The 226,419-nt window shown below is 62.6% G+C and carries 205 protein-coding genes, 1 tRNA gene and 2 pseudogenes (2 of these 208 only partly in view); 109 read left to right on the forward strand and 99 right to left on the reverse strand.

The window, feature by feature from the left end:
- The 8 genes from ftsW to lpxC all read left to right on the forward strand — a co-directional run.
- On the forward strand, positions 1–1,018 hold the 3' portion of the coding sequence (gene ftsW / locus C4Q27_RS16700) for a putative lipid II flippase FtsW (protein ID WP_020190051.1). Its footprint begins 197 nt before the window's first position; the window shows 1,018 of its 1,215 coding nt (coding positions 198–1,215); its start codon lies off the left edge, out of view; it ends in the stop codon at positions 1,016–1,018.
- Positions 1,008–2,087 carry an undecaprenyldiphospho-muramoylpentapeptide beta-N-acetylglucosaminyltransferase gene (murG, locus tag C4Q27_RS16705; protein WP_010952454.1) on the forward strand — a complete coding sequence of 360 codons (1,080 nt, stop codon included), beginning with the start codon at positions 1,008–1,010 and terminating at the stop codon, positions 2,085–2,087. The genes ftsW and murG overlap by 11 nt, the downstream gene beginning before the upstream one ends.
- Positions 2,080–3,528 carry a UDP-N-acetylmuramate--L-alanine ligase gene (murC, locus tag C4Q27_RS16710; RefSeq protein ID WP_010952455.1) on the forward strand — a complete coding sequence of 483 codons (1,449 nt, stop codon included), beginning with the start codon at positions 2,080–2,082 and terminating at the stop codon, positions 3,526–3,528. The genes murG and murC overlap by 8 nt, the downstream gene beginning before the upstream one ends.
- Positions 3,525–4,481 (forward strand): D-alanine--D-alanine ligase, encoded by a 957-nt coding sequence (locus tag C4Q27_RS16715; protein ID WP_020192745.1) that lies wholly within the window; start codon positions 3,525–3,527, stop codon positions 4,479–4,481. Before murC ends, C4Q27_RS16715 begins: the two co-directional genes overlap by 4 nt.
- 5 nt (positions 4,482–4,486) lie before the next feature.
- Entirely contained in the window at positions 4,487–5,356 is an 870-nt protein-coding gene (locus tag C4Q27_RS16720) for a cell division protein FtsQ/DivIB (RefSeq protein ID WP_003251865.1), read from the forward strand.
- A gap of 14 nt (positions 5,357–5,370) precedes the next feature.
- On the forward strand, positions 5,371–6,633 hold the full coding sequence (gene ftsA, locus C4Q27_RS16725; protein ID WP_104887087.1) for a cell division protein FtsA: 1,263 nt from the start codon (positions 5,371–5,373) through the stop codon (positions 6,631–6,633).
- A gap of 55 nt (positions 6,634–6,688) precedes the next feature.
- On the forward strand, positions 6,689–7,885 hold the full coding sequence (gene ftsZ, locus C4Q27_RS16730) for a cell division protein FtsZ (RefSeq protein ID WP_003251871.1): 1,197 nt from the start codon (positions 6,689–6,691) through the stop codon (positions 7,883–7,885).
- A 112-nt stretch (positions 7,886–7,997) separates the two neighbouring features.
- The gene (gene lpxC, locus C4Q27_RS16735) at positions 7,998–8,909 is read left to right on the forward strand and encodes a UDP-3-O-acyl-N-acetylglucosamine deacetylase (protein ID WP_003251873.1); all 912 of its coding nucleotides are present in this window, start codon (positions 7,998–8,000) and stop codon (positions 8,907–8,909) included.
- Positions 8,910–8,956: 47 nt separating this feature from the next.
- On the opposite strand, the gene C4Q27_RS16740 is transcribed toward lpxC, so the two are convergent.
- A complete protein-coding gene (locus tag C4Q27_RS16740; protein WP_003251875.1) occupies positions 8,957–9,412 on the reverse strand; it encodes a DUF721 domain-containing protein in 456 nt (151 codons plus the stop codon).
- A 372-nt stretch (positions 9,413–9,784) separates the two neighbouring features.
- Between C4Q27_RS16740 and secA the strand changes: the two genes are divergently transcribed.
- The 4 genes from secA (at position 9,785) to C4Q27_RS16770 (ending at position 15,649) form a co-directional block, all read left to right on the forward strand.
- Entirely contained in the window at positions 9,785–12,520 is a 2,736-nt protein-coding gene (secA, locus tag C4Q27_RS16750; RefSeq protein ID WP_104887088.1) for a preprotein translocase subunit SecA, read from the forward strand.
- Positions 12,521–12,702: 182 nt separating this feature from the next.
- Positions 12,703–13,920, forward strand: a complete 1,218-nt coding sequence (gene argJ / locus C4Q27_RS16755; protein WP_010952461.1) for a bifunctional glutamate N-acetyltransferase/amino-acid acetyltransferase ArgJ — start codon at positions 12,703–12,705, stop codon at positions 13,918–13,920.
- A gap of 155 nt (positions 13,921–14,075) precedes the next feature.
- Positions 14,076–14,708, forward strand: a complete 633-nt coding sequence (locus C4Q27_RS16765; RefSeq protein ID WP_010952462.1) for a glutathione S-transferase family protein — start codon at positions 14,076–14,078, stop codon at positions 14,706–14,708.
- Positions 14,705–15,649: a Nudix family hydrolase gene (locus C4Q27_RS16770; protein WP_104887089.1), complete on the forward strand. Its 945-nt coding sequence runs from the start codon at positions 14,705–14,707 to the stop codon at positions 15,647–15,649. The genes C4Q27_RS16765 and C4Q27_RS16770 overlap by 4 nt, the downstream gene beginning before the upstream one ends.
- 114 nt (positions 15,650–15,763) lie before the next feature.
- Here the strand turns inward: C4Q27_RS16770 and C4Q27_RS16775 are convergent.
- From C4Q27_RS16775 to C4Q27_RS16790, 4 genes are all read right to left on the reverse strand, one after another.
- Positions 15,764–17,118 (reverse strand): IS3 family transposase gene (locus C4Q27_RS16775; protein WP_098089532.1). Its coding sequence is split into 2 segments (ribosomal slippage): positions 15,764–16,642 and positions 16,645–17,118, totalling 1,353 coding nucleotides; the frame shifts between segments, so codons are not numbered across the junction.
- Positions 17,119–17,220: 102 nt separating this feature from the next.
- Positions 17,221–17,787: a cob(I)yrinic acid a,c-diamide adenosyltransferase gene (locus tag C4Q27_RS16780; RefSeq protein WP_020193628.1), complete on the reverse strand. Its 567-nt coding sequence runs from the start codon at positions 17,785–17,787 to the stop codon at positions 17,221–17,223.
- Position 17,788: 1 nt separating this feature from the next.
- The gene (locus tag C4Q27_RS16785) at positions 17,789–19,819 is read right to left on the reverse strand and encodes an ATP-binding protein (RefSeq protein ID WP_020193627.1); all 2,031 of its coding nucleotides are present in this window, start codon (positions 19,817–19,819) and stop codon (positions 17,789–17,791) included.
- Between the two features lie 37 nt (positions 19,820–19,856).
- Positions 19,857–20,774, reverse strand: coding sequence for a putative 2-dehydropantoate 2-reductase (locus tag C4Q27_RS16790; RefSeq protein ID WP_064491373.1), 918 nt, complete (start codon positions 20,772–20,774; stop codon positions 19,857–19,859).
- A gap of 100 nt (positions 20,775–20,874) precedes the next feature.
- Here C4Q27_RS16790 and C4Q27_RS16795 point away from each other — a divergent pair, with 100 nt between their 5' ends.
- The 3 genes from C4Q27_RS16795 to C4Q27_RS16805 all read left to right on the forward strand — a co-directional run bounded on the left by C4Q27_RS16795 (position 20,875) and on the right by C4Q27_RS16805 (position 23,774).
- Positions 20,875–21,360: a YajQ family cyclic di-GMP-binding protein gene (locus tag C4Q27_RS16795; protein ID WP_003251890.1), complete on the forward strand. Its 486-nt coding sequence runs from the start codon at positions 20,875–20,877 to the stop codon at positions 21,358–21,360.
- A gap of 116 nt (positions 21,361–21,476) precedes the next feature.
- On the forward strand, positions 21,477–22,319 hold the full coding sequence (locus C4Q27_RS16800; protein WP_003251892.1) for a mechanosensitive ion channel family protein: 843 nt from the start codon (positions 21,477–21,479) through the stop codon (positions 22,317–22,319).
- A 210-nt stretch (positions 22,320–22,529) separates the two neighbouring features.
- Complete coding sequence (locus C4Q27_RS16805; RefSeq protein ID WP_020193624.1) at positions 22,530–23,774, forward strand: MFS transporter; 1,245 nt, start codon at positions 22,530–22,532, stop codon at positions 23,772–23,774.
- A gap of 289 nt (positions 23,775–24,063) precedes the next feature.
- Here the strand turns inward: C4Q27_RS16805 and C4Q27_RS16815 are convergent, their stop codons facing one another.
- Together C4Q27_RS16815 and C4Q27_RS16820 are read right to left on the reverse strand one after the other, a co-directional pair.
- Complete coding sequence (locus tag C4Q27_RS16815) at positions 24,064–25,611, reverse strand: AmpG family muropeptide MFS transporter (RefSeq protein ID WP_014592267.1); 1,548 nt, start codon at positions 25,609–25,611, stop codon at positions 24,064–24,066.
- A 43-nt stretch (positions 25,612–25,654) separates the two neighbouring features.
- Positions 25,655–26,008: an MGMT family protein gene (locus C4Q27_RS16820; protein WP_020191618.1), complete on the reverse strand. Its 354-nt coding sequence runs from the start codon at positions 26,006–26,008 to the stop codon at positions 25,655–25,657.
- 164 nt (positions 26,009–26,172) lie between these two features.
- Between C4Q27_RS16820 and C4Q27_RS16825 the strand changes: the two genes are divergently transcribed.
- The 5 genes from C4Q27_RS16825 (at position 26,173) to groL (ending at position 30,751) form a co-directional block, all read left to right on the forward strand.
- Positions 26,173–27,183, forward strand: a complete 1,011-nt coding sequence (locus C4Q27_RS16825; protein ID WP_064491143.1) for a DUF481 domain-containing protein — start codon at positions 26,173–26,175, stop codon at positions 27,181–27,183.
- 82 nt (positions 27,184–27,265) lie between these two features.
- On the forward strand, positions 27,266–27,997 hold the full coding sequence (locus tag C4Q27_RS16830; protein ID WP_064491142.1) for a HugZ family protein: 732 nt from the start codon (positions 27,266–27,268) through the stop codon (positions 27,995–27,997).
- Positions 27,998–28,062: 65 nt separating this feature from the next.
- Complete coding sequence (locus C4Q27_RS16835; RefSeq protein WP_003251903.1) at positions 28,063–28,524, forward strand: FxsA family protein; 462 nt, start codon at positions 28,063–28,065, stop codon at positions 28,522–28,524.
- A 243-nt stretch (positions 28,525–28,767) separates the two neighbouring features.
- Positions 28,768–29,061 carry a co-chaperone GroES gene (locus C4Q27_RS16840; RefSeq protein WP_003251905.1) on the forward strand — a complete coding sequence of 98 codons (294 nt, stop codon included), beginning with the start codon at positions 28,768–28,770 and terminating at the stop codon, positions 29,059–29,061.
- Between the two features lie 49 nt (positions 29,062–29,110).
- A complete protein-coding gene (gene groL / locus C4Q27_RS16845) occupies positions 29,111–30,751 on the forward strand; it encodes a chaperonin GroEL (protein ID WP_010952474.1) in 1,641 nt (546 codons plus the stop codon).
- A gap of 124 nt (positions 30,752–30,875) precedes the next feature.
- On the opposite strand, the gene pyk is transcribed toward groL, so the two are convergent.
- A complete protein-coding gene (gene pyk / locus C4Q27_RS16850; protein ID WP_003251912.1) occupies positions 30,876–32,330 on the reverse strand; it encodes a pyruvate kinase in 1,455 nt (484 codons plus the stop codon).
- Between the two features lie 180 nt (positions 32,331–32,510).
- On the opposite strand from pyk, the gene C4Q27_RS16855 reads away from it, so the two are divergent.
- The 3 genes from C4Q27_RS16855 (at position 32,511) to sbcB (ending at position 34,871) form a co-directional block, all read left to right on the forward strand.
- Positions 32,511–32,897, forward strand: coding sequence for a hypothetical protein (locus C4Q27_RS16855; RefSeq protein ID WP_003251914.1), 387 nt, complete (start codon positions 32,511–32,513; stop codon positions 32,895–32,897).
- A gap of 123 nt (positions 32,898–33,020) precedes the next feature.
- Complete coding sequence (locus tag C4Q27_RS16860) at positions 33,021–33,380, forward strand: PilZ domain-containing protein (RefSeq protein ID WP_012053641.1); 360 nt, start codon at positions 33,021–33,023, stop codon at positions 33,378–33,380.
- A 57-nt stretch (positions 33,381–33,437) separates the two neighbouring features.
- A complete protein-coding gene (gene sbcB, locus C4Q27_RS16865; RefSeq protein ID WP_064491140.1) occupies positions 33,438–34,871 on the forward strand; it encodes an exodeoxyribonuclease I in 1,434 nt (477 codons plus the stop codon).
- A gap of 73 nt (positions 34,872–34,944) precedes the next feature.
- Here sbcB and mvaT read toward each other — a convergent pair whose 3' ends face one another.
- Positions 34,945–35,322, reverse strand: coding sequence for a histone-like nucleoid-structuring protein MvaT (gene mvaT / locus C4Q27_RS16870; protein ID WP_003251920.1), 378 nt, complete (start codon positions 35,320–35,322; stop codon positions 34,945–34,947).
- A 284-nt stretch (positions 35,323–35,606) separates the two neighbouring features.
- Between mvaT and purU the strand changes: the two genes are divergently transcribed.
- The gene (gene purU, locus C4Q27_RS16875; RefSeq protein WP_003251921.1) at positions 35,607–36,458 is read left to right on the forward strand and encodes a formyltetrahydrofolate deformylase; all 852 of its coding nucleotides are present in this window, start codon (positions 35,607–35,609) and stop codon (positions 36,456–36,458) included.
- 231 nt (positions 36,459–36,689) lie between these two features.
- Here the strand turns inward: purU and C4Q27_RS16885 are convergent, their stop codons facing one another.
- From C4Q27_RS16885 to C4Q27_RS30045, 5 genes and pseudogenes are all read right to left on the reverse strand, one after another.
- Positions 36,690–37,682 carry a lysylphosphatidylglycerol synthase transmembrane domain-containing protein gene (locus C4Q27_RS16885; protein WP_104887091.1) on the reverse strand — a complete coding sequence of 331 codons (993 nt, stop codon included), beginning with the start codon at positions 37,680–37,682 and terminating at the stop codon, positions 36,690–36,692.
- Complete coding sequence (locus C4Q27_RS16890) at positions 37,679–38,443, reverse strand: DUF2334 domain-containing protein (RefSeq protein WP_049587348.1); 765 nt, start codon at positions 38,441–38,443, stop codon at positions 37,679–37,681. The genes C4Q27_RS16885 and C4Q27_RS16890 overlap by 4 nt, the downstream gene beginning before the upstream one ends.
- Positions 38,436–39,557: a glycosyltransferase family 1 protein gene (locus tag C4Q27_RS16895; protein ID WP_020193164.1), complete on the reverse strand. Its 1,122-nt coding sequence runs from the start codon at positions 39,555–39,557 to the stop codon at positions 38,436–38,438. The genes C4Q27_RS16890 and C4Q27_RS16895 overlap by 8 nt, the downstream gene beginning before the upstream one ends.
- Positions 39,558–39,725: 168 nt before the next feature.
- Positions 39,726–40,490 carry a methyl-accepting chemotaxis protein gene (locus C4Q27_RS30040; RefSeq protein WP_370688736.1) on the reverse strand — a complete coding sequence of 255 codons (765 nt, stop codon included), beginning with the start codon at positions 40,488–40,490 and terminating at the stop codon, positions 39,726–39,728.
- Positions 40,491–40,631: 141 nt separating this feature from the next.
- Positions 40,632–41,600 (reverse strand): annotated as a pseudogene (locus C4Q27_RS30045) (cache domain-containing protein); the annotation flags it as partial.
- A gap of 168 nt (positions 41,601–41,768) precedes the next feature.
- Between C4Q27_RS30045 and C4Q27_RS16905 the strand changes: the two are divergent.
- Positions 41,769–43,244, forward strand: a complete 1,476-nt coding sequence (locus C4Q27_RS16905) for a helicase HerA-like domain-containing protein (protein WP_104887093.1) — start codon at positions 41,769–41,771, stop codon at positions 43,242–43,244.
- A 105-nt stretch (positions 43,245–43,349) separates the two neighbouring features.
- Here the strand turns inward: C4Q27_RS16905 and C4Q27_RS16910 are convergent, their stop codons facing one another.
- Positions 43,350–44,822: an inorganic phosphate transporter gene (locus tag C4Q27_RS16910; protein WP_014592256.1), complete on the reverse strand. Its 1,473-nt coding sequence runs from the start codon at positions 44,820–44,822 to the stop codon at positions 43,350–43,352.
- Between the two features lie 312 nt (positions 44,823–45,134).
- Complete coding sequence (locus C4Q27_RS16915) at positions 45,135–45,335, reverse strand: hypothetical protein (protein ID WP_003251937.1); 201 nt, start codon at positions 45,333–45,335, stop codon at positions 45,135–45,137.
- A 479-nt stretch (positions 45,336–45,814) separates the two neighbouring features.
- On the opposite strand from C4Q27_RS16915, the gene pcaR reads away from it, so the two are divergent.
- From pcaR to pcaC, 8 genes and pseudogenes are all read left to right on the forward strand, one after another.
- On the forward strand, positions 45,815–46,690 hold the full coding sequence (gene pcaR, locus C4Q27_RS16925; RefSeq protein ID WP_003251938.1) for a pca regulon transcriptional regulator PcaR: 876 nt from the start codon (positions 45,815–45,817) through the stop codon (positions 46,688–46,690).
- A gap of 320 nt (positions 46,691–47,010) precedes the next feature.
- Positions 47,011–48,357, forward strand: a complete 1,347-nt coding sequence (locus C4Q27_RS16930) for an MFS transporter (RefSeq protein ID WP_020192010.1) — start codon at positions 47,011–47,013, stop codon at positions 48,355–48,357.
- 231 nt (positions 48,358–48,588) lie between these two features.
- Positions 48,589–48,684, forward strand: a pseudogene (locus tag C4Q27_RS16935) (CoA-transferase subunit beta); the annotation flags it as partial.
- Entirely contained in the window at positions 48,681–49,886 is a 1,206-nt protein-coding gene (pcaF, locus tag C4Q27_RS16940) for a 3-oxoadipyl-CoA thiolase (RefSeq protein WP_172835047.1), read from the forward strand. The pseudogene C4Q27_RS16935 and the gene pcaF, both read left to right, overlap by 4 nt.
- Positions 49,887–50,073: 187 nt before the next feature.
- On the forward strand, positions 50,074–51,360 hold the full coding sequence (locus C4Q27_RS16945) for an MFS family transporter (RefSeq protein WP_104887094.1): 1,287 nt from the start codon (positions 50,074–50,076) through the stop codon (positions 51,358–51,360).
- Positions 51,361–51,369: 9 nt separating this feature from the next.
- A complete protein-coding gene (locus C4Q27_RS16950; protein ID WP_104887095.1) occupies positions 51,370–52,722 on the forward strand; it encodes a 3-carboxy-cis,cis-muconate cycloisomerase in 1,353 nt (450 codons plus the stop codon).
- Positions 52,723–52,733: 11 nt separating this feature from the next.
- Entirely contained in the window at positions 52,734–53,525 is a 792-nt protein-coding gene (gene pcaD / locus C4Q27_RS16955; protein ID WP_014754363.1) for a 3-oxoadipate enol-lactonase, read from the forward strand.
- Between the two features lie 10 nt (positions 53,526–53,535).
- Positions 53,536–53,928, forward strand: coding sequence for a 4-carboxymuconolactone decarboxylase (gene pcaC, locus C4Q27_RS16960; RefSeq protein WP_010952489.1), 393 nt, complete (start codon positions 53,536–53,538; stop codon positions 53,926–53,928).
- 52 nt (positions 53,929–53,980) lie between these two features.
- Here pcaC and C4Q27_RS16965 read toward each other — a convergent pair whose 3' ends face one another.
- The 5 genes from C4Q27_RS16965 to ttgA form a co-directional block, all read right to left on the reverse strand.
- Positions 53,981–54,505: a DUF962 domain-containing protein gene (locus C4Q27_RS16965; RefSeq protein WP_064491137.1), complete on the reverse strand. Its 525-nt coding sequence runs from the start codon at positions 54,503–54,505 to the stop codon at positions 53,981–53,983.
- Between the two features lie 209 nt (positions 54,506–54,714).
- Entirely contained in the window at positions 54,715–55,971 is a 1,257-nt protein-coding gene (locus C4Q27_RS16970; protein WP_064491136.1) for an OprD family porin, read from the reverse strand.
- A 404-nt stretch (positions 55,972–56,375) separates the two neighbouring features.
- Positions 56,376–57,830 carry an AdeC/AdeK/OprM family multidrug efflux complex outer membrane factor gene (locus C4Q27_RS16975; RefSeq protein WP_010952492.1) on the reverse strand — a complete coding sequence of 485 codons (1,455 nt, stop codon included), beginning with the start codon at positions 57,828–57,830 and terminating at the stop codon, positions 56,376–56,378.
- On the reverse strand, positions 57,827–60,979 hold the full coding sequence (gene ttgB / locus C4Q27_RS16980) for a multidrug efflux RND transporter permease subunit TtgB (protein WP_014754360.1): 3,153 nt from the start codon (positions 60,977–60,979) through the stop codon (positions 57,827–57,829). The genes C4Q27_RS16975 and ttgB overlap by 4 nt, the downstream gene beginning before the upstream one ends.
- Positions 60,980–60,982: 3 nt before the next feature.
- Entirely contained in the window at positions 60,983–62,137 is a 1,155-nt protein-coding gene (gene ttgA, locus C4Q27_RS16985; protein WP_064491135.1) for a toluene efflux RND transporter periplasmic adaptor subunit TtgA, read from the reverse strand.
- Between the two features lie 256 nt (positions 62,138–62,393).
- On the opposite strand from ttgA, the gene ttgR reads away from it, so the two are divergent.
- Complete coding sequence (gene ttgR / locus C4Q27_RS16990) at positions 62,394–63,026, forward strand: efflux transport transcriptional regulator TtgR (protein ID WP_012053630.1); 633 nt, start codon at positions 62,394–62,396, stop codon at positions 63,024–63,026.
- Positions 63,027–63,143: 117 nt separating this feature from the next.
- Here ttgR and C4Q27_RS16995 read toward each other — a convergent pair whose 3' ends face one another.
- A complete protein-coding gene (locus C4Q27_RS16995) occupies positions 63,144–64,595 on the reverse strand; it encodes an MDR family MFS transporter (protein WP_104887096.1) in 1,452 nt (483 codons plus the stop codon).
- Positions 64,596–64,977: 382 nt separating this feature from the next.
- Here C4Q27_RS16995 and C4Q27_RS17000 point away from each other — a divergent pair, with 382 nt between their 5' ends.
- Positions 64,978–65,847 carry an oxaloacetate decarboxylase gene (locus C4Q27_RS17000; RefSeq protein WP_020190257.1) on the forward strand — a complete coding sequence of 290 codons (870 nt, stop codon included), beginning with the start codon at positions 64,978–64,980 and terminating at the stop codon, positions 65,845–65,847.
- A gap of 19 nt (positions 65,848–65,866) precedes the next feature.
- Here the strand turns inward: C4Q27_RS17000 and C4Q27_RS29440 are convergent, their stop codons facing one another.
- Both C4Q27_RS29440 and C4Q27_RS17005 read right to left on the reverse strand, forming a co-directional pair.
- A complete protein-coding gene (locus C4Q27_RS29440; protein WP_177410008.1) occupies positions 65,867–66,040 on the reverse strand; it encodes a hypothetical protein in 174 nt (57 codons plus the stop codon).
- A 39-nt stretch (positions 66,041–66,079) separates the two neighbouring features.
- Positions 66,080–66,994 carry a LysR family transcriptional regulator gene (locus tag C4Q27_RS17005; protein WP_104887097.1) on the reverse strand — a complete coding sequence of 305 codons (915 nt, stop codon included), beginning with the start codon at positions 66,992–66,994 and terminating at the stop codon, positions 66,080–66,082.
- A gap of 183 nt (positions 66,995–67,177) precedes the next feature.
- Between C4Q27_RS17005 and C4Q27_RS17010 the strand changes: the two genes are divergently transcribed.
- On the forward strand, positions 67,178–67,792 hold the full coding sequence (locus C4Q27_RS17010) for an NAD(P)-dependent oxidoreductase (protein ID WP_064491132.1): 615 nt from the start codon (positions 67,178–67,180) through the stop codon (positions 67,790–67,792).
- 19 nt (positions 67,793–67,811) lie between these two features.
- On the opposite strand, the gene C4Q27_RS17015 is transcribed toward C4Q27_RS17010, so the two are convergent.
- Entirely contained in the window at positions 67,812–68,687 is an 876-nt protein-coding gene (locus C4Q27_RS17015; protein ID WP_014592244.1) for a LysR substrate-binding domain-containing protein, read from the reverse strand.
- A gap of 114 nt (positions 68,688–68,801) precedes the next feature.
- Here C4Q27_RS17015 and C4Q27_RS17020 point away from each other — a divergent pair, with 114 nt between their 5' ends.
- On the forward strand, positions 68,802–70,439 hold the full coding sequence (locus C4Q27_RS17020) for a 5-guanidino-2-oxopentanoate decarboxylase (RefSeq protein WP_104887098.1): 1,638 nt from the start codon (positions 68,802–68,804) through the stop codon (positions 70,437–70,439).
- 123 nt (positions 70,440–70,562) lie between these two features.
- Here the strand turns inward: C4Q27_RS17020 and C4Q27_RS17025 are convergent, their stop codons facing one another.
- Positions 70,563–71,483 (reverse strand): AraC family transcriptional regulator, encoded by a 921-nt coding sequence (locus C4Q27_RS17025; RefSeq protein WP_003251974.1) that lies wholly within the window; start codon positions 71,481–71,483, stop codon positions 70,563–70,565.
- A gap of 202 nt (positions 71,484–71,685) precedes the next feature.
- Here C4Q27_RS17025 and C4Q27_RS17030 point away from each other — a divergent pair, with 202 nt between their 5' ends.
- Positions 71,686–71,979: a putative quinol monooxygenase gene (locus C4Q27_RS17030; protein ID WP_010952504.1), complete on the forward strand. Its 294-nt coding sequence runs from the start codon at positions 71,686–71,688 to the stop codon at positions 71,977–71,979.
- 16 nt (positions 71,980–71,995) lie between these two features.
- On the forward strand, positions 71,996–72,262 hold the full coding sequence (locus C4Q27_RS17035; protein ID WP_014859143.1) for a hypothetical protein: 267 nt from the start codon (positions 71,996–71,998) through the stop codon (positions 72,260–72,262).
- On the opposite strand, the gene C4Q27_RS17040 is transcribed toward C4Q27_RS17035, so the two are convergent.
- The 6 genes from C4Q27_RS17040 to bglX all read right to left on the reverse strand — a co-directional run bounded on the left by C4Q27_RS17040 (position 72,263) and on the right by bglX (position 80,812).
- The gene (locus C4Q27_RS17040; RefSeq protein ID WP_010952506.1) at positions 72,263–72,868 is read right to left on the reverse strand and encodes a flavin reductase family protein; all 606 of its coding nucleotides are present in this window, start codon (positions 72,866–72,868) and stop codon (positions 72,263–72,265) included.
- A gap of 119 nt (positions 72,869–72,987) precedes the next feature.
- Complete coding sequence (locus C4Q27_RS17045; protein ID WP_104887099.1) at positions 72,988–73,431, reverse strand: heme utilization protein; 444 nt, start codon at positions 73,429–73,431, stop codon at positions 72,988–72,990.
- 300 nt (positions 73,432–73,731) lie between these two features.
- Positions 73,732–75,051, reverse strand: a complete 1,320-nt coding sequence (locus C4Q27_RS17050) for an MFS transporter (RefSeq protein ID WP_003251986.1) — start codon at positions 75,049–75,051, stop codon at positions 73,732–73,734.
- 253 nt (positions 75,052–75,304) lie between these two features.
- On the reverse strand, positions 75,305–76,639 hold the full coding sequence (locus tag C4Q27_RS17055) for a sigma-54 dependent transcriptional regulator (RefSeq protein WP_104887100.1): 1,335 nt from the start codon (positions 76,637–76,639) through the stop codon (positions 75,305–75,307).
- Positions 76,633–78,390, reverse strand: a complete 1,758-nt coding sequence (locus C4Q27_RS17060; protein WP_070096161.1) for an ATP-binding protein — start codon at positions 78,388–78,390, stop codon at positions 76,633–76,635. Before C4Q27_RS17060 ends, C4Q27_RS17055 begins: the two co-directional genes overlap by 7 nt.
- 130 nt (positions 78,391–78,520) lie before the next feature.
- Positions 78,521–80,812 (reverse strand): beta-glucosidase BglX, encoded by a 2,292-nt coding sequence (bglX, locus tag C4Q27_RS17065; RefSeq protein WP_064491127.1) that lies wholly within the window; start codon positions 80,810–80,812, stop codon positions 78,521–78,523.
- A gap of 186 nt (positions 80,813–80,998) precedes the next feature.
- Here bglX and C4Q27_RS17070 point away from each other — a divergent pair, with 186 nt between their 5' ends.
- Together C4Q27_RS17070 and C4Q27_RS17080 are read left to right on the forward strand one after the other, a co-directional pair.
- The gene (locus tag C4Q27_RS17070) at positions 80,999–81,616 is read left to right on the forward strand and encodes a TPM domain-containing protein (RefSeq protein ID WP_104887101.1); all 618 of its coding nucleotides are present in this window, start codon (positions 80,999–81,001) and stop codon (positions 81,614–81,616) included.
- 166 nt (positions 81,617–81,782) lie between these two features.
- The gene (locus C4Q27_RS17080) at positions 81,783–82,997 is read left to right on the forward strand and encodes an SAM-dependent methyltransferase (protein ID WP_104887102.1); all 1,215 of its coding nucleotides are present in this window, start codon (positions 81,783–81,785) and stop codon (positions 82,995–82,997) included.
- A 32-nt stretch (positions 82,998–83,029) separates the two neighbouring features.
- On the opposite strand, the gene C4Q27_RS17085 is transcribed toward C4Q27_RS17080, so the two are convergent.
- The 7 genes from C4Q27_RS17085 to C4Q27_RS17115 form a co-directional block, all read right to left on the reverse strand.
- Positions 83,030–84,040, reverse strand: coding sequence for a DUF4917 family protein (locus C4Q27_RS17085; protein WP_104887103.1), 1,011 nt, complete (start codon positions 84,038–84,040; stop codon positions 83,030–83,032).
- 204 nt (positions 84,041–84,244) lie between these two features.
- A complete protein-coding gene (locus C4Q27_RS17090; protein ID WP_064491124.1) occupies positions 84,245–85,951 on the reverse strand; it encodes a SulP family inorganic anion transporter in 1,707 nt (568 codons plus the stop codon).
- A gap of 210 nt (positions 85,952–86,161) precedes the next feature.
- A tRNA-Gly gene (locus tag C4Q27_RS17095) sits at positions 86,162–86,235 on the reverse strand.
- Positions 86,236–86,346: 111 nt separating this feature from the next.
- Positions 86,347–87,234 carry a (R)-3-hydroxydecanoyl-ACP:CoA transacylase gene (phaG, locus tag C4Q27_RS17100; RefSeq protein WP_064491123.1) on the reverse strand — a complete coding sequence of 296 codons (888 nt, stop codon included), beginning with the start codon at positions 87,232–87,234 and terminating at the stop codon, positions 86,347–86,349.
- 343 nt (positions 87,235–87,577) lie between these two features.
- Positions 87,578–88,270, reverse strand: a complete 693-nt coding sequence (locus C4Q27_RS17105) for a pseudouridine synthase (RefSeq protein ID WP_104887104.1) — start codon at positions 88,268–88,270, stop codon at positions 87,578–87,580.
- An 8-nt stretch (positions 88,271–88,278) separates the two neighbouring features.
- Positions 88,279–88,491, reverse strand: a complete 213-nt coding sequence (locus C4Q27_RS17110; protein ID WP_003252007.1) for a cysteine-rich CWC family protein — start codon at positions 88,489–88,491, stop codon at positions 88,279–88,281.
- Positions 88,484–89,965, reverse strand: a complete 1,482-nt coding sequence (locus C4Q27_RS17115) for a diguanylate cyclase (protein ID WP_104887105.1) — start codon at positions 89,963–89,965, stop codon at positions 88,484–88,486. Before C4Q27_RS17115 ends, C4Q27_RS17110 begins: the two co-directional genes overlap by 8 nt.
- Before the next feature lie 212 nt (positions 89,966–90,177).
- Here C4Q27_RS17115 and C4Q27_RS17120 point away from each other — a divergent pair, with 212 nt between their 5' ends.
- The gene (locus tag C4Q27_RS17120; RefSeq protein WP_014859154.1) at positions 90,178–90,627 is read left to right on the forward strand and encodes a hypothetical protein; all 450 of its coding nucleotides are present in this window, start codon (positions 90,178–90,180) and stop codon (positions 90,625–90,627) included.
- Between the two features lie 44 nt (positions 90,628–90,671).
- Here the strand turns inward: C4Q27_RS17120 and C4Q27_RS17125 are convergent, their stop codons facing one another.
- On the reverse strand, positions 90,672–91,778 hold the full coding sequence (locus C4Q27_RS17125; RefSeq protein ID WP_104887106.1) for an enoyl-CoA hydratase/isomerase family protein: 1,107 nt from the start codon (positions 91,776–91,778) through the stop codon (positions 90,672–90,674).
- A gap of 126 nt (positions 91,779–91,904) precedes the next feature.
- Here C4Q27_RS17125 and ung point away from each other — a divergent pair, with 126 nt between their 5' ends.
- Positions 91,905–92,597: a uracil-DNA glycosylase gene (gene ung, locus C4Q27_RS17130; protein WP_104887107.1), complete on the forward strand. Its 693-nt coding sequence runs from the start codon at positions 91,905–91,907 to the stop codon at positions 92,595–92,597.
- Positions 92,598–92,623: 26 nt separating this feature from the next.
- On the opposite strand, the gene C4Q27_RS17135 is transcribed toward ung, so the two are convergent.
- The 6 genes from C4Q27_RS17135 to C4Q27_RS17160 form a co-directional block, all read right to left on the reverse strand.
- Entirely contained in the window at positions 92,624–94,306 is a 1,683-nt protein-coding gene (locus C4Q27_RS17135) for a bifunctional metallophosphatase/5'-nucleotidase (RefSeq protein WP_104887108.1), read from the reverse strand.
- Between the two features lie 90 nt (positions 94,307–94,396).
- Positions 94,397–95,452, reverse strand: a complete 1,056-nt coding sequence (locus C4Q27_RS17140; protein ID WP_104887109.1) for an AbrB family transcriptional regulator — start codon at positions 95,450–95,452, stop codon at positions 94,397–94,399.
- Entirely contained in the window at positions 95,445–96,959 is a 1,515-nt protein-coding gene (locus tag C4Q27_RS17145) for a tripartite tricarboxylate transporter permease (RefSeq protein WP_012053611.1), read from the reverse strand. Before C4Q27_RS17145 ends, C4Q27_RS17140 begins: the two co-directional genes overlap by 8 nt.
- Before the next feature lies 1 nt (position 96,960).
- Positions 96,961–97,419: a tripartite tricarboxylate transporter TctB family protein gene (locus tag C4Q27_RS17150; protein WP_017147937.1), complete on the reverse strand. Its 459-nt coding sequence runs from the start codon at positions 97,417–97,419 to the stop codon at positions 96,961–96,963.
- A 199-nt stretch (positions 97,420–97,618) separates the two neighbouring features.
- Positions 97,619–98,599: a tripartite tricarboxylate transporter substrate binding protein gene (locus tag C4Q27_RS17155; RefSeq protein WP_003252023.1), complete on the reverse strand. Its 981-nt coding sequence runs from the start codon at positions 98,597–98,599 to the stop codon at positions 97,619–97,621.
- 46 nt (positions 98,600–98,645) lie between these two features.
- Positions 98,646–99,935 carry an OprD family porin gene (locus C4Q27_RS17160; RefSeq protein ID WP_104887110.1) on the reverse strand — a complete coding sequence of 430 codons (1,290 nt, stop codon included), beginning with the start codon at positions 99,933–99,935 and terminating at the stop codon, positions 98,646–98,648.
- A 200-nt stretch (positions 99,936–100,135) separates the two neighbouring features.
- Between C4Q27_RS17160 and C4Q27_RS17165 the strand changes: the two genes are divergently transcribed.
- Both C4Q27_RS17165 and C4Q27_RS17170 read left to right on the forward strand, forming a co-directional pair.
- Entirely contained in the window at positions 100,136–100,807 is a 672-nt protein-coding gene (locus C4Q27_RS17165) for a response regulator (RefSeq protein WP_010952527.1), read from the forward strand.
- Positions 100,800–102,179 (forward strand): sensor histidine kinase, encoded by a 1,380-nt coding sequence (locus C4Q27_RS17170; protein WP_064491110.1) that lies wholly within the window; start codon positions 100,800–100,802, stop codon positions 102,177–102,179. The genes C4Q27_RS17165 and C4Q27_RS17170 overlap by 8 nt, the downstream gene beginning before the upstream one ends.
- Positions 102,180–102,245: 66 nt before the next feature.
- On the opposite strand, the gene C4Q27_RS17175 is transcribed toward C4Q27_RS17170, so the two are convergent.
- Both C4Q27_RS17175 and C4Q27_RS17180 read right to left on the reverse strand, forming a co-directional pair.
- Positions 102,246–103,052, reverse strand: a complete 807-nt coding sequence (locus tag C4Q27_RS17175) for an HDOD domain-containing protein (protein WP_028698136.1) — start codon at positions 103,050–103,052, stop codon at positions 102,246–102,248.
- 55 nt (positions 103,053–103,107) lie between these two features.
- Positions 103,108–104,049, reverse strand: a complete 942-nt coding sequence (locus C4Q27_RS17180) for a folate-binding protein YgfZ (protein WP_064491111.1) — start codon at positions 104,047–104,049, stop codon at positions 103,108–103,110.
- 133 nt (positions 104,050–104,182) lie between these two features.
- Between C4Q27_RS17180 and C4Q27_RS17185 the strand changes: the two genes are divergently transcribed.
- Both C4Q27_RS17185 and C4Q27_RS17190 read left to right on the forward strand, forming a co-directional pair.
- Positions 104,183–104,437 carry a succinate dehydrogenase assembly factor 2 gene (locus C4Q27_RS17185; RefSeq protein WP_003252043.1) on the forward strand — a complete coding sequence of 85 codons (255 nt, stop codon included), beginning with the start codon at positions 104,183–104,185 and terminating at the stop codon, positions 104,435–104,437.
- The gene (locus C4Q27_RS17190) at positions 104,421–104,879 is read left to right on the forward strand and encodes a protein YgfX (RefSeq protein ID WP_064491112.1); all 459 of its coding nucleotides are present in this window, start codon (positions 104,421–104,423) and stop codon (positions 104,877–104,879) included. Before C4Q27_RS17185 ends, C4Q27_RS17190 begins: the two co-directional genes overlap by 17 nt.
- A gap of 121 nt (positions 104,880–105,000) precedes the next feature.
- Here the strand turns inward: C4Q27_RS17190 and nadB are convergent, their stop codons facing one another.
- A complete protein-coding gene (gene nadB / locus C4Q27_RS17195; protein WP_064491113.1) occupies positions 105,001–106,605 on the reverse strand; it encodes an L-aspartate oxidase in 1,605 nt (534 codons plus the stop codon).
- 434 nt (positions 106,606–107,039) lie between these two features.
- Here nadB and rpoE point away from each other — a divergent pair, with 434 nt between their 5' ends.
- From rpoE to pdxJ, 11 genes are all read left to right on the forward strand, one after another.
- The gene (gene rpoE, locus C4Q27_RS17200; protein ID WP_003252049.1) at positions 107,040–107,621 is read left to right on the forward strand and encodes an RNA polymerase sigma factor RpoE; all 582 of its coding nucleotides are present in this window, start codon (positions 107,040–107,042) and stop codon (positions 107,619–107,621) included.
- Between the two features lie 33 nt (positions 107,622–107,654).
- Positions 107,655–108,245 (forward strand): sigma-E factor negative regulatory protein, encoded by a 591-nt coding sequence (locus C4Q27_RS17205; protein WP_003252050.1) that lies wholly within the window; start codon positions 107,655–107,657, stop codon positions 108,243–108,245.
- Positions 108,246–108,257: 12 nt separating this feature from the next.
- On the forward strand, positions 108,258–109,223 hold the full coding sequence (locus C4Q27_RS17210) for a MucB/RseB C-terminal domain-containing protein (protein WP_064491114.1): 966 nt from the start codon (positions 108,258–108,260) through the stop codon (positions 109,221–109,223).
- A gap of 206 nt (positions 109,224–109,429) precedes the next feature.
- Positions 109,430–110,833 (forward strand): DegQ family serine endoprotease, encoded by a 1,404-nt coding sequence (locus tag C4Q27_RS17215; RefSeq protein WP_371919373.1) that lies wholly within the window; start codon positions 109,430–109,432, stop codon positions 110,831–110,833.
- Between the two features lie 180 nt (positions 110,834–111,013).
- The gene (gene lepA, locus C4Q27_RS17220) at positions 111,014–112,813 is read left to right on the forward strand and encodes a translation elongation factor 4 (protein WP_064491116.1); all 1,800 of its coding nucleotides are present in this window, start codon (positions 111,014–111,016) and stop codon (positions 112,811–112,813) included.
- 5 nt (positions 112,814–112,818) lie between these two features.
- Positions 112,819–113,673, forward strand: a complete 855-nt coding sequence (lepB, locus tag C4Q27_RS17225) for a signal peptidase I (protein ID WP_003252057.1) — start codon at positions 112,819–112,821, stop codon at positions 113,671–113,673.
- 163 nt (positions 113,674–113,836) lie between these two features.
- Entirely contained in the window at positions 113,837–114,526 is a 690-nt protein-coding gene (rnc, locus tag C4Q27_RS17230; protein ID WP_003252059.1) for a ribonuclease III, read from the forward strand.
- The gene (gene era, locus C4Q27_RS17235; RefSeq protein ID WP_003252061.1) at positions 114,519–115,421 is read left to right on the forward strand and encodes a GTPase Era; all 903 of its coding nucleotides are present in this window, start codon (positions 114,519–114,521) and stop codon (positions 115,419–115,421) included. Before rnc ends, era begins: the two co-directional genes overlap by 8 nt.
- A 103-nt stretch (positions 115,422–115,524) precedes the next feature.
- Positions 115,525–116,879 (forward strand): IS3 family transposase gene (locus tag C4Q27_RS17240; RefSeq protein ID WP_098089532.1). Its coding sequence is split into 2 segments (ribosomal slippage): positions 115,525–115,998 and positions 116,001–116,879, totalling 1,353 coding nucleotides; the frame shifts between segments, so codons are not numbered across the junction.
- A 97-nt stretch (positions 116,880–116,976) separates the two neighbouring features.
- Complete coding sequence (gene recO / locus C4Q27_RS17245) at positions 116,977–117,660, forward strand: DNA repair protein RecO (protein ID WP_064491117.1); 684 nt, start codon at positions 116,977–116,979, stop codon at positions 117,658–117,660.
- A 61-nt stretch (positions 117,661–117,721) separates the two neighbouring features.
- Entirely contained in the window at positions 117,722–118,444 is a 723-nt protein-coding gene (gene pdxJ, locus C4Q27_RS17250) for a pyridoxine 5'-phosphate synthase (protein ID WP_371919374.1), read from the forward strand.
- Between the two features lie 52 nt (positions 118,445–118,496).
- Here pdxJ and cmoB read toward each other — a convergent pair whose 3' ends face one another.
- The 7 genes from cmoB to C4Q27_RS17290 form a co-directional block, all read right to left on the reverse strand.
- Positions 118,497–119,453, reverse strand: coding sequence for a tRNA 5-methoxyuridine(34)/uridine 5-oxyacetic acid(34) synthase CmoB (cmoB, locus tag C4Q27_RS17255; RefSeq protein WP_064491118.1), 957 nt, complete (start codon positions 119,451–119,453; stop codon positions 118,497–118,499).
- The gene (gene cmoA / locus C4Q27_RS17260) at positions 119,450–120,193 is read right to left on the reverse strand and encodes a carboxy-S-adenosyl-L-methionine synthase CmoA (protein ID WP_010952541.1); all 744 of its coding nucleotides are present in this window, start codon (positions 120,191–120,193) and stop codon (positions 119,450–119,452) included. The genes cmoB and cmoA overlap by 4 nt, the downstream gene beginning before the upstream one ends.
- 89 nt (positions 120,194–120,282) lie before the next feature.
- Positions 120,283–120,675, reverse strand: a complete 393-nt coding sequence (locus C4Q27_RS17265) for a protease inhibitor I42 family protein (protein ID WP_049587373.1) — start codon at positions 120,673–120,675, stop codon at positions 120,283–120,285.
- Positions 120,676–120,826: 151 nt separating this feature from the next.
- Positions 120,827–123,244, reverse strand: a complete 2,418-nt coding sequence (lon, locus tag C4Q27_RS17270; RefSeq protein WP_064491120.1) for an endopeptidase La — start codon at positions 123,242–123,244, stop codon at positions 120,827–120,829.
- Positions 123,245–123,447: 203 nt separating this feature from the next.
- Positions 123,448–125,859 (reverse strand): glucose/quinate/shikimate family membrane-bound PQQ-dependent dehydrogenase, encoded by a 2,412-nt coding sequence (locus C4Q27_RS17280; RefSeq protein WP_104887113.1) that lies wholly within the window; start codon positions 125,857–125,859, stop codon positions 123,448–123,450.
- Positions 125,860–125,889: 30 nt separating this feature from the next.
- Positions 125,890–127,224: a carbohydrate porin gene (locus C4Q27_RS17285; protein ID WP_104887114.1), complete on the reverse strand. Its 1,335-nt coding sequence runs from the start codon at positions 127,222–127,224 to the stop codon at positions 125,890–125,892.
- 296 nt (positions 127,225–127,520) lie between these two features.
- Complete coding sequence (locus tag C4Q27_RS17290) at positions 127,521–129,557, reverse strand: TonB-dependent receptor (RefSeq protein ID WP_104887115.1); 2,037 nt, start codon at positions 129,555–129,557, stop codon at positions 127,521–127,523.
- 163 nt (positions 129,558–129,720) lie between these two features.
- On the opposite strand from C4Q27_RS17290, the gene C4Q27_RS17295 reads away from it, so the two are divergent.
- Together C4Q27_RS17295 and C4Q27_RS17300 are read left to right on the forward strand one after the other, a co-directional pair.
- Complete coding sequence (locus C4Q27_RS17295; RefSeq protein ID WP_012053596.1) at positions 129,721–129,942, forward strand: VF530 family DNA-binding protein; 222 nt, start codon at positions 129,721–129,723, stop codon at positions 129,940–129,942.
- Between the two features lies 1 nt (position 129,943).
- On the forward strand, positions 129,944–130,579 hold the full coding sequence (locus C4Q27_RS17300; RefSeq protein ID WP_064490975.1) for a Pr6Pr family membrane protein: 636 nt from the start codon (positions 129,944–129,946) through the stop codon (positions 130,577–130,579).
- A gap of 160 nt (positions 130,580–130,739) precedes the next feature.
- Here C4Q27_RS17300 and C4Q27_RS17305 read toward each other — a convergent pair whose 3' ends face one another.
- The 4 genes from C4Q27_RS17305 to C4Q27_RS17320 all read right to left on the reverse strand — a co-directional run bounded on the left by C4Q27_RS17305 (position 130,740) and on the right by C4Q27_RS17320 (position 138,265).
- Entirely contained in the window at positions 130,740–135,266 is a 4,527-nt protein-coding gene (locus tag C4Q27_RS17305) for a hemagglutinin repeat-containing protein (RefSeq protein ID WP_104887116.1), read from the reverse strand.
- Positions 135,267–135,293: 27 nt separating this feature from the next.
- A complete protein-coding gene (locus C4Q27_RS17310) occupies positions 135,294–136,976 on the reverse strand; it encodes a ShlB/FhaC/HecB family hemolysin secretion/activation protein (RefSeq protein ID WP_064490973.1) in 1,683 nt (560 codons plus the stop codon).
- 160 nt (positions 136,977–137,136) lie between these two features.
- A complete protein-coding gene (locus C4Q27_RS17315; RefSeq protein ID WP_010952551.1) occupies positions 137,137–137,691 on the reverse strand; it encodes a murein L,D-transpeptidase family protein in 555 nt (184 codons plus the stop codon).
- A gap of 22 nt (positions 137,692–137,713) precedes the next feature.
- Entirely contained in the window at positions 137,714–138,265 is a 552-nt protein-coding gene (locus C4Q27_RS17320; protein WP_020191181.1) for an NUDIX hydrolase, read from the reverse strand.
- A gap of 123 nt (positions 138,266–138,388) precedes the next feature.
- Here C4Q27_RS17320 and C4Q27_RS17325 point away from each other — a divergent pair, with 123 nt between their 5' ends.
- From C4Q27_RS17325 to purT, 5 genes are all read left to right on the forward strand, one after another.
- Positions 138,389–138,988: a CoA pyrophosphatase gene (locus tag C4Q27_RS17325; RefSeq protein ID WP_020191180.1), complete on the forward strand. Its 600-nt coding sequence runs from the start codon at positions 138,389–138,391 to the stop codon at positions 138,986–138,988.
- Between the two features lie 43 nt (positions 138,989–139,031).
- Entirely contained in the window at positions 139,032–139,556 is a 525-nt protein-coding gene (locus C4Q27_RS17330) for a gamma carbonic anhydrase family protein (protein ID WP_020191179.1), read from the forward strand.
- 1 nt (position 139,557) lies between these two features.
- On the forward strand, positions 139,558–139,749 hold the full coding sequence (locus tag C4Q27_RS17335) for a DUF1289 domain-containing protein (protein ID WP_162497239.1): 192 nt from the start codon (positions 139,558–139,560) through the stop codon (positions 139,747–139,749).
- 196 nt (positions 139,750–139,945) lie between these two features.
- Positions 139,946–140,413 carry a VUT family protein gene (locus C4Q27_RS17340; RefSeq protein ID WP_104887117.1) on the forward strand — a complete coding sequence of 156 codons (468 nt, stop codon included), beginning with the start codon at positions 139,946–139,948 and terminating at the stop codon, positions 140,411–140,413.
- A 76-nt stretch (positions 140,414–140,489) separates the two neighbouring features.
- A complete protein-coding gene (purT, locus tag C4Q27_RS17345) occupies positions 140,490–141,671 on the forward strand; it encodes a formate-dependent phosphoribosylglycinamide formyltransferase (protein ID WP_012053590.1) in 1,182 nt (393 codons plus the stop codon).
- Positions 141,672–141,804: 133 nt separating this feature from the next.
- Here purT and C4Q27_RS17350 read toward each other — a convergent pair whose 3' ends face one another.
- From C4Q27_RS17350 to C4Q27_RS17360, 3 genes are all read right to left on the reverse strand, one after another.
- Positions 141,805–143,103, reverse strand: coding sequence for an MFS transporter (locus C4Q27_RS17350; RefSeq protein WP_010952558.1), 1,299 nt, complete (start codon positions 143,101–143,103; stop codon positions 141,805–141,807).
- 272 nt (positions 143,104–143,375) lie between these two features.
- Positions 143,376–144,581 (reverse strand): transporter associated domain-containing protein, encoded by a 1,206-nt coding sequence (locus tag C4Q27_RS17355; protein WP_010952559.1) that lies wholly within the window; start codon positions 144,579–144,581, stop codon positions 143,376–143,378.
- Between the two features lie 9 nt (positions 144,582–144,590).
- The gene (locus tag C4Q27_RS17360; protein WP_064490840.1) at positions 144,591–145,400 is read right to left on the reverse strand and encodes an inner membrane protein YpjD; all 810 of its coding nucleotides are present in this window, start codon (positions 145,398–145,400) and stop codon (positions 144,591–144,593) included.
- Positions 145,401–145,712: 312 nt separating this feature from the next.
- On the opposite strand from C4Q27_RS17360, the gene ffh reads away from it, so the two are divergent.
- The 6 genes from ffh to C4Q27_RS17390 all read left to right on the forward strand — a co-directional run bounded on the left by ffh (position 145,713) and on the right by C4Q27_RS17390 (position 149,793).
- The gene (gene ffh, locus C4Q27_RS17365; RefSeq protein ID WP_003252139.1) at positions 145,713–147,089 is read left to right on the forward strand and encodes a signal recognition particle protein; all 1,377 of its coding nucleotides are present in this window, start codon (positions 145,713–145,715) and stop codon (positions 147,087–147,089) included.
- Positions 147,090–147,348: 259 nt separating this feature from the next.
- Entirely contained in the window at positions 147,349–147,600 is a 252-nt protein-coding gene (gene rpsP, locus C4Q27_RS17370; RefSeq protein ID WP_003252142.1) for a 30S ribosomal protein S16, read from the forward strand.
- A 5-nt stretch (positions 147,601–147,605) separates the two neighbouring features.
- The gene (gene rimM / locus C4Q27_RS17375) at positions 147,606–148,142 is read left to right on the forward strand and encodes a ribosome maturation factor RimM (RefSeq protein WP_003252144.1); all 537 of its coding nucleotides are present in this window, start codon (positions 147,606–147,608) and stop codon (positions 148,140–148,142) included.
- A 3-nt stretch (positions 148,143–148,145) separates the two neighbouring features.
- On the forward strand, positions 148,146–148,898 hold the full coding sequence (trmD, locus tag C4Q27_RS17380) for a tRNA (guanosine(37)-N1)-methyltransferase TrmD (protein WP_003252146.1): 753 nt from the start codon (positions 148,146–148,148) through the stop codon (positions 148,896–148,898).
- A 42-nt stretch (positions 148,899–148,940) separates the two neighbouring features.
- The gene (rplS, locus tag C4Q27_RS17385) at positions 148,941–149,291 is read left to right on the forward strand and encodes a 50S ribosomal protein L19 (protein ID WP_003252148.1); all 351 of its coding nucleotides are present in this window, start codon (positions 148,941–148,943) and stop codon (positions 149,289–149,291) included.
- Positions 149,292–149,385: 94 nt separating this feature from the next.
- Positions 149,386–149,793: an acyl-CoA thioesterase gene (locus tag C4Q27_RS17390; RefSeq protein WP_014592194.1), complete on the forward strand. Its 408-nt coding sequence runs from the start codon at positions 149,386–149,388 to the stop codon at positions 149,791–149,793.
- 3 nt (positions 149,794–149,796) lie between these two features.
- Here the strand turns inward: C4Q27_RS17390 and C4Q27_RS17395 are convergent, their stop codons facing one another.
- Positions 149,797–151,602 (reverse strand): sodium:proton antiporter, encoded by a 1,806-nt coding sequence (locus C4Q27_RS17395; protein WP_020191174.1) that lies wholly within the window; start codon positions 151,600–151,602, stop codon positions 149,797–149,799.
- 68 nt (positions 151,603–151,670) lie between these two features.
- On the opposite strand from C4Q27_RS17395, the gene xerD reads away from it, so the two are divergent.
- From xerD to C4Q27_RS17425, 6 genes are all read left to right on the forward strand, one after another.
- Positions 151,671–152,567, forward strand: coding sequence for a site-specific tyrosine recombinase XerD (gene xerD / locus C4Q27_RS17400; protein WP_003252154.1), 897 nt, complete (start codon positions 151,671–151,673; stop codon positions 152,565–152,567).
- Positions 152,568–152,720: 153 nt separating this feature from the next.
- Positions 152,721–153,464, forward strand: coding sequence for a thioredoxin fold domain-containing protein (locus C4Q27_RS17405; protein ID WP_049587384.1), 744 nt, complete (start codon positions 152,721–152,723; stop codon positions 153,462–153,464).
- Positions 153,465–153,547: 83 nt separating this feature from the next.
- Positions 153,548–154,852, forward strand: coding sequence for a homoserine dehydrogenase (locus tag C4Q27_RS17410; RefSeq protein WP_003252157.1), 1,305 nt, complete (start codon positions 153,548–153,550; stop codon positions 154,850–154,852).
- Between the two features lie 59 nt (positions 154,853–154,911).
- The gene (gene thrC / locus C4Q27_RS17415) at positions 154,912–156,321 is read left to right on the forward strand and encodes a threonine synthase (RefSeq protein ID WP_010952565.1); all 1,410 of its coding nucleotides are present in this window, start codon (positions 154,912–154,914) and stop codon (positions 156,319–156,321) included.
- 130 nt (positions 156,322–156,451) lie between these two features.
- Complete coding sequence (locus C4Q27_RS17420) at positions 156,452–156,871, forward strand: response regulator (RefSeq protein ID WP_104887118.1); 420 nt, start codon at positions 156,452–156,454, stop codon at positions 156,869–156,871.
- A 79-nt stretch (positions 156,872–156,950) separates the two neighbouring features.
- Positions 156,951–157,232 carry a DUF3509 domain-containing protein gene (locus C4Q27_RS17425; protein ID WP_003252163.1) on the forward strand — a complete coding sequence of 94 codons (282 nt, stop codon included), beginning with the start codon at positions 156,951–156,953 and terminating at the stop codon, positions 157,230–157,232.
- 187 nt (positions 157,233–157,419) lie between these two features.
- On the opposite strand, the gene C4Q27_RS17430 is transcribed toward C4Q27_RS17425, so the two are convergent.
- Complete coding sequence (locus C4Q27_RS17430) at positions 157,420–158,295, reverse strand: TIGR02285 family protein (RefSeq protein WP_012053583.1); 876 nt, start codon at positions 158,293–158,295, stop codon at positions 157,420–157,422.
- Between the two features lie 20 nt (positions 158,296–158,315).
- Positions 158,316–159,515 (reverse strand): CaiB/BaiF CoA-transferase family protein, encoded by a 1,200-nt coding sequence (locus C4Q27_RS17435; RefSeq protein ID WP_010952569.1) that lies wholly within the window; start codon positions 159,513–159,515, stop codon positions 158,316–158,318.
- Between the two features lie 130 nt (positions 159,516–159,645).
- On the opposite strand from C4Q27_RS17435, the gene C4Q27_RS17440 reads away from it, so the two are divergent.
- On the forward strand, positions 159,646–160,188 hold the full coding sequence (locus tag C4Q27_RS17440) for a YaeQ family protein (protein ID WP_003252169.1): 543 nt from the start codon (positions 159,646–159,648) through the stop codon (positions 160,186–160,188).
- An 8-nt stretch (positions 160,189–160,196) separates the two neighbouring features.
- A complete protein-coding gene (gene recJ, locus C4Q27_RS17445) occupies positions 160,197–161,906 on the forward strand; it encodes a single-stranded-DNA-specific exonuclease RecJ (RefSeq protein WP_104887119.1) in 1,710 nt (569 codons plus the stop codon).
- Between the two features lie 92 nt (positions 161,907–161,998).
- Here the strand turns inward: recJ and C4Q27_RS17450 are convergent, their stop codons facing one another.
- The 5 genes from C4Q27_RS17450 to C4Q27_RS17470 form a co-directional block, all read right to left on the reverse strand.
- The gene (locus C4Q27_RS17450) at positions 161,999–162,541 is read right to left on the reverse strand and encodes a hypothetical protein (RefSeq protein WP_104887120.1); all 543 of its coding nucleotides are present in this window, start codon (positions 162,539–162,541) and stop codon (positions 161,999–162,001) included.
- Between the two features lie 622 nt (positions 162,542–163,163).
- Positions 163,164–163,502, reverse strand: coding sequence for a hypothetical protein (locus tag C4Q27_RS29830; RefSeq protein ID WP_256599626.1), 339 nt, complete (start codon positions 163,500–163,502; stop codon positions 163,164–163,166).
- A complete protein-coding gene (locus C4Q27_RS29445) occupies positions 163,499–164,092 on the reverse strand; it encodes a 2OG-Fe(II) oxygenase (RefSeq protein ID WP_177410009.1) in 594 nt (197 codons plus the stop codon). Before C4Q27_RS29445 ends, C4Q27_RS29830 begins: the two co-directional genes overlap by 4 nt.
- Positions 164,093–164,388: 296 nt before the next feature.
- Entirely contained in the window at positions 164,389–164,667 is a 279-nt protein-coding gene (locus C4Q27_RS17465; protein WP_047604476.1) for a DUF3077 domain-containing protein, read from the reverse strand.
- 158 nt (positions 164,668–164,825) lie between these two features.
- Positions 164,826–165,020, reverse strand: coding sequence for a hypothetical protein (locus C4Q27_RS17470; protein WP_256599628.1), 195 nt, complete (start codon positions 165,018–165,020; stop codon positions 164,826–164,828).
- Positions 165,021–165,890: 870 nt separating this feature from the next.
- Here C4Q27_RS17470 and C4Q27_RS17480 point away from each other — a divergent pair.
- On the forward strand, positions 165,891–166,997 hold the full coding sequence (locus tag C4Q27_RS17480) for an NADH:flavin oxidoreductase/NADH oxidase (protein ID WP_104887121.1): 1,107 nt from the start codon (positions 165,891–165,893) through the stop codon (positions 166,995–166,997).
- A gap of 62 nt (positions 166,998–167,059) precedes the next feature.
- On the opposite strand, the gene C4Q27_RS17485 is transcribed toward C4Q27_RS17480, so the two are convergent.
- The 7 genes from C4Q27_RS17485 to ydcS form a co-directional block, all read right to left on the reverse strand.
- Positions 167,060–167,392 carry a type II toxin-antitoxin system HicB family antitoxin gene (locus C4Q27_RS17485; protein ID WP_003252175.1) on the reverse strand — a complete coding sequence of 111 codons (333 nt, stop codon included), beginning with the start codon at positions 167,390–167,392 and terminating at the stop codon, positions 167,060–167,062.
- On the reverse strand, positions 167,389–167,643 hold the full coding sequence (locus C4Q27_RS17490) for a type II toxin-antitoxin system HicA family toxin (protein WP_104887122.1): 255 nt from the start codon (positions 167,641–167,643) through the stop codon (positions 167,389–167,391). Before C4Q27_RS17490 ends, C4Q27_RS17485 begins: the two co-directional genes overlap by 4 nt.
- Positions 167,644–167,771: 128 nt before the next feature.
- Positions 167,772–169,196, reverse strand: coding sequence for a gamma-aminobutyraldehyde dehydrogenase (locus C4Q27_RS17495; RefSeq protein WP_064490847.1), 1,425 nt, complete (start codon positions 169,194–169,196; stop codon positions 167,772–167,774).
- Positions 169,197–169,213: 17 nt separating this feature from the next.
- Positions 169,214–170,020, reverse strand: coding sequence for an ABC transporter permease (locus C4Q27_RS17500; RefSeq protein ID WP_003252179.1), 807 nt, complete (start codon positions 170,018–170,020; stop codon positions 169,214–169,216).
- Complete coding sequence (locus tag C4Q27_RS17505) at positions 170,010–170,921, reverse strand: ABC transporter permease (RefSeq protein WP_003252181.1); 912 nt, start codon at positions 170,919–170,921, stop codon at positions 170,010–170,012. Before C4Q27_RS17505 ends, C4Q27_RS17500 begins: the two co-directional genes overlap by 11 nt.
- 1 nt (position 170,922) lies before the next feature.
- Positions 170,923–171,954 carry an ABC transporter ATP-binding protein gene (locus C4Q27_RS17510; protein WP_064490848.1) on the reverse strand — a complete coding sequence of 344 codons (1,032 nt, stop codon included), beginning with the start codon at positions 171,952–171,954 and terminating at the stop codon, positions 170,923–170,925.
- A gap of 148 nt (positions 171,955–172,102) precedes the next feature.
- Positions 172,103–173,254 (reverse strand): putative ABC transporter substrate-binding protein YdcS, encoded by a 1,152-nt coding sequence (ydcS, locus tag C4Q27_RS17515; protein WP_064490849.1) that lies wholly within the window; start codon positions 173,252–173,254, stop codon positions 172,103–172,105.
- A 216-nt stretch (positions 173,255–173,470) separates the two neighbouring features.
- Here ydcS and C4Q27_RS17520 point away from each other — a divergent pair, with 216 nt between their 5' ends.
- The 15 genes from C4Q27_RS17520 to C4Q27_RS17595 all read left to right on the forward strand — a co-directional run bounded on the left by C4Q27_RS17520 (position 173,471) and on the right by C4Q27_RS17595 (position 189,662).
- Complete coding sequence (locus C4Q27_RS17520; protein ID WP_104887123.1) at positions 173,471–174,151, forward strand: tellurite resistance TerB family protein; 681 nt, start codon at positions 173,471–173,473, stop codon at positions 174,149–174,151.
- 170 nt (positions 174,152–174,321) lie between these two features.
- The gene (locus tag C4Q27_RS17525; RefSeq protein WP_064491444.1) at positions 174,322–175,944 is read left to right on the forward strand and encodes a methyl-accepting chemotaxis protein; all 1,623 of its coding nucleotides are present in this window, start codon (positions 174,322–174,324) and stop codon (positions 175,942–175,944) included.
- A 5-nt stretch (positions 175,945–175,949) separates the two neighbouring features.
- Positions 175,950–176,456: a chemotaxis protein CheW gene (locus C4Q27_RS17530; protein ID WP_010952582.1), complete on the forward strand. Its 507-nt coding sequence runs from the start codon at positions 175,950–175,952 to the stop codon at positions 176,454–176,456.
- Positions 176,453–177,727 carry a protein-glutamate O-methyltransferase CheR gene (locus tag C4Q27_RS17535; RefSeq protein ID WP_104887124.1) on the forward strand — a complete coding sequence of 425 codons (1,275 nt, stop codon included), beginning with the start codon at positions 176,453–176,455 and terminating at the stop codon, positions 177,725–177,727. Before C4Q27_RS17530 ends, C4Q27_RS17535 begins: the two co-directional genes overlap by 4 nt.
- Entirely contained in the window at positions 177,724–178,389 is a 666-nt protein-coding gene (locus tag C4Q27_RS17540; RefSeq protein ID WP_064491443.1) for a chemotaxis protein CheW, read from the forward strand. The genes C4Q27_RS17535 and C4Q27_RS17540 overlap by 4 nt, the downstream gene beginning before the upstream one ends.
- Complete coding sequence (locus tag C4Q27_RS17545) at positions 178,386–180,674, forward strand: hybrid sensor histidine kinase/response regulator (protein ID WP_104887125.1); 2,289 nt, start codon at positions 178,386–178,388, stop codon at positions 180,672–180,674. The genes C4Q27_RS17540 and C4Q27_RS17545 overlap by 4 nt, the downstream gene beginning before the upstream one ends.
- The gene (gene wspF / locus C4Q27_RS17550; protein ID WP_010952586.1) at positions 180,671–181,684 is read left to right on the forward strand and encodes a Wsp signal transduction system protein-glutamate methylesterase WspF; all 1,014 of its coding nucleotides are present in this window, start codon (positions 180,671–180,673) and stop codon (positions 181,682–181,684) included. Before C4Q27_RS17545 ends, wspF begins: the two co-directional genes overlap by 4 nt.
- 51 nt (positions 181,685–181,735) lie before the next feature.
- A complete protein-coding gene (wspR, locus tag C4Q27_RS17555; protein ID WP_029615556.1) occupies positions 181,736–182,740 on the forward strand; it encodes a Wsp signal transduction system regulator diguanylate cyclase WspR in 1,005 nt (334 codons plus the stop codon).
- Between the two features lie 136 nt (positions 182,741–182,876).
- Positions 182,877–183,972, forward strand: a protein-coding gene (gene prfB / locus C4Q27_RS17560) for a peptide chain release factor 2 (RefSeq protein WP_061405587.1) whose coding sequence is annotated in 2 segments (ribosomal slippage) — positions 182,877–182,948 and positions 182,950–183,972 — 1,095 coding nt in all. Because the reading frame shifts where the segments join, the coding sequence is not laid out codon by codon here.
- A gap of 93 nt (positions 183,973–184,065) precedes the next feature.
- Positions 184,066–185,568: a lysine--tRNA ligase gene (lysS, locus tag C4Q27_RS17565; protein WP_010952588.1), complete on the forward strand. Its 1,503-nt coding sequence runs from the start codon at positions 184,066–184,068 to the stop codon at positions 185,566–185,568.
- Between the two features lie 179 nt (positions 185,569–185,747).
- A complete protein-coding gene (locus C4Q27_RS17570; RefSeq protein WP_019437363.1) occupies positions 185,748–186,452 on the forward strand; it encodes a TetR/AcrR family transcriptional regulator in 705 nt (234 codons plus the stop codon).
- Positions 186,453–186,482: 30 nt separating this feature from the next.
- On the forward strand, positions 186,483–187,031 hold the full coding sequence (locus C4Q27_RS17575; protein WP_064491441.1) for a hypothetical protein: 549 nt from the start codon (positions 186,483–186,485) through the stop codon (positions 187,029–187,031).
- A gap of 135 nt (positions 187,032–187,166) precedes the next feature.
- Entirely contained in the window at positions 187,167–188,444 is a 1,278-nt protein-coding gene (locus C4Q27_RS17585; protein ID WP_003252215.1) for a flavohemoglobin expression-modulating QEGLA motif protein, read from the forward strand.
- Positions 188,416–189,339: an alpha/beta hydrolase gene (locus C4Q27_RS17590; RefSeq protein WP_020190166.1), complete on the forward strand. Its 924-nt coding sequence runs from the start codon at positions 188,416–188,418 to the stop codon at positions 189,337–189,339. The genes C4Q27_RS17585 and C4Q27_RS17590 overlap by 29 nt, the downstream gene beginning before the upstream one ends.
- Complete coding sequence (locus C4Q27_RS17595; protein WP_003252219.1) at positions 189,336–189,662, forward strand: hypothetical protein; 327 nt, start codon at positions 189,336–189,338, stop codon at positions 189,660–189,662. The genes C4Q27_RS17590 and C4Q27_RS17595 overlap by 4 nt, the downstream gene beginning before the upstream one ends.
- A 177-nt stretch (positions 189,663–189,839) precedes the next feature.
- On the opposite strand, the gene C4Q27_RS17600 is transcribed toward C4Q27_RS17595, so the two are convergent.
- From C4Q27_RS17600 to C4Q27_RS17610, 3 genes are all read right to left on the reverse strand, one after another.
- Entirely contained in the window at positions 189,840–190,631 is a 792-nt protein-coding gene (locus tag C4Q27_RS17600) for an OmpA family protein (protein ID WP_020190165.1), read from the reverse strand.
- Between the two features lie 50 nt (positions 190,632–190,681).
- Entirely contained in the window at positions 190,682–191,095 is a 414-nt protein-coding gene (locus C4Q27_RS17605) for a DUF4398 domain-containing protein (protein ID WP_020190164.1), read from the reverse strand.
- A gap of 276 nt (positions 191,096–191,371) precedes the next feature.
- Entirely contained in the window at positions 191,372–191,716 is a 345-nt protein-coding gene (locus C4Q27_RS17610; protein ID WP_104887126.1) for a pilin assembly protein, read from the reverse strand.
- Between the two features lie 181 nt (positions 191,717–191,897).
- On the opposite strand from C4Q27_RS17610, the gene ppc reads away from it, so the two are divergent.
- The 8 genes from ppc to C4Q27_RS17650 all read left to right on the forward strand — a co-directional run bounded on the left by ppc (position 191,898) and on the right by C4Q27_RS17650 (position 199,090).
- The gene (gene ppc / locus C4Q27_RS17615) at positions 191,898–194,525 is read left to right on the forward strand and encodes a phosphoenolpyruvate carboxylase (RefSeq protein ID WP_104887127.1); all 2,628 of its coding nucleotides are present in this window, start codon (positions 191,898–191,900) and stop codon (positions 194,523–194,525) included.
- Between the two features lie 31 nt (positions 194,526–194,556).
- The gene (locus C4Q27_RS17620) at positions 194,557–194,772 is read left to right on the forward strand and encodes a hypothetical protein (RefSeq protein WP_104887128.1); all 216 of its coding nucleotides are present in this window, start codon (positions 194,557–194,559) and stop codon (positions 194,770–194,772) included.
- Between the two features lie 10 nt (positions 194,773–194,782).
- On the forward strand, positions 194,783–195,433 hold the full coding sequence (gene adk, locus C4Q27_RS17625; RefSeq protein ID WP_004575467.1) for an adenylate kinase: 651 nt from the start codon (positions 194,783–194,785) through the stop codon (positions 195,431–195,433).
- A 139-nt stretch (positions 195,434–195,572) separates the two neighbouring features.
- Complete coding sequence (gene tsaB, locus C4Q27_RS17630) at positions 195,573–196,247, forward strand: tRNA (adenosine(37)-N6)-threonylcarbamoyltransferase complex dimerization subunit type 1 TsaB (protein ID WP_014592162.1); 675 nt, start codon at positions 195,573–195,575, stop codon at positions 196,245–196,247.
- 131 nt (positions 196,248–196,378) lie between these two features.
- Entirely contained in the window at positions 196,379–196,669 is a 291-nt protein-coding gene (locus C4Q27_RS17635) for a hypothetical protein (RefSeq protein WP_014592161.1), read from the forward strand.
- A 3-nt stretch (positions 196,670–196,672) separates the two neighbouring features.
- A complete protein-coding gene (locus C4Q27_RS17640; RefSeq protein ID WP_064491438.1) occupies positions 196,673–197,542 on the forward strand; it encodes a DUF72 domain-containing protein in 870 nt (289 codons plus the stop codon).
- 28 nt (positions 197,543–197,570) lie between these two features.
- On the forward strand, positions 197,571–198,401 hold the full coding sequence (locus C4Q27_RS17645) for an oxaloacetate decarboxylase (protein ID WP_014592159.1): 831 nt from the start codon (positions 197,571–197,573) through the stop codon (positions 198,399–198,401).
- Positions 198,401–199,090: an extensin family protein gene (locus tag C4Q27_RS17650; protein WP_064491437.1), complete on the forward strand. Its 690-nt coding sequence runs from the start codon at positions 198,401–198,403 to the stop codon at positions 199,088–199,090. The genes C4Q27_RS17645 and C4Q27_RS17650 overlap by 1 nt, the downstream gene beginning before the upstream one ends.
- Positions 199,091–199,092: 2 nt before the next feature.
- Here C4Q27_RS17650 and C4Q27_RS17655 read toward each other — a convergent pair whose 3' ends face one another.
- The gene (locus C4Q27_RS17655) at positions 199,093–199,713 is read right to left on the reverse strand and encodes a hypothetical protein (RefSeq protein ID WP_064491436.1); all 621 of its coding nucleotides are present in this window, start codon (positions 199,711–199,713) and stop codon (positions 199,093–199,095) included.
- Between the two features lie 104 nt (positions 199,714–199,817).
- On the opposite strand from C4Q27_RS17655, the gene C4Q27_RS17660 reads away from it, so the two are divergent.
- Positions 199,818–200,594 carry a class I SAM-dependent methyltransferase gene (locus C4Q27_RS17660; protein ID WP_064491435.1) on the forward strand — a complete coding sequence of 259 codons (777 nt, stop codon included), beginning with the start codon at positions 199,818–199,820 and terminating at the stop codon, positions 200,592–200,594.
- A gap of 69 nt (positions 200,595–200,663) precedes the next feature.
- Here C4Q27_RS17660 and C4Q27_RS17665 read toward each other — a convergent pair whose 3' ends face one another.
- Positions 200,664–201,305 carry a TetR/AcrR family transcriptional regulator gene (locus tag C4Q27_RS17665; RefSeq protein WP_064491434.1) on the reverse strand — a complete coding sequence of 214 codons (642 nt, stop codon included), beginning with the start codon at positions 201,303–201,305 and terminating at the stop codon, positions 200,664–200,666.
- Positions 201,306–201,555: 250 nt separating this feature from the next.
- On the opposite strand from C4Q27_RS17665, the gene C4Q27_RS17670 reads away from it, so the two are divergent.
- A complete protein-coding gene (locus tag C4Q27_RS17670; RefSeq protein WP_010952607.1) occupies positions 201,556–202,656 on the forward strand; it encodes an efflux RND transporter periplasmic adaptor subunit in 1,101 nt (366 codons plus the stop codon).
- 6 nt (positions 202,657–202,662) lie between these two features.
- A complete protein-coding gene (locus C4Q27_RS17675) occupies positions 202,663–205,728 on the forward strand; it encodes an efflux RND transporter permease subunit (RefSeq protein ID WP_064491433.1) in 3,066 nt (1,021 codons plus the stop codon).
- A 180-nt stretch (positions 205,729–205,908) separates the two neighbouring features.
- Here C4Q27_RS17675 and C4Q27_RS17680 read toward each other — a convergent pair whose 3' ends face one another.
- From C4Q27_RS17680 to plsB, 3 genes are all read right to left on the reverse strand, one after another.
- Positions 205,909–206,595, reverse strand: a complete 687-nt coding sequence (locus tag C4Q27_RS17680) for a DUF4197 domain-containing protein (protein ID WP_003252248.1) — start codon at positions 206,593–206,595, stop codon at positions 205,909–205,911.
- A 33-nt stretch (positions 206,596–206,628) separates the two neighbouring features.
- Entirely contained in the window at positions 206,629–207,027 is a 399-nt protein-coding gene (locus tag C4Q27_RS17685; protein WP_003252249.1) for a YbaY family lipoprotein, read from the reverse strand.
- Between the two features lie 76 nt (positions 207,028–207,103).
- Positions 207,104–209,590 carry a glycerol-3-phosphate 1-O-acyltransferase PlsB gene (gene plsB, locus C4Q27_RS17690; RefSeq protein WP_064491432.1) on the reverse strand — a complete coding sequence of 829 codons (2,487 nt, stop codon included), beginning with the start codon at positions 209,588–209,590 and terminating at the stop codon, positions 207,104–207,106.
- A gap of 233 nt (positions 209,591–209,823) precedes the next feature.
- Between plsB and C4Q27_RS17695 the strand changes: the two genes are divergently transcribed.
- Entirely contained in the window at positions 209,824–210,033 is a 210-nt protein-coding gene (locus tag C4Q27_RS17695) for a cold-shock protein (protein ID WP_003252255.1), read from the forward strand.
- Between the two features lie 122 nt (positions 210,034–210,155).
- Here C4Q27_RS17695 and C4Q27_RS17700 read toward each other — a convergent pair whose 3' ends face one another.
- The 4 genes from C4Q27_RS17700 to C4Q27_RS17715 form a co-directional block, all read right to left on the reverse strand.
- Entirely contained in the window at positions 210,156–210,533 is a 378-nt protein-coding gene (locus C4Q27_RS17700) for a hypothetical protein (RefSeq protein WP_010952612.1), read from the reverse strand.
- Positions 210,534–210,550: 17 nt separating this feature from the next.
- The gene (locus C4Q27_RS17705; protein ID WP_003252259.1) at positions 210,551–211,363 is read right to left on the reverse strand and encodes a putative RNA methyltransferase; all 813 of its coding nucleotides are present in this window, start codon (positions 211,361–211,363) and stop codon (positions 210,551–210,553) included.
- Positions 211,363–212,514: a succinyl-diaminopimelate desuccinylase gene (gene dapE / locus C4Q27_RS17710; RefSeq protein WP_004574734.1), complete on the reverse strand. Its 1,152-nt coding sequence runs from the start codon at positions 212,512–212,514 to the stop codon at positions 211,363–211,365. Before dapE ends, C4Q27_RS17705 begins: the two co-directional genes overlap by 1 nt.
- Before the next feature lie 190 nt (positions 212,515–212,704).
- A complete protein-coding gene (locus tag C4Q27_RS17715) occupies positions 212,705–215,296 on the reverse strand; it encodes a glycosyltransferase (RefSeq protein ID WP_104887129.1) in 2,592 nt (863 codons plus the stop codon).
- A gap of 119 nt (positions 215,297–215,415) precedes the next feature.
- Between C4Q27_RS17715 and tcdA the strand changes: the two genes are divergently transcribed.
- Entirely contained in the window at positions 215,416–216,225 is an 810-nt protein-coding gene (tcdA, locus tag C4Q27_RS17720) for a tRNA cyclic N6-threonylcarbamoyladenosine(37) synthase TcdA (RefSeq protein ID WP_162490563.1), read from the forward strand.
- A gap of 112 nt (positions 216,226–216,337) precedes the next feature.
- Here tcdA and C4Q27_RS17730 read toward each other — a convergent pair whose 3' ends face one another.
- From C4Q27_RS17730 to graT, 6 genes are all read right to left on the reverse strand, one after another.
- On the reverse strand, positions 216,338–216,748 hold the full coding sequence (locus C4Q27_RS17730; protein WP_104887130.1) for a SufE family protein: 411 nt from the start codon (positions 216,746–216,748) through the stop codon (positions 216,338–216,340).
- Complete coding sequence (locus C4Q27_RS17735) at positions 216,745–217,950, reverse strand: cysteine desulfurase (protein ID WP_104887131.1); 1,206 nt, start codon at positions 217,948–217,950, stop codon at positions 216,745–216,747. The genes C4Q27_RS17730 and C4Q27_RS17735 overlap by 4 nt, the downstream gene beginning before the upstream one ends.
- Positions 217,951–218,031: 81 nt before the next feature.
- Positions 218,032–219,066 (reverse strand): 2,3,4,5-tetrahydropyridine-2,6-dicarboxylate N-succinyltransferase, encoded by a 1,035-nt coding sequence (dapD, locus tag C4Q27_RS17740; RefSeq protein ID WP_019437665.1) that lies wholly within the window; start codon positions 219,064–219,066, stop codon positions 218,032–218,034.
- Between the two features lie 31 nt (positions 219,067–219,097).
- Complete coding sequence (locus tag C4Q27_RS17745; protein ID WP_003252272.1) at positions 219,098–219,445, reverse strand: ArsC family reductase; 348 nt, start codon at positions 219,443–219,445, stop codon at positions 219,098–219,100.
- Positions 219,446–219,569: 124 nt separating this feature from the next.
- Entirely contained in the window at positions 219,570–219,869 is a 300-nt protein-coding gene (graA, locus tag C4Q27_RS17750) for a type II toxin-antitoxin system antitoxin GraA (RefSeq protein WP_010952669.1), read from the reverse strand.
- 8 nt (positions 219,870–219,877) lie between these two features.
- Positions 219,878–220,156: a type II toxin-antitoxin system toxin GraT gene (graT, locus tag C4Q27_RS17755; protein ID WP_080574895.1), complete on the reverse strand. Its 279-nt coding sequence runs from the start codon at positions 220,154–220,156 to the stop codon at positions 219,878–219,880.
- A 252-nt stretch (positions 220,157–220,408) separates the two neighbouring features.
- On the opposite strand from graT, the gene C4Q27_RS17760 reads away from it, so the two are divergent.
- Complete coding sequence (locus C4Q27_RS17760; protein WP_064493150.1) at positions 220,409–222,055, forward strand: Na+/H+ antiporter; 1,647 nt, start codon at positions 220,409–220,411, stop codon at positions 222,053–222,055.
- Positions 222,056–222,160: 105 nt separating this feature from the next.
- Here the strand turns inward: C4Q27_RS17760 and dapC are convergent, their stop codons facing one another.
- The 3 genes in view from dapC to map are tightly spaced (at most 41 nt apart) and all read right to left on the reverse strand, a layout consistent with a single transcriptional unit that may run on beyond the window.
- A complete protein-coding gene (gene dapC / locus C4Q27_RS17770) occupies positions 222,161–223,357 on the reverse strand; it encodes a succinyldiaminopimelate transaminase (RefSeq protein WP_104887133.1) in 1,197 nt (398 codons plus the stop codon).
- Positions 223,358–223,387: 30 nt separating this feature from the next.
- Positions 223,388–226,090 carry a [protein-PII] uridylyltransferase gene (locus C4Q27_RS17775; RefSeq protein ID WP_010952673.1) on the reverse strand — a complete coding sequence of 901 codons (2,703 nt, stop codon included), beginning with the start codon at positions 226,088–226,090 and terminating at the stop codon, positions 223,388–223,390.
- Between the two features lie 41 nt (positions 226,091–226,131).
- Positions 226,132–226,419, reverse strand: the 3' portion of a protein-coding gene (map, locus tag C4Q27_RS17780) for a type I methionyl aminopeptidase (protein WP_003252286.1). 495 nt of this gene lie beyond the right edge of the window; only the last 288 of its 783 coding nucleotides appear in the window; the start codon falls outside the window, past its right edge; it ends in the stop codon at positions 226,132–226,134.

A 226,419-nucleotide genomic window follows, 5' to 3' on the forward strand; every position in this document is an offset into this window, starting at 1 on the left:
GTTCCTTGGCCTGGTGGCCTGTGGTGCAACCATCCTGGTGCCGATCGCCACTTGGCAGCGCATGGGCTTCATGATGCTGCTTGGCGCCTTCGGCTTGCTGGTACTGGTGCTGGTGCCGGGTATCGGCCGTGAGGTCAACGGCTCCATGCGCTGGATCGGTTTCAGCTTCTTCAACGTGCAGCCTTCGGAAATCGCCAAGGTGTTCGTGGTCATCTACCTGGCCGGCTACCTGGTACGCCGACAGACCGAGGTGCGCGAAACCTGGATGGGCTTCTTCAAGCCGTTCATCGTGCTGCTGCCCATGGCCGCCTTGCTGCTGATGGAGCCGGACTTCGGTGCCACGGTGGTGATGATGGGCGCGGCGGCGGCCATGTTGTTTTTGGGAGGGGTGGGGCTGTTCCGCTTCAGCCTGATGGTGGTGCTGGCGGTGCTGGCGGTATTTGTCCTGGTGCAGGCGCAGCCCTACCGGATGGCGCGCCTTATTACCTTCACCGACCCCTGGGCCGATCAGTTCGGCTCGGGCTACCAGCTGACCCAGGCACTGATCGCCTTCGGCCGTGGCGAGTGGCTGGGTGTTGGCCTGGGCAACAGCGTGCAGAAGCAGTTCTACCTGCCTGAAGCGCACACCGACTTCGTGTTCTCGGTCCTGGCGGAAGAACTGGGGGTGGTCGGCTCGCTGCTGACCGTCGCGCTGTTCGTGTTTGTCACCGTGCGCGCCCTTTACATCGGCCTGTGGGCCGAAAAAGCCAAACAGTTCTTTGCCGCCTACATGGCGTTCGGTCTGGCTTTCCTGTGGATTGGCCAGTTCCTGATCAATATCGGTGTGAATGTCGGCCTGCTGCCGACCAAGGGCCTGACCCTGCCGTTTCTCAGTTACGGGGGGAGCTCGCTGGTGATCTGCTGCGCCTGCGTGGGCCTGTTGCTGCGCATCGAGTGGGAGAGCCGCACGCATCTGGGCAGTGAGGAGCACGAATTCAGCGAAAGCGATTTTGCCGAGGAGACCAGTCATGGCCGCTGAAGGCAAAAATGTGTTGATCATGGCCGGCGGCACCGGGGGGCACGTGTTCCCGGCGCTGGCCTGCGCCCGTGAGTTCCAGGCGCGCGGTTACAGCGTGCACTGGCTGGGCACCCCGCGTGGCATCGAGAACGAGCTGGTGCCGCAGGCGGGTTTGCCATTGCATCTGATTCAGGTCAGCGGCTTGCGCGGCAAGGGCAAGCTGTCGTTGCTCAAGGCGCCTTTCACCCTGGTCAAGGCAGTGCTGCAGGCACGGCGCATCATTCGCCAGCTCAAGCCCGTATGTGTCCTGGGCTTTGGCGGCTATGTGACCGGCCCCGGCGGCGTGGCCGCGCGGCTGTGCGGCGTGCCACTGGTGATCCATGAGCAGAACGCCAGGGCCGGTACCGCCAATCGGTTGCTGGTGCCACTCTCGGCGCGGGTCTGCGAAGCTTTCCCGAACACCTTCGAGGCCAGCGACAAACGTCGCACCACCGGCAACCCGGTGCGTCCGGAGCTCTTCATGGACGCGCAACGCACGCCTTTGGGCGAGCGCCGCGCACGCCTGTTGGTGCTGGGGGGCAGCCTGGGTGCGGAACCATTGAACAAATTGTTGCCTAAGGCCCTGTCCGAGGTGCCCGCGGCGCTGCGGCCAGAGGTGTTCCACCAGGCCGGCAAGCAGCACGCACCGATCACCGCCGAGCGTTATCACGAGGCGGGCGTCGCGGCTCAGGTAGAGCCTTTCATCAAAGACATGGCCCAGGCTTATGGCTGGGCCGACCTGGTGGTGTGCCGGGCCGGTGCCTTGACTGTCAGCGAACTGGCAGCAGCAGGCCTGCCTTCGATGCTGGTGCCTTTGCCCCACGCGATCGACGATCACCAGACCCACAACGCCCAATATCTGGCCCGCGAAGGCGCTGCCTTCCTGATGCCACAAGCGACAACTGGCGCAGCGCAACTCGCTGAACGCCTGAACGAGGTGCTGATGCAACCCGAGAAACTCAACGTCATGGCTGGCACCGCACGGCGCCTGGCCAAACCTGCTGCAACCAGCACCGTGGTCGATATCTGCCTGGAGGTGGCCCATGGTTGAGAGCCAGAAAGCCATGCCCCAGCCGAAGATGGGCCGTATTCGCCGCATTCACTTCGTCGGCATCGGCGGCGTGGGCATGTGCGGTATTGCCGAAGTGTTGCTGAACCTGGGTTATGAAGTGTCCGGTTCGGACCTTAAAGCCTCGCCGGTCACCGAACGCCTGGAGTCCTTCGGCGCTGAGATCTTCGTCGGCCACCGCGCCGAGAACGCTGCCACCGCCGATGTGCTGGTGGTGTCCAGCGCCATCAACCCGGCCAACCCGGAAGTTGCCACCGCCCTCGAGCGGCGCATTCCGGTGGTGCCGCGTGCCGAGATGCTCGCCGAACTGATGCGTTACCGCCATGGCGTGGCCGTTGCCGGTACTCACGGCAAGACCACCACGACCAGCCTGCTGGCTTCAGTGTTCGCCGCCGGTGGCCTGGACCCGACCTTCGTCATCGGTGGCCGCCTTACCGCTGCCGGCACCAATGCGCAGCTGGGCACCAGCCGCTACCTGATCGCTGAAGCAGACGAAAGCGATGCCAGCTTCCTGCACCTGCAGCCGATGGTGGCGGTTGTCACCAACATCGATGCCGACCACATGGCGACCTACGAAGGTGACTTCAACAAGCTGAAGAAAACCTTTGTCGAGTTCCTGCACAACCTGCCGTTCTATGGGCTGGCGGTGATGTGCCTGGACGACCCGGTGGTTCGCGAGATCCTGCCGCAGGTGAAGCGCCCGACCGTGACCTACGGCTTCAGCGAAGAGGCCGACATCCGCGCCATCAATGTGCGTCAGCAGGGCATGCAGACCCACTTCACCGTGCTGCGCCGTGATCGCGAGCCGTTGGAGGTTTCGGTGAACATGCCCGGCAACCACAACGTGCTCAACGCCCTGGCGACCATCGCCATCGCCACTGACGAAGGCATTACTGACGAGGCCATCGTCCAGGGCCTGTCCGGCTTCCAGGGTGTCGGTCGTCGCTTCCAGGTATACGGCGAGCTGCCGGTCGAAGGCGGCAGTGTGATGCTGGTCGACGACTACGGTCATCACCCGACCGAAGTGGCGGCGGTGATCAAGGCTGTGCGCGGTGGCTGGCCAAGCCGCCGCCTGGTGATCGTCTACCAGCCGCACCGCTACAGCCGCACCCGCGACCTGTATGACGATTTCGTCCAGGTACTGGGCGATGCCAACGTGCTGCTGCTGATGGAGGTCTACCCGGCCGGCGAAGAGCCGATCCCCGGTGCCGACAGCCGTCAGCTGTGCCACAGCATCCGCCAGCGCGGCAAGCTGGACCCGATCTACATCGAGCGCGGCGCCGAACTGGCACCGCTGGTCAAGCCACTGCTGCGCGCTGGCGACATCCTGCTCTGCCAGGGTGCCGGTGATGTCGGTGGCCTGGCCCCCCAGTTGATGAAAAGCCCGCTGTTCGCAGGCGCCAAGCAGGAGAAGTCGAAATGACCAGCGCCTACGACAAGCTGCACTCGACCCTGGACGTCAAGGCGTTCGGCCGCGTCGCCGTGCTGTACGGTGGCAAGAGCGCCGAGCGTGAGGTGTCGCTGAAATCCGGCGCCGCAGTGATCGATGCGCTGAGCACTGCCGGCGTCGACGTGGTTGCCATCGACGTCGGTGACGACCTGCTCGCACGCCTGCAGAGCGAGAAGATTGACCGCGCCTTCATCATCCTCCACGGCCGTGGCGGTGAAGACGGGAGCATGCAAGGTTTGCTGGAGTGCCTGGGCATCCCCTACACCGGCAGCGGCATCCTCGCTTCGGCGCTGGCGATGGACAAGCTGCGCACCAAGCAGGTGTGGCAGAGCCTGGGCATTCCCACGCCACGCCACGCGGTGCTGGCGAGCGAAAGCGATTGTTTGCAGGCCAGTACGGAACTGGGCTTCCCGCTTATCGTCAAACCCGCCCATGAAGGCTCTAGCATCGGCATGGCCAAGGTGAACAGCACCCAGGAACTGGTCGCCGCCTGGCAGGACGCCGCCAAATACGATTCCCAGGTACTGGTGGAGCAGTGGATCCACGGCCCGGAGTTCACCATCGCGGTACTGCGCGGCCAGGTGCTGCCGCCGATCGCCCTGGGTACGCCGCACGTGTTCTACGACTACGACGCCAAGTACATCGCCAACGATACCCAGTACCGCATCCCGTGCGGGCTGGATAGCGTCAAGGAACAGGAACTGATCGACCTGACCGCGCGCGCCTGCGATGCCATTGGCATCGAAGGCTGGGGGCGGCTGGACGTGATGCAGGACGAGCAGGGCCGGTTCTGGCTGCTCGAAGTCAACACAGCACCAGGCATGACAGATCATAGCCTGGTGCCCATGGCGGCCCGCGCGGCTGGCCTGGACTTCCAGCAACTGGTGCTGGCAATCCTGGCCGAAAGCGTGGCGACGCGAGGTTAATAACCATGCAAGGCGCGATGATACGTCAGCAGCAACCCGTTACCGGCCGTAGCAAGCCGGTGCCGCGTGGTGCCAGCCGGCTGGTGGCCGACGAGCCCGTATCGGCGCGCCTGCCCCGGCCAAGCCTGGGCGGCCTGAAGCGCTTGCTGTGGCCGGTGTTGCTGGTGGCGGCCGGCTTTGGTGCCTACGAGGGCGCCATTCGCCTGATGCCGTACGCCGACCGCCCGATCACCAAGATCGATGTGCAGGGCGACCTCAGCTACATCAGTCAGCAATCGGTGCAGCAGCGTATCGCGCCCTACGTGGCGGCGAGCTTCTTCAGCGTCGACCTGCCGGCGATGCGCGCCGAGCTCGAGCAGATGCCGTGGATCGCCCACGCCGAAGTGCGCCGGGTGTGGCCCGACGAGGTGGTGATCCGCCTTGAAGAGCAGCTGCCGGTGGCACGCTGGGGGGACGCAGCCCTGCTCAACAACCAGGGTCAGGCTTTCACCCCGCGCGAGCTGGCCAACTATGAGCACCTGCCGCAGCTGGCCGGGCCGCAGCGTGCTCAGCAACAAGTCATGCAGCAGTATCAGGTATTGAGCCAGATGCTGCGCCCCTTGGGCTTTTCCATCGCTCGCCTGGAGCTGCGCGAGCGAGGCAGCTGGTTCCTGACCACCGGTGCGAGTAGTGCCGGGCCAGGCATCGAGTTGCTGCTGGGGCGCGATCATCTGGTGGAGAAGATGCGCCGTTTCATTGCCATTTACGACAAGACACTCAAAGACCAGATCACCACTATCGCCCGCATTGATCTGCGTTATTCCAACGGACTTGCCGTTGGTTGGCGGGAACCGATTGCACCGACGACGGCCCAACCCGCCGTTGCGAAGAATTAGAGAGAGGCAGGACCATGGCAAACGCGCATAGCGGCAAAATGATCGTCGGGCTGGACATTGGCACCTCCAAGGTGGTGGCGCTGGTGGGCGAAGTGGGCGAAGACGGCTCCCTGGAAATCGTCGGGATCGGCACCCATCCGTCCCGTGGCCTGAAAAAAGGCGTGGTGGTGAACATCGAGTCCACCGTGCAGTCGATCCAGCGCGCCGTGGAAGAGGCGCAGCTGATGGCCGGCTGCCGTATCCACTCGGCGTTCGTCGGTGTGGCCGGTAACCACATCCGCAGCCTGAACTCCCACGGCATCGTCGCCATCCGTGACCGCGAAGTCAGCCTGGCCGACCTGGAGCGCGTACTCGACGCTGCCCAGGCCGTGGCGATTCCGGCCGACCAGCGCGTGCTGCACACCTTGCCGCAGGACTACGTGATCGACAACCAGGAAGGCGTGCGCGAGCCGCTGGGCATGTCTGGCGTGCGCCTGGAAGCCAAGGTTCACGTGGTCACTTGCGCAGTCAACGCCGCCCAGAACATCGAGAAGTGTGTGCGCCGCTGCGGCCTGGAAATCGACGACATCATCCTCGAGCAGCTGGCTTCGGCCTACTCGGTGCTGACCGATGATGAAAAAGAGCTGGGCGTGTGCCTGGTGGACATCGGTGGCGGCACCACCGACATCGCCATCTTCACCGAGGGTGCCATCCGCCACACGGCGGTCATCCCGATTGCTGGCGACCAGGTGACCAACGACATCGCCATGGCCCTGCGTACCCCGACCCAGTACGCCGAAGAAATCAAGATCCGCTACGCCTGTGCCTTGGCCAAACTGGCTGGCGCTGGCGAGACCATCAAGGTGCCAAGCGTGGGCGATCGCCCACCGCGCGAGCTGTCGCGCCAGGCCCTGGCCGAGGTGGTGGAGCCACGTTACGACGAGCTCTTCACCCTGATCCAGGCCGAACTGCGCCGCAGCGGCTACGAAGACCTGGTGCCCGCCGGCATCGTCCTCACTGGCGGCACCGCGAAGATGGAAGGCGCCGTCGAACTGGCCGAGGAAATTTTCCACATGCCGGTACGCCTGGGCGTGCCGCACAGCGTTCGGGGGCTGAGCGACGTGGTGCGCAACCCGATCTATTCCACTGGTGTGGGCTTGCTCACCTACGGCCTGCTGAAGCAGTCCGAGGACTTGGCCCTGACCGGTAACAGCAACAGCAGCAGCAACAGCTATGGCGATGAACCGAAGGCCCCAGTGCTTGAACGCTTCAAGAAGTGGGTCCAGGGCAACTTCTAAGTTTCAAAGCAGTAGTGGTAGGCGCAACAACTAGAGAACTGTAAGGAGAGGGAAAATGTTCGAGCTCGTAGACAACGTCCCGCAAAGTCCGGTCATTAAAGTGATCGGCGTTGGTGGTGGTGGCGGCAACGCCGTCAATCACATGGTCAAGAGCAGCATCGAAGGCGTGGAATTCATCTGCGCCAACACCGATGCCCAGGCGCTGAAAAACATTGGCGCGCGCACCATCCTGCAATTGGGCACGGGTGTGACCAAGGGCCTGGGTGCCGGTGCCAATCCGGAAGTCGGCCGTCAGGCCGCGCTGGAAGACCGTGAGCGCATCGCCGAAGTGCTGCAGGGCACCAACATGGTGTTCATCACCACCGGCATGGGTGGCGGTACCGGTACCGGTGCAGCGCCAATCATTGCCGAAGTGGCCAAGGAAATGGGTATCCTCACCGTAGCAGTGGTGACCCGTCCATTCCCGTTCGAAGGCCGCAAGCGCATGCAGATCGCCGATGAAGGCATTCGCATGCTGGCTGAAAGCGTCGACTCGTTGATCACCATCCCCAACGAGAAGCTGCTGACCATCCTGGGCAAGGATGCCAGCCTGCTGTCCGCTTTCGCCAAGGCTGACGATGTCCTGGCCGGTGCCGTACGCGGTATCTCCGACATCATCAAGCGCCCCGGCATGATCAACGTCGACTTCGCCGACGTGCGCACCGTGATGGGTGAAATGGGCATGGCCATGATGGGTACTGGTTGCGCCAGCGGCCCGAACCGTGCGCGTGAAGCCACCGAGGCAGCTATCCGTAACCCGCTGCTGGAAGACGTCAACCTGCAGGGCGCCCGCGGTATCCTGGTGAACATCACCGCAGGCCCGGACCTGTCGCTGGGTGAGTACTCCGACGTGGGTAGCATCATCGAAGCCTTCGCCTCCGACCACGCGATGGTCAAGGTCGGCACCGTGATCGACCCGGACATGCGCGACGAACTGCACGTGACCGTGGTGGCCACTGGTCTGGGCGCACGCATCGAGAAGCCTGTGAAGGTGGTCGACAATACCCTGCAGACTGCCCAGCAGGCGTACGAAGCGTCCAATCCTGCGCCGGTGCGCCAGGAGCAGCCAGCGGTCAACTACCGTGACCTGGAGCGCCCGACCGTCATGCGCAACCAGGCGCATGCAGGTGCTGCCGCAGCCGCTAAACTGAACCCTCAGGATGACCTGGACTACCTCGATATCCCGGCATTCCTGCGTCGTCAGGCTGATTAATGGAATTTATCAGGGGTATAAAGGTGATTGGTATTCATCAAAGGTTGGGTCTGTTATCATCCCCAGCCTTTGTTGATACCTGTTCGCAATTTGCGCTGAAGCGGCCAATGCCATGATTAAACAACGCACCCTGAAGAATACCATCCGTGCCACAGGTGTCGGTCTGCACTCCGGGGAGAAGGTCTACCTGACCCTCAAGCCTGCACCTGTTGACACCGGCATCGTCTTCCGCCGCGCCGACCTCGACCCTGTGGTCGAGATTCCTGCGCGTGCGGCCAACGTCGGCGAGACAACCATGTCGACGACGCTGGTCAACGGTGACGTCAAGGTCGATACGGTCGAGCACCTGCTCTCCGCCATGGCGGGTCTGGGCATCGATAACGCCTACGTCGAGCTCTCCGCCTCGGAAGTGCCGATCATGGATGGCAGCGCCGGTCCTTTTGTATTCCTGATTCAGTCTGCCGGCCTGGAAGAACAGGACGCAGCCAAGAAGTTCATCCGCATCCTGCGTGAGGTAACCGTGGAAGAGGGCGACAAGCGCGCCACGTTCCTGCCTTTCGAAGGTTTCAAGGTGAGCTTCGAGATCGATTTCGATCACCCGGTGCTTCGCAACCGGACCCAGAGCGCCAGCGTCGACTTTTCCAGCACGTCGTTCGTGAAGGAAGTCAGCCGCGCGCGTACTTTTGGTTTCATGCGTGACATCGAGTACCTGCGCAAGCACAACCTTGCGTTGGGTGGCAGTGTCGAGAACGCCATCGTGGTCGATGAGGACGGCGTGCTCAACGAAGACGGCCTTCGTTACGAAGACGAATTCGTCAAGCACAAGATCCTCGACGCCATCGGCGATCTGTACCTGCTGGGCAACAGCCTGATCGGCGAGTTCAAGGGCTTCAAGTCCGGCCACGCGCTGAACAACCAGCTGTTGCGCAAGCTGATTGCTGAAACCGATGCCTGGGAAGTGGTCACTTTCGAAGATGCCAGTACGGCACCGATCTCGTACATGCGCCCTGTTGCGGCCGTGTAAGTTCGAACACTCTCTAGTTCATTAAGGCCACCTTCGGGTGGCCTTTTTTATGGCTTGCCCTGGGCGTGGGCGGCCAACCGTTCCAGTGCTGCGCGCAGTTTGGGGTCGGTAATGCCTTCGGCGGTGTCGCGCAGGCTCTCGGCCGCACTGTTCGAAAGCTCGGCAGCATGCCCGCCACGCTTGGCCGGCACCAGCGGCGGCTGCACCTTGTACAGGATGCGCCTGAGGTTGCCGAATGCTTCCATGGCCTGCAGTGCCGCCAACAAGCGCTTCTGCTGGTAGCGCAGGCGGGTTGCCCAATGGCCGTCGGTAACCACCAGCAACAAAGTACCATCGCGCCAGGACGCCACATGGCAGTGCTCGCGGGCAGCCGGTTGCAACTGGCTTTCCAGCAGGCGCTGCAAGTGTTCCAGGCGCTCGGCCTGGTTAAGCAGCAGGCGCAGCGGGCGCACCTGGCGCAGCAGGGCGGAGGGCGGCTGGGCGGGGGAGGGTTTGTAGGCCATGGGGGTACGCGTGAGGTGACGTGGGCACAGTCTAACATCTCCGTTGCCTGTACCGGCCTCTTCGCGGGTGAACCCGCTCCTACCAGGGCTATCGATACCTCGTAGGAGCGGGTTCACCCGCGAAGGGGCCGGCACAGGCAGCCAAAGACAAGACTGGTTCTCGATAGCTTTCATGTTGCCAAGCCTTGAACTCAGTGAAAATGCCCCTATCTAAAACAGGCCCCCGCCAAAACGCTGTATCAGCATCGTGGAAATCCACCACTTTCCTCACCATCGTTTCCGGGTAGAATGCTCGTTCGCATGCGGCCTATGGGCTGCACGGGCGACTCATGGGGCCGCCCTCCATCCCTACGTGTGGAAGATCCTGCCGATATGTTTGCGCCTTTGTTAAAAAAACTTTTTGGAAGCAAGAACGAGCGTGAAGTCAAACGCATGCTCAAGACGGTGAGTATCGTCAATGCCTTCGAAGAGAAGATGGTGGCCCTCTCCGACGAGCAACTGCGGGGCAAGACTGCAGAGTTCAAGGAACGCCTGGCCAAAGGCGAGACACTGGACCAGTTGCTGCCCGAAGCCTTCGCCGTGGCCCGCGAGGCCGGCAAGCGCGTAATGGGCATGCGCCATTTCGATGTGCAGTTGATCGGCGGCATGACCCTGCACGAGGGTATGATCGCAGAAATGCGCACCGGTGAAGGCAAGACCTTGGTCGGTACCTTGGCCGTCTACCTCAACGCATTGTCCGGCAAGGGCGTGCATGTGGTCACCGTCAACGACTACCTGGCGCGCCGTGACGCCAACTGGATGCGCCCGCTGTACGAATTCCTCGGTCTGTCGGTCGGTATCGTCTCGGCCTTCCAGCCGCCGGAAGAAAAGCGCGCCGCCTATGCAGCCGACATCACCTACGGCACCAACAACGAATTCGGGTTCGACTACCTGCGCGACAACATGGCGTTCAGCCAGGACGAGAAGTTCCAGCGTGAACTTAACTTCGCCGTGATCGACGAAGTCGACTCCATCCTCATCGACGAAGCGCGTACCCCGCTGATCATTTCCGGTCAGGCCGAGGACAGCTCCAAGCTGTACATCGAGATCAACCGCCTGATCCCGCGCCTCACCCAGCACATCGAAGAGGTCGAAGGCCAGGTCACCCAGGAAGGCCACTTCACCATCGACGAGAAGAGTCGCCAGGTGGAGCTGAACGAAGCCGGTCACCAGTTCATCGAAGAGATGCTGGCCCAGGCGGGCCTGCTGGCTGAAGGCGAGAGCCTGTACTCCGCGCACAACCTGGGCTTGCTGACACACGTCTACGCCGGTCTTCGTGCACACAAGCTGTTCCACCGCAACGTCGAGTACATCGTCCAGGACGGCCAGGTTCTGCTGATCGACGAACACACCGGCCGTACCATGCCGGGTCGTCGCCTGTCCGAGGGCCTGCACCAGGCCATCGAGGCAAAAGAGAACCTGAACATCCAGGCCGAGAGCCAGACCCTGGCTTCGACCACGTTCCAGAACTACTTCCGCCTGTACACCAAGCTGTCCGGCATGACCGGTACCGCCGACACCGAAGCGTTCGAGTTCCAGTCGATCTATGGCCTGAACGTGATGGTCATTCCGCCGAACAAGCCACTGGCGCGTAAGGACTACAACGACCTGGTGTACCTGACCGCTGACGAGAAATACGCCGCGATCATCGCCGACATCAAGGAAAGCATGAAGCTGGGCCGACCGGTGTTGGTGGGTACTGCGACCATTGAAACTTCCGAGCACATGTCCAACCTCCTGAAAAAGGAAGGGATCGACCACAAGGTGCTCAACGCCAAGTATCACGAGAAGGAAGCCGAGATCATCGCGCAAGCTGGCGCGCCAGGTGCCCTGACCATCGCCACCAACATGGCTGGCCGTGGTACCGACATCCTGCTGGGCGGTAACTGGGAAGCCGAAGTGGCTGCCCTGGAAAACCCGACAGCCGAGCAGATCGCCCAGATCAAGGCCGACTGGCAGAAGCGTCACCAGCAAGTGATCGAGACGGGTGGCCTGCATGTAATCGCTTCCGAGCGCCACGAATCGCGCCGTATCGACAACCAGCTGCGCGGCCGCTCCGGTCGTCAGGGCGACCCGGGGTCCAGCCGCTTCTACCTGTCGCTGGAAGACAGCCTGATGCGCATCTTCGCCTCTGACCGGGTGAAGAACTTCATGAAGGCACTGGGCATGCAGTCGGGCGAGGCCATCGAGCACCGCATGGTCACCAACGCTATCGAGAAAGCCCAGCGCAAGGTCGAAGGCCGCAACTTCGACATTCGTAAGCAATTGCTCGAATATGACGACGTCGCCAACGAGCAGCGCAAGGTGATCTACCACATGCGCAACAGCCTGCTGGCCGCCGACAACATTGGCGACACCATCGTCGAATTCCGCAAGGAAGTCCTGGACGCTACCATCAGCCAGCACATTCCGCCGCAGTCGCTGCCAGAGCAGTGGGACGTAGCCGGCCTGGAGGCTTCGCTGGCCAGCGATTTCGCCATCAAGTTGCCAATCCAGCAATGGCTCGACGAGGACGATCACCTCTACGAAGAGACCCTGCGCGAGAAGCTGCTGAGCGAGATCACCACGGCCTACACCGAGAAGGAAGACCAGGCCGGTCTCGAGGCCCTGCGAACCTTCGAGAAGCAGATTCTGCTGCGCGTACTGGACGACCTGTGGAAAGACCACCTGTCGACCATGGACCACCTGCGTCACGGTATTCACCTGCGTGGTTATGCGCAGAAGAACCCGAAGCAGGAGTACAAGCGCGAGTCGTTCAGCCTGTTCCAGGAGCTGTTGGAGTCGATCAAGCGCGACACCATCCGCGTGCTGTCGCACGTACAGGTTCGCCGCGAAGACCCGGCCGAAGAGGAAGCCCGCCTGCGCCGCGAGGCCGAAGAGCTGGCGAGTCGCATGCAGTTCCAGCACGCCGCTGCACCGGGCCTGGAAAGTGAGCAACTGAGCGAGGAGGGTGCTGAAGTAGCGGTAGCCTCGGCGCCAGTACGCAATGACCAGAAGCTGGGCCGCAACGAGCCGTGCTGGTGTGGTTCGGGCAAGAAGTTCAAGCATTGCCATGGTCAGATCGAGTGATCTGAACCTTACGTTGTACAAGCCTGGGGCCGCTTTGCGGCCCTTTCGCGACACAAGGCCGCTCCCACAGGTACCGCGCTCGTCAATGAACGGGCGCGATCCTTGTGGGGGCGGCCTTGTGTCGCGATGGGGCGCGAAGCGGCCCCTTTTTCGACATCATCGTTTTTTCTAGGAGCGCTCTAATGGCTGTTGGTCTTGGTCCTTTGCCCACCCTGCACCCGGTTCCGGGTTTTGAACTCGGTATCGCTTCTGCCGGTATCAAGCGCCCGGGGCGCAAGGATGTGGTGGTCATGCGCTGTGCCGAAGGCTCCAGCGTGGCGGGCGTGTTCACCCTCAACGCCTTCTGCGCCGCGCCGGTGATCCTGTCCAAGCAGCGTGTACAGGGCACCGTGCGCTACCTGCTGACCAACACGGGTAACGCCAACGCCGGCACCGGCGCGCCAGGTCTGGCCGCCGCCGAGCGCACCTGCGCCAAGCTGGCCGAACTGGCTGGCGTACCGGCCGAGTCGGTACTGCCGTTCTCCACCGGCGTGATTGGCGAGCCGCTGCCGGTCGAAAAGATCGAAGGCGCGCTGCAGGCCGCCCTCGACAACCTGTCGGAAAACAACTGGGCTGAGGCCGCTACCGGCATCATGACCACCGACACCCTGCCCAAGGGGGCCAGCCGCCAGTTCCAGCACGATGGCGTGACCGTCACCGTTACCGGAATCAGCAAGGGTGCAGGCATGATCCGCCCGAACATGGCGACCATGCTGGGCTACATCGCCACCGACGCCAAGGTGGCGCCAAAGGTACTCAAGGACCTGATGCTGGACGGCGCCAACAAGTCGTTCAACCGCATCACGATCGATGGTGACACTTCGACCAACGATTGCTGCATGCTGATCGCTACCGGCAAGGCCGACCTGCCGGAAGTGACCGAAGCCAGCGGCGCGCTTTTCGAAGCGCTGAAAAAGGCCGTGTTCGAAGTGTGCATGGAAGTGGCCCAGGCCATTGTCCGTGACGGCGAAGGCGCGACCAAGTTCGTGACCGTGCAGGTCAACGGCGGTGGCAACCACCAGGAGTGCCTGGACGTTGGCTACGCCGTGGCCCACTCGCCGTTGATCAAGACCGCGCTGTTCGCTTCCGACCCGAACTGGGGCCGCATCCTCGCCGCCGTAGGCCGTGCCGGTGTACCGGAGCTGGATGTGAGCCTGATCGATGTCTACCTGGACAGCGTTTGCATCGCGAGCAAAGGCGGCCGCAGCCCGAGCTATACCGAAGCGCAGGGTTCGGCAGTGATGGCCCAGGAAGAGATCACCATCCGAATCGAACTGGGCCGTGGCCAGTGCAGCGAAACCATCTGGACGACTGACCTGTCCCACGAGTACGTGAAGATCAACGCCGAGTACCGTACCTGATCTACTGATCCGAAGGCCTCTTCGCGGGCACGCCCGCTCCCACAGGTGTTGCAATGCCTGCAGGAGCGGTGCGGTCCCTGCAGGAGCGGGCTTGCCCGCGAAAGGCCGCGTAGCGGCCTGCGGGTTTTGCAATACAAACCTGATGGAGCCGAACCATGAGCTATCACCTGATCATCGGCGACAAGCTGTACTCCTCCTGGTCGCTGCGTGGCGCCCTGGCGCTCGAGCTGGCTGGCGTGCCCTACGAAGAAACCCTGATCAAGCTGAACCAGCCTGATACCCGCCAGCGCATCCTCGCTTTCTCCTCCACCGGCAAGGTGCCGCTGCTCAAGACCGAGCACGGTGTGATCGCCGATTCCCTGGCCATTGCCGAATACCTCAACGAACAGCACCCCGACGCCCAGCTGTGGCCTGCCGATGCAGCCGCCCGCGCCCAGGCCCGTTCGGCTTGCGCGCAGATGCACAGCGGTTTCTTCGCCCTGCGCGGTGCCATGCCGTTCGACCTGTCGCGTGACCAGGCGCTGGACACTGTGCCGCTGGACGTGCAGGTCGATATCGACCGTATCGTCGCGCTGTGGTCCGAATGCCGCGTGGTGGCCAAGGACAGCGGCCCGTTCCTGTTCGGCAAGCCAAGCCTGGCCGATGCCTTCTTTGCCCCGGTGGCCGTGCGCCTGCGCACCTACCGCGTAGAAGTCCCCGCCGAGGCGGCAGCCTACATCGAGACCATTTATCAGTGGCCAGCCTTCCAGGCATGGCAACAGGCAGGCCTGGAGGAGCGTAAAGCGTGAAACGGATTCATGTAGTAGCTGCCGTCATTCGCGGTGCTGATGGCCGTATTCTGATCGCACGCCGTGCCGATACTCAGCACCAGGGCGGCTTGTGGGAGTTCCCCGGTGGCAAGGTGGAAGAAGGCGAAAGCGTCGAAGCGGCGCTTGCCCGCGAGCTGCGCGAGGAGCTGGGCATCGAGGTAAGTCGGTCGCGTGCGCTGATCAAGGTCAGCCATGACTACCCGGACAAGCAGGTGCTGCTGGACGTGCGCGAGGTCGAAGCGTTCACTGGCGAACCCCATGGTGCCGAAGGCCAGCCGCTGGAATGGGTTGCCCCGCGCGATTTGCCGCAGTACGAATTCCCCGAGGCCAACAAGCCGATCGTCGCCGCTGCGCGCCTGCCGGACCAGTACCTGATCACCCCGGATGGCTTGGAGGTGCCGCAGCTGCTCAAGGGCATCCAGAAGGCCGTGGCCAATGGCATCCGTCTGATCCAGTTGCGTGCCCCGGACATGTACGACCCCAAGTACCGCGACGTGGCGGTGGATGCGGTCGGGCTGTGTGCGGGCAAGGCGCAGCTGATGCTGAAAGGGCCACTGGAATGGCTGGGTGATTTCCCGGCGGCCGGTTGGCACCTGACGGCCGCGCAGCTGCGCAAGTACGCCGCCAGGGGCCGGCCGTTCCCCAAGGAGCGCTGGTTGGCGGCATCCTGCCACAGTGCCGAAGAGCTGGCGCTGGCTGAGCAGATGGGCGTGGACTTTGTCACCTTGTCGCCAGTGCAGGCGACCCTGACGCATCCGGATGCGGTGCCGCTGGGCTGGGATGAGGCGCAGCGCGTGATTGCCGGGTTCAACAAGCCGGTTTATCTACTGGGTGGGATAGGGCCGAGTGAGCGCCAGCAGGCCTGGGAGGCGGGTGCACAGGGTGTGGCCGGGATCCGGGCGTTCTGGCCCGAGGCCTGAGTCCCCTGTAACTGAGGCTGCTGCGGGGCCCATTCGCGGGGCCCGCTCCCACAGGAAACTCACAAGCTTCAAGCCTGCTCGAAACCTGGACTGCCCCCCAAAAGTTGGACAGTTTTAAGCTGCAGCCTGAGCCCTGTACTCCACAGGGCTCAGGCCATTGAGCCTCAGCTTGATGCGATCATGGTTGTAGTAGTGAATGTACTCATCCAGACCCGCTCTCAGCTCATCAATGCTCTCGAAACGCTTCAGGTAGAAAAACTCAGATTTCAGCGTGCCGAAGAAGCTTTCCATGGCCGCGTTGTCCAGGCAATTGCCTTTTCGGGACATGCTCTGCTTTACCCCGCATTCGCTTAGCTTACGGCGGTATTGCGCCTGCTGGTAATGCCATCCCTGATCCGAATGCAGCACGAGCTTCGGTTTCTCTCCCAGGCAATCGAGCGCTTTGCCAAGCATGTTCCCAACCAGGCTATAGCACGGGCGGCTGGCCATTTCGTAGGCCACGATTTCGCCGTTGTACAAATCCATCACGGGCGACAGATAGAGCTTCTGTTGAGCTACTTTGAACTCGGTTACGTCAGTCACCCACTTCTGGTTTGGGCGTTGAGCGACAAAATTTCGCTCCAGTACATTCGCTGCCACTTTGCCGACGGTACCTCGATAGGAGCGATATTTCTTGGGGCGCACTACTGATTTCAATCCCTGCTCAGCCATCAGCCGTTCAATGACCTTCTTGTTCACCCGCTTTTCCTTCCTGATTACGAGTGCGATACGGCGATAACCATAAAGCCGTTTCTGCTCGTGATAGACGCGATGCACCAATGCCTTGAGCTCAGCATGCCGGTCTGGCTTCTGCTGAGCTTTGAGCTGGTAGTAGAAGGTGCTGCGCGCCAGCTCGACCAACTGAAGGAGGTCAGGCAAAGGAAACCTGCGCTTGAGTTTGGAAACGATCAGGACTTTTTCCCGCGTGTTCGTTCCTTTTCCTCGCGCAGAGCCTTGAGCTCCTTTAGGACAGCATTCTCCATGCGCAGGTACTCAAGTTCAGCCATCAGCTGATCTCGAGACTTCTGATCATCATTGGTATCGGTGGGTTTGGCAGGCTTGATCTTCTTCGACACGTCGATTGGCTTTCTTGGCTTGATGGCAGTAGAGGGTGCAGGACTGCCACTGTAGTACTGCCGCTGCCAAATGCCTATCTGAGAGGACTGCCCAAGACCAAAGTGGGCAGCGGTCTGGCGCAGCGAAAGCCGATGCTCGTGCATATAGCTAAGCACCTGCTGTTTGAAATCACTGGTATAGCGCCGCCCATGCGAGCCTGGACCAATGCCATTATTGGCCTGATAACTGGCCACCCAGCGTCGAAGCAGGCTGAAATCGATACCTAAGTGTTGAGCCACCTTTCGGAAACCGTTGCTGCCATCCAGGTAGGCTGTGATCGCTGTGAGCTTGAATTGCTCGGTGTACTTACCCATAGATCCCCCAAGGGTTGGATTGGTGTCCAACTTCTTGGGGGCAGTCCAAACCTGTGGGAGCGGGCAAGCCCGCGAATGGGCTGCAAAGCAGCCCCAGAAGTATCAGCCTTTCGGTTTCTCGGCGGGCTGCCACAAAACCTCAGCCACCCCCTGCCGCCGCCCGATGATCCGCGCCGCCACGAACAATAGATCGGAAAGCCGGTTGATATACGCCAAACCAACGCCTTCCAGCGGCTCCACGGCATTCAACTGCTGGCACCGGCGCTCTGCACTGCGCGCCAGACTGCGGCACACATGCGCCTGCGCCACCAGCGCCGAACCACTGGGCAGAATGAAGTTCTTCAGCGGCCCCAGCTCTTCGTTCCACACATCGATGGCCGCCTCCAGGCGTTCCACTTCTGCCAGGTTCAACGCCTGGTAACTGGGCATCGCCAGCTCGCCACCCAGGTCGAACAAGCGGTGCTGACACGGCGCCAGCACTGTGGTCACTTCATTCAGCCCATGCTCGGCGAGCCCCGCCAGCAGCAACCCCAACTGGCTGTTCAGGCTGTCCACCTCGCCAATCGCTTCGATCCGCGGGTGGTCCTTGGGCACCCGACGGCCGTCGCCCAGGCCGGTTTCGCCTTTGTCGCCGGTGCGGGTATAGATCTTCGAAAGGCGGTAGCCCATGTCATTGCTCCGTTCTGGCCGGCACCGCCGCTGCCGGCTGGGTGAGGGGCAGGCGTAGGGTAAAGCAGGTGCCTTGGCCTGGCGTGGATTGCACTTCCATCTGCCCCTTGTGGTTGTTGGTGATGATGAAGTAGGAGACCGACAGGCCCAGCCCGGTACCCTGGCCGATTTCCTTGGTGGTGAAGAACGGCTCGAAGGTGCGCTTGCGCACCGCCTCGGGCATGCCGACGCCGTTGTCTTCGACCTGGATTTCCGCCCATGGCGGGTTTAGCCGGGTGCGCAGTGTGATGCGTCCGGGCTCGCTGGGTTGCGGGCGTTGGTGGATGGCCTGGGCTGCGTTCTTCAGCAAGTTGAGCAGTACTTGTTCCAGCTCGTTGGCGGTACATGGCACCGGCCCCAGGTCGGGGTCGAACTGGCGCACGATGGCTTGCCCCTTGAAGTCGAAGCCGATGGCCAGATCGAAGTCATTGCCGGCAATTTCAAGCGCCTGATCGATCAGCGCCGGCAGCTCGCATGGCACCAGCTGGCGGTTGCTGCGGCGGCTGAAGCTGAGCATGTGGGTGACGATCTTCGCCGCCCGGGCGCCGGCCTGCTGAATGCCGTCGAGCAGCTGCGGCACCTCGCGGCTGTCCAGGTAGCGGTTGATCGTGGCCAGGTCGATGCCCAGCTCTTCGGCCTGTTCCTGGTTGCGCGGCAGGTCGGACGACAGGCGTCGGCGAATGTTCTGCACGTTGTGCAGGATAGCGCCCAGCGGGTTGTTGATTTCGTGCGCCATGCCGGCAGCCAGACCACCGACCGAGAGCATTTTTTCCGATTGCACCATCATTTCTTCCAATGACAGGCGCTGGGTGATGTCGTCGATACGAATGACCACGCCGCGCCCGCCGCCGCCGGTCAGTGGGTAGAAGGTCAGGGCGTAGTGGCGCAGGTCGTCGCCCTTGGGCCAGGTTACCCGCTCGATCTTCGCCACTCGATGTTTTTCCACGGTTTCCTTCAGTTGCGGGAGGAACGGCTTCAACGGCTCGAACGCAATGAACACCGGCTGGTTAAGTGCCTCGTCCAGTGGCGTGCCGGAAAGCACCGTGGCTTCGTGGTTCCATTGGGTCACGTAGAGCTGTTCGTCGAGGGCAATCAGTGCCGAGGGCATCGAGTCGATGATGCTGTTGAGGTAGTTCTGGAAACCGGTGAGCTTTTTCTCGATCTTGCTGCGTACCTGTACTTCCAGTTCCAGCTTGCGGTTGGTGTGGCGGGTTTCTTCGGCAAGGCCCTGAGCCTGGTCGTAGGCACTCTGGAACTCGTCGCGGGCGCTCTTGAGCTGCTGCTCGCGGGCCTCGATGCGCGACAGCATGGTGTTGAAGGCCTCGGCCAGGCTGCCGATTTCATCGTCGTTGCCGCGCTGGGCGCGCAAGGCGTAGCTCTCTTCGCGGGTAACCTGGCGGCTGAGTTCCTCAAGCTGGTTGATCGGTTGGGTGATCAGGCGTTTGATCTGCCGTGCGATGACGATCCATAGCAGGACACTGAACACCAGGATGCCCAGGCTGGCGCTGAGTGTGCCGGTGTAGAACGCCGTGGGCAGTTCGCTGCTGGCTACCAGCAGCAAGTGTGCCGGTGGGTTGGCATCGCGGGGGATGCGGATCAACTGAGTGCTGCGAAACTCCATCAGGCGCCAGCCGTCGATGTTGCGAAAACGTTTGGGCAGGGCCAGCGGCTCGCCATGCTGCAACTGCGCCAGCATTCGGCCATCGCCACCGTAGACCGCGGCGGCGCGCAGCGGTGTGTAACTTTCCAGTTCCTTGAGCAGGGCACGGGCGGTTTCCGGGGTGTCGCCGGCGCGGGCTGCAAGCTGAGGATTGGCCACCAGCCGGCCGATGGTCTGCATGGCCTGGGGCGCCATGCTTTCCTGGGTGATCCAGTAGGCGGCGCTGATGAAGGTGAGGTTGGCCATCAGCAAGATGGTCACCAGCAATACCAGCAGGGCCGCCAGCAGCTTCTGCCCGACCGGGAGGTTTTCCAGGCGTTGGCGCAAGGTCATGGGCAAGGCAATGTCCGTATCCGGTTGAAGGGCCGCGTCAGTCGCAGGGCAAACCACGCGCGCGCAGGTTTTCGACCAAGCGCTGCAGCAGGTGTTCCAGCTGCGGCAAGTGCAGGCCATGACGGCCCGCAGCGCGGCAAGCATGGCCGAGCAGGTAGTGCAACTCGGTGCGCCGTCCTGCATGCACGTCCTGGTACATGGAAGAGTAGTTGGCTGCGGTGGCGAGGATTACCCGCTGCACTTCTTCGTCCAGCCCCTCGGCTGCTTGCGGCTGGCCGCAACGGCGCAGCAGTCGGGCCAGCTCGACGCACAGGGCCTGCACTTCACCCAGGTGCCCCAGCAGCCCGCCATTCTGGCAATCATGAAGGACGGTCAGCGGGTTGATGGCGCAATTGAGCGCCAGCTTGCGCCACAGGCGGGTCAGTATGTCTACTGTCCATTGCGCGGGGATACCGGCCTCGTGCAGGTCATCGAACCAGGCGGGGATCATGGGGTTACGTGGGTCGCCCAGCCAGTTGAAGCCATGGCCGGCAAAACGCACCTGCCAGTCCCCCTCGCGGAAGGCGCCTTCGGTGCTGGAGGCGAAGATGCAGCGAGCGTGCGGCACCAGGTCGGCGACTTCATCCTGGCTGCCAAGGCCATTCTGCAACAGCAGCACTTCGGCGCTCTCGGCCAGCCGTGGCGCTACACCGGCAATCGCCGGGGCAGCGTCATAGGCCTTGCAGGCCACCAGCAGCCGGTGGATCGGGCCTTGCGCCTGCGCCGTTTCGGCAGGTATGGCGTAGTGCCGGGTGTGCTCCTGTTCGACCAGGGTCAGGCCACCGGCCTGCTGATAGGCCTGTAGCCGTTGCCCGTCACGCAGGATCAGGCGCACGGCCTTGCCTGCGCGTGCCAGGCGGCAGGCCCACAGACTGCCAAGGCTACCGGCGCCGAGAATATGCCAGGTGCTGCTCATATGCGTTTCGCAACCCGTTATAATGAGCCCGCATTTTAACCTTCAAACCCAGCGCGCTCCATCTTCAGCCTGAGCGCGCTTTTATTTTGGGAGAACAACCATGCCTTCGTTCGACGTGGTATCGGAACTGGACAAGCACGAAGTGCAGAACGCGGTCGACAACGCCATCAAGGAACTGGACCGCCGCTACGACCTCAAGGGCAAAGGCACCTTCGAGTTCAAGGACAAAGAGCAGACCGTGATGCTCACCGCTGAGGAAGAGTTCCAGCTCGAGGCGATGCTGGAGATCCTGCGCCTGGCACTGGTCAAGCGCAAGATCGACGTGAAGTGCCTGGAAACCAAGGACCCCTACGCCTCCGGCAAGGAAAAGAAACAGGAAGCCAAGTTCCGCGAAGGTATCGACAAGGACCTGGCAAAAAAGATCGTTGCCACCATCAAGGATGGCAAGCTGAAAGTACAGGCCGCCATTCAGGGTGAGCAGGTACGGGTAACCGGCAAGAAACGTGACGATCTGCAGGAAGCCATTGCCCTGCTGCGCACCAAGGAATTCGACATGCCGCTGCAGTTCAACAACTTCCGCGACTGATGCGGGGGTGGCCCGGAACCCCGATGGCCAAATGATGTCCATGGGGGCCGGGGTTGCGTAATAACACGCGCGGCCTGTTCTACCGTGTACTTGCCGCTCGGCATCAGGAGATGAATATGGATTTGAACGCTGAAGTCGATCAGCTCGTCCGCCAATCCCAGACGTGGATTCCCTTGATCATGGAATACGGCAGCCGTGTGCTGCTGGCACTGCTGACCCTGGCGGTCGGCTGGTGGATCATCAACAAGGTCAGCGCCCGCCTCGGCAAGCTGGTGGGGCTGCGCAACGCCGACCTGGCGCTGCAGGGCTTCATCAGCACCCTGGCGAACATCGTGCTGAAGGTGCTGCTGTTGGTCAGCGTGGCCTCGATGATCGGCATCGAGACCACCTCGTTCGTCGCCGCCATCGGTGCCGCAGGCCTGGCCATCGGCCTTGCCTTGCAGGGCAGCCTGGCGAACTTCGCCGGTGGTGTGCTGATTCTGATGTTCCGCCCGTTCCGTATCGGTGACTGGATCGAGGCGCAGGGCGTTGCCGGCACCGTCGACAGTATCCAGATCTTCCACACCGTGCTGCGCACCGGTGACAACAAGACGGTCATCATGCCCAATGGCAGCCTGTCCAACGGCATCATTACCAACACCAACCGCCAGCCGACGCGCAAGGTGGTGTTCGATGTGGGCGTTGACTACGAGGCCGACCTGCAGAAGGCCCGCAATGTGTTGCTGGAACTGGCAAAGGACCCGCGTGTTCTGCAAGACCCGGCACCGCAGGCGGTCGTGTCGACGCTGGGCGACAGCTCGATCACCGTATCGCTGCGGTTGTGGACCAAGACCTCCGATTACTGGGACGTGATGTTCATGCTCAACGAGTATGCGCGTGACCGGTTGAAGGCCGAAGGGATCGACATTCCGTTCCCGCAGCGGGTTATTCGCGTGGTGCAGGAGACTGCAACGCAGTAATGCCGCGTTCAAGCCGGGGCCGCTTTGCGCCCCTTCGCGGGCAAGCCCGCCCCTACGAGGACATGCGTGTTCTGTGTAGGAGCGGGCTTGCCCGCGAAGGGGCGCAAAGCGGCCCCAGCTTTTTCCGACCCTGATTACACTTGCTCACAGCAATTTCCAGCCATTTCTGGCATATAGCGTGACCCCGCCCGCCACACCCGATACGCCATCATGAAACCACTGCTGTATATCACCCCTCTGCGTGCCTTGCTGTTCGGCCTGACCCTGGCCCTGTTCGAACTGCTGACCTACCTGGCCAGCGACGCGGTCATGCCGGCCATGCCGGTCGTGGTCAGCGACCTCGACGCCAGCCCCGAATACATACCCCATGCCCTCAACCTGTACCTGCTGGGGGGCGTGGTACTGCAATGGCTGATCGGCCCGTTGGCCGACCGTTATGGACGGCGCCCGCTGCTGCTGGTCGGCTGCGCATTCTTTGGCCTGGCCTGCCTGGCTACCTTCTGGGTCCAGGACATCGGCCTGTTCAACCTGTTGCGCCTGTTGCAGGGCATTGGCCTGGGCTTTGTGGTCACCGTCAGCTACCCAGCCCTGAACGAGGCTTTCAGCGAGGCTGATGCCGTACGCATGATGGCCCTGCTGGCCAACATCGCCTTGCTGTCGCCCCTGCTCGGGCCGCTGGTGGGCACCTTGCTGCTGCAATGGCTGGACTGGCGCTGGCTGTTCGTGGCATTCGCCATCGGCGCGGTGCTGGCCTGGCTGCTGCTGTACCGCCTGATGCCGGAAACCCTGGGCGTGGAGCGCCGTGACGGCTCGCGGCTGGCGTTCACGCCGATTCACCTGCTGCCGCTGTTGGCGGGCTATGGTCAGTTGCTGGGCAACCGCCGCTTCGTTGCAGGCAGCGCCGCCCTTGGGTTGGTCGGCTTGCCGCTGATTGGCTGGATTGGCCTGTCGCCGGTGCTGCTGATTCACGATGAGGGGTTGAGTACCCTGGAGTATGCCTTGTGGCAGTTGCCGGTATTTGGCGGGCTGATCCTCGGTAACCTGATCATCAATCGTATTGCCGATCGCTACCCACTGCCAGCCCTGGTGCGTGGCGCGCTCTGGCCATACCTGGCTGGCCTGTGCCTGATGGTGCTGGCGACCTGGTACTGGCCGAGCGTGACCAGTGTGGTGGCCGGCATGTCGTTGTATGCGCTGGGGTTGGGCGTGGCCAATGCGGTGCTGTACCGCATGACGCTGTTCTCCAGTGAGCAGAGCAAGGGGCTGGTTTCGGCCATGCTGGGGATGATCACCATTGCCTTGCTGGGGCTCGGCGGTGCGCTGCTGGCGATGATTGGCGCCGGTGCCAGCTTGCTGCATTTTGCCCTGGCGGCGGGGGTGGCGGGGGCGTTGGCGCTGTGGCCGCTGTGGTTTGTGGTGGGTGGGCGGCCTGGGGAAGGGGCTGTAGCTCGATAATCGGTATTGCCGGGGCCGGCCTCTTCGCGGGTAAACCCGCTCCTACGAGGCAACGCGTGCTGGCCTCTTCGCGGGTAAACCCGCTCCTACGAGGCAACGCGTGCTGGCCTCTTCGCGGGTAAACCCGCTCCTACGAGGCAACGCGTGCTGGCCTCTTCGCGGGTAAACCCGCTCCTACGAGGCAGCGCGTGCCGGCCTCTTCGCGGGTAAACCCGCTCCTACACAGGGCCGCGCCGCCTTGTAGGAGCGGGTTTACCCGCGAAGAGGCCAGCACAGGCAATACAAAACTTCAGGGCCGCTCAGCCACCGAGTGGTCGTCCGCCACTGGCGTTCCCCGCCCGGCTTCCTGATGCCACTGCAGGGCAATCAGGATCAGCGTAGGCACCCCCAGCAGCGCCGTGATCAGGAAGAAGTCGTGGTAGCCGAACTTCTCCACAATAACGCCCGAATACCCGCCAATCAGCCGCGGCAACAGCAGCATGATCGAACTGAGCAGCGCGTACTGGGTCGCCGAGAACTTCAGGTTGGTCAGGCTTGACAGGTAGGCGACAAAGGCCGAGGTAGCCATGCCGGAGCTGAAGTTGTCCAGTGAGATGGTCACCACCAGCATTTCCAGGTTCGGCCCCATGTCAGCCAGCATCAGGAACAGGATGTTGGTGCCGGCAGAGGCTACGCCGCCGATGAACAGGATGGGCATGATGCCGAAGCGTACGATCAGCAGGCCGCCAACCCCGGCGCCGACCAGGGTCATGATCAGGCCGAAGATCTTGCTGACGCTGGCAATCTGGTCCTTGGTGAAGCCCATGTCGATATAGAACACGTTGGCCATCACCCCCATCACCGTGTCCGACATGCGATAGGTGGCGATCAGGCCTAGCAGCAGCAGAGCCTGCCAGCGGTAGCGGGTGATGAAGTCGTTGATCGGGGTCAGCACGGGGGCCAGGCCGCGACGGCCGAGGCTCGACAGGCAGGCCCAGGACAGCAGCACGTAGAGGATCAGGCGCAGGAAGGCGCGGTCTTCCAGCAGCAGGTCGAGCGGCGTGGCATCACCGGAGATCACGCTGGACCAGCCGGTATTGAACATCTGGGTGAAGCTGGCCGGTACCGAGACCAGCAGGATGATCAGCACGAACACCGAGGCCATCTGGTGCACCAGCCCGTAGCGCGCTGCCGATAGCTGGGTGCGCATGGGCACTGGTGGTTCGCGCATGACCAACGTGGTGAACAGGGCGGGCAGCATCATCACCCCGAACATCACGTACGTGCCGGCCCAGGCCTTGTGCAGGTAGCTGAAGCCGGTAGAGCCGAACCACTCGGCGAAGAACAGGGCACCGGCCGTGGCGAGCAAGGCAGCCACCCGGTAGCCGGCCATGTAGCTGGCTGCGAGCGCGGCCTGGCGCTGGTCGTCAGCGATTTCCAGGCGGTAGGCGTCGACAGCGATGTCCTGGGTAGCCGAGGCGAAGGCCACCAGTACGGCCATGGCGATCAGCCAGGAGAGGTGTTGTTGCGGGTCGCACAGGCTCATGCCGACCAGCCCGATCACCACCAGCGCTTGCGACAACAGCAGCCACGAACGCCGGCGCCCGAGGCCGCCAAGCAGCGGCAAGCGCCATTGGTCGAGCAGCGGTGACCAGACCCACTTGAAGGCGTAGGCCAAGCCAATCAGGCTGGCATAACCGATGGTTTCACGGGCAACGCCGGCTTCGCGCAACCATACCGACAGGGTCGAGAACACCAGCATGTAGGGCAGGCCGGCGGCGAAACCGAGTAGCAAAAGTACCAATGTTGACGGGCTGGCATAGGCAGCAAGCGCAGCGCGCCAGGTTTTACGGGGCATGGGCCAACATCTGCCTCAAGTTTTCGAAAACAAAGCGCGCACTCTAACCGCTGTGCTCCATTGGGCGCCAGCCATGGCGCGTCATATCCACACGATTGTTGCTTACATTCACACCTTCCCCGCGTAACCGCGCCCGTTGTTCATCGCCCGACGGGGTGCCCAGCGGCAGGCTCAACCGGCCACCTGCACCGAGCACCCGGTGCCAAGGCAGGCGTGTGTCTGCAGGCAACTGCCCCAGGGTACGCCCCACCCAGCGCGCCGCACGGCCAAGCCCGGCCAGTTCGGCCAGTTGGCCATAGCTCACGACCTTACCGGGTGGCACTTGGCCCAGTACTGAATACAGCGCCGTTCGTCGGCCCTCGGCCGAATCGAGGGCGTGCTCATATCCATCAGACATCTCGCCCGCCTTGGGCTGCAGATGAAACCGGACCGGTGGTCTGGTAAATGAGAGTTGAACTCAACGGCATACTCCCGGTCTGTCCTTGCTCTGGTCGTGGGTATCTGGATAATGCCCGGCTTTTTCGTCAAATCGAACCCATAGTCCGCAAACAAAGCCCGTTTATGAATTCTAGATCCTTGTTGTGCCTTCTTGCTGTTTCCCTGTGTGCCTCTCCAGTGTGGGCCGACACTGTGTGGATGAAGAACGGTGACCGGCTAAGTGGCAAGATCAAGGTATTCGACGGCGGCAAGCTGCTGCTGGAAACCCCTTATGGCGGGTCCATCGCCCTGGACTGGAAACAGGTCCAGACGCTGGAAAGCGACCAGGAGATGCTGGTCAAGCAGGACGCCTACAGCGGAGAGAAAGCCAAGTCGCTCAAGGCGGCAGAGCCAGGCAAGGTGACCTTGGCCAATGGCGATTCACCGAAGACGGTGGAGCTGGCCAGCATCGAGCAGATCATGAAGCCCAAGCCGCTGGTCGAGGATTTCGTGTGGAAAGGTAATGTCGACGTGGCGCTGGACTACAAGCGCGCAGAGAACGACACCGACGATTACGACGTGGGCTTCAAGACCACTGCCCGCCATGGCCGCTGGCGGCACAACGCCGAGGGTGAGTACAACCGCGAGACCAAGGACGACGTCACCACCACCAACAACTGGAGCGCCGAGTACGCGCTGGACCGCTTCATTACCGATAAGTGGTTCTGGCAGGGGCGTGCGGAATACAAGCGCGATCACATCGAAGACCTGGCCCGCCAGCGCACCGTGGGTACCGGCCCGGGTTACCAGTTCTGGGACGATGAGCTGGGTGCGTTCTCGCTGGGCTCACTGATCAACCGCACTGATTTCGAGTACCGGGACGGCGGCAAGGATAATTTCTATTCTGCGGCCGTGAAGTGGGATTACACCCGCTACCTGATCGGCAAGAACGTGCAGCTGTTCACCAACGGCGAGTTCGCCAAGCCGCTGGGTGGCGTGGCCGACTACTCGCTGGATGCCGAGGTTGGCCTGCGCTACAAGGTCACCGAGTGGGCCTCGCTGAACCTCAAGGCGGAGAAGGATATCATCACCGGCACGCGTGAGAGTGACCTGGACAAGACACGCTATACCGCGGGCTTCGGCGTTACCTGGTAAGGCGTCTGGATGCAGGTCAGTGGCACAGGCAGCTGATAATGCTTATCTTGTCCCCAACCCGTCCGCCAGGAGCCGCCCTCAAGTGAGTACCAACGCCATTCGCCCCGCCCGGGAACTGCTGCTCAAGGAATACCGCGGCGTGCTTTCGACACATTCCAGGTCGATGCCTGGCTACCCCTTCGGTTCGGTCGTGCCGTACTGCCTGGACGCCCAGGGCAACCCGCTGATCCTGATCAGCCGCATTGCCCAGCACACCCACAACCTGCAGAAGGACCCCAAGTGTTCGCTGCTGGTGGGTGAGCGCGAGGCCGAGGATGTGCAGGCGGTAGGGCGCCTGACGGTGATGGCCGAAGCGCACAAGCTGGTCGACGAGGCCGTCATCGAGGCCGCCGCCGAACGCTATTACCGCTATTTCCCGGACGCGGCCGACTACCACAAGGCCCACGATTTCGATTTCTGGGTGCTGCAACCGGTGCGCCACCGCTACATCGGCGGCTTCGGTGCGATCCACTGGCTTGACCATGTGACCTTGGCCAACCCGTTCGCGGGCAAGGCCGAGGGGAGCATGATCGAACACATGAACAGCGATCACGCCAGTGCCATTGCCCACTACGTCGAATTGACCGGGTTGCCACAGCACGTACCGGCGCAGATGGTTGGGGTAGACAGCGAAGGCATGCACCTGCGCATCGGCCAGGCAGTGCACTGGTTGCCTTTCCCCACTACTTGCAACACGCCGACGCAAGTCCGCGAGGCCTTGGTTTTGCTGGCTCGCGCCGACCATTGGCCGCTTGTGATGCAAGCCGAGGGTTGAAATCCGGAGCGCAGGCATCCATTTGAGGTCTTATTGGAAGGTTATCTTCCGTCGAGGAACCCTTGATGCGTGCTTTTCTACTGCTGTTTCTGATTTTTCCTGTGCTGGAGCTGTTCGTCTTCGTGAAGGTCAGCGCGGCTATCGGTTTCTTCCCGGCGTTGCTGCTGATCATCGCCGGCTCCGCCCTGGGCGTACTGGTCATGCGGGTGGCCGGCCTGGCGACTGCATTGCGCGCCCGTGAAAGCCTGCAGCGCGGTGAATTGCCCGCCGAGGACATGTTCCAGGGCATGATGCTGGCCGTGGGCGGTGGCCTGTTGTTGCTGCCCGGCTTCATCAGCGACGTGCTGGGTGTGCTGTGCCTGCTGCCATTCACCCGCCGCCTGGCGGCGCGCAAGATGCGCGAGCGTGCCGAGGCCCAGGCCATGCGCCAGCGTGCATTCCAGGATGACCCCTTCCAGGCGCAGCCGCGTGATGGCGGCCACCGCCCGAACGTGATCGAAGGCGAGTACGAGCGCCGCGACAAGTAACAAGGACCGGGGCCGCGCAAGCGGCCCCGGTTTTTTTGGGCCTGATGAAAAATTTTCTATCTCGAGCCTTGTAATTGGATGTGGCGGCCTCATGTATGTGGTCACCGCAAGGTTTCTGGTGGCAACACCAGACATTACACAGGTGGTTCGCTCACAGCGGGCCACCCCCGGCAACGCCGGACAGCATCAAAACCGCCGGTGTCGAACCGGCCGATGAAAACCACAATTTGGGAGAGATCGACAATGAAACTTCGTCCTCTGCATGACCGCGTAGTCATCCGTCGCAGCGAAGAAGAATCGAAAACCGCTGGCGGTATCGTCCTGCCGGGTTCGGCCGCTGAAAAACCAAACCGCGGCGAAGTTGTAGCCGTCGGCACCGGTCGCGTTCTGGACAACGGCGAAGTTCGCGCGCTGGCCGTGAAAGTGGGTGACAAAGTGGTTTTCGGCCCGTACTCGGGCAGCAACACCGTGAAAGTCGATGGCGAAGACCTGCTGGTCATGGCCGAGAACGAAATCCTCGCCGTTGTCGAAGGCTGATTTCCCCCGACTTCCCGTTACTCCAAAGTTTTTCAAGGATTAAACGATCATGGCTGCTAAAGACGTAAAATTTGGTGATTCCGCTCGTAAGAAAATGCTGGTTGGTGTCAACGTTCTGGCTGACGCGGTAAAAGCGACCCTGGGCCCGAAAGGCCGTAACGTGGTACTGGCCAAGAGCTTCGGCGCGCCGACCATCACCAAGGACGGCGTTTCCGTCGCCAAAGAAATCGAGCTGAAAGACGCTTTCGAAAACATGGGCGCCCAGCTGGTCAAGGAAGTTGCTTCCAAGGCCAACGACGCTGCCGGTGACGGCACCACCACCGCTACCGTTCTGGCTCAGGCCATCGTCAACGAAGGCCTGAAAGCCGTCGCTGCCGGCATGAACCCGATGGACCTGAAGCGCGGTATCGACAAGGCCACTGCTGCCGTTGTTGCCGAGCTGAAGAACCTGTCCAAGCCATGCGCCGACTCCAAGGCCATCGCCCAGGTAGGTACCATCTCTGCCAACTCCGACAACTCCATCGGTGAAATCATCGCCGAAGCCATGGAAAAAGTCGGTAAAGAAGGCGTGATCACCGTTGAAGAAGGCTCGGGCCTGGAAAACGAACTGTCCGTCGTAGAAGGCATGCAGTTCGACCGCGGCTACCTGTCGCCGTACTTCGTCAACAAGCCGGACACCATGGTTGCCGAGCTGGAAGGCCCGCTGCTGCTGCTGGTCGACAAGAAAATCTCCAACATCCGTGAGCTGCTGCCAGTTCTGGAAGCCGTTGCCAAGGCCGGCCGCCCACTGCTGATCGTTGCCGAAGACGTTGAAGGTGAAGCGCTGGCTACCCTGGTAGTCAACAACATGCGCGGCATCGTCAAGGTTGCTGCAGTCAAGGCTCCGGGCTTCGGCGATCGCCGCAAGGCCATGCTGCAGGACATCGCTGTCCTGACTGGCGGCCAGGTCATCTCCGAAGAAATCGGCCTGTCCCTGGAAACCGCTACCCTGGAGCACCTGGGTAACGCCAAGCGCGTCATCCTGTCCAAGGAAAACACCACCATCATCGACGGTGCTGGCGCTGACACCGAGATCGAAGCACGCGTCAAGCAGATCCGTGCCCAGATCGAAGAAACTTCCTCGGACTACGACCGTGAGAAGCTGCAAGAGCGTCTGGCCAAGCTGGCTGGCGGTGTTGCCGTGATCAAGGTCGGTGCCGGCACCGAAGTTGAAATGAAAGAGAAGAAAGCCCGCGTTGAAGACGCCCTGCACGCTACCCGTGCAGCCGTTGAAGAAGGCGTGGTGCCTGGCGGTGGTGTTGCCCTGGTTCGCGCCCTGGCAGCCATCATCGACCTGAAAGGCGACAACGAAGACCAGAACGTCGGTATCGCGCTGCTGCGTCGCGCTGTTGAATCCCCGCTGCGCCAGATCACTGCCAACGCCGGTGATGAGCCAAGCGTGGTTGCTGACAAGGTCAAGCAAGGTTCGGGCAACTTCGGCTACAACGCCGCTACCGGTGAATACGGCGACATGATCGAGATGGGTATCCTGGACCCAGCCAAGGTCACTCGCTCGGCGCTGCAAGCTGCTGCTTCGATCGGTGGTCTGATGATCACCACCGAAGCCATGGTTGCCGACCTGCCGGAAGACAAGCCAGCTGCTGGCATGCCTGATATGGGCGGCATGGGTGGCATGGGCGGCATGATGTAAGCCAGCCTTACCCCTGCACCATCAAAAAGCCCCGGTTCGCGAGAACCGGGGCTTTTTTTATTGCTGTCGGGGCCTCTTCGCAGCACAAGGCTGCACTTGAGCCTTGTGCTGTGAAACGAGTGGATCAACCGACCAGCGGATCACCGACGTGCAGGATTTTCATGCCGTTGGTGCCACCGATGGTGTGGTAGCTGTCACCCTTGGTCAGGATCACCCAGTCACCTTGCTCCACCAGGCCACGTTTGAGCAGCTCGTCGACCGCCGCCTGGCTCACCTTGTCGGCCGGCAGCGCGGCCGGGTCGAAGGCAATCGGGTACACGCCACGGAACATCGAGGCGCGCGCCTGGGTGGCGCGGTGCGGCGACAGGGCGAAGATCGGTACATGCGAACGCAGGCGCGACATGATCAGCGGGGTGTAGCCGCTTTCGGTCAGGGCGATGATCGCCTTTACGCCCGGGAAGTGGTTGGCAGTGTACATGGCCGCCAAGGCGATGCTTTCGTCGCAGCGCTGGAAGGTGGTGTGCAGGCGATGGCTGGACTTCTGGCTGGTCGGGTGCTTTTCGGCACCCAGGCAGATGCGTGCCATGGCCTGGACAGCTTCGATCGGGTAGGAACCGGCGGCGCTTTCGGCCGACAGCATCACCGCATCGGTGTTGTCCAGCACGGCGTTGGCCACATCGGACACTTCCGCGCGGGTCGGCATCGGGTTCTGGATCATCGACTCCATCATCTGGGTCGCCACGATCACGGCCTTGTTGTTGCGGCGGGCGTGCTGGATGATCTTCTTCTGGATAGCGATCAGCTCGGCGTCGCCGATTTCCACGCCCAGGTCACCACGGGCAACCATCACCGCGTCGGAGGCGGCGATCAGCTTGTCGAGGGTCTCGTCATCGGCCACCGCTTCGGCGCGTTCGATCTTGGCCACCAGCCAGGCGCTGCCGCCGGCTTCATCACGCAGCTTGCGCGCGTATTCCATATCGCTGGCGTCACGCGGGAAGGATACGGCCAGGTAGTCCAGGTCCATTTCCGCAGCCAGTTTGATGTCGGCCTTGTCTTTTTCGGTCAGGGCCGGTGCGGTCAGGCCGCCACCTTTACGGTTGATGCCTTTGTGGTCCGACAGTGGGCCACCGATGATCACCACGCAGTGCAGGGCATCTGCAGTGGCGGTTTCGACGCGCATGACCACGCGGCCATCGTCGAGCAGCAGTTCGTCACCAACGCCGCAGTCCTTGACCAGGTCGGGGTAGTCGATACCGACGATGTCCTGGTTGCCTTCGGTCAGCGGGTGGGCGGTGGAGAAGGTGAACTTGTCACCGATCTTCAGTTCGATGCGCTTGTTGGCGAACTTGGCGATGCGGATCTTCGGACCCTGCAGGTCGCCCAGCAGTGCAACATGGCGGCCGTTCTTGGCGGCGATGTCACGGATCAGGCGCGCGCGGGCCTTGTGCTCGTCCGGTGTGCCGTGGGAGAAGTTCAGACGTGCCACGTCCAGGCCGGCGAGGATCAGTTGTTCGATCACTTCCGGCGAGTTGCTGGCGGGGCCAAGGGTGGCGACGATTTTGGTGCGGCGGATGCTCATGCACAGACTCCTATAGTGAAGCGCAGCGAAAGGCTACTCCTGAATCTCGCTGTAGTCATTGTTCCGTTGCACTACCTGCAACCAAGGCAGGGTGGCATTTGAACGGGGCAGGGTATCCTTGCAAAAGGGTGTGAAGATTTGCAGGCAAACGCCGATACACTGGCATCAAAGGAGATCCCCATGCGAGCCCTGATCGTTTTAGCCTTGGCCGCCAGCGCCGTCGGCTGTACCCGCTGGTCCATGGACCACCACCTGAACAATGCCTACCGCGCCTACGACCGCGGCGATTGCGCACGGGTCATGCTCGAACTGTCGCAGGTTGATCGCACCAGCCGTGCCCGGCCGTTCATCCACCCCGAAGTGTCACTGCTGCGCGGCCAGTGCCTGGAGCGCCAGGCGTTGTACGTGGACGCGGCGCAGACCTATCAGTACCTGATCCAGCAGTACCCGGGCAACGAATATGCCTATCGCGCCCGGGCGCGCCTGCAGACCTTGGAAAAACTCGGCCATTTGCGCGGTGCAGAAACGGCCGTGGCCAACCCGGTGACGACCGTACCTTGGCGCTAACACAAAGGTGTGGTTTATTTCACGGGATTTGCTGCGCTTGCTGCGCTAATCTGTAACTCAGCTGTTACAACAACCGCCAGTACCTAGTATTCCTGGCATCAGGTACGGAATACACTCGCGATCATGTTCAACAAGCGCCACATAGAACGTCATCAGCTACCTTGTGTCCTCAAGGTGTTCAACCGCTTTACCGGTCAGGAGATCGGTCAGCTAGGCAATGCCTCTGAAAATGGGTTGATGGTCATCAGCCAGCTGCCCGTGTTGGTCGGGCCCGATTACGAGCTGCAACTGCGTATGCCCCTGCCTGGCGGCGGGCACCAGTTCGTCAACCTCACTGCCAGTTGCCTGTGGTGCCGCGAGGACCAGACGCCTGGGCACTACGATTCGGGCTTCATGCTGCTGCAGTCTCCGCGCGAGTACGATGATTTCGTACGTTCGTTGCGCGACTATTTCAGTTTCCGCCCCGCCAACGCTCCCGTCTGAACGTTCATTTTTCAGAATCGCGCTAGAATCGGGTCGACCTTGATACAGGACGACCCCGTGACCTCCAGCATTTTCTGGCACGACTATGAAACCACCGGCATCAACCCGCGCTGCGATCGGCCGCTGCAGGTGGCCGGCCTGCGCACTGACTTCGACCTTAACGAAATCGACGAGCCAATCAGCCTTTATTGCCGACCGTCGGACGACATCCTGCCGCACCCGGCGGCCTGCCTGGTGACAGGCATTACGCCGCAACTGCTGGCGGAGCAGGGCCTGTGCGAAGCCGAGTTCATGACTCGCGTGCATGCCCAGCTGGCGCAACCGGGCACCTGTGGTGCCGGCTACAACACCCTGCGCTTCGACGATGAAGTGACCCGCTACAGCCTTTACCGCAACTTTTTCGACCCCTATGCCCGTGAATGGCAGGGAGGCAATAGCCGCTGGGACCTGATCGACATTGTGCGTACCGCCTATGCCTTGCGCCCGGAAGGCATTGAATGGCCGCAACAGGACGGGCGCACCAGCCTGCGTCTGGAACTGCTGAGCAAGGCCAATGGCATTGACCACGGTCATGCCCACGAAGCGCTTTCCGACGTGCGGGCAACCATTGCCTTGGCTCGCCTGATTCGGCAGAAACAACCCAAGTTGTATGACTGGCTGTTTCAGCTGCGCAGCAAGCATAAAGTGATGGAGCAGGTCCGTCTGTTGCAGCCACTGGTGCATATATCCGGGCGTTTTTCGGCGGCGCGCAATTACCTGGGGGTCGTATTGCCACTGGCCTGGCACCCGCGTAATCGCAATGCACTGATTGTCTGCGACCTGCATCAGGAAACCCTACCGTTACTGCGGGAAAGTGCTGAAGTTTTACGTCAGCGCTTGTACACCCGGCATGATGAATTGGCCGAAGGTGAATTACCGGTACCGCTCAAATTGGTGCAGATCAATCGCTGCCCGGTAGTGGCGCCGCTGTCGGTATTACGCCCGGTCGATCAGCAACGATTGGGCCTGGACTTGACGTTGTTACAATCGCGCGGTGAACAACTGGCCAATCAACAGGCGCAATGGCAAGAAAAGCTGGAGCACATCTATGGCAAGGACGAGTTTGCCCCGAGTGAGGACCCGGAACAGCAGTTGTATGATGGTTTTATAGGTGACCGCGACCGGCGCTTATGCGAGCAAGTTCGTGCGCTGGAACCGGCGCAGTTGAGCCATGGCCAATGGATGTTCGATGATCCGCGTTTGCCGGAGCTGTTGTTCCGCTACCGGGCACGTAACTTCCCTGAAACCTTGACCGGCGAAGAGCGGCAACGTTGGTATGGCTTCTGCCAACAGCGCCTGAGCGACCCGCAGTGGGGGGCGCCGAATACCTTGGGCGACTTCGAAAAGGCGCGCCAGCAAGCCTGGGAGGGGGCCGACGAGGCAGGCAGGCGCGTGTTGGAGGCCTGGCAACTGCATGCTCGACAATTGCAGGAACGCTATTCAATCGGCTGATGGCAGATAAACAAAAACGCCGGCAATGTGCCGGCGTTTTTGTTGTGCGAAGCAAGAGGGCGTATGCGGATAATCAGTCCAGCAGGGTTGCCCAGCTTTCAACCACGTCGCCGCCCCAAGTGGCTTTCCACTCTTTCAGGGTCTTGTGGTTGCCGCCTTTGGTTTCGATCACTTCACCGTTGTGCGGGTTCTTGTATTGCTTGACCTTGCGTGCGCGCTTGGTGGCGGTAGTCTTGACCGAACCACGAGGTGCCTTGCTCAGTTTCGACTCTGGATCGAGCAGGGCAATCACGTCGCGCAGCGACTTGGAGTACTCGCCCATCAGTGTGCGCAGTTTGCCTTCGAACTCCAGTTCTTTCTTCAGCTTGTCATCCTGCGACAGATTGGCCAGGCGGGCCTGAAGTTCCTTGATGGCTTCTTCGGTGGCGCGGTACTCGTTGATCAGGGACATGGAGTGTTCCTTAATGCGTGTTCAGAAATGTGTGGGGCAATAATAGACAGCCCATACTCGCAAGTAAACATAAGATTGGGCAATTAACTGTTAATTAAGCTGTGACAGCATTTCTCTACGTGAACAAAATTTTACATATGCCCCGTGCGTTTCCTCTTGTCTGTCAGGCAGCGCCCGTGTGGCGTTTTCGGGCTTGCATATGCCATCGCGGTAACGATCAATACTGCGTTTTTTCTGGCGGACCGCTAGAATAGGCGCCTTTGCGAAGTTCTGGAGTCTCATTCATGCGCACCTATCGTCTGGTGATCGCCTGCCCCGACCGTGTAGGCATCGTGGCGAAAGTCAGTAATTTCCTGGCCTTGTACAATGGCTGGATCAACGAAGCCAGCCACCACTCCGATGAGCAGAGCGGTTGGTTCTTCATGCGTCATGAAATCCGCGCTGAATCGCTGCCGTTCGGTATCGAAGCCTTCCGTGAGGCGTTTGCGCCGATCGCCGAAGAGTTCTCCATGACCTGGCGCATTACCGACTCGGCTCAGAAAAAACGCGTGGTATTGATGGCCAGCCGTGAGTCGCACTGCCTGGCAGACTTGCTGCACCGCTGGCACACCGATGAGCTGGACTGCGAGATCCCTTGCGTGATTTCCAACCACAACGACCTGCGCAGCATGGTCGAGTGGCACGGTATTCCGTTCTTCCATGTACCGGTCGACCCCAAAGACAAGGCCCCGGCCTTTGCCGAGGTGTCGCGCCTGGTGCAGGAGCATGCGGCCGACGTCGTGGTGCTGGCCCGCTACATGCAGATCCTGCCGCCACAACTGTGCCGGGACTATGCCGAGAAGGTGATCAACATCCATCACAGCTTCCTGCCGTCGTTCGTCGGCGCCAAGCCTTACCACCAGGCCGCCCTGCGTGGGGTGAAGCTGATCGGCGCGACGTGCCACTACGTCACCGAAGAGCTGGATGCCGGCCCGATCATCGAGCAGGATGTGGTGCGTGTCAGCCATGCCGACAGCATCGAGGACATGGTCCGCTTCGGCCGTGATGTGGAGAAGATGGTGCTGGCCCGTGGCCTGCGTTATCACCTGGAGGACCGCGTGCTGGTGCATGGTAACAAGACTGTGGTGTTCGACTGACACCGTGCGGCTTGCTGTGAGATTCCGGGCTGCTGCGCAGCCCTGTCGCGACAGGGGCGCAGAGCGCCCCGGCAATCCTGGGTGAAACGGCAATGACCAAGCAACGCAACAACCCCGTCGCCTCACCTCCACCGACCGTTGGCGAAGGCTGCCTGGCCCGCTACGACCCTGAAGCCCTGGATGACACGGATGGCACCGACTTCCCCGGCGCCGCCGAACTCTGGCAACAGCTCAACCCGCCTGACGCCGCCAGCGCTCCAGCAACGGACGTCCCAGCAGGCACACAAACACCGGCCCCCCAGCCAGCAGATAAAAGTAGTACGTAACCGCCCGCCATATCAGGATTGCCGCAGCTGCGGTCGAGCTGCCCACCAAGGGTGTCAACAGGCTGGCCGACGTCAGCTCGGCGGCCCCGGCGCCGCCAGGCAGCAGACTGAATTGGCCGGCGCTGAGCGACAGCATCTGCACCAGGAAGCTGGGAATCCACTGCAGGTCTACCCCCAAGCCACGCAACACCAGGTACAAGACGCTGTAGCGCAGCCCCCAGTGGATGCAGGTCAGGGTGAATACCAGGCTCAGCCTGCGCTTGGGCAGGCGCCAGGTCTGCGCCAGTGCTGCAACGAAGTGCAGCAGTTTGCGCGCCCAGCGACGTTTGCGCGGCTGGCCCATCCCCATGCGCTGCAACAGCCTGCCGTTCATGCGCATTATCGGGCGCCGGTAGCGCAACAGCCCGATCACCCCGGCCAACGCTGAGCACAGCAGTAACGCACTGCCAAGCAACATGCTTTCCTGGCTGCGGCCCAGGCTGTGGAACAGCGCATAGCCGGCAATCGCCAGCATTGCGCAGAAGAAGAACACCAGGTCGTTCAACTGGTCCATGGCAAAAACGGCGCCGCTGCGCGCCGGGCGGATGCGGTCTCGCGCCAGCAGGGCCATCAGGGTCAGCGGCCCACCACTGCCGCCAGGGGTGGTGCAGATGGCAAACTCGGTGGCCATGACCACGCCCAGGCTGCGAGCATGGCTCAACTGTTTTGCCTGCTCACCCAGCAACAGGCGCAGGCGCAGCGCATTGATGACCCAGCACAACAGAATCATGCCTAGTAGCATGAGCAGCAGGTGCGGGTCGAACCGGCTCAGCCTCGGCAGCAGCTCGCTACCACCCAGCAACGCTGGCACCAGCGCTGCACCCAGCAATGCCAGCGCCAGCCAGGCCCAGCGCTTCATGCTGCCCCCTGGCGCTCCAGCCAGGCAGATTTGGTCAGCGGTTCGCGGCCATCCTTCAACAGTCTCTCCAGCGTGCGCAACCAATAGTCACGGGATGAGCGATGGCGCATGTCTACAGGGTGCAGCCCCAAGCGCAACGTGCTCGCGCCCCGCCAGCGCTGGCATTGCCAGTCGCACAGCGTGCGGGACAGTTTGCGACGCCATGCGCTGCGCGCGCTCCAGACCAGGCCTGGAGCATCAATGGCCGTAAAGTCTGGTAAGCGGTACAGATGCTGAGGTGTACTGGTGTATTTCAGTGGCAGGCGGCACAGCGCTTGCCGCGTGCCCTGGCTCATGAGCCAGGCCGGTGCGACAAACCCTGCCACAGGCCACCCTTGGTCCTCGAACAGTGCCAGGCCCTCCTGTAGCCGGGTAAGCGCTTCGTTCTCATCAAGGCTGTAGAACTCGCCTTCATGGGTATAAATGCGCCGCATGAAGTAGTCGACGGGGCTGCGCGGTACGGGGCCTTCGTCAGCATGGGCATAGCCGTGAAGCGCCAGTTCGTCGCCTTTGGCAAGGCGTTCGTCCAGCAGACGGCAGAACGAAGGTGCCTGGTGCAGCGGATTGCGTCGATGGAAGTCCGGGACCACCAGCCATGTCATTGGCACGTGGCCCAGCGCGTCCACGGCCCCTACGAACGGTTCATAGTCCGGCCAGGTTTCCGGGGCAACATCATGCAACACCAGCATGAGGCTGCGCTGGCTGGCGGAAGGCTCAAGCATGGGCGCGCACCTGCGGCTGGTGGCCGAGCACGGCCTGGTAGTGCTGGAGCAGGCCAGCTACCACGTTATCCCATGAATAATGTTGCTCTACATGGTGGCGGGCCTGCACGCCGAGCTCGCGGATACCTGCCTCGAACGCCTCGCGCACGGCGGATGCCATGGCCCGGCCATCGTTGGGCGTGCACAGGCGGCCACACTGTTCGTTGATGATTTCAGGGAAAGCACCGGCGCGCACGGCCACCACGGGGGTGGCGCTGGCCATGGCTTCGAGAATGACCAGGCCGAATGTTTCCTGGTCGCCAGCATGCACCAACAAGTCGGCGCTGGCGATCAGCCGGGCCACCTCTGCAGCCGGGCAGAAGTGATCGATGACGCTGACGTTGTGCGGCACGCTGGCCGGCATGTTCGAGCCCACCAGTAACAGGTGGTAGGGGTCGCCGAGTCGCTGCATGCAGTCAAGCAGCACCGGCAGGTTCTTTTCTCGCGAGCCGCGGCCGGCAAAGATCAACAGGCGGCTGGTGTCGGCAATGCCCAGTTCGGCACGTACATGTGGGTCGCGCCGGGAGGGGTGGAAAGTGGCAAGGTCAACGCCCAGCGGCTGCACATGGACATCGCGCACGCCCAAGCGGCGTAGTTTGTCGGCCATCACCTGGCTGGGGGCCAGTACCCGATCAAAATTGCCGTAGAGCTTGCTGACGTAGGCCTCGACATTGGGTGCGAACCAGTTGCCCATGCGGTTGCTGACCAGTAACGGCAGGTCGGAATGGTAGAAACCGATCACGGGCACGTCGAGCTGGCGCCGCGCCTCCAGCGCCGCCCAGGCGGTCAGGTAGGGGTCGCCAACTTCGATCAGGTCGGGTTTGAGCGTGCGCAGTGTATTGCACCAGGGGGCCAGGCGTACCGGAAAGCGGTAACCCTTGCCAAACGGCAAGGGCGGCGCAGGTACCTGATAGATGCCATCGCCGTGTTGGGCGCTGGCACCGGGAATCAACAGGCTGTGGCGTACGCCGTGAATGGCGTCGAGACGGTGATGTTTGGCATCAAGATAGGTACGTACGCCACCGCTGGCCGGGGCGTAGAACATGGTGATGTCGGCGATGTGCACGATCAGCATCCCTCCGGGATCGTCTTCGGGTCTGTCATCCGGCGTTGAATTGCCGGCGATGAAATGCCTAAAGGTGGACCTATCAGAAGGATAGTTTGTTCGATCGGTTTGAGAGGAGGGGAGTGCGTAATGCCTGGCGCAGCGCAGAGGCTGCGCCAGGCGAATGTGTAGCCTCTATCAGATACGGAAGCTGCCCACCAGGTGCTTCAGGCGGCCAGCCTGCTGCTCGAGGTCGGAGCAGGCGCGCAGGGTCGCTTGCAGGTTCTCCACGCCTTCCTGGTTGAGCATGTTGATCTCGTTGATGTCCATGTTGATCGCCTCGACCACGGCGGTCTGCTCTTCGGTGGCAGTGGCCACCGACTGGTTCATGCCGTCGATCTCGCCAATGCGCACGGTAACGCTGTCCAGTCGCTCACCCGCCTGGTTGGCGATCTGCATGCTGTCCTGGCTGTGGCGCTGGCTCTGCTCCATGGTGTCGACCGACTCGCGGGCACCGACCTGCAGCTCTTCGATCATGGTCTGCACTTGCTGTGCCGACTCCTGGGTGCGGTGCGCCAGATTGCGCACCTCATCGGCGACCACGGCAAAGCCACGCCCGGCCTCACCGGCGCGGGCCGCTTCGATGGCGGCGTTCAGCGCCAGCAGGTTGGTCTGCTGGGAAATGCTGGTGATCACTTCCAGGATCTGGCCGATATTCACGGTCTTGCTGTTCAGTGTTTCGATGTGCGCGCTGGAGGTGACGATCAAGTCGGACAGGCGGTTCATCGCGGCAATGTTGCGCTCGACCACTTGCTGGCCTTCTTCGGCCAGCAGGCGCGCGGAGCTTGCGTGCTGCGAAGCCTGGGCGGCATTGCCGGCGATTTCCTGAGCCGCAGCGCCCAGTTCGTTGATGGCGGCTGCGACACTGTTGGTGCGGTTGGACTGCTCGTCGGAGTTGGTCATCGATGAGTTCGAAGCGCTGATCACCCGCAGGGCCACTTCGTTGACCTGCTCGGTGGCCGAGGACACTTCGCGAATGCTGCTGTGAATGCGTTCGACGAAGCGGTTGAAGGCGTTGCCGAGGACACCGAATTCGTCGTGGCTGTGGATGTGCAGGCGCTTGGTCAGGTCGCCCTCACCTTCGGCGATGTCTTCCATGGCGCGGGTCATGGTGTGCAGCGGTTGCATCAACACGCGGATCAGCAGGCCGAGCAGGCCGATGATGATCACCACTGCCACTACCGTGGCGATCACCGCAGAGGTGCGGAAGGTGCTGAGCATCGAGAAGGCCTTGTCCTTGTCCACCGACAGGCCGATGTACCAGTTCGCCGACGGCAGGCCGGTAATCGGGCTGAAGGTCAGCAGGCGGGTCTGGCCATCGCTTTGCACTTCGGTCAGCTCGCCGGTCAGTTTCGGCGTGTGCTGCGGGAACAGGTCCGACAGCGACTTCATGACCAGATCCTTATCCGGGTGCACCAGGATCTTGCCCTGGTCGTTGACCAGGAAGGCGTATCCCATGCCGCCGAAGTTCAGCGAGTTGATGATCTGCACCAGACCGTCCAGGGCCAGGTCGCCGCCGACCACGCCAACGCTGCTGGAGACCTTGCTGAGGATGCCGATGACCATCTTGTTGGTGGTCATGTCGATGTAGGGTTCGGTCGGCGTCGCGCCGCTGGCGTTCATGCCGTCCTTGTACCAAGGGCGGGTGCGCGGGTCGTAGCCGTCGGGCATCTTCGCGTCCGGGCGCACGCTGAAACCGCCGTCGACTTTGCCCAGGTAGACCGTGAGGAAGCTGGATATCAGCGCATTCTGACCCATCAGGGTTTCGGCGTTGGCCGGGTCCTGGGCAATGTTCTGCGCCAGGTTTTCCACCAGTTTTATCCGGCCCTCGAACAGGTTGCGAATGTTGGTCGACGTGGAGGCGCCCATTTCAGCCAGATAGTTTTCCAGGTCCTCGCGGATCGCATTACGCTGGAGGTAATCGTTGTAGAGGGTGAAAAGGCTGAAGGCGAGTATCACGATCAGTGATGCCGCCAAAAGAATCTTGTGGCTGAAACGAAGGCTTTTGTTCATGGCGTAATCGGTTCCGCTAAGGTTTTATATCAGGCGTTCGCACGAGTGGAGCCGTAGGTTGTGCAACATCCCGAAAAGTCCCTTTTCGGCTGTTCCTCTCTATTAAGGCGAATAACACCCACAGGTATCGGCCGAATTAAGCTAAAGCTTGAGCAGAGGATTAAAGAGATGTCGGAATTTTCGACCATCGTTGTAGGCGCGGGCCCGGATGGCCAGCCAGTCGGGCAAGCAATGCGCCTGGCCAACCGCCACGGTCTGGTGGCTGGCGCAACCGGTACTGGCAAGACCGTCACCCTGCAGCGCCTGGCGGAGGTGTTCAGCGACGCAGGGGTGGCGGTGTTCGCCGCGGATGTCAAAGGCGACCTTTGTGGCCTGGGTGCTGCCGGTGCGCCACAGGGCAAGGTGGCTGAGCGCATCGCCGGCATGCCGTGGCTGGGGCATACGCCCAGGGCTTACCCGGTGAGCTTGTGGGATATCGCCGGGCAGTCTGGCCACCCGCTGCGCACCACCCTCAGTGAAATGGGGCCGTTGTTGCTGGGCAACTTGCTGGAACTGACCGACAGCCAGCAGGCGGCGCTGTATGCAGCATTCAAGGTGGCCGACCGCGAAGGCCTGCTGCTGCTGGACCTCAAAGACCTCAAGGCCCTGCTGGCGCATCTGAAGGACAACCCGCAGCTGCTCGGCGAAGACAGCGCGCTGATGACCACGGCCTCCACCCAGGCTTTGTTGCGCCGGCTCGCTACCTTGGAGCAGCAGGGCGCCGAGGCACTGTTTGGCGAGCCGGCATTGCAACTGGAGGACCTGCTGCGCCCTGATCCGGATGGACGTGGACGTATCCACCTGCTCGATGCCAGCCGATTGGTGCACGAGGCACCCAAGGTGTACGCGACGTTCCTGTTGTGGCTGCTGGCCGAATTGTTCGAGCAGTTGCCCGAGCGCGGTGATGCCGACAAGCCGGTGCTGGCGCTGTTCTTCGATGAAGCACACCTGCTGTTCAACGGCACGCCCAAGGCGTTGCAGGACCGTCTTGAGCAAGTGGTCCGGCTGATCCGCTCCAAGGGGGTGGGGGTCTATTTCGTTACCCAGTCGCCGGGTGACTTGCCCGACGCGGTGCTGGCCCAGTTGGGCTTGCGCATTCAGCACGGCTTGCGGGCGTTCACGGCCAAGGAGCAGAAGTCGCTGCGGGCGGTAGCCGATGGTTTCCGCCCCAACCCGACGTTCGACACCCTGGCGGTGCTGACCGAACTGGGTATTGGCGAAGCGCTGGTGGGTACGTTGCAAGAGAAGGGCACGCCGGCCATGGTGCAGAGGGTGCTGGTTGCACCGCCGCAGTCGCGTATCGGGCCACTGAGTGCGGCTGAGCGCAGTGCGCTGATTGCGGCTTCGCCATTGTCGGGGCGCTATGACAAACCGGTGGACCGTGAGTCTGCCTATGAAATGCTGAGCCAGCGTAAGGGCGAGCCGGTGGAGCCGGCGCCACAACCGAAGGCGGATGAAGAGAGTTTTGCCGACAAGGCGGGTGAGTTCTTGCAGAGTGCAGCGGGGCAGGCGATCAAGTCGGCAGTGCGCCAGGCGGCCAACCAGTTGGGGCGGCAGTTGGTGCGCGGCTTGATGGGGTCGTTGTTAGGGGGCAAGAAAAGGTAGTCTTCCTGCGCCGCGCCCATACCCTTGGTAGCACAAGGCTGCTTCGGCAGGCATAACGGCTATGAAAAAGGCGCCCGAGGGCGCCTTCATTCATTGCGGTGTCACTCAGCCAATGGCTTTGGACGCCAGCCAGAACAGGCCGGCCGCCAGGCCCATCGAGGTAGGCAGGGTCAGGACCCATGCCAGCAGGATGGTCTTCACGGTGCCGCCTTGCAGGCCACTTTTGTTGGCGACCATGGTGCCGGCCACACCGGACGACAGCACATGGGTGGTCGATACCGGCAGGGCGAATACGTTGGCCATGCCGATGGCGCAGGCTGCGGTGATCTGTGCCGACATGCCTTGGGCATAGGTCATGCCTTGTTTGCCGATCTTCTCGCCCACCGTCAACACCACGCGCTTCCAGCCAACCATGGTGCCCAGGCCAAGGGCCAGGGCGACGGCCACGATCACCCAGAACGGGGCGTATTCGGTGGTGGCGGTGAGGTCTTTGCGCAGTTTTTCAAGGTCGGACTTTTCACGGGCGTCCAGGCCTGGCAGCTTGCCAACCTTCTTCGCCGTGTCATCCAGGCACAACAGATAGCGGCGCACTTCAACGCGCTTCTCGGCATCGAGGCTGTGGTAGTCCGTCACGCCCTTCAGTGAGGTCTGCAGCGCAGCAATGGTCGGCTCGGTCTGCTGCGGGTTGCAACTGAACTGCTCCGGCAGGTCGCTGGCCTTGGCCTTGCCCAGTGCCAGGAACTCGCCCAGGGTGGCAGCGTTACGCTGGTAGAACTGGCTCATGTGCAGGGTGGCGTCGCGAGTACGTTCGATCTGGTAGGTGGTGCTGTTCAGGTCGAGTACGAACTTGGCCGGGACAATACCGATCAGCACCAGCATGATCAGGCCGATGCCTTTCTGGCCGTCGTTGGAGCCGTGCACGAAGCTCACGCCCATGGCGGAAACCACCAGGACCAGACGGTTCCAGAAGGGCGGGTGCTTCTTGTCGTCGAGCTTGCGGCGCTGTTCCGGGGTTTTGTGCATCTTCGACAGCGGGCGCCACCATTTCAGGCCGATCAGCACCAGGGCAGCAACGGCGAAGCCGGCCATTGGCGAGACCACCAGCGACATGGCGATATCGATCGCTTTCTGCCAGTTGACGCCGTCGCCCAGCGGAATGTCGTTGATCAGGGCGTTGGCCAGGCCGACACCGAGGATGGAGCCGATCAGCGTGTGCGAACTGGAGGCGGGGATGCCAAAGTACCAGGTGCCCAGGTTCCAGGTGATGGCCGCAGCCAGCAACGAGAAGACCATGGCCAGGCCGTGGCCGGTGTTCACATTGATCAGCAGCTCTACCGGCAACAGGTGCACGATGGCATAGGCCACCCCTACACCGCCGAGCAGAACGCCAAGGAAGTTGAACACGCCGGAGAAGAACACGGCGAGGTGCGGCGGCATGGCTTTGGTATAGATGACGGTAGCTACCGCGTTGGCGGTGTCATGAAAGCCATTGATGAACTCGAAGGCGAGTACGAAGGTCAAGGCGAGCAGCAGGCTCACCAACACCCAGGCATCCAGTCCGCTGAATAAATCGATCATGAAGGTTGTCTGGCGGGTCTTAGGGGGGCGGGATTATGCCAGAAAACCTTGGCAATCGATGCACCTGTAACAGGCAGATGACAGTCTTCATGGTGCAAGCGCGCCATGCAGAGGGGGGCGGTACGGGAGGTAAATAGCGGCTAAAAATCACAAAATAGGGCGAAAAAAGGCCGAAAGCTTGAGAAAAATCCATTTCGCAAAAATTCAAACGCCTGTATGAAATTTGTGTGATTCCATTTCATCATCGGCCAGACAGTAAAGATCGAGCTCGCCCGGGTAGGCCGGGCGACGATGCGCAGAGGGCCCCGAGGCTCAGGGATTGTCACTGCGCAGTTCTTTTTCGATGCGTTCCAGTTCCTGGCTGAAGGCCTGGTCGCGAACGCTGGCACGCTTGCGCCAGGGTTTGCGTTCCGGATCCGGTTGTGCGGCGTATGTGGTGACTTCGCCACCATAAACATCCTTGTAACGTTCAGCCTGGCGCTCGAGTTCCGCGCGCAGTTCATCTTTCGTCACGTGCAGTACCTGAAATAAGTGTAATGACTGTTGTCATGCATTGTGCAACATGCATTTTGCCTTGCTGGCCGCAACGGCTTGATAAAGCGGAAGGTTCAATGACCACGGTAAGCGGAGGGCCTGCGCAATCGATTATAGCAACCGATAATTCGCCGAACATCGATAATTTACGCAACCCCGACATCATCTGGCGTAAGTAGCAGATTGTGCCCGCGAACAGTTGGGACCTTTCGTACAAAGTTTGAAAGGAATGGCGGATAGAAGTTCGTTGCAATGTCAGGGCGGGCCGTAATGAAAAACGGCCTCGCCGAAAGGCGAGGCCGTTGCCTGGGGACTTCTACGGTGGGTACCTGACCAGTCTCTCCAAAGAAGCCACAAGTGGCATGGGAAAGGTATAAGCAAAAGTGTCGGCGGTCAATTGCGATTATCGGCCGTTTGTTCGATAATCGCACGAACCGGTGTTTTTTTTGAGGTGTGCGATGAGTGACGAAACCCTGGGCAACGATTCCGGCAATGCCGAGGTGGCGCGACCTGCTTCGGCTGCCATGGCGCCGCCGATCGTGGCTTCCCCGGCCAAGCGCATCCAGGCCTTTACCGGCGACCCGGACTTCATGACCTCGCTGGCACGTGGCCTGGCCGTGATCCAGGCATTCCAGGAGCGCAAGCGCCACCTGACCATCGCCCAGATCAGCCACCGTACCGAAATCCCTCGCGCGGCGGTGCGCCGTTGCCTGCACACGTTGATCAAGCTGGGGTACGCCACCACCGACGGGCGTACCTATTCGCTGCTGCCCAAAGTGCTGACCCTGGGGCATGCCTACCTGTCGTCGACGCCGCTGGCAATTTCTGCACAGCCGTACCTGGATCGCATCAGCGACCAGCTGCATGAGGCGGCCAACATGGCCACCCTCGAGGGCGACGACATCCTTTATATAGCCCGTTCGGCCACGGTCGAGCGGCTGATCTCGGTCGATCTGTCGGTGGGCGGGCGCCTGCCGGCCTATTGCACGTCGATGGGGCGCATTCTGCTGGCGGCCATGGATGACACCAGCCTGCGTGAGTACCTGGAACGTGCCGACCTCAAGGCGCGCACCAGCCGCACCCTGAATGACCCCGAATCGTTGTTCGCCTGCATCCAGCAGGTGCGCGCCCAGGGCTGGTGCGTGGTAGACCAGGAACTGGAACAGGGGCTGCGATCGATTGCCGTGCCGGTGTATGACGCTTCGGGGCAGGTGTTGGCTGCGCTGAACGTCAGTACCCATGTCGGGCGGGTGACCCGCAGTGAACTGGAGCAGCGGTTCTTGCCGATTTTGCTGGCAGCCAGCCGGGACCTTTGCCACCAGTTGTTTGGTTGAGACCACAGGGAGCACTTTGCGGCCCCGGATCAGAACAGGCAAAACCGTTTCCTGTGCGATAAACGCACAGTGTCGTGCCGGGTGAATTGCGTCACCTCGGCCGGCTGATTAATGTCTCTCGCAACGGTCGGCTAGCCGACCGAACAAGAAAAACACTAGAGGCACTCACTCATGAATACTGTCACCTCGCTGCTGCGGCCGCACCCGCATGCAGTATCGTTATATCCAGGCTGACCCAGGCCATATACCCCAATCATCGCCCTTGTACCGGATGCCCGCGTGCAATGGCCTGACTGTGCCCCACATTCTGGATAACAATAATGAACCAAGCGCAAACCAACGTCGGCAAAAGCCTCGACGTTCAGTCATTCATCAATCAGCAGCCGCTGTCCCGCTATCAGTGGCGGGTCGTGCTGCTGTGCTTCCTGATCGTCTTCCTCGACGGCCTGGACACCGCTGCCATGGGGTTCATCGCCCCGGCACTGTCGCAAGAGTGGGGGATCGACCGCGCCAGCCTTGGGCCGGTCATGAGTGCCGCGTTGATCGGCATGGTGTTCGGCGCCCTGGGCTCCGGGCCGCTGGCTGACCGTTTCGGCCGCAAAGGCGTGCTGGTGGGGGCGGTGCTGGTGTTCGGTGGCTTCAGCCTGGCCTCGGCCTATGCCACCAACGTCGACCAGTTGCTGGTACTGCGCTTCCTGACGGGCCTGGGCCTGGGTGCAGGCATGCCCAACGCTACCACGCTGTTGTCCGAATACACGCCGGAGCGCCTCAAGTCGCTGCTGGTGACCAGCATGTTCTGTGGCTTCAACCTGGGCATGGCGGGTGGTGGCTTCATTTCCGCCAAGATGATCCCGGCCTACGGCTGGCACAGCCTGCTGGTCATCGGTGGCGTGCTGCCGTTGCTGCTGGCGCTGGTGCTGATGGTCTGGCTGCCGGAGTCGGCGCGGTTCCTGGTGGTGCGCAACCGCGGTACCGACAAGGTGCGCAAGACCTTGTCGCCAATCGCGCCGCAAGTGGTGGCTGAGGCAGGCAGTTTCAGCGTGCCGGAGCAAAAGGCGGTTGCTGCACGCAACGTGTTCGCGGTGATCTTCTCTGGCACCTATGGCTTGGGCACCGTGTTGCTGTGGCTGACCTATTTCATGGGCCTGGTGATCGTCTACCTCCTGACCAGCTGGCTGCCAACCCTGATGCGTGACAGCGGCGCGAGCATGGAACAGGCCGCGTTCATCGGCGCGCTGTTCCAGTTTGGCGGCGTGCTAAGTGCAGTCGGCGTGGGTTGGGCCATGGACCGTTTCAATCCGCACAAGGTGATCGGCATTTTCTATCTGCTGGCCGGGGTGTTCGCCTACGCAGTGGGGCAGAGCCTGGGCAACATCACTCTGCTAGCCACGCTGGTGCTCGTCGCGGGTATGTGCGTGAACGGTGCGCAGTCGGCAATGCCATCGCTGGCGGCGCGCTTCTATCCCACCCAGGGCCGGGCCACAGGCGTATCGTGGATGCTGGGTATTGGCCGCTTTGGTGCGATTCTCGGCGCCTGGAGTGGTGCAACGCTGCTGGGCCTGGGCTGGAGCTTCGAGCAGGTGCTGACGGCGTTGCTGGTACCGGCGGCGCTGGCGACCGTGGGAGTGGTCGTCAAGGGGCTGGTCAGCCACGCCGACGCAACCTGAGGGCGAGGGCCGCGTTGCGGCCCATTCACAGCACAACGCCGCTCCCGCAGGGGCGGCGTTGTGCTGCAATCAGGGCGCACAGTTGCCCTGCGCGTGGGGTGGATAGTTGCGCAACAAATGGTTCGTTAATCGCACAGATAGTCGATTATCGGATTGTAAGGTACCTACCAGTCTCCTTAATCTGGGTTTACCGAAGCACCCTGACCAGGAGCCTCCAAATGCCACGCGCAGACCATTTCCGAACCCACCCAAATCGAGCTGTCCGCCATGCGTGACCTCGACGCCCGTACCGCCGCTGACCATGGCCAGCTGGCAGGAGAAGCCTGATGCACGACGTATTCATCTGTGATGCCATCCGTACCCCGATCGGCCGCTTCGGCGGCGCCCTGGCCAGCGTGCGGGCCGACGACCTGGCAGCCGTGCCGCTGAAGGCGCTGATCGAGCGCAACCCTGGCGTGCAGTGGGACCAGGTAGACGAAGTGTTCTTCGGCTGCGCCAACCAGGCCGGTGAAGACAACCGCAACGTGGCCCGCATGGCACTGCTGCTGGCCGGCCTGCCGGAAAGCATCCCGGGCGTCACCCTGAACCGTCTGTGCGCGTCGGGCATGGATGCCGTCGGCACCGCGTTCCGCGCCATCGCCAGCGGCGAGATGGAGCTGGTGATTGCCGGTGGCGTCGAGTCGATGTCGCGCGCCCCGTTCGTCATGGGCAAGGCTGAAAGCGCCTATTCGCGCAACATGAAGCTGGAAGACACCACCATTGGCTGGCGTTTCATCAACCCGTTGATGAAGAGCCAGTACGGTGTGGATTCCATGCCGGAAACCGCCGACAACGTGGCCGACGACTATCAGGTTTCGCGTGCTGACCAGGACGCTTTCGCCCTGCGCAGCCAGCAGAAGGCTGCCGCTGCGCAGGCTGCCGGCTTCTTTGCCGAAGAAATCGTGCCGGTGCGTATCGCTCACAAGAAGGGCGAAATCATCGTCGAACGTGACGAACACCTGCGCCCTGAAACCACGCTGGAGGCGCTGACCAAGCTCAAGCCGGTCAACGGGCCGGACAAGACGGTCACCGCCGGCAACGCCTCGGGCGTGAACGACGGTGCTGCGGCGATGATCCTGGCCTCGGCCGCAGCGGTGAAGAAACACGGCCTGACTCCGCGTGCCCGTGTTCTGGGCATGGCCAGCGGCGGCGTTGCGCCACGTGTCATGGGCATTGGCCCGGTGCCGGCGGTGCGCAAACTGACCGAGCGTCTGGGGATAGCGGTAAGTGATTTCGACGTGATCGAGCTTAACGAAGCGTTTGCCAGCCAAGGCCTGGCGGTGCTGCGTGAGCTGGGTGTGGCTGACGATGCGCCCCAGGTAAACCCTAATGGCGGTGCCATTGCCCTGGGCCACCCCCTGGGCATGAGCGGTGCACGCCTGGTACTGACTGCGTTGCACCAGCTGGAGAAGAGTGGCGGTCGCAAGGGCCTGGCGACCATGTGTGTGGGTGTCGGCCAAGGTCTGGCGTTGGCCATCGAGCGGGTTTGACCTGTACCGGCCTCTTCGCGGGGAAGCCCGCTCCAACAGGGATCCACGCAATCACCTGTGGGAGCGGGCTTCCCCGCGAAGAGGCCTCTCCTGTGAGACATAAGGCCCATTGCCAGCCCGATAGCGGAACGAGTGTGTTACTAGGTATGTCTAGAACTACCTAGGACCCTCCAGGAGTAAACCCGTCATGACCTCAACCTATTACACCGGCGAAGAACGCAGCAAGCGCATCTTCGCTATTGTCGGTGCCTCATCAGGCAACCTGGTGGAATGGTTCGACTTCTACGTCTACGCCTTCTGCGCGATCTACTTCGCCCCGGCCTTCTTCCCCTCCGACGACCCCACCGTGCAGCTATTGAACACGGCAGGTGTATTCGCCGCGGGCTTTTTGATGCGCCCCATTGGTGGCTGGATCTTCGGCCGCCTCGCCGACCGCCATGGTCGCAAGAATTCCCTGATGATCTCGGTGCTGATGATGTGCTTCGGCTCGCTGATGATCGCCTGCCTGCCCACCTATGCCATCGGCACCTGGGCCCCGGCGCTGCTATTGCTGGCCCGCCTGATCCAGGGGCTGTCGGTAGGGGGCGAATACGGCACCACGGCCACCTACATGAGTGAAGTAGCACTGCGTGGGCAGCGCGGCTTCTTTGCTTCGTTCCAGTACGTCACCCTGATCGGCGGCCAGTTGCTGGCGGTCCTGGTCGTGGTGATCCTGCAACAGCTGCTGACTGAAGATGAACTGCGGGCCTGGGGCTGGCGCATTCCCTTCGTGGTGGGCGCCATCGCCGCCCTGATCTCGCTGATGCTGCGCCGTTCGCTGCACGAGACCAGTAGCGCCGAAGCCCGCAATGACAAGGATGCAGGTTCGATCGGAGGTTTGTTCCGCAATCACGCAGCGGCGTTCATCACGGTACTGGGCTACACCGCGGGTGGCTCGCTGATTTTCTATACTTTCACCACCTATATGCAGAAGTACCTGGTCAACACCGCGGGCATGACCGCCAAGAACGCCAGCTACGTAATGACCGGGGCGTTGTTCCTGTTCATGGTGGTGCAGCCGTTCTTCGGCATGCTGTCCGACCGTATCGGCCGGCGCAATTCGATGCTGCTGTTCGGCGGCCTCGGTACCCTGTGCACCGTGCCGCTGCTGATGGCGCTGAAAACCGTGACCAGCCCGATCATGGCCTTCGTGCTGATCAGCCTGGCCCTGTGTATCGTGAGTTTCTACACCTCGATCAGCGGTCTGGTGAAGGCCGAGATGTTCCCGCCGCAGGTGCGTGCACTGGGTGTTGGCCTGGCCTACGCGGTGGCCAACGCAGCATTCGGCGGTTCGGCCGAGTATGTGGCCCTGGGCCTGAAAACCCTTGGGATGGAAAACACTTTCTATTGGTACGTGACGGCGATGATGGCGATTGCCTTCCTGTTCAGCCTGCGCCTGCCGAAGCAGGCGGCGTACCTGCACCATGATGATTAAGGACGCTGCATGAGCAACCAACTGTTCGACGCCTATTTCACCGCGCCGGCCATGCGCGAGATTTTCTCCGACCGAGGCCGCCTGCAGGGCATGCTGGATTTCGAAGCCGCGCTTGCCCGTGCCGAAGCCTCTGCCGGTTTGGTCCCGCACAGCGCGGTAGCGGCCATCGAGGCGGCATGCCAGGCCGAGCGCTACGACGTTGGCGCGCTGGCCAATGCCATCGCCACCGCGGGCAACTCGGCCATTCCGCTGGTGAAAGCGTTGGGCAAGGTGATCGCCACCGGCGTGCCTGAGGCTGAGCGCTATGTGCACCTTGGGGCCACCAGCCAGGATGCGATGGATACCGGTCTGGTTCTGCAGCTGCGCGATGCCCTCGATTTGATCGAGGCCGACCTCGGCAAGCTGGCCGAGACCCTGTCGCAGCAGGCCTTGAAGCACGCCGATACGCCCTTGGTGGGTCGTACCTGGTTGCAGCACGCCACCCCGGTGACCCTGGGCATGAAACTGGCCGGTGTACTGGGTGCTTTGACCCGCCACCGTCAGCGCCTTCAGGAACTGCGCCCGCGCCTGCTGGTCCTGCAGTTCGGCGGTGCCTCGGGTAGCCTGGCGGCCCTGGGTAGCAAGGCGATGCCGGTGGCCGAAGCGTTGGCCGAACAGCTCAAGCTGACCCTGCCCGAGCAGCCCTGGCACACCCAGCGCGACCGCCTGGTGGAGTTTGCCTCGGTACTGGGCCTGGTTGCCGGCAGCCTGGGCAAGTTCGGCCGTGATATCAGCTTGCTGATGCAAACCGAGGCGGGGGAGGTGTTTGAGCCTTCTGCGCCGGGTAAGGGTGGTTCTTCGACCATGCCACACAAGCGCAACCCGGTGGGTGCCGCCGTGTTGATCGGTGCCGCGACCCGCGTGCCGGGCTTGCTGTCGACGCTGTTCGCAGCCATGCCTCAGGAGCACGAGCGCAGCCTGGGCCTATGGCATGCCGAGTGGGAAACCCTGCCGGATATCTGCTGCCTGGTCTCTGGCGCCCTGCGCCAGGCTCAAGTGATTGCCGAGGGCATGGAGGTGGATGCCGCGCGCATGCGCCGTAACCTCGACCTGACCCAAGGCCTGGTGTTGGCCGAAGCGGTGAGCATCGTCCTCGCCCAGCGTCTGGGTCGCGACCGTGCCCACCACCTGCTGGAACAATGCTGCCAGCGCGCGGTGGCCGAACAGCGGCACCTGCGTGCCGTGCTGGGTGACGAGCCACAGGTCAGCGCCGAGCTGTCTGGCGAAGAACTCGATCGTCTGCTCGACCCTGCCCATTACCTGGGCCAGGCCCGCGTCTGGGTGGCGCGCGCCGTGTCCGAACATCAACGTTTCACTGCCTGAAGGAGACCGCTGTGGCGCACTTGCAACTGGCCGATGGCGTTTTGAATTACCAGATCGATGGCCCGGATGACGCCCCGGTGCTGGTCCTGTCCAACTCGCTGGGTACCGACCTGGGCATGTGGGACACCCAGATTCCGCTCTGGAGCCAGCACTTCCGGGTGCTGCGCTATGACACCCGTGGTCACGGCGCATCGCTGGTCACTGAAGGCCCTTACAGCATCGAACAGCTGGGCCGCGACGTGCTGGCCCTGCTCGATGGCCTGGACATTCAGAAGGCTCACTTCGTCGGCCTGTCGATGGGCGGCCTGATCGGCCAGTGGCTGGGTATCCATGCAGGTGAGCGCCTGCACAGCCTGACCCTGTGCAACACGGCCGCCAAGATCGCCAATGACGAGGTGTGGAACACCCGTATCGACACGGTACTCAAAGGCGGCCAGCAGGCCATGGTCGACCTGCGCGATGCCTCCATCGCCCGCTGGTTCACCCCGGGCTTTGCCCAGGCACAGGCGGAGCAGGCCCAGCGTATCTGCCAGATGCTGGCGCAAACCAGCCCGCAAGGCTACGCAGGCAACTGTGCAGCGGTACGTGACGCTGATTATCGTGAGCAACTGGGCCGCATCCAGGTGCCCGCGCTGATCGTTGCCGGTACGGAAGACGTGGTTACCACCCCTGAGCATGGCCGCTTCATGCAGGCCGGTATCCAAGGTGCCGAGTACGTCGACTTCCCGGCGGCGCACCTGTCCAACGTCGAGATTGGCGAGGCCTTCAGCCGCCGCGTGCTCGATTTCCTGCTGGCTCACTGAGGACAACACCATGGACGAGAAACAACGTTACGACGCTGGCATGCAAGTGCGCCGCGCAGTGCTGGGTGATGCCCACGTGGACCGCAGCCTGGAGAAGCTCAACGACTTCAATGGCGAGTTCCAGGAAATGATCACCCGCCACGCCTGGGGTGACATCTGGACCCGCCCGGGGCTGCCGCGCCATACCCGCAGCCTGATCACCATCGCCATGCTGATCGGCATGAACCGCAACGACGAGCTGAAGCTGCACCTGCGTGCGGCGGCCAACAATGGCGTGACCCGCGACGAGATCAAGGAAGTGCTGATGCAGAGCGCGATCTACTGCGGCATTCCGGCGGCCAATGCCACGTTCCACCTGGCTGAGTCGGTGTGGGATGAACTTGGCGTAGAGTCTCGCCAGTAAACCGTGATCACGGGCAGGCCCCTGCAACAGGGCGCTTGCCCGCGAATGGCCTTTACACCGATGCCTTTTTTTGCCGCATGGCAATCGGGCCGGCGTTGGCTTCCACGGCGCGCTTCAGGGTCGGGCACAGGCCCAGCATGAACGCAGCTTCCGCCACCACGAACAGTGGCCCGATGATCAGGCCGCTCACGTCGTCGACAAATGCCGGTTTGCGGCCTTCGTAGTAATGGCCGATGAACTGGATGATCCAGCCCACCACGAACGTCCCCAGCCCGGCGCCGAGCCATAGCGTTGTCGACTGCACTGCCAGCGCCTCACCGACCCACAGGCACAGGCCCAGCAACAGCCCCATCACCAGCCCGAAGCGCAGGTCCAGGCGCAAGTAGAACCACACAGACGCCGCCGCTGCCAGCAGGGCAGGGGACAGCCACATGCCAGCTATCTCCCAGCCTGGGCGTGAAAGCAGGATGGTGACTGCCAGCACGATCATGGGGATGCCGACGAAGTGGGTGGCGATGTTGCGTGGATCGCGGTGGTAGTTGGCGTATTGGCTCAGGTGGTCGACGAGGGTTTTCATTGTTGTGCCTCCCTGTTCAGCTTTGTTTCACCTGTAGCGGATAGTGATCAGGATAGCCTGCAGTCACCACCATCATCAGCTCAGCGAATGGCGGCAGCTCGCACTGGGCAATTCATGGCAGGGTTTTCATCACGCTGTTGCCAATGATGCTTTCAAAAGGGAGGGCGTCTGGCCTCTTCGCGGGGTTATTCGCGAAGAGGCCAATTGAGTCACAGAAGATTCAGCGGATAACTCACAATCAAGCGGTTCTCATCGAACGCGTTGGTGCTGAAGTCGCGACGCATGGTCGAGTTGCGCCATTTCAGCGACAGGTCCTTGAAGCTGCCCGACTGCACCACATAGGCCAGCTCTGTTTCCCGCGCCCATTCCTTGCCATCGTCCACGCTGCCCACGGTGACGTTGTCACCCTTGATATAGCGGTTCATCAGGGTCAGCCCGGGTACGCCGACGGTGGCGAAGTTGAAGTCATGGCGAACCTGCCAGGAACGCTCCTTGGCATTGTCGAAGCTTGAATTGTAGCTGTCGTTGGCCAGGGTACCGCCACTGGTGCCATTGACCCGCATCCAGGCATCGTCGCCGCTGACCTTCTGCAGGCCAACGTAAAAGGTGTGGCCTTGGTAGCGCGCGGAAAGCAAGGCGGAGGCGGTGCGGTTGTCCAGCTTGCCGGCCCGTTCGGCGCCATCTTCCTTGCCGATGAAGTAGCCCAGGTTGGCGCCCAGCGTCCAGTCGCCCAGCGGCTGGCTGTGCGTCAGGTTGAGGTATTGCTGGCGGTAGATGTCCTTGAGCTGGGCATCCCACAGGCCGATCATGGTGCGCTTGTCGTTGAAGGTGTACTCACCGCCGCCGAAGTTGAAACGGTCGGAGGTGAAGGCGGCTTTGCCGTTGAGCGACATGTCTTCCATGCTGGCATCGTTGCGCGGGCTGTTGCCGCGGAACTGGCCGGCGTACAGGGTCAGGCCGGCGATTTCCCTGGAGGTCAGCTGGCCACCGCGGAAGGTTTGCGGCAGTGAGCGGCCATCGTCCGAACGCAGGATTGGCAGTACCGGCATCCATTCACCGACTTTCAGCTCGGTTTCGGACAGCTTGGCCTTCAGCGCCACACCCAGCCGGCCAAAGTCATCGGCCGGGCGGCCGTCGTCATGCACTGGCAGCAGGTGGGTGTTGGTGGTGCCTTTGCCGCCGTCGAGCTTGACCGAGTACAGGCCCAGTACGTCCACGCCGAAACCGACCGTGCCCTGGGTGAAACCGGAACGGGCATCGAGGATGAAGCTTTGTGTCCATTCCTCGGCCTTGCCCTGTGGGTGGGCCGGGTCGACGAAGTTACGGTTGATGTAGAAGTTGCGCAGGTTGAGGGTGGCCTTGGCGTCCTCGATGAAACCACCTTCGTTGGCGGCGAATGCGGGGAGGGCGCAGGACATGGCCAACAGGCCAGGCAGCAGCTGACGTGCGGGTAGCGAAATGCTCATCTGTCGTGGATCTCTTGTTTTTATGGTCGAGCCGGTGCACTGCAGGATCGGGCCTGCAGGTGCGGGTGTTTTTGATGAACTTGGGTAACGTTGCGTGGTGGGGATGGTGCGGGGTAGTGCGGGGGTGAGGCAATTCGCCGCAAACGGAACGGGGCGATAATCGAACGGAATGTTCCGGTTGGTTAATAACTCTCCTGGGGCGGCCTCTTCGCGGGTGAACCCGCTCCTACAACGGCTTGCGCCCAACCACCGATATGTGTCCACCACACGATCCGCGTAGGAGCGGGTTCACCCGCGAATACGGTGGTGGCTGCGACGGTGAATCACCAGGGATACTGGCCGGCACAGGCACTAAAAAAGCAAAGCCCACCGCTAAGGGTGGGCTTGCGCTGTAACAAGGCCGATCAGCCTTTCGGTGTTTCCACCGATGCCTGCTGGTTGGCCTGCCCGGTCTGCTCGTACCAGCCACCGCCAAGCGCCTTGTACAGGTTGACCTCGCTGGTCAGCTGCGACAGGCGGTCTCCGATCAGCGCTTGCTGGGCACTGAACAGGTTGCGTTGGGCATCGAGGAAGGTCAGGTTGCTGTCAATCCCGATGCGGTAACGGCGTTCGGCCAAGCGGTAGTAGTCCTGGTTCGCCTGCACCAGGTCGCGCTGGGCCTGCAACTGCTCTTCGAAGGTCTTGCGTGCCGCCAGGCCATCGGAGACTTCCTGGAAGGCCGTCTGGATGGTTTTTTCGTACTTGGCGACGTTGATGTCCTTCTGGATTTTCGAGTAGTCCAGGCTGGCTTTCAGGCTACCGGCGTTGAAGATCGGCAGGTTGATCTGCGGCTGGAACAGCCAGGTGCCCTGGCCGCCCGAGAACAGGTGGCCCATGTCGGGGCTCAGGCTACCAGCGTTCGCGGTCAGGCTGATGCTCGGGAAGAACGCTGCGCGGGCTGCACCAATGTTGGCGTTGGCAGCCTTGAGCAGGTGCTCGGCTTCCTGAATGTCCGGGCGACGCTGAAGGATATCCGATGGCAGGCCGGCCGGTACTTCGGCCAGTTGGTCGGCATCAAGCTCCAGCGGCTTGGCCAGGTCGGCAGGAATGCCGGTGCCCAGCAGCACGGTCAGGCTGTTGACGTCCTGGGCGACCAGGCGCTGGTACTGCGAGTACTTGACCCTGGCGCCTTCCACGGCGGTACGCGCCTGGCTGACGTCCAGGGCCGAGGCCACGCCGACCTCGTTGCTGCGACGGGTGAGGTTGTAGCTTTCCTCGTAGGTCTTCAGCGTTTCTTCGGTCAGCTTGAACAGGGCCTGGTCGGCCTGCCAGGTGTAGTAGGCGTTGGCCACGCTGGCTACCAGGGCGATTTGCGTGGAACGACGCGCCTGCTCGCTGGAGAGGTAGGTTTCCAGGGCCTGCTCGGTCAGGCTGCGCACGCGGCCGAACAGGTCCAGCTCGTAGGCGCTGACGCCCAAGGTGGCCGAGTACTGGCTGGTGATGCCAGATTCGCCCGTTTGCGACATGTTCGCCGGGACACGCTGGCGGCTGCCGCTGCCGGTGGCCGAAACCGCCGGGAACAGGTCGGCGCGCTGAATGCGGTATTGCGCACGGTAGGCGTCGAGGTTCAACGCCGCGACCCGTAGGTCGCGGTTATTGACCAGCGAGGTCTGGATCAGCTGTTGCAGCGCCGGGTCGTGGAAGAACTGGCGCCAGCCCTGTTCAGCAGCGGCAACATCCGCCGATTGCGTCGGCGAGTAAGCAGGGCCTTGCGGCCACTGCGCAGCCACCGGCGCCTCTGGGGTCTGGTAGTCAGGGATCAGCGAGCAGCCGCCAAGAATGAAAGCGGTTACCGCCAGGGACAACAAAGACTTGGTCATTGCCCAGCCTCATAACGTGGATTTTCAGGGGTGACGTCTTTTTCCGGCTCTTTGCTGCCGAACAGCGACGACACTGCGACGAAGAACAGTGGTACCCAGAAGATAGCCAGCACGGTCGCACTGATCATGCCGCCGATCACGCCAGTACCGATGGCGTGCTGGCTGCCGGCGCCGGCGCCGCTGGCGATGGTCAACGGTACCACGCCCAGGATGAACGCCAGCGAGGTCATGATGATCGGGCGCAGACGCATGCGGCACGCCTCGATCGCTGCGTCGTACAAGCTGCGGCCTTGTTCGTGCAGCTCCTTGGCGAATTCCACGATCAGAATGGCGTTTTTCGCCGCAAGACCGATGGTGGTCAACAGGCCAACCAGGAAGTACACGTCGTTGGACAGGCCGCGCAGGCTGGTGGCGATCAGCGCACCGATGATACCCAGCGGTACTACCAGCACCACAGCGATCGGGATCGACCAGCTTTCGTACAGGGCCGCCAGGCACAGGAACACGAACAGCACCGAGAGGGCGAACAGTGCCGGCATCTGCGAGCCGGAGAGTTTTTCCTCGTAGGACATGCCGGTCCAGGAGAAGCCGATACCGCTCGGCAGCTCGCCTGCAATGCGCTCGACCTCGGCCATGGCTTCACCGGTACTGTAACCAGGCGCCGGTGCACCAAGGATTTCCATCGCTTCGACACCGTTGTAACGCGACAGCTTCGGCGAACCATAGGTCCATTCGCCTTTGGCGAAGGAGGAGAACGGCACCATCTCGCCTGCGCCGTTGCGCACGTACCATTTTTGCAGGTCTTCCGGGCTCATCCGCGCGCTTGGTTCGCCCTGGATGTACACCTTCTTGACCCGGCCACGGTCGATGAAGTCGTTGACGTAGCTGGCACCCAAGGCAATCGACAGGGTGTTGTTGATGTCGGCAATGGTCACGCCCAAGGCGCTGGCACGTTCGTCATCAATGGTCAGCTGGTACTGCGGTTCATCGTTCAGGCCATTCGGTCGCACGGCGCTGAGGATCTTGCTCTGCGCAGCTTTGGCCAGGAACTGGTTGCGCGCCTCCATCAACTTCGCGTGGCCGACACCGCCGCGGTCCTGAAGGAACACGTCGAAGCCGGTGGCGTTACCCAGTTCAAGCACCGCTGGCGGGGCGAAGGCGAACACCATCGCATCACGGAAGGTGAAGAAGTGCTGCTGGGCGCGCTGGGCCAGGGCGAACACGCTGTTCTCCTTCGAGCGTTCATCCCAGGGTTTGAGCATGATGAAGGCCATGCCCGAGCTCTGGCCGCGGCCTGCGAAGTTGAAGCCGTTGACGGTGAACACCGACGATACGGTATCGGCTTCGTCCTTGAGCAGGTATTCACGCATCTGGTCGACCACGACCTGCGTGCGCTCGGCACTGGAACCGGCCGGGGTCTGCACCTGAGCGAACAGTACGCCCTGGTCTTCTTCTGGCAGGAACGCGGTAGGGATGCGGGCGAACAGCCAGATCATGCCGACCACGATCAGCGCATAGGCCAGCAGGAATGGCACCTTGTTGCGCAGGATGGTGCCTACACTGCGCTCGTAGCCGTTGACGCTGCGGTCGAAGTTGCGGTTGAACCAGCCGAAGAAGCCGCCTTTGGCGGTGTGGTGCTCGCCCTTCTTCAGCGGTTTGAGCATGGTTGCGCAGAGCGCCGGGGTGAAGATAAGCGCAACCAGCACCGACAGGCCCATGGCCGAGACGATGGTGATGGAGAACTGCCGGTAGATCACACCCGTGGAACCGCCGAAGAACGCCATGGGCAGCAGTACGGCCGAGAGCACCAGGGCGATACCCACCAGGGCGCCCTGGATCTGTTCCATCGAGCGTTTGGTCGCTTCCTTGGGCGGCAAGCCTTCCTCGGACATGACCCGCTCGACGTTCTCCACCACGACGATGGCGTCGTCCACCAGCAAGCCGATGGCCAGAACCATGGCGAACATGGTCAGGGTGTTGATGCTGAAGCCCGCGGCGGCAAGGATGCCGAAGGTACCCAGCAATACCACCGGTACGGTCATGGTGGTGATGATGGTGGCGCGGAAGTTCTGCAGGAACAGGTACATCACCAGGAACACCAGCACCACGGCTTCGATCAGGGTGTGGATCACGCCGCTGATCGACTCGGTGACCACTGGGGTGGTGTCATACGGGAATACCGCCTTGACCCCCGGCGGGAAGAACGGTTCCAGGCCTTTGATGGTCTCGCGCAGTGCCTTGGCGGTGTCCAGGGCGTTGGCGCCGGTTGCCAGTTTTACCGCCAGGCCGGAAGCCGGCTTGCCGTTGAACTGGGCGCTGACGGCGTAGTTTTCACCCCCCAGGCCCACTTGGGCGACGTCACCCAGGCGCACCTGTGAACCGTCTTTGTTGACCTTGAGCAGAATACTCTCGAACTGCTCGGCGGTTTGCAGGCGGGTCTTGCCGATGATGGTGGCGTTCAGCTGGGTGCCCGGCAGGGCTGGCAGGCCGCCGAGCTGGCCGGAAGACACCTGCACGTTCTGTGCGGCCACAGCGGTCTTGACGTCGACCGGGGTCAGCTGGAACTTGTTCAGCTTGGCCGGATCGAGCCAGATACGCATGGCGTACTGCGCACCGAACACCTGGAAGTCACCTACACCCGCTGTACGCGAGATCGGGTCCTGCATGTTCGAGACGATGTAGTTGGCCAGGTCGTCCTTGGTCATGCTGCCGTCTTCGGAGACCAGACCAATCACCAGCAGGAAGTTCTTCACTGCTTTGGTGACGCGGATACCTTGCTGCTGCACTTCCTGCGGCAGCAGCGGGGTGGCCAGGTTCAGCTTGTTCTGTACCTGTACCTGCGCGGTGTCGGGGTTGGTGCCCTGTTCGAAGGTGGCGGTAATGGTCATGCTGCCGTCGGAGTTACTTTCCGACGACACATAACGCAGGTTGTCGATACCGTTGAGCTGCTGCTCGATCACCTGCACCACGGTGTCCTGCACGGTTTGCGCCGAGGCGCCCGGGTAGGTCACGGCGATGGCGATGGCCGGCGGCGCGATACTGGGGTACTGGTTGATCGGCAGCTTCAGGATGGACAAGGCCCCGACCAGCATGATCACCAAGGCGATCACCCAGGCGAAGATCGGGCGATCGATAAAGAACTTCGACATGGTTTACTCCGCTTTGGCGTCTGCTTTCGCCGCGTTGGCCTGATCAGGGCCGGCCGGCTTCTTGACGTTGGTGGCATCGCTGACCTTCACCTCGACGCCTGGGCGCACGTACTGCAGCCCTTCGGTGATCAGGCGGTCACCCGGGTTGAGGCCTTCCTCGATCAGCCAGTCGCTACCCAAGGTGCGGCTGGCCTTGAGCTGGCGCAGTTCGACCTTGTTCTCCTGGTTGACCACCAGGGCGGTGGGTGCGCCCTTGAGGTCGCGGGTCACGCCTTGTTGCGGTGCCAGGATGGCGTTGGTGTTGACCCCGGCCTTGAGCCGCGCATGCACGAACATGCCTGGCAGCAGGGTGTGATCGGGGTTGGGGAACAGGGCGCGCAGGGTCACCGAGCCGGTGGTCTCGTCGACCGCGACTTCGGAGAATTCCAGGCGGCCTTCCTGCTTGAACAGGCTGCCGTCTTCCAGCACCAGCTGAACCGAGGCGGCGTTTTTGCCGGCCTTCTGCAACTGGCCGCTTTCCAGGTCACGGCGCAGCTTGAGCAGCTCGGCGGTGGACTGGGTAACGTCGACATAAATAGGATCGAGCTGCTGGATGGTGGCCATGGCGTCGGTCTGACCGTTGCTCACCAGTGCACCTTCGGTGAACGAAGAGCGACCGATACGGCCGCTGATCGGCGCCAGAACCTTGGTGTAGCGCAGGTCGATCTGTGCGCTCTTGAGCGAAGCCTCGGCCTGCAATCGTTTGGCATTGGCGTCGTCGTATTCCTGTTTGGAGACGGCCTGTTCGTCAATCAGTTGCTTGTAGCGTTCGGCCAGTGAGCGTGTAGCCAGCAGGTTGGCCTTGGCATTGGCAAGGGTGGCTTCGTACACGGCAGGGTCGATCTGATACAACTGCTGGCCTTCCTTGACCTCACTGCCTTCCTTGAACAGGCGCTTGAGGATGATGCCGTTGACCTGCGGGCGCACTTCGGCGACGCGGTAGGCACTGGTTCGCCCCGGCAATTCCGAGGTGAGGGTGAAGGCTTGCGGCTGGATGGTCACGACGCCGACCTGAGGAGCCTGCGCCGCGGGCGCTGCTTCTTCTTTCTTACAGCCACTGAGCAGGGTTGCCAGGGCGACGGCGGAAACCAGAGCGGTAACGGCTGGCTTGAATTGCATGAGGATCCTCGGGTCGCTGGAGCAGGGAGACGCTCAAGAGTAATGGAAGAGATCTTGATCTGGAAAAAATGCTATCCGGTGGATAAATAGCTTGCTAAGGAATATACTTACATTCATGGTTGTTTGTAAATACTGCTGGGTTGTACTCAGGTACAGCCGCAGCGTTTGATTAGCTCATCCGAGAGGCCCCGGCAGAGGTGCCCCCGGAGCGTCCCCGCACGCGCTGCGCGTTCGGGCCAGATGAGGTTGTGCTGCCATGGTCCGTAGAACCAAAGAAGAAGCCCAGGAAACCCGCGCCCAGATCATCGAGGCGGCGGAAAGGGCCTTCTACAAGCGCGGGGTCGCGCGAACCACCCTGGCCGACATCGCCGAACTGGCGGGTGTGACGCGGGGGGCGATCTACTGGCACTTCAACAACAAGGCCGAGCTGGTGCAGGCGTTGCTCGACAGCCTGCGCGAGACCCATGACCATTTGGCGCGCGCGAGCGAAAGCGAGGATGAACTCGACCCGCTTGGCTGCATGCGCAAGCTGCTGTTGCAAGTGTTCAACGAGCTGGTGCTCGATGCCCGAACCCGTCGTATCAATGAAATCCTGCATCACAAGTGCGAGTTCACCGATGACATGTGTGAAATTCGCCAGCAGCGCCAGAGTGCGGTGCTGGATTGCCACAAGGGCATCACCCTGGCGCTGGCCAATGCCGTACGCCGGGGCCAGTTGCCTGGCGAGCTGGATGTCGAGCGCGCGGCGGTGGCCATGTTTGCCTATGTCGATGGCCTGATCGGGCGCTGGCTATTGCTGCCTGACAGTGTCGATCTGCTGGGCGATGTCGAAAAATGGGTCGACACCGGGCTGGATATGCTGCGCTTGAGCCCGGCTCTGCGCAAATGACACTTTGTTAAGGATTGTGAGGGAGTGTTTCCCCTTTGTGTTAAGGGGGTATTAAGGGCATGTCCGCCCTGCGGCTGTTCGCAGCACAAGGCGGCTCTTGCAGCGAGTGCGTAGCCTTCAGCGGCCGCGCAATTGCCGGTCGGGCAAGGCCAATGCCGCAAGCAGTCCCAGCACCGCGACGACCGCACTCCCCATCAGCAGCTGCCGGAACGTTTCCAGCAACCGTCCCTGAGTCACCGGGTCCACCTCTGCGGCCTTCAAGCTCCCCAGCAACGGATTACCCGACAGTTCGAAACCACCCTGATGCAGCAGTGCCAGCAACAAGCTGGACATGCATGCCACGCCCATGGCTCCGCCCAGCGAACGGAACAGGTTGGTGGTGCTGGTGGCCACGCCGATGTCTTTGCTGGCCACCGCGCTTTGTGTACCCACCAGGGAGGTCGGGAATTGCAGCCCGCAGGCTATACCGGTCAGCAGCATGAACAGCGCACTGAGCAACGCTGATTGCGGCGGGGTCAGTGCCATCGCGAAAATGGCCACTGGCATCAGCAGTGCACCGGCCAGGATCTGTGGCTTGTAGCGCCCGGTGCGGCTGGTCATGCGGCCACCTGTGAAGGCGCCCATGGGCAGCCCCATGGCCAGCGGCAGCAGATGCAGGGCGGCGCTGTCGGCACCGGCGCCGGTAATGCCTTGGAAACGCAGGGGCATGAGCATGGTCAGCGAAATGGACTGGAAGCTGGCGAAGAAGATCACCGCCCAGCACAGCACTGCCACACGGTTGCCGAACAGGCTGAGCGGCAGCAGCGGCTCCGGGCAGCGGCGTTCGTGGGCGATGAATAGCGCCAGGCCCAGCAGGGCGCAGCCGAACAGCGCCAGCACGGCCGGGTCGGCCCAGGCGTGGCCCTGGCCCACCAAGGTGATGCCCAGGAGCAGGCTGCCAAGGCCGAGAATCAACAGCATGGCGCCAAGGTAGTCCACCTGTGCCTCACGACGCTGCACTGGCATGTCAGCGAGCGCACGGCGAATGGCCCACAAGGCGACCAGCCCCAGCGGCAGGTTGATCCAGAACACCCAGCGCCACGACAGGTACTCGGTCAACCAGCCGCCCAGCACTGGCCCGGCCACGCTGGCCGCGGCGTACATGCTGCTGAAGTAGCCCTGGTAGCGGCCGCGTTCGCGCGGGGGCACGAAGTCGCCAATGATTGCCTGGCTCACCGAGACCATCCCGCCTGCGCCGATACCCTGCAGTACCCGGGCCAGCACCAGTTGCGGCATGTCCTGGGCCATGGCGCAGGCAATGGAGGCCAGGGTGAACAGGCTGATGCCGGTGAGGATCATCCGGCGCCGGCCGTAAAGGTCGCCCAGTTTGCCGTAGATCGGCACGGCCACGGTCATGGCCACCATATAACCGGAGATGACCCAGGCCAGCAGGCCGACATCGCTGAACTGCGCCGAGATGGCCGGCAGCGAGACGGCGACGATGGTCTGGTCCAGTGCGCCGAGGAAGATGGCCAGCATCAGGGCGGTGAGCACGTTGCGCAGGGCGGTGGGGGGCAGGGCGGCGGTCACGGGAATACCTTGTTTTGTCTATGGCGGCCCCTTCGCGGGCAAGCCTGCTCTCACAGAAGCCCTCGGATTGTAACCTGAGTTAGGTAGCTTCCTATGTACTATCTGCATCCCCTATGCAAGATCGGCATTGGCGCATTCATCCAGTGCTGCATGGCTGCGTGATATCGTTGGTATGCCACAGAGGCTGAAATCCGGGGCTTGCACCAGGTTGGTGCAGCATATTGCCGCAGGTTTTTCAGTCCGCTGTCTCCCACACCTTTTATTCCTCTGCCTGCATGTCGAGCATGACCGCCCAGATGGCGACGGTTGGAACAGGTCAGGTAGACCCGATTACAGGGGTCGGTAGTTACCGTTCAAATTTCAACTTTTTTGCGGAGTGATCATGCCCAAGGCTTCCCACCAAGATCTGCGTTTTGCCTTCCGCGAGCTGCTCGCTTCAGGTTCCTGTTTCCACACTGCCTCGGTGTTCGACCCAATGTCGGCACGCATTGCCGCAGACCTGGGCTTCGAAGTCGGTATCCTCGGCGGTTCGGTCGCTTCGTTGCAGGTACTGGCTGCTCCGGACTTCGCTCTGATCACCCTCAGCGAGTTCGTCGAGCAGGCCACCCGCATTGGTCGGGTCGCGCAACTGCCGGTACTGGCCGACGCCGACCACGGCTATGGCAACGCACTGAACGTGATGCGCACGGTGATCGAACTGGAGCGCGCCGGTGTGGCCGCACTGACCATCGAGGACACCCTGCTGCCTGCCCAGTTCGGGCGCAAGTCCACCGATCTGATCCCGGTCGAGGAGGGGGTTGGCAAGATCCGCGCGGCGCTGGAGGCACGGGTCGATTCGTCCCTGTCGATCATTGCCCGTACCAACGCGGGCGTAATCAGCACCGAAGAAATCATCGTGCGTACCCAGAGCTACCAGAAGGCGGGCGCTGATGGCATCTGCATGGTCGGGGTCAAGGACTTCGAGCAGCTCGAGCAGATTGCCGAGCATCTGACCGTGCCGCTGATGCTGGTCACCTATGGCAACCCGAACCTGCGCGATGACGAGCGCCTGGCGCGTCTGGGCGTGCGCATCGTGGTCGATGGCCATGCGGCTTACTTTGCCGCGATCAAGGCCACTTACGACTGCCTGCGGCTGCAGCGTGGTCGGCAGAACAAGTCGGAAAACCTCAGTGCCACCGAACTCTCGCACACCTATACCCAGCCAGAAGACTACATTCGCTGGGCCAAGGAATACATGAGCGTCGAAGAGTGATCGGCAGGGCGCCGTCCATTCAACGGACGGCGCTCAAGGTTGCACTGTGAGGCACGCAATGTGCCTGCTCGCAGCTATTGGCGACGCTTGGCTGGCTGCGTTGCAGTTCGGCGCGCCAGCAGGCCGAGCCATACAGCGCTGTAACTGCGGTAAGGGCCATGACAAGGGCGACTCTTCTGGATTTGATGCCCATGGTGCTCACCTCCTGTGACAGCGATAGGGGTGTACGCCACTAGTATAGATCCCGATCCCACTCCGGCTCGTCCTTGAAACGCTGTACCAGGAAATCCAGCATGCTGCGCAAGGTCGCCGGCATGTGTTTGCGCGACGTATACACCGCATTAAGGTTCAGTTCACGCGGTTTGGCCTCGGGCAGCAGACGCACCAGTTCACCCCGGCGTATGGCGTCTGCGGCCTGGAAGGTTGGCAGCATGGCGATACCTGCGCCAGCCAGCGCGGCCCTCTGCAGGGTCATCACCTCATTGGCACTGATGTTTCCCGATACGGGGACGGCGACCTGCTGGCCGGCTACCGCGAAATGCCACAAGCTGTGTCCGAAATAGGCATGGGTCAGGCAGTTGTGCAGGCTCAGTTCCTCAACCCGTTGCGGCGTGCCTCGCTCATTCAGGTAGGCCGGTGCCGCGCACACGACCGAGCGGCACACGCTCAGGCGCCGGGCGATGAGGCTGGGGTCCACGTCATTGCTGGTGCGAATGGCCAGGTCGATGCGCTCGTCCACCAGGTTGACGGTGCGGTCGAGCATCTGCAGTTCTACCTTCACGTCGGGAAAGCGCCGCACATAGGCGGCCACTGCATCCACCAGCTGTGCCTGGTCCTGGCCGAATGAGGTACTGACGCTGATACGCAGCGCCCCCCTTGGCGCGTCTTCCGGCTGCTGCACGGCAGCCTGCAGGTCGCCGGCCAGTTCCAGCAGTTGCCGGCAGCGAGGCAGGGTTTCCTGGCCGGCTGCCGTGAGGCTGAGCTTGCGCGTGGTCCGCTGCATCAGCCGCGCGCCAACCCAGTCTTCCAACTCTGCCAGGTAGCGCGACACGACCGGCCGCGATAACTGCAGATAGTCCGCCGCCGCCGACTGGCTGCCCAGGTCGATGACGGTGACGAATACACGCATGGCGTTGAGGCGATCCATGATTTGCCCGATTTCAGAAACAAACTATGTCTGAGCATCGCATTTTTTGTGACGAATCGGGTAACTAAGCTGTGCGCATTGTTTGCCGGAAGGCGTTATCCGAAGCCGGCAGACGAGAGCCCTGGCGCTGGCGGCGAAGGTCGCCAAGGGCAGTCATTTCGTTCAACTGATGGAGAGTATTTCATGAGCAAGATCGCAATCATCGGTGCCACTGGCCGCGCTGGCAGCCAGTTGCTGGAAGAGGCTCTGCGCCGTGGTCACCGTGTACTGGCCATTGCCCGCGACCCTTCCACGCTTGAAGGGCGTGAGGGTGTGACCGTCAAGTCGCTGGATGCCACGGACAGCGCGGCCCTGCAAGCAGCCGTCGCAGGTATGGACGCTGTGTTGAGTGCCGCGCATTTCTCGACAATGCAGCCGCACGCCATCATCGAGCCGGTGAAGCGCGCCGGGGTCAAGCGCCTGCTGGTGGTGGGTGGCGCCGGTAGCTTGTTGCTGCCGTCAGGGCATCGGGTGATCGACAGCCCGGATTTCCCGGAGGCATATAAAGCCGAGGCCAGTGCCGGCGTGCGTTTTCTGGAGGCGCTGCGGCGCGAGCCGAACCTGGACTGGACCTTCCTCTCGCCTTCGGCCGAGTTCGTTGAGGGTGAGCGCAGAGGTCACTATGCGCTGGGCAAGGATCATCTGTTGATCGGTGCGGACGGCAAGAGCTGGATCACGTTTGCCGACTATGCGATTGCCATGCTGGATGAGCTGGAGAAGCCGAAACACTCGCGGCAACGGTTCACAGTCGGCTATTGAGTCGCCTGCGAAAGGGCCGTCACAGGCTGGCCTGGCCCTCCAGCCAGTCCAGCAATTCCAGCAACCCCGGCGGCAAGCTCCTGGCCTGGCTCACCAGGTAATATCCCTTGCCTGTCAGCACCTTCAGCGCAAACGGCATGCACAACCGCCCACCGCGCAGGTCATCGCCAATCAGCGACCAATCGCCGATCGCCACCCCAGTCCCCTGCGAGGCCATGGCCATCGCCATGTCCAGTGTCTCGAAATGCTGTTTGGGTCCATGCGTGGCCAGCGTCACTCCAGCCGCCTGCAACCACAACCGCCAGTCGTGTTCATCCCGCGAGGGATGCAGCAGCATGTGCCTGGCCAGGTCTTCCACCTGCTGCAACGGCACTGGCCCTTCACGCAGTGACGGTGCGCACACCGGGGTCAGCTGCTCATCGAACAGCTTGCGCACCTGCAGCCCGTGGTTCGGCGCATCGCCATAGACCACTGCCGCATCGAAGCCCTCACGGCGCAAATCCACCCCGTGCTGCACGGTCGTGGTCAGCTCCACCGGTACGTCCGGGCGCAGTGCCTGCCACTCCATCAGGCGCGGCAGCAGCCAACGCATCACGCAGGTGGGTGCCTTGAGCTGCAGGGTAGTGCTGTGCTCACCCACCTCGCGCACCCCTTGTTCGATCAGGGCGAACACCTGCTGCACCCGCGGCAGCCAGTCCAGGCCTTCACGGGTCAGGCTCAACCCACGCGCCTCGCGCTTGAACAGGGCATAACCGAGGTGTTCTTCGAGGGCTGCAATCTGGCGGCTGACAGCGCCCTGGGTGATGTGCAACTGCTGCCCGGCGCGGGTGAAGTTGCAGTGCTGGGCGGTGACCAGAAACGTGTGCAGGGCAGGCAGGGGCGGGAGGCGTTTCATTGCAGTAAGCCATGATCACAGGACATGGCTAGTATGTGTTTTTTTACATTGTGGCGATAGCCGTGGCTTGGGTCCAATAAGGGCATACCCCAACAAGATTCATGGTGATCCCTGATGGCAACCTGCGGCGAAGTACTGGTCAAACTCCTTGAAGGCTATGGCGTCGATCATGTCTTTGGCATCCCCGGTGTACATACCGTGGAGCTCTATCGTGGCCTGGCGGGCTCTTCCATTCGCCACATCACCCCGCGTCATGAGCAAGGTGCCGGGTTCATGGCTGACGGCTATGCGCGCACCCGCGGCAAACCCGGGGTATGCTTCATCATCACTGGCCCGGGCATGACCAATATCACCACTGCCATGGGCCAGGCCTATGCCGACTCGATCCCGATGCTGGTGATTTCCAGCGTGCAGTCCCGTGACCAACTGGGCGGTGGCCGTGGCAAGTTGCACGAGCTGCCCAACCAAGCCGCGCTGGTATCGGGTGTGGCGGCGTTTTCCCACACCTTGATGAGTGCAGCCGACTTGCCGCAGGTGCTGGCCCGGGCATTTGCCGTGTTCGACAGTGCCCGGCCACGCCCGGTGCATATCGAAATCCCGCTCGATGTGCTGGTTGAACCGGCCGACTTCCTGCTGCCGGGCCGCCCTGTACGTGGCAGTCGGGCTGGGGCTGCACCGCAGGCCGTGGCGCAGATGGCTGAGCGACTGGCCAGTGCACGTCGGCCGCTGATTCTGGCCGGTGGCGGGGCGTTGGCTGCGGGCGCTGCGCTGGCACGCCTTGCTGAACACCTTCAGGCCCCGGTGGCGCTGACCATCAATGCCAAAGGCTTGCTGCCTGCCAGCCACCCATTGCAGATCGGCTCGACCCAGTCGTTACCGGCCACACGGGCGCTGGTGGCCGAGGCTGACGTGGTGCTGGCGATCGGCACCGAACTGGCCGAAACCGATTATGACGTGACCTTCAAGGGTGGCTTCGAGATCCCGGGCAGTCTGCTGCGCATTGACATCGACCCGGACCAGACCGTGCGCAATTATCTGCCGGAGCTGGCGCTGGTAGCCGATGCCGAGCTGGCAGCCGAAGCGCTGCTCGGTGCCTTGCAAGCCCAGCCGCAGCCAGTGCACGAAAGCACTTGGGGCGTGGCCCGCGTGGCCGACCTGCGCAAGGTCCTGGCGGCAGACTGGGACCAGCCCACCCTGAGCCAGACGCGTTTGCTGAGCGCCATACTGGAGCGCCTGCCGAATGCGATTCTGGTGGGCGACTCGACCCAACCTGTGTACACCGGCAACCTGACACTCGACATGGAGCAGCCACGCCGCTGGTTCAACGCCTCGACCGGTTACGGCACCTTGGGTTACGCGTTGCCAGCAGCCATGGGCGCCTGGTTGGGCAGTGCCGAGCAGGCCGTCGAACGCGCTCCGGCGGTGTGCCTGATTGGTGATGGTGGTTTGCAGTTCACCCTGCCGGAACTGGCCAGTGCAGTGGAGGCGCAGGTACCGCTGATCGTACTGCTGTGGAATAACCAGGGGTACGAGGAAATCAAGAAATACATGGTCAATCGGGCGATCGAGCCGGTCGGGGTGGATATCCATACCCCGGATTTCATCGGCGTGGCGCGGGCGTTGGGCGCGGCAGCAGAGAACGTGGCCGATATCGCCCAATTGCAGGCCGCGCTCGGGCAAGCGGTGGAGCGCAAGGGGCCGACCTTGATTCAGGTGGACCAGAATCAGTGGCAGGCCGCGGTATTGGGTTGAAGCATTGCGATTGCCTGTATCGGCCTCTCGTGCCTGCAGGCAGCGCGCAATTTTCGCATCTGTACAAAAACCTGTAGGAGCGGGTTTACCCGCGAAAGCGCCGGTGCAGGCGAATGTTGAGCTTCAGACCGCAGTAGCCCGCAACCGAGCCACATCACGAATCGGCGGCGCGCCGTAAAGCCGGCTGTATTCACGGCTGAACTGCGACGGGCTTTCATAACCCACCCGATAAGCCGCCACCGCCGCCTCCAGCCCGTCGTTCAACATCAGCCGCCGCGCCTCCTGCAGGCGCAGCTGCTTCTGGTACTGAAGCGGGCTCATCGAGGTCACGGCCTTGAAGCGGTGGTGCAAGGTCGAGGTGCTGAGGTTGACCTCACGGGCCAGGTCCTCGATACGCAGCGGTTGTTGGAAGTTGTTGTTGAGCCAAGTGATGGCCTGGCAAACCCGGTGGGTCTGGCTGTTGGCCAAGGCAATTTCATACAGCCGGTAACCCTGCGGCCCACGCAGCAGGCGGTAGAGAATCTCGCGGCGGAACAGCGGCGCCAGCATTGCGATGTCGCGGGGGGTGTCCAGCAGCCGCAGCAACCGCAGCAGGGCATCGAGTAACGCGGCATCTGTCCTTTCCACATACAAACCACGGCCGGAAGGCCTATTGGGTACCAGCATCGGACCGCTCTCGGCGATCAGTTGGCTGATCTCCGCCGGGTCCAGGTCCATGCGCAGGCCCAGGCTTGGGTTCTCGGGGCTGGCATCCAGCCTCACGGCGCTGAGTGGCAAGGTCACCGAAACGACCATGTAATGCAGTGGGTCGTAGGCGTACTGCTCGTCACCCAGGAACAGGCTTTTGCTGCCCTGGGCAAGGATGCACAGGGCAGGCTGCGCCAGGGTGGGTACAGAACGCACATTTTCGGTGTAACGCACCAGGTACAGGTCATCGATGGCCGATGCTGGGCCATAGGGCTCGCCCGCGTGGCGGTTGATCAGCTCGGCCAGCTCCAGGCGCTGCAGTTCCAGGGTCGGTTCGGTGGACGTGGCGGTGGTCATGATGGCTTTCCTCTGCTGACCGACGCAGCATAGGTTTGAGCAAAGACGGGCGCTAGTCGAAAGCTGCATGTGGATTGCCTGATCCTGCCGCGCAGCAGGATCAGGCAATCGACATGCAGTAATGGCCTAACGCGCCGCGCGGGTGAGCGCCTAACCTTGGCAGCCTGGCTTTTCCGTCCGCCTGCTTCAAGGAGATTGTGCAATGACCCTTAAACAACCGGTCACCCACCTTGCTTTCATCCGTGCCAGCAGCGGGCGCTCGGCAGAGCTGGGCGCGCGCCTGCGTGACCTGCTCGAGCCCTCGCTGCGTACACCGGGTTGCCTGAGTTTTACCGTGCAGCGTTCTCAGGCTGATGCTGACCTGTGGTTGCTCAGCGGAAGCTGGCAGGACCAGCAGGCGATGAGTGGTTACTTTGCTTCGCCGACACTGGAGGTGTTCGGTGAGCTGGTGCAGGCCCAGGTGGTCAGCAGCCTGGACTTGCATACCTTCGATTGAGCGTGAATGAGGTAAAGTGACGCCCTTGTTCAATCACGCGGACAGCAACATGGCACGTAGGGAATTCACTCATTTCGAAGCGGTATCGGCGATGGTGCCGGTGGAAGGTGGCGGCTATAACGCAGCCATCGCGGTCAAAGCCTTGGGCATGGGCGGCGCGCCGCGCTTTCACAAGGTTCTCGACGGGCAGGTGTTCAAGGGCGCCGTGGCCGCCGACGAAGCGGCCACCGCCGAGCTGCAACGCCTGCAGGGCGTCAGCGAAGAGGGTGAGCTGGTCTGGTGATCAGGCCGGCGGTCGGGCCATCTTGAACAGGTTGCCCAGCTCGAAATAATCCGCCGGGCCACCCCCACGCAGGATTGGCTCGGCGGCAGCGGTATCGTAGATGCCGTTGTTCAACAGGTGCTCGGCAATGTGCACCGCCACCACTTCTCCAAGGATCAGCCAGCTGGGCACCTGTTCCTGGTCGGCCCGCTTGAGCTGGACGATCTGGCTGACCTTGCACTCGAAGGCTACCGGCGTTTCACCCACGCGCGGCACCTTGACGATGCTAGACGGTGCGGCAGTGAGGCCGCTCAATTCGAATTCGTTCACTTCGGCAGCGACCGGTGCGCAGCTCAGGTTCATTTGCTCGGCCAGTGGGCGGGTGGCCAGGTTCCAGACGAACTCACCGGTCTGCTCGATGTTGTTCAGGCTGTCTTTGCGCCCGACGCTGCAGAAACCGATGATCGGCGGGATGTAGTTGAACGCATTGAAGAAGCTGTAAGGCGCCAGGTTCAGGCGGCCTTCGCGGTCCTGAGAGGAGATCCAGCCGATCGGGCGGGGACCGACGATGGCATTGAACGGGTCGTGCGGCAGGCCGTGGCCTTTGGCGGGTTCGTAGTAATACATCTGTGCTGGGCTTGTTGGCCCTACCTCCTGATGGACAAGGTGCCTAGTGTGCCAAGCCTGAGCTCGCCTGCAAATGATCAAGCCCGGCCGAAGCCGGGCTGGGTGCTCGCAATCAGGTATCAGCTGATGCGGTGCGCATTGGTGCGGTCGAAGCCGTCTTCAGCGAAGCGTTGGCCACCGGTGCGGTCGAAGCCGTCTTCAGCGAAGCGTTGGCCACCGGTGCGGTCGAAGCCGTCTTCAGCGAAGCGTTGACCACCGGTGCGGTCGAAGCCGTCTTCAGCGAAGCGTTGGCCACCGGTGCGGTCGAAGCCGTCTTCAGCGAAGCGTTGGCCACCGGTGCGGTCGAAGCCGTCTTCAGCGAAGCGTTGGCCACCGGTGCGGTCGAAGCCGTCTTCGGCGAAGCGCTGGCCGCCGGTGCGGTCGAAGCCGTCTTCAGCGTAGCTGGCTGACTGGGTTTGAACCGCGGCAAAGGTGTGAGCGTCGGTCCGGTCGAAGCCATCTTCGGCGAAGGCGCCAGCTGCGAAAACCGAGAGGGCCAGGGTAAGGATCAGTTTGTTTTTCATGGTCGTTGCTCCAGGGGTTTGTGAGTTGTTTGTTTCTATGGGTTTAATCCTACGCCGAATAATTTGATTAAAAAGAGCAAAAAATAGTGCTAAATAATCCATTTGTTCGATGTATTTGGGCGCGTATGTCGTGCTTCAGGCCGCAAGGCTGGCTTGGGAGCGTTCGCGCGGGCGCCAACGTTCTGCCAGCCATTGCAGCTTGCCAAGGTGGAATTAATAGGGCGTTAAGAAGGAAAAGTCTGAATAGAAAAGGGGCGCTCCATGCAATGGAGCGCCCCTTTTAGTACTGCCAGGCCAGCGTTACTCAGTGGTAATCCGCGAGTGCTGCTTGGTGTCTTTCATGGTCGCGTAAACCAGCAGCGAGCAGGCGATACAGGCGGTGACGTACCAGTAGAAGCCGCTCTCCATGCCAGCGCTCTTGAACCACAGGGCCACGTATTCGGCGGTGCCACCGAAGATCGACACCGTCAGGGCATACGGCAGGCCAACGCCCAGGGCGCGAATCTCGGTAGGGAACAGCTCGGCTTTGACCACGGCGTTGATCGAGGTATAGCCGCTTACGATGATCAGGGCGGCCATGATCAGGAAGAACGCACCCCACCAGGTCTGGATGGTGTGCAGGGTGCTGAGGATGGGGACGGTGAACAGGGTGCCGAGCACACCGAAAGCGATCAGGATCGGACGGCGGCCAATCTTGTCGGACAGACCACCGATCACCGGCTGCAGGCACATGAACAGGAACAGCGTGGCGGCCGAGATGGTGGTCGAGTCACTGATGCTCATGCCCACGGTGTTGACCAGGTATTTCTGCATGTAGGTGGTGTAGGTGTAGAAGGCCAGGGTGCCGCCCATGGTCAGACCGACGACGGTCATCAGCTCCTTGGGGTGACGCAGCAGGGTGCGCATCAGGCTTTCCTTGGCCTTTTCCTTCTTGGTGAACGAGGCGGTTTCTTCCATGCCGCGACGCAGGTACAGGGCCACCACCGCGCACAGCGCACCGATCACGAACGGCACGCGCCAGCCCCAGGCGTACAACTGCTCGGTGGTCAGGGTCTGTTGCAGGACGATCAGTACCGCCAGGGCGATGAGCTGGCCGGAGATCAGGGTCACGTACTGGAAGCTGGAGAAGAAACCACGGCGCTCCTTGCTGGCCATTTCGCTGAGGTAGGTGGCCGAGGTGCCGTATTCACCACCCACCGACAGGCCCTGCAGCAGGCGCGCGATGACCAGCAGGACAGGTGCGGCGACGCCGATGGTTTCGTAACCCGGGGTCAGGGCGATGACCAGCGAGCCTGCACACATGAGCAGGACCGACGCCATCAGCGCGGCCTTGCGGCCCTTGCGGTCGGCGTACAGGCCCATCAGCCAGCCACCGATCGGGCGCATCAGGAAGCCCACGGCGAAGATCGCAGCGGTATTGAGCAGTTGTGCGGTGGAGTCGCCGGCGGGGAAGAAGGCCTTGGCGAAGTACAGCGAGAATGCGGCGTAGACGTACCAGTCGTACCATTCGACCATGTTGCCGATGGACCCGCTGAAAATCGACTTCAAGCGGCTGGCGGTGGTTTTTTCTGCGGCAGGCGCGGTGGCCGCCCCGGCAGGCAGGGAGGTGGCGTTATCCATCAGGGATACCTTCTCGTTGTTTTTGTGGAGCGCGCCGTGGCGCAGCTTGCCAAGGCAATTGCAGAAGGTGTGCCAAATGGGTGCGGGCTGATTCATTTGAGGGCATCAAATAGCCCGAGCCGGCACAGCAGTGGGTGTTGCGCCGCCCTTTGCAGGAGCGGGCTTGACCGCGAAGGGCTGCAAAGCAGTCCAAAACCTCGACGTCATGAGCGGTTTTTTGCCTACCAGGTCTTGGTCATAAGCGGATTTCCGCTCATGCCTGCCCAATAAAATCCTCGCGCACCAGCCCATGCCGTTGCATCTTCTCGTTAAGCGTGCGCCGCGGCAGTTGCAAGGCCTCCATCACCGACTTGATCTCGCCCCCATGTTGACGCAAGGCCGCACGCAGGCATTGCGCCTCGAATGCTTCCATCTGCTCGCCCAGCGACTGCCCGGCAGGTGCCACCTCGATGTTTGGCGAACCCAGCCCCAACGCATGCCGCTCCGCCGCATTGGCCAGTTCACGCACGTTGCCAGGCCAGTCATGTGACAGCAGCTGGGCCAGCTGTGCACCCGATAGCGGCGGGGCCGCGCGACCAAGCTTTTCACCGGCAGCACGTGCAAAGTGTTCGAACAGCAGCGGAATGTCCTCCCGCCGCTCGCGCAGCGGTGCCAGGTGCAATTCGGCGACGTTCAGGCGGTAGGCCAGGTCTTCGCGGAAGCGCCCGGCACGAGCCTCCTCGAGCAGGTCAGGCTTGGTCGCAGCAATGATGCGCAGGTCGACGCTGATGCTCTGGTTGGCCCCCAGGCGCTCCAGTTTCTGCTCCTGTATCACCCGCAACAGCTTGGCCTGTTGGGCCAGGGGCATGCTCTCGATTTCGTCGAGGAACACGGTGCCACCGTTGGCATACTCCAGCTTGCCGATGCGTTTACCCTGGGCGCCCGTGAAGGCGCCGCTCTCATGGCCGAACAGTTCGGCCTCGAACAGCGACTCGGGGATGGCCGCGCAGTTAAGGGCTACAAAGGGCTTGGCGGCACGGGGGCCGAAGTCGTGCAGGCAGCGGGCCACCCGCTCCTTGCCACTGCCGGTTTCACCGCGGATCAGCACGTTCACCGGCAGGCCGGCCAGGTCCAGCACTTGCCGGCGCAGCTGTTGCAGGCCCTGGGACATGCCCAGCAGCGTGCCTTCCAGGCGTGACTTGAGGTCGGCCTGCTCGTGGAGCCGGCGGTTCTCAAGCACCAGCTGGCGTTTTTCAAGGGCGCGGCGCAGGCTGCCCAGCAAATCTTGCGGCGTGAAGGGTTTTTCCAGGAAGTCATAGGCCCCCATGCGCATGGCTTCTACCGCCATCGGTACATCACCGTGACCGGTCAGCAGAATCACGGGCAGGTCGGGGTCGTTCGCCTGCAGGCGTTCGAGCAATTGCAGGCCATCCATGCCCGGCATGCGCACATCGCTGATGATCACCCCAGGGAAGTGCTGCGGCAGGTGTGCCAGGCACGCTTCGGCGCGAGCGAACAACTGCACGCTGAAGCCAGACAGGCTCAGCCATTGCTCGACAGCAGTGCGGATACTGGCTTCATCATCGACGACGATCACCGAATTCAACATACAGGCTCCAGGTCACGGGGCAGGGTAAGGCTCAGGCGCGCGCCGCCAGGCAGGTTTTCGGCCCGCAGCTGGCCGCCGGCCTCGTGGACGATGCCGTAGGAAATGGCCAGGCCCAGCCCTAGCCCTTCCCCCACCGGTTTGGTGGTGAAGAACGGGTCGAAGACCTTGGCCAGGTCGGCTTCGGCAATGCCGCCACCCGAGTCGAGCACACTCAGGCGCCATAGCTCCCCGTCGGGTTCGATGCGGATCTCCAGGCGTTTGTAACGCTTGTCGAGCATGGCGTCGAGTGCATTGTGCAGGAGGTTTATCAGCACCTGCTCCAGGCGGATGGCATCCCCGCGTACCCAGGCCGGGCGTGCCAGGTACAGAGCCACTTCCACTTCCTCGTTGCGAAGGCGCGCTTCCAGCAGGTGCAAGGCCTGGTCGACCACGGTTGCCAGGTCAAGGCGTTCGCGCAGGCCCATCGGGCTGTTGCGGGCAAAGGTTTTCAGGTGGCTGGTAAGTGCTGCCATGCGCGTGAGCATCTGTTCCAGTGGCTCCAGCGCTTGCCGCGCTTCGTCATGGCGACCATGGTCAAGCAGCAGGCGCAGGGTTTCCAGCTGCATACGTTGGGTGGTCAGCGGCTGGTTGATTTCGTGGGCCATGGCCGCCGACATCTGCCCGAGTGCGGCCAGCTTGGCTGATTGCACCAGGCCTTCCTGGGCAGTGCGCAGCTCGCGGGTGCGTTCTTCGACCTGGCGTTCGAGTTCTTGCCGGCTGCGCTGGCGCAGGCGTGCCAGGCGCAGGCGTTGGCTGACGAAAAGGGCGGCGAACACCAGGCTCAGCCAGACGGCGGCGGCGCCAAGCGCGGCATTACGGCCGTCGGCAGCGACCTGCGGTTTGCGCAGCAGGTGCAAGGTCCAGTTTTCGCCTTCCAGCGGCAGGCTTTCCCACAGGTACTCGGTACTACCCTCGGGGCCTTGCACGCGGCTAAGGGTGCTGTAGGGGGCAAACCGCGTCAGCACCTGATGGTGTAGCGGCACCAGCGGTTGCTTGTCGTACTGACGGGTTTCGGCCAGCTCGGCACGGTCGGCGCCACTGAGCGGCTGAAGTTCGCGGTAGCGCCAGCCATCCTGGTTTGCGATGAAAGTGATGCCGCGGGCGTCGCTGACCAACAGGATATCGTTGCCCTGTCGCCATTCGCGTTCCAGCTCGGGGAACTCCAGCTTCACCACCATGGCGCCAAGGAATCGGCCATGCTCGTCGTTCACCGCGCTGGCGAGGAAGTAGCCCGGCACGCCACTGGTCACGCCCACGGCATAGAAGCGGCCACTGCCCTGGTTGCGGGTTTGCTTGAAGTAGGGGCGGAAACCGTAGTTGGAGCCGACGTAGCTGCTGGGCAGCCGCCAGTTGCTGGCGGCAATGGCCAGCCCGGTGCGGTCGAGCAGCTCGAGGGTGGAGGAATTGGCGGCGCCATTGATGCGTTCGAGCTTGAGGTTCAGGGCGTTCTGAACCTTTTCGTCGACCGGGCCGCGCAAGGCTGCGATCAGCTCCGGGTCCAGCGCCAGCACGGCGGGGAGGGCACGGTAGCGATCGATCAGGGTGTGCAGTGCGTTGGCGTACAGGCCCAGTTGCTGACTGGCACGCTTGGCGTCGTCTTCCATGGCCTGGCGCTTGGCCTGGTGCATGGCCCAGCCGGCGCTGAGTGCGGTACCCAGCACGATCAGCAGGGTGATCAGCCCCAGACGCAGGGCGCGAAAGGAAAAGGGCATCGGGGGCGGATCCGGTGGTGGGAGATCGGGGCCTGCCTCTTCGCGGGTAAACCCGCGCCTACAGGGACTCTGCAGCACCTGTAGGCGCGGTTTTACCCGCGAAAAGGCCGGAACAGGCGGCCTTTTTCAGTCAAAGCAATTCAAAGCTCTGCTGCTGCACCGCCTGGGAATCCAGCCCTATCTGGACATTGAACTCCCCTGGTTCGGCAACCCGCTGCAACTGGCCATTGTAGAACTTCAGGTCGTCCTCGCTGATGCGGAAGGTCAACGTGCGGGTTTCACCCGGTTCAAGCATCAGCTTCTGGAAGTTTTTCAGCTCTTTCACTGGGCGGCTCATCGACGCCGACACATCCTGCAGGTACAGCTGCACCACCGTCTCGCCTGCAACCTTGCCGGTGTTCTTGACCGTTACCTTGGCATCCAGCGTATCGCCGCGCTTGAGATCCTTGCTCGACAGGTTCAGGCCCGACAGCTCGAAGCTGCTGTAGCTCAAGCCATAGCCGAACGGATAAAGCGGCCCGTTGGGTTCTTCGAAGTATTGCGAGGTGTAGTTGCCCGGCTTGCCCGGCGTGAACGGCCGGCCGATGCGGGTGTGGTTGTAGTACATCGGGATCTGCCCCACCGACCGTGGGAAGGTAATGGCCAGCTTGCCGGAGGGGTTGTAGTCGCCAAACAGCACGTCGGCGATGGCATTGCCGCCTTCGGTGCCGGCGAACCAGGTTTCCAGGATGGCGTCGGCCTGCTCGCGCTCCCAGCTGATCGACAGCGGCCGGCCGTTCATCAGCACCAGCACCAGCGGTTTGCCGGTGGCCTTGAGCGCCTTGATCAGCTCGCGCTGGCTGGCCGGGATCTCCAGGGTGGTGCGGCTCGACGACTCGTGGGACATGCCGCGGGACTCGCCGACCACTGCGACCACGACGTCGGATTGCTTCGCCGCCTTGACTGCTTCATCGATCAGCACAGCAGGCGGGCGTGGGTCGTCGACGATTTCCGGAGCATCGAAGTTGAGGAAGTTCAGGTAATCGAAGATCGCCTTGTCGCCCGTGACGTTGGAGCCTTTGGCGTAGACCAGCTTGGCCTTGCCCTCCATGGCGCGGCGCAAGCCTTCGCGCACGGTCACCGAGTGAACGGGCTTACCGTCGGCTGCCCAGCTGCCCATCATGTCGATCGGGGCATCGGCCAGCGGGCCGACCAAGGCAATGGTGCCGGCCTTTTTCAGCGGCAGGGTCTGGTTGCGGTTTTCCAGCAGCACCAGGCTGCGGCGTGCCACGTCACGCGCAGCTTCGCGGTGCAGGCGGTCGTTGCCGTAGTAGTCCTTCAGGTCGGTTTCGGCCTTGCCGATGCGCACGTACGGGTCCTTGAACAGGCCCATGTCGTACTTGGCACCCAGCACTTCACGCACCGCCTGGTCCAGCTCGCGCTGGGTCACCTCGCCGGACTTCAGCAGGCCCGGCAGCTCTTCGCCGTACAGGGTATCGTTCATGCTCATGTCGATGCCGGCCTTGATCGCCAGCTTGGCGGCTTCACGGCCGTCACGGGCGACGCCGTGGCGAATCAGTTCCTGGATGGCACCGTGGTCGCTGATGGTCACGCCCTTGAAGCCCCACTCCTTGCGCAGCAGGTCGTTCATCAGCCAGGTGTTGGAGGTGGCCGGTACGCCGTTGATCGAGTTCAGCGCCACCATCACGCCACCGGCCCCTGCATCGAGCGCGGCGCGATAGGGTGGCAGGTAGTCGTTGTACATTTTCGGCAGGCTCATATCGACCGTGTTGTAGTCGCGCCCGCCTTCCACGGCGCCATACAAGGCGAAATGCTTGACGATGGCCATGATGCTGTCGGGGTTGGCCGGGCTGCTGCCCTGGAACGAGCGCACCATTACCTGGCCGATTCTCGAAGTCAGGTAGGTGTCTTCGCCGAAACCTTCGCTGGTGCGGCCCCAGCGCGGGTCACGGGCGATATCCACCATTGGCGCGAACGTCATGTCCAGGGCGTCGGCCGAGGCTTCGATCGCGGCGGTGCGGCCGACCTTGGCGACGGCCTCCATGTCCCAGGTCGCGGCCATGCCCAGGCCGATCGGGAAGATGGTGCGCTCGCCGTGGACGGTGTCGTAGGCGAAGAACATCGGGATCTTCAGGCGGCTGCGCATGGCCGCGTCCTGCATCGGCCGGTTTTCGGGGGCTGTGCGTGAGTTGAAGGTGCCACCGATACGGCCGGCGGCGATTTCCTCGCGGATCTTGTCGCGGGGCATTTCCGGGCCGATGCTGATCAGGCGCAACTGGCCGATTTTTTCGGCTTCGGTCATCTGGCTGATCAGATGCTCGATAAAGGCCTGCTTGTCCTGCAGGGGCGGGGCGGTGGGGGCGGCGAGGGCCGCCTGACTGGCAAGGCCCATGGCCAGGCCCAGCAAAGACAGTTTCATCATCAATTCCGTTTTGGGGCCTCTGCCGTATCCACGGTGATACGTGCGCGACCGAAGTTTTCAGGCGGCTATTGTTGTACGATTTGCAGGCAATTCTTCCAGCGGCGGATTATGCCTGAATATGTCGCCTGCGGATGAAGCCCCGAATGCCGGGATAACAACTATAAGAACGCTCAAGAGACCGACGGCATGACCCCCTTCGACGAATACCATCAGCGGCAGATTGCCGAAGCCATTGCCCGTGCCGAACGGCGTACCGATGCCGAACTGGTGACGGTGCTTGCCCGTCGTGCCGACGATTATGCGTATTGGCCGTTGTTGTGGGCCGCCGTGCTGGCACTGACCGTGCCCGGTCTGTTGCACTGGCTGCTGGCTTGGCCCAGCGTGCGTGGCGTGCTGATGGGCAACGTGCTGCTGTTCGTCGTTTTGTGCATGCTGCTGCGCAACCCGCGCCTGGCCGACTGGCTGATCCCCCGTACCTTGCGCCGCTGGCGTGCCTCGCGCCTGGCCCACCAGCAGTTTCGCGAGCAGAACCTGCAGCGCACAGCAGGCGCCACGGGCGTGCTGATTTTCGTCAGCGAGGCGGAGCGGCATGTGGAGATCCTGGTCGATCGGGGTATCGAGCACTGCCTGGATGCCCAAGCCCGCGCGGCCATCGGTGCCCGCTTGGCCGAGCAGGTGCGCCAGGGCCGTACCTTGCAGGGCTTTGTCGAGTGCATCGAAGCGTGTGGCGAGTTGCTTAGCCAGCACGTGCCGCCAACCCATGCACGCAACGAGTTGCCCAACCGCTTGGTGATTCTCGACTGAAGGAGCGTCCAGCCTTGCTGGATTTCCTGTGGGCACAGGCTTGCCTTGGAAACAGGCGACAGGGTGTCTGGCACCGGCTTTGCCGGTGTTCGCGGGCAAGCCCGCTCCCACAGGGTGCTTGGGGCACGTTAGAATAGGCGTTCCGCTTCCCAAGGCCCCCTTTTTCATGTCCGCCAGTACTTCTGCCTCTTGCGCGCCGGATGCGCGCGCTCAGTTTCTCGACCTGCTGAACGCCACCCTGCACGGCGAAACCCTGGTCAAGCTGGTGCTGGCGCGCCATGTCGGTGCCGACCAGACCTTGCAACGGATCATTGCCAAGCCGCTGCAGGTCAAGGGCCAGCCGTGCCTTTCGCTGGTCTACCGCCACCAGACCCGCGACATCACCCGCAACCTGCCGCTGGACCAGGCCCAGGTGCTGGTTGCCGAACTGCTGCCGGACAGCTTCCGCAATGCCCATCTGTTCGATGCTGACGGCGAAGTGCAGCTGACCTTCAGCAAGAAGGGCAAACCGATGCTCCAGCGCCACGGTGCCCAGGCACCGCGCGTGGCCGATGCGGGCAGCGGGCATGACCGCGAGAAGAAGCGTTATCTGGAGCTGTCGCGGCCGTTTCTGCGCGACCTCGGTGTGACCGACGCACAAGGCGCACTGATCCCGTCCATGTCGCGCAAGTGGAAGCAGATCAACAAGTTCATCGAGGTTTTCGACCACGCCCTGGCCAATGCACCGGTGTCTACGGAACAGGCGCTGCGGGTGGCCGACTTCGGTTCGGGCAAGGGCTACCTGACTTTTGCCATGCATGACTACCTGCGCAACAGTTTGGGCCGCGACGCACAGGTCACCGGCGTGGAGCTGCGCCAGGACATGGTCGACCTGTGCAACGCCGCGGCCGCACGCCTCGACCACCCAGGCCTGGAGTTCCAGTGTGGTGATGTGCGCAGCGTGGTGCCTGAGGCCATCGAGGTGATGATCGCCTTGCATGCCTGTGACATCGCTACCGACTACGCCATCCACACCGGCATCCGCTGCAACGCCGCGATCATCATGTGCTCGCCGTGCTGCCACAAGCAGATCCGCCCGCAATTGCACAGCCCAGGGTTGCTGCAACCCATGCTGCAGTATGGCCTGCACCTGGGCCAGCAGGCCGAAATGCTGACCGACAGCCTGCGCGCGCTGTACCTGGAAGCCTGTGGCTATGAAACCAAAGTGTTCGAATTCATCTCGCTGGAGCACACCAACAAGAACAAGATGATTCTTGCGGTGAAGCGGCGGCAGGCGGGAGATAACGGGGCGTTGCTGGAGAAGATTGCCCAGCTCAAGGCGTTCTATGGGGTGCAGGAGCATTGCCTGGAAACGTTGTTGCGCGCGGATGGGTTGCTCTGACGCCACCCACCGGCACGCCTCCGGGGACGCTGTCAGCGCCGAGCAGAGGGCACTTCGATAGCCAATGCTGCCTGCCCCAACGGGTGGGTGCTGGCATCGAAGAAATGCAGCGCCGTCCCCGGCAAATCCCCGAAACGATCTGCAAAATGCTGCTTCTGATTGATCACCGAAGCCTCGCCCAGCGGCCGAATGGCAATGGATAGCTGTTGCGGACGGGCTTGGCGCACAGCGTCGAGCAGGTGCCGGTCACTGCTGTCCAGATGCTGCCCGAACAGGCATATCCCGTGGTTTTCCTGCGCCAGCTGCCCCAGGCACCAGCTCAGGTAGTCCGAGTTGCGGATAGCGCGCAGTTTTTCGTCGCTGCGGTCTTCGTTGACGAACAGCGGTACTTCACCCGGGATGTTCACGGCAAACCCATCGAGCAGTTCGGCACTTTCAGCGCTGCGCTGGCGGGTGGTGCCGTCGGGCAGCTTGAGCAGGTGCAGGCCGCCATGCAGGTGCAGCACCCGGGTGCCTTCGCTGCCGGTGCGTCGCACGTCGAAATAGCCTTGTTCGTCGAACAGTTCGGCGAAGCCACTCGGGGCGTGCTGCACGGCCCATGGCAGCAGCAGGTCGTAGTTGCTGGTGTAGACGCTTCGATAGCCGCGCAGCGCCTGATTGAGGGTTGCCAGTGTGGCCTTCGGCATCAGCGGCCAGGGCAGATGCACTGTGCGCACGGCGTGAATCAACGCTTCCTTGATCGAGTAGTAGCGGTTCAGCGGCGCGGTGGAGTTGATGGCCAGGGCGGCGTTGGTACGCACGGTGGTGTTGAGGGCGCTGAGCACCGGCTCGAACAGTTCCGTGGCCAAGGACTTGAACAGTGCCTTGTCGCTGACCGCCAGGCCTTTCTTGCGGCCTGCGCGTTGCGCTTGCTCGAACAGCGAGAAGTAGCCGAACGGCTTCCATACTGCGCGGCTGGCGCCGTTGCCCAGCAGCAGGGCGTCGCAGGGATGGCGGGCGGCGAGTTCTGGCCAGGGGGTGAGGGTGGCATCGAGAGCGGGCATGCTGAGTCCGTTGGGTGGTGCGGGGAACGGGGCGACTTTAGCATGTCATGCGAGGTGTGCGAGGGTTGGTGTCAGGGCGATGGTTTTGTGTTGTCTGTGCTGGCCCTTTCGCGGGTGAACCCGCCCCTACAAGTCCATGTAGGAGCGGGTTTACCCGCGAAAGGGCCAGCAAAGGCGCAGCACGTTGAACAGGATGAAAGCCGCTCAACCCTGTTCGGTCACTTGCACACTGTGGTTTCGGTTGCGCCACACGCGGTACGCACGAATCCCTGCGCGTACCGAGCCGAATAGCAGTTTTTCTTCCATGTCCCGCGCCATCCCCGAGCGCACCAGCATGCGCAGGAAAGTGCCACGGGCGCGGGCGATGGCGAAGAAGATGCCTTGGGCCGCCAGGGTGTCGCGCACTTCGCGCAGGGCGGCGATGCCGCTGACATCGATGCTGGTTACCGCTTCGGCATCGAACAGCACGGCTTTAGGCTGGTCCTGGCTTTGCACGGCTTCAAGCAGGCGCATCTTGAAATAGTCGGCGTTGAAGAACAGGATGGCGTCGTCGAAGCGGTACACCACCAGGCCAGGCACGGTGCGGGCGTCCTTGAACTTGCGGATGTCGACCTGGCCTTCGGTGCCCGGCAGCCAGCCCAGTACGGCATCGGTGGGCTGGTAGATGCTGTAAAGCAGGCGCAGGATCGCCAGGGTCACGGCAAACACGATACCGGGCAGCACGCCCAGGCTCAGTACGCCCGCCGTGGTCAGCAGGCACAGCCAGAACTCGAAGCGGCTTAGACGCCGGATATGCCCCAGCGATTTGATGTCGATCAACCCCCAGCCCGCCATCAGCAGCACGGCGCCCAGCGCAGCCTGCGGGATCCAGGCCATGGGCGCGGTGAAGAACAGCAGGATCAGGGCGATCACCAGTGCCGCGATGATGCCCACCAGCTGGCTTTTGCCACCGACCATGTCGTTGACCGCAGTGCGCGAGTCGGCACCGCTGATGGCAAAGCCCTGGGAAACCCCGGCCGCCAGGTTGCTCACGCCCAGGGCGACGAATTCGTGGTTGGCGTTGATCGCATAGCCATGCCGGGCGGCAAAGCTGCGTGCGGTAAGCATGGCGCTACAGAAGCTGACGGTGGCGATACCCAGGGCGTCGCGCAGCAGGCTCTTCATTTCCGCCAGGTTGCTGTGTGGCCAGGCCAGTTGCGGGATGCCTGCAGGTACCGGCCCAAGGACGGCGACGCCAAAACGGTCAAGGCCGAACAGGCCAACCAGCAGCATGAACAGCGCCACTACCGTGAGGGCTGCGGGCAGGCGCGGGTAGCGCCGTGGCAGCCAGATGAGCAGGCCCAGGGCGGCCAGGCCGATGATCAATGTGACCCAGTGAATTTCGCCCAGACGCTGGAAGAAGTTGATCAGGCTGAGGATGAAACCGTCGCCCTCGATCTTGAAGCCCACCACCTTGGACAGCTGCCCGGCGATCAGGCTCAGGCCGATACCGTTGAGGTAGCCGATCAGGATCGGCCGCGAGAAGAAGCTGGCGATGAACCCGGCCCGCGCCAGGCCCGCGGCAATCAGCATCACGCCGACCAGCACGGTGACGATCACCGACAGTTCGACGATGCGCTGCGGGTCGCCCATGGCCAGCGGTGCCACGGCACCGGCGATCATCGCGCAGGTGGCGGCGTCGGGGCCGACCATCAGCTGGCGCGAGCTACCGATCAGCGCGTAGACCATCATCGGTAGCACACAGGCGTACAGGCCATATTGCGGCGGCAGCCCGACGATCTGCGCATAGGCAATGGCAATGGGAATCTGGATCGCGGCTACCGACAGGCCCGCTTGCAGATCGGCGTGGAACCATTCACGGCGGTAGTGCAGCAGGTTGGCAAGGCCCGGTAGCCAGCGGGAGAGAAACATGCGTTGTCCTTTCGAATGTTTTCACGAATCCAGTGAGCATATCCGCCACAAACCGTTTCGCTTGCGCACGCAAAGGCCCGATGCGCATTGAAGCGGATCGGTGGGTAATTGGCCATGGGCCAGGTCAAGGCAGGATGAAAAACGAAAAAAGGAGCCAAGGCTCCTTTTGACTGCGATGACGTTGCTGGAACGCCATGCGGGACTGCGATGTGGAGCGGGTAGAGGGAATCGAACCCTCAACTAAAACTTGGGAAGCTTTCGTTTTGCCACTAAACTATACCCGCATCTGAGCTCGACTTTTTACCAGAACCTTCAGCGAATTAGAAGCCCAAGTTATAAAAAAGCTTGTCGGCGCCCCGTGGCCTGCGGGTATTGGCTACAAGGCGCCGAGCCGCTCAGATGGCAAATGCATGCTGCCCCTGCTGCACGGGTTGGTAACGTTGGCGGGGTTCACGCACGGTTGGCTTGAGGAAGCCCAGCATGACATTGCGGGTGTTCTCGCAGGCGGTCTTGTTCTCCATGTCCAGGAAGTGGCCCGCATCGCGGATCACGCTGAACTGGCTTCTGCACACATGCTTGCTGAACTGCCGCGCATCCTCGACTGTGGTGTACTCGTCGCGCTCGCCGTTGATGAACAGCACCGGGATGTTGATATTGCGCGCGCCTTGCAGCGCACGTTCCAGGTCGTGCTCCAGCACCTGGTTGATGTGGAAGTGCATCTGTGCGTACTCGTGGCTGTCCAGACTGCTCACATGGCGGTAGTTGAAGCGTTTGAACAGCGACGGCAAGTGCTTGCCGATGGTGTCATTGACCAGGTTGCCGACCTGATAACGGTCGCAGGCGGCCAGGTACTGGCAGCCACGGTCCAGATAGTCGCGCATCGGCTCGTTGATCACTGGCGAGAACGAACTCACCACTGCCTTCTTCACGTACCGCGGCTGGTGCGCCAGCGCCAGCAGCGTGCTTGCGCCACCCCACGAAAAAGACATCACGTGGTCTGCCTGGAAGTGCTCGATCAGCTCAAGGAGGATATGCGCCTCGGTCTCCTTGCTGATCAGCCGTTCCTGGCGGTTGTGCGGCTTGGACTTGCCTGAATACGGCTGGTCGAACAGAACCACGTTGAACTGTGGGTGCAGGTTACGTACCGTCTGGGCGAACGAGGCCGTGGTGGCCAGCGAGCCGTTGATCAGGATGATCGTGTTTTCGGCCGCATCCGCGCGATAGAACTCCGTGTAAACCCGATACTGACCTTGGATATCAAGTACAGCGATTTCTGGCCTCATGTCATCGACTCCTGGCGCAAAAAGGGTATTCGCGTCACCTAGGGTGCACGTTCTTTATGACAGGTAGGCATTTGCCTGAAGATAAACCGGGGGCCCTGTGTCGATCCTTGGCACTTGCGTCGACGGTATTGTTTTTGGCGGGCAATTTGCCGTGCCCCAAGGCATCTAGGCTTTGGGTGGCCGGCAAAAAGTGTCATCGGCTGCAGGTGTGACTTGGTAGTCACATGCAGACTGACGATTTGGATTCAAGCAGTGGGTTGGGGATCGCGCAAGTGCCGTTCGGTAAGTAATGTGACTTTTGTCGCTGAGCGGTCGTATGACGACACGGGCGGTCTGTCACGGCCTAGACAGTGGCTATCTCATTGGCCGTCAGTTCACGATACTCCCCCGGCGCCAACCCCGGATCCAGCCGGATCGCCCCCATGCTCTCCCGATGCAGCCCCACCACCTTGTTGTTGAAATGCCCGAACATGCGCTTGACCTGGTGGTATCGCCCCTCGACGATCGCCAGCCGGGCTCGGTGGGGGCCGAGGATGTCCAGCTGGGCAGGTTGGGTGGTGAGGTCTTCGAAGGCAAAATAGAAACCCTCGCGAAACTTGGCCACATAGTGCTCGCCAATCTCGTCCTCGGTGTCCACCAGATAATGCTTGGGCAGCTTGGTGGCAGGCTGGGTCAGGCGCCGTGACCACTGGCCATCGTTGGTCAGGATCATCAGGCCGGTCGTGTTGAAATCCAGGCGCCCGGCTATGTGCAGGTCATCTCGCAACGCCGCTGGCAGCAGGTCGAGAACGGTACGGTGTTGCGGGTCGTGGGTGGCGCTTACGCAGCCAGTGGGCTTGTACAGCATCAGGTAGCGGGCCGGGCGGCCGGCCTGCAGCAGTTGCTCGTCCAGCTCTACGCGGCTGAATTCACGCACGTCGGTCAGCGGGTCGCTGACTACCTGGCCATCCACTCGCACGCGGCGTTGCGCCAGCATCAGGCGAACGTGCTGGCGGTTGTAACTGGGCAGGTTGGCGAGGAAACGGTCAAGGCGCATGGCAACGATCAGTGGGCAGCGGATGGACGGAGCTGTTCTTCAACGGCGGCGCAGCGCGGGCACAGACAGGCCTTGTTGCGCAGCTCGTCGGGCAGGGCCTGGAGCACGGCCGGGTCGATGGTCACGCTGTAGCACCAACACGCCTGGGTGGCACGGCGTGGGTCGGCCAGGCTGCACTGGTTGAGGGCACCGCAAGCGGGGCAGTGTTGCTTGTCATTCATGGCGGGTTTCACAGCAGACACGGTTGCGGCCAGCCTGCTTGGCACGATAAAGCGCGCGGTCGGCGCGGGTCAGCAGGGCGTGCAGGGTATCCCCCGGTTGCAGGCTGCTCAGGCCGATGCTGGTGGTCAGTCGCAGCGGTTGGTTGTCGTAACTGAAGGTCAGCTGTTCGGTGCGTCGCCGGATCTTTTCCGCCACCTCGATGGCCTGGCGGCCTTCAGCTTCGCGCAGCAGCACGATGAATTCCTCACCGCCCCAACGGCACAGTATATCTGACTGACGCAGGCTGCCTTGCAGCACATTGGCGAATTGGCGTAGCACTTCGTCACCTGCCAGGTGGCCGTGGTTGTCGTTCAGCGCCTTGAAGTGATCCAGATCGATCAGCAAGGCCACCAGTGGGCTACTGTCGCGCCTGGCTTCTCGCAGCGCCTGGGCGGCGAGCAGGTCGAAGCTGCGCCGGTTGTACAAGCCGGTGAGGCTGTCGAGCGTGGCCAAGGCCTCGGTGCTGGCCTGGTGGCGGCGGACCATGGCATGCACCAGTGCCAGCACCACCAGGGTGATCATCGTACAGATCGCCAGGTTCAGGTACAGCGCGTGGCGAATGCGGTCGAGGACGCCGGTTTCGCGTTTGTCCACCAACAGGTACCAGTCCAGTTCGGGCAGGTGGCGAACGTTGAGAAAGTGGCTGTGGTTTTCGCTGTCATGGTACTCGCGGCTGCCTTCGCCCGGCACCAACTGCTCGGCCAGCATGGCTTTCAGATCAGGGTTGTCGCTGAGTGACTGGCCAACTTGCAAACCATGCGGGCCACCCTCGGAGCCGGTCAACAGCACCTTGCCTTTGGCATCGGTGAATAGCACCGCGCGTTGGTAGCGGCGTTGGTACTGATCGATCAGCTTGACCACCGACGATACGCTCAGCCCTACGCCTGCCGCGCCGATGAAGCGCTGCTGGTAGTCGTGCACCTGGTAGTTGATGAACACGGTCAGGCTGTCCTGGTTGGCCATGTCCAGGTCGACGTTGATCTCATAAGGGGCCTTGAGTTCACGCAGACGGAAATACCAGGCATCACGCCAGGTGCCCGGTTCGACGTGCTTGAGCACGCCTTTGGCCTGGTAGTAGGTCCGCGTGCGATCGGACACGAAAAAGGACGTGAAGATGTCCTGCTTGCCCATGACCTCGCTCAGGTAGCGGGTCATGCGTTCGGTATCCTGCTCGCCGGACAGCACCCAGTCGCGCAGGAAGGTGTCCTGGGCCATCATCGAGGCGATCAGCACCGGGCGGATCAGGTCTTTCTGGATTTCCGAGTAGACAGTGTCGGAGGTCAGCGGCAATTCGGTATTGATGATGCCGTCGCGGATGGCGCTGCGAGAGGAGAAGTAGCTGAGCAGCGAGGTGGCCAGGAAGCCGCAGGCCAGTAACACGAGCAGGGTAACGATCAGCGAGCGTTGCGAGAACAGAGCGGAACGTAAGGGCATGATCTTCCCGTGATGTGTGCCGAGCCGCTTATTCTAGTGAGATGGCCGACAAATGACTGCAAGTTTTTCAGGGTTATTTCAGCTGTATCAAGTTATTGCAGAAATGGCACTGCACCTGCGCGCCGCTGTCTTAGTCAATGTCGATTGACGCATCTCGTATCGACGCTCGCCAGCGCCGCTGTTCGGGCACTCCAGCGGTCCAGGAGGCCGCCATGTCCTATCGAATCCTGTTGATCGCCCTGCTGGGGCTGATGACTTCGGCCTGCGCCCCGTACTATGAACGCGGGGGCTACTACCGTTCGGACTACTACTCCACCGACCGCTATGTGGCGCCGGGGTATTACCGCTATGACCGGTACTATGTAGCGCCTGCGCCGCGCTACTACTATCAGCCTGCTCCCCGTTACTACAATCGGTCGGCCCCTGTGCCCCATTACCGGCCCTATCCGCAGCCGAGGATGAACCAGTGGCATGGCAACCCGCGCTATGACTACGGCAATCGCCAGCGGCAAGACTACCGGCAGGACCGGGATCGCCATGACTATCGCAATGACAGCCAGCGTTACCGGCAGGGCGACCGGCACTCCAATCGGCAGGTTGACGACCGCGGGCGCTGGGACGGGCGGGGCGGGCAGGGGCGAGGAGGAAACTGGCAGCGCTAGCTGAGCGGAGGCGGGGGCTGAAAAGCAGCCCCCGCAGCAGCAGGCTAACCCACATCCGCCAATGGGTGCCGTCCTTCCCATGCCTTGGCAAAATGCGCCTCGACTACCGCCGCCGGCACTTGCGCCACATCAGGCCAGTGCCAGCGCGGCTGGTTGTCTTTGTCCAGCAGGCGAGCGCGCACGCCTTCACTGAATTCAGGGTGGCGGCAACAGTTCAGGCTCATGCTGTATTCCATCTGGAACACCTGCGCCAACGACAGGTACCGCGCCCGGCGGATCTGCTCCCAGACCAGATGCGCCGTCAGCGGGCAACCCTCATGCAGACGGTGGCCGGCATCTGCCAGCAATGGGTCGTCATGCTGCTTGAGCCTTTCCAGCGCGCGCCAGGCTGAAGCCGCATCCGCCACGTCGAGTAACTGATCGATCTCATGCCGTCGTGGCAGCCACTGGGCATCAGGCAGCTCGGCGCAGGCACGATGCTGCTCGGCCTTGAGCAGGCTGTTCAGTTGTATGGCGGTCTGCTCCTGCCAGTTGAGTTGCACCAACTCCTCGATCAAGGCCTCTTGCTGGTGCTCGCCCAGAAAACGGTCAGCCAGGCCCAGATCAAGGGCATCGCGGGCGTTGATCGGCGCACCTGTCAGGCCGAAGAACAAACCCAGCTTGCCCGGCAGTCGGGCCAGGAACCAACTGGCGCCTACGTCAGGGTACAGGCCGATGCTGATTTCCGGCATGGCCAGCCGGCTGCTGGGTGTGACGATACGTACATTGGCGCCTTGCAGCAGCCCCATGCCACCACCCAGCACATGCCCATGGCCCCAGCACAGCAACGGTTTGGGGTAGGTGTGCAGGGCAAAGTCCAGGCGGTATTCGGCGGCGAAGAAGGAGGCCGCCAGCGGTGGGACACTGCCGGGGTGGTCCCGGCAGGCTTGCGCCAGCGTACGGACATCGCCGCCTGCGCAAAAGGCTTTTGCCCCGTTGCCGCGCAGCAGCACGCAGACGATACCCGGGTCGCGGGCCCAGGCATGCAGTTGTTCGCCCAGCACCTCGATCATCGGCAGGTTCAGGGCGTTGAGCGCCTTGGGCGCATCCAGGGTGGCGATGCCGATGCGGGCGCCATCGACGCCGGTGAGTACCTCGCAGTGAATGGTCATGGACTACCTCTCGCAAGTCATCGCTCAAGTATGGCTTGCCTGGCCGATCATGCCGGTCGTCGGTCGGATCGTTTGACAAGCGCGAAGAGCTTACCTAGTGTCGCGCCATTGTTTATGGAAGGCCCCATGACTGACGACGATCGCATCAAACTCGAACCCAGCTGGAAGGCCGCATTGCGCGGTGAATTCGACCAGCCTTACATGCACCAGCTGCGCGAGTTCCTGCGTGGCGAGTACGCTGCCGGCAAGGAGATCTACCCGCCAGGGCCGCTGATCTTCAATGCGCTCAATTCGACACCGCTGGGTCAGGTGAAGGTGGTCATCCTCGGTCAGGACCCGTACCACGGGCCGGGCCAGGCACATGGCTTGTGCTTCTCGGTGCAACCGGGCGTGGCCACGCCACCGTCGCTGGTCAATATCTACAAGGAGCTGCAGCGCGACCTGAACATCCCGATCCCCAGCCACGGCTACCTCCAGAGCTGGGCGGAACAAGGCGTTCTGTTGCTCAACACGACCATGACCGTCGAGCGCGCCAATGCCGCGTCGCATGCCAAGAAAGGCTGGGAGTTTTTTACCGACCGGATTATCCAGGTGGTCAGTGAGCAATGCCCGAACGTGGTATTCCTGCTATGGGGGGCGCATGCACAGAGCAAGCAGAAGCTGATCGACGGTACCAAGCACCTGGTACTGAAGTCGGTCCATCCTTCGCCGCTGTCGGCGTATCGCGGGTTCATCGGTTGCGGGCATTTCAGCCGTACCAACAGCTTCCTCGAGCAGCGGGGGCTCGGGCCCATCGACTGGGCACTGCCCCCGCTGTGAGAAACCGGGGTGGGGTACGCAATCGCTCAGGGCGTCATGCTGATGCGCGGCTCGCTGCGCTGGCCAATAGCAATACCCCGCTCATGGTTCTGGCGCACATACGCCACCAAGGCTTCCAGGTCGGAGATGCCGGTGTCCTGGCGTCGCCTTCCTTCTTTGAAAGTGGCCAAGCCACCGCCACCATCGGCCAGGAACAGGTTGCTGACGACGCGATAATGGGTCAACGGCTCAACGGGTTTGCCGTGAAGACGCACACTGCCCTCGACGACACGGCTGCCGACAGGCCGTGAACCATCCCACTCATAATGAAAACCCTTCGATACTTGCAGCGGATTGAAACTGCCCCTGTTCCATTGAAGGTTGAGCAGTTCGGTAATCTGCTTGCCTGTCAGTTCCTGAACCACCAGTGGGTTATTGAACGGTTGTACGGCGAATAATTGTTCGTAGGTCAGGTCGCTATCGGCAGGCTGGATAAGATCACTGCGCAGCCCACCCAGGTTGAGAAAGGCAACCTGGGTATTGAACGCCTGGGTCATGGCCAATTGGGCATCCGTGACCAGGTTCCCCAAGGTTGTTTCACCGGCCGCATTTTCTTTGCGGTCAAGTTCTGCCGTCGAGATGCGTCCTATGGGTTCGAGCAATTTTTCCCCGGACCGCTGACGCACTTCCTCCAGCAAACTGGCCAACTGGGCATTCGGCAGGTAGTTCTGTGGGTCAGCAGGAATATTGCGGGCGGTGATGTTCGTGACGTGATGGGTGCCTGGCGTTACCTGCAACTTCAACTGAGTCAGGAAGTGGCCGTACTTGCCAGCCTGAGTGATGCTCAGGTCACCCACCTTGCATTGATAGCTGGCATGCGAGTGACCGCTGATGACAGCATCTACCGCAGGATCCAGCCGCTTCGCCACGTCGACGACCGCGCCACTCAGCTGGCTGCAATCCTGCGTGTCGAACGGCTCGGCGGTATCCCCTCCCTGGTGCATGACCGCAATGATTGCATTCACACCCTTGGCCTTGAGCTCCGGAATCACGTCATTGATGGCTTGCGCTTCATCCGTGGCTTTGAGCCCTGCGAATGCTCTGGCCGAGACCACTTTTTCCATGTTGCGCGGCACTGCACCGACGAACGCTATCTTCACCCCTTTTACCTGCTCAATGTGATAAGCCGGTAGCAAGCGCTTGCCCGTAGTGGTATCGATCAGGTTGGACGCTATGTAAGGGAAGCCACTTCCTGGGTAGTTGCCGCGAAACTTGCAAGCCTTTTCAGGGCGCGTCGACTCGCATCCTCCGTGGATCTGACGAAGAAACTCGGCCTTGCCTGCATCCAGTTCATGGTTCCCGGATGCGCTGACGATCATGCCCATCGCGTTCAAGGCCTCAAGCACAGGTTCGTCAGCCCACAGCGCAGAAATGGCGGGGCTGCCCCCTATCAAGTCGCCAGCCCCGATGAACAGCAGGTCGGGGTCCTGCGTTCGCAGTTCATCGAGCATGGCACCGAGTGTGGCGATGCCGCCGTAGGTCAGGCGGGTAGCGCCTTGCGCGCCGGCGTAGTCCTGGGGGTTGGGTTCCAGGTAGCCGTGAAGATCATTGATAGCCACGACGTTGATCTGGACGGGGGCAGGTGGCTGTGCGGCAAGGCTGCCTGCGCTGATGGCAAGGCATGCCCAGGCAATAGCCGAGCGATAGTTGCAAGAAAGACGGACTTTCATCATTACCTCTTGAATGCCGGGAAGTGTGGGTTTGCTGGCGATCAGGGCAGCAATCCGACTCTATTCATCCGGGCATTGGGCAAGTGGTAACTATCTATCTTCAGGGGGCTTGCCGCTTGAATACCTGTTGTCCCACCACCGGAAAAGCGGTTCTGCAAGAAACAACACCAGGATCAGGCGCATCACCTGCAGCGCGGTTACCAGCGGCACTGACAATTGCAACGTTTCGGCCGTGAGGCTCATTTCGGCGATCCCGCCAGGCATCATCCCCAGTGTCAGCGAACGCAAGTCCAGTGCAGTCATCATGCTCAGCACCCACGCGGCACTGGCGGCAATCGCCATGCACAACGCCGTGGCCATCAAGGTGCGTCCCAGGAACGACGGTGCGCGGCGGAAGAACGCGCGGTTGAAGTGGCAGGCCAGGCCGCTGCCGATGAGCCACTGGCCGATCTGGCTGGCGCCGTTGGGCAGGGCGATCTGCAGGTTGCCGGCCAGGCTGACCGTAGCCGCGACCAGCAATGGCCCGAACAGCCATGGATTGGGCTGGCGCAAGCGCTGCCAGAGCAAGGCAACGGCAACGCCCAAGGGCGCAATCAACGCCAGCCAGCCCCAGCTCACGCTACCGGTGTGGTTCAGTGGTACCCCGTCACCCAGCAGAAACTTGAACAGCGCCGGCACGCACAGCACCACTGCCAGCACACGCAAGCTTTGCGCTGCCGCCACCTGGCTGAGCACCGCGCCATTGCGCGCCCCAAGGTTGACCATCTCTCCCGAACCGCCCGGCATGCTGGCAAAGAACGCGGTGGCGCGGTCTTCGCCGGTTCGCCGCAGCAGCCATACGCTGATCACGCTGGACAGGGTGGTGAACAACGCACCGAAGAAAATCAGCGCGAAATGGCTGGCCACCTGCTCGATCACCGCGGGGGTGAAGTGCAGGCCAATACCGATGCCGATGATCCACTGCCCACACTTGCGGCCGTTGGGGATTTCCGAAAGCTGCCAACGCGTCAGGCAGCGCACCAGGATGATCGCCAGCAATGAACCGACCATCCATGGCAAAGGCCAGCCGACCTTGCTGGCGGCAAAACCGCCAGCAAGGCCGACCAGCCCGGTCGCGACGAACAATGGCAACGACCGATCAGGCATCGGCCAGGGCCCGGCGCTGCAGGCTGCGTTTGCGCCAGATGCGCAGCAGCGGCAGGGCGAGCATCAGCACTACCAGCGCCCAGACGCCCATGCTGATCGGGCTGGACCAGAGGATGCCCAGTTCACCGTTGGAGATCGACAGCGCCCGACGCAGGTTCTGCTCCATCAGCCCGCCGAGGATGAAGCCCAGCAGAATCGGCGACAGAGGGAAGTCCAGCTTGCGCAGGATGTAGCCCATGATGCCGATACCGACCATGAGGAACAGGTCGAAGGTGGTGGCATGCACGGCGTACACACCGATCGCGGTGATGATGGCGATCACCGGCACCAGCGCCCAGTTTGGCACGGCGAGGATGCGGGTGAAGATGCGGATCATCGGGATGTTGAGGATCACCAGCATGATGTTGGCGACGAACAGCGAGGCGATCAGGCCCCAGACGATATCTGGCTGCTGTTCGAACAGCAGTGGGCCAGGGGTGATGTTGTACAGGGTCAGGGCGCCGATCATCACGGCCGTGGTGCCAGAGCCCGGTACGCCCAGGGTCAGCATCGGGACCAGGGCGCCACAGCAGGACGCACCAATGGCAGTTTCCGGGGCTGCCAGGCCACGGGCATCGCCTTTGCCGAACTTGCCGCTTTCCCCGGCCATGCGTTTCTCGGTCATGTAGGCCACGGCGCTGGCCAGCGTTGCGCCGGCGCCGGGTAGAACACCCATGATGAAACCGAGCAGGCCGCAACGGATGTTGACCAGGAACACCGAGGCCGCTTCCTTGAAGTTGAATAGCATACGGCCGGTAGCCTTGACCGCCTGGTGGCCATGGTGGGTCTTTTCCAGCAGCAGGAGGATTTCGCTGATGGAGAACAGGCCCAGCACGAGGACCACGAACTGAATGCCGTCGGCCAGGTGCACGCTGTCACCGGTGAAGCGGTACACGCCGCTGTTGGCGTCGATGCCGACCGCCGACAGGAACAGGCCGATGAGAGCGGCAATGAAGGTTTTCAGTGGTTTGTCACCGGCCATGCCACCCAACGCGACGATGGCGAACACCATCAGCACAAAGTACTCCGCCGGGCCGAAGGCGATGGCCCATTTCGCCAGCAGCGGGGCGAACAGCACCATGCCGCAGGTGGCGATCAAGGCACCGATGAACGAGCTCCAGGCCGACAGCGACAGCGCGACGCCTGCCAGTCCTTGGCGAGCCATCGGGTAGCCGTCCAGGGTTGTCATCACGGTCGAGGCTTCGCCCGGGATGTTCAGCAGGATCGAGCTGATACGCCCGCCATATTCGCAGCCCAGGTACACCGCCGCCAGCAGGATCAGCGCCGATTCCGGCGGCAGGCCGAGGGCAAAGGCGATGGGGATCAGCAGGGCCACGCCATTGATCGGGCCCAGGCCCGGCAGCAGGCCGACCACGGTGCCGATCAAGGTGCCGGAGAGGGCGGTGACCAGGTTGTAAGGGGACAGGGCAATGCCGAAGCCCTGGCCCAGGTAGCTCAAGGTATCCATGTCAGTTCTCCAGTACGCTCAGCAGGCCAAGGGGCAGTGGCACGTCCATCACACGGTCGAACAGCCAGTAGAGGAAAATGCTCATGCCGGCCACCACAATGGCGCTTTGCAGCCAGCGGCCACCGTACAGCCGAGCCATGGGCAGGCCGACCAGGATGGCGCTGAGGATGAAGCCGAGCGCTTCGAAAGTGGCGGCGAAGACGATCAGCAGGCCGACACAGGCGGTGATCTTGATCAGGGTCTCGCGGTCCAGTTCCGGTTCGTCATCCTTGCGCACGATGGGCGTTGGGCGGAACACCAGGTACAGCAGGCCCAGCCCCATCAGGCCGAGCACCAGCAGCGGGTAAGCGCGCGGGCCCACCGGTTCATAGGAAAATGCAGCCTGATAGGGCCAGGCCATCACGGCCAGGGCGGCACACACCGCCAGCAGGGCCAGGGCGAAAATGCGTTGAAGGATCATTGGGGAATCCTCGTTGGGATTGCTCAAGTGAGATGCAAATCCTGTGGGAGCGGCCTTGTGTCGCGACCGGGCGCGAAGCGGCCGCTAAACCTGCCGATGCGATCTGTCCGAAGCATCGTATCGGCTGTGCCAGGGGCCGCTTCGCGCCCGATCGCGACACAAGGCCGCTCCCACAGGGGTGGTGGTGAGTTCGACAGGCTTACTGGATCAGGCCGAATTCCTTGGCCAGTGCCTTGTAGTCAGCCACTTGCTTCTTCACATAGCCGTCCAGCTCTTCGCCGGTCATGGCGAACGGGAACAGCTCGCGCTGGTCTCGCAGCTTGGCGAAGTCCTCGGAGGCCAGCATCTTGTCGAACGAGGCCTTCCACCAGGCGTAGTCCTCGTCGCTCACTTTTGGCCCCAGGTAGAAACCGCGCACCACCGGCCAGACGATGTCGTAGCCCTGCTCCTTGGCAGTAGGGATGTCTTTCATTTCCGGCTCGTCCAGGCGGTTTTCAGAGAACACCGCGAGGATGCGCATGTTGCCGCTCTGGATGTGCGGCATGGAGTCGGAAATGTCGGTAGAGCCGACCTGGATATGGCCGCCCAGCAATGCCGTGGCGATTTCGCCGCCGCCCTCCAGGGCCACGTAGCGCAGGTCGCGCGGGTTTATGCCTGCGGCCTTGGCGATCAACGCGGTCTGCATCCAGTCCTGGCTGCCGACGGTACCGCCGGAACCGATCACGACCTTGCTCGGGTCTTTCTTCAGCGCTGCGACCAGGTCATCAAGGGTCTTGTAGGGCGAGTCGCTCTTCACCGCGATGGCACCGTAGCTGGTGCCGACGGCAGCCAGCCATTTCACTGCGTTTTCGTCAAAACGGCCGAATTTGCCCTGAGCCAGATTAAGCAGCGAGCCGCTGGACCAGGCCACCAGCGTGCCGGCGTCTGCCGGGCGCTGGGCGACCACGGCGTTGTACGCGACCGCGCCGACACCGCCGGGCATGTAGGTGACGCGCATCGGCTTGCTGAGGATTTTTTCTTGTACCAGTGCGCTTTGCACCAGCTTGCAGGTCAGGTCGAAGCCACCGCCAGGGGAGGCGGGTGCGATGCATTCGGGGCGTTTCGGTTCTGCAGCGAGGGCGTTGCCGGCCAACAGCAGGCAGCCGGTAGCGAGGACGAGGCGGCGCAGTGAAAAGGTCATCGTCGATCTCCGTGAGCGTTGTTGTTATTGGATTACCGCTATGGGGTTACCACAGCGCCACGCTGTAGCTGACCAACAGCCTCACTTCATCCGCGTCACGGGCGAAGTTGGAGCGGAAGGTGGCGTTGCGCAGGCGCACGGCGACGTTCTTCAACGGGCCGCTTTGTACCACGTACTTCAGTTCGGTGTTGCGTTCCCACTCTTTGCCTTCGCCACCGGCAGCACGGCTGACGTTGTCACCGCTGATGTAACGGGTCATGAAGGTCAGGCCCGGTACGCCGAGCGCGGCGAAGTTGTAGTCGTAGCGCGCCTGCCAGGAGCGTTCGTCGGCACCGGCGAAGTCGTTGATCTGGACGAAGTTGACCAGGTACGGGTCGGCGCCATCCACATACGGGAAGGCACTTTCGCCAGACAGCTGCTGCCAGGCGGCGCTGACCTTGTGCCCGCCCAGGGCATAGCTGAGCATGCCGTTGACGGTGGTGTTGTCGATGTTGCCGGCCTTGGCTGCACCGGCGTCGTCGCTGATGGCAAGGCGCAGGTCGGCACCCAAGGTGCCCGGGCCCCATGGCTGGGTGGCGACCATGCCGATGAAGTGCTGGCGGTAAATATCGTCGAGCTGGGCGAAGTGGTAGCTGCCGGTGATGCGGTCGGTGAACTTGTAGTCGAGCCCGCCCAGGGCCAGGTTGTCAGCGCTGAAGGTGCCACCGAAGCGGCCGTTCTTGTTGTTCAGCGCCAGGTCTTCCCAGTTGGTGTCGTTGCGGTCCTTGGCCTTGTCCAGGCGGCCACCGGTGAAGGTCAGGCCCTTGATCTCTTTGGAGGTAAGCAGGCCGCCCTCGAAAGTTTGCGGCAGGATACGCCCGTCGTTGGGCTGCAGGGTCGGCAGCTCGGGAATCAGGGTGCCGATCTTGAGTTCAGTCTGGGAGATCTTCACCTTGCCGGTCAGGCCCAGCTTGGAGTACTCGTCGGCAGCCTTGCCGTCATCGTGGGTGGGCAGCAGGCCGCTGTCGGTACGGTCGGGGCTGGAGTCGAGCTTGATGCCGAGCATGCCCAACGCGTCCAGGCCAAAGCCCACGGTGCCATCGGTGTAGCCAGACTCGAAATTGAGGATGAAGCCCTGGGCCCATTCATCGCGCTTGGATTGCTGCGCGCTGGTGCCGTCGCGGAAGTCGCGGTTGAAGTACATGTTGCGGGTTTCGAAGGTGGCCGTGCTGTCTTCGAAGAAGGCGGCCTGGCTCATCGGGGCGACACCGGCAAGCGCGAGGGCGCTGGCGATGGCCGAGGGGCGAGCGATAAAGGAACGGGTAGGCGCGAACGCCTGCGGCTGCGATGACAGCATCGTCGATGACTCCGTTTATTGTTCTTATTCGTTGCACCTTGCTGGTGCTTTTTTCGGCGCGAAGGGCGACCGTGGTGCGATGCTAGGCAACGAACCTTTCGCTAACCTTTCAGCGTGAAAGGTTTGTCACGAGGGGCTTCACAGGCGTTGTGACAGCGGTACACTCCGCGCCACCGTCCCACCCGAGCAGGGAGAATCCGATGCGTGTGCTACTGGTCGAAGACCACCTGCAACTGGCCGAAAGCGTGGCCCTGGCCTTGAAAAGCCATGGCCTGACCGTGGATGTGCTGCATGACGGCGTGGCTGCCGACCTGGCGCTGGCCAGTGAGGAATACGCCGTGGCCGTGCTGGATGTCGGCCTGCCGCGCATGGACGGCTTTGAGGTACTGGCGCGCTTGCGAGGTCGTGGCAAGACCTTGCCGGTGCTGATGCTGACTGCGCGCAGTGACGTCAAGGACCGGGTCCATGGCCTGAACCTGGGCGCCGACGATTATCTGGCCAAGCCGTTTGAGCTGACCGAGCTGGAGGCGCGGGTCAAGGCCTTGCTGCGCCGCAGTGTGCTCGGTGGCGAGCGCCAGCAACGCTGTGGGCCGCTGGTGTATGACCTGGACACCCGGCGCTTCACCCTCGGTGACGACAACCTGACGCTGACCTCGCGCGAGCAGAGCGTGCTGGAAGCGCTGATCGCTCGCCCGGGCCGGGTGATGAGCAAGGAACAGCTGGCTGCCCAGGTGTTTGGCCTGGACGAAGAGGCCAGCCCTGACGCCATCGAAATCTACATTCACCGGCTGCGCAAGAAGCTCGACGGGCACCCTGTGGCCATCGTCACTTTCCGCGGTCTGGGCTATTTGCTTGAGCACCGCGATGCGTGACAACGGCAGCCTGCGCGGGCGCTTGCTGGGTAATTTGGCGCTGTTGCTGGTGGTGCTGATGCTGGCCAGCGGCCTTAGTGCCTACTGGAATGGCCGCGAGGCCGCCGACACCGCCTACGACCGCACCCTGCTGGCTTCGGCGAGAACCATCGCTGCAGGCCTGTCGCAGCGCGATGGTTCGTTGAGCGCGGATGTGCCTTACGTGGCGCTGGACACGTTCGCCTATGACAGTGCGGGGCGCATTTACTATCAGGTGCTGGATATCCAGCAAAGGCTGATTTCTGGCTACGAGAACCTGCCGCCACCGCCGCCTGGCACGCCGCGCACCGATGACTATCCGGCATTGGCACGGTTCTACAACGCCACTTACCTGGGCCAGGACGTTCGTGTGGTCAGCCTGCTGAAGCCGGTCAGCGAGCCGAACATGAACGGCATGGCAGAGATTCGCGTAGCCGAAACCGAAGAAGCGCGGGTGCGCATGGCCCGAGGGTTGATGGCCGATACCCTGCTGCGCCTGGGCATGCTGGCACTGGGGGCGTTGGTGATGGTGTGGTTTGCCGTGAGTGCCGCGTTGCGGCCGTTGGAGCGCCTGCGCACAGCGGTGGAAGAACGCCAGCCGGACGACTTGCGAGCGTTGCCGGTGGTGCAGGTACAGCGCGAGCTGGGCCCGCTGGTGCGCGCCTTGAACCACTTTACCGAGCGCTTGCGCGGCCAGTTCGAGCGCCAGGCGCAGTTCATTGCCGACGCGGCCCACGAACTGCGAACGCCGCTGGCGGCGTTGAAGGCACGGGTCGAGTTGGGCTTGCGCTCGGCCGAGCCGCAGGAGTGGCGGCAGACCTTGGAGTCGGCAGCCCAGGGCACCGACAGGCTGACCCACCTGGCCAACCAGCTGTTGTCCCTGGCGCGGGTCGAGAATGGCGCACGGGCGATTGCCGAAGGCGGTGCGCAGCGTCTGGACTTGAGTCAGTTGGCCCGCGAGCTGGGCATGGCCATGGCGCCTTTGGCGCACAAGCGCGGGGTGGCGCTGGCGCTGGAGGCCGAGGCGCCGGTGTGGCTGAAGGGGGAGCCGACATTGCTCAACGAGTTGTTGAGCAACCTGGTGGACAATGCCTTGGCGCATACGCCAGCGGGTGGCAATGTGATTTTGCGGGTAATGGCGCCGGCAGTGCTGGAAGTGGAAGACGACGGGCCAGGTATTCCCGTGGCCGAGCGCGAACGGGTGTTCGAGCGGTTCTACCGGCGAAGTGCGCAGGGCAGTGGGTTAGGGCTGGCGATCGTTGGCGAGATCTGTCGGGCGCACCTGGCGCAGGTGAGCCTGCATGATGGCGAGAAGGGCGGGTTGCGGGTGCGGGTGAGCTTTATCGCGGATTGAAGGTTTGCCTGTGTCGCCCCTTTCACGGGCTCACCCGCGAAAGGGGGCGACACAGGCTGCTACAGCTCAGCGCAACATGCTCCGCGCCTCCAGCAGTTCATCGACCTCCAGCTCGGTGCCAAACGGCAACCCCAGATGGCGGTACGCCGGCAGCGCAGCCAATGGCCGGTGACGCCCGCGCTGACTGATGCAGCGGGCGATCTGCACGATGTCGATGTAATCGATCTTGTCAGTCTGGCGGTCCAGGTCATGAACCTGGCTCGGCAGGTGGACCAACTGCTCCGGAAACTCCCAGGCCTTGAGGATCTTGTCCCCCAGCACCGGCTGGAGTTGCTCGATCACGTAATGCAGGCAAACCGGGTCGGACAACAGTTCGTTGTGCTCTTCGGCATAGATGAGTACCGGCAGCGCGCCAATCTGGTTGACCAGCCCACCCAAGGTGGCCTGGTCAGGCTTGAGAGGTGTGAAGCGGCGGCAGATTTCGTAGCTGATGCCCGCCACTTCCAGGCTACTGGCCCAGATATCGCGCAGTTTCTGCTCCACTGCCGGCGAGCGGGCATGGAAAATCTGCTCGATCACCAGGCCGATGGCCAGGTTGCAGCTGTAATTGATGCCTAGCCGCGTGATGGCGGTATGCAGGTCGGTCACCTCGACCGCAGCACGCAGCAATGGGCTGTTGACGACCTTGATCAGGCGCGCTGACAGGGCCGCGTCGCGGCCGATCACCTTGCTCAGGGCCGCTACGCTGATCTCGCTGTCTTCCGCTGCCTCGCGGATGCTCAAGGCAACCTCGGGCAGGGTTGGCAGGACCAGGTCATCCTTTTCGATGGCGTCGAGCAATTGTGCTTGAACCAACTCGGCCAGCTTGTTCATGGGCATGTCTACCGCAGTGGTGGTGCGGCCCCGCCACAGGGGTGGGGCAGGCTGGTCAGCGCTGGATTTCCCGGTCGCGGTCCAGTTCGTAAGGCAGGGTCAGCACCTGCAGGCGCGGGCCTTCGAGGCTGCCCAAGTGCAGGTTGCCGTCTTCCACCGCCTCGGCGCTGAGCACCGCGAGCAGTTCGCAGCCCGTGCCGTTGCCGGCAGCAATGACCACTTCGCCGACCGACGACCCATGGGTGGGCGAGAAAATCTCGGCGCCAGGGGCCGGAATGGCCTGCTGGTCCAGGGCCAGGCGGTACTGGCGGCGCTTGAGTTTGCCCAGGTACTGCATGCGGGCGACGATTTCCTGGCCGGTGTAGCAGCCTTTCTTGAAGCTGACGCCGTCGACGGCCTGCAGGTTGATCATCTGCGGGATGAACAGCTCACGGGTTGGGCCCATGACCTGGCCGATACCAGCGCGAATCTGCCCCAGCAGCCAATCGTTGACACTGCCTTCGGGCAGCGCTGCGGCAAGGGCCTGGCGCACAGGCTCGGCGTCAGCCGCCGGCACCCACAACTCGACCCGGCCGGCGGACACGGCGATCGCGATCAGCCCGTCATGGCGCACGGTGCTACCGGCGGCGGCGGGCACGACAAGCCCCAGCGCCTGCAGTGCAGCGTCGCCACCTTGCAGGCCGAAGCGTGCCCATGCGCTGCTTTCGTCGGTCAGCGTGGCCTTGGAGAACACGGCGTACTTTTTCAGGTCGGCCAGTTGCGCGTCGAGCAGTTCACTGGCCATGGCCAGCAAGTAGCCGTTGCCTTCGGGCACTATGCGGAAGCTCGACTGCATGCGTCCCTTGACCATGCAGCGGGCGCCGAGGCTTGCGTATTCCTGGCTGAGGTAGTTGATGTTGCAGGTCAGCTGGCCTTGCAGGAACTTGCCTGCATCGGAGCCGCGGACGGCGAGGATGCCCTCGTGGGACAGGGGGCAGAAGAAAGCGGAATCGGCCATGGGTCATCGCGGTGGCTAAAGACTGGCGGCCATCATAGAACGCCGGTAACAAAATAGGTAGGTGACTAGACCAACGCCCGGTGTCGCTTCGCGCGCCTGGCTGTATACTGGCGGCCCATTCGAGGAGGGCCCCATGGTCGAACAAACTGAACTCAACCGGCTTTTCTGGCACAGCCGCCGCGGCATGCTGGAACTGGACGTACTGCTGGTGCCTTTCACCCAGGAAGTCTACCCCACCCTCAATGAGACCGACCGTGAACTGTACGTGCGTCTCTTGAGCTGCGAGGATCAGGACATGTTCGGCTGGTTCATGGAGCGCACCGAGTCCGAAGACCCGGAACTGCAGCGCATGGTCCGCATCATTCTGGACCGTGTCCAGCCCAAGTGAGTGCTTCGAGTGCCGTTGGCAAGGCTCGCGCCTGCTGCTGACGGCCTACCTCGCTTGTCAGGTACTGGCGTGGCTTGCCGTGTGGGCGAGCCCGCTGCCCGGGTGGATGGCCTTTTTTGTTGTCGCCGCCTGTACGGCCCACGCTGGCTGGGCCATTCCCCGACGTATCCTGTTGACCCATGAGCATGCTGTTGTCGGCCTGCGCCGTGATGTACGGGGCTGGCAGGTGTTCAGCCGTGCCTGTGGGTGGCAGTCAGTGCGCTTGTGCCGGGACAGCGTGGCGTTGCCACGGCTGGTGGTTTTGCGCTTTGAGCGGGTGGGGCGTTGGCTGGGGGAAAGCCAGTGTATACCTCAGGATGCGCTAGGGGCTGACGAGCATCGGCGCTTGCGGGTGCGGTTGAAGTTCAGCCGGCGGCGCTGGGCTGCGGTGAGCCGGGCATAGATCGAGACCGGGTTAGCTTTTTCGCGGGCTCGCCCGCTCCCACAGGTCCAACTGCGCAATCCTGCAAGGCAGTCAAATTCCTGTGGGAGGGGGCGAGCCCGCGAAGGCCGCGACGCCGTTTTCAGAGCGGGCTGAGGATAGTGTCCTTGGCCTCGTCCAGCATCCCTGGATAGTCCAGTGTGTAATGCAACCCTCGGCTTTCCTTGCGCTGCATGGCGGACAGGATCATCAGCTCGGCCACTTGCGCCAGGTTGCGCAGCTCGATCAGGTCACGGCTGACCTTGTAGTTGCTGTAGAACTCGTCGATTTCATCCAGCAGCAGGCGAATGCGGTGCTGGGCTCGCTGCAGGCGCTTGCTGGTGCGCACGATGCCGACGTAGTCCCACATGAAGCGCCGCAGTTCGTCCCAGTTGTGCGCAATGATCACGTCCTCGTCCGAGTCGGTCACCTGGCTGGCGTCCCAGCCGGGCAAGGCCTTGGGCATGGCCACTTGCTCCAGGTGTGCCTGGATGTCGGCAGCGGCGGCGCGACCGTACACAAAACATTCCAGCAGCGAGTTGCTGGCCATGCGGTTGGCGCCGTGCAGGCCGGTGAAACTGGTTTCGCCGATGGCATACAGGCCAGGCACATCGGTGTGGCCGCAGTCGTCGACCATCACGCCGCCGCAGGTGTAATGCGCCGCCGGCACCACCGGGATCGGCTGGCGGGTGATATCGATGCCAAAGGCCAGGCAGCGCTCGTACACGGTGGGGAAGTGGCTCTTGATGAAATCTGCAGGCTTGTGAGTGATGTCCAGGTATACGCAGTCCACGCCCAGGCGCTTCATCTCGTGGTCGATGGCGCGGGCCACGATGTCCCTTGGGGCCAGCTCTTCGCGTGGGTCGAAGCGTGGCATGAAGCGTTCGCCGTTGGGCAGGCGCAGCAGGGCGCCCTCGCCGCGCAGGGCTTCGGTGATCAGGAAACTCTTGGCCTGCGGGTGATACAGGCAGGTCGGGTGGAACTGGTTGAACTCCAGGTTCGCCACCCGGCAGCCGGCCCGCCAGGCCATGGCGATACCGTCGCCGCAGGCACCATCGGGGTTGCTGGTGTAGAGATAGACCTTGGCCGCACCGCCAGTGGCCAGCACGGTGAAGCGCGCGCCGAAGGTGTCTACCTCGCCGGTGTTGCGGTCGAGCACGTAGGCGCCCAGGCAGCGTTCGCCGGGCAGGCCCAGGCGGCGTTCAGTGATCAGGTCGACCGCCACCCGCTGCTCCAGCAGCTGGATGTTCGGGCGCTGGCGAGCCTGTTCCAGCAGCGTGGTGAAGATTGCCGCGCCGGTAGCGTCGGCGGCGTGGATGATGCGCCGGTGGCTATGGCCCCCTTCACGGGTGAGGTGGAACTCGAAGCCGCCATCGTCGACGCTGTAGTGCTCATCGCGGGTGAAGGGCACGCCTTGTTCGATCAGCCACTGGATCGCTTCGCGGCTGTGCTCGACGGTAAAGCGCACTGCGTCTTCATGGCACAGCCCGCCGCCGGCATTGAGGGTGTCCTCGACATGCGACTGCACAGTATCGGTGTTGTCCAGCACTGCAGCGACGCCGCCCTGGGCCCAGAAGGTCGAGCCGTTGGCCAGGTCGCCCTTGCTCAACACGGCAACGCGAAGGTGGCTGGGGAGGTTAAGTGCCAGGCTGAGACCGGCGGCACCGCTGCCGATCACCAGGACATCATGTTGGAATTGTTGGCTCATGTCGGGACACTAGTAATCTTTGGGAGGGGCACGGCACAATGGTCACGCGCGGATGGCATTGTGAAACTATCGTTAAACGTGTCGGGATGCCTTTATAGCAGCCCCGGGTGGCCAATTTCCATGCTACCTGCCAGGTTGCGACAACCTTTGTGGGAACTTTCCGACATGGCCGGAAATCCTATGAAGGCTGCCCGTACGCCACAATTTGCCGCGGCGACGCAGGGCGGCAGGCCTTTCCAGGCTTACCCCTGTGTATTTGAAACCTGATTATCGACGTAGCCGGCCGTGACCGCGCCGCGTCTTCCGTGCAAGCCGACCAAGGGCTGCAGGAAACTTGCTTGGAGGGGAGAACTTTTGCGCAAAGCCCGAGTCTATGGTTGCAAGCCTGAACGATGGCTGATGCAACGCTCCTTCGAGTTCACTGAGGAGTGTTCATGCTAACCCAGGAAGAGGATCAGCAGCTTGTCGAGCGCGTTCAGCGCGGCGACAGGCGAGCTTTCGATCTGTTGGTGCTGAAGTATCAGCACAAGATTCTCGGGTTGATCGTGCGGTTTGTCCACGATACCCACGAGGCCCAGGATGTAGCACAGGAAGCCTTCATCAAGGCCTACCGTGCGCTTGGCAACTTCCGCGGCGACAGTGCGTTCTATACGTGGCTGTACCGCATCGCCATCAACACGGCGAAGAACTACCTGGTGTCCCGTGGAAGACGGCCGCCAGACAGTGATGTGAGCTCCGAGGATGCGGAGTTTTACGACGGCGATCATGGTCTCAAGGATCTCGAGTCCCCAGAGCGCTCGTTGTTGCGGGATGAAATCGAAGGCACTGTCCATCGCACCATCCAGCAACTGCCCGAAGACCTGCGTACGGCATTGACGCTACGCGAGTTCGACGGGCTGAGTTACGAAGACATTGCCAGTGTCATGCAATGTCCGGTGGGTACCGTGCGCTCTCGAATCTTCCGCGCTCGGGAGGCCATAGATAAAGCCCTGCAGCCGTTGTTGCAGGAAACCTGAGACAGCGGCGACAGCGCCAAGAGAGGAACCGCCATGAGTCGTGAAGCTTTGCAGGAATCGCTGTCCGCGGTGATGGATAACGAAGCGGATGAACTGGAACTGCGTCGGGTGTTGAACGCCGTCGACGACGCCGAAACCCGTGCCACCTGGTCGCGTTACCAGGTTGCCCGTGCAGCCATGCACAAGGAGCTGCTGCTGCCTAACCTGGATATCGCCTCTGCGGTGTCCGCGGCGCTGGCTGACGAAGCCGTGCCAGCCAAGGTCAAGAAAGGCCCTTGGCGCAGCATTGGCCGTCTGGCGGTAGCCGCCTCGGTTACTGTCGCGGTACTGGCCGGTGTGCGTATGTACAACCAGGACGAGATCACGGGTGCAGAGCTTGCTGCCCAGCAGCCTGTCCAGCAGGGCCTGAGTGTGCCACAAGCGCAAGGCCCGGCCGTTTTGGCAGGCTATAGTGAGAGCAGTGAGCAACCGACCGGGCCAATGGCCAATGGCGTGCTGCAGAACCAGGCCGGCTGGGATCAGCGTCTGCCAGGCTACCTGCGCCAGCATGCCCAGGAATCTGCGCTCAAGGGCACTGAAACCGCATTGCCGTATGCCCGCGCCGCCAGCCTGGAAAACCGTTAAGTAAGGAGGATCATGCGCGCGCTACCTCTCTTGTCGCTGCTGATTGGCAGCTGCATGACGGTGCCAGCATTGGCGGCCAATTCTTCGCCTGAGGCGAGTGAGTGGCTGAACAAGCTGGCACAGGCCGAGCAAAAACAGAGCTATCAAGGGTCGTTCGTCTACGAACGCAACGGCAGTTTCTCCTCCCACGACATCTGGCACAGGGTCGACGGCGGTAAAGTCAGCGAGCGGCTGTTGCAGCTTGATGGCGCCGCCCAGGAAATCGTGCGCGTGGATGGCAAGGTGGAGTGTGTCAGCGGGGCCTTGGCCAGCGGTGTCACGGCGCCGCCGGATACCGCACCGCGTGTGCTTGATCCGCTGAAACTGATGGGTTGGTACGATTTGAGTGTGGCAGGCAAGTCACGGGTCGCCGGGCGCGATGCCGTGATCATTACGCTTACGCCACGCGACCAGCATCGCTATGCGTTCGAATTGCACCTGGACCGTCACTCGGGTTTGCCGCTGCGTTCGTTGATGCTCAACGACAAGGGGCAGTTGCTGGAACGCTTCCAGATGACCCGTCTCGACACCGATGAAATACCCAGCGACGCAGACTTGCGCCCAGGTGCTGCCTGCAAGCCAGTGCAGCATGTGGCAGCCGGCAGCAATGATACCGTCGCGGGTTGGCGTTCGGACTGGCTGCCACCCGGTTTCGAGCTGGTCAACAGCTCGGTACGCCGTGATCCCAAGCACAACAGTTCGGTCAGCAGCCTGATGTATGACGACGGCCTGGCGCGTTTTTCGGTGTTCATCGAGCAAGTGAGCGATGATGGCGGCACCGACATGCGCACCCAGCTGGGCCCGACCTCGGCAGTCTCGCGTCGCCTGAATACACCCAAGGGCAAAGTGATGGTGACCGTGGTTGGCGAAATTCCGCTGGGTACGGCAGAACGCGTCGCCCTGTCGATGCGCCCCCAGGATGCCCAGGCGCGCCAGTAATGGCACGCTTTTGCGTGCCGAGCCAAGGCAGGTGGGCATACGCCTGAAATGAAATTAAAGCATTGTCATTTGCAATCCATCGGCAAATTTTCTATAGGTCAGGCTTTGAAGAGCCTGGCCTTTTCTGCGTTGTGCAGGGGTCTTTCCAAACTACCGCTCGTTGTGACGGGAGTCGTATGTCAATACCACGCTTGAAATCCTACCTAATGATGTTCGCTGCTGTGCTGATGCTCGGCCAAGTAGTCGCCGCCCAGGCCGAGGAAGCCCTGCCGGACTTCACCACCCTGGTGGAGCAGGCTTCGCCGGCGGTGGTCAACATCAGTACCAAGCAGAAGCTGCCTGACCGCCGGATCGCCGCAAACCAGATGCCGGATCTGGAAGGCCTGCCGCCGATGTTCCGCGAGTTCTTCGAGCGCAACATGCCCCAGCAGCCCCGTTCGCCGCGCGGCGACCGCCAGCGCGAGGCGCAGTCGCTGGGCTCGGGCTTCATCATCTCCAGTGATGGCTACGTGCTCACCAATAACCATGTAGTGGCCGATGCCGACGAGATCATCGTCCGCCTGTCGGACCGCAGCGAACTGCAGGCCAAGCTGGTCGGCACCGACCCGCGTACTGACGTGGCGCTGCTGAAAGTCGAGGGCAAGAACCTGCCGACGGTGAAGCTGGGTGACTCCGAGAAGCTCAAGGTGGGCGAGTGGGTACTGGCCATCGGTTCGCCGTTCGGCTTCGACCATTCGGTGACCAAAGGTATCGTCAGCGCCAAGGGCCGGACCCTGCCCAATGACACCTACGTACCGTTCATCCAGACCGACGTGGCCATCAACCCGGGTAACTCCGGCGGCCCGCTGTTCAACATGAAAGGCGAAGTGGTGGGGATCAACTCGCAGATCTTCACCCGTTCTGGCGGTTTCATGGGCCTGTCGTTCGCCATCCCGATCGATGTGGCGATCGATGTCTCCAACCAGCTGAAGAAAGACGGCAAGGTCAGCCGCGGCTGGCTGGGCGTGGTGATTCAGGAGGTCAACAAGGACCTGGCTGAATCGTTCGGCCTGGACAAGCCGGCGGGCGCCCTGGTGGCCCAGGTACTGGAAAACGGCCCGGCAGCCAAAGGCGGCCTGCAGGTGGGCGACGTGATCCTCAGCATGAACGGCCAGCCAATCGTCATGTCGGCCGATCTGCCGCACCTGGTAGGCGGCCTCAAGGATGGCGAGAAGGCCAAGCTGGAAATCATTCGCAATGGCAAGCGCCAGAACCTGGACATCAGCGTCGGCGCGCTGCCGGATGACGACGTTGACATTGGCGCTGGCACCGAAGGCAGCGCCGAGCGCAGCAGCAACCGCCTGGGTGTATCGGTCGCCGACCTGACCGCCGAGCAGAAAAAATCCCTGGAGCTCAAAGGTGGCGTGGTCATCAAGGAAGTGCAGGATGGCCCGGCAGCCATGATCGGCTTGCGCCCGGGTGATGTCATCAGCCATCTGAACAACCAGGCCATCGGTTCGGCGAAGGAATTCACCGAAATCGCCAAGGAACTGCCGAAGAACCGTTCCGTGTCGATGCGCGTGCTGCGTCAGGGCCGTGCCAGCTTCATCACCTTCAAGCTTGCTGAATAAGCGGTTTCGCAAGGCGAAAGGGCAGCTTCGGCTGCCCTTTTTCATGAATATTCACAATTGCCGGAATGATTGCTGTGTACAGTCGGACAGAGGAATCTCCCATAACCCAGCAGCTTAAGGTACAATTCCCGGCTATTTTTCGGCGGGCGTCCGGCTCGCAGCCTTTTCGAGTGTTGACCCGTGAGTGATTTGAGTCATATCCGCAATTTCTCCATCATCGCCCACATCGACCATGGCAAGTCGACGCTGGCTGACCGTTTCATCCAGATGTGCGGTGGCCTGTCGGCGCGCGAGATGGAAGCCCAGGTGCTCGATTCCATGGACCTGGAGCGTGAGCGCGGTATCACCATCAAGGCCCACAGCGTCACGCTTCACTACAAGGCGCAGGACGGCAAGACCTACCAGCTGAACTTCATCGATACCCCCGGCCACGTCGACTTCACCTACGAAGTCTCGCGCTCGCTGGCGGCCTGTGAGGGGGCACTGCTGGTGGTCGACGCCGGCCAGGGCGTGGAGGCCCAGTCCGTAGCCAACTGCTACACCGCCATCGAGCAGGGCCTGGAGGTCATGCCGGTCCTGAACAAGATGGACCTGCCCCAGGCCGATCCGGACCGCGTCAAGGACGAAATCGAGAAGATCATCGGTATCGACGCCACCGACGCCGTCGCCTGCAGCGCCAAGAGCGGCATGGGCGTTGACGAGGTGCTCGAGCGCCTGGTGCACACCATTCCCGCGCCGGAAGGTGAGATCGAAGCACCGCTGCAAGCGCTGATCATCGACTCCTGGTTCGACAATTACCTGGGCGTGGTCTCGCTGGTGCGCGTGCGCCAGGGCCGCGTCAAGAAAGGCGACAAGATCCTGGTCAAGTCCACCGGCAAGGTGCACCTGGTCGACAGCGTCGGTGTCTTCACCCCGAAACACACCCAGACTGCCGATCTGAAAGCCGGCGAAGTAGGCTTCATCATCGCCAGCATCAAGGACATCCACGGTGCCCCGGTTGGTGACACCCTGACCCTGTCCTCGACCCCTGAGGTCGAGGTGTTGCCAGGCTTCAAGAAGATTCAGCCGCAGGTCTATGCCGGCCTGTTCCCGGTCAGTTCCGACGACTTCGAGGATTTCCGCGACGCTCTGCAGAAGCTGACCCTGAACGACTCCTCGCTGCAGTACATGCCGGAAAGCTCCGACGCGCTGGGCTTTGGCTTCCGTTGCGGTTTCCTGGGCATGTTGCACATGGAGATCATCCAGGAGCGCCTGGAGCGCGAATACGACCTGGACCTGATCACCACCGCACCCAGCGTGATCTACGAGCTGGAGTTGAAAACCGGCGAAACCATCGTCGTCGACAACCCGTCCAAGCTGCCGGACGTCTCGGCTGTAGCCGACTTCCGCGAGCCGATCGTCACCGCGACCATCCTGGTTCCGCAGGAGCACCTGGGCAACGTCATCACCCTGTGCATCGAGAAGCGTGGCGTACAGCGCGACATGCAGTTCCTCGGCAGCCAGGTGCAGGTGCGTTACGACATGCCGATGAACGAAGTGGTGCTCGATTTCTTCGACCGCCTCAAATCCACCAGCCGCGGCTATGCTTCGCTGGATTATCATTTCGATCGCTACCAGTCGGCCAACCTGGTCAAGCTGGACGTGCTGATCAACGGCGACAAGGTCGATGCCCTGGCATTGATCGTGCACCGCGACAACGCGGCCTACAAAGGCCGTGCGTTGACCGAGAAGATGAAGGAACTGATCCCTCGGCAGATGTTCGACGTAGCGATCCAGGCAGCCATTGGCGGCCAGATCATTGCGCGGACAACCGTCAAGGCGCTCAGAAAGAACGTACTGGCCAAGTGCTACGGTGGTGACGTCAGCCGTAAGAAGAAGCTGCTGGAGAAGCAGAAGGCCGGTAAGAAACGCATGAAACAGGTGGGCAACGTGGAAATTCCACAAGAAGCCTTCCTCGCCGTGCTCAGGTTGGATAGCTAGGTCCTATGTCGCTAAATTTCCCGCTGTTGCTGGTCATCGCCGTCTTCATCTGCGGTCTGCTGGGCTTGATCGACCTGCTGTTCCTGGCCCCGCGCCGGCGTGCGGCAATCGCCAACTATCAGGGCAGCGTCAGCCAGCCTGAGATGGCGGTGGTCGAACGGCTGAACAAGGAGCCGTTGCTGGTCGAGTACGGCAAGTCGTTCTTTCCGGTGCTGTTCATCGTGCTGGTGCTGCGTTCGTTCCTGGTCGAGCCGTTCCAGATCCCTTCGGGATCGATGAAACCGACCCTGGAAGTGGGCGACTTCATCCTGGTGAACAAATTCTCGTACGGCATTCGCCTGCCGGTGATCGACAAGAAGGTCATCGAGGTCGGTGACCCGCAACGCGGGGATGTGATGGTGTTCCGCTACCCGAGCGACCCGAATGTCAACTACATCAAGCGTGTGGTTGGCCTGCCGGGCGACGTGGTCCGCTACACCAACGACAAGCGGCTGTTCGTCAACGGCCAGCCCGTTGCCGAACAACTGGTGGGCAGCGAGCCGGGTACCCTGGGCAGTGCTCAGCTGTACAAGGAAAAGCTCGGCGCGGCCGAACACCTGATCCGCAAGGAAATGAGCCGTTATCGCATGCCGCCGGACCAGCAGTGGACCGTACCTGCGGGCCATTACTTCATGATGGGCGACAACCGCGACAACTCCAACGATAGCCGTTTCTGGGATGACCCGAACATTCCCAAGGAACTGCACGGCATGGTTCCGGACCGGAACATTGTCGGCAAGGCCTTCGCGGTGTGGATGAGCTGGCCAGAGCCCAAACTCAGCCACTTGCCCAACCTGTCGCGGGTTGGCCTGATCCATTGATACCCATCGGCGCTGTCCAGCAGACAGCGCCGAATGCATTTCTGACATAGGCTGTGTTCTCAGGGATCGGGAGATTCGCCGCAAATCGATCGGCGGACCACAGCCAAACAGTCTTTCAGGATGTTGATTTGAACAACGCGTTGAACAACGATCGGGTGGCCGCATGAGTGCTTCCCTTGCCGGTCTGGAGCGAAAGCTCGGTTACACCTTCAAGAACCAGGACCAGATGCTCCTGGCACTGACCCATCGCAGTTACGCCGGGCGCAACAATGAGCGCCTGGAGTTCCTCGGTGACGCCATTCTCAACTTCGTTGCCGGCGAAGCGCTGTTCGAGCGTTTTCCGCAGGCCCGCGAAGGCCAGTTGTCGCGGCTGCGTGCGCGGTTGGTCAAGGGTGAGACCCTGGCCCGTCTGGCCCGTGGTTTTGACCTGGGCGATTACCTGCGCCTGGGTTCCGGAGAACTCAAGAGCGGCGGCTTTCGCCGCGAGTCGATCCTGGCCGACGCCCTGGAGGCACTGATTGGTGCCATCTATCTGGACGCCGACATGGACACCGCCCGGGAGCGCATCCTGGCCTGGCTGGCCGATGAGTTCGAAGGCCTGACACTGGTCGACACCAATAAAGATCCGAAAACCCGCCTGCAAGAGTTCCTGCAGTCGCGCAGCTGTGAGCTGCCGCGTTACGAAGTCGTGGATATCCAGGGTGAACCACACTGCCGGACCTTCTTCGTCGAATGCGAAGTGGTACTGCTGAACAACAAGAGCCGTGGTCAAGGCGTTAGCCGGCGTATTGCCGAGCAAGTCGCCGCCGCGTCTGCACTGATCGCCCTGGGCGTGGAGAATGGCAATGACTGATAGCAACCCGACCCGCTGCGGCTACGTAGCCATTGTCGGCCGTCCCAACGTCGGCAAGTCGACCCTGCTCAACCACATCCTGGGCCAGAAGCTGGCGATTACCTCGCGCAAGCCGCAGACCACCCGCCACAACATGCTCGGCATCAAGACCGAAGGTGATGTGCAGGCCATCTACGTCGATACCCCCGGTATGCACAAGGCCAACGACAAGGCCCTGAACCGTTACATGAACCGCAACGCCTCGGCGGCCCTCAAGGACGTCGACGTGGTTATCTTCGTGGTTGACCGTACCAAGTGGACCGACGAGGACCAACTGGTTCTGGAGCGCGTGCAGTATGTCACCGGCCCGCTGATCATCGCGGTCAACAAGACCGACCGCATGGAAGAGAAAGCCGAGCTGATCCCGCACCTGCAGTGGCTGCAAGAGCAACTGCCGAACGCCGAGGTGATGCCGATTTCCGCACAGCAGGGGCACAACCTTGAAGCGCTGGAAGCACAGATCGCCAAGCACCTGCCCGAGAACGATCATTTCTTCCCCGAAGACCAGATCACCGACCGTAGCAGCCGCTTCCTGGCCGCTGAACTGGTGCGCGAGAAGATCATGCGTCAGCTGGGTGCGGAGTTGCCGTACCAGATCACCGTGGAGATCGAGGAATTCAAGCAGCAAGGCCATGTGCTGCACATTCATGCGTTGATCCTGGTTGAACGCGATGGCCAGAAGAAAATCATCATTGGTGACAAGGGCGAGCGCATCAAGCGCATCGGTTCCGAGGCGCGCAAGGACATGGAAGTGCTGTTCGATTCCAAGGTCATGCTCAACCTGTGGGTCAAGGTAAAGGGCGGCTGGTCCGACGACGAGCGCGCCCTGCGTTCGCTGGGCTACGGCGACCTGTAATTACCTGACCGGTCGGTTATTCCTGTGGGAGCGGGCTTGCCCGCGAATGCGATAGTGGACTGCCCCCAAGAAGTTGGACACCAATCCAACCCTTGGGGGATCTATGGGTAAGTACACCGAGCAATTCAAGCTCACAGCGATCACAGCCTACCTGGATGGCAGCAACGGTTTCCGAAAGGTGGCTCAACACTTAGGTATCGATTTCAGCCTGCTTCGACGCTGGGTGGCCAGTTATCAGGCCAATAATGGCATTGGTCCAGGCTCGCATGGGCGGCGCTATACCAGTGATTTCAAACAGCAGGTGCTTAGCTATATGCACGAGCATCGGCTTTCGCTGCGCCAGACCGCTGCCCACTTTGGTCTTGGGCAGTCCTCTCAGATAGGCATTTGGCAGCGGCAGTACTACAGTGGCAGTCCTGCACCCTCTACTGCCATCAAGCCAAGAAAGCCAATCGACGTGTCGAAGAAGATCAAGCCTGCCAAACCCACCGATACCAATGATGATCAGAAGTCTCGAGATCAGCTGATGGCTGAACTTGAGTACCTGCGCATGGAGAATGCTGTCCTAAAGGAGCTCAAGGCTCTGCGCGAGGAAAAGGAACGAACACGCGGGAAAAAGTCCTGATCGTTTCCAAACTCAAGCGCAGGTTTCCTTTGCCTGACCTCCTTCAGTTGGTCGAGCTGGCGCGCAGCACCTTCTACTACCAGCTCAAAGCTCAGCAGAAGCCAGACCGACATGCTGAGCTCAAGGCATTGGTGCATCGCGTCTATCACGAGCAGAAACGGCTTTATGGTTATCGCCGTATCGCACTCGTAATCAGGAAGGAAAAGCGGGTGAACAAGAAGGTCATTGAACGGCTGATGGCTGAGCAGGGATTGAAATCAGTAGTGCGCCCCAAGAAATATCGCTCCTATCGAGGTACCGTCGGCAAAGTGGCAGCGAATGTACTGGAGCGAAATTTTGTCGCTCAACGCCCAAACCAGAAGTGGGTGACTGACGTAACCGAGTTCAAAGTAGCTCAACAGAAGCTCTATCTGTCGCCCGTGATGGATTTGTACAACGGCGAAATCGTGGCCTACGAAATGGCCAGCCGCCCGTGCTATAGCCTGGTTGGGAACATGCTTGGCAAAGCGCTCGATTGCCTGGGAGAGAAACCGAAGCTCGTGCTGCATTCGGATCAGGGATGGCATTACCAGCAGGCGCAATACCGCCGTAAGCTAAGCGAATGCGGGGTAAAGCAGAGCATGTCCCGAAAAGGCAATTGCCTGGACAACGCGGCCATGGAAAGCTTCTTCGGCACGCTGAAATCTGAGTTTTTCTACCTGAAGCGTTTCGAGAGCATTGATGAGCTGAGAGCGGGTCTGGATGAGTACATTCACTACTACAACCATGATCGCATCAAGCTGAGGCTCAATGGCCTGAGCCCTGTGGAGTACAGGGCTCAGGCTGCAGCTTAAAACTGTCCAACTTTTGGGGGGCAGTCCATAGTGGGTTCACTGACGCTTTCGCGGGCACGCCCGCTCCCACACGTACATCAGGCCCCAGAGATAGTGCATGGACCAACCCGCCCCCCAGCCAGCCTACGTGCTGCACAGCCGTGCCTACAAGGAAACCAGCGCGCTGGTGGACTTTTTCACCCCGCAGGGCCGCATGCGTGCCGTGTTGCGTCGCGCGCGCAGTAAGGGCGGCAGCCTGGTGCGGCCGTTCGTGTCGCTGGAGGTGGAACTGCGTGGGCGTGGCGAGCTGAAGAATGTCAGCCGCATGGACAGCACCGGCATCGCCGCCTGGCTTCACGGCGATGCGCTGTTCAGCGGGCTGTACCTCAATGAGCTGCTGATGCGCCTGTTGCCTGCCGAAGCGCCGTTCCCGGCCCTGTTCGAGCACTACACCTTGACCTTGCAGGCACTGAGCGCCGGTCGACCGCTGGAACCCCTGTTGCGCTCGTTCGAATGGCGGCTGCTGGACGAACTCGGTTATGCGTTTTCCTTGCACCATGACGTCAACGAGCAGCCCATTGCCGCCGATGGCCTGTACCGCTTGCGCGTTGACGCCGGTCTGGAGCGGGTTGAGCTGGCGCAGCCCGGCCTGTTCCGTGGCACCGAACTGCTGGCCCTGGCCCAAACCGACTGGGATGCCCCTGGCGCCTTGCTTGCCGCGAAGCGGCTGATGCGCCAGGCACTGGCAGTTCACCTGGGGGCAAAACCGCTGGTCAGCCGGGAACTGTTTCGCAAGCGCTGATCAGGACGTATGCTGTTGGGCTCAATCCTCAGGAGAGCCTTTCGTGACTCACAGCAACCGCATGCTTCTTGGCGTCAACATCGACCACGTGGCGACCCTGCGCCAAGCCCGTGGCACGCGCTACCCTGACCCGGTCAAGGCTGCCCTGGACGCCGAGGAAGCAGGCGCCGATGGCATCACCGTGCACCTGCGCGAAGACCGCCGGCACATCCAGGAGCGTGACGTCGTGCTGCTCAAGGATGTACTGCAGACCCGCATGAACTTCGAGATGGGCGTCACCGAAGAGATGATGGCCTTTGCCGAAAAGATTCGGCCGGCGCACATCTGCCTGGTACCCGAAACCCGTCAGGAGCTGACCACCGAAGGTGGCCTGGACGTGGCAGGGCAGGAAGCGCGGATCAAGGCTGCAGTGGAACGGCTGGCACGTACCGGTGCCGAGGTGTCGCTGTTCATCGACGCCGACGAGCGGCAGATCGAGGCCTCGCGTCGGGTCGGCGCACCGGCCATCGAGCTGCACACCGGCCGTTATGCCGATGCCGAAACCCCCACCGATGTGGCTGAAGAGCTCAAGCGTATCGTCGAGGGTGTGGCGTTTGGCGTGGGCCACGGGCTGATCGTCAATGCGGGTCACGGGCTGCACTACCACAACGTCGAGGCGGTGGCGGCGATCAAGGGTATCAATGAACTGAACATTGGCCATGCGCTGGTGGCCCATGCCCTGTTTGTCGGCTTCAAGGCTGCTGTGGCCGAGATGAAGGCGCTGATCGTGGCGGCTTCGCGCTGATTTGTCGGCTACTCGCCGCAAGTGTATTCAGGCGCCCCTGCGGGCGCCTTTTTTATTTGCGCGCCAGCAGGGTGGCGCGGCGCGGGGCAGGCAGGCCTTCGACGGTCTTGCTGTGGTCGTTCGGGTCGAGGAAGTCGCTCAGTGACTGGTAGCGCATCCAATCGGTGCTGCGCTGCTCCTCGACGCTGGTCACGCTCACGTCGACGCAGCGCACATCGCTGAAGCCGGCACGGCGCAACCAGCGGGCCAGCGCCGGTACCGACGGCAGGTACCAGACGTTGCGCATCTGTGCGTAGCGGTCTTCAGGCACCAGCACCTGGTTTTCGTCGCCCTCGATAACCAGCGTTTCCAGCACCAGCTCGCCACCCTTGACCAGGCAGTCCTTGAGCGCCAGCAGGTGCTCGATGGGCGAGCGGCGGTGATAGAACACGCCCATGGAAAACACGGTATCGAAACCTTCCAGGTTGGCGGGCAGGTCTTCCAGGGCGAACGGCAGGTGCCAGGCCGGCAACTCCGGCAGGTATTGCTGCACGGCCTGGAACTGGCAGAAGAACAACCAGTTGGGGTCGACCCCAATCACCATGTCTGCGCCGGCGCCGAGCATGCGCCACTGGTAGTAGCCATTGCCGCAGCCCACGTCGAGTACACGCTTGCCCTTGAGGTCCAGGTGCGGGCCGACCCGTGACCACTTCCAGTCCGAACGCCATTCGGTGTCAACGTGCACGCCAAACAGGTCGAACGGCCCTTTGCGCCAGGGCGACAGGCCCATCAGTGCCTGGCGCATCTGCGCGCGGGTGGCGTCGTCGCAGTCGCAATCCAGACGCAACCCGTTGACCAGGTCGATTTCACTGGGTTGCAGGGCGGGCAGGGCTTCCAGCGCCCCGCGCCAGCGGTCGAGGTCACCGTGACCCTTTTCCAGCTTGGCGTCCAGTTGTGCTTGCAGGCCTTGCGACCAGGAAGCCAGGGGCGTGCCCGCCAGGCGGCGGACGAGGGGAGACAGATCGATCATGGCAGGGCTATCAACGAGGCGAAGTTAAGGCATTGGAACCAAGGCACCACTTTCGAGAAGCCGGCTGCGCGCAGGCGTTCCTGGTGGGTTTCGAGTGTATCGGGCTTCATCACGTTTTCGATGGCGCTGCGCTTCTGGGCGATTTCCAGTTCGCTGTAGCCATTGGCCCGTTTGAAATCCAGGTGCAGTTCATTGAGCAGGTCCTGCTCTTGTTCATCGGCGAAGCGCAGCTTCTCCGACAGAATCAGCGCGCCGCCGGGCAGCAGCGCCTGGCGGATTCGCCCGAGCAGTTCAAGGCGCTGGTCAGGGGCGATGAACTGCAGGGTGAAGTTCATCGCCACTACCGAGGCGGGCTCGAAGGGCAGGGCAAGGATATCGGCTTCCAGTACTTGCACTGGCAGCAACTCCTGGAACATCGAATCCTGCGCAGTGAGGTACTGGCGGCAGCGCTCGACCATGGCGGCGGAGTTATCCACCGCGATTACCCTGCAGCCGTCGCTGCGCACATGGCGCCGCAGCGACTGGGTAACGGCACCCAGCGATGCGCCCAGATCGTACAGTGCGGTGCCTGGCTGGGCGAACCGAGCGGCCAGTACCCCGAGGTTCTCGACAATGGTTGGGTAACCGGGCACCGAGCGCTTGATCATGTCCGGGAACACACGCACGACGTCTTCGTTGAAGACGAAGTCGGGCACCTGCTCCAGGGGTTGGGAGAAAAGGCGGTCGGGTTGTTTGCTCACGGCGAATCCAGGCGGCTGGTGATAGGCAGGGGGCGCATTCTAGCCAAACCGCAGCCCGGATGCATGGTTGGCTGACCAGCGCTTTGCGCTCAATTGACCCGAATGGCGCAATCGAAGGTCTGTACCGGGCGCACTTCCGGGGCCCAGGGTTGCTGGTAGACCAACACCAGGTTCCCCTCGCCCGTAGCGCGGGCCTGGAAGCGCCAGGTCGATAGGCCCGAGCTGCCGACGATACCGGTGTCTTCAGGCGCGCTGTAAACCTCGGGGCCAAGGCTTTGCAATACGTTGGGCGCCGGGTTCTGTACCAGCCAGCGGTAGCCGGTGGTGGGGTTGCTGGGCAGGGTAAGCGTGAGGATCTGGCCGACCTGCAGGCGCTTGGGGCATTCGCTTTCGGCGTCCAGGTCAACGGGCTGCGAGGATTGTTGCGCGCAAGCAGAAAGCAGGGCGAAGCTCAGGGGAACGAGCAGACGAGGAGAGGTCATGGTGGCTCCGAAGGCTGGCGATGGCCTGAGGATACCCGATGATCGAGGAAATTTGTGCTGCCTGTGCCGGCCCTTTCGCGAGTAAGCCCGCGCCTGCAGGGGTAGCGTACCCTTGCAGGCGCGGGCTTGCCCGCGAAGAGGCCGGTGCAGGCTAGAACAGCACTTTCGCCACGTCGGCAAAGCGCTTGGCGAAATGCACTGTCAGGCCTTCGCGCAGGTAGTCCGGCAGTTCTTCGAAGTCACCGCGGTTGGGCTCCGGCAGGATCAGTTCGAAAATCTTCTGCCGCCGCGCTGCAATCACCTTCTCGCGCACGCCGCCAATCGGCAGTACCTGACCGGTGAGGGTCAGCTCGCCCGTCATGGCGACACCTTTTTTGGCAGACTGGTCGCGGGCCAGTGAAAGCAAAGCGCTGGCCATTGTGATGCCGGCACTGGGGCCGTCCTTGGGCGTGGCGCCTTCTGGGACGTGCAGGTGGATGAACGCTTCGTTGAAGAAACCTGGATCCCCGCCAAATTGCTTGAGGTTGGAGCTGATGTAGCTGTAGGCAATTTCGGCAGACTCCTTCATCACGTCACCCAGCTTGCCGGTCAGCTTGAAGCCGCGGTTGTGGGTGTGGATGCGGGTCGCCTCGATCGGCAGCGTGGCGCCGCCCATGCTGGTCCAGGCCAGGCCGGTGATGACGCCTTTGCCAGCCAGTACCTGCTCGCTGCGGAACACCGGTATGCCGAGTGCGTTTTCCAGGTCCTTGGTGCCGATCTTAAGCTTGGCGTCGGGGTTTTCCAGCAGCTTGACCACGGCCTTGCGCACCAGTTTGCCCAGTTGCTTCTCCAGCTGGCGCACGCCGGCCTCGCGGGCATAACCGTCGATCACCAGGCGCAGGGCGCTGTCGCTGATGCTGAGGCTGGTCTTGGAAACGCCGGCCTTCTCCAGCTGCTTGGGCCACAGGTGGCGCTTGGCGATGGTCAGTTTTTCTTCGGTGATATAGCCAGACAGGCGGATCACTTCCATGCGGTCGAGCAACGGCCCAGGAATCGAATCGAGGGTGTTGGCAGTGCACACGAACAGCACCTTGGACAAGTCCAGGCGCAGGTCGAGGTAGTGGTCGAGGAAGTCGACGTTCTGCTCGGGGTCGAGGGTTTCCAGCAACGCTGAGGCCGGGTCGCCCTGGTAGCTCTGGCCCATCTTGTCGATTTCGTCGAGCATGATGACCGGGTTCATCACTTCGACGTCTTTCAGGGCCTGCACCAGCTTGCCGGGCTGGGCGCCGATATAGGTGCGGCGGTGGCCCTTGATCTCGGCTTCGTCACGCATGCCACCGACGCTGAAGCGGTAGAACGGGCGGCCGAGCGATTCGGCGATGGACTTGCCGATGCTGGTCTTGCCCACCCCGGGCGGGCCCACCAACAGCACGATCGAGCCGCTGATCTCGCCTTTCCAGGCGCCCACGGCGAGGAACTCGAGGATGCGCTCCTTGATGTCGTCGAGGCCGGAGTGGTACTGGTCGAGGACTTTGCGCGCGTGCTTGAGGTCGAGCTTGTCTTTGCCGTACACGCCCCACGGCAGGGCGGTGGCCCATTCCAGATAGTTGCGGGTGACGGCGTATTCGGGTGAGCCGGTTTCCAGGATGGCCAGTTTGCCCATCTCTTCATCGATGCGCTTGCGTGCCTGCGGTGGCAGGGTCTTGCCTTCCAGGCGTTGTTCGAACTGTTCAAGGTCGGCGCTGCGGTCGTCCTTGGTCAGCCCCAGCTCTTGCTGGATGACCTTGAGTTGTTCCTTGAGGAAAAACTCGCGCTGGTGCTCGCCGATCTGCCGGTTGACCTCGGCCGAGATCTCGTTCTGCAAGCGCGCGACTTCCACCTCTTTGCGCAGCATTGGCAGTACTTTCTCCATGCGTTTGAGCATGGGCACGCAGTCGAGCACTTCCTGCAACTGATTGCCGGTGGCCGAGGTGAGCGCGGCGGCGAAGTCGGTGAGCGGCGAAGGGTCGTTGGGGCTGAAGCGGTTGAGGTAGTTCTTCAGCTCTTCGCTGTACAGCGGGTTGAGCGGCAGCAGCTCCTTGATCGCGTTGATCAGTGCCATGCCGTAGGCTTTGACCTCGTCGGTCGGCTCGGCGGGCTGGCGCGGGTATTCGACTTCGACCAGGTAGGGCGGGCGGTGGTGCTTGAGCCAGTTGCGGATGCGCACCCGGGACAGGCCCTGGGCGACGAACTGCAATTTGCCGTTTTCGCGGCTGGCGTGGTGCACCTTGACCAGCGTGCCGTACTGCGGCAGTGCCGAGGTGTCGAAGTGGCGGTGGTCCTCTGGCGGGGTGTCCATGAAGAACAGCGCCAGGCAGTGGTCCGGTGACTTGGCTACCAGGTCGAGCGTTTCGGCCCAGGGTTCTTCATTGACGATGACCGGCAGTACCTGGGCCGGGAAGAACGGGCGGTTGTGGATCGGGATGACGTAGACCTTGTCCGGCAGCTGCTGGCCGGGCAGGGCGAGGGCGTGGCCGGCTTCGGCCTGGAAGGTGTGTTCGACTTCGCTGTGTTCGTCAGGGTGTTCGGGGAAATCCTGCTGGTCGCTCATGGGGCACCTGCGTGAATGACTATGGTGCTTAGATGGGGCGGGGAGGGATGGGTTTCAATGGTTCGGGAGCAGCCTTGTGTCGCGATTGGGCTGCGCAGCAGCCCCAGAATCCATCCAGCATTCTAGATCGTTGGGGCCGCTGCGCGACCGAAACGCGACACAAGGCCGCTCCCACAGGGTTGAGCCTGTGGGAGCGGTGTCGCTTACTCAGCTAATTTGTAAGCGATGATGTAATCGCCCATCTTGGTGCCCAGCGAGCCATGGCCGCCGGCAGTCACCAGCACGTACTGCTTGCCGTCCTTGCCGGTGTAGCTCATCGGCGTAGCCTGGCCACCTGCTGGCAGGCGTGCTTTCCACAACTCCTTGCCGTTGTTCACGTCATAGGCGCGCAGGTACTGGTCGAGCGTGCCGCTGAGGAAGCCGACGCCACCGGCGGTGACGATCGAGCCACCCATGCTCGGCACGCCAACCGGCAGGCCGATCGGTAGCGGGGTGCTGTCGCGGGTGGTGCCGTTCTTGTGTTTCCACACCACCTTGTTGGTGAACAGGTCGATGGCGGCGACGTAGCCCCAGGCGGGTGCCTGGCACGGTACGCCGAGCGGCGACATGAACGGGTGCATGATCACTGCATACGGTGCGCCGGTGTTCGGCTGCACGCCGCTGGTCTCGCTTTCGCGCTTGCTGCCTTCGGCAACCTGCTCACGCGGAACCATCTTCGACACGAACGCCATGTAGTTGGGCGAAGTGAACAGCAGCTGGCGCACCGGGTCGACCGACACGCTGCCCCAGTTGAATACACCGACGTTGCCGGGGTAGACCAACGAACCTTGCTCGGATGGCGGGGTGTACTGGCCTTCGTAGCGCAGCTCGCGGAACTGGATGCGGCACAGCATCTGGTCGAAAGGCGTGGCGCCCCACATGGCCTGTTCGGTCAGCTCTGGGCCGAGCAGGTTGAGGTCGGAGCGGGCCTGGGTGGGCGAGGTGTGGTCGCCTTCCACTGCGCCTTGTGGGGTGGGGATCTCGCGGATCGGCACGATTGGCGTACCGTCGCGGCGGTCGAGCACGTACAGGCTGCCTTGCTTGGTCGGTACGATGATCGCCGGTTTCACGCCATCGTCGGTTTTCAGGTGTACCAGGGTCGGCTGGCTGCCGACGTCCATGTCCCACAGGTCGTGGTGGGTGAACTGGTAGTTCCAGCGTGCCTTGCCGGTGGCCAGGTCAAGGGCGACCACGCCGGCGCTGTACTTCTCGGCGCCCGGGGTGCGGTCGGCGCCCCACTGGTCCGGGGTCTGGTTGCCCAGCGGCAGGTAGATCATGCCAAGGTCTTCGTCGACGCTGGCGATCGACCACATGTTGGCCGAGTTGCGGCTGTACATTTTGCCGGCAGCCAATGGCTTGGTGTCGTCCGGGTTGTTGCTGTCCCAGTTCCACACCAGGTGGCCGTCGTGCACGTCGTAGGCGCGGATCACCCCGGACGGCTCATTGGTCGACTCGTTGTCGGTGACGTGGCCACCGATGATCACCAGGTCACGGGTAATCGCAGCAGGCGAGGTGGAGTAATAGCCGCCGGCGGTGAATGGGCCAATGCCGGTGGTGAGGTCGATCACGCCCTGGTTGGCGAAACCTTCGCAGACCTTGCCGTTGTCGGCGTTGATGGCGATCAGGCGGGCATCCGCGGTAGGCAGGTAGAGGCGACGCGGGCAGGCTTGGGCCACGGCCTGGCCTGCATCGGTAATTTTCGGCGCCGGGCTGCCGTCGCGGCTGACGTAGCGGTTTTCGTCATAGTACGAGACGCCACGGCAGGTCATGTGGGCAAAGCCCTTGAAGGTGCCGGTCGGGCTCTTGACCTGCGGGTCGTAGCGCCAGATTTCCGCGCCAGTGTCCGGGTCCAGCGCCAGCAGGCGACTGTGCGCGGTGCAGGCGTACAGCATGCCGTTGACCTTCAGCGGGGTGTTCTGGTTGGTCAGCTCCACCGGGTCGTTTTCGGTTGGCAGATCACCAGTGCGAATGCGCCAGGCTTCTTCCAGACGGTAGGCGTTCTGCGGTGTGATCTGGCGCAGCGGCGAGTAGCGGTCACCATGCTCGGTACGGCCGTAGGCCTGCCATTCGCCGTCGGGCATGGCCGGGGCGGCGCTGGCCATTTCGCTGCTGTCGCGGCCCAGTTCGCCGAACACTTCACCGGGATGGGTGAACTGGCTGGCCAGCGCGCAAGCGCCCGAAGCGACCACTGCCACGCCGAGCAGTGCAGTGTTGGCTTTGCTGGCTGGGCCGATCAGCGGGCGACGTGCCCACGGCAGCACCAACACCACGCCGATGGCGAACCAGATAGCCAGCCGTGGCACCAGTTGCCACCAGTCCAGGCCTACTTCGAACAGGGCCCATACGGTGCTGCCCAGCAGCACCAGGCCATACAGGCCCAGGGCGATCTGGCGTTGGGCCAGCAGCAGGATGCCCGAAAGGGCAAAGCCGATACCGGCGATCAGGTAGTACAGCGATCCGCCCAGCTGGCTCAGCTTGATACCGCCGGCCAGCAGGGCCAGGCCCATCAGCAACAGCAGCGCGCCAATCAGGCGCGGTAGCCAGCGGCTTCCTTGGTTCGCACCTTCAGTGCTCATCGTAGGTTCTCCGTCAGGTCAAAAAAGGGGTTAGAAACTGCTCTGGATCTTCAGGCCGCCGATCAGGGCGCCATCGACCTGCGACACCCCGCCCGGGTGGCGGATGTACTGCAGGTTGGGGCGTACCGTGAGCCAGTCGGCCAAATGGATGCCGTAGTACAGCTCGGCGCTGTACTCGGTGTCCTGCACTGGCAGGAAGCCCGGGTTGTCGTAGTCGTAGAGGCCGGCGGCCTGGTTGACCAGGCGGGCGTTCTTGCGATAGGCAGGGTTGACGTGCACGCGGGCCAGGGCGAAACCGATGTCGTCCTTGGCGCGGGCATCGAAGAGCCCTTTGAATACCAGTCCTGCCTGCACATAGTTGTCGATGGCATTGGTCTTCTTGTCATGCACCGTGGCGTTGGCGAACACGCTCAAGCCGCGCGACTGGTCGGACGCCAGCGAGGTGACCTGCTGCTGGGCGCCAATCCACAAGCCGTGCTTGCTCGAGCTGCTGCGGTAGGCGGCGCCGCTGATGGCGGCCGGCTGACCGTTGCTGTCCTTGAGAACATCTTGTGCCTTGGCATTACTGTAGTAGTAGCCGGCACGATATTCCCCTTTCAAGCCTTGGATACGTGGGGTCCATACCAGTTCGAACGGCATTACCGCACCCTGGGTGCCGCTGCCGCTGAGCTTGAAACCATTGCCGGATTCGAGGTTGGAAGGGTTCTGCTCGAAGACGCCGACCTGGGCGTACAGCTCGGGGGTAAGGTTGTAGCGCACGCGCAGGGCCCACTGGCTGACTGGCCAGTTGTACCAGATGCCACCCACCCAGTTGCCCACCTGCGAGCCGCAGAAAGCCAGGTTCTGGAAGTCGCAAGGGAAGCTGTTGAAGTCCTCGCCTTCACCGAAGCGGCCGAATTTCACATCCAGCGCACCGTCGAAGTACTTCTGCTTGATCCACATCTGCGTCAGCCGCCAGGTTTCGCCGCGGCCCCAGACTTCCTGGGCGGAGGTGAAGCCGCCGACACGCGGGTCGTTGATGCGGTCGTTGCTGATGTTGTCGCCGTGACGCTCGGTGACGGTCAGCTGGAATTCGGTGTCATGCCAGCCGAGGATCTTCTCCAGGTCCAGGTGGCTGCCGAAGGTGAACTGGTCGCTGTAGCGCGCGGTGCGGTCGTGGTCGTAGCCGCCGTGCAGGTTGCTGCCCATCTCGCCGGTGTAGCCAAGGGTGAAGTCGTAGCCCTTTTCCAGCAGTTCGCTGCGGGTTCCGCCCCAGTCGCCGAGCATCCAAGGGGAGTCGCTGGCGAACATTTCGCTGGCGCCGGCGGGGGTTGCCAAGGCACTGAGGGCCAGGCCGATGTAGCAGGTTTTAGGCAGTTGGAACATGAGATAGCGCTATCTTTTGATTATTGAAAAAAACGGCAAGCGCATCGAAGGGCGGGCCCCTCAATGGATATGGCGACAAGATTAATCGATGAAGCGTTTCAGCTTGCGGCGGGGAGGATATAGGGGAAGTTATAAGAAAAAAAGACAAATTGTCGCAGAGGATTGTTGTTGAACGGGCAACAGTCGTCATTAATCGAGGCAGGTGTAGGAGCGGGTTCACCCGCGAATGCGCCGGTTGCCCTACCATCGTATTCGCGGGTGAACCCGTTCCTACACCGATCTTCGTCGCTTGTGGTTCAGAAGGTGGTACGCAACCCGACTTCCACGCTACGCCCCGGCGCCGGTGCGATATCGCGCAGGATCGAACTGGCATAGCGCACGGTCTGGTCGGTCAGGTTTTCGCCGCGCACAAACGCCAACCACTGGCTTTGACCAATGTCGAAGCGGTAGCCAACGCTCGCGCCCAAGGTGGTGTAGCCATCAGTGCTGGTTTCGTTGGCGGGTTTGCGGTGCTGCGAAGCAGCGTGCTGCACGTCTACCCGCGCCTGCCAGCGGTCCAGCTCCCAGACCAGCCCGCTGTTCAGGCGCAGCGGGGCGATGCGGGGCAGTGGCTCGCCACTGTCGAGGTTCTTGGCCCGGGTATAGTCACCGGACATCTCCAGCGCGAAGCTGCCGTAACGGTTCTCGGCCAACTGCCAGCGGTCCTGGGCCTCGATGCCGTAGAAGCGCGCCCGCACGCCTTGGTACTGGTATTCCGGGAAGCCTTCATGTTCATGATCGTGATCCTCCTCCTCATGGTCATGCTCGCCTTCGCGGGTGTTGCCGGTGCCAATCAGGCCGATGTAGTTGCGGAAGTGGTTGTAGAACACCCCGACACTGCCTTTATGGGTGCCGTTGTCGAAGCGTAGCGCCAGGTCGGCGGAAATGGCCTTTTCCTTGTTCAGGCTGGCGTCACCGACTTCAAACGCGCCGGTGGCTACGTGCGCGCCATTGGCGTACAGCTCGTAAAAGGTAGGGGCGCGCTCGGTGTAGCCGAGGTTTGCGGCCAGCGACCAGACTGGGTCGAGCTGGTACACAGCCCCCGACGACAGGCTGAAGGCGTTGAAGCTGCTGGCGCTGTCGGCGTCGACGAAGTTCTCGTTGCCTTTGGCGTCCGGGTCTACGCGGGTGTGCTCCATGCGCGCGCCCAGGCTCAGGTCCAGGCGCTCGGTGGCTTGCCACTGTTCGAGCATGAACAGCGCCACGCTGTCGGTATCGGTATGCGGGACGAAGGCTTCCTCGCCGAGGGCCGAAAATTCGTTACGGCTGACCTGGGCCCCAATGACCCCTTCAACCGGTCCGAGCGGTTGGTGGCGGGCTTCGATACGCGCTTCGTAGCCCTTGTTCTTGAAGGTGGTATGGACCTCGCCTTCTTCGATTTCTTTGTGCTCGTAGTCGGTGTAACCAGCATCTACCTTGACCGAGCTGAACGGGCCGTCGAGGTCGCGCAGTTCGGAGGCGAAGGCGTAGTGATCCTGTTTCATGTCCAGGCGCACGCCGGACTCGGCCACCGAGCCATAGTTGCTGTCGTAGCCGCTGTACGACAGGCCGGCGTAGCCGTGGTCCCAGTGGTAGGCACCACCGATTGCGCCGCCGTCCTGGCGACCGTCGCTGTTTTCCAGGCGGTGTTTGCTGCCGGGCTCGTCGGCATCGCGCACCTTGGCGCTGCGTGCGTAGCCCGGGATGCGCAGGTCGTTGAACTGGCGGCTGTTGGCATCCAGGTGCAGGGCGAAGGCGCCGTCGCCGGCCTCCAGCTTGCCGGCGCTGCTGCGGGTGGTGTCGGCGCCGCCGTAACGCAGTTCACTGGCACCGTGGATGCCCTCGATCGGCGAGTCCGGGATGCGGTTGTCGAAGGTGTTGACCACCCCGCCAATGGCGTTGCCGCCGTAAAGCAGGGCGGCCGGGCCCCGGACGATTTCGACGCGCTCGACGGTTACCGGGTCCAGCGGCACGGCATGATCGTAGGACAGTGACGAGGCATCCAGGGCACCGACGCCATTGCGCAGGATACGAATGCGGTCGCCATCCAGGCCGCGGATCACCGGGCGGCTGGCGCCAGGGCCAAACCAGGTAGAGGCGACACCGGGCTGCTTGTTCAGGGTTTCACCCAGGCTGCCGTGCTGCTGTTGCAGCAGGTTTTCGCCTTCGAGCACGGTGCTGGGGGCGGCCAGTTGGCGGTTACCCAGCGGGTTGGCGGTGATGACCTGTGGTTCGAGTTCTACGGCCTGGCTGGGGGATGCAGCCAGCCAGAGTGCGACGGCAAGGGGGGAAAGGCGAAGCGGTGTGTACAGCATGGGGATGGGGCGTTCCTTGGCAGATGCTTTTTAGCGTTACAACATAACATAACTATTCCATCACAGAGGTTTTGCCTCTGACCAGCGATTTTTCTGTCGACTCGACGGATCCCGCCCACCACTACACTCGTGTAAGGTGCGCATCTTTCCTACGGAGCACAGCATGAGCACGGCCCAACACAACGCGCTGCACGGCAAGACCCTTGAACAAATCCTCACCGAGCTGGTGGCGCATTACCAATGGCATGGCCTGGCCGAGCGCATCGATGTGCGCTGCTTCAAGAGCAACCCGACCATCAAGTCGAGCCTGACGTTCCTGCGCAAAACACCGTGGGCGCGGGAAAAGGTCGAGCAGCTGTATGTGAAGCTGCAGCGTCAGGCCTGACATGCCGCGTCGCCCTTGGCTGACCGGCATGGCGGTGCTGGGCTGGTTCGGCCTGGCCGTGCAGGTGAACCTGGTACTGCTGGCGCGTTGGCAGGAACAGGCCAGCCTGATTGGTGGCCTGATCAATGTGTTCGGCTACTTCACCGTGCTGACCAATACCCTGGTGGCGACGGTGCTCAGCTATGCCGCATTCGGCCGGGAAGGCCGTGGCAAACGCTTTTTCCTGTCGCCCTCGGTAAGCTCTGCAGTGGCCGCCAGTATCGTGCTGGTGGCGCTGGCCTACAGCGTGCTGCTGCGTCATTTGTGGCAACCACAGGGTTGGCAATGGCTGGCGGACGAGTTGCTGCACGACGTGATGCCGGTGCTGTATGCCTTGTACTGGTGGAGCGAGGTGCCCAAGGGCAGTTTGCGGCTATGGCATTTGCTGGTGTGGGCGGTGTACCCGGCGGTCTACTTTGGTTATGCGTTGTGGCGGGGGAGTGAGATTGGCGTCTATGCCTACCCGTTCATCGATGTGGCCAGCCTGGGGTATGGGCAGGTGATGCTCAACGCCCTTGGGGTGCTGGCGGGTTTCTGGGGGATAGGGCTGGTGTTGCTTGGGCTGGATCGGTGGCGGGGGCTGCACCGGCTGGCTTGACCTGTACCGGCCTCTTCGCAGGCAAGCCCGCCCCCGCAGAGAAATCACAAGCCCAAGGGCTGTGGTATTCGCTGTGGAAGCGGGAGGCACGCGGCCCGGGTGTCAGCAGCAGAGCACAAGATTGCTGATATCCCCAAATGGCCAGGGCCGCGATGGAGCCTTAGTGCTTCTTCCCTTGCATGCTCGAAACCCATTGCTCGCTGCGACTATGCCCACTGGTTCTCAACACGCCCAGGTCCAGCGCATTTTCCCCATCCGCCGCCATTTTGCTTTTGGCTATCTCGGCGATTGCCGTGCCCAGATCCACCGGTGAGTTGGACGCATCCAACGACAGGTCTCGGCGATAGTCATTGCCGCTTAGCGTTTCCTGGGTGACCGATTTGGCGTCGAGCCTCACGTCGCCTTTGGCCGACTGCAAGCGTGCACCCACCAGATGAGCGTTGCCACCGACCTGCAGGTCGATGCCGTCGCTGCTTTTAAGCGTGGTCTGACGCGCCACATTGTCACGCTGTGCATGCGACACGTCGAGGCTGACGGTCGGCGAGAACCCTGGGTCTGCCTTGCTCAGGGCCGAACCGGCCTTTTTCTCGACCTTGCCTCCCAGCGGGCCAGCCACCGATTTGGCCGCATTGACATAGCCCTGAGGGTTTTTCTCCTGGCTCAGCCTGACATCGCCTTTCACGCTCAGGGTGTTGACGTTGTCCTTGAGGCTGGCGATGCGTAGGTCACCGTCGATTGTGCCGCCAATATGCCCTGCATCCAGGGTGGCACTCTCGATGCGGGTATCGCCGCGGCTTTGCAGGTCGATGCGCTCGGCGCGCAGGTCACTGGTATTCCAGGTGAGGTTGTCGCGCTTGTCGAGCTCTACCTTGAGCCGGCCATGCAGGCCGCGGGTGTCCAAGGCGCCCTTGGCCATGTTGAAACCAGCGCCGGCCGAGATGTCGAGGTTGTCGCGTCGCTCCTGGCTGGAAGAGGCTTCAACCAGCATGCCGCCATTCGAGGCGTCGAGGGTGATCTGTTCGGCCGAGGCCTGCAGGCCTTGCAGGTGCAGGGCGATGTCCTCGCGGGCGCTGCTGGTCAGGGTCAGTGTGCCGTTGCTGGCAAACTGGGCATCGACCGCCTGACGTGCATGTTCGTCCTGCTTGCCGTGGCTGAAGTGGCCGCCTATGGCTCCCCCCTGGGTCTGGCCAGCCTTGGCCGCCAGCTCCATGCCGCCACCCAGGTTGGCGCCTGTGGCCTGCTGGGTATCGCTGGCCGCCTTGACCTGCAACTGGCCGCCGCTTTGCACCCGTATGTCGCCAGCCTTGGCCTCGCGGTTGCCAATGCGGGTGCCTTCGAGCAACAGGTCGCCGGCGCTGGTCAGTTGAACTTCGCCCTTGGCGTCGATCTGTGCCACTTGTGCCTTGCTCTGCGTGCTCAGTTTCTGGTCCTGGTCCAGATAGCCCCGGCCATCGACACCGGTGCTGCCCGGGCGGTTACCGACTTTGGCCCAGGCATTGCCATCGAGCTGGCGTGACTGCTGTTCGGCCTGGTCGGTCGCCTGGGGTAGGGCCAGCGACCCTGCACTGTGCATGACCACGCTGCCTTCGCCGCCATCGATGCGGGCCCCTTCGTAGCGGCCATCGCTGCCCAGCTGTACCTGGATACCCTGTTGCCCGTAAAGGCTGCCGGGCACGGCGGTGCTGGCGGTATCCTTTTTATCCAGCGACCCTCCTTTGCCGGCGGCGCGTACATTCAGGTCTTCGCCGGTGCTGGTGTCCAGGCGCGCGTCGCCACCATAGGCCAGGCGTTGAACGGTGGTTTCCTGGGTATTTTCGGCGGCGCTCATCTGGTGCTGCTGCGCCTCGATTTTCAGCGAGCCGGCATTGGCCCGCCAGGCTGTGCCCTGGTCGGCCAGTGTGTCAGCCTTGACCTCGACCTTTGCTGCGGACAACTCGCTGACCTGAGCAATTCCACGGCGCTGGTTCTCCAGGCGCTTGAGGTGTTCGACCGTCATGTCGGCCCCCACGCTGGGAGGCGCCATGGCGTCTTCGGGCGAAGCTTGCTGGAAGCGCGGGGCTTCCTCACCCAGCACCAGGCGTTCGATAGGGCGGGTCAGGTCGCGGTATTCGATACTGGCGCCCAGGCTACCCGACCAGTCGTCACGGCTTTGTTCATGTTCATGGGTATCCTGAGCTGCACGGTTGTCGATGCGTTTGGCGGTCACCTTCAGGGTGTTGCCGGCCTCGACGTGCGCGGCCTCGGTGAGCAGTGCATCACTGCGCAATTTCAGATCGCCGCTGGCCTGCAACTCGCTGCGCTGCACCTTGCTGTCGCGATCGGCTTGCACCTCGCGGTTGTGATGGCCTTCGAACAAGCTGCCCAGACGGTCGATGCCACCGGTTACTGTCAACCCGCCACCACTTTCGGTGGTGCTGGTGGCTACGTCACGGTCATTGCGGGTCGCCCCCAGTGTCACTTCCCGCGCCTGCACATCGAGGTCGCCGGCAGTGGCCTGGACCTTGCTGCCGTTGACCTGCAGGTGCGCGCTGCTGCTCATGCCCACCGAGGCGCCCTTGAGCTCACTGGCAACCTGGTTGGTCGTGCGCTGCTTGCTGGTGGTGGTCACGACCTCATACGCCACGCCAGCCGCGTACTGGCGAGACTCGGGCTTGCCATCCTCGGCTTCCTGGGTCTGTCTGGCGCTGGCCGTGAAGCCCCGTTGTTGGTCGCGGGTTTCGCGTTCATCGACCGATTGCGAACTGCCAATCAACAGGTCGCCTTTGGCCTCGACTTGCAGATGCTTGCCAGCTTCGACCTTGGCGCCCTGGATGCGCATCTCTTCGGCGCTGGCCAGGCGCAGGTTGCTGGTCGAGCTGACGTCGCTGACCAGTACCTGCTGTTTGCGGTCCGTGCTTTCGTGCTTGCTGCCGATCAGGCCGAACAGTTTACTGTCGCTGGTGCGCTGGGTGGAGGTCGTGCTGCCATGGTCTGCCTCGATGGCCAGCGAGCCGTTCTCGCTGTAGAGCACCGCGTCCTGTTTACCGAACACGGTGCTGCCTTTGATGGTGACCTGGTCGGCGCTCACAGTGAGCTCGCCATCGCTGGTTATTGTGCTGCCCGCGACGACCTGGCCCTCGGTGTCGTTACCTTTGCGGTCACCAAAGAATGTGCCGGACACCAGGTCGCCTCGGTAGTCGCGTTTGGTACCGTGTTCCTGCAAGGTGGTTGTGCCGATGTCGGCCTGTTTCGCCTGGATAGCCAGATCGCCGCCGCTGTGCAGGCTGCTGCCCTGCACGTTGAGGTTGTCGCTTGCCTTTATCGACATGCGCCCGGCGCTCAGGGTACTGCCCTTAGCGGTTTCCTTGAGCTGGTCGCTATCGCTGTCACCGCGCCATAAATCCTTGCGATGACGCACCTGCTGTTCGGTGCGTTTGCTGTCGATGCCGGCGATGATGTCCAGGCCGGCACCGCTGTCGACCGTCAGCTCGTTACCGGCGTCCACCTTCGCTGCGGTCATGCGCATGTCGTCGCCGGACTGCAACAGCACACTCTCAGTGCCCAACAATTGACTGCCCTGTTGCTGCTGGTGGGTGGTGGTGGTTTTGCTGTTGTAGGTTTCGCGGGTGACGAACCAGAACTTCTTGTTCCAGCTGTCACTGTCGTGCTTGATGTGCTCGATTGTCTTGGCGTCCAGTGTGAGCTTCTTGCCAGCCCTTGCTTCGATTCGCGGGGCCTGGCCGTCGACCGTTTCAAGCATCAGGTCATCGGCAGCGGTGAGTTTCAGCACGCCGCGCTCGCTGCGCAGCTCGGTCGGGCGGTCGCCACTGCCGCTGACATGCAGGCCCCCGGCCGAGCTGATGTCGACCCCCTCGGTGCCCAGAATTTGCGAGGCCCCCACACGCACACCCGCGCCTTCGGCAGTACTTACCACACGGATACGCCCGGCGCGCATGGCGCCGAACAGGCTGGCGTCAATGCTCGAAGAGGGGCTGGGCAGGTGTTCGACCACCTCGCCGCTGCGGCTGTCGATACGGTTGCGGCCGACAGTGATGTCGAGCGTTTCGCTGGCCATTAGCAAGCCTTTGCTGTCCACGCGCGGTGCGATCAGTTCGAGTGCGCCACCGGCATTGCCCTGGCCATGCTCCAGTACCTGCAGGGTGCCACTGGCCGTGAGCGTATCGAGGTACCTGAGCTGTTGCTCCTCAAATTGCGGGGTGCCCACCACGAAGCCTGCGCGGGTGGTGTTGATGAAACTGCCGCCATTGAGGGTGATGCCATTGGGGTTGGCCAGTATGTAGTCGGCCGGGCGCCCGAAGATTTCCTGCGGCCCCTCGATCAGCGAGGCGTTGCGGCTGACCACTTCGTTAAGAATGGTCGAGGCGGCCTGGCCCTGGAACTGCGGGTTGGCCGCCAGGGCGCCGGCCAGTTGCGACTGCCCGGCTGCGGTGGCGTTGTTCAGCACCAGGCCCGGGGTGGCAACGTTGTAGTCGATGAACTGGTTGTGTGACAGCCCCGTGGCGTTGGGCGGCACGATGTCGATGACCGGCACCCCGTGGCCGTTATGGATGACCGGGGTCCCCCCGGGGCCGCTGGCTGCTTCCAGTCCTGTCTGAGCCAGTGCGGCGCTGGGCCCGAGCACGGCGAGGAAGATTGCCCAGCGCAAGGTATCCGGGCGAACAGGCGGTAACTGCGAGAGTGTTTGCATTTTCTCGTTCTCTTTGTTGTGGGTGAATCAGATGCTCAGGGTCCAGTCCAGCACCCAGAAGCCGGGCTCCAGCCGCGGGCGGGGCAGGTCGCTGGTGTACAAGGCGCGTTGGTAGTCCAGGCGCAGGCGGCTGCCGGGCAGGCTCAGTTCCAACCCTGCGGCGGCCCCGGCCAGGCGCTGCGACGGTTTGCCTTCGGCGGTGCGAACCCAGCCCAGGTCCAGGCCGATGTAGGGGCGTATCTCGAAAGGTGGGGCCCAGGTCCGTGGCAGCGCCTGGCTGAACGTATTGCGCCAGACGGCGCTGCTGGCACCGGAGTAAGTGTGCAGACGAAAGCCGCGGACAGCCGAATCGTCGCTGACCAGCAGCTGTTCGACGGCAGGCAGCGGGTCGCGGCTGTACTGCATGGCCAGCTCGCTCTGCCAGCGCCAAGGGCTGGGTGCCGGGCCTTGACGCAGGTGCAGCAGGTTGGCGCGGTACTTGCGAAAGTCCGGGCGCAGGCGTTGAGCACCCAGGGGCGAGCGGTCGGCACCCAATGCGTCAATGCCTTGGGCAACGCCGAAGTAACCGTTCCACAGGCCACTTTCGAGCCACAGCAGGTTGATGCCGGCCTCTACCGTGGCCAGCGTCGGGCTTTGCTGGACGATAACCGCGCCAGCACTGCGGTTGATCAGCTGCTTGCGGTCCAGACGGGCGCTGGCGCTGAGCATGCCTTGCTGGTTGCGCCACAATACCCGCTCGACACTCAGGCCCTGATAGCTGCTGCTGCCGTCGGCAGCCTTGTCGCTGTAGGGGAGGGGGGCTTGATAGCTTAGCTGGCTGGCGCTGAGGGCAAAGGTCCAGGCGCCGTAGGGGATGCTGTAGTACAACGATATCCCTTGGCTTTGGCCGGGCGTATCGAGCACCGTGCGGGTCAACGACAGGCGCAGCTCATCATTGAGGCCAAGCGGGCTGTCCAGGCCAATGCCGAGGTTGACGCGGTGGCGGCCGGTCAGCTCGCTGCCCCGGTTGTCGAAGCGGCTGTCCAGGTGCCAGCGTGAAGCAACCTTGCCCGGCTGCACGACCACGCGGGTGCCGCCCTGCAGTTCGCCGGGCAGCAAGGTGGCGCCCAGTTCATAGGCGCGAAGGCGGTTGAGCTGGTCCAGGCCTTGCTCAAGGTCGGGCAGGTACAGTGGCTGCCCAAGCAGGCCTGGGAAGGCATTGGAGAGAGACAGGGGCAGGTCGGGGCCAGCCAGTTCGATGGTTTCGACAAAGCCTTCGACAATGACGATGTCCAACGGCATGCCCTCTGCTGGGGGCTGCCGCAGGTAGGGGCGGCTGGTTGGGTAGCCGGCTTGTACATAACGTTGGGTGATGGCTTTGAGCAGCCGGTTGATGTCGGCGATGCCCATGCAGGCAGGCGTGAGGGCACGGATGGTGGGCGCCAGTGCCGAGTTCGAAAGCTGGTGCATGCCCGCCACGCGCACGCCATCGACTGCCCAGCAGCGATCATCGTGCGGGCGGTGGGAAGTGCTGTTGGTCGGTTCAGTCGGGGCGGGTATACGCTGCCAGCGTTCCAGCCGCTGCTGTTGCTCCAGTTGCCGCAGCCCATGCTGTTGATCGCGCAGCTGCTGGCTGGCAGGGTCGTCGGCCAGCACCTGGGGAACGGACAGCAAGCCAGAAAGGCAACCGGCCGACAGCCAATGGGCGATGCGGTGAATCAGGCACGGCATTGAAGCACCCCGCAAATGATGTACGGTTTTCGTACTCGTCTGCGTGGATGCTAGAAATTAAGCCACTCGTATGGATGCAGTACCCTGCCTAAGCACCTGTCAGGCAAGTTCGCGCTAAATGGTGAGAAGGTTCCTACAACTTTTGCCGGAAGGCTCTATATCAAGGGCGGATCTCGATCAGCGTTCCATCCCGAACCAAGTCCCATACTTCCTGCATGTCGCGGTTGCGCATGGCAATGCAACCATCCGTCCAGTCCAGGGTATGGAAGTACCATTCCGGGTATTCATCGTTGATCGGTGTGCCGTGAATCATGATCATGCTGCCGGCATTCACCCCTGCCCGGGTCGCGCGGGCGGCATCGCTGATGTTCGGGTAATTGATGTGCATGGCCAGGTTGAAGCGGTCGCTCTGCTTGCGCCAGTCCAGCCAGTACAAGCCCTCGGGGGTTTTCTTGTCGCCTTCGCGTTCCTTGGCGCCCTTGGGCTGCTTGCCCAGCGAGATGCGGTAGGTTTTCAGCGGCTCGCCGCGGCTGATCAACTGCAGGCGGCGCTCCGACTTGATCACCAGCACCTTGTCGATCAACGGTTGCATGGCTTGCTGCGAAGGCGAGGGGGTTTGCGCTGCCGGCGCGGGCTTGCGGATGATGGTTTCGGTGAAGGCCGCCTGGGACACCGAGGTAACGCAAAGGCAGAAAAGGGCAAGCAACCAGCGCATGTAACAGTATCCCTGAAGGCGTTTAGGTGTGTGGCGAAACGTTCATCGGCGGCAGGTATTCATGGCCTATGGGGTAGTGCTGGCCGATGCGGTCGCGATAGTAGCATTCTAGTGTGCGAGTGACGGTGCGGAAAGCCAGCTCGTCCCACGGTATCTCATGTTCTTCGAACAGGCGCACCTCCAGGCTTTCGACACCGACGGCAAAGTCCAGGTCCGCCAACTCGGCGCGGAAGAACACATGCACCTGGCTGATGTGCGGCAGATCGAACAGCTGGTACAGGGACGTCGGCCCGACCCGGGCGCAGGCTTCCTCGACGGTTTCGCGACGCGCGGCCTGGTCGAGGGTTTCGCCGTTTTCCATGAAACCGGCGGGCAGGGTCCAGAAACCCCGGCGCGGCTCAATGGCGCGGCGACACAGCAGCACCTGGCTGCCCCAGGTCGGCAACACGCCGGCCACGATGTTGGGGTTCTGGTAGTGGATGGTCTGGCAAGAGCCGCAGACGTACCGCAGGCGGCTGTCGCCCTCGGGGATCCGCTGAGTGACCGGTTGGCCGCATGCGCTGCAGAATTTCATGTGTGGTTCCTTATGCTCAAGGCTATCTTGGCGCGGCCACCGTGCCGCCGCAAGCGCTGGGGCTTGGGTGCTTCGCGGCTTTGGTGCATCATGCAACACAGGACCTGGATACGAGCGTGCGCAATGCTGGACGAGCTACTTCGCCGAATGAGCAACCACCAACCCGCGTCATTGGAAACCGACAGGCGGTTCCCCGAAGCGGCGGTCCTCTTGCCCATTACCCGCAGCGAAGCGCCCGAACTGGTCTTGACCCTGCGCGCCAAGGGCCTGTCTACCCACGGTGGCGAAGTAGCCTTTCCCGGTGGCCGCCGCGACCCGGAAGACCCGGACCTGGTCTTTACTGCCCTGCGCGAGGCTGAAGAAGAAATCGGCCTGCCCCCTGGCCTGGTGGAGGTGATTGGTCCGCTCAGCCCGCTGATTTCGCTACATGGCCTGAAAGTGACGCCATTCGTCGGGCTTATCCCCGACTTCGTCGAATATCGCGCCAATGATGCCGAGATCGCGGCAGTATTCACCGTGCCGCTGGAATTCTTCCGGCAGGACCCGCGCGACCATACCCACCGTATCGATTATCAGGGGCGTAGCTGGTATGTGCCCAGTTACCGCTATGGTGAATACAAGATCTGGGGGTTGTCGGCGATCATGATCGTCGAGCTGGTCAACCTGCTGTTCGATGCCGGTATCAGCCTGCATCAGCCCCCTGAGCGTCACATCGAAAATTGAGCGGGCCTACCCCGCCGTCTGCGTCGCAGCCTGAGGAACAAGCATGAAATATCGCCTGGGCGACCTGCGGGTCGAGAGCCACCCCACCAGTTGGGCCGCCCCCAACGCCACGCTCATTGGCAGCGTGCGCCTGCAAGCCCATGCCAGTGTGTGGTTTGGCGCGGTGTTGCGCGGTGATAACGAGCTGATCGACATCGGCGAAGGCAGCAACGTGCAGGATGGCACGGTGATGCACACCGACATGGGCTCGCCACTGACGTTGGGCAAGGGCGTGACCGTTGGCCACAATGCCATGTTGCATGGCTGCACGGTGGGCGACTTCAGCCTGGTCGGTATCAACGCAGTGATCCTCAATGGCGCGCGCATTGGCAAGCACTGCATCATCGGCGCCAATGCACTGATCGCCGAGGGCAAGGAAATTCCGGACGGTTCGCTGGTGATGGGCTCGCCGGGCAAGGTGGTACGCGAACTGACCGAGCAGCAGAAGCGCATGCTTGAAGCGAGTGCCGCACATTACGTGCACAATGCCCAGCGCTATGCGCGGGATCTGGTGGTTGATGATGAGTGAAGTGGTCGAGCGGCCGGTGGCATCACCGTGCGTGAGCATTTGCGCGCTGGACGAGCAGGATATCTGCACCGGCTGCCAGCGTACCGTGGCCGAGATTGGCCGCTGGGGGCGGATGGACAACGACGAGCGTCGGGCGGTGCTCAAGCGTTGCCATGAACGGGCAGTAGAAGCCGGCCTCATCATGCAGGCCTGACGCGAACCCTGTAGGAACGGGTTTACCCGCGTACACCGGCGAAGCCGGTGCCATGCACCGCAGTGGCAGCTTCGCGGGCACGCCCGCTCCCACAGGTACAGCGACAGCCTTGAGGGCTGCACAACATCTATGGGAGCGGGTTTACCCGCGAACGGCCCAGCGGTAATCTGTACGGCTTGCCCACAGACAGCCCGCCATGCTCTATCTGATTGCCTACATCAGCAGCGTAGTGCTGATCAACTATGCCTTCTCCAGTGCCCCGCACCTGGACATCATCTGGTCCGCCTGGGGCGGCCTGGTGTTCATCCTGCGCGACATGGTGCAGACCCGTTTTGGTCATGGCGCCCTGTTCGCCATGCTGGTGGCACTGGTGCTGTCCTATGTCACCTCGGAACCGGCCATCGCCCTGGCCAGCGCCACTGCGTTCTTCATCTCCGAGCTGATCGACTGGCTGGTGTTCAGCATCACCCGTCGGCCGCTGCGAGACCGCCTGTGGCTCAGTTCGGCGCTGAGCATCCCGGTGGATACCTTCATTTTCTTCGGCATGATCGGCGCGCTGACCCCGGCAGTGATCGGCACCGCGATGGCCTCGAAGTTCGCCGGTGTAACCGCGGTGTGGCTGGCCATGGCATTTCGCGCCCGGCGGGCCGCCGTGGCCGGTTGATGGTGTAGAATAGTGGTCCTTTTTCAGCGGGTGGCGCCTAGCCTGGCGCGGCCCCGGATGCCTTCGAGGACCTGAAATGACCCGTATCGGAACCCCATTGTCGCCCACCGCGACCCGTGTACTGCTCTGCGGCTGTGGCGAGCTGGGCAAGGAAGTGGTAATCGAGCTGCAGCGCCTGGGCGTCGAAGTAATCGCCGTCGACCGCTACGCCAATGCTCCGGCAATGCAGGTGGCGCACCGCAGCCATGTGGTCAACATGCTCGATGGCGTTGCCCTGCGCGCGGTGATCGAAGCCGAGAAGCCGCACTACATCGTGCCGGAAATCGAAGCCATCGCCACCGCCACCCTGGTCGAGCTGGAAAACGAAGGTTTTACCGTGGTGCCCACCGCCCGCGCCACCCAGTTGACCATGAACCGCGAAGGCATCCGCCGCCTGGCTGCCGAAGAGCTGGACCTGCCAACCTCGCCGTACCACTTCGCCGACACCTATGAAGACTACGCCAAGGCCGTAGCCGACCTGGGTTACCCGTGCGTGGTCAAGCCGGTGATGAGCTCGTCGGGCAAGGGCCAGAGCTTGCTGCGCAGCGATGCTGACCTGCAGGCGTCGTGGGACTATGCCCAGGAAGGCGGCCGCGCTGGCAAGGGCCGGGTGATCGTCGAAGGTTTCATTGACTTCGAATATGAAATCACCCTGCTGACCGTGCGCCACGTGGGCGGTACCACCTTCCTTGAACCCGTTGGCCACCGTCAGGAGAAGGGCGATTACCAGGAGTCCTGGCAGCCACAGGCCATGAGCCCGAAGGCGCTGGCCGAATCGCAGCGCGTGGCCAAGGCGGTCACCGATGCCCTCGGCGGTCGCGGCCTGTTTGGTGTGGAGCTGTTCGTGAAGGGCGACCAGGTGTGGTTCAGCGAAGTGTCGCCGCGCCCGCATGACACCGGTCTGGTCACCCTGATTTCCCAGGACCTGTCGCAATTCGCCCTGCATGCTCGCGCCATTCTCGGCCTGCCGATTCCGGTGGTGCGTCAGTTCGGCCCGTCGGCTTCGGCAGTGATCTTGCCCGAAGGCCAGTCCCAGCAGACCAGCTTCGCCAACCTGGGCGCAGCGCTGAGCGAGCCGGATACCGCCATTCGCCTGTTCGGCAAGCCGGAAATCAATGGCACCCGCCGCATGGGTGTGTGCCTGGCGCGTGACGAATCGGTCGAACTGGCGCGGGCCAAGGCGACCCGCGCTTCGCAGGCGGTCAAGGTCGAGTTCTGATCCGAGAGTGCTGGGGCTGCTTTGCAGCCCTATCGCGACACAAGGCCGCTCCCACAGGGATAGCGCAGCTTCCAGGCTTACGCGATCCCTGGGGCCTTGTGTCGCGATAGGGCCGCAAAGCGGCCCCAGTGGCTTACAGCGTGGTATTGCGCGTCTCTTTCAGGCACAGCACGGCAATCAGGCTGATCACCGCTGCCACCGACACATAACCCCCCACCCAGCTCAAACCCCCCATGCTCACCAGCTTCTGGGCAAAGAACGGTGCTGCCGAGGCGCCGACGATACCGCCCAGGTTATACGCCGCCGAGGCACCGGTATAACGCACGTGGGTCGGGAACAGCTCTGGCAGCAGTGCACCCATCGGCGCGAAGGTCACGCCCATCAGGAACAGCTCGATGGCCAGGAACAGCGCCACGCCTGCAGTCGATCCCGAGGTCAGCAGTGGCTCCATGGTAAAGCCCGAAGCTATCGCCAGCAGGCCGCCGACGATCAGTACCGGCTTGCGCCCGTAACGGTCACTGAGCCAGGCCGACAACGGTGTGGCCAGTGCCATGAACACCACCGCGAAACACAGCAGGCCAAGGAACGTTTCGCGGCTGTAGCCCAGTGTGGTTACGCCGTAGCTCAGCGAGAACACCGTGGAAATGTAGAACAGCGCATAGCACACCACCATGGCCGCAGCGCCCAGCAGGGTTGGCAGCCAGTATTTGGAGAACAGGTCGACCACCGGCATTTTCACCCGCTCGTGGCGGGCAACGGCCTTGGCGAACACCGGGCTCTCTTCGAGCTTCAGGCGCACGTACAGGCCTACCAGTACCAGTGCGGCGCTGAGCAGGAACGGAATGCGCCAGCCCCACTCGCGGAACTGCTCGTCGCTGAGCACCAGGGCCAGGGTCAGGAACAGGCCGTTGGCCGCCAGGAAGCCGATTGACGGGCCCAACTGCGGGAACATGCCGAACCAGGCCCGCTTGCCTTCCGGGGCGTTTTCGGTAGCCAGCAGGGCCGCGCCACCCCATTCGCCGCCCAGGCCCAGGCCTTGGCCAAAACGCAGCAGGCAGAGAATGATCGGCGCCCACACGCCAATGCTGTCATAGCCTGGCAGCACGCCAATGGCGGTGGTGGATACGCCCATCAGCAGCAGCGAGGCGACCAGCGTGGATTTGCGACCGATACGGTCGCCAAAATGGCCGAACAACGCCGAGCCCAGTGGCCGGGCGAGAAAGGCGATACCGAAGGTGAGGAAGGCGGCCAGCATTTGCGCGGTGCCCGACCCGGACGGGAAGAACACCGGCCCGATCACCAGGGCTGCGGCGGTGGCGTAGACGTAGAAATCGTAGAACTCGATGGCGGTGCCGATGAAGCTGGCAGTGGCTACCCGCGCAGGCGAGTTGACTGGCGCGGCAGGCGCTTGGGCATAAGTGCTGCTTGTCATTGAGGAGGTCCCTGACAGTCTGGTCCGGCTCCATGGGCTTGGCCCGCGACGGCATGCCCTGCAAAAGGGCGGGTACGGTTAAGCGGGCGCCGGAGCGTTTTATTGTGTGCGCCCGACTGACGATAGCCCAAGGGGGTAGGGGCGGGGCGGGTACTGTTCGGGGGTGTTGACGCAGGACCGCAGGGCGTATCAGTGGAGCGGACTGGCCGTGGAGCGCCGGGTGCGGGTAGCGGGCGTGACGGCGGGGCTGGGTAAGCGTGACCCGAGTATAGCTATCGGGTCACGGTCCACACCAGTACCTTGCTGGCGCAATTGTCCTCTGTTTCAAGGATTTCCAGGCGATAGCGGCCTATTTTCAGGCAAACAGCGCTTTCCGGGATGCTTTCCAGCGCCTCGGTGACCAGCCCGTTGAGGGTTTTCGGCCCGCCGTCGCAGGGCAGGTGCCAGCTCAGGGTGCGGTTGATTTCGCGTAACGAAGCGGTGCCATCGATGACGAAGGTACCATCGGGTTGCGGGTGCACATGCGGGTTTTCCAGGCTTTGCTCGTCCTCGAACTCGCCTACGATCTCTTCGAGAATGTCTTCCAGGGTGACGATACCCAGTACTTCGCCGTACTCGTCCACCACCACGCCCAAGCGGCGTTGCTGCTTGTGGAAGTTCAACAACTGCATTTGCAGGGGCGTGCTTTCCGGTACGAAATAAGGTTCGTAGCAGGCGCTGTGCAGCGCTTCCAGGGTCAGCTCGGCCTTGGGCAGCAGGTGGCTGATCAGCTTGGTGTTGAGGATCGCTTCGACCTGGTTGATGTCGTTGTGGTAGACCGGCAGGCGGGTGTGGCGGCTGACGATCAGCTGCTCGACGATGCGTTCGATCGGCTCGTCGAGGTTGATGCCATCCACTTCGTTGCGCGGCACCAGGATGTCGTTGACGGTGATCTTGTCCAGCGACTGCAGGCCGTCGAGCAGACCCTGGCGAGGTGCTTCGTGCTGTTCATCCTCATCGAAGTCGTCGGCCTCCTGCGTGTGCAGGGCCACCGCCGTGGGCTGTGCCCGGAACGGGCGCAGAATCAGCTTGGCGGCGCCGTCCAGCAGGCAGGCCAGTGGCTGCAGCAGTGCAAGAGGCACTTTCAGAAGGCTGGCACCAAGGCTCACGAACGCCTGCGGGTTACGCCGGGCCAGGCGCCGCGGCAGGTACTCGGCAAACACCAGCAAGGTGAGGGTCGCGGCCAGGCCTGCCAGCCAGAAGCCGTGCTCGCCACTCTGGCGCTGGCCCACCAGGCAGGCCAGCCCCAGCACCAGCAGCTTGCCCAGGCTGGCGCACAGCACCAAGGCCTGGGCTGGCAGCACGGGATGGCCGTCTTCGCCGGCGCGCAGTGTGCCATTGAGCTGCAGGCGGGCAGCCTCCACGGCAGTGAACAGTGCTGACCACAAAAGGGCCAGTGCCAGAGTGCCGAATAGCGGTGCGTACGGCAGGGTGTCCATGGGCGGCCGTCAGATATGCAAGATGAATTCGCGAACCAGCTTGCTGCCGAAATAGGCCAGCATCAGCAGGCAGAAACCGCTCAGCGTCCAGCGGATGGCCATGTGGCCCCGCCAACCCAGGCGGGTGCGGCCCCACAGCAGCACGCTGAACACCACCCAGGCGACACAGGCCAGCAAGGTCTTGTGCGCCAGGTGCTGGGCGAACAGGTTGTCGAGGAACAGCCAGCCGGAGATCAGCGACAGCGACAGCAGGCACCAGCCGGCCCAGAGGAAGCCGAACAGCAGGCTTTCCATGGTTTGCAGTGGCGGGAAGTTGCGGATCAGCCCGGACGGGTGCTTGTTCTTCAGCTGGCGGTCCTGCAGCAGCAACAGCAGCGACTGGAACACCGCGATGGTGAACAGCCCGTAGGCCAGGATCGACAACAGGATGTGCGCAAGGATGCCGGGTTCTTCGTTGATCAGCGGTACCGTGCCGGGGGGGGCGAACTGGGCCAGCAGCGCGGTCACCGCACCCAGCGGGAACAGCAGCACCAGCAGGTTTTCCACGGGTATGCGCAGGCAGGCCAGCAGGGTCAGGGAGATGACCGCCACGGCGATCAGGCTGGCGGCGCTGAAGAAGTCCAGGCTCAGGCCCAGCGGGGTGATCAGCTGGAAGAACAGTGCACCGGCCTGGGCCAGGACCGCGATGGCACCCAGCAGGCCAAGCAGGCGCTTTTCGGCCTTGCGGCCCTGGGACAGGTATGAGCCCTGGTAGATGGCCGCCGCTATATATAGGCCGGCTGCGATCAGGTTGGGGATGAGGCTGGGTGAGGAGACCATAAGTCCTGGTTGGCGAGCCTTTAAAGAGACGGAGTTTGGCATAGATTCCGCTGATCAAGGAAGACTGAAGGCTTGTGTCGGGGCATTCGTGGGCACGCCCGCTCCCACAGGGATGGCGCAGGCCTGCAAGCAGTGAGGATCCTGTGGGAACGGGCGCGCCCGCGAAGAGGCCAGCACAGCCACCGAATATCTACCAAGGTGTGCGTCGCCGCTGCACTTCGCTATAATCGCCGCCTTGCTGTGCCCGGCGGGTGTGTGTTTCCCCCCTGGCACCTGACAAACCTCGGCTTTACTGGGCCTGAAAGGATCACCATGTTCGAAAACCTGACCGACCGCCTGTCACAGACGCTGCGCCATGTCACCGGCAAGGCCAAGCTGACCGAAGACAACATCAAGGACACGCTGCGCGAAGTGCGCATGGCGCTGCTCGAGGCCGACGTTGCCCTGCCGGTAGTCAAGGATTTCGTCAACAGCGTCAAGGATCGTGCGGTCGGGACCGAGGTGTCGCGCAGCCTGACTCCGGGCCAGGCATTCGTGAAGATCGTCCAGGCCGAGCTGGAAAGCCTGATGGGCGCGGCCAACGAAGACCTCGCACTGAACGCCGCCCCGCCTGCCGTCGTGCTGATGGCGGGCCTGCAGGGCGCGGGTAAGACCACCACCGCCGGCAAGCTGGCGCGCTTTCTTAAAGAGCGCAAGAAAAAGAGCGTGATGGTGGTGTCTGCCGACGTCTATCGTCCGGCGGCGATCAAGCAGTTGGAAACACTGGCCAACGATATCGGCGTCACCTTCTTCCCGTCCGATATCAGCCAGAAGCCGGTGGCCATCGCCGAAGCCGCCATCCGTGAAGCCAAGCTGAAGTTCATCGACGTGGTCATCGTCGACACCGCCGGCCGTCTGCACATCGACGCCGACATGATGGACGAGATCAAGGCGCTGCACGCTGCCGTCAAACCAATCGAGACGCTGTTCGTGGTCGACGCCATGACCGGCCAGGACGCTGCCAACACCGCCAAGGCCTTTGGCGAGGCGCTGCCGCTGACCGGTGTGGTGCTGACCAAGGTTGACGGTGACGCCCGAGGCGGTGCTGCGCTGTCGGTACGTGCGATCACCGGCAAACCGATCAAGTTCATCGGTATGGGTGAGAAGACCGAGGCCCTCGAGCCGTTCCACCCCGACCGTGTCGCTTCGCGCATCCTCGGCATGGGCGACGTGCTCAGCCTGATCGAGCAGGCCGAGCAGACCATCGACAAGGCCAAGGCCGACAAGCTGGCCAAGAAGCTGAAGAAGGGCAAGGGCTTCGACCTCGAAGACTTCCGTGACCAGCTGCAGCAAATGAAGAACATGGGCGGCCTCGGCGGCCTGATGGACAAGCTGCCAAGCATCGGCGGGGTCAACCTGTCGCAAATGGGTAACGCCCAGGGCGCGGCCGAAAAGCAGTTCAAGCAGATGGAAGCGATCATCAACTCCATGACCCCGGCCGAGCGCCGCGACCCTGACCTGATCAGCGGTTCGCGCAAGCGCCGTATTGCGTTGGGTTCCGGTACCCAGGTGCAGGACATCGGCCGGCTGATCAAGCAGCACAAGCAGATGCAGAAGATGATGAAGAAGTTCTCTGCCAAAGGCGGCATGGCCAAGATGATGCGCGGCCTCGGTGGGATGCTGCCAGGTGGCGGCATGCCAAAGCTGTAACCCCTGATCCGGGTGCCTGCCTTTTGTCGGGCAGGCGCCCAGAACCCCCGCTGTAGCGGGGCAACAGCCGCGAATTTCGCGGCGCAACCGGCAAATCTGGACGGCAGGGCGAGGCCTTGCCGAAAAAGTCATTTGCAAATGTCCGTGTATTCCCCGAGAATATGCGGCCTTTTGGGCACCCGTGTGCCTATTTGGCATTCAGATTTGCAGTACCAGCTGCTGTATCAACTGCAGCACCGACTATAGGAACGATGTTCACATGGTAACCATTCGTCTGGCCCGTGGCGGCTCGAAAAAGCGCCCATTCTACCACCTGACCGTGACCAACTCGCGTAACGCCCGTGACGGCCGTTTCGTTGAGCGCGTAGGTTTCTTCAACCCAATCGCTGCTGGCGCCGAAGTTAAGCTGTCGGTCAACCAAGAGCGCGTCACCTACTGGCTGAGCCAGGGTGCACAGCCGTCTGAGCGTGTTGCTCAGCTGCTGAAGGAAGCTGCCAAGGCCGCTGCCTGAATAGTATGAACGCGACGCCAGAAAAGGCTGACGACCTCATCGTCGTTGGCAAGATTTTTTCGGTTCACGGCGTTCGCGGCGAGGTGAAGGTGTATTCCTTTACCGATCCGATTGAAAACCTGTTGGATTATCCACGCTGGACGCTTCGGCACGAAGGCAAGGTAAAGCAGGTCGAGCTGGTCAGCGGTCGTGGCTCCCAAAAGGGCCTGGTCGTGAAGCTGAAAGGTCTCGACGATCGCGATGAAGCCCGTCTTCTGAGCGGTTACGAAATCTGCATCCCGCGGAGCCTTTTGCCCAACCTGGCTGCCGACGAGTACTACTGGTACCAGTTGGTAGGTCTGAAGGTCATCAACCAGGACGAACAACTGTTCGGCAAGGTCGATCACCTGTTGGAGACCGGTGCGAACGATGTAATGGTGGTCAAGCCCTGCGCAGGCAGCCTGGATGATCGCGAGCGTCTGTTGCCCTATACGGAGCAATGTGTGCTGGCAATCGACCTCGAAGCAGGCGTGATGCGGGTCGAATGGGACGCGGACTTCTAAACGATGGGTAACCTTCGCGTAGACGTCATCACGTTGTTCCCCGAGATGTTCTCGGCCATCACGGAGTACGGCATTACCAGCCGCGCGGTGAAACAAGGGTTGCTTCAGGTGACTTGCTGGAACCCGCGGGACTACACCACAGATCGTCACCATACGGTAGATGATCGGCCGTTTGGCGGTGGTCCGGGCATGGTGATGAAAATCAAGCCTCTGGAAGACGCCCTGGTTAGCGCCAGGCAGGCGACCGGAGCAGCGGCGAAGGTGATCTACCTTTCGCCACAAGGCCGCAAGCTGACTCAGCAGGCGGTCAAAGGCCTGGCCGAACAGGAATCGTTGATCCTGATCGCCGGTCGTTATGAAGGCATCGACGAGCGCTTTATCGAGGCTCATGTCGATGAGGAGTGGTCGATTGGCGACTATGTGCTTTCCGGTGGCGAGCTGCCGGCCATGGTACTGATCGATGCGGTTACGCGACTGCTGCCCGGAGCTTTAGGGCATGTGGACTCGGCGGAAGAAGATTCCTTCACCGACGGTCTGCTCGATTGCCCGCACTACACCCGGCCTGAGGTGTATGCGGATCAGCGTGTTCCCGACGTGTTGCTAAGTGGCAACCATGCACATATCCGGCGTTGGAGGATGAAGCAGTCCCTTGGTAGGACCTTCGAACGACGCGCCGATCTTCTGGAAAGTCGCTCGCTTTCTGGAGAAGAGAAGAAGCTGCTCGAGGAATATCTCCGCGAGCGGGACGATAGTTAAACGTATCGATGGTGGATCGCGTATCCATCTTAGGAGCACAGCATGACCAACAAGATCATCCAGCAGCTCGAAGCCGAGCAGATGAGCAAGGAAATCCCAACCTTCGCACCAGGCGACACCGTTGTCGTTCAGGTTAAAGTGAAGGAAGGTGAGCGTTCCCGTCTGCAGGCGTTCGAAGGCGTCGTTATCGCCAAGCGTAACCGCGGTCTGAACAGCGCCTTCACCGTGCGCAAGATCTCCAGCGGCGTTGGCGTAGAGCGTACCTTCCAGACCTACAGCCCGCAAATCGACAGCCTGGCCGTGAAACGTCGTGGTGACGTGCGTAAAGCCAAGCTGTACTACCTGCGCGACCTGTCCGGCAAAGCCGCTCGCATCAAGGAAAAACTGTCCTGAGTGCAGTTTGCCCGGTGGCCGAGGCCGCCTAGCGAGAAAAAAGCAGCCTTCGGGCTGCTTTTTTGCGTTTTGAAACCCCGAAAATGTGATTGCCATGACGACCCGAGACCAGGAAATCCAGCGCCGCACCGAACTGTCGGTGACCCGCGTGACCAAGGCGGTGTTCCCCAATACCACCAACCACCACAACACCCTGTTCGGCGGCACCGCCCTGGCCTGGATGGACGAAGTGTCGTTCATCGCTGCCACGCGTTTCTGCCGCCTGCCGTTGGTGACCGTGTCTACCGACCGCATCGATTTCAAGCACCCGATTCCGGCGGGCTCGATCGTCGAGCTGGTGGGGACGGTGATCAAGGTTGGCAATACCAGCCTGCAGGTGCAGGTGGATGTGTTTGTCGAGAACATGTACCTGGATGGCCGTGACCGGGCGATCCATGGGGTGTTCAGCTTCGTCGCCATCGACGAGGACAAGCGCCCGGTGCCCGTGCTGCCAGGCGCCTGAGTATCACGGCTCTGGTGCTGGCTCGATCAATGCCACCAGGGTCCAGCCCGGTTGTGGCTGCAACGGGTTATCAGGGCTGGCTACATGGACCCAGCCCTGGCCATCGCGCGCGAACAGCAAGTGTGCCCGCTCGCCATGCAGCGCCTGGTAGGCATCCCAGCCAAAGCCTTCGGTCAGGTTGGTGCTATACAGCTCGGCGCCCTGATGCATGCGGTTGGCCAGTTGCAGGTAGGTCATCGGCTTGGCCCCCAATAGATGCCCACGGTGTTCTTCGGCCGCCCGATGCTTGTCGCTACGTTGTTTCTCCAGACCACTGGCTAGCACGAACAGCCGGCTGTGGCCGAAATCATGACGGAACCTGGCGCAGGCCAGGGCATTGATTTCGCCGGCGGGAGAGAGGCCCAGCAAGTGCCCGAGGCCGACCAGGTCAAGATGGGCGTCGGCATGCTGCGAGGCCGGGTTGCCAAAGTAGGTCGTGAGCCCGTCCATGCGTGCGGCGCGGATGTTTTCCCAGCTGGAGTCCGTCAGCAAAACCCGGCAGCCCAGGTGTTGAAGGGCTTTGGCAATGGCCCGGGCCGGTTCGTTGGCACCGACGATGAGAAACCCGCTGGGTGCCGGTTCGGCGACCTTGAGCAGGCGTGCCAGCGGCCTGGCCGTGGCGCTTTGCAGTACCACCGTGCCGATGATGACCGCGAAGGTCAACGGTACCAGCAGCAAGGCATCCTGGTGGCCGGCCTGGTGCAGGCGGATGGCAAAAATGGCTGAAACGGCCGCCGCGACGATGCCGCGTGGCGCAATCCAGGCCAGCAGCGCGCGCTCCCGCCAGTTGAGTGTCGAGCCCAGTGTGGCCAGCCAGACGTTGAGCGGGCGTGCCAGCAGCTGGATCACCAGCAACAATGCCAGCACAGCAGGGCCAAGGCCTAGCAGGGCATGCAGGTCAAGGCGTGCAGCCAGCAGGATGAACAGGCCGGAAATCAGCAGGACACTGAGGTTTTCCTTGAAGTGCAGGATCTGCCGCACATCAACCCCGCGCATGTTGGCCAGCCACATGCCCATCACGGTCACGGCAAGCAGCCCGGACTCGTGCATGATCTGGTTGGCGGCGATGAATATCCCCAGTACCGCCGCCAGTGACGCGAGGTTGTGCAGATACTCTGGTAGCCACTGTTCGCGCATGATTTGCCCCAGCAGCCAGCCCCCCGCCGCGCCCAGGGTGGTGCCGCAGAAGAGCACACCGGCGAAGGTGATGAGGCTCTGGCTCAGGCCGTTACCCTCGGCGCTGGCGATGATGAAGCTGTAGACCACCACGGCGAGCAGCGCGCCGATGGGGTCGATCATGATCCCTTCCCAACGCAGGATGTTCGCGATCGCTGCCTTTGGCCGCACCACGCGCAGCATGGGCACGATCACCGTGGGGCCGGTCACCAGGGTCAAGGTGCCGAAAAGAATCGCCAGCGGCCAGTCGAACCCGAGCAGCCAGTGGGTTGCCAGTGCAATCACCAGCCAGGTGACCAGTGCACCCACCGTGACCAGGCGATGCACCACGCTGCCAATCTCGCGCCACTGCGACAGGTGCAGGGTCAGGCTGCCTTCGAACAGAATCAGCGCCACCGACAGCGACACCAGCGGCATCAGCAATGGGCCGAACAGCGCCTCGGGGTCGAGCCATCCCAGCGCTGGGCCGGCAAGGATCCCGGCCAACAACAGAAACAGAATTGCCGGCAACTTCAGGCGCCAGGCCAGCCACTGGCAGGCGAGCGCCGCTGCGCCGATGCCGCCCACACTCAGAAGGATCTGCTGTTCGCTCATGCGGGCTCCCTATGCCGGCGTTGTTATGAAAGACTAAGCGCCATTTCGTCGTTTGCCACCGAGATTTCATGCCCGCCCTCGACCACCCCCTGATCGACCAGTTCCTTGACGCCCTATGGCTGGAAAAAGGCCTGTCCGACAACACCCGCGTGTCCTACCGCAGCGACCTGGCCCTGTTCAATGGCTGGTTGCAGGAGCATTCGGTATCGCTGCCGGACGCCGGCCGCGACCTGATCCTCGATCACTTGGCCTGGCGCCTGGATCAGGGCTACAAGCCACGTTCCACGGCGCGTTTCCTCTCCGGCCTGCGCGGCTTCTTCCGTTACCTGCTGCGGGAAAAGCTGGTGGCCATCGACCCGACCCTGCAGGTCGACATGCCGCAATTGGGCAAGCCGCTACCCAAGTCGCTGTCCGAAGCCGACGTCGAAGCCCTGTTGCAGGCTCCGGACCTGGGCGAAGCCATTGGCCAGCGCGACCGTGCCATGCTCGAAGTGCTCTACGCGTGCGGCCTTCGGGTTACCGAACTGGTCAGCCTGACCCTCGACCAGGTCAACTTGCGCCAGGGTGTGCTGCGGGTGATGGGCAAGGGCAGCAAGGAGCGTCTGGTGCCCATGGGTGAAGAGGCGGTGGTGTGGTTGGAGCGCTACCAGCGCGATGGCCGCGCCGAACTGCTCAATGGCCGGCCCAGCGACGTGCTGTTCCCCAGTCAGCGCGGCGAGCAGATGACGCGCCAGACCTTCTGGCACCGTATCAAACACCACGCACGGGTTGCCGGCATCGACAAGCCGCTGTCGCCGCACACCCTGCGGCATGCCTTCGCCACCCACCTGCTCAACCACGGTGCCGACTTGCGGGTGGTGCAGATGCTGCTGGGCCACAGTGACCTGTCGACCACACAGATCTATACCCATGTCGCCAAGGCCCGCCTGCAGCAGTTGCACGCCCAGCACCACCCGCGTGGATGAATGTTTTTCATGTTCCGCCGACCGGTCCTTGCGACCCCCTTCACGGGCAGCGTGATGTGGTAGGCTTGGGCGGTTTGCACCAAGGGCCGCACGGTCACCGCGTATTTTCCGCAGGTGGCGCCCTCCGGCCCCTGTCCGCCTTCAGGAGTTCCCATGCGCGTGACCCAGTTTTTCGCCGCCGCCGCGTTGGCGCTGGCCAGTACCTTTGCCGTTGCCGCGGCAACCGATAGCAACGCCGGTGCCGAGCAGGCCATCCGTAAATCGTTGCAGAACCTCGAACTGGAAGTGCCTGTGGAAAGCGTGGCCAGCAGCCCGCTCAACGGCCTCTATGAAGTCAAGCTGCAGGGCGGCCGCGTGCTGTACGCCAGCGCTGACGGCCAGTTCGTGATGCAGGGCTATCTGTTCCAGATCCAGGACGGCAAGCCGGTCAACCTCACCGAAAAAACCGAACGCCAAGGTATCGCCAAGCTCATCAACGGCATTCCAGCCGGCGAGATGGTGGTTTATCCTGCCAAAGGCGAGACCAAGTCGCACATCACCGTGTTCACCGACACTACCTGCCCGTACTGCCACAAGCTGCACGCCGAAGTGCCCGAGTTGAACCGTCGCGGTATCGAAGTGCGCTATGTCGCCTTCCCGCGCCAGGGCCTCGGTTCGTCGGGTGACCAGCAGTTGCAGGCGGTGTGGTGCTCCAGCGACCGCCGCGGGGCGATGGACAAAATGGTCGAAGGTGAAGAAATCAAGGCCGCCAAGTGCAGCAACCCGGTCAGCAAGCAGTTCCAGCTGGGTCAGTCGATCGGGGTCAACGGCACGCCGGCCATTGTTCTTGAAAGCGGCCAGGTCATTCCGGGCTACCAGCCGGCACCGCAGGTCGCCAAGCTGGCACTTGCCAAGTAATCCAGTTCAGTACGCCGTCGTCATGGGGTGACGGCAAGTTTCACGGTCGGCAAACGTGTCGGCCGTTCAATGGGGAGTTCACAGTGAAACCGGTCAAAGTAGGCATCTGTGGGTTGGGGACCGTCGGTGGCGGAACCTTCAATGTACTTCAGCGCAACGCCGAGGAGATTGCCCGCCGTGCCGGGCGCGGTATTGAAGTGGCACAGATCGCCATGCGCTCGCAGAACCCGAACTGCCAGATTACCGGTACCCCCATTACCGCTGACGTGTTCGAAGTTGCAAGCAACCCGGAGATCGACATTGTCATCGAGCTGATCGGTGGCTATACCATCGCCCGCGACCTGGTGCTGAAGGCCATCGAAAACGGCAAGCACGTGGTCACCGCCAACAAGGCGCTGATTGCCGTGCACGGCAACGAAATCTTCGCCAAAGCCCGCGAGAAGGGCGTGATTGTCGCGTTCGAGGCGGCCGTAGCCGGTGGCATCCCGGTGATCAAGGCCATCCGCGAAGGCCTGTCGGCCAACCGCATCAACTGGCTGGCTGGCATCATCAACGGCACCGGCAACTTCATCCTCACCGAAATGCGTGAGAAGGGCCGTGCCTTCCCGGACGTGCTGGCTGAAGCCCAGGCGCTGGGCTACGCCGAAGCCGACCCGACCTTCGACGTAGAAGGCATCGACGCTGCGCACAAGCTGACGATCCTGGCGTCCATCGCGTTCGGTATCCCGCTGCAGTTCGACAAGGCCTACACCGAAGGTATCACCCAGCTGACAACGGCAGACGTGAACTACGCCGAGGCCTTGGGCTACCGCATCAAGCACCTGGGTGTGGCGCGTCGCACCGCCGAAGGTATCGAGCTGCGCGTGCACCCGACGCTGATCCCGGCCGACCGCCTGATCGCCAACGTCAACGGTGTGATGAACGCTGTCATGGTCAACGGTGATGCTGCCGGCTCCACCCTGTACTACGGTGCTGGCGCGGGTATGGAGCCTACCGCTTCGTCAGTGGTCGGCGACCTGGTCGACGTGGTCCGTGCCATGACCTCCGACCCGGAAAACCGTGTGCCGCACCTGGCCTTCCAGCCAGACTCGCTGTCGGCCCACCCGATCCTGCCGATCGAAGCCTGCGAAAGCGCCTACTACCTGCGCATCCAGGCCAAGGATCACCCGGGCGTACTGGCCCAGGTCGCCAGCATCCTCTCGGAGCGCGGTATCAACATCGAGTCGATCATGCAGAAGGAAGCCGAGGAACAGGACGGCCTGGTGCCAATGATCCTGGTGACCCATGGCGTGGTCGAGCAGCGAATCAATGACGCCATCGTCGCCCTGGAAGCCCTGCAGGACGTGGTCGGCAAGGTTGTGCGCATTCGCGTCGAGCAGCTCAACTAACAAATATTGCCGACGGGCCGCCCGCGCGGCCCCGGCCCCAGCATCGAAGGTTTGCACCCATGCGCTATATCAGTACCCGCGGCCAGGCACCGGCCCTGAATTTCGAAGACGTGCTGCTGGCTGGCCTGGCCAGCGACGGCGGCCTCTACGTGCCGGAAAACCTGCCACGCTTCACCCAGGAAGAAATCGCCTCGTGGGCCGGCTTGCCCTACCACGAGCTGGCCTTCCGTGTGATGCGTCCGTTCGTCGAAGGCAGCATCGCCGACGCCGACTTCAAGAAGATCCTCGAAGAAACCTACGGCGAGTTCGCCCACGCTGCGGTCGCCCCGTTGCGTCAGCTGAACAGCAACGAGTGGGTGCTGGAGCTGTTCCACGGCCCGACCCTGGCGTTCAAGGACTTTGCCCTGCAGTTGCTCGGCCGCCTGCTTGACCATGTGCTGGCCAAGCGCAACGAGCGCGTGGTCATCATCGGTGCCACCAGCGGTGATACCGGTTCTGCCGCGATCGAAGGCTGCCGCCGTTGCGACAACGTCGACATCTTCATCCTGCACCCGCACCAGCGTGTGTCGGAAGTGCAGCGCCGCCAGATGACTACCATCTTTGGCGACAACATCCACAACATCGCCATCGAAGGCAACTTCGATGACTGCCAGGAAATGGTCAAGGCCAGTTTCGCCGACCAGTCGTTCCTCAAGGGCACCCGCCTGGTCGCCGTCAACTCGATCAACTGGGCGCGGATCATGGCCCAGATCGTCTACTACTTCCATGCAGCCCTGCAGCTGGGTGGCCCGGCGCGCTCGGTGGCGTTCTCGGTACCGACCGGCAACTTCGGCGACATCTTCGCCGGCTACCTGGCGCGCAACATGGGCCTGCCGGTCAGCCAATTGATCGTCGCCACCAACCGCAACGACATCCTGCACCGCTTCATGAGCGGCAACCAGTACGTCAAGGAAACCCTGCACGCGACCCTGTCGCCGTCGATGGACATCATGGTCTCGTCCAACTTCGAGCGCCTGCTGTTCGACCTGCATGGCCGCAACGGTGGTGCGATTGCCGAGCTGATGGCCAACTTCAAGCAAGGTGGCGGCTTCAGCGTCGAGCAAGACCGCTGGACCGAAGCCCGCAAACTGTTCGACTCGCTGGCTGTCAGCGACGAGCAAACCTGCGAGACCATCGCAGAAGTGTTCGCCGCCACCGGTGAAGTGCTCGACCCGCATACCGCAATCGGCGTCAAGGCTGCCCGCGAGTGCCGCCGTAGCCTGGACACGCCAATGGTGGTGCTGGGTACCGCGCACCCGGTCAAGTTCCCGGAAGCGGTGGAGAAGGCCGGTGTGGGCAAGGCGCTGGAGCTACCCGCGCACCTCAGCGACCTGTTCAGCCGTGAAGAGCGTTGCACTGTACTGGCCAACGACCTGAAGGCTGTACAGGGCTTTGTCAGCCAGCACGGCAACCGCGGCAAGCCGCTGTAATTGCATGGCGTTTGGGGCTGCAGAGCAGCCCCAACGTCTCAGCCTTTTCCCTCAGGTCTATCAGAAACATCCTATTCGGTCCGCCGAGCACCCCGCATAAATTAGCCGGTCCTCCCAACAGGAGCGGCTCATGCACCAGCCCTATGTGTTGATCCACCAGGCTCGCCCGTCCCACCAGATCCTCTTGCACCAGGCGCTTAACGGCCAAGGCGTCTTCAACGTGCGCATCAGCGAGAGCATCGCTGACCTCGACGCCTGCCTCTGTGCTGAGCGTCGCCCCGACCTGCTGATCCTCGACCACGCCATGCCAGCCCGGGCCGGCCTTGCTCTGTTCGCCCAGCCGCAGCGAGCGCGCGCATTGCTGTTCGTCGGCCAGCCTGCCCCAACGCGTCAAAACCTTGCCCAAGAGGCCAGGAAGCGCGGCATGTGGGTGCTCGACGAGTTGCCCTGGCCGCTGTCGATGCCACGCCTGCAGCAGGCCTTGCAAACACTGCAGGTGCGCCCAGGGAGGCGTATTCAAACTGTCATGCCAGCCCCGCATGCTCACTGAAGCGGGCGCGGTTTGACGAACTTTCTGCGGCGCCTGCTGGTCAGTTACTTTAGGTCCCACCACGCAGCGAGTGATCCGGATGGAAAGAATCTGCAGCCTGCTCAACGAAGCCCTGACGCCCTATCAGACCCACCTCGGCATCGCCGATCCCAGTGGTAATCGCCAACTGACCGTTCACGACCCTCTCTCAGGTATTACCTTGCGGCGCACGGTTAGCGAGCGCCAATTGCAGGAGCAACGCCTGCTGATCGACCTCGTGGACGGCCTGCACCGAGACCTGCAGATAGCTGAGGGGCGGTTGCAGCCGTGTGTCATCGCAGCATTGCAGCATCGCCAGCAACCGCAGGGAACCTTTGCCTGAGTGGTTTATCAGACAGTGTAAGGGCAGCCAGCCAGTGCTTTGCTCCGGCGCTGGCAAGGCCGTCACGGGAAGTCCTCAAGGGCTTTCGCTTGACCCCGGGCGTCTTCCCCAGCGCCTGGGGTTTCTTTTTCTGGGCAGGCACGTATCCCTCGGCTGCTCCTGCAACGACCGTGCAGACCGGTTAGGCTTATTTGTCCTCAAAGAAACGCCGGCTTTCCTCCAGATAGTCCTCCCGCAATGCCAGGTCCAGCCAGCGGGCATACAACCCTGGCAACACATCCCGGCGCAGGGTGGGCAGCAACTGGTCGATGTGGGCAACTGCCGCACGCCCCAATTCGCTGTCTGAACAGCCCACATGCAGAAACTGGTAGCGATTCACGCCCTGTACAGTATGAAACTGGTAGTCAGCCAGTGACCCGCCCTGTTGTTGGATCAGGTAGCGCACTTCAGGCCAGTAGCCGAGCACCAGGCGCAGGCGCCCCAACTGCTGCATCTGCAGCAGGTTGGCGGTGGCCTCGTTGCCGTAGTGGCGGCTGAGCGCGCTGTCGGGTAACTGGCGCAAGATGCTGTCAATCTGCGTGCCGTAGCTGCGTTCCGCGACAATCCCAAGCTTTAGCGGGGCCTTGCTCAGCAGGCCATGCAAGTCCACCTGCTGGCCGTCGAGGTAGGGTGCCACCAGCGCCTGGTTTTCCTTGCGCAACACCAGGCCGCCGCTGAGCACGCCCAGCGATGGAACAGAAAAATGCACATATTTGGCCCGTTCCGGTGTCCACAGCAGGGTTGGGTCGCAGGTGAAGGTGTCACGGTCTTGCAGCATCTGCAGGCTGCGGGCGCGGTTGACCCGCACGATGCTGTGTTCGTACTCGGGCATTTGCCTTATCAGCAGCGGTAACAACTGGTCGATGACCCCCCGGCCTTCTTCCGGGCCATCAAAAATGGTGAACGGTGGCAGGTCGCGTACCAGCCAGAAGAGGTGCTCCTTGGCATGTGCGGGCTGCAACAGCAACGCAGGTAGCAGCCCGCAGAGCAGGACCAGGTGGCGTAGGCAGCGGGGCGCGCACATGGAACCGGTCAGCGCCAGGATCAGACCGTGCCCGCTGCGCGCAGGCTGGCGATGGCCGCTGCGTCGTAGCCCAGGCTGCCGAGCAGCGCCTCGGTATGCTCGCCCAAGGCCGGGCCGACCCATTCGCTAGAGCCGGGAGTCTCCGACAGCTTGGGCACGATGCCGGGCATGTGGAATGGCTTGCCATCCGGCAACTTGGCCTGCAGGAACATCTCGCGTGCCAGGTACTGGGGGTCGTTGAACATGTCTTCGGCCGAATAGATACGGCTGGCCGGCACTTCGGCAGTGGTCAGCACCTGCATCAGTTGCTCCAGTGGGAGGCTGTTGGCCCAGCGGTCGATTACCCCATACAACTCGTCACGACGCAGGTCGCGGCCGTCGTTGCTGGCCAGGGTCGGGTCGTTGGCGAGGTCATCGCGACCGATGGCCTGCATGAAGCGCTTGAAGATCGCATCACCGTTGGCGCCGATCTGTACATGCTTGCCGTCGGCGCTTGTGTGGATGGAGGAGGGCGTGATGCCTGGCATGATGTTGCCGGTGCGTTCGCGGATGAAACCGAACACATCGAATTCCGGGACCATGCTCTCCATCATGGCAAAGATCGCCTCGTACAGGGCCACGTCCACCACCTGGCCCTGGCCGCCATTGACTTCCCGGTGGCGCAGCGCCATCAGCGCGCCGATCACCCCCCACAGGGCGGCAATCGAGTCACCGATGGAAATCCCCGTGCGCACTGGCGGGCGGTCATCGAAACCGGTGATGTAGCGCAGGCCGCCCATCGACTCGCCTACGGCACCGAAGCCTGGCTGGTCTTTCATCGGCCCGGTCTGGCCAAAGCCCGACAGGCGCACCATCACCAGGCGCGGGTTCAGCGCATGCAGCACATCCCACCCCAAACCGAGTTTTTCCAGCACGCCCGGGCGAAAGTTTTCGATCAGGATGTCGGCCTCGGCCAGCAGGCGCTTGAGGATATCGCGGCCCTCGGGGTGCTTGAGGTTGAGGGTGAGCGACTGCTTGTTGCGGGCCTGCACGAACCACCACAGCGAGGTGCCCTCGTACAGCTTGCGCCACTTGCGCAGCGGGTCGCCGCCATCGGGGGATTCGACCTTGACCACTTCGGCGCCGAATTCGGCACAGATACGCGAGGCGAACGGCCCTGCGATCAGGGTACCGAGTTCGACAACTTTAAGGCCGGCGAGGGGTTTGCTGGGCGTCGACATGGGGTGTCCGTGGCAGTTGGGCAGAGCCGTGGTTTTATCACACGTCGGTTTCGCCGGGTACTGCTGCGGGGCATGGAGGGTGCGGATGGGTTAGACTGTGCCACTTTCTTTTGCACGAAGCCCGTCGACCATGGCCCAGCCGTCCACCACCTACAAGTTCGAATTGAATCTCACCGACCTTGATCGCAACGTCTACGAAAGCGTCAAACAGACTATCGCTCGGCACCCTTCGGAAACCGAAGAGCGCATGGCCGTTCGTTTGTTGGCGTACGCGCTCTGGTACAACGAGAACTTGTCGTTTGGCCGCGGCCTGTCGGATGTCGATGAGCCAGCGTTGTGGGAAAAGAGCCTGGACGATCGCGTGCTGCACTGGATTGAAGTTGGCCAGCCCGATGCCGATCGCCTGACCTGGTGCTCGCGTCGTACCGAACGCACCAGCTTGCTGGCTTACGGCAGCCTGCGAGTGTGGGAGGGTAAAGTGGTGAGCGCGGTCAAGAACCTGAAAAACCTGAGCATTGCCGCTGTGCCGCAAGAGGTGCTGGAAACCCTGGCGACCGACATGCCGCGTAGCATCAAGTGGGACGTGATGATCAGTGAAGGTACGGTATTCGTGACTGACGACCGTGGCCAGCATGAAGTCCAACTGCAGTGGCTGCTCGGTGAGCGTGGTTGAAGCAACCCATGCGTATCGAACCTCGCCCGCTGCCGCCGACCCTGCCATTTCTGGGTAACCTGCCACCCTTGCTGACCCGCCTTTACGCCGCGCGCGGCGTGCAGAGCGAGGCCGAGCTGGACAAAAGCCTGGCACGCCTGCTGCCGTACCAGCAGCTCAAGGGCATCGAGGCCGGTGTGGACCTGCTGGTCGAAGCCATCGACCAGCGCCAGCGCATCCTCATCGTCGGCGACTTCGATGCCGACGGTGCCACCGCCAGCACCGTCGGGGTGCTGGGCCTGCGCCTGCTGGGTGCGGCCCATGTCGATTACCTGGTACCCAACCGCTTCGAGTATGGCTACGGCCTGACCCCGGAAATCGTCGAGGTGGCGCTGCAGCGCCAGCCGCAGTTGCTGATTACCGTGGACAACGGCATTTCCAGTGTTGATGGGGTGGCAGCCGCCAAGGCCGCCGGGCTCAAGGTGCTGGTCACCGACCATCACCTGCCGGGCGCGCAGTTACCCGACGCTGATGCCATCATCAACCCTAACCAGCCGGGCTGCAGCTTTCCGAGCAAGTCACTGGCCGGGGTAGGGGTGATCTTCTATGTGTTGATGGCCCTGCGCGCTCGCTTGCGCAGCCTTGGGCGCTACGAGGCGCAGCCACAGCCGAACATTGGCGAGCTGCTCGATCTGGTGGCGCTGGGCAGTGTTGCTGACGTGGTGCCGCTGGATGCCAACAACCGCATCCTGGTGCACCAAGGCCTCGAGCGCATCCGCGCCGGCCGAGCCCGACCGGGGCTGAAGGCCATTCTCGAAGTGGCCCGCCGTGATCACCGGCGCATCACCTCGACCGACCTCGGTTTCATCCTCGGCCCGCGGTTGAACGCCGCAGGGCGGCTGGACGACATGAGCCTGGGTATCGAATGCCTGCTGTGCGAAGACGCGGCGCTGGCCCAGGACATGGCCCAGCAGCTGGACGACCTGAACCAGGACCGCAAGTCCATCGAGCAGGGCATGCAGCGCGAAGCCCTGGCCCAACTCAAGGACCTGCCGGTCGAGTCGATGCCGTATGGGTTGTGCCTGTTCGATGCCGACTGGCACCAGGGCGTGATCGGTATTCTGGCTTCGCGCTTGAAGGAGCGTTACCACCGGCCGACCATCGCCTTCGCCGATGCTGGTGATGGCATGCTCAAAGGCTCGGCGCGTTCGGTGCCGGGCTTCCATATTCGCGATGCGCTGGATGCCGTGGCGGCGCGCCATCCGCAGTTGATCAGCAAGTTCGGCGGCCACGCCATGGCGGCAGGGTTATCGTTGCCCGAGGCCAATTTCCCGGCATTTGCCGAGGCGTTCGATGAAGAGGTGCGGCGTCAACTGCGCGAAGAAGACCTGACCGGCCGGCTGTTATCCGACGGTAGCCTGGCGGTCGAGGAATTCCACCTCGACCTGGCCAAGGCCCTGCGCCACGCCGGGCCTTGGGGCCAGCACTTCCCGGAGCCGCTGTTCCATGGCGTGTTCCAGTTGGTGGAGCAGCGTGTGGTTGGCGAACGGCACCTGAAAGTGGTGCTCAAGAGCGAATGTGGCTCGGTGCGGCTGGATGGCATTGCCTTCGGCATTGACCGCGAAGTGTGGCCAAACCCGACGGTGCGCTGGGTGGAGTTGGCGTACAAGCTGGATGTGAACGAGTTTCGCGGTAATGAGAGTGTGCAGTTGATGATTGCGCATATGGAGCCGCGCTGAGTTTAGCGTCAGGTGCCTGCCTTGGATCTTGCGCTGGGGCACAAATCGAGCGCCGTCCGCGCGGCGCTCGATCTCCCAGGTGCTGCTCAGGTTCAGTTGCACTCCTTTCTGGGGCGGTAGTAGATCGCCGCTGCCGCAATCAAGATGCTGATGCCGATAAATGAGAAAATGATAACTGCTAGTGTGGTCTCCCGGTTTCTTACATTGGTGACATGTGCCGCCATTGCAGAATCATAAAGAAACATTCCATTAGGAGCGATTAAGCGCTGAGCCGTTGCAGCGCTTTTAGAGGTTGCTATGTCAACAAAGAGTGGCGTATTTAGGTCCAGGTTCGCTGCATCATAGTATATTTTGTCTGCATAAAGATGAGCGTTGTGGTGCTTTCCATTTGAAGTTTTAAACTTGATGCTGAACGTATAAAGAGATTTGTCGCTATCCCAGGTTTCAGGCTTGGAGGTGAGAAAGGCTGGAACTCGCGACCATAACTCTTCATTGGTGTTTTTGTGTTCGCGCCACATGAATGTGAAGCTGGTGCCTAGGGTGAGATTTATAAGTCCGCCTATTAATAGCGCTTTGGCTTGTTTGTGAGGCGGGAGTTCACGTATGAGTTTTAGCGATTGCTGCCAGATATTCATATCGGCCCGTTACGGCGTGGAGGGTTTTACAGGTTGGCTAGAAGTACTGATCCTGCTGCGCGCTGCTACAGCATATGTAGTTATCTTGATTGTCCTGGTTGTCGTCAATAGGTACGGTAATTGATGGTGCTTGGTCGGGTGACTTTATACCATCTATACTTTCTATGCTTATAGTCAGTGTTGCGTCAGGGGCAGATATGTCAGGGGTAGATGTCACCGCTACTGAGTTGCTGCTGGAGTTTCCGCTAAGGGGAGGCGGTTGCGTTGAATTGAAAGTCTCGCTCCCTGTTGGGGCGGTGTGAGCCTGGCTGCTATCTGGAAAACTTAGTGGTTCGGTGCCTAGGGATATTTCTGAAGAGTCAGAGTTCCAGTTAACGGTTGTGATCATTCCCTGGTGGGTGGAAAGTATCTGGTCAGGTGAAGCGAGTGTGAAGTCAGGCGCAATCCGTGGCGCGGTAAAACCAGTAAGGTCACCTTGACTCAGCAGGCTGGTAAAGAGTGGAGCCATCTTGTCGTAAGCTGCTTTAGCCAGGTCAGAATTGAAGATGCTATAGAGTGTGGCGGTTACGCCCACGACTGTGGCCCCTCCAGCAATTAAAGGTGCTCCGGCCAGAATGGCGAACTAGGCCACGATGCCTGCGACGTTGCTTGCCAAACTTATGACATCTCCGCTCTTAATTTCCGCGCCCTCTTTGAGGTCTGCCGCGACTTTCAGGAAGGTCACGGTGCCAGAAAGGGTATTGGTAACAATGTTAATGAAGGGTACAGCACCTATCGGGAGGTGAGTGACGGAGACTACTGAGGCTATCGCCGTAGTTGTCTGTGCTGTTTGGATGACTAGTGAAAATCCGGTTTTATCTGTGTTGAATTGGTCGTGGATTGCTGCTGCTCCCCCAGTTTGATTGATGGGTTTTGCCGTTTTATCTATTACTGCTACTATCAGTTCGGCGCGTGTGCTCATTGTTTAATATCCTTATTCATGGTCTTGAAAGCGATAGTGATTCGCAATTTGTCGCAGTCAACGGTGGGCGCTCTGGCTCTGTGCGGTATGTGTCCGTCGAAAATCGCTATGCGTCCCGGCTTTGGTTGTATGGCAGCGATGGTGTCATTCTTCTGCTGATCGAATAGAATCAGTTCGCCGCCCCATGTGGTTTCCCACTGGGCATTGCAGAAGAGGACTGCGGTTTTTCCTGGTTCAATTGATTTGTTATCTCTATGAATAGGACTGTCTTGGCCGAAAGTCTGGCCGTTTGCGTAAACACCCAGCAGCAAACAGTCACGCATGTGAGCAAGCTGCGTGCGCCTCCAAATATCAAGTAGAAAGCCCCAATGGCTGTCGCTGGCCAGTTCATGCTCGCAGCACTCCAGTGAAGTACGTTTGCTACCGGCTATGAAGATGTGCCAGCAAGGACGTGCGAGGGGAATTGTATTAATGGGCCAGCCATATCTCCATATTGCACCCGAAAATGAATTTGTGAGTAAATTTTGCTCGTGTTCAGTAATGAACTTATCTAATACTTTCGGTTTTTCTGTAAAGGGGGTATCCGTCATTGACTCAACTCGCGAGCGTGGAGGTCGGGTTTGTGCTAACTGCGTGATTGGCTTCATTGGTCGCCGTGACGTGGTGGACAATAGTATTTGAGAGGCAGAACAGCGATAGGAGGAGGGAGATGTTGCTTGAGAAGAATTTCCCAAGAGAACGTAGAACTTTAAGTAATAGGCTGTAGGATTTTTCTAAGATGCCCGGTAGGCCGGGTGGAAAGGGTTGTCGTGGGTGGTACTACCCTAGCGCTTAAAGGGCGGTCGACTTTTGCTGATTACAGTCAGACCGCGGAATGAAGGAGGTTTCAGTCACCCAACGGTTTATGCGTCATGCCCAGCTCGGCATCATCCATCAGTGCCTTGGCCATGGCACTCAGGTAATGGGATGCCCAGATCATCATCGGTTTTTCATCCATCAGACCGATGATGGTCAGCTCTCTTACATAGCCCATCAACTCCGATGCCTGCTCGCGGGCATCCCGGCAGGGAATGCCTGGCTCGATGCGGAACAGGGGATGGGTCTGGTGTTCGCCTTGGAAGAAGGTGGTTTTGCCGACAGTGAATTGGGTGTCGTCTGTGGTCATCGATTCCTCTCCTGAAATTTCCTGATTGCCTGTTCTGGCCTCTTCGCGGCGGTTCGACGCCTCGATGAACCCGCTCCCACAGGTCAGGCGCAAGCCTTGGAGCCTGTGATGACCCTGTGGGAGCGGGTTCACACGCGAAGAGGCCAGCAAATCTAACCTCAATGAAGGCTGGTACTCCGCTCCAAGGCGAGTGACAGCGCATCCGCCTGACCCCAGGCAATCTGCATGGCACGCAGCCCATTCACCAGCGATTCCCGGGTGCGGTCATCTTCGATGGCATCGAGGGTTCGGTGGCAATGGTTATAGGCGAGCATCAGGTAATGGGTGATCTTCACCACATGATCGATGGGCACGATGCCATCGCTGACGGCGTTGGTGAGGGTCTTGTCGGAGGGAAGGTCGAAATGATGGGGTGGGTCGGGGGACGATCTTTTTCATAGCAATTCCTTGAAGATTTAAGGAGTTGCCACCGCCGTTTCCACACGAAGGGCGGCAACTGTACACGGGGTGGAAAACCGGTCTTCAAGGAACCCCGGTAGGCCATACGGCCTCCCGTGTACAGCTGCCATTACGACAGGCACTTGAAGATTGACCGGGTTTCCACACCCGCATCGCTGATGCTTTCAGCGACACGAAAAGCCTAAAGGGCGGTGTTTCCAGGAACAATCAGACGCGAGTCGACAGGGTCTGTAGGATATTTTCCTCAGCTAGGCATCGCCAGCTCATATGTGTAGGAAACGTCTGATACATGCGTCGGACCATTCAGAAATCCCGGGGCCGTACTAAGGCCATTAAGTGCCTGCCTTGATTCTTGCAGGAGCGCCGCCCGCGCGGCGCATCGCGGATAAATCCGCTCCTACAGTTTGTTTCGGGCCAGTCACTCCTGTGAGGCCACCGCTGTTCGCCTTGTTTGTTCCCTTCGATATCGAGGTGGGCACCACTGCTTTTCATCGGTCTTCAGCCATGCATCAAGGCGGTCCCTGTTGGCGGCACAGGAGTGATTGGCCCGAAACAGATGTGGGAGCGGATTTATCCGCGATGCGCCGCGCGGGCGGCGCTCGATCTCACAGGCGCTGCAAACCTTTCGGCGAACCCCTCGCCATCCCACAGAACCTTCCCCCCCACCAATCTGGTCTAGTCTCATTAATGACCGGCACCGGGCCAGGGATGTGCACTTGAGTGTCCGGGCCGGATCACCATTGGAGTCCTTGGGAGGTGCCCTCATGAGCCTGCTGCTCGAGCCTTACACCCTGCGTCAGCTGACCTTGCCCAACCGCATCGCCGTGTCACCAATGTGCCAGTATTCAGCCGTCGATGGCTTGGCCAACGACTGGCATCTCGTCCATTTAGGCAGCCGTGCCGTCGGTGGCGCCGGCCTGGTAATCACTGAAGCCGTGGCGGTGACCGCCGATGGCCGGATCACCGCCGAAGACCTGGGCCTGTGGGACGACGCCCAGATAGCGCCGTTGCAGCGCATCACCCGCTTCATCAGTGCCCAGGGGGCCGTGCCTGGCATCCAGCTGGCTCACGCCGGGCGCAAAGCCAGTACCTACCGCCCGTGGCTTGGCAAACCAGGCAGCGTCAAACTGGAGGAGGGCGGCTGGCAGCCGGTGGGGCCATCGAGGATCGCCTTCGATCCGCAGCACACGCCTCCACGCGAGCTGAGCCAGGACGAGATCCAGGATGTAATCGCCGCTTTCGTCGCCTCGACCGAACGCGCCTTGAAGGCTGGATTCAAGGTGGTGGAAATCCATGCTGCCCATGGCTACCTGCTGCACCAGTTCCTGTCACCGCTGAGCAACCAGCGCCGTGATCAATATGGCAGTTCCTTCGAAAACCGTATCCGCCTGACCCTGGAGGTGGTCGAGGCCGTGCGCAAAACCTGGCCTGCCGAATTGCCGCTGTTCGTGCGGGTATCGGCTACCGATTGGGTAGAGGACGGCTGGAACCCGGATGAAACCGTCGAACTGGCACGCCGCCTGCGGAGTTTGGGCGTGGATCTGATCGATGTTTCTTCTGGTGGCACCTCGGTCAACGCCGAGATCCCCACCGGCCCCGGCTACCAGACCCGCTTTGCCGAGCGCGTGCGCAAGGAATCGGAAATCGCCACCGGCACCGTGGGCATGATCACCGAACCGGCCCAGGCCGAGCACATCCTGCGCACCGGCCAGGCCGATATCATCTTCCTCGCCCGCGAACTGTTGCGCGACCCGTACTGGCCACTGCATGCCGACGACGACCTGGGCGGCAACAAGGCCACCTGGCCTGCGCAATACCAGCGTGCGACCAGCCGCGCCAACCCGATTCACGAGTCGGATTTGCGCGACTGACCCATGACGGCCCCTGCAGGAGCAGCCGTGTCTCGCGAAAGGGCCGCAAAGCGGCCCAGGGTTCAGCTATAGGCAGCCTTGCTGAGAATATCGCTTACCCATTGGTTGATGCTTTTTTCGGCCAGCTCCGCCTTGGCCGCCACACTGGCGTGAAGGGTAGGCTCAAGGCGTAGGCTGAGCTTGCCGGAATACGTTTTCTGCGGTTCCCGCCCAAGGCGTTCGCAAGTCTCAAGATAATCGTCAACGGCTTCTTCAAATGCCTGGCGCAACTCACTGATCGATTCGCCATGAAAACCTATCACGTCGCGAATACCGGCGACATGGCCGATCAACAACTGGTCTTCGTCGCTGTATTCGATACGAGCGGCGTATCCGCGGTAAGTCATTACATTCATGGTAATACTCCTGCCTGCTCAATGAACTGGCGGGCGTCTCTTGGTTGATTGGGCTTGGCGTGCCTGTCCGGATGAGGGCGGTGGAAGGTTGCCACTGCTCCATTGAGTTCAAAGCGAACCCGTGATCCTCTTCCTTCTATGACCCTGGCACCCAGCGATACCAGCAGAGACTCCACCCGCGCCCACTCCAGTGTTCTGGGAACCGGCCTTTTAAGTAATGCTTCAAGTGTGGCTTGCTGATGATTATTCATGGTATCAGATTATGATACCAGTCAAGAGAGCTCAATGAACGTGCAGTAGGAGGGAGTAGATCACGGTTGAAGGAAAATTCTGAGACGTTGGCCGAGGGGCATTCAAGCCCCTCGGTCAACGCGAGCACTTAGTGCTTGATCATCACATGCCGCACACAGGTGTAGTCCTCCAGCCCATACATCGACATGTCCTTGCCATACCCCGAATGCTTCTGCCCGCCATGGGGCATTTCGCTGACCAGCATGAAGTGGGTATTCACCCAGGTGCAGCCATACTGCAAGCGCGCCGCCAGGCGGTGGGCGCGGCCGGTGTCGCGGGTCCATACCGATGAGGCCAGGCCGTAGTTGGAGTCGTTGGCCCATTCCAGTGCCTGCGCTTCATCGGTGAAGCGGGTGACCGAAACCACCGGGCCAAAAACTTCGTTGCGCACGATCTCGTCGTCCTGCAGGGCGTCGGCCAGCACGGTAGGCTCGAAGAAAAAGCCATCGCCCGCTATTGGCTTGCCACCGGTTACCAGACGAATGTGCGGCTGGGCGATGGCCCGCTGAACCAACCCGGCGACCTTGTCGCGGTGCTGGGCGCTGATCAGTGGCCCCAGCTCGGTTTCTTCGGATTCCTGCAGGCCCGGCTTGAGGCTGGCTACGGCTTTACCCAGGCGTTCGACGAAGCGCTCGTAGATCCCGTCCTGCACATACAGGCGGCAGGCTGCGGTGCAGTCCTGGCCAGCGTTGTAGAAGCCGAAGGTGCGGATGCCGTCGATGGCGGCATCGATGTCAGCGTCATCGAACACCAGCACCGGCGCCTTGCCGCCCAGCTCCATGTGCATGCGTTTCACGCTGTCGGCGGTGGCGCTGATGATGTGCGCGCCGGTGGGGATCGAGCCGGTCAGCGACACCATGCGCACCTTGGGGTGGGTTATCAACGGGTTGCCGACCGTCTGGCCGCGGCCGAAGAGAATGTTCAGCACCCCGGGTGGTAGCAGGTCCTGGGCCAGTTCGCCCAGGCGCAGGGCCGTCAGCGGCGTCAGCTCGGACGGCTTTATCACCACGGTGTTGCCGGCAGCCAGGGCCGGTGCGATCTTCCAGGCCAGCATCATCAGCGGGTAGTTCCACGGCGCGATGGAAGCCACCACGCCCAACGGGTCGCGGCGGATCATCGAGGTGTGGCCCGGCAGGTACTCGCCAGCCGCCGAGCCGCCCAGGCAGCGCGCAGCACCGGCAAAGTAACGGAACACATCGGCAATCGCCGGGATCTCGTCGTTGAGTGCAGCGCTCAGGGGCTTGCCGCAGTTCTGTGATTCCAGCCGGGCCAGTTCATCGCCATGGGCTTCGATGGCATCGGCCAGCGCCAGCAAAGCCTGCGAACGTTCTTTAGGGCTGGTTTGCGACCAGCTGTCGAAGGCCTGGTCGGCAGCGCGCACGGCACTGTCCACCTGCGCCTCGGTGGCTTCGTTGATCTGCGCCAGGGCAATGCCCAGCGCCGGGTTGAGCACGGTCCAGGCCGGGCCTTGGCCAGCGACCAGCTGGCCATTGATCAGCATCTGCGTTTGCATCGGGGGCTCCTCCAGGGTCATTTGCCACCGCCCGCGACGCTGTCGCCGCCACGGGTCAGGTAATAGGCGCCAAGAATCGGCAGCATGGTCACCAGCATCACCAGCATGGCGACAACGTTGGTCACGGGCACGTCGCGCGGGCGGCTGAGCTGGTTGAGCAGCCAGATCGGCAGGGTGCGCTCGTGGCCGGCGGTGAACGTGGTGACGATGATTTCATCGAACGACAAGGCAAAGGCCAGCATGCCGCCCGCCAGCAGCGCCGAGCCGAGGTTGGGCAGGACGATGTAGCGGAAGGTCTGCCAACCGTCGGCGCCAAGGTCCATCGAGGCTTCGATCAGGCTTTGCGAGGTACGCCGCAGGCGGGCGATCACATTGTTGTAGACGATCACCACGCAGAACGTGGCGTGGCCGACTACGATGGTGAACACCCCGGGCTCTATCCCCAGCGTCTTGAACGCCGAGAGCAGGGCGATGCCGGTGATGATGCCTGGCAGGGCGATGGGCAGGATCAGCACCAGCGAAATGCTCTCCTTGCCGAAGAAGCTGCGCCGATAGAGCGCCGCCGAGGCCAGCGTACCGAGCACCAGTGCGATCAAGGTGGCCAGGCAAGCCACCTGCAGCGACAGCTTGATTGCCTCGAGCACATCGGGCCGGGCGAAGGCCACGTCGATCCACTTCAGGGTAAAGCCCTTGGGCGGAAAGCTGAACGCCGCGTCTTCGGTGTTGAAGGCGTACAGGAAGATGATCAGGATCGGGAAGTGCAGGAACAGCAACCCGCCCCAGGCCGCCAGGCGCAGCCCTGCAGACGCTTTTTCAGAGTGCATCGAAAGCCCCCAGGCGTTTGACGATGGCCAGGTATACCGCGATCAGCACGATGGGCACCAAGGTGAACGCGGCGGCCATCGGCATGTTGCCGATCGCCCCTTGCTGGGCATAGACCATGCTGCCGATGAAGTAGCCGGGCGGGCCGACCAGCTGCGGCACGATGAAGTCGCCCAGGGTGAGCGAGAAGGTGAAGATCGAGCCGGCGGCGATGCCGGGGATCGACAGCGGCAGGATCACCTGCACGAAGGTTTGCCCTGGCCGGGCGCCCAGGTCCGCCGACGCCTGCAGCAGCGACGGTGGCAAGCGCTCCAGCGAGGCCTGGATCGGCAGGATCATGAACGGCAGCCAGATATACACGAACACCAGGAAGCGCCCCAGGTGCGAAGTCGACAGCGTGCTGCCGCCCACGCCCGGCACGGCCAGCACCGCCTGCAGCAGGCCATCCAGGTGCAACTGCTGGACGAACCACTGGGCCACGCCGCCCTTGGCCAGCAGCAGGGTCCAGGCATAGGTCTTGACGATGTAGCTGGCCCACATCGGCATCATCACCGCGATGTAGAAAAACGCCTTGGTCTTGCCGCTGGTGTAGCGCGCCATGTAATAGGCGATGGGGAAGGCCAGTACCGCGCTGGCCAGCGACACTGCCACCGCCATGCCCAGGGTGCGCAGGATGATGTCGAAGTTCGACGGGTTGAACAGCGCGGCGAAGTTGCCCAGGGTCAGGTCCGGGGTCACCGCCATGGTGAAGTCGTCGAAGGTATAGAAGCCCTGCCACAGCAGGTTCAGCAGCGAGCCCAGGTAAATCGCGCCGAACCAGGTCAGTGGCGGGATCAACAGCAGTGCCAGGTACAGGTTGGGGCGCCGGTACAGCAGGTTGGACAGGGCGCGCAGTGTGCTCATGTCAGCGGCCCTCGGTTTCCTGCAGCACCGTCATGGCCTCGCGGGGCCAGTGCGCCTGCAGGCGTTGCCCGGGCTGCCAGGCCTGCACCTGCTTCTGCCAGCGGTCATTGGCCTGGCTTACTGCCAGCAGTTGACCGTTGTCCAGCTGCAGTTCGTAGCGGGTGGCGCTGCCTTGGTACTGGACATCGTGCAGCACGCCGCTGACCTGTACCTCATGGCTGGTCACTACCGGGTCGCCCAGGCGAATGTGCTCGGGACGGATGGAGAAGGGCGCCGGGCTGCCGTTGAGCTGCATGGCCAGCTCGCCCCGCACCACGTTGGACGTGCCGACGAATTCAGCGACGAAGGTTGTGCTGGGCTTCATGTACAGGTTGCGCGGGGTGTCGACCTGTTCGATACGGCCGCGGTTGAACACCGCGACCCGGTCAGACATCGACAGTGCTTCGGTCTGGTCGTGGGTGACGAAGATGAAGGTGATGCCCAGTTGGCGTTGCAGCTTTTTCAGCTCGCCTTGCATCTGTTCGCGCAATTTCAGGTCCAGCGCGCCCAGTGGCTCATCCAGCAGCAGCACCCGCGGCCGGTTGACCAACGCCCGGGCCAGGGCCACGCGCTGACGCTGGCCGCCAGACAGCTGTGCCGGCTTGCGCGCGCCATAGCCGGCCAGGGCTACCATGGCCAGGGCTTCTTCGGCGCGGCTGTGGCGTTCGGCCTTGCCCACGCCTTTTACTTTCAGGCCATAGGCGATGTTGTCCAGCACGTTCATGTGCGGGAACAGCGCATAGTCCTGGAACACGGTGTTGACGTCACGTTGGTAGGGCGGCAGGCCAGCGGCCTCGACCCCTTGGATGCGGATCGAACCGCTGGAGGGTTGCTCGAAGCCTGCGATCAGGCGCAGGCAGGTGGTCTTGCCCGAGCCGGAAGGGCCGAGCATGGAAAAGAACTCGCCATCGATGATGTCGATGCTGACCTGGTCGACGGCCTTGACCTCGCCGAAGGTGCGGGAAACCTGGGTGAACTGGACGGCTAGGGGCATGCGTGGACTCCGGACAACAAGGGTTCTCCTGTGCCGGCCTCTTCGCGGGTGAACCCGCTCCTACAGGGCGCGCCACCCTTGCAGGCGGTGAAGAACCTGGGGGAGCGGGCTTGCCCGGGAAAAGGCCGGTACAGGCATTCAGGCAACCTCAGCGACCACCCATGATCGCAATGTAGTCCTGGGTCCAGCGGCTGTAAGGCACGAACTTGCCCCCTTGGGCCTGCGGTGTTTTCCAGAAGGCAATCTTGTCGAAGTTGTCGAAGCCGTTGGTCTTGCAGCCCTCGGCCCCCAGCAGCTCGCTGCCGGTGCACGCCGCCGGCACAGCCGGCAACGAGCCGAACCAGGCCGCCACATCGCCTTGCACCTTAGGTTGCAACGACCAGTCCATCCACTTGTAGGCGCAATTGGGGTGCTTGGCCTCGGCGTGCAGCATGGTGGTGTCGGCCCAGCCGGTCGCGCCCTCCTTGGGGATGGTCGAGGCCACTGGCTGGTTCTCGGCCTTGAGGCCATTGACCATGTAGCCCCAGGAGCTGGAGGCAACCACGCCTTCGTTTTTCACGTCGCTCATCTGGACCGTGGCGTCATGCCAATAGCGGTGGATCAGCGGTTGCTGCTGGCGCAGCAGTTCCAGCACAGCCTTGTATTGTGCCTCGTTCAGTTCGTACGGGTCCTTGATGCCCAGTTCGGGCCTGGCCGACTTCAGGTACAGCGCTGCATCGGCGATGTAGATCGGCCCGTCATAGGCTTGCACGCGGCCCTTGTTCGGCTTGCCGTCGGGCAGGTTCTGCGGCTCGAACACCACGCTCCAGCTGGTGGGCGCCTGCTTGAAGGTGTCGGTGTTGTACAGCAGCACGTTTGGCCCCCACTGGTACGGCGTGCCGTACACCTGCTTGTCGACCACATACCAGCTACCGTTCTGCAGGCGCGGGTCGATGCTCTTCCAGTTGGGGATCAAGGCGGTGTTGATCGGCTGTACGCGCTTGCCTGCAATCAGCCGCAGCGATGCATCGCCCGAGGCGGTGACCAGGTCATAGCCGCCCTTGGTCATCAGACTGACCATCTCGTCCGAGGTGGCGGCCGTTTTCACGCTGACCTTGCAGCCGGTTTCCTTTTCGAAACCGGTCACCCAGTCGTAGGTCTTGTCGCTTTCACCGCGTTCGATGTAGCCGGGCCAGGCGACGATGTCCAGGCGCCCCTCGCCGGCCCCCAGGGCCTTGGGCGCTTCGGCGGCCTGCAGGCTGGCGCCGGCCAGCATGGCGCAGGTGGTGGCGCCGAGCAATGCGTTCTTGTGCACTGACATGGTGTTCCCTCTTCTTGGCGATCTTGTTCGGGCAGTCATGAGGCAAGCAGTGAAGCAATCGTTATAAGCGTAGTGCGTGAGTGCGAGGTATTGGCGATATCGAGTCTAGTTGGCTTTTTGCCAGCTAACGCAACATCCTGAAGCAAATCCCTGCATGGCGTGTGCTCCGTCAAGCCTTACTCTGGCGTTTGAATCTTCTTACGTGGAGACACGCGAATGAACACCCGTGGCTTGCTCGATCAACTCCTCAAATCCGGCCAGCAACTGCTCGAAAAGCAGGGGGGCGCCACCAAGCCTGGCAGCCCTTCGGGCGGGTTGGGCGGGTTGTTGTCCGGGGCAGGGGGCGGCCTGCTGGGTGGGGGCGCTCTGGGCCTGTTGCTGGGTAGCAAGAAGGCCCGCAAATACGGTGGCAAGGCCCTGACATACGGCGGCCTCGCCGCGCTGGGGGTACTGGCCTATAAAGCTTACGGCAACTGGCAGGCAAACCAGCGGGGGGCCGTAGCCGAGCCTCAAACCATCGACCGCCTGCCGCCGGCCCAGGCCGAGCAGCACAGCCAGGCGGTACTGCGCGCCCTGGTGGCGGCGGCCAAGTCCGATGGGCATATCGACGAGCGCGAGCGGGCGCTGATCGAGGGCGAATTCACGCGCCTGGACAGCGACCGCGAATTGCAGCACTGGCTGCATGCCGAGCTGAACAAGCCGCTGGACCCGGCCGAAGTGGCCCGCGCTGCGCAAACGCCGGAGATGGCTGCCGAGATGTACCTGGCCAGCGTGATGATGGTCGATCAGGAAAACTTCATGGAGCGTGCCTACCTGGACGAGCTGGCCCGCCAGCTGCGGCTGGACCCGGGCTTGCGTCAGGAACTGGAAAGCCAGGTGCGGTTGGCTGCAGCGTAGTGGCGGTGCTTGCCACGGCCTATTGAGCGCCTGTGAGATCGAGCGCCGCCCGCGCGGCGCTCGGTCTCACAGGCGCAAAATTCCTGACGACAATCACATCAATACCGTAAGACCTCTGGGCTATACTTCGGCGATTTTTCCCGCTCGTTGTGAATTCCTGAGGGCTGAATGTGAAGAACTGGACCTTGCGCCAACGGATCCTGGCAAGTTTCGCCGTGATCATCGCCATCATGCTGCTGATGATCGTGGCCGCCTACTCGCGGTTGGTGACTATCGAAACCGCCGAAGAGGCGGTGGGGACCGACAGCATTCCCGGCGTCTACTACAGCTCGATGATCCGCAGCGCCTGGGTCGACAGCTACGTCACCAGCCAGCAACTGGTGGGCCTGTCCAACCATCGTGAAATCACATCGGCCGACCTGGAACTGTTCAGAAGCTTCGATAACCGGCTGAAGCAATACATGGCCAGCTACCAGGCCACCATCCAGGACAAAGACGACCAAACCCGATTTGACAGCTTCGTGCAACTGGAAGAAAGCTACCTCAAGATCGTCAACCAGGTGCTGGATGCCTACGGTCAGCGCAACTACGACGAGGCCCAACGGCTGATCAACGAAGTCCTCACCCCGGCCTGGAAGGATGGGCGCGAGCACCTGAATGAAGTGATCGAGAATAATCGTGCCTCTGCCAATGCCGCCACCGACGATATCGTCAACGCGGTCAACACGGCCAAGGGCAGCATGGTGGTCTCACTGTTGCTGGCAATCGTTGCTGCCGGCATCTGCGGCCTGCTGCTGCTGCGTGCTATCACAGCGCCCATGCAGCGTATCGTGCATGCCCTCGACAAGCTGCGTTCCGGTGACCTGAGCATGCGCCTGAGCCTGGATCGCAAGGACGAATTCGGTGCCATCGAAAGCGGCTTCAACGAAATGGCCGAGGCACTGGCCAACCTGGTGGCCCAGGCCCAACGCTCGTCGGTGCAGGTGACCACTTCGGTCACCGAAATTGCCGCCACCTCCAAGCAGCAGCAGGCCACCGCCACCGAGACGGCCGCCACTACCACTGAAATCGGCGCCACCTCGCGGGAAATCGCCGCGACTTCGCGGGACCTGGTGCGCACCATGACCGAAGTGACTACGGCTGCTGATCAGGCATCCAGTCTGGCAGGTTCAGGGCAGCAGGGCCTGGCACGCATGGAAGAGACCATGCACCAGGTGATGGGCGCTGCCGACCTGGTCAATGCCAAGCTCGGTATCCTCAACGAGAAGGCCAGCAACATCACCCAGATGGTGGTAACCATCGTCAAGGTTGCCGACCAGACCAATCTGCTGTCGCTCAACGCCGCCATCGAAGCGGAAAAGGCCGGTGAATATGGCCGCGGCTTTGCCGTGGTCGCGACCGAAGTGCGCCGCCTGGCCGACCAGACCGCCGTGGCCACCTACGACATCGAGCAAATGGTGCGCGAGATCCAGTCGGCAGTGTCGGCCGGTGTCATGGGGATGGACAAGTTCTCCGAAGAAGTGCGCCGCGGCATGTTCGAGGTGCAGCAGGTGGGCGAGCAACTGAGCCAGATCATTCACCAGGTGCAGGCCTTGGCGCCGCGCGTATTGATGGTCAACGAAGGCATGCAGGCCCAGGCCACCGGTGCTGAGCAGATCAACCAGGCGCTGGCCCAGCTCAGCGATGCCAGCACCCAGACTGTCGAGTCGCTGCGCCAGGCCAGCTATGCCATCGACGAGCTGAGCCAGGTGGCCGCGGGCCTGCGTGGCGGCGTGTCGCGCTTCAAAGTCTGACCGCGATGAACGACTTGCAACTGCGCACCGCGCGGGCGGCGAACACCGAGGGGGCGTTGTACCTGCAGTTTCGCATCAGAGCGCAGCGTTTTGCCCTGAGCGTGCACGAGGTGATCGAAGTGCTGCCGCGTCAGCCGCTCAAGCCGATCGCCCAGGCACCTGCCTGGGTCGCGGGCATCCTCGCCCATCGTGGCCAGCTGGTACCGGTAATCGACCTTGCCGCCCTGAGCTTTGGCCAGCCGGCGGTGCAACGCACCAGCACCCGTCTGGTGCTGGTGCACTACCGAGGCGGCCTGCAGCTTGGCCTGATCCTGGAGCAGGCCACCGAAACCCTGCGTTGCCAACCGGACGAGTTCCAGCCCTATGGGGTGGACACAGGCGATGCGCCGTATCTGGGCCCGGTGCGCCAGGATGCCCAAGGCCTGCTGCAGCGCATCGAAGTCAATGACCTGCTGCCCGACACCGTGCACGCATTGCTGTACACGCAAGACCCGACAGGGATGCCTACATGAACGAACAGCGTTTCTTCCGCTTCTTGCGCGAGCGTATTGGCCTGGACGTGGAGTCGGTGGGCGCGCCCATGGTCGAACGCGCGCTGCGCCAACGTTGCGTGGCTGCGGGCGCGATGGACCTGGACGATTACTGGCTGCGCCTGCAGCAGTCGGCAGATGAGCAACAGGCGCTGATCGAAGCGGTGATCGTCCCGGAAACCTGGTTTTTCCGTTACCCCGAATCCTTCACTGCGCTGGCCAGCCTGGCCCATAAACGGCTGGCTCAACTGGCTGGCGCGCGCCCGCTGCGATTGCTCAGCCTGCCGTGCTCTACCGGCGAGGAGCCCTATTCGCTGGCCATGGCCTTGTTTGACGCCGGCATGGCGCCTGGGGCATTCCTTGTCGATGGAATGGACATCAGCCCAAGTTCAGTAGCCAAGGCCGGGCAGGCGGTATATGGGCGCAATGCGTTCCGGGGTAGCGAACTGGGCTTTCGCGAGCGCTACTTCGATGCTCTGGACGAAGGCCACCGCCTGCATGAGCGGGTACGCCAGCAAGTCAGCCTGCGGGTGGGCAATGTGCTTGACCCGGCGCTGGCCAGCCGCGACGGCCTGTATGACTTCGTGTTCTGTCGCAACCTGTTGATCTATTTCGACGTACCGACCCAACAGCGTGTATTCGAAGTGCTCAAGCGCTTGCTGCATCCGCAGGGTGTGCTGTTTATCGGCCCGGCCGAAGGCAGCTTGCTGGCACGCATGGGCATGCGTCCATTGGGGATCGCCCAGTCGTTTGCCTATGTGCGTCATGAAGGCGACAGCGCCTCCTTGGCGGCGGCACCCGCCCAACCTGCCAAGCGGGCGTTCACGACGTTGCCCGCACCGGTTTATCCGCAGCCCAGTGTGCCGTTGCCTCGTTCGCTGCGTGTGCTGCCGGTGGCGGCCAGGCCAGCGCCAGCCCGCGAGCACAGCCACGAGGGGGCCAGCGAGTTGCTGGCCGGCATTGCCCGGCTGGCCAATGCCGGCGCCAGCGAGCAGGCCCGTAGCGAATGCCAGCGCTACCTGAGCCAGTACCCGCCGTCGGCACAGGTGTACTACTGGCTGGGTTTGCTCAGTGATACCGAAGGCGATGCGCAGCAGGCGCTGAGCCACTATCGCAAGGCCCTGTATCTGGAACCACAGCACCCCGAGGCGCTGGTGCACCTGGCCGCCTTGCTGGCGGCCCAGGGTGACCTGGCCGGCGCTCGGCGCCTTCAGGAGCGCGCGGCGCGGGCTGGCCGGGAGTCTGAACGATGAACAGTGAATCCGCGATGCAATTGCTCGCCGAGGATGACGCGCACATCGACGACTGCTGGAACCGCATTGGCGTGCGCGGCGACAAGCAGTGCCCACTGCTGGAGCGGCATGTTCATTGCCGTAATTGCGAGGTGTATGCCGCTGCGGCCACGCGTTTGCTCGACCGCTATGCGCTGGTGCAGGAGCACCAGGCTGCAGCGGTGCAGCCGGACGCGGAAAACACCGGTCGCTCGATGCTGCTGTTCCGTCTGGGCGAAGAGTGGCTGGCGCTGGCTACCGCCTGCCTGGCCGAAATCGCCCCGTTGCAGGCGGTGCATTCATTGCCGCACCAGCGCTCGCGGCTGCTGCACGGGGTTGCCAATGTACGCGGTGCGTTGGTGCCGTGCCTGTCACTGGCTGATTTGCTGGGCGTGCAGGCAAGCTCCACCGAGCAACGCAGCGCACGGGCGATGCCACGTATGCTGATTCTGGCCGCCGAAGGCGGGCCGGTGGTGATGGCTGTCGAGGAAATCGACGGTATTCACCGGCTCGACCCGCAGTTGCTGGGCAGTGGCCGGGACGCCACACGCTTCACCGCCGCAGTCCTGCAGTGGCGCGGCCGCAGCGTGCGGGTTCTGGACGATCAACACTTACTGTCTGCCGTGCAGCGGAGCCTGTCATGACCCCAGAGCAAATGCGCGACGCATCGTTGCTCGAACTGTTCAGCCTGGAGGCCGAGGCGCAGACCCAAGTGCTCAATGCCGGCCTGATGGCACTGGAGCGCAACCCTACCCAGGCCGACCAGCTCGAGGCCTGCATGCGCGCTGCCCACTCGCTCAAGGGGGCTGCGCGCATTGTCGGGGTGGATGCTGGCGTCAGTGTCGCCCACGTGATGGAAGACTGCCTGGTGGCGGCCCAGGAAGGCCGACTGCGGCTGACCGCCGAGCATATTGACGCGCTGTTGCAAGGTACCGACCTGCTGATGCGTATTGCCACACCCGGCGATGCCGGGGCGCAGGCGACCTTGCCGGTGTTTCTTGCGCAAATGGCCAGCCTGCTCGACCCGGGCGCCTCTGCCAGGCCTGTCGTGCCACCGGCGGCATCCGTGCCGCCGCTGGCAACCCTGCCGCCTGCCCCCATGGTAATGCCAGCCGAACCACCGGAACCAGAGCCCGAACCCGCCCTGCGGCGCAAGGCTGGCAAGCGCGCTGGCGAAGGTACCGAGCGGGTACTGCGTGTCACCGCCGACCGCCTCAATAGCCTGCTTGACCTGTCCAGCAAGTCGCTGGTGGAAACCCAGCGGCTCAAGCCATATCTGGCTACCCTGCAGCGCCTCAAGCGCATGCACGGCCAGGGTATGCAGGCGCTTGACGGCTTGCGCATGCAGCTGGAAGACACGGGGCAGGGCAACGAGGTGCTCGAAGCCTTGGCACAGACCCAGCGCCTGCTGGCAGAGACCCAGCAGATTCTGCAGCAGCAGGCGGCCGACCTGGATGAGTTCGGCTGGCAGGCCAGCCAGCGTGCGCAGTTGTTGTATGACACTGCCCTGGCCTGCCGGATGCGGCCGTTTGCCGACGTGCTGACCGGGCAAAGCCGCATGGTCCGCGACCTGGGCCGTTCGCTGGGCAAACCGGTGCGGCTGGTGGTGGAAGGGGAGAAGACCCAGGTCGACCGCGATGTGCTGGAAAAGCTCGAAGCACCGCTGACCCACCTGTTGCGCAATGCCGTCGACCACGGCATCGAATTGCCCGAGCGGCGCCTGCTGGCGGGCAAGCCGGACGAGGGTGTGATCCGCCTGCGGGCTTCGCACCAGGCGGGCATGCTCAGCCTGGAGCTGATCGACGATGGCGCCGGTATCGACCTGGAGCGCCTGCGCAGCAGCATCGTCGAGCGCGCCCTGTCGCCCGCTGACACGGTGGCGCGGATGAGTGAGGCGGAGCTGCTGACGTTCCTGTTCCTGCCCGGTTTCAGCCTGCGTGACAAGGTTACCGAAGTGTCCGGGCGCGGCGTGGGGCTGGATGCGGTGCAGCACTTGATCCGCGAGCTGCGCGGCTCGATCGAGTTGACCCAGGTGGCAGGGCAGGGCTGTCGCTTCCATCTTCAGGTGCCGCTGACCCTGTCGGTCGTTCGCAGCCTGGTGGTCGAGGTGGGCGGTGAGGCTTACGCCTTCCCGCTGGCCCATATCGAACGCACGCTGGAAGTGACCGCCGAACAGATCGTGCAGATCGAGGGGCGCCAGCATTTCTGGCACGAAGGCCGGCATATTGGCCTGGTGGCGGCCAGCCAATTGCTCAATCGCCCGGCTGGGCAAAGCGATGAAGCCAGCCTGCGGGTAGTGGTGATTCGTGAGCGCGAGCAGCTGTATGGCGTGGCCGTGGAGCGGCTGGTGGGGGAGCGGGTGCTGGTCGTGATGCCACTCGACCCACGCCTGGGGAAGGTGCAGGACATTTCCTCCGGCGCCTTGCTCGATGATGGCTCGGTGGTCCTGATCGTCGATGTCGAAGACTTGCTACGCTCGTTGGAAAAACTGCTCAGCACGGGCAGCCTGGAGCGCATCGAGCGCGGCAGCAGCGGAGCCCGTGGCGTAGTCCGCAAACGCATCCTGGTGGTCGACGACTCGCTGACCGTACGCGAGCTGCAGCGCAAGCTGCTGGGCAACCGTGGCTACGACGTGGCGGTGGCGGTGGACGGCATGGACGGCTGGAACGCCCTGCGCAGTGAGGACTTCGACCTGTTGATCACCGACATCGACATGCCGCGCATGGACGGTATCGAGCTGGTTACCCTGGTGCGTCGCGACCAGCGCCTGCAGTCATTGCCGGTGATGGTGGTGTCCTATAAAGACCGTGAGGAAGACCGACGGCGTGGCCTGGACGCTGGCGCCGACTACTATTTGGCAAAGGCCAGTTTCCACGACGATGCGTTGCTGGATGCTGTTGTGGAACTGATCGGAGGTGCTCAGGGATGAAGATCGCCATCGTCAATGACATGCCCCTGGCCGTCGAAGCGTTGCGCCGGGCGGTCGCCCTGGAGCCCGCACACCAGGTCGTGTGGGTGGCCAGTAACGGTGCCGAGGCGGTGCAGCGTTGCACCGAGCAGTTACCGGACCTGATCCTCATGGACCTGATCATGCCGGTGATGGACGGTGTCGAGGCAACCCGGCGGATCATGGCCGAAACCCCGTGCGCCATTGTCATCGTCACGGTCGACCGTAAGCAGAACGTACACCGGGTATTCGAGGCCATGGGCCATGGCGCCCTCGATGTGGTCGACACCCCGGCGTTGGGCGCTGGCGATGCCCGCGAAGCGGCGGCGCCCTTGCTGCGCAAGATCCTCAATATCGGCTGGCTGGTCGGCCAGCAGCGGGCACCTGCCGCAAGGTCGGTCGCTGCGCCGCTGCGCGAGGCTTCCCAGCGCCGCGGGTTGGTGGCAATCGGGTCTTCGGCAGGTGGCCCTGCAGCACTCGAAGTATTGCTCAAGGGCTTGCCGGCAGCGTTTCCGGCGGCCATCGTGCTGGTCCAGCATGTGGACCAGGTGTTTGCCGCAGGCATGGCCGAATGGCTCAGCAGCGCAGCAGGCCTGCCGGTGCGCCTGGCCCGTGAAGGCGAACCGCCGCAGCCAGGGCAGGTACTCCTGGCCGGTACCAACCACCACATTCGCCTGCTACAGAATGGCCAACTGGCCTACACTGCGGAACCTGTGAATGAAATCTACCGGCCCTCGATCGATGTGTTCTTCGAGAGCGTGGCACGTTACTGGAATGGTGATGCAGTGGGCGTGCTGCTCACCGGCATGGGCCGCGACGGTGCCCAGGGCCTGAAGCTGATGCGTCAGCAGGGCTTTCTGACCATTGCCCAGGACCAGGCCAGCAGCGCGGTGTACGGCATGCCCAAGGCTGCTGCGGCTATTGATGCCGCCGTGGAAATCCGCCCGCTGGAACGCATTGCCGGGCGCTTGACTGAATTTTTCGCAAAATGACGAAATGTATTGAATCACGCCGCCAGGCCGGTAGTGATCGGGTGAACAATGATGAATGATTTACCGATCGAAGGTTTCGCGACCACCAACGAAAACTCGGCGATGGTGCTGCTGGTCGACGATCAGGCCATGATCGGCGAAGCGGTGCGGCGTGGCTTGGCCAATGAAGACAACATCGACTTCCACTTCTGTGCCGACCCGCACCAGGCGGTGGCCCAGGCCATGCGCATCAAGCCCACGGTCATTCTTCAAGACCTGATCATGCCTGGCCTGGACGGCTTGACCCTGGTGCGCGAGTACCGCAACAACCCGGTGACCCAGGACATCCCGATCATTGTCCTGTCGACCAAGGAAGACCCGCTGGTAAAGAGTGCGGCATTTGCCGCCGGGGCCAACGATTACCTGGTCAAGCTGCCTGACACCATCGAACTGGTGGCCCGCATCCGCTACCACTCGCGTTCCTACCTGACCCTGCTGCAGCGCGACGAGGCCTACCGTGCCCTGCGCGTCAGCCAGCAGCAGCTGCTTGATTCCAATCTGATGTTGCAGCGGCTGATGAACTCCGATGGCCTGACCGGGCTGTCCAACCGCCGGCACTTCGACGAATACCTGGAGCTGGAATGGCGCCGGGCGATGCGTGAACAGCAGCAGTTGTCGTTGCTGATGATCGACGTGGATTACTTCAAAGTCTACAACGACAGCTTTGGCCATCTGGCCGGTGACGAGGCCTTGCGCCAGGTCGCCGAAGCCATCCGTAGCTCGTGCTCGCGGCCGACCGACCTGCCGGCGCGCTATGGCGGCGAAGAGTTTGCCCTGGTGCTGCCCAACACCTCGCCAGGCGGGGCGCGGCTGGTGGCCGAAAAACTGCGCCAGACCGTGCTGGGCCTTGGCATCCCCCATACTGCGCCGACGGCTGATACGTTCTTGACCGTGAGCATCGGCCTGGCCACCCAGACTCCGGCTATCGGCAGCCATTGCCGGCAGCTGATTTCGGCGGCCGATAAAGGTCTTTACCTGGCCAAGAACGGTGGGCGTAACCAAGTCGGCATCGCCTGAGCTCCTGGAGACGCGCGGCCTGTGTGGGAGCGCAGGTTGCCCTATCGACATACGACCGCCCGGCGGGTCTGCCGCCATGCTGCGGACTCGGTTATACTCGCGGGCTTTTCACCGAATTCGCACGAGTAGCCCGCCCATGGAAATCCAACCGATCCTGAACACCATCAAGGACCTCACCGAGCGTTCCCAGTCAATTCGGGGGTATCTTTGACTACGATCACAAGCATGACCGCCTGATCGAAGTCAACCGCGAGCTGGAAGACCCCAACGTCTGGAACAAGCCTGAGTACGCCCAGGCTCTGGGCCGCGAGCGTGCCATGCTGGCCCAGGTCGTCGAGACCCTGGACAAGCTGTCCAACGGCCTGGGTGACTGCCAGGACCTGCTCGACATGGCCGTCGAAGAAAATGACGAAGGCGCCGTCGGCGACGTCGTGACCGAGCTGGAAAGCCTGGAAGAAAACCTGGCCCAGCTTGAGTTCCGTCGCATGTTCAGCGGCGAGATGGACATGAACAACGCCTACCTGGACATCCAGGCCGGTTCCGGTGGTACCGAAGCGCAGGACTGGGCCAACATCCTGCTGCGCATGTACCTGCGCTGGGCCGACAAGCGTGGTTTCGATGCCACCATCATCGAGCTTTCCGAAGGTGAAGTGGCCGGTATCAAAGGTGCAACCGTGCACATCAAGGGCGAATACGCCTTCGGCTGGCTGCGCACCGAAATCGGCGTGCACCGCCTGGTGCGCAAGAGCCCGTTCGACTCCGGTGCCCGTCGCCACACGTCGTTCTCGGCGGTGTTCGTATCGCCCGAGATCGACGACAAGGTCGAAATCGAGATCAACCCGTCCGACCTGCGCATCGACACCTACCGCTCCTCCGGTGCCGGTGGTCAGCACGTGAACACCACCGACTCGGCGGTCCGTATCACCCACGTACCGACCAATACCGTGGTGGCTTGCCAGAACGAACGCTCCCAGCACGCCAACAAGGACACCGCCATGAAAATGCTGCGGGCCAAGTTGTACGAACTGGAAATGCAGAAGCGCAATGCCGCCTCGCAGGCGCTGGAAGACAGCAAGTCGGACATCGGCTGGGGCCACCAGATCCGCTCTTACGTACTGGATGACTCGCGTATCAAGGACTTGCGTACCGGCGTCGAGCGTAGCGACTGCCAGAAGGTCCTCGATGGCGACCTTGACCAGTACCTGGAAGCGAGCCTCAAGCAGGGCCTGTAATTCGCACCCCCATGCCGCGCTACCTGGCCAGCCGCCGGTAGCGCGTGCCCTGCCCGGAACGGGCAACGAATACCTGATGGAAAGAATGACGACATGAGCGACCTCAAGACCGAATCGCAAGACCTGCAACAGGAAGAAAACGCCCTGATCGCCCTGCGCAAGGAAAAACTTGCCGCCGAGCGTGCCAAGGGCAATGCCTTCCCCAACGACTTCCGTCGCGACAGCTACTGCAACGACCTGCAGAAGCAATACGCGGACAAGACCAAGGAAGAGCTGGAAGCAGCCGCGATCCCAGTCAAGGTCGCCGGCCGCATCATGCTCAACCGTGGTTCGTTCATGGTTATCCAGGACATGACTGGCCGTATTCAGGTCTACGTCAACCGCAAGACCCTGCCGGAAGAAACCCTGGCCGCGGTCAAGACCTGGGACCTGGGCGACATCATCAGCGCCGAAGGCACCCTGGCCCGTTCCGGCAAGGGCGACCTGTACGTCGAAATGACCAACGTGCGCCTGCTGACCAAGTCGCTGCGCCCGCTGCCTGACAAGCACCACGGCCTGACCGACACCGAGCAGCGCTACCGCCAGCGGTACGTCGACCTGATGGTCAACGAAGAAACCCGCCACACCTTCCGTGTGCGTTCGCAGGTGATCTCGCACATCCGCAAGTTCCTCATCGAGCGTGACTTCCTCGAAGTCGAGACGCCGATGCTGCAGACCATCCCGGGCGGCGCCGCTGCCAAGCCGTTCGAAACCCACCACAATGCCCTGGACATGGCCATGTTCCTGCGTATCGCGCCGGAGCTGTACCTCAAGCGTCTGGTGGTTGGTGGTTTTGAGAAAGTGTTCGAGATCAACCGCAACTTCCGTAACGAAGGCGTTTCGACTCGTCACAACCCTGAATTCACCATGCTCGAGTTCTACCAGGCCTACGCCGACTACCGCGACAACATGGACCTCACCGAGGAACTGTTCCGCGAGCTGGCGCAACTGGTATTGGGCTCCACTGACGTACCGTACGGCGACAAGGTCTTCCACTTCGGCGAGCCGTTCGTACGCCTGTCGGTGTTCGACTCGATCCTCAAGTACAACCCGGAGCTGACCGCCGCCGACCTGCAGGACGTCGACCGCGCCCGCGAGATTGCCAGGAAGGCCGGCGCCAAGGTGCTGGGCCATGAAGGCCTGGGCAAGCTGCAGGTGATGATTTTCGAAGAGCTGGTCGAGCACAAGCTGGAGCAGCCGCACTTCATTACCGAGTACCCGTTCGAAGTGTCGCCGCTGGCCCGTCGCAACGACGACAACCCGGCCGTTACCGACCGTTTCGAGCTGTTCATCGGTGGCCGCGAAATCGCCAACGCCTACTCCGAGCTCAACGATGCCGAAGATCAGGCCGAGCGCTTCCTGGCCCAGGTGGCCGAGAAGGACGCGGGTGACGATGAAGCCATGCACTATGACGCCGACTTCGTTCGTGCGCTGGAGTACGGCATGCCGCCGACCGCCGGTGAAGGCATCGGCATCGACCGCCTGGTGATGCTGTTGACCAACTCGCCGTCGATCCGCGACGTCATCCTGTTCCCGCACATGCGTCCGCAGGCCTGAGTGAGCTGAACGAGCCGCCTTTCGAGGCGGCTTTTTCTTGCCTGAAGCTTTATGTTGTCAGTACCGGCCTCTTCGCGGGTAAACCCGCTCCTACAAAGGCCTTGTAGGAGCGGGTTTACCCGCGAATGGGCCAGCACTGACGAAACACTGCCCATGAGGTATCCCCCGTGACACCCGCCATGCCTGACCAAGGCGCCGCCGGCATCGCCACCGCCGTCGCCGAAAGCGTGCAATACCAAGGCCGCAAGACTGCCCGCCAAGGCAGCGAACAGCGTCGCCAGTTGATTCTCGATGCCGCCATGCGCATTGTCGTACGCGACGGCGTGCGCGGTGTGCGCCACCGGGCAGTGGCCGCCGAGGCCGGCGTGCCATTGTCGGCCACCACCTACTACTTCAAGGACATCGAGGACCTGCTCACCGATACCTTTGCCCAGTACGTCGAGCGCAGTGCGGCCTACATGGCCAAGCTGTGGGCCAATACCGAGGTGGTGTTGCGCCAGTTGCTGGCACAGGGCGATGGCAGCCCGCAGGCACGGGCGCGGCTGGCTGACGACGTGGCGCGCATGACCGCCGATTACGTTCAGCGGCAACTGCTGAACCGCCGTGACTTCCTGATGGCCGAGCAGGCTTTCCGCCAGGAAGCATTGCTGTGCCCGCGACTGGCTGAGCTGGTGTGCGCTCATGAGCAGATCCTGCTGCACGGCACCCGGCAATTGCTGCAGGTCGTGGGTTCGCGGCAGCCGGAGCAGGATGCACAGATGTTGACGGCGATTATCGAGCAGTTGGAATATCAAGGCCTGCTCAAGCAAGCGAATGCGCAAGCCGATGGGCAGATGCTCGCTATGCTTACCCGATACCTGCAGCTGGTGCTGGCATCGGCCTGAGCCGAGAACGACCTTTTCAAGGAGAACCTGATGAAAGCCTGGCGTGTGGTGTTGTTGACTTTGTCATTCCTGCTGCTGGGCGGTTGTCTGGTGACCTTCCATGAGCCCTTGCCCAGCAACCAGGCAGCGCCCAAGGCCCTGCTCGGCAAGTGGAGCAGCAAGGACGCCTGGGGGGAGCCGTTGAAACTGGTGATCAGCCGTAGCGGTGGCGACGCCTACAAGGCGGTGGCCACGGCCAAGGGCAAGGCCCCTGAAGAATACGTGTTCACCGTGTCACGCCACGGCAACCGCTGGTACTTGTCGGCTGGCGTGCCCAAGCGCCTGGGCGGCAATTTCCTGATTGGCGGCTTCGATATCGTCGATGGCAAGGAACTGGTGGTCTACAACCTGGATGTCGAGCAGGTACAGCAGGCGGTGGGCAAGAAGGAACTGAGCGGTCGTAGTACCGAAGTGCCGGAGGACAACGGCGACGGCGTGCTGATCGACAGCCCGGCGGCGCGGGTGCTGGCCTACCTGGACGACCCGGCCAACTCCGACCTGTTCGTCGAAGTGGCGCGGTTCCAGCGCTCGGGCAAATGACCGTGTTGGCGTCTTCGCGGGCTTGCCCGCTCCCACAGGTATTTCACAGGTATCTGATCCTGTGGTGTCCCTGTGGGAGCGGACAAGCCCGCGAAGAGGCCGGTACAGGTTTCGTGTACTAGAAAGGAGTCCCTGGTGGACGAATACCAGCAAACCATCCGCGCCCTGTCCGACCGCATCGTCGCGGCACAGACGCCTATCCGGGTCCTGGACGCGGTGAAGTGGGACGACAACATCCGCCAGGGCTTTCTCAAGGCCAAGGGCAAGGAGCCACCGGCGGTTGATCGCGCCTACTACCAATCGCGCCCGCTGTCGTTCGACTCCAGCGCGGTCAAGGCCGAGTTCCAGGGCATCGAGCGCGACATCATTCGCCAGTTGGGCCAGTTCAACCCGGTCGGGCAGATCATGAAGCGCATGTGCCGCGAATACCGCATGGTGGTGCGCATGCTCGAAGCGCGCGGTACCGAGGACTTCGGCCTGATCTCCCAGGAGCTGTACGGCGCCGCCTCGGATGCCTTCCACGCCGGTGACCCGACCCTGGCCGACCTTGGCCTGATGCTGTCGGACTACCTGAACAACATCGATGGCCGTGGTGACCTCAAGGATGAGCCAAAGAATCTCACCGCCAAGGAGGCGGTGGAGATCCTCCAGCACCGGCTGAACAACGTGTTCGGCGAGGCCGAAGGGACCATTCGCGTGTTCGAGTCCGACGGTATCGTCGCCGACGCCGCAGCCGGTGCCGACTACATCAAGGTGCGTGCCGATGCCATGTTCAACGCCCGCGATGTGCGCGCCCTGGAGGTGCACGAAGGGTTGGTGCACGTCGGTACCACGCTCAATGGCCTGAACCAGCCGATCTGCACCTTCCTGGCCAAAGGCCCGCCCTCGTCGACGGTAACCCAGGAGGGCCTGGCGATTCTCATGGAGGTGATCGCCTTTGCCTCCTACCCCAGCCGCCTGCGCAAGCTCACCAACCGCACCCGTGCCATCCACATGGTCGAGGAGGGTGCAGACTTCATGCAGGTCTACGGTTTCTTCCGCGAGCAGGGCTTCGAGATGGCGCAGAGCTACAGCAACGCCAGCCGGGTGTTCCGCGGCTCGGTGCCCAACGGCCTGCCATTCACCAAGGACTTGTCCTACCTCAAGGGCTTCATCATGGTTTACAACTACATTCAGTTGGCCGTGAAGAAGGGCAAACTGGAACAGATCCCGTTGCTGTTCTGCGGCAAGACCACCCTGGAAGACATGCGCACCCTGCGCCAACTGGTCGAGGAAGGGTTGGTCGAGCCGCCCAAGTACCTGCCTGAACAGTTCCGCGACCTGAGTGCGCTGTCGGCCTGGATGTGCTTCTCCAACTTCCTCAACCACCTGAGCCTGGATCGCATTGAAGCCGACTACGCGAACATTCTCTGAGCACTGCCGCCTGCTCGTCCTCGGCCTGGTCCTGCTGAGCCTTGGCGGCTGCAGCAGCCTGTTGTTCTACCCCGAGCGTGGTCAGGCCTTCACCCCTGAGCGTGCCAAGCTGGAATACCGCGATGTCACGCTGACCACTGCTGATGGCATCCGCCTTCACGGTTGGTGGCTGCCAGCCAAGGCCGGGGTCGAGGTCAAGGGCACGGTGCTGCACCTGCACGGCAACGGCGGTAACCTGCCAGGGCACCTGGGGGGGAGCTACTGGCTGCCGGAGCAGGGCTACCAGGTGTTGATGATCGATTACCGCGGCTATGGCTTGTCTCAGGGCCAGCCGAGCCTGCCGGAGGTGTACCAGGACATTGCTGCAGCCATGGCCTGGCTGCAGCAGGCGCCCGAGGTCAAGGGCAAGCCGCTGGTACTGCTGGGGCAGAGCCTGGGCGGTGCCATGGCCATTCATTACCTGGCGGCCCACCCCGAGCAGCGTCAGCGCTTCAGCGCCCTGGTGTTCGATGGTGTGCCGGCCAGTTACCGCGCGGTGGGGCGCTTTGCGCTCAGCACTTCCTGGATGACCTGGCCATTGCAGGTTCCGCTGTCGTGGCTGGTGCCGGACGGCGACAGCGCGATCCGCTCGATCGAGCGATTGAGCAGCCCGCCCAAGTTGTTTTTCCACAGTATCGACGACAACCTGGTGCCGATGGACAACGGCATCCGCCTGTATCAGCACGCGCCACCACCGCGGGTGCTGCAACTGACCCGAGGGGGTCACGTGCAAACCTTCGCCGACCCTACCTGGCGCCAGGTGATGCTGCGGTTCCTCGATGATCCCAGCCATTTCAACGGCCTGCGGCGGCTTGCCGAAGTGCCCAATTTCCCTGACGAGAAGAACAAGCAATGAGTGAAGAACGCAACGCCATCCCGCTGATCCTGACCGGCGTCGGCAGCATCATCGTGACGGTAGGGGCTTTGTGGTATTACGGTTACCTGCATTTCGCCAAGCCCGAAGATGCCCTGCTGCTGCAGGACTTCACCATGCTCAAGACCATCCCCGGCGAGGACTACAAGGTATCGCTGGACCCGGCACCGCAAGTGGCCCAGTGCGTCGACGGCGTGCTGGTGCTGTTCGACACCCAGCAGAAAGGCCTGACCGGCGTGCTGGTGGACAACCGCAAGCGCGCGGTGCGCTGCATGGGCGAAGAAACACCGCAGCAGGTGCAGTGAGCCATTATCCTTGCTGCCTGAACTCGCCTCTTCGCGGGCACGCCCGCTCCCACAGGGTCGCGCAAAACTCGAAACTGGCGCCGTACCTGTGGGAGCGGGCGTGCCCGCGAAGAGGCCCGAACAGGCAAAAGAAAGCCCCGCGTCGATCGCGGGGCTTGTCCTTTCAGCTAGCCAGCCTTAGCGCTGAACCTGGCTCACCGAGCGTGGTGCCACCGGCTGGTTGTCGTTGGAGATGGTCACCTCCACCCGACGGTTCTGCGCACGTCCCGAGTTGCTCGAGTTGTCCGCTACCGGGTACTCCTTGCCATAGCCCTGGGAAACGATACGCGCCGGATCTACCCCGGCACGTACCAGTGCCATGCGCACGCTGTTGGCGCGGCGTTCGGACAGTGTCTGGTTGTAGTTGGCCGAGCCGACGCTGTCGGTGTAGCCCTCGACGATCACCTTGCGTTCCGGGTTTTCCTGAAGGAACTGGGCCAGCTTGGTGATGTTCGGGTAAGCGCTGCTCTTGAGTTCGGCCTTGTTGAAGTCGAACAGCACGTCGCCGAAGGTCACCAGCGTTCCGCGGTCGGTCTGCTTGGCGTTGAGGCTGTCCTGCAGCTTGGCGATCTGCGCGTCGCGGGCATCCAGCTTGGCCTGCGCGCGCTGGGCCGAGGCGTTTTTCAGTTCAGCTTCGGCAGTACGCAGGGCAATGGTCTGCTTGGCCACTTCGACGCGCTGGTTGGTCAGGTAGGCCAGTTGGTCGACTTTCTTCTCGTCTTCACGGTCCATGTACGCCTTGTCGGCCTTGTTCAGCCAGTCCTGGGCGTCCTTGGTCTCCAGTGCCGCGACCTTGCTCGCTTGCGGGTCGCTCTGCAGCGAGGAGAAGTTGGTGCGGGCCGCTTCCAGATTGGCATTCGGATCGTGCGAGCAGGCAGCAAGACCGACGCTCAGGGCCAGCAGGGCGGGAATCATGACGTGTTTGCGCATAGTGTTCATCCTTTGATCGTGTGCGAAGGCTAAGGTTGGCGGGGCAGGGCTCACTGAACGCTGCGCAGGCCTTCCTCACGTACGTCCTGAACGCCCTGGCGGGCATCCTGCACGGCCTTCTGGGCTTTGGCTGCCTGGGCCTTGCGTTCGGCGAGGCGTGCATCCCACTCGGCCTGTTGGGCCAGGCGCTTGGCCTCGTCGTACTTCTTGTCGTGCATGGCGATTTCGGCTTGCTTGAACTTGTCCTGAGCCGCTTTCATTTCAACGGCAGCGAACTCGGTACCGCCAGCGCTGACGGCGGAGTTCACGGCGGACTGGGTGACGGCATACTGCTCGGTGGGCGGATTGCCCGCACAGCCGGCCAGGACCAGGCTACTGCCCAGCGCCAGCGCGGCCAGCTTGAACCCGCGCACATGAGTGGATGACAGTTTGCTAGTGCGGGTCTTCATGGTGGTCAGCTCCATTGGATCACTCCTGATAACGACGATGTCCGTAGCAGTCCATCGCTCAATCCCTGACATAACCGCGCGCTTCAGTTCAACGGTGCACGAGGGCAGTGTGCAGGGTTTTAGCGTGATGGCTATTGGCTCCGACTCGAAGGTTTTTCGAATAGTTCAGAAAAAAGCGCCGTGATCGGATAACTATTTCTGACTGATCGGTCAGTGCGATTTGCCTGGAACTTTCCCAGGCTGGAGCGGTATTCCGGGCCTTGAGCAGGCCCGGAATGCTGGCGCGCAGGATTATTTGTCGCTGTTGACTGTCGCGTTGCTCAAGTTGTGCAGGTGCTGGCGCGACAGGGAGAGAAAGCGCGGCGTAGGACCAACGTCTTCGTACAACGGGTCGCCTTCTTCGTCGGTGGCGATGACCTGGCGACCCTGTACATAGGGGAAGCTGGCTTCCAGTTCTTCAAGGGCGGCGGCGACCAGTTCGCCGAGCAGTTCTTCGGCGGTGCGCTTGGGGTACATGTCGATCAGCGCGGCCAGGCGCGCTTCGGACTCCAGGTCCAGGTGCAGGACATGACCGGTACGGCTGAGGGTGCCGGCGGCATTCTGTTCCCAATGCTGGGCGAGTTCACGGATTTTCATGATGACCTCTGTTGACGCCTGGAAAGGCTGCACTGCATGGGAGTGCTGTGCTTTCACTTTAGTTTGGTTTGGCCGATCACGGCTTGCCATCGTCGCCCGGCTGTGGGCACTCTTGGGGGATACCGCTCGCTCCTGCACAGGGCGCGCTGAGGCTGATAGGGATGCAACGGAGAGGGCGCCAATGACCGATATCGATGTGCGTTTGCGTGAAGATGTCCATGTGTTGGGTGAGCTGCTTGGCGAAACCATTCGCCAGCAGCATGGCGATGCGTTCCTGCAGAAAATCGAGGACATCCGCCACAGTGCCAAGGCCGACCGTCGCGGCCCGGGTGAGCAGCTGAGCTCGACCCTGGCGGACCTGGCCGAAGAAGACCTGCTGCCCGTAGCGAGGGCCTTCAACCAGTTCCTCAACCTGGCCAACATGGCCGAGCAGTACCAGTTGATCCGCCGCCGCGACGCCGACCAGCCCGAGCCATTCGAAGCGCAGGTACTGCCCGAGCTGCTGGGGCGCTTGAAGCAGGCAGGCCACAGCAACGATGCCCTGGCCCGGCAACTGGCCAAGCTCGATATCCAGTTGGTGCTCACCGCACACCCCACCGAAGTGGCCCGTCGCACGCTGATCCAGAAGTACGACGCGATCGCCGGCCAACTGGCCGCACAGGACCATCGTGACCTGACCCCGGCAGAACGCCAGCAAGTGCGCGAACGCCTGCGCCGGCTGATCGCCGAGGCTTGGCACACCGAGGAAATCCGCCGTACCCGGCCTACGCCGGTAGACGAAGCCAAGTGGGGTTTCGCAGTGATCGAGCATTCACTGTGGCATGCCATCCCCAGCCACCTGCGCAAGGTCGACAAGGCCCTGCTGGAGGCCACTGGCCTGCGCCTGCCGCTGGAGGCCGCGCCGATCCGCTTTGCCTCGTGGATGGGTGGGGACCGTGATGGCAACCCCAATGTGACGGCTGCCGTCACCCGCGAAGTACTCCTGCTGGCGCGCTGGATGGCCGCCGACCTGTTCCTGCGCGACATTGATGCACTGGCCGCCGAGTTGTCCATGCAGCAGGCCAACGACACCCTGCGCAAGCAGGTTGGCGACAGCGCCGAACCCTACCGCGCAGTGCTCAAGCAACTGCGCGACCGCCTGCGTGCGACACGCGCATGGGCGCATTCGGCCTTGACCAGCAACCAACCGGCCGGTGCCGACGTGCTGGTGGACAACCGCGAGCTGATCGCGCCGCTGGAGCTGTGCTACCAGTCACTGCACGAATGCGGCATGGGCGTGATCGCCGAGGGGCCGCTGCTTGACTGCCTGCGTCGTGCGGTGACCTTCGGCCTGTTCCTGGGCCGCCTGGACGTACGCCAGGACGCTGCCCGCCACCGTGATGCGCTGACCGAGATTACCGATTACCTGGGCCTGGGGCGTTACGCCGACTGGGATGAGGAGCAGCGCATCGCGTTCCTCCAGGCCGAGCTGAAAAACCGCCGGCCCCTGCTGCCTGCGCATTTCAAGCCGCAAGCGGACACCGCCGAAGTGCTGGCGACCTGCAGGGAAGTGGCCGCTGCGCCGGCCGCCTCGCTGGGGTCTTACGTCATCTCCATGGCCGGTTCCGCCTCGGATGTACTGGCGGTGCAACTGTTGCTCAAGGAAGCCGGCCTGACCCGCCCCATGCGCGTGGTACCACTGTTCGAGACCCTGGCCGACCTCGACAATGCCGGCCCGGTCATGCAGCGCCTGCTTGGCCTGCCGGGCTACCGCGCGGGCCTGCGCGGCCCGCAGGAAGTGATGATCGGCTACTCCGATTCGGCCAAGGACGCCGGCACCACGGCTGCTGCGTGGGCGCAGTACCGGGCTCAGGAAAACCTGGTGCGCATCTGTGCCGAGCATCAGGTCGAGCTGCTGCTGTTCCACGGCCGTGGCGGTACGGTCGGGCGAGGCGGCGGTCCGGCCCATGCCGCGATCCTGTCGCAGCCACCGGGTTCGGTGGCGGGGCGTTTCCGCACCACCGAGCAGGGTGAAATGATCCGCTTCAAGTTCGGCTTGCCGGGCATTGCCGAGCAAAACCTCAACCTGTACCTGGCTGCCGTGCTTGAAGCCACGCTGTTGCCACCACCGCCCCCGCAGCCGGCCTGGCGTGAAGTGATGGACCAGTTGGCCGCCGATGGTGTCCAGGCCTACCGCAGCGTGGTACGGGAGAATCCCGATTTCGTCGAGTACTTCCGTCAGTCGACGCCAGAACAGGAACTGGGGCGCCTGCCGTTGGGCAGCCGCCCGGCAAAACGTCGCGCCGGTGGCATCGAAAGCCTGCGCGCCATCCCGTGGATCTTCGGCTGGACCCAGACCCGGCTGATGCTGCCGGCCTGGCTGGGCTGGGAAACGGCGCTGACCAATGCCTTGGCCCGAGGTCAGGGTGAGTTGCTGGCACAGATGCGCGAGCAATGGCCGTTCTTCCGCACCCGCATCGACATGCTGGAAATGGTGCTGGCCAAGGCCGATGCGCAAATTGCCGAGGCCTACGACGAACGTCTGGTGCAACCGCACCTGCGTCCTTTAGGTGCGCACCTGCGCGACCTATTGTCGCAGTCATGCCGGGTGGTGCTGGGCCTGACCGGGCAGCCGGTGCTACTGGCGCACAGCCCCGAGACACTGGAATTCATTAGCCTGCGCAATACCTATCTGGACCCGTTGCACCGCCTGCAGGCAGAGTTGCTGGCCCGCTCGCGCAGCCGCGAAGCCGCTCTGGACAGCCCGTTGGAGCAGGCCTTGCTGGTGACCGTGGCGGGTATTGCCGCCGGGCTGCGCAACACCGGCTAAGGGCAAGCCCGGGTCATGTCTGGCGCGTGCCATGCAGGGCCGGCACTATGACGGGGAGGGTGGTTGCGCCTGGCGCAACCGCCTGCCCGGTCAGCCGCAAGTGGCGCATTCCTGCAACTTTGGGACGCTTGTCTGGCTGCCGGGCGCTGTGTATCTTGAGCAGCCTTCTGACCGATTTATGGTCATACCCGATTTTCCGGACTTGGCCCTGGTCGCCGAATCCATTGAATTTCATAAAAAAATTTGAGGAGCACGAGATGCGCGTAATTCTGCTGGGAGCTCCCGGGGCCGGTAAAGGTACTCAGGCAAAGTTCATCACCGAAAAGTTCGGTATTCCACAGATCTCCACCGGTGACATGCTGCGTGCCGCCGTCAAGGCTGGCACCCCGCTGGGCCTGGAGCTGAAGAAAGTCATGGATGCCGGCCAGCTGGTCTCCGACGAGTTGATCATCAGCCTGGTGAAGGAGCGCATCGCTCAGCCTGATTGCGCCAACGGCTGCCTGTTCGACGGCTTCCCACGCACCATCCCACAGGCCGAAGCCATGGTCGCTGCCGGCGTCGACATCGATGCCGTGGTCGAAATTGCCGTGGACGACGAAGAAATCGTCGGCCGCATGGCTGGCCGCCGCGTGCACCTGGCCTCGGGCCGTACCTACCACATTCAGTACAACCCGCCGAAAGTGGAAGGCAAGGACGACGAGACCGGTGAAGACCTGATCCAGCGTGACGACGACAAGGAAGAAACCGTTCGCCATCGTCTGTCGGTCTACCACAGCCAGACCAAGCCGCTGGTGGATTTCTACCAGAAGCTGTCGGCTGCCAATGGCGGCAAGCCGAAGTACAGCCACATAGAAGGTGTCGGCTCGGTTGAAGCCATCACCGCCAAGGTCCTGGCAGCCCTGAGCTGATCCGGCGCCTGACGCACCTCGACAACGGCCCGCTTGCGGGCCGTTGTCGTTTGTAGGCCGCACAGCGCCCCCTCAGGACACAACGCCGCTGCTGCTCTATACTGCCGCTCTTTTTCATTCGCACCTGGATACCCGTTCGATGACCACCCTGCTGGCCCTGGATACCGCCACCGAAGCCTGTTCCGTCGCGCTGCTGCATGACGGCAAGGTGACCAGCCACTACGAGGTGATCCCGCGCATGCATGCCCAGAAGCTGCTGCCGATGATCAAGCAACTGCTGGCCGACTCTGGCGTGGCACTGAATGCGCTGGATGCCATTGCCTTTGGCCGTGGCCCGGGCGCGTTCACCGGCGTGCGTATTGCCATCGGTGTTGTGCAAGGCCTGGCCTTCGCCCTCGAACGCCCGGTGCTGCCGGTGTCCAACCTGGCCGCTTTGGCCCAGGGTGCATTGCGCGAGCAGGGCGTGCAGCAGGTGGCCGCTGCCATCGATGCGCGCATGGATGAAGTGTACTGGGGCTGCTACCAGGCCACGGCGGGTGAAATGTGCCTGGTCGGCCGTGAAGCCGTATTGCCGCCCGAGCAGGTGGCGCTACCGGCAGGCAGCAATGGCGAGTGGTTCGGTGCCGGTACCGGGTGGGGCTACGCCGAGCGCCTGGCGGTACAGGTGGCGGCGAGCAACCCGGCTGCCTTGCCCAATGCTCTGGACATTCTCAGCCTGGCCACCTTTGCCTGGGCCCGTGGCGAGGCAATCGTCGCCGAGCAGGCGCAACCGGTTTATCTGCGCGATAATGTAGCCACGCCCAAGAAGCACTGAGTGCTGTTCGTCGGTTATCGCCGAACACGCTAAAACCTTTTGCGCGATCTGTGGTCCAGTTATCACTCAAGCATTAGCGACGGAACCCTGATGCTGCTAAATTGCCATCATTGGTCCTGAGTGCTCATGCCATGCGTATCGACGGTTTCTCATCGCAGTCCTACCCGCTCAAGCGCACCTCGCGCAAAGCAGCGGTGCGTGACGAGGCCATCGACGATGCCGAGGTGATCGAGGAGGCAGAGGCCGCCCCGCAGGAAGCCACTGCCCGCCGCCCTGGTGGTGGCCTGCCAGCCCGCCAGCAGGACATGGTTTTCCCTCGCGCCCGTGACCGCCGCACCGCCACCGCACTGGCCAGCTACCTGAGCACTGCCGGCTTTACTGACTGGGACATGGAAGTACTGGGGCTCGACCTGTACATTTGATGGATGAATCCCTCACCACTGCCTTACTTTCTCGGTTGCCCGTCGTGGAGCGAAAACGCCTGGCGCGACTACCTGTACCCCGCTGACGCCAACAGTAATCAAATGCTTGGCTTCTACAGCCAGGTATTCAACGCCGTCGAAGGCAACACCACTTTCTACGCACGTCCCGCTCCCGGCACCATTGCCCGCTGGGCGCAGGTCATGCCCGAGCACTTTCGCTTCACTGCCAAGTTTCCGCGGGATGTCAGCCATGAGGGCGACCTGCGTGACCAGCTTGAACCTGCCTTCGACTTCACTCGGCTGATGGCCCCGCTGGGCCAGCGCGTATCACCCTACTGGTTGCAGTTGCCGGCCCAGTTCGGCCCGGCGCGCCTGGGTGAGCTTTGTCACTTCCTCGATCAGATCGCCGTGCCCGTGGCTGTGGAAGTGCGCAACCAGGCCTTTTTTGCCAAGGGTGAGGAAGAACGCCTGCTCAATCGCCTGCTGCACGAGCGCGGTGTGGAGCGTATCTGCCTCGACCCGCGTGCGCTGTTCAGTTGTACCTCGCGCGACCCTGCCGTGCTGCATGCGCAGTCGAAGAAGCCCAAGGTGCCTCCGCGGCCGGCAGCCTTCAGCCAGCACCCGCAGGTTCGCTTCATTGGCCATCCTGAACTGGAGGCCAATCACACCTTCCTTAGCCCTTGGGTAGAAAAAGTCGCCGCCTGGATCGAAGAAGGCCGCAATCCCTATATCTTCCTGCACACCTCGGACAATCGCCAGGCTGCGGCGCTGGCCCAGCGTTTCCATCAACGCCTGATGGCACGCTTGCCGGGCCTGGCACCTTTGCCGGAATTGCCGCGCGCCCCTGAGGTCGAACAATTGGGGCTACTCTGACCTTTCCCTGACTGCCGGAGGTTGAACCATGGATGTGCAAACCCTGCGAGCTGAGGCCTTCAAGGCGTTACACGAGCGCGACGGCGCGTTCGTCATCCCCAACCCGTGGGATGCCGGCTCCGCCAAGTTGCTCGCCAGCCTGGGTTTCGAGGCGCTGGCTACCACCAGTGCAGGCCTGGCCTTCAGCCTGGGCCGGCCAGACGCCGAAGGCGCCTTGAGCCTGGACGATACACTGGACAATGCCGGCGAGATCGTCGATGCCACCGCGCTGCCGGTGGCCGCCGATCTGGAAAACGGTTTTGGCGACTTGCCCGAAGACTGTGCCCAGACCATTCTGCGTGCCGCCGAAATTGGCCTGGTGGGCGGCTCCATCGAAGATGCCAGTGGCCGCAGTGATGCGCCCATCTATGACTTCGGGTTGGCTGTGGAGCGCGTGCGCGCCGCTGTGCAGGCTGCGCGAAGCCTGCCATTCCCGTTCACCTTGTGCGCCCGGGCAGAAAACCTGCTGCACGGACGCATGGACCTCGACGACACCATCCTGCGCCTGCAAGCCTATGCCGAAGCCGGTGCCGACGTGCTCTACGCCCCCGGGCTGCGCACCGTGGAGGAAGTCCGTGCCGTGGTGCAGGCAGTCGCACCGCGCCCTGTGAATGTGCTGATGGGCATGGCGGGCGTGCCGCTGAGCGTCAATCAGTTGCAGGACCTGGGCGTGCGCCGCGTCAGCGTTGGCTCGTCGCTGGCCCGTGCTGCACTCGGGGCCTTCTACCGGGCGGCGCAGGAAATTCGCGATGAGGGCACGTTCGGCTACGGTGAGCAGGCAATGCCGTTTGCCCAGCTGAACGACCTGTTCCGCCGCTGATGAGGGCATTGCTGGCGCTACTGGCCGGCCTGCTGACGGTGGCCGGCCTGGCCTGGCACTTCGGCTGGCGCCTGCCTGTCACATGGAACCCCTGGGCGCCGCTGGACGTACGCCAGCCGCCCAACCTGCTGACCCCCTACAAACTGTCGCGCCTACGCGATGACCCAACGCTGTGCCGGCAGGCGCTGGAAACCAGCCACCTGCGTTACCGGGCACAAGCCGACAGCCCGGCGTCGGCCAACTGCCCGCTGCAGAACGTATGGCGCATCGAGGGCGGCCAGGCGCGGCTGAGCAGCAGCTTTCTGGCCAGTTGCCCGTTGGCGGTGGCCTATGCACTGTTCGAAAACCATGGCTTGCAGCCGGCGGCGCAGGAAGTGTTTGGGCAACCGGTGACGCAGGTCGATCACCTGGGCAGCTTTGCCTGCCGCAACGTCTACCACCGCAAGCAGGCCCGTTTGAGCCAGCACGCCACGGCCAATGCGCTGGACATCAGCGGTTTTCGCCTGAAGGACGGCCAGCGCATTATCCTGGCGCGTGACTGGCAGGCGGGCGGGCAGAAGGCGGAATTCTTGCGTCAGGTGCAGCAGGCCGCTTGCGAGAGCTTCAGCACGGTACTGGGGCCGGATTACAACGCTGCGCACCGCAACCACTTTCACCTGGACATGGGGCGCTGGCAGATCTGTCGTTAGCCTCAGGCGTACGCGCGCACGTTGTTCAGCACCACTGGGCGCGCCCAGTGGATGTCGAACGCCAGGTCATTCTGCTGCTTGGCCAGGGTGGCGTCGTCGAACGGTTCCGGGGCCGGGTCCAGCAGGTCGCTTTCCAGCTCGGCGATGGGCAGGAACAGTGACCGTGGCGTGGGGCCAGGGCCGGGTTCGGCGATCGGCTGACCCTGGCTCATCACCACCGGGCGCAGCCAGCTGTTGTTGATGTCGAGCTGGCGCTGTTGCTCGATCAGTTCCATGGCGCTGAACGGCTCGGGGGCGGGCGGCAGCAGCTTGGCTTCAAGTTCGGCCTTGGGCAGAAACAACGGTTCGGGCGGCGCCACGATGGTGTCGTGCACCGGGCAGGCGCGCTGGGCGTCGATCAAGGCCAGTGCACGGGCGCCGCCGATGGGTTCGCCGCTGTCCTGGTCGTACTGCACGAACGACTGGCTGACGCCGTCTACGGGCTCTTCCTGCTGCTCGGCCATGGCCCGGGCAAAGAAATCCTGCCACAGGTGGCTGACGCCCCCGAGTGCCTGGGTGTTGTGCTGACTGTAGTTGCCGACGGGCGACAAATAGGTCAAGCCGATGGGAAGAGTTTCTGACATGGCAGTCGTGCGCGCTGTGCTCTGGCAGAATAGCGGGATATTGCCTGTATCGGCCGTGGCTGCCGATTCATTAAGGGCTTGGTTTGATTTTTCGGGTGTGAACGATGGAAGAGCAAGGCACGGGTATCAGGGTCGAGGCGATGACAGCTGAGTATGCGCAACAGGCCAGGGCGTGGGCTGAACGCCTGGGCCTGCCGCTGCAGGACGATACCGCCGCCTTCGCGGTGCAGGTGGGCGCCGACGGCTTGCAGATTCAGCAGCTTGGCCCGCAAGCGCCCGGGCCGGTGCGTGTGGACTTCGTCGAAGGCCAGGCTGCGCATCGCCGCCAGTTTGGCGGTGGCAACGGGCAGATGATCGCCAAGGCTGTGGGCATTGCCCAAGGTATCCGGCCGCAGGTACTGGATGCCACGGCGGGGCTGGGCAAGGACGCGTTCGTGCTGGCCAGCCTTGGCTGCCAGATGACCCTGATCGAGCGCCAGCCGCTGATTGCCGCGCTGCTGGAGGACGGCCTGGCGCGGGCGCGAACGGATGAAGAAGTGGGCCCGATTGTCGGGCGCATGCGCCTGCTGACCGGCAACGCCATCGAGCGCATGCGCGCCTGGGAAGGAGAGGCGCCGCAGGTGATCTACCTCGACCCGATGTTCCCGCACCGCGACAAGAGCGCCCTGGTGAAAAAGGAAATGCGTGTGTTCCGGCCTTTGGTGGGCGATGACCCGGATGCCCCGGCGCTGCTTGAAGCCGCCCTGGCGCTGGCCAGCCACCGGGTGGTGGTGAAGCGCCCGCGCAAGGCACCGATCATCGACGGGCCGAAGCCCAGCCACAGCCTGGAAGGCAAGTCGAGCCGGTATGACATTTATCCGAAGAAGGCGTTGAAAGCCTGACGTTTGTGTGGCCTGCCCAGGCTTCTTCGCGGGTAAGTTCGCGAAGAGGCCTGCAAAGATATCCAGGTATCAGGGTTTGAATGCCCTCAAGAACACCCCCACCACCTCGCGCACATGCGCCTCGGCTTCATCGCCTTCCAGCGGCCCCGCACATCCCAGCAGCAACCGGTAATCCGGTGCCCCTTTGACCAGGCAGAAGAAGTGCTCCGCCGCCCTCAAGGGGTTGTCGATGCGCAGCAGCCCGCGCTCATGTGCCCCACGCAGTAGCGCTTCCATGCCTGCGAGCACGCGCTTGGGCCCGGCCTCGTAGAAGTACTCGCCAAAACTCGGGTCCAGGCTGCCCTGGGCCATGATCAGGCGGCTGAGCTTGATCGCTTCGTCACTGCTGATAAGCGCCTGGAAGTTGCGGGCAATCGTCAGCAGCACTTCTTCCACCGGTACCCCCTCGGGATACTCGAACAGCAGGTCAGGCAACTGGATCTGGCAGGTGGCCATGACCGCCGAACAGAACAATGTCTGTTTGTCGGTGAAGTGGCTGTACACGGTGAGCTTTGAAACACCTGCCGCCGCAGCGACCGCATCCATGCTGGTGTTGGCGTAGCCAAGGCTGAGGAACAGGGCCTTGGCCGCTTCGAGGATCGCCTCGCGCTTGGCCAGGTCCTTGGGCCGGCCTGGGCCGATGGGTGCGTCGTTGAGCATTGTGGTCTGCATCTGGTTTAAGAATCCCCATCTTAACGGGTCAGCCGCGATACGGCTAAAACTAGCTCACATTTACCTGCGGCCTGCCAGCGTTCAGTTGATCGACAGGGTGGGCGTTCAGCCGCCGCTTGATTTCACAGGCGCCAGAGGGCTCCAGCCAGGTCGTCGAAAAACCAGCGCATACCCTTCCCGGCATCGTTGCACTGATTTAATATACCAGCCAGTACAAATATTAAATGTGCACTCCGCGAAAGGATTCATCATGTTGCGCCATGCCTTGTCCATCGCTCTGCCCGCCGCCGCTGCCCTGCTTCTGGCGGCGTGTGGTCAGGAAGCCGCCCCACCCGCCGCGCCGCGCCCGGCGCTGGTGGTGCAGCCACAGCCTGCCGAAGCCGCTGCCGACAGTTACCCCGGCGAAGTACGCGCGCGCTTCGAGCCGGAGCTGGCCTTCCGCATTGGCGGCAAGGTCAGCAAGCGTCTGGTGGAGGAGGGGCAGCGGGTCAAGGCCGACCAGCCGCTGGCCGAACTGGACCCGCAGGACGTGCGCCTGCAACTTGAAGCCAACCGCGCCCAGCTGGCGGCTGCCGAGGCCAACCTGGCATTGGTGCGCGCCGAACGCGACCGCTACCAGAAGCTGCTGGAGCGGCAGATGGTCAGCCACTCCCAGTACGACAATGCCGAAAACCTCTACCGTGCAGGCCTTGCCCGTCTGAAGCAGGCCAAGGCCGAGTTCGATGTGGCGGGCAACCAGGCCGAATATGCCGTATTGCGTGCGCCGCAGGCCGGGGTGATCGCCAAGCGCCAGGTTGAAGTGGGCCAGGTGGTCGCCGCCGGGCAGACCGTGTTCACCCTTGCCGCCGATGGCGAGCGAGAAGTGGCCATCGGCCTGCCGGAGCAGCAGTTTGCCCGCTTCGCTGTGGGCCAACCGGTGAGCGTGGAGCTGTGGTCGCATCCGCAGGCGCGTTTCCAGGGGCGCATTCGCGAGCTGTCACCGGCCGCCGACCCGCGCTCGCGCACGTTCGCGGCGCGCATCGCCTTCACCACGGCCGCCGTACCGGCCGAGCTGGGCCAGAGCGCCCGGGTGTTCATCGCCAAGGACGGGCTGATCCCGCTGGCGGTACCGCTGTCGGCAGTGACTGCGGAAAACGGTCAGGCCTATGTCTGGCGGGTGAACAAGGAAAGCCGCCTGGAGCGGGCGACCGTGCGCCTGGGGGCTTATGGCAGCGACAGCGTGCCGGTGCTCGAAGGCCTGGACCCGGGTGACTGGGTGGTTGCCGCTGGTGGCCATGTACTGCGCGAGGGCCAGGAGGTACGCCCCGTGGACCGCAGCAACCGTGTAGTGAACCTGACGGCCAAGGAGTAAGTCCCGATGGGTTTCAACCTTTCTGCCTGGGCGCTGCGCAACCGCCAGATCGTCCTGTTCCTGATGATCCTGCTGGCCGCCATTGGCGCCATGTCGTACACCAAGCTTGGCCAGAGCGAGGACCCGCCATTCACCTTCAAGGCCATGGTCATCCGCACCCTGTGGCCAGGCGCCAGCGCTGAAGAAGTGGCGCGGCAGGTGACCGAGCGCATCGAGAAGAAGCTGATGGAAACCGGTGAGTACGAGAGAATCGTCTCGTTCTCTCGCCCCGGCGAATCGCAGGTTACTTTCATGGCCCGCGACTCGCTGCACTCCAAGGACATCCCCGAGTTGTGGTACCAGATCCGCAAGAAGGTTGCGGACATTCGCCACACCTTGCCGCCGGAGATCCAGGGCCCGTTCTTCAACGACGAGTTCGGCACCACCTTCGGCAACATCTATGCGCTGACTGGCGAAGGCTTTGACTATGCGGTGCTCAAGGACTACGCCGACCGTATCCAGATCCAGCTGCAGCGGGTCAAGGATGTGGGCAAGGTCGAGCTGATCGGCCTGCAGGACGAGAAAGTCTGGATCGAGCTGTCCAACCTCAAGCTGGCCACCCTCGGCGTGCCGCTGGAAGCCGTGCAGAAGGCGTTGCAAGAGCAGAACGCCGTGAGCACCGCCGGTTTCTTCGAGACGCCCAGCGAGCGCTTGCAACTGCGCGTGAGCGGGCGTTTCGACAGTGTCGAGCAGATCCGCCAGTTCCCCATTCGCGTGGGTGATCGCACCTTCCGGATTGGTGATGTCGCCGAGGTGCACCGTGGCTTCAACGACCCACCTGCACCGCGCATGCGCTTCATGGGCGAGGATGCCATTGGCCTGGCGGTGTCGATGAAAGACGGTGGCGACATCCTGGTACTGGGCAAGGCCCTGGAAGGCGAGTTCGAGCGCCTGGCGCATAACCTGCCTGCCGGCATGGCGCTGCGCAAGGTTTCGGATCAACCGGCGGCGGTCAAGGCCGGCGTGGGCGAGTTCGTGCAGGTGCTGGTCGAGGCGTTGATCATTGTGCTGCTGGTGAGCTTCTTCTCGCTGGGCCTGCGCACTGGCCTGGTGGTGGCGCTGGCCATTCCGCTGGTGTTGGCCATGACCTTTGCCGCCATGCACTACTTCGGCATCGGCCTGCACAAGATTTCCCTTGGCGCGCTGGTGCTGGCCTTGGGCTTGCTGGTGGACGACGCGATCATTGCCGTGGAGATGATGGCGATCAAGATGGAGCAGGGCTATGACCGCCTCAAGGCAGCCAGCTATGCCTGGACGAGTACGGCCTTCCCGATGCTCACCGGTACGCTGATCACGGCAGCAGGCTTTCTGCCGATTGCCACCGCGGCCTCCAGCACGGGCGAATACACCCGGTCGATCTTCCAGGTGGTCACCATCGCTTTGCTGACCTCTTGGGTGGCGGCCGTGGTGTTCGTGCCTTACCTGGGCGAGCGCCTGCTACCCGACCTGGCCAAGCTGCATGCGGCGCGTCATGGCAAGGACGGCCATGCACCAGACCCATACGCCACCCCGTTCTACCAGCGCGTGCGACGGCTGGTGGAGTGGTGCGTACGGCGGCGCAAGACGGTAATCCTGCTGACCATCGCTGCCTTTGTCGGCAGCATCCTGCTGTTCCGCTTCGTACCCCAGCAGTTCTTCCCGGCTTCCGGTCGCCCGGAGCTGATGGTTGACCTGAAGCTGGCCGAAGGCGCCTCGCTGGCCAATACCGCCGAGCGGGTCACGCAGCTGGAGGCGCTGCTCAAGCAGCAGGACGGTATCGACAACTACGTGGCCTATGTGGGCACCGGTTCGCCGCGCTTCTACCTGCCGCTGGACCAGCAACTGCCGGCAGCCAGCTTTGCCCAGTTCGTGGTGCTGGCCAAGTCGATGGAAGACCGCGAGCGCCTGCGCAGTTGGCTGATCAGCACTGTGGACCAGCAGTTCCCCGACCTGCGCGCCCGGGTCACGCGCCTGGAAAACGGCCCGCCCGTGGGCTACCCGGTGCAGTTCCGGGTCACTGGCGAGCATATCGAGAAGGCCCGTGCACTGGCCCGTGAAGTGGCGGACAAGGTGCGCGAGAACCCGCATGTGGTGAACGTGCACCTGGACTGGGAGGAACCCAGCAAGGCGGTGTTCCTCGAAATCGACCAGGACCGCGCCCGTGCGCTGGGCGTGAGCACTTCGCACCTGGCGAGCTTCCTGCAAAGCTCGCTGATCGGCACCACGGTCAGCCAGTACCGCGAGGACAACGAACTGATCGAGATCCTGCTGCGCGGCACCCTCCAGGAGCGCAGCGAGCTGGCCAACCTGGGTAGCCTGGCGTTGCCCACCGACAATGGCCAGAGCGTGGCGCTGTCGCAGGTGGCGACCCTGGAGTACGGCTTTGAAGAAGGCATTATCTGGCACCGCAACCGCTTGCCGACGGTGACCGTGCGTGCCGATATCTACGACCAGGAGCAGCCGGCGACGCTGGTGAAGCAGATTCTGCCGACCCTGCAGGAAATCCGCGCCAAGCTGCCCGATGGCTACCTGCTGGAGGTGGGCGGCACGGTGGAGGACTCCGAACGGGGGCAGAAATCGGTGAATGCCGGCATGCCACTGTTCATCGTGGTAGTCCTGAGCTTGCTGATGATCCAGCTGCGCAGTTTCTCGCGCACGGTGATGGTGTTCCTCACCGCGCCGCTGGGGCTGATCGGTGTGACCCTGTTCCTGCTGGTGTTCCGCCAGCCGTTCGGCTTTGTCGCCATGCTTGGCACCATTGCCTTGGCGGGGATGATCATGCGCAACTCGGTGATCCTGGTGGACCAGATCGAGCAGGACATCGCAGCGGGGATGGAGCGCTGGCAGGCGATCATCGAGGCAACGGTGCGGCGCTTCCGGCCGATCGTGCTGACCGCGCTGGCGGCAGTGCTGGCCATGATCCCGTTGTCGCGTAGTGTGTTCTATGGACCGATGGCGGTGGCGATCATGGGTGGGTTGATCGTGGCCACGGTGCTTACACTGCTGTTCCTGCCGGCGTTGTATGCGGCGTGGTTCAGGGTGAAGAAGGGCTGAAGGCCGCAGGGGGAGGGCTTGGCCCTCCCTTCGCGGGTGAACCCGCTCCTACGACGGCCTGTGTCCAACCCCGCCGCCGTGTAGGCGCGGGTTTACCCGCGAATACGGTGGCGGCAGCAACGGTGAGCGGCTGGTGAAAATTGGCCAGCAGGCCCGGCCCTTTCGCGGGTGAACCCGCTCCTACAGCGCGCCGAAGACCTTCTTGGCCAGGCTGGTAGCCGCCGCTGCCGGGTTCTGGCGAATGCTCTGCTCCTGCTTGCCGATCATCTCGAACAGGCCATCCAGCGCCTTCTCGGTCACGTAGTTCTCGATATTGGCGTCATCCTTGACCAGCCCCAGGCCTTTGGCCTGGGCGGCGAAGGCATTGTACTGCTGGGCCACGCCAACCTTGTCGGTGGCCTGCTTGACGATTGGCAGGAACTTGGCGCGGATCTGCTCGCGGCTGCTCTTGTTCAGGTACTGGGTGGCCGAGTCGTCACCGCCGCTGAGAATGCCCTTGGCATCGGTCACGCTCATGTTCTTCACGGCATCCACCAGAATCGCCTGTGCCTGCGGCACGGCGGCCTCGGCGGCCTTGTTCATGCTGGTTTCCAGGGCTTCGACCTGTTCACCCTTGCCGAACATCTTCATCGCCTTGGCGGCTTTGCCCAGGTTGCCTGGCAGCTCGATGCGCACGTCCGGGTTGTTGCTGAAGCCGCCTGGGGTGCTCAGTTGCTTGACGGCCAGTTGCGCACCTTGGGTCAGGGCATCTTTCAGGCCGCCGGTGGCGTCTTTCTGGCTGAGGTCGCCCAGCGACAGGGCCAGGGCGCTGGCCGACAGCAGCAGGCCGGCGCACAGGGTGGTGAAGCGCAGGGAAGTGCGGATCATGAAGCTTTCCTTGTAAACGGATGAGAACGGGTATCAGCGAACCTGATCTACCTTGATGCGTACCGATTGCGGGTCACTGCCATCGAGCGCGACACCGTGGTGTTCGGTATTGATGAACAGCAACTTGCCATTCAGCTCGATGCGCGCACTCACCGCATAGCGGTGGCCAGGCTTGACCTGCGCGGGGTCATAGGTGAGATGGAACGGCAGCGGCACGTTGCCTTTGACCGGGCCGGCCTGGCGCGCCAGGGTCACGGCAGGGGCGTCCATCAGCGACACATCCTGCAGTTCCACACTCAGGGTGGCTGCAGGCGGCAGGGCAATGCGCTGCAGGTAGAAGACTTCACCGTCCAGGCTGGCCTGGTTGGGTGGGGTTTGGCTGGAGCAGGCTGCAAGCAGGGATGCGCAACACAGCATAAAGAGCTTTTTCATGGAATCTCCGGTGTCCTTGGAGCTGGCTTGTGGCCAACCCCACGGACTTTAGCGGATTTTGCCGACCGATGAACCGTTAGAGGGTCGAAGTTTCCAGCCCGTCGTCACGGTGCAGGGCCACCTGGCGGATCGACAGGCGCAGCTCGGCCGACAGTACTCGCTTGGCCACGCCCTCGGCCAGCTCGCCGAGCTTGTCGTGATAACCCAGCTTGCCTTGCGCGTCGGCGTGCAGCACGCCTTGCTGAAGCAAGGTCTGGATGAAGTGGCGGAACAGCGTCTTGTCGAAGAACTCCGGTGCGTTCAGGCCATGCAGGATCGACAGGCGCTGGGCCATCATCACGCATAGGTCTTCCAGCGCTTCGGCGCTCAGGCTGTTCTGCCCGCTGTTGATCAGCAGCGAGGTTGCCATGTAGAAGCGCTGCAGGGTCTGGGTGATGGTGCGGGCGAGCAGGGTCAGCAACACGAACTGCCGCGAGCTGGGCGCCGGGCGCACGTACAGGTCGTTGTCCTGGCGCAGCAGGCCCTGTTCCACCAGCGCGACCAGCCATTGGTCGATGACCTCGTCCAGCTGTTCTGGCGTCCAGCGCAGGAACAGTTCGGCCTGCAGATAGGGATAAAGCGCATGCACATACTGGCCCAGCAGTTGGCGGCTCATGCGGGAACTGCTGAGGAAGAAGCTGGCCAGCAGCGCCGGCAGGGCGAAGATGTGCAGCACGTTGTTGCGGTAGTAGGTCATCAGCACCGCGTTGCCTTCATCCAGGTAGAGGATGCGGCCCAGGGCGTCCTTCTGCTCGGCCACCAGGTTCATGCTGCGCACATGTTCGATCAGTGCCTGGCCGTCGCCCTCGGGCAGGGTGGTGTGCGGCGAGTAGGGCACTTGGCGCAGCAGCGCCAGGTACAGGTCGAGTACGCGGGTCAGGGCGCGCTCGTCCAGGGCAAGGCGGCTGGTGGACAGCAGTGCCAGGGCCACCAGGTTGACCGGGTTGATGGCGGCCGCCTCGTTGAGGTGGCGGGCCACGGTTTCTCCCAGGCGGGCGGTGGTGGCGTTGAGCCATTCCGGTCGGTACTGCGGACCGTGATCCTGTTCACGCCAGCCGGGCTGCTGCTGGTCGAGGAAACCAGCCAGGCGGATGGGTTCGCCGAAGTTGACGTAGACCTGGCCAAAGCGCTGCTTGAGTGCACCGAACACCTTGAAGATGTCCAACACCGACTCCTTCTTCTTGCTGGCGCCGCGCAGTTCGCCCAGGTAGGTACGGCCTTCGAGCACGCGTTCGTAGCCGATGTACACCGGCACGAACACGATTGGCGTACGCGACGAGCGCAGGAAGCTGCGCAGGGTAATGGCCAGCATCCCGGTGCGCGGCTGCAACATGCGCCCGGTACGCGAGCGGCCGCCTTCGACGAAGTACTCGACCGGGAAGCCCTTGGTGTACAGGGTGTGCAGGTACTCGTTGAACACTGCCGTGTAAAGCGGGTTGCCCTTGAACGTGCGGCGCATGAAGAAGGCGCCACCACGGCGTAGCAGGTTACCGACCACCGGCATGTTGAGGTTGATGCCCGCAGCCACGTGCGGCGGGGTGAGACCGTTGCGGAACAGCAGGTACGACAGCAGCAGGTAGTCGATGTGGCTGCGGTGGCATGGCACGTAGATCACTTCATGGCCAGGGGCGATACCCTGCACCTGTTCGATGTGGTTGACCTTGATGCCGTCGTAGATCTTGTTCCAGAACCAGCTGAGCACCACTTCGAGGAAGCGGATGGCGGTATAGGTGTAGTCCGAGGCTATCTCGTTGCCATAGCGCAGTGCCTGGGCCTCGGCTTTGGCCGGCGGCAGGTTCTCGCGCTGCGCTTCGTCGGCAATCGCCTGGCGCACTTGCGGGGCATGGACCAGGCCTTTGACCAGGGTGCGTCGGTGCGAGATGTCCGGGCCGATGACGGCAGTCTTGAGGTTGCGAAAGTGCACGCGCATCAGGCGCTGGGCCATGCGCACGGTGCGCTCGTGGCCTTTGTTGTGCTGCACCAGTTCGCGCAGGTGGATTGGCGCGGAGAACTGTACCCGGGTCTTGCGCCCCAGGATCAGTACGGTCAGCAACCGGCGCAGGCGCCCGGTTACCGCCCAGCTGTCGGCGAACAGCAGCTTCCAGGGGCTGGACTCGCTGGCCGGGGTCTGGCCCCAGAACACGCTGACAGGAATGATCTGCGCATCTTCTTCGGCATGCTGGCTGACGGCAGCCACCAGGCGCTCGAGCGTGGGCGGGGCGCCGCTTTTGTCCTGGCGGCCGAGCCAGTCCGGGTCGGGGGTCAGGTAGAAGAACGCGGCGGGTTCCTGCAGTGGGCCGACGGCTACCGGCAGCACCGGGCGCGGCAGCCCCGCCTTGGTGCACTCGTGGTCGAGCACGGCCAGGTCGGTGAGCGCGGGCGAGGGCAACGCATAGAACACCGGCCGGCTGCGGTCGAGGTTGAGGGTCATGGAAGACTGGTTGATGGTCTCGGAGCGCACCCACAGGTACAACAGGCGACGCAGGCCGCCGAATATCAGGCGGTGCAGGGGGGAACGGGTCATGGGGTGTGTGCCCTGGGTGTGATTTTCAGGTGAGTATTCTGCTATTTAGTCTGCCGTATCGGCGTAAGTTCAGCAAAATTCGGCCAACGACGGGACCGTCATCAATTTTTTTTGTTCTGTGTCATATACTCGGCCTGCCACTTGCAGGATATTTCGGCAAGCGGCGTTGGCACGGGGCAGGTGACCTCGTGCCTGCAAGGCGATCTTCACAATAAAAATCCGGAGTAGTTCAGATGTCGTCTCGTGAGACTGGGAATGTAAAGTGGTTCAACGATGCCAAGGGTTATGGCTTCATTCAGCGCGAAGGTGGTGCGGATGTGTTCGTCCACTATCGGGCGATTCGCGGTGAGGGGCATCGTACCCTGGTCGAAGGGCAGCGGGTGGAGTACGCCTGCGTGCAGGGCCAGAAAGGCCTGCAAGCCGAAGACGTAGTGGGCCTCTGAGCCTCTGGTTTCAAGCCGTAGGAGCGGGCTTGCCCGCGAAGCAGCCACCACGGTGGCTGCCACGGGCATAGCCCGTGTTCGCGGGTAAGCCCGCTCCTACAGAAACGAGCAAGCCTGCCGTTTCATGATGTACGCCAGGTGATTTCCTCTTCACCGTCGGCGCTGATGCGGACCCAGCGGTCAGCATCTTCTTCCCCGTCTTCCTCGACCCAGCCACCCGGCGCGCAGCGCACTTCCACACCCAGCGCGGCAAATGCGGCGCGGGCGCAGGCAACGTCATCGGCCCACGGCGTCTGGTCGCTTTCCAGGTACAGGCTGTTCCATTTCCCTACAGCCTTGGGTAACCAAGTGACCGGAATGTTACCGGCCTGGCATTTGAAGGTATGGCCTTTCTGCTTCCACTCGGTGCACGGGCCGATTGCCTGGGCGAGCCACTCGGCAATCTGCTTGTGGTCGACGTCGGCGTCCTTCAGGTAGATCTCGATATCAGGTTGACGCATAAGGGCTCCGGGTGTGCTCAGTCTTGGCGCACGAAATAGTCATAACGCATGGAAACCGTGACCTCGAACGGCTCGGGCTGGTCGATCACCCGGGCACGTTTTTCGGCGCTGGCGCGCCAGCCGTGTGGGGTCATGGCCAGCAGGTCGGCGCGGGCCTTGGGCGCGGCCAGGCTCAGGCGGAACTCGAGGGTTTCGCTGTGGGCGTGGGCCATGCCTTCAGGGACCAGGGCCAGGTGCTTGTCGTCGGCGTAAGGGCGTACTTCATCGTAGAGCACTTCACGCAGTTCCATCAGGTGGCCGCTGGTCGGGCCGACCCGCATCAGGCCGCCGCCGGGGCTGAGCAAGCGCTTGGCCTCGGCCCAGTCCAGCGGGCTGAAAACGCTGGCGATGAACTGGCAGCTGGCGTCGGTCAGCGGCACGCGGGCCATGCTGGCGACCATCCAGGTGACCGCCGGTGCTCGGCGGCAGGCACGCTTGACCGCTTCACGGGAGATGTCCAGCGCATAGCCGTCGGCGGCCGGCAAGGCCTGGGCGATCTGTGCGGTGTAGTAACCCTCGCCGCAGCCGATGTCCAGCCAGGCGCCAGGCTGGCGTTCGGCGGCCAGCTCGGCCAGGCGGCGGGCGACTGGCGCGTAATGGCCGGCGTCGAGAAAGTCGCGGCGTGCCTCGACCATCGCCTGGTTGTCACCGGGGTCGCGGCTGTTCTTGTGCTGCACCGGCAGCAGGTTCAGGTAACCCTGGCGGGCGCGGTCGAAGCGGTGGCCGGCCGGGCACACCACTCCATTGTCGAGCCGGCTCAGCGGCGCCTGGCAAAGCGGGCAGGCAAGCATCAGGCGAGCAACCGGACCAGGGTCTGGTAGTAGATTTCGGTCAGCAGATCGAGGTCGCTGGCCAGGATCCGCTCGTCAACCTGGTGGATGGTGGCGTTGACCGGGCCGAGTTCGACCACCTGGGTGCCCATGGTTGCGATGAAGCGGCCATCGGAGGTACCGCCGCTGGTGGAGGGCTGGGTATCGCGACCGGTGACGCCCTTGATGCTGGCCGCCACGGCGTCGAGCAGCTCGCCTGGTTCGGTCAGGAACGGCAGGCCCGACAGTGCCCAGTCGACCGACCAGTCCAGTTCATGCTTGTCGAGAATCGCCGACACTCGGGCCTGCAGGCCTTCGACGGTGGACTCGGTAGAGAAGCGGAAGTTGAACAGCGCGGTCAGCTCGCCCGGGACCACGTTGGTGGCGCCGGTGCCGGAATTGAGGTTGGAGATCTGGAAGCTGGTTGGCGGGAAGAACGCATTGCCTTCGTCCCAGTGCTCGGCAGCCAGTTCCGCCAGGGCCGGGGCGGCCAGATGGATCGGGTTGCGCGCCAGGTGCGGGTAGGCCACATGGCCCTGTTTGCCGCGTATGGTCAGCTTGGCGCCCAGCGAACCGCGGCGACCGTTCTTGACCACGTCACCCAGCAAGGTGGTGCTGGACGGTTCGCCGACGATGCACCAGTCCAGGCGCTCGTTGCGCGCTTTCAGGCGCTCGACCACCGCTTTGGTGCCGTGGTGGGCGGGGCCTTCCTCGTCGCTGGTGATCAGAAACGCGACCTTGCCGCGGTGGTTCGGGTAGTCCTGCACGAAGCGCTCGCTGGCGATCACCATGGACGCCAGGCTGCCTTTCATGTCGGCGGCGCCACGGCCGCAGAGCATGCCGTCGGCGTCGATCAGCGCCTCGAACGGTTCATGCTGCCATTGCTGGACCGGGCCGGTAGGCACCACGTCGGTGTGGCCGGCAAAACACAGTACCGGGCCGTCCTGGCTGCCGTGGGTGGCCCAGAAGTTGTCGACGTCTTCAATGCGCATCGGCTCCAGCTGGAAACCGACGGCGCCCAGACGGTTCATCATCTGCGCCTGGCAATCGGCGTCGACGGGGGTGACCGAGGGGCGACGGATCAGGTCGCAGGCCAGTTGAAGGGTAGGCGAGAGCTCGGCAGGGGCCGTCATGGGGGACTCCGGGGCAAGGCAAGGCGGGGAAATCTGAGGGGCGTTATCTTATATCAAATGGTTTCGGGCAGCACGGCCCATTCGCGGGCACGCCCGCTCCCACAGGTACTGCACAGCTCTGAACGCCTGTGCCAAGCACGTGGGAGCGGGCGTGCCCGCGAATGGGCTGCACAGGTCAGCCCAGGCAACTTCAAGCCTGCTGCGCTTCGGCAGCCTTTTCTGCGGGCTTGGGCAGCGACGACAGGAACGCCATCACCAGCGCTGCCACATAAGGCAACGACTGCACCAGCAACATCGCCACCCAGAAGCGCATGTCCGAACTCGGCAGCCCCTGCACCAGGTAGATACCCAACGCCGCGCCCCACAGCAGCACCATGATGAACAGCTCTTCACGGGCTTCGGAAATCGCCACCAGCAACCCATGGCTGTCAGCGTTCTTCGGCGTGCGGAAGAACGGCATGCTGCTGGTGAAGAAACCATACAGTACCGCCTTGGCGATGGTGTGCGACAGTGCCAGCCCGGCCAGCGCAGCTGCGAAGGCATCCTTGAGGTTCACCCCCACCGCTCGGCGGTACAGGAAGATGATCTTGCCGACCTTGAAGAAGAACAGCGCCAGCGGCGGGATGGCGAAGATCATCAGGGGCGGATCGACCCGATGCGGCACGATGATCATCGCCGCTGACCACAACAGCGCGCCGATGGTGAAGAAGATGTTCATGCCATCGGCGATCCACGGTAGCCAGCCGGCCAGGAAGTGGTAGCGCTGGCCACGGGTCAGCTCGCTGCCTTTGCCGCGCAGCAGCGCGCCGGCGTGGTGCTTGATGATCTGGATGGCGCCGTAGGCCCAGCGGAAGCGTTGTTTCTTGAAGTCAATGAAGGTGTCGGGCATCAGGCCCTTGCCGTAGCTGTTGTGGGCGTAGGCGGCGGACAGGCCTTTCTCGAACACGCGCAGGCCCAGTTCGGCGTCCTCGCAGATGCACCACTCGGCCCAGCCCAGTTCTTCCAGCACACTGCGCCGGGTCATGGTCATGGTGCCGTGCTGGATGATCGCGTCACGGTCGTTGCGGGTGACCATACCGATGTGGAAGAAGCCCTTGTATTCGCTGTAGCACAGCTTCTTGAAGGCGCTTTCGTGCTGGTCGCGGTAATCCTGCGGTGACTGCACCACGGCAATTTTCGGGTCGGCGAAGTGCGGCACCATGTGCTTGAGCCAGTTGCGGTCGACGCAGTAGTCCGAGTCGATTACCGCGATCACTTCGGCGTCCTTTGCCGTGTGCGGGATCAGGTAATTCAGCGCGCCACCCTTGAAGCCGGCCAGTGGCGCGACGTGGAAGAACTTGAAGCGCTCGCCAAGCTTCTCGCAGTGGGCCTTGAGCGGCTCCCAAACGGCCGGGTCCTTGGTGTTGTTGTCGATCACCAGCACTTCGTAGTCGGGGTAGTCCAGGGCGGCCAAGGCGTCCAGGGTCTGTTTCACCATCTCAGGTGGCTCGTTGTAGCACGGCACATGCACCGACACCTTGGGCCGGTAGGCAGTGTCGGCCTGCACGGGCAGGAACTCGCGGCGGCGCTTGTGTATCCAGACCGCCTCGGCCAGTTCGTGGGCCTCGGTGAGCAGCACGATGAACACGCCCAGCGCGCCGAGGGCCAGCAGCACGCCCACGGTCAGGCTGAACCAGGTGCTGTATTGCTGGCTGTAGTCGTAGGCGATCCACACCAGTACCGACCCGCACAGGAAGGTGATGAACGTCAGGAAGGTACGGCCACGCTGGCGCAGGGCCGAGCCATCGATGAACAGCACCATCAAGGCGATCATTGCCAGCACCACCGACGCCACTGCCAGGGCCCGCCACTGCGGGATCGCCACCACGGGGCCGTCGAAGTTGAACTTCTGCTGGCGCTCGGCGTTGTAGACGCCCCAGTAGGCGCCTACCGAACCTTCGTCGCTGGCCTTCCAGGGTTGGTCATAGGCTTCAATGACAAAGTAGTTGTAGCCACGGCGGTTGAGAGTGTTGACCAGGGTGCGCAAGTAGATGGCCTGGTCGGCCTGTGTGGCATCGGCACCACCGCGCATGCGGCCGTTGCTCGGCCAGCCGACTTCCGACAGCAGCAGGGGTTTGCGCGGGAACTGGTGCTTCAGTTCACGGGCGCGGTCGAGGACGAACTCGACCGAATCCTTCATCGGCACGAACTCCCAGTAGGGCAGGATGTGCGCGGCAATCAGGTCGACGTGCCTGGCCAGCTCAGGATGTTCCTTCCAGATGTGCCATTGTTCACTGGTGGTCACGGGCACCTTCACGGCTGCGCGTACCCGGTCCAGGTATTTGATCAGGTTTTCCGGTGTGACCTCTTCACGGAACAGCGCTTCGTTGCCGACCACTACCCGCACCACGCTGCGCGACGTGTTGGCCAGTTGGATGGCCGTGGCGATTTCGCGCTCGTTGCGCTCCAGGTCCGGGCTGATCCATATCCCCAGCGTCACCCGCAGGCCGAACTCCTCGGCCAGGCGCGGGATGTCGGCCTGGGTGCCTTCCACGGTATAGATACGGATGCTGTCGGTCAGTTTGCTCAGTTGCTCCAGGTCCTGGCGCATTTCGTCGTCAGTGGGGTACTGACCCTTCTGTGGGCTTTCGCCCAGGCGGAACGGCGAATACGAAAAGCCAGAGATCTGTTCTGGCCAGGCGGGGGCGGAGACCGGGCGGTTGATCAGTGCCCAGAACCCGGTGAACAGTGCGGCGATGGCCAGCACCACTACCAGGTTCAGGCCGAATTTACGTGAAGACATCGTCGTCCATTCATGTGGAAGTGATAGGACATTAAAGCAGGGTTGGCAGTCTCTTTCCTAACGATGCAGGCCAAGGGCTCACTGGCATATAATGCGCGCCGGTTTTTTGGGGTATGAACATGAGCACAGAAGATCCACGCTTTGCCGGCGTTGCCCGGTTGTATGGCGACCAGGGGCTGCAACGTCTGGGCCAGGCCCATGTGGCTGTGGTCGGTATTGGCGGGGTGGGCTCGTGGGTGGCCGAAGCACTGGCACGCAGCGGCGTGGGCGAGATCACCCTGTTCGACCTGGACGATGTCTGCGTCAGCAACACCAACCGCCAGGCCCATGCGCTGGAAGGGCAGGTGGGGCGGCCCAAGGTCGAGGTCATGGCCGAGCGCCTGCGGGCGATCAACCCGGCGTGCACGGTGCATGCGGTGGCCGACTTCGTCACCCGCGAGACCATGGCCGAGTACATCACCGAGCACCTCGACTGCGTGATCGACTGCATCGACAGCGTCATGGCCAAGGCGGCGCTGATCGCCTGGTGTCGGCGACGCAAGATTGCCATTGTTACTACCGGTGGCGCGGGTGGGCAGATCGATCCGACGCAGATCCAGATCGCCGACCTGAACAAGACCTTCAATGACCCATTGGCTTCGCGGGTGCGTTCCACCTTGCGCCGCGACTACAACTTCTCGCGTAATGTCAGCCGCAACTATGGCGTGCCGTGCGTGTTCTCCAGTGAACAGCTGCGTTACCCCAAGGGCGACGGCAGCGTTTGCCTGCAGAAAAGCTTCGTGGGTGAGGGCGTGCGGCTGGACTGCTCGGGTGGCTTTGGTGCGGTGATGATGGTGACCGCGACCTTTGGCATGGTAGCGGCGAGCAAGGCGATAGAAAAACTGGTGGCTGGAGCGCGCCGGCCGTCGGAACGGGTCAAGCCTGAATAAGACCGCGTGGGTTTCTTCGCGGGCCTGCCCGCTCACACAGATACTGCATCTCTATCAAGCATGATGCCGTATCTGTGGGAGCGGGCAGGCCCGCGAAGAAACCGGCGCCGATTCAGCGGTTGGACGCCAACTCCGCCATCCGCTGCAACACCGCATGCAGCCCATTGCTGCGCGACGGCGACAGTTGGCGTTCCAGCCCGAGCTGGGTAAACCACTCGCGCAGATCAATCCCGGCCAGCTCCTCACTGGCCAGTCCCTGCACCCGCACCAGCAACAGCGCCAGCAGCCCACGCAACAAGCGGGCATCGCTGCTGGCCTTGAACCGCCACATGCCCTCGATCTGCTCGGCCACCAGCCACACCAGGCTCTCGCAGCCATGCACCCGGTTGGCCTCGGTCTTTTCGGCATCAGCCAGCGGCTCCAGGCGGTCACCCCACTGCATCAGCAGCCGCGCACGCTGTTCCCAGCCTTTGCCCTGTTGAAACGCTTCCAGCGCTTGGTGCGCCTGTTCCGGCAGGCTCATCGCAACAGCTCCAGGCCTTGGTCCAGCGCGTCGAAGAAACGCTGCACGTCATCGCTGTCGTTGTACAAACCCAGCGATACCCGTATCGCGCCTTCCAGCCCCAGCCCCTTCAGCAGTGGCATGGCGCAGTGGTGACCGGCACGCACGGCAATGCCCTGTTCAGTCAGCAGGTGAGCGATATCGGCGTTGTGCACGCCCTCAATGACGAAACTGGCCAGGGCCGTCTGCGGTGCGCCCAACACCCGCACGCCCTCGCGGTCGCCCAGGCCACGCAGCAGGTGCTGGTGCAGGCTGGCTTCATGTGCTGCGACCGCATGGGCATCGAGGCTGGCCAGATAGTCCAGTGTCGCACCCAGGCCGATCACCCCGGCAATCGGCGGCGTACCCGCTTCGAAGCCCAGGGGCGCGGGACGGAAGCTGGCGCTGTGGTACTCGGCCAGCTGCACCATCTCGCCACCGAACTGCCAGTGGCGCAACAGCTCCAGGGCCTGGGCGCGGCCATAGAGCACGCCGACGCCGTCCGGACCGTACAGCTTGTGGCTGGAAAACACATAGAAGTCGCAGCCCAGTTGCTGCATGTCCTGGCGACCATGCACCACGCCCTGGGCACCATCGACCACCGTCAGCGCGCCTTGGGCGCGGGCATGGGCCAGCAGCGCTGGCAGCGGTTGCCAGGTACCCAGCACGTTGGACAGCTGGCTGATGGCGAGCACTCGGGTGCGCGGGCCGATCAGTTGCAGTGCCTGGTCCTGGCCGATACGACCATGGGCGTCCAGTGGCAGCACCACCAGGCGCAGGTTGCGCCGGTGCGCCAGCTGTTGCCAGGGCAGCAGGTTGGCATGATGCTCCAGGGCACTGACGGCAATTTCGTCACCGGCTTCGAGGCGGTGCTCCAGGCCATAGGCCAGCAGGTTCAGTGCCGAAGTGGCGCCGTGGGTGAACACGATCTGCCGCGAGTCTGCCGCATTGAGCCAGGCGGCGACCTTGTCGCGGCTGGTTTCGAAGGCCTGGGTCGCCAGCGCACCTGGCAAATGCTGGGCACGGTGCACGTTGGCCGCGCCATGGCCGTAGTAATGGCTCAGGGCATCGAGCAAGGCTTGCGGCTTCTGGGTGGTGGCGGCGCTGTCCAGATAGGTCTGGTGCTGCCGTTGCAGGGCGGCGATGGCGGGAAAGTCGGCACGCCAGGGAGAGGGCTGGAACATGTTTGCGAGGCCTGGAATGAAAATCGGGTCTGGTGCATTGGCGCCAGACCCGATCTTAACACCTCAAACCCGGCAGGGTTCTCAGTTGTGAGCGTGCAGCGCTTCGTTCAGCTCGATGGCCGACTTGTGGGTCTTGCACTCTACCGCGCCGTTCAGCGAGTTGCGGCGGAACAGCAGGTCGGTCTGGCCGGCCAGGTCGCGGGCCTTGACCACTTTGACCAGTTCGTTGTTCTCGTCCAGCAGGTTCACCTTGGTGCCTGCGGTGATGTACAGGCCGGCTTCGACGGTGTTGCGGTCGCCCAGCGGAATACCGATACCTGCGTTGGCGCCGATCAGGCAGCCCTCGCCGACTTTGATGACGATGTTGCCGCCACCGGACAGGGTGCCCATGGTCGAGCAGCCGCCGCCCAGGTCCGAGCCCTTGCCGACGAATACGCCAGCGGAAACGCGGCCTTCGATCATGCCCGGGCCTTCGGTACCCGCGTTAAAGTTGACGAAGCCTTCGTGCATGATGGTGGTGCCTTCGCCAATGTAGGCGCCCAGGCGCACACGGGCGGTGTCGGCGATGCGCACGCCGGCCGGGACCACGTAATCGGTCATTTTCGGGAACTTGTCCACCGAGAACACTTCCAGCAGCTCGCCCTTCAGGCGTGCTTCCAGTTGCAGCTCGGCCAGTTCGCCCAGGTCGACCGCGCCCTGGTTGGTCCAGGCCACGTTCGGCAGCAGCGGGAAGATGCCGGCCAGGCTTACGCCATGCGGCTTGACCAGGCGGTGCGACAGCAGGTGCAGCTTGAGGTAGGCCTCTGGGGTCGAGCTCAGTGCGGCGTCTTCGGCCAGCAGGGTGGCGACCAGCGGCTTGTGGCTCTCTGCCAGACGGGTCAGCAGGGCGGCCTGCGCGGCGTCCACGCCCTTCACGGCTTCGGCCAGTTGTGCGGCCTGGGCGTTGCTGAAGGCGATGGCCTGGTTGCCACCTTCGTAACCGAGAACAGGGGCGACTGCAGCAACCAGTTCGGCGCTCGGATTGAGCAGTGGTTGTGCGTAGAACACTTCCAGCCAGGCGCCCTGGCGGTTCTGGGAGCCGACACCAAAGGCCAGGCTGAACAGGGTATTGGACATGTGATTACCTCGTGCGAAATAGGGTAGGGGCTCAGGCCAGGGCAGCGGCGTACAGGTCGGGCTTGAAGCCAACCAGGGTACGCGCGCCAAGGTCGAGCACCGGGCGTTTGATCATCGACGGCTGGGCCAGCATCAGCTCGACGGCCTTGGCCTGGTCGAGGTCTGCCTTGCTGGCGTCGTCCAGCTTGCGGAAGGTGGTGCCGGCACGGTTGAGGATGACTTCCCAGCCGTGCTCGTCGCACCAGCGGTTCAGGCTGTCGCGGTCGATGCCTTGGGTTTTGTAATCGTGGAATTCGTAGGCGATGGCTTTGTCTTCGAGCCAGGTACGCGCCTTTTTCATGGTGTCACAGGCTTTGATGCCGTAGAGCGTGTAGGTCATTGTGTACATTGGGGTTACAAGTCGCCCCAATCTCTCCGTTTTTCGATGTCAGTCGCGCGATTATGCGGGAACGATCCTCGCGGCGCCACGCCCGTGGCGCCCCTGTTTATTGATCAGGATGTGTTCAAGCGACCAGACGCTGGACCGACCCGATGATCTCATCGCCGTGTTGCTGTTCGGCTGTGCGCAGATCGAAGGCCGTCTGCAGGTTGAGCCAGAACTCAGGAGTGGTGTCCAGGCAGATGGACAGGCGCAGTGCCATGTCGGCGGAAACACCGCCCCGTTCGCGCAGGATGTTGTTGACGGTTGGCGTTGCTACACCCAACGCCCTGGCCAGAGCCGCGGCGCTGAAGCCCATTTCCTTCTGGAACTCCTCCCGCAGGATTTCACCCGGATGGATTGGACGCATACCGTTCTTGAGCATGATGCACCTCAGTGGTAATCGACAATTTCAACGTTAACTGGCCCGTGTTCTGTCCAGGTGAAGCAAACCCGCCATTGGTCATTTACACGGATACTGTGTTGGCCGGCGCGGTTGCCGCTCAGTGACTCGAGGCGATTGCCAGGTGGCGACCTAAGGTCTCGCAACTCTGTTGCGGCATCGAGCATGGCCAGCTTGCGCTCCGCGACTGACTTGATATCTGACCAACGCCGTGTCTTTCCCGTTGTGAAGAGCGCTTCCGTGTCGGCACAGCTAAAGCTTCGAATCATGAGCCTGAATGCTTAACGTTATTCGTTAATGGCGATTATACGACGGGATCGCTGTAGTTCAAGTCTTCAATAACGGGGCACGCGACTCGCAAGCTCCGGTCGCATCTGCTGGGTATCATCATGTTACATATTCCCCCGTCACCTGCGACTATCGTGCAGCGGCCCCGAACCGTCGGTCGCCGCTAACATATTGTTCCAATGGCGATGTTTCGCCTTGCTATCGTTTCTGGTTCACAAAGGAAGCTTTCCCGGATGCAGTCCGCCTACACCGTTCTCATCCTGCTGACGCTGGTCAGCCTGTCGAAGCTGGTCGGCCGTGTGATCCCGCTGCCATTGCCGCTGGTACAGATTGCCGCCGGTGCCTTGCTGGCGTGGCCGACGCTGGGCCTGCATGTAGCCCTTGACCCCGAATTGTTCCTGTTCCTGTTCCTGCCTCCGCTGCTGTTCGCCGACGGCTGGCGCATCCCCAAGCGTGAGTTATGGCGCATTCGTGGCCCGGTAGTGGCGCTGGCCGTGGGGCTGGTGTTGTTCACCGTGGTCGGCGCCGGTTACTTCATCCACTGGTTGCTGCCGAGCATCCCGTTGCCGGTGGCCTTCGCCCTGGCCGCAGTGCTTTCGCCGACCGACGCCGTGGCCGTTTCGGCCATTGCCCAGGACCGCCTGCCCACTCCCCTGATGCACATGCTGCAGGGCGAGGCGCTGATGAACGATGCGTCGGGCCTGGTAACCTTCAAGTTCGCCTTGGCGGCGGCGATCACCGGAGTGTTTTCGTTGGCTGACGCCAGCTTCAGCTTTGTGTTGGTCGCACTGGGCGGCCTTGCGGTGGGTGTGGTACTGAGCTGGTTGATCGGTCGCCTGCGCATGTGGATGATCACCCGGGGCTGGGACGATCCAGCTACCCATGTGGTGTTCATGTTGCTGCTGCCGTTCGCAGCCTACGTGCTGGCCGAGCGCCTGGGCGTTTCGGGTATTCTCTCGGCGGTCGCGGCCGGCATGATGCAGAGCTGGCTCGACCTGCTGCCGCGTCAGACCAGTACCCGCCTGCTCAATCGTAGTGTCTGGTCGTTGCTGGAGTTTGCCTTCAATGGCCTGATCTTCCTGTTGTTGGGCTTGCAGTTGCCAGACATCATCAAGGCTGTGGTCAGCCACGAAGCGACCCTCTGGCCGACATTGGCCTACCGCTGCCTGGACGTGGTGGCGATCTTTGCCGCACTGATTCTGTTGCGGTTCATCTGGGTCCAGAGTATCTGGCGCTCGATCGGTGTGGTACGTCGCTGGCGCGGCAAGCCGGCACTGGTGCTGATGCCTACGGCGCGTTCCTGCTGGTTGCTGACCTTGGGTGGTGTGCGCGGCGCTGTCACCCTGGCGGGTGTCATGTCGATCCCGTTGCTGATAGGGGCTGATACAGCTTTCCCGGAGCGTGACCTGCTTATCTTCATTGCTGCGGGGGTAATTCTGCTGTCGTTGATCAGTGCCTGCCTTGCCCTGCCGCTGTTACTGCGAGGGGTGACCAAGAGCCCTGACGAGCGCTTGCACCAAGAGGTACAGGAAGCCTGGCGGCGCACAGCCGAGGCGGCGATTCATGCCTTGGAGGCAGAAGAGGTGATCGACAGCAACGCACCGCAGGATGCTGCGCAGGCAACCTTGGCGACCGAGCTGAAGGCGCGCTTGATGGCTGAATACCGGGATGAGCTGGAAAGCTACGACGACAGTGCCGAAGCCAAGGCCCTGGCCGCACAGATGGACTTGCTGGAGCGGCGTTTACGCTTGCGTGCCCTGAGGGCCCAGCGGCTGGAGCTGTACAACCTGCATCGTCAGCACCTGGTGGGCGATGAGGTGGTGCGGCAAGTACTGGGTGAGCTGGATATGAGTGAGGCGAACCTAGGTTCAGTCAAGTAGACCCTATCAAGGCCCTTCGCGGGCGCGCCCGCTCCCACAGGTACTGCGCTGCGCTTGAAATCAGCGCAGTACCTGTGGGAGCGGGCGTGCCCGCGAAGGGGTTGATCAGCGGTTTTGCAGGTAGGCGCGAATGCGCTCCGCCGCTTCGATGCATTCGGCCAGCGGTGCAACCAGTGCCATGCGCACGCGCCCGGCACCCGGGTTCACCCCATCCACTTCACGCGACAGGTACGACCCCGGTACCACGGTCACATGCTGGGCTTCGAACAGGCCGCGGGTGAACTCGGCATCGTCGCCCGGTACCTTGGCCCACAGGTAGAAACTGCCGTCCGGGCGCTGCACATCCAGTACCGGCTGCAGAATATCCAGCACGGCATCGTACTTGGCCCGGTATTGATCGCGGTTCTCGCGCACATGCGCCTCGTCCTGCCAGGCGGCGATGCTGGCCAGCTGGGTTTGCACCGGCATCGCGCAGCCGTGGTAGGTGCGGTACAGAAGAAACGGCTTGATGATCCGGGCATCGCCCGCGACGAAGCCCGAGCGCAGCCCAGGCAGGTTGGAGCGCTTGGACAGGCTGTGGAACACCACGCAGCGCGCAAAATCGCTACGGCCAAGCTCGGCGCATGCCGACAGCAGGCCTGGCGGAGGCGCATCCTCGTCGAAGTACAGCTCGCTGTAGCACTCGTCGGCGGCGATCACGAAGTCGTGTTCGTCAGCCAGGGCAATCAGCTTCTTCAGGGTGTTCATCGGCACCAGCGCGCCGGTAGGGTTGCCCGGCGAGCACAGGAACAGGATCTGGCAACGCTTCCACACCTCGGCCGGTACGGCGTCGAAGTCCGGGTTGAAACCGTTGTTTTCCAGGCAGGGCAGGTAGTGCGGGGTGGCGCCGGCCAGAAACGCTGCGCCTTCGTAGATCTGGTAGAACGGGTTGGGGCTGATCACCAGGCCGTCATCGGCGCGGTTGACCACGGCCTGGGTGAAGGCGAACAGCGCTTCACGGGTGCCGTTGACCGGGAGGATGTGGCGGTCGGCGTCCAGCCAGCCGGCGGGCACGCCAAAGCGTCGTTCGCACCACTGGCCGATGGCCTGGCGCAGGGCTGGCAAACCGAGGGTGCTGGGGTAAACCGCCAGCTTGTCGAGGTTGTCGGCCATGGCCTGGGCGACGAACGCCGGCGATTCGTGCTTCGGCTCACCAATCGACAGAGCGATGGCGCGTTTGTCCGCCGCAGGCTTCACGCTGCCCAGCAGGGCGCGAAGCTTTTCGAACGGATAGGGCTGAAGCTGGGTCAAGGCATGGTTCATCGGCGCAAGGTCTCGTCAATCGTCTAATCGTTAAAAGGTCACGCGGGTCTGGCTGGTGTCGCTACCTTGGCCGGCCTGCAGTTGCTGCACGATGGCTTCCTGCAGGCGGCTGCACAGCTGCGGGTCTGACAGCGGCTGGTTGTCGGCATCGGTAATGAAGAACACGTCCTCTACCCGCTCGCCGAGGGTGGCGATCTTGGCGTTTTGCAGTGACAGGTCGAACTCCAGGAAGATCCGCCCCAGCCGGGCCAGCAGGCCCGGGCGGTCTGGTGCGGTGATTTCGAGGATGGTCACCGGCCGCTGGGCATCGTTGAGGATGGTCACTTGCGGCGGGAAGTCGAAGTGCTTGAGCTGCCGCGGTACCCGGCGCTGGATGATGGTCGGGTAGTCCTCGGGGTTGCGCAGCGCTTCGGTCAGGCCATCGCGAATCTGCTTGACCCGCTGCGGGTTGTCGCCGATCGAGCCACCGTCGTTGTCCAGCACAATGTAGGTGTCGAGGGTGAACTGGCTGCTCGACGTGATGATCCGTGCGTCGTGGATGTTCAGGTTCAACTGCGACATGGCCGCCACCGTCACGGCGAAGAAATCGTGCTGGTCGGGGGCATAGATGAAGATCTGCGTGCCGCCTTCGAACTCGCGCTGGGTGGTTTCCTTGATCAGCACCAGCGGCCCGCCATCGGCCGGTTGCTGCAGGATCGCATCCGTGTGCCAGGCGACGTCGGCGGCGGTGTGCTTGAGGAAATAGTCATCGCCCAGTTGCGCCCATAGCTGCTCGACGTCGTCCGGGTCGGTGCCCTCGCGCACCAGGATGTCCAGCGCTGACGACTGGGTCTGGCGAATCTGCTCTTCGCGGTCCAGCGGGTTTTCCAGGCCGCGGCGCAGGGCACGCTTGGTCTCGGTGTACAGCTGGCGCAGCAGGCTGGCCCGCCACGAGTTCCAAAGGCTCGGGTTGGTGGCGTTGATGTCGGCCACGGTCAGTACGTACAGGTAGTCAAGGCGCGTCTCGTCGCCCACGTGCAGGGCAAAGTCGTTGATCACCTGCGGGTCGGACAAGTCCTTGCGCTGAGCGGTGGTCGACATCACCAGGTGGTTCTGCACCAGCCAGACGATCAGGCGGCTGTCCCAGGCCGGCAACTGGTGCCGTTCGCAGAACTTCTGTGCGTCCACTGCACCGATTTCCGAGTGGTCGCCCTGGCGACCCTTGCCGATGTCGTGGTACAGCCCGGCCAGGTAGATCAGCTCGGGTTTGGGCAGGCGCCCCATGAGCTTGCTGGCCAGCGGGAATTTCTCGGACACCGGCGTGTATTGCAGCTTGCGCAGGTGCTTGATGAGGTTGAGGGTATGCGCATCGACCGTATAGATGTGGAACAGGTCATGCTGCATCTGCCCGACGATCAGGCCGAACTCTGGCAGATAACGGCCAAGAATGCCGTAGCGGTTCATCCGGCGCAGGTTGCGGTGGATGCCGATTTCGCACTTGAACAGCTCGATGAACAGGCTGGTATTGCGGATATCGGTGCGGAACGTGTCGTCGATCAGGTGGCGGTGTTCGCGCAGCAGGCGCACGGTATCGGCACGCACGCCCTTTATCTCGGGGTGTTGGGCCATCAGCACGAAGATTTCCAGCATGGCGAATGGCGTGCGTTTGAACACGTTCGGGTGGGTGGCCTCGATATAGCCGTCATGCAGGCGGAACCGCGCATTCAGCGGCTGGGTGCTGCCACTTTCCTCATCGGCGAGGATAACCTCTTCGAAGTGCTGGATGATCAGGTCGCACAGCTGGCTGATGCTCATCACCACCCGGTAGTACTGCTGCATGAACTGTTCGATCGCCCGCTTGGGGTTTTCATCGCTGTAGCCCAGCAGCGTGGCGATGCTGCGCTGGTGGTCGAACAGCAGGCGGTCTTCGGCGCGTCCGGCCAGCATGTGCAGGGCGTAACGGACTTTCCAGAGGAAGTCCTGGGACGAAGCCAGCAGTTCATTCTCGCTTTCCAGCAAGAAGCCTTCGCCGGCCAGTGCATGCAGGTTGAGCGTCCCGTACTGGCGGCGGGCCACCCACAGGACCGTCTGGATGTCACGCAGGCCACCTGGCGAACCCTTGACGTTGGGTTCGAGGTTGTACTCGGTGTCGTTGTACTTGTGGTGGCGGGCCTTGAGTTCGGCGCGCTTGGCCAGGAAGAACTCCTTGCTCGGCCACATGTGCGCGGTGCTGGTGACTTCCAGCATGCGCTGGCGCAAGGCCTCGGGGCCGGCGATGGTGCGGCTTTCCATCAGGTTGGTGATCACCGTCAGGTCGGCGCGGGCCTGTTCGGCGCACTCGTCGACGGTGCGCACGCTCTGGCCGACTTCCAGGCCAATGTCCCACAGCAAGGTCAGAAAGCGCTCGATGGCGTCGCGGTACTGCTCGTGCTCGGCAGCGCCCAGCAGAATCAGCAGGTCGATGTCCGAGTGCGGGTGCAGTTCACCGCGCCCGTAGCCGCCCACCGCAACCAGGGCAATGCCGCTCTGGTCGCCCCAGTCGAACTGGTTCCACGCCTGTTGCAGGATATTGTCGACGAGCCAGGCGCGGGCCTCGATCAGCGGGCGGATGTCGCTGCCGGCGCGAAAACGTTTGTCGAGCACCTCGCCGGCCAGGCGGATGGCTTTCTTGAAGGCGGCGATGGGGCTCGCCTTGAGGGCCAGTTCCGCCTGGAACTGGCCACGGTCGAACAGCTCGGGGTCCACCTGGGGCATCGCGTCACGTTCCTGTCGTGGGGTGGCCTGTCGGGGTGCGGTCAGGCCGAAGTGCGCGGGATGGTGTCGTCCTTGCGCAGGGTGAAGATCTCGTAGCCAGTGGCGGTCACCACCAAAGTGTGTTCCCACTGGGCCGAGAGCTTGCGGTCCTTGGTGATGGCGGTCCAGCCGTCGCCCAGCACCTTGGTGTCGGCCTTGCCCTGGTTGATCATCGGCTCGATGGTGAAGGTCATGCCTTCCTTCAGCTCCATGCCCGTGCCAGCGCGGCCATAGTGGAGGATCTGCGGCTCTTCGTGGAACACCTTGCCGATGCCATGACCGCAGAACTC

Origin of the sequence: Pseudomonas sp. SWI36 (assembly GCF_002948105.1) — a bacterium.
Lineage (GTDB): Bacteria > Pseudomonadota > Gammaproteobacteria > Pseudomonadales > Pseudomonadaceae > Aquipseudomonas > Aquipseudomonas alloputida.

Bases quoted from the DNA above. Each gene is read 5' to 3' on its own strand.
- murG (WP_010952454.1), top strand. From the start codon at position 1,008: ATGGCCGCTGAAGGCAAAAATGTGTTGATCATGGCCGGCGGCACCGGG.
- murC (WP_010952455.1), top strand. From the start codon at position 2,080: ATGGTTGAGAGCCAGAAAGCCATGCCCCAGCCGAAGATGGGCCGTATT.
- C4Q27_RS16715 (WP_020192745.1), top strand. From the start codon at position 3,525: ATGACCAGCGCCTACGACAAGCTGCACTCGACCCTGGACGTCAAGGCG.
- C4Q27_RS16720 (WP_003251865.1), top strand. From the start codon at position 4,487: ATGCAAGGCGCGATGATACGTCAGCAGCAACCCGTTACCGGCCGTAGC.
- ftsA (WP_104887087.1), top strand. From the start codon at position 5,371: ATGGCAAACGCGCATAGCGGCAAAATGATCGTCGGGCTGGACATTGGC.
- ftsZ (WP_003251871.1), top strand. From the start codon at position 6,689: ATGTTCGAGCTCGTAGACAACGTCCCGCAAAGTCCGGTCATTAAAGTG.
- lpxC (WP_003251873.1), top strand. From the start codon at position 7,998: ATGATTAAACAACGCACCCTGAAGAATACCATCCGTGCCACAGGTGTC.
- C4Q27_RS16740 (WP_003251875.1), bottom strand. From the start codon at position 9,412: ATGGCCTACAAACCCTCCCCCGCCCAGCCGCCCTCCGCCCTGCTGCGC.
- secA (WP_104887088.1), top strand. From the start codon at position 9,785: ATGTTTGCGCCTTTGTTAAAAAAACTTTTTGGAAGCAAGAACGAGCGT.
- argJ (WP_010952461.1), top strand. From the start codon at position 12,703: ATGGCTGTTGGTCTTGGTCCTTTGCCCACCCTGCACCCGGTTCCGGGT.
- C4Q27_RS16765 (WP_010952462.1), top strand. From the start codon at position 14,076: ATGAGCTATCACCTGATCATCGGCGACAAGCTGTACTCCTCCTGGTCG.
- C4Q27_RS16780 (WP_020193628.1), bottom strand. From the start codon at position 17,787: ATGGGCTACCGCCTTTCGAAGATCTATACCCGCACCGGCGACAAAGGC.
- C4Q27_RS16785 (WP_020193627.1), bottom strand. From the start codon at position 19,819: ATGACCTTGCGCCAACGCCTGGAAAACCTCCCGGTCGGGCAGAAGCTG.
- C4Q27_RS16790 (WP_064491373.1), bottom strand. From the start codon at position 20,774: ATGAGCAGCACCTGGCATATTCTCGGCGCCGGTAGCCTTGGCAGTCTG.
- C4Q27_RS16795 (WP_003251890.1), top strand. From the start codon at position 20,875: ATGCCTTCGTTCGACGTGGTATCGGAACTGGACAAGCACGAAGTGCAG.
- C4Q27_RS16800 (WP_003251892.1), top strand. From the start codon at position 21,477: ATGGATTTGAACGCTGAAGTCGATCAGCTCGTCCGCCAATCCCAGACG.
- C4Q27_RS16805 (WP_020193624.1), top strand. From the start codon at position 22,530: ATGAAACCACTGCTGTATATCACCCCTCTGCGTGCCTTGCTGTTCGGC.
- C4Q27_RS16815 (WP_014592267.1), bottom strand. From the start codon at position 25,611: ATGCCCCGTAAAACCTGGCGCGCTGCGCTTGCTGCCTATGCCAGCCCG.
- C4Q27_RS16820 (WP_020191618.1), bottom strand. From the start codon at position 26,008: ATGTCTGATGGATATGAGCACGCCCTCGATTCGGCCGAGGGCCGACGA.
- C4Q27_RS16825 (WP_064491143.1), top strand. From the start codon at position 26,173: ATGAATTCTAGATCCTTGTTGTGCCTTCTTGCTGTTTCCCTGTGTGCC.
- C4Q27_RS16835 (WP_003251903.1), top strand. From the start codon at position 28,063: ATGCGTGCTTTTCTACTGCTGTTTCTGATTTTTCCTGTGCTGGAGCTG.
- C4Q27_RS16840 (WP_003251905.1), top strand. From the start codon at position 28,768: ATGAAACTTCGTCCTCTGCATGACCGCGTAGTCATCCGTCGCAGCGAA.
- groL (WP_010952474.1), top strand. From the start codon at position 29,111: ATGGCTGCTAAAGACGTAAAATTTGGTGATTCCGCTCGTAAGAAAATG.
- pyk (WP_003251912.1), bottom strand. From the start codon at position 32,330: ATGAGCATCCGCCGCACCAAAATCGTCGCCACCCTTGGCCCCGCCAGC.
- C4Q27_RS16855 (WP_003251914.1), top strand. From the start codon at position 32,511: ATGCGAGCCCTGATCGTTTTAGCCTTGGCCGCCAGCGCCGTCGGCTGT.
- C4Q27_RS16860 (WP_012053641.1), top strand. From the start codon at position 33,021: ATGTTCAACAAGCGCCACATAGAACGTCATCAGCTACCTTGTGTCCTC.
- mvaT (WP_003251920.1), bottom strand. From the start codon at position 35,322: ATGTCCCTGATCAACGAGTACCGCGCCACCGAAGAAGCCATCAAGGAA.
- purU (WP_003251921.1), top strand. From the start codon at position 35,607: ATGCGCACCTATCGTCTGGTGATCGCCTGCCCCGACCGTGTAGGCATC.
- C4Q27_RS16885 (WP_104887091.1), bottom strand. From the start codon at position 37,682: ATGAAGCGCTGGGCCTGGCTGGCGCTGGCATTGCTGGGTGCAGCGCTG.
- C4Q27_RS16890 (WP_049587348.1), bottom strand. From the start codon at position 38,443: ATGCTTGAGCCTTCCGCCAGCCAGCGCAGCCTCATGCTGGTGTTGCAT.
- C4Q27_RS16895 (WP_020193164.1), bottom strand. From the start codon at position 39,557: ATGCTGATCGTGCACATCGCCGACATCACCATGTTCTACGCCCCGGCC.
- C4Q27_RS30040 (WP_370688736.1), bottom strand. From the start codon at position 40,490: ATGACCAACTCCGACGAGCAGTCCAACCGCACCAACAGTGTCGCAGCC.
- C4Q27_RS16905 (WP_104887093.1), top strand. From the start codon at position 41,769: ATGTCGGAATTTTCGACCATCGTTGTAGGCGCGGGCCCGGATGGCCAG.
- C4Q27_RS16910 (WP_014592256.1), bottom strand. From the start codon at position 44,822: ATGATCGATTTATTCAGCGGACTGGATGCCTGGGTGTTGGTGAGCCTG.
- pcaR (WP_003251938.1), top strand. From the start codon at position 45,815: ATGAGTGACGAAACCCTGGGCAACGATTCCGGCAATGCCGAGGTGGCG.
- C4Q27_RS16930 (WP_020192010.1), top strand. From the start codon at position 47,011: ATGAACCAAGCGCAAACCAACGTCGGCAAAAGCCTCGACGTTCAGTCA.
- C4Q27_RS16945 (WP_104887094.1), top strand. From the start codon at position 50,074: ATGACCTCAACCTATTACACCGGCGAAGAACGCAGCAAGCGCATCTTC.
- C4Q27_RS16950 (WP_104887095.1), top strand. From the start codon at position 51,370: ATGAGCAACCAACTGTTCGACGCCTATTTCACCGCGCCGGCCATGCGC.
- pcaC (WP_010952489.1), top strand. From the start codon at position 53,536: ATGGACGAGAAACAACGTTACGACGCTGGCATGCAAGTGCGCCGCGCA.
- C4Q27_RS16965 (WP_064491137.1), bottom strand. From the start codon at position 54,505: ATGAAAACCCTCGTCGACCACCTGAGCCAATACGCCAACTACCACCGC.
- C4Q27_RS16970 (WP_064491136.1), bottom strand. From the start codon at position 55,971: ATGAGCATTTCGCTACCCGCACGTCAGCTGCTGCCTGGCCTGTTGGCC.
- C4Q27_RS16975 (WP_010952492.1), bottom strand. From the start codon at position 57,830: ATGACCAAGTCTTTGTTGTCCCTGGCGGTAACCGCTTTCATTCTTGGC.
- ttgB (WP_014754360.1), bottom strand. From the start codon at position 60,979: ATGTCGAAGTTCTTTATCGATCGCCCGATCTTCGCCTGGGTGATCGCC.
- ttgA (WP_064491135.1), bottom strand. From the start codon at position 62,137: ATGCAATTCAAGCCAGCCGTTACCGCTCTGGTTTCCGCCGTCGCCCTG.
- ttgR (WP_012053630.1), top strand. From the start codon at position 62,394: ATGGTCCGTAGAACCAAAGAAGAAGCCCAGGAAACCCGCGCCCAGATC.
- C4Q27_RS17000 (WP_020190257.1), top strand. From the start codon at position 64,978: ATGCCCAAGGCTTCCCACCAAGATCTGCGTTTTGCCTTCCGCGAGCTG.
- C4Q27_RS29440 (WP_177410008.1), bottom strand. From the start codon at position 66,040: ATGGGCATCAAATCCAGAAGAGTCGCCCTTGTCATGGCCCTTACCGCA.
- C4Q27_RS17005 (WP_104887097.1), bottom strand. From the start codon at position 66,994: ATGGATCGCCTCAACGCCATGCGTGTATTCGTCACCGTCATCGACCTG.
- C4Q27_RS17010 (WP_064491132.1), top strand. From the start codon at position 67,178: ATGAGCAAGATCGCAATCATCGGTGCCACTGGCCGCGCTGGCAGCCAG.
- C4Q27_RS17015 (WP_014592244.1), bottom strand. From the start codon at position 68,687: ATGAAACGCCTCCCGCCCCTGCCTGCCCTGCACACGTTTCTGGTCACC.
- C4Q27_RS17020 (WP_104887098.1), top strand. From the start codon at position 68,802: ATGGCAACCTGCGGCGAAGTACTGGTCAAACTCCTTGAAGGCTATGGC.
- C4Q27_RS17025 (WP_003251974.1), bottom strand. From the start codon at position 71,483: ATGACCACCGCCACGTCCACCGAACCGACCCTGGAACTGCAGCGCCTG.
- C4Q27_RS17030 (WP_010952504.1), top strand. From the start codon at position 71,686: ATGACCCTTAAACAACCGGTCACCCACCTTGCTTTCATCCGTGCCAGC.
- C4Q27_RS17040 (WP_010952506.1), bottom strand. From the start codon at position 72,868: ATGTATTACTACGAACCCGCCAAAGGCCACGGCCTGCCGCACGACCCG.
- C4Q27_RS17045 (WP_104887099.1), bottom strand. From the start codon at position 73,431: ATGAAAAACAAACTGATCCTTACCCTGGCCCTCTCGGTTTTCGCAGCT.
- C4Q27_RS17050 (WP_003251986.1), bottom strand. From the start codon at position 75,051: ATGGATAACGCCACCTCCCTGCCTGCCGGGGCGGCCACCGCGCCTGCC.
- C4Q27_RS17055 (WP_104887100.1), bottom strand. From the start codon at position 76,639: ATGTTGAATTCGGTGATCGTCGTCGATGATGAAGCCAGTATCCGCACT.
- C4Q27_RS17060 (WP_070096161.1), bottom strand. From the start codon at position 78,390: ATGCCCTTTTCCTTTCGCGCCCTGCGTCTGGGGCTGATCACCCTGCTG.
- bglX (WP_064491127.1), bottom strand. From the start codon at position 80,812: ATGATGAAACTGTCTTTGCTGGGCCTGGCCATGGGCCTTGCCAGTCAG.
- C4Q27_RS17070 (WP_104887101.1), top strand. From the start codon at position 80,999: ATGACCCCCTTCGACGAATACCATCAGCGGCAGATTGCCGAAGCCATT.
- C4Q27_RS17080 (WP_104887102.1), top strand. From the start codon at position 81,783: ATGTCCGCCAGTACTTCTGCCTCTTGCGCGCCGGATGCGCGCGCTCAG.
- C4Q27_RS17085 (WP_104887103.1), bottom strand. From the start codon at position 84,040: ATGCCCGCTCTCGATGCCACCCTCACCCCCTGGCCAGAACTCGCCGCC.
- C4Q27_RS17090 (WP_064491124.1), bottom strand. From the start codon at position 85,951: ATGTTTCTCTCCCGCTGGCTACCGGGCCTTGCCAACCTGCTGCACTAC.
- phaG (WP_064491123.1), bottom strand. From the start codon at position 87,234: ATGAGGCCAGAAATCGCTGTACTTGATATCCAAGGTCAGTATCGGGTT.
- C4Q27_RS17105 (WP_104887104.1), bottom strand. From the start codon at position 88,270: ATGCGCCTTGACCGTTTCCTCGCCAACCTGCCCAGTTACAACCGCCAG.
- C4Q27_RS17110 (WP_003252007.1), bottom strand. From the start codon at position 88,491: ATGAATGACAAGCAACACTGCCCCGCTTGCGGTGCCCTCAACCAGTGC.
- C4Q27_RS17115 (WP_104887105.1), bottom strand. From the start codon at position 89,965: ATGCCCTTACGTTCCGCTCTGTTCTCGCAACGCTCGCTGATCGTTACC.
- C4Q27_RS17120 (WP_014859154.1), top strand. From the start codon at position 90,178: ATGTCCTATCGAATCCTGTTGATCGCCCTGCTGGGGCTGATGACTTCG.
- C4Q27_RS17125 (WP_104887106.1), bottom strand. From the start codon at position 91,778: ATGACCATTCACTGCGAGGTACTCACCGGCGTCGATGGCGCCCGCATC.
- ung (WP_104887107.1), top strand. From the start codon at position 91,905: ATGACTGACGACGATCGCATCAAACTCGAACCCAGCTGGAAGGCCGCA.
- C4Q27_RS17135 (WP_104887108.1), bottom strand. From the start codon at position 94,306: ATGAAAGTCCGTCTTTCTTGCAACTATCGCTCGGCTATTGCCTGGGCA.
- C4Q27_RS17140 (WP_104887109.1), bottom strand. From the start codon at position 95,452: ATGCCTGATCGGTCGTTGCCATTGTTCGTCGCGACCGGGCTGGTCGGC.
- C4Q27_RS17145 (WP_012053611.1), bottom strand. From the start codon at position 96,959: ATGGATACCTTGAGCTACCTGGGCCAGGGCTTCGGCATTGCCCTGTCC.
- C4Q27_RS17150 (WP_017147937.1), bottom strand. From the start codon at position 97,419: ATGATCCTTCAACGCATTTTCGCCCTGGCCCTGCTGGCGGTGTGTGCC.
- C4Q27_RS17155 (WP_003252023.1), bottom strand. From the start codon at position 98,599: ATGACCTTTTCACTGCGCCGCCTCGTCCTCGCTACCGGCTGCCTGCTG.
- C4Q27_RS17160 (WP_104887110.1), bottom strand. From the start codon at position 99,935: ATGCTGTCATCGCAGCCGCAGGCGTTCGCGCCTACCCGTTCCTTTATC.
- C4Q27_RS17165 (WP_010952527.1), top strand. From the start codon at position 100,136: ATGCGTGTGCTACTGGTCGAAGACCACCTGCAACTGGCCGAAAGCGTG.
- C4Q27_RS17170 (WP_064491110.1), top strand. From the start codon at position 100,800: ATGCGTGACAACGGCAGCCTGCGCGGGCGCTTGCTGGGTAATTTGGCG.
- C4Q27_RS17175 (WP_028698136.1), bottom strand. From the start codon at position 103,052: ATGAACAAGCTGGCCGAGTTGGTTCAAGCACAATTGCTCGACGCCATC.
- C4Q27_RS17180 (WP_064491111.1), bottom strand. From the start codon at position 104,049: ATGGCCGATTCCGCTTTCTTCTGCCCCCTGTCCCACGAGGGCATCCTC.
- C4Q27_RS17185 (WP_003252043.1), top strand. From the start codon at position 104,183: ATGGTCGAACAAACTGAACTCAACCGGCTTTTCTGGCACAGCCGCCGC.
- nadB (WP_064491113.1), bottom strand. From the start codon at position 106,605: ATGAGCCAACAATTCCAACATGATGTCCTGGTGATCGGCAGCGGTGCC.
- rpoE (WP_003252049.1), top strand. From the start codon at position 107,040: ATGCTAACCCAGGAAGAGGATCAGCAGCTTGTCGAGCGCGTTCAGCGC.
- C4Q27_RS17205 (WP_003252050.1), top strand. From the start codon at position 107,655: ATGAGTCGTGAAGCTTTGCAGGAATCGCTGTCCGCGGTGATGGATAAC.
- C4Q27_RS17210 (WP_064491114.1), top strand. From the start codon at position 108,258: ATGCGCGCGCTACCTCTCTTGTCGCTGCTGATTGGCAGCTGCATGACG.
- C4Q27_RS17215 (WP_371919373.1), top strand. From the start codon at position 109,430: ATGATGTTCGCTGCTGTGCTGATGCTCGGCCAAGTAGTCGCCGCCCAG.
- lepB (WP_003252057.1), top strand. From the start codon at position 112,819: ATGTCGCTAAATTTCCCGCTGTTGCTGGTCATCGCCGTCTTCATCTGC.
- rnc (WP_003252059.1), top strand. From the start codon at position 113,837: ATGAGTGCTTCCCTTGCCGGTCTGGAGCGAAAGCTCGGTTACACCTTC.
- era (WP_003252061.1), top strand. From the start codon at position 114,519: ATGACTGATAGCAACCCGACCCGCTGCGGCTACGTAGCCATTGTCGGC.
- recO (WP_064491117.1), top strand. From the start codon at position 116,977: ATGGACCAACCCGCCCCCCAGCCAGCCTACGTGCTGCACAGCCGTGCC.
- pdxJ (WP_371919374.1), top strand. From the start codon at position 117,722: ATGCTTCTTGGCGTCAACATCGACCACGTGGCGACCCTGCGCCAAGCC.
- cmoB (WP_064491118.1), bottom strand. From the start codon at position 119,453: ATGATCGATCTGTCTCCCCTCGTCCGCCGCCTGGCGGGCACGCCCCTG.
- C4Q27_RS17265 (WP_049587373.1), bottom strand. From the start codon at position 120,675: ATGACCTCTCCTCGTCTGCTCGTTCCCCTGAGCTTCGCCCTGCTTTCT.
- lon (WP_064491120.1), bottom strand. From the start codon at position 123,244: ATGAGCGACCAGCAGGATTTCCCCGAACACCCTGACGAACACAGCGAA.
- C4Q27_RS17280 (WP_104887113.1), bottom strand. From the start codon at position 125,859: ATGAGCACTGAAGGTGCGAACCAAGGAAGCCGCTGGCTACCGCGCCTG.
- C4Q27_RS17285 (WP_104887114.1), bottom strand. From the start codon at position 127,224: ATGTTCCAACTGCCTAAAACCTGCTACATCGGCCTGGCCCTCAGTGCC.
- C4Q27_RS17290 (WP_104887115.1), bottom strand. From the start codon at position 129,557: ATGCTGTACACACCGCTTCGCCTTTCCCCCCTTGCCGTCGCACTCTGG.
- C4Q27_RS17295 (WP_012053596.1), top strand. From the start codon at position 129,721: ATGAGCACGGCCCAACACAACGCGCTGCACGGCAAGACCCTTGAACAA.
- C4Q27_RS17300 (WP_064490975.1), top strand. From the start codon at position 129,944: ATGCCGCGTCGCCCTTGGCTGACCGGCATGGCGGTGCTGGGCTGGTTC.
- C4Q27_RS17305 (WP_104887116.1), bottom strand. From the start codon at position 135,266: ATGCAAACACTCTCGCAGTTACCGCCTGTTCGCCCGGATACCTTGCGC.
- C4Q27_RS17310 (WP_064490973.1), bottom strand. From the start codon at position 136,976: ATGCCGTGCCTGATTCACCGCATCGCCCATTGGCTGTCGGCCGGTTGC.
- C4Q27_RS17315 (WP_010952551.1), bottom strand. From the start codon at position 137,691: ATGCGCTGGTTGCTTGCCCTTTTCTGCCTTTGCGTTACCTCGGTGTCC.
- C4Q27_RS17320 (WP_020191181.1), bottom strand. From the start codon at position 138,265: ATGAAATTCTGCAGCGCATGCGGCCAACCGGTCACTCAGCGGATCCCC.
- C4Q27_RS17325 (WP_020191180.1), top strand. From the start codon at position 138,389: ATGCTGGACGAGCTACTTCGCCGAATGAGCAACCACCAACCCGCGTCA.
- C4Q27_RS17330 (WP_020191179.1), top strand. From the start codon at position 139,032: ATGAAATATCGCCTGGGCGACCTGCGGGTCGAGAGCCACCCCACCAGT.
- C4Q27_RS17340 (WP_104887117.1), top strand. From the start codon at position 139,946: ATGCTCTATCTGATTGCCTACATCAGCAGCGTAGTGCTGATCAACTAT.
- purT (WP_012053590.1), top strand. From the start codon at position 140,490: ATGACCCGTATCGGAACCCCATTGTCGCCCACCGCGACCCGTGTACTG.
- C4Q27_RS17350 (WP_010952558.1), bottom strand. From the start codon at position 143,103: ATGACAAGCAGCACTTATGCCCAAGCGCCTGCCGCGCCAGTCAACTCG.
- C4Q27_RS17355 (WP_010952559.1), bottom strand. From the start codon at position 144,581: ATGGACACCCTGCCGTACGCACCGCTATTCGGCACTCTGGCACTGGCC.
- C4Q27_RS17360 (WP_064490840.1), bottom strand. From the start codon at position 145,400: ATGGTCTCCTCACCCAGCCTCATCCCCAACCTGATCGCAGCCGGCCTA.
- ffh (WP_003252139.1), top strand. From the start codon at position 145,713: ATGTTCGAAAACCTGACCGACCGCCTGTCACAGACGCTGCGCCATGTC.
- rpsP (WP_003252142.1), top strand. From the start codon at position 147,349: ATGGTAACCATTCGTCTGGCCCGTGGCGGCTCGAAAAAGCGCCCATTC.
- rimM (WP_003252144.1), top strand. From the start codon at position 147,606: ATGAACGCGACGCCAGAAAAGGCTGACGACCTCATCGTCGTTGGCAAG.
- trmD (WP_003252146.1), top strand. From the start codon at position 148,146: ATGGGTAACCTTCGCGTAGACGTCATCACGTTGTTCCCCGAGATGTTC.
- rplS (WP_003252148.1), top strand. From the start codon at position 148,941: ATGACCAACAAGATCATCCAGCAGCTCGAAGCCGAGCAGATGAGCAAG.
- C4Q27_RS17390 (WP_014592194.1), top strand. From the start codon at position 149,386: ATGACGACCCGAGACCAGGAAATCCAGCGCCGCACCGAACTGTCGGTG.
- C4Q27_RS17395 (WP_020191174.1), bottom strand. From the start codon at position 151,602: ATGAGCGAACAGCAGATCCTTCTGAGTGTGGGCGGCATCGGCGCAGCG.
- xerD (WP_003252154.1), top strand. From the start codon at position 151,671: ATGCCCGCCCTCGACCACCCCCTGATCGACCAGTTCCTTGACGCCCTA.
- C4Q27_RS17405 (WP_049587384.1), top strand. From the start codon at position 152,721: ATGCGCGTGACCCAGTTTTTCGCCGCCGCCGCGTTGGCGCTGGCCAGT.
- thrC (WP_010952565.1), top strand. From the start codon at position 154,912: ATGCGCTATATCAGTACCCGCGGCCAGGCACCGGCCCTGAATTTCGAA.
- C4Q27_RS17420 (WP_104887118.1), top strand. From the start codon at position 156,452: ATGCACCAGCCCTATGTGTTGATCCACCAGGCTCGCCCGTCCCACCAG.
- C4Q27_RS17425 (WP_003252163.1), top strand. From the start codon at position 156,951: ATGGAAAGAATCTGCAGCCTGCTCAACGAAGCCCTGACGCCCTATCAG.
- C4Q27_RS17430 (WP_012053583.1), bottom strand. From the start codon at position 158,295: ATGTGCGCGCCCCGCTGCCTACGCCACCTGGTCCTGCTCTGCGGGCTG.
- C4Q27_RS17435 (WP_010952569.1), bottom strand. From the start codon at position 159,515: ATGTCGACGCCCAGCAAACCCCTCGCCGGCCTTAAAGTTGTCGAACTC.
- C4Q27_RS17440 (WP_003252169.1), top strand. From the start codon at position 159,646: ATGGCCCAGCCGTCCACCACCTACAAGTTCGAATTGAATCTCACCGAC.
- recJ (WP_104887119.1), top strand. From the start codon at position 160,197: ATGCGTATCGAACCTCGCCCGCTGCCGCCGACCCTGCCATTTCTGGGT.
- C4Q27_RS17450 (WP_104887120.1), bottom strand. From the start codon at position 162,541: ATGAATATCTGGCAGCAATCGCTAAAACTCATACGTGAACTCCCGCCT.
- C4Q27_RS29830 (WP_256599626.1), bottom strand. From the start codon at position 163,502: ATGAGCACACGCGCCGAACTGATAGTAGCAGTAATAGATAAAACGGCA.
- C4Q27_RS29445 (WP_177410009.1), bottom strand. From the start codon at position 164,092: ATGACGGATACCCCCTTTACAGAAAAACCGAAAGTATTAGATAAGTTC.
- C4Q27_RS17465 (WP_047604476.1), bottom strand. From the start codon at position 164,667: ATGACCACAGACGACACCCAATTCACTGTCGGCAAAACCACCTTCTTC.
- C4Q27_RS17480 (WP_104887121.1), top strand. From the start codon at position 165,891: ATGAGCCTGCTGCTCGAGCCTTACACCCTGCGTCAGCTGACCTTGCCC.
- C4Q27_RS17485 (WP_003252175.1), bottom strand. From the start codon at position 167,392: ATGAATGTAATGACTTACCGCGGATACGCCGCTCGTATCGAATACAGC.
- C4Q27_RS17490 (WP_104887122.1), bottom strand. From the start codon at position 167,643: ATGAATAATCATCAGCAAGCCACACTTGAAGCATTACTTAAAAGGCCG.
- C4Q27_RS17495 (WP_064490847.1), bottom strand. From the start codon at position 169,196: ATGCAAACGCAGATGCTGATCAATGGCCAGCTGGTCGCTGGCCAAGGC.
- C4Q27_RS17500 (WP_003252179.1), bottom strand. From the start codon at position 170,020: ATGCACTCTGAAAAAGCGTCTGCAGGGCTGCGCCTGGCGGCCTGGGGC.
- C4Q27_RS17505 (WP_003252181.1), bottom strand. From the start codon at position 170,921: ATGAGCACACTGCGCGCCCTGTCCAACCTGCTGTACCGGCGCCCCAAC.
- C4Q27_RS17510 (WP_064490848.1), bottom strand. From the start codon at position 171,954: ATGCCCCTAGCCGTCCAGTTCACCCAGGTTTCCCGCACCTTCGGCGAG.
- ydcS (WP_064490849.1), bottom strand. From the start codon at position 173,254: ATGTCAGTGCACAAGAACGCATTGCTCGGCGCCACCACCTGCGCCATG.
- C4Q27_RS17520 (WP_104887123.1), top strand. From the start codon at position 173,471: ATGAACACCCGTGGCTTGCTCGATCAACTCCTCAAATCCGGCCAGCAA.
- C4Q27_RS17530 (WP_010952582.1), top strand. From the start codon at position 175,950: ATGAACGACTTGCAACTGCGCACCGCGCGGGCGGCGAACACCGAGGGG.
- C4Q27_RS17535 (WP_104887124.1), top strand. From the start codon at position 176,453: ATGAACGAACAGCGTTTCTTCCGCTTCTTGCGCGAGCGTATTGGCCTG.
- C4Q27_RS17540 (WP_064491443.1), top strand. From the start codon at position 177,724: ATGAACAGTGAATCCGCGATGCAATTGCTCGCCGAGGATGACGCGCAC.
- C4Q27_RS17545 (WP_104887125.1), top strand. From the start codon at position 178,386: ATGACCCCAGAGCAAATGCGCGACGCATCGTTGCTCGAACTGTTCAGC.
- wspF (WP_010952586.1), top strand. From the start codon at position 180,671: ATGAAGATCGCCATCGTCAATGACATGCCCCTGGCCGTCGAAGCGTTG.
- wspR (WP_029615556.1), top strand. From the start codon at position 181,736: ATGAATGATTTACCGATCGAAGGTTTCGCGACCACCAACGAAAACTCG.
- lysS (WP_010952588.1), top strand. From the start codon at position 184,066: ATGAGCGACCTCAAGACCGAATCGCAAGACCTGCAACAGGAAGAAAAC.
- C4Q27_RS17570 (WP_019437363.1), top strand. From the start codon at position 185,748: ATGCCTGACCAAGGCGCCGCCGGCATCGCCACCGCCGTCGCCGAAAGC.
- C4Q27_RS17575 (WP_064491441.1), top strand. From the start codon at position 186,483: ATGAAAGCCTGGCGTGTGGTGTTGTTGACTTTGTCATTCCTGCTGCTG.
- C4Q27_RS17595 (WP_003252219.1), top strand. From the start codon at position 189,336: ATGAGTGAAGAACGCAACGCCATCCCGCTGATCCTGACCGGCGTCGGC.
- C4Q27_RS17600 (WP_020190165.1), bottom strand. From the start codon at position 190,631: ATGCGCAAACACGTCATGATTCCCGCCCTGCTGGCCCTGAGCGTCGGT.
- C4Q27_RS17605 (WP_020190164.1), bottom strand. From the start codon at position 191,095: ATGGAGCTGACCACCATGAAGACCCGCACTAGCAAACTGTCATCCACT.
- C4Q27_RS17610 (WP_104887126.1), bottom strand. From the start codon at position 191,716: ATGAAAATCCGTGAACTCGCCCAGCATTGGGAACAGAATGCCGCCGGC.
- ppc (WP_104887127.1), top strand. From the start codon at position 191,898: ATGACCGATATCGATGTGCGTTTGCGTGAAGATGTCCATGTGTTGGGT.
- C4Q27_RS17620 (WP_104887128.1), top strand. From the start codon at position 194,557: ATGCAGGGCCGGCACTATGACGGGGAGGGTGGTTGCGCCTGGCGCAAC.
- adk (WP_004575467.1), top strand. From the start codon at position 194,783: ATGCGCGTAATTCTGCTGGGAGCTCCCGGGGCCGGTAAAGGTACTCAG.
- tsaB (WP_014592162.1), top strand. From the start codon at position 195,573: ATGACCACCCTGCTGGCCCTGGATACCGCCACCGAAGCCTGTTCCGTC.
- C4Q27_RS17635 (WP_014592161.1), top strand. From the start codon at position 196,379: ATGCGTATCGACGGTTTCTCATCGCAGTCCTACCCGCTCAAGCGCACC.
- C4Q27_RS17640 (WP_064491438.1), top strand. From the start codon at position 196,673: ATGAATCCCTCACCACTGCCTTACTTTCTCGGTTGCCCGTCGTGGAGC.
- C4Q27_RS17645 (WP_014592159.1), top strand. From the start codon at position 197,571: ATGGATGTGCAAACCCTGCGAGCTGAGGCCTTCAAGGCGTTACACGAG.
- C4Q27_RS17650 (WP_064491437.1), top strand. From the start codon at position 198,401: ATGAGGGCATTGCTGGCGCTACTGGCCGGCCTGCTGACGGTGGCCGGC.
- C4Q27_RS17655 (WP_064491436.1), bottom strand. From the start codon at position 199,713: ATGTCAGAAACTCTTCCCATCGGCTTGACCTATTTGTCGCCCGTCGGC.
- C4Q27_RS17660 (WP_064491435.1), top strand. From the start codon at position 199,818: ATGGAAGAGCAAGGCACGGGTATCAGGGTCGAGGCGATGACAGCTGAG.
- C4Q27_RS17665 (WP_064491434.1), bottom strand. From the start codon at position 201,305: ATGCAGACCACAATGCTCAACGACGCACCCATCGGCCCAGGCCGGCCC.
- C4Q27_RS17670 (WP_010952607.1), top strand. From the start codon at position 201,556: ATGTTGCGCCATGCCTTGTCCATCGCTCTGCCCGCCGCCGCTGCCCTG.
- C4Q27_RS17675 (WP_064491433.1), top strand. From the start codon at position 202,663: ATGGGTTTCAACCTTTCTGCCTGGGCGCTGCGCAACCGCCAGATCGTC.
- C4Q27_RS17680 (WP_003252248.1), bottom strand. From the start codon at position 206,595: ATGATCCGCACTTCCCTGCGCTTCACCACCCTGTGCGCCGGCCTGCTG.
- C4Q27_RS17685 (WP_003252249.1), bottom strand. From the start codon at position 207,027: ATGAAAAAGCTCTTTATGCTGTGTTGCGCATCCCTGCTTGCAGCCTGC.
- plsB (WP_064491432.1), bottom strand. From the start codon at position 209,590: ATGACCCGTTCCCCCCTGCACCGCCTGATATTCGGCGGCCTGCGTCGC.
- C4Q27_RS17695 (WP_003252255.1), top strand. From the start codon at position 209,824: ATGTCGTCTCGTGAGACTGGGAATGTAAAGTGGTTCAACGATGCCAAG.
- C4Q27_RS17700 (WP_010952612.1), bottom strand. From the start codon at position 210,533: ATGCGTCAACCTGATATCGAGATCTACCTGAAGGACGCCGACGTCGAC.
- C4Q27_RS17705 (WP_003252259.1), bottom strand. From the start codon at position 211,363: ATGCTTGCCTGCCCGCTTTGCCAGGCGCCGCTGAGCCGGCTCGACAAT.
- dapE (WP_004574734.1), bottom strand. From the start codon at position 212,514: ATGACGGCCCCTGCCGAGCTCTCGCCTACCCTTCAACTGGCCTGCGAC.
- C4Q27_RS17715 (WP_104887129.1), bottom strand. From the start codon at position 215,296: ATGTCTTCACGTAAATTCGGCCTGAACCTGGTAGTGGTGCTGGCCATC.
- tcdA (WP_162490563.1), top strand. From the start codon at position 215,416: ATGAGCACAGAAGATCCACGCTTTGCCGGCGTTGCCCGGTTGTATGGC.
- C4Q27_RS17730 (WP_104887130.1), bottom strand. From the start codon at position 216,748: ATGAGCCTGCCGGAACAGGCGCACCAAGCGCTGGAAGCGTTTCAACAG.
- C4Q27_RS17735 (WP_104887131.1), bottom strand. From the start codon at position 217,950: ATGTTCCAGCCCTCTCCCTGGCGTGCCGACTTTCCCGCCATCGCCGCC.
- dapD (WP_019437665.1), bottom strand. From the start codon at position 219,066: ATGTCCAATACCCTGTTCAGCCTGGCCTTTGGTGTCGGCTCCCAGAAC.
- C4Q27_RS17745 (WP_003252272.1), bottom strand. From the start codon at position 219,445: ATGACCTACACGCTCTACGGCATCAAAGCCTGTGACACCATGAAAAAG.
- graA (WP_010952669.1), bottom strand. From the start codon at position 219,869: ATGCTCAAGAACGGTATGCGTCCAATCCATCCGGGTGAAATCCTGCGG.
- graT (WP_080574895.1), bottom strand. From the start codon at position 220,156: ATGATTCGAAGCTTTAGCTGTGCCGACACGGAAGCGCTCTTCACAACG.
- C4Q27_RS17760 (WP_064493150.1), top strand. From the start codon at position 220,409: ATGCAGTCCGCCTACACCGTTCTCATCCTGCTGACGCTGGTCAGCCTG.
- dapC (WP_104887133.1), bottom strand. From the start codon at position 223,357: ATGAACCATGCCTTGACCCAGCTTCAGCCCTATCCGTTCGAAAAGCTT.
- C4Q27_RS17775 (WP_010952673.1), bottom strand. From the start codon at position 226,090: ATGCCCCAGGTGGACCCCGAGCTGTTCGACCGTGGCCAGTTCCAGGCG.